The 229,995-nt window shown below is 72.8% G+C and carries 200 protein-coding genes and 4 pseudogenes (1 of these 204 only partly in view); 123 read left to right on the top strand and 81 right to left on the bottom strand.

What is annotated here, in order from left to right; genetic code table 11:
* The 4 genes from GXW83_RS18875 to GXW83_RS18860 form a co-directional block, all read left to right on the top strand.
* Nucleotides 1–551: the 3' portion of a 3-hydroxyacyl-CoA dehydrogenase family protein gene (locus GXW83_RS18875; RefSeq protein WP_182444207.1), read on the top strand. It extends 325 nt beyond the left edge of the window; only the last 551 of its 876 coding nucleotides appear in the window; its start codon lies off the left edge, out of view; it ends in the stop codon at nt 549–551.
* A 78-nt stretch (nt 552–629) separates the two neighbouring features.
* On the top strand, nt 630–935 hold the full coding sequence (locus GXW83_RS18870; protein WP_182444206.1) for an acyl carrier protein: 306 nt from the start codon (nt 630–632) through the stop codon (nt 933–935).
* Nucleotides 928–2,085, top strand: a complete 1,158-nt coding sequence (locus GXW83_RS18865) for an acyl-CoA dehydrogenase family protein (protein WP_182444205.1) — start codon at nt 928–930, stop codon at nt 2,083–2,085. Before GXW83_RS18870 ends, GXW83_RS18865 begins: the two co-directional genes overlap by 8 nt.
* Nucleotides 2,082–3,203, top strand: a complete 1,122-nt coding sequence (locus GXW83_RS18860) for an HAD family hydrolase (protein WP_182444204.1) — start codon at nt 2,082–2,084, stop codon at nt 3,201–3,203. The genes GXW83_RS18865 and GXW83_RS18860 overlap by 4 nt, the downstream gene beginning before the upstream one ends.
* Before the next feature lie 105 nt (nt 3,204–3,308).
* Here the strand turns inward: GXW83_RS18860 and GXW83_RS18855 are convergent, their stop codons facing one another.
* Nucleotides 3,309–3,971 (bottom strand): O-methyltransferase, encoded by a 663-nt coding sequence (locus tag GXW83_RS18855; RefSeq protein ID WP_182444203.1) that lies wholly within the window; start codon nt 3,969–3,971, stop codon nt 3,309–3,311.
* A gap of 70 nt (nt 3,972–4,041) precedes the next feature.
* Nucleotides 4,042–5,946, bottom strand: coding sequence for an AfsR/SARP family transcriptional regulator (locus GXW83_RS18850; RefSeq protein WP_225447096.1), 1,905 nt, complete (start codon nt 5,944–5,946; stop codon nt 4,042–4,044).
* A 589-nt stretch (nt 5,947–6,535) separates the two neighbouring features.
* Here GXW83_RS18850 and GXW83_RS18845 point away from each other — a divergent pair.
* The 5 genes from GXW83_RS18845 (at nt 6,536) to GXW83_RS18825 (ending at nt 12,092) form a co-directional block, all read left to right on the top strand.
* Nucleotides 6,536–7,300 carry a thioesterase II family protein gene (locus tag GXW83_RS18845; protein WP_182444201.1) on the top strand — a complete coding sequence of 255 codons (765 nt, stop codon included), beginning with the start codon at nt 6,536–6,538 and terminating at the stop codon, nt 7,298–7,300.
* Between the two features lie 129 nt (nt 7,301–7,429).
* Nucleotides 7,430–7,828, top strand: a complete 399-nt coding sequence (locus tag GXW83_RS18840; RefSeq protein WP_225447095.1) for a LuxR C-terminal-related transcriptional regulator — start codon at nt 7,430–7,432, stop codon at nt 7,826–7,828.
* Between the two features lie 259 nt (nt 7,829–8,087).
* Nucleotides 8,088–9,050, top strand: coding sequence for an ACP S-malonyltransferase (locus tag GXW83_RS18835; protein ID WP_182444200.1), 963 nt, complete (start codon nt 8,088–8,090; stop codon nt 9,048–9,050).
* The gene (locus tag GXW83_RS18830; RefSeq protein WP_225447094.1) at nt 9,047–10,186 is read left to right on the top strand and encodes a long-chain fatty acid--CoA ligase; all 1,140 of its coding nucleotides are present in this window, start codon (nt 9,047–9,049) and stop codon (nt 10,184–10,186) included. The genes GXW83_RS18835 and GXW83_RS18830 overlap by 4 nt, the downstream gene beginning before the upstream one ends.
* Nucleotides 10,187–10,451: 265 nt before the next feature.
* Nucleotides 10,452–12,092, top strand: coding sequence for a phospholipase C (locus GXW83_RS18825; protein ID WP_225447093.1), 1,641 nt, complete (start codon nt 10,452–10,454; stop codon nt 12,090–12,092).
* Between the two features lie 22 nt (nt 12,093–12,114).
* Here the strand turns inward: GXW83_RS18825 and GXW83_RS18820 are convergent, their stop codons facing one another.
* The 7 genes from GXW83_RS18820 to GXW83_RS18790 all read right to left on the bottom strand — a co-directional run bounded on the left by GXW83_RS18820 (nt 12,115) and on the right by GXW83_RS18790 (nt 20,332).
* Nucleotides 12,115–12,855 (bottom strand): amino acid ABC transporter ATP-binding protein, encoded by a 741-nt coding sequence (locus GXW83_RS18820; RefSeq protein ID WP_182444198.1) that lies wholly within the window; start codon nt 12,853–12,855, stop codon nt 12,115–12,117.
* Nucleotides 12,852–13,751, bottom strand: coding sequence for an amino acid ABC transporter permease (locus GXW83_RS18815; protein ID WP_225447092.1), 900 nt, complete (start codon nt 13,749–13,751; stop codon nt 12,852–12,854). The genes GXW83_RS18820 and GXW83_RS18815 overlap by 4 nt, the downstream gene beginning before the upstream one ends.
* 10 nt (nt 13,752–13,761) lie before the next feature.
* Entirely contained in the window at nt 13,762–14,661 is a 900-nt protein-coding gene (locus GXW83_RS18810) for an ABC transporter substrate-binding protein (RefSeq protein ID WP_182444197.1), read from the bottom strand.
* A 230-nt stretch (nt 14,662–14,891) separates the two neighbouring features.
* A complete protein-coding gene (locus tag GXW83_RS18805; protein ID WP_182444196.1) occupies nt 14,892–15,731 on the bottom strand; it encodes an SAM hydroxide adenosyltransferase in 840 nt (279 codons plus the stop codon).
* 248 nt (nt 15,732–15,979) lie between these two features.
* Entirely contained in the window at nt 15,980–16,987 is a 1,008-nt protein-coding gene (locus GXW83_RS18800) for an ABC transporter permease (protein ID WP_225447091.1), read from the bottom strand.
* Nucleotides 16,988–16,995: 8 nt separating this feature from the next.
* Entirely contained in the window at nt 16,996–19,767 is a 2,772-nt protein-coding gene (locus tag GXW83_RS35095) for an alpha/beta fold hydrolase (protein WP_182444195.1), read from the bottom strand.
* Between the two features lie 76 nt (nt 19,768–19,843).
* Nucleotides 19,844–20,332, bottom strand: coding sequence for a MarR family winged helix-turn-helix transcriptional regulator (locus GXW83_RS18790; protein WP_182444194.1), 489 nt, complete (start codon nt 20,330–20,332; stop codon nt 19,844–19,846).
* Nucleotides 20,333–20,467: 135 nt separating this feature from the next.
* On the opposite strand from GXW83_RS18790, the gene GXW83_RS18785 reads away from it, so the two are divergent.
* From GXW83_RS18785 to GXW83_RS18775, 3 genes are all read left to right on the top strand, one after another.
* A complete protein-coding gene (locus GXW83_RS18785; protein WP_182444193.1) occupies nt 20,468–21,718 on the top strand; it encodes an MFS transporter in 1,251 nt (416 codons plus the stop codon).
* Nucleotides 21,719–21,882: 164 nt separating this feature from the next.
* A complete protein-coding gene (locus GXW83_RS18780; RefSeq protein WP_182444192.1) occupies nt 21,883–22,683 on the top strand; it encodes an amidase domain-containing protein in 801 nt (266 codons plus the stop codon).
* Between the two features lie 146 nt (nt 22,684–22,829).
* Complete coding sequence (locus GXW83_RS18775) at nt 22,830–23,978, top strand: adenosine deaminase (protein WP_370466881.1); 1,149 nt, start codon at nt 22,830–22,832, stop codon at nt 23,976–23,978.
* Nucleotides 23,979–24,084: 106 nt separating this feature from the next.
* Here GXW83_RS18775 and GXW83_RS18770 read toward each other — a convergent pair whose 3' ends face one another.
* The 4 genes from GXW83_RS18770 to GXW83_RS18755 form a co-directional block, all read right to left on the bottom strand.
* Nucleotides 24,085–25,455, bottom strand: coding sequence for a condensation domain-containing protein (locus tag GXW83_RS18770; protein WP_182444190.1), 1,371 nt, complete (start codon nt 25,453–25,455; stop codon nt 24,085–24,087).
* Between the two features lie 72 nt (nt 25,456–25,527).
* On the bottom strand, nt 25,528–25,776 hold the full coding sequence (locus tag GXW83_RS35365) for a cysteine hydrolase family protein (protein ID WP_370466733.1): 249 nt from the start codon (nt 25,774–25,776) through the stop codon (nt 25,528–25,530).
* A gap of 231 nt (nt 25,777–26,007) precedes the next feature.
* On the bottom strand, nt 26,008–26,373 hold the full coding sequence (locus tag GXW83_RS18760; protein WP_182444189.1) for a hypothetical protein: 366 nt from the start codon (nt 26,371–26,373) through the stop codon (nt 26,008–26,010).
* Nucleotides 26,374–26,661: 288 nt separating this feature from the next.
* Nucleotides 26,662–27,321 carry an MSMEG_1061 family FMN-dependent PPOX-type flavoprotein gene (locus GXW83_RS18755; RefSeq protein ID WP_182444188.1) on the bottom strand — a complete coding sequence of 220 codons (660 nt, stop codon included), beginning with the start codon at nt 27,319–27,321 and terminating at the stop codon, nt 26,662–26,664.
* 630 nt (nt 27,322–27,951) lie between these two features.
* Between GXW83_RS18755 and GXW83_RS18750 the strand changes: the two genes are divergently transcribed.
* Entirely contained in the window at nt 27,952–29,211 is a 1,260-nt protein-coding gene (locus GXW83_RS18750) for a hypothetical protein (RefSeq protein ID WP_182444187.1), read from the top strand.
* Between the two features lie 391 nt (nt 29,212–29,602).
* Entirely contained in the window at nt 29,603–29,941 is a 339-nt protein-coding gene (locus GXW83_RS18745; protein WP_182444186.1) for a hypothetical protein, read from the top strand.
* 502 nt (nt 29,942–30,443) lie between these two features.
* Here GXW83_RS18745 and GXW83_RS18740 read toward each other — a convergent pair.
* From GXW83_RS18740 to GXW83_RS18725, 4 genes are all read right to left on the bottom strand, one after another.
* Nucleotides 30,444–31,034, bottom strand: coding sequence for a cysteine hydrolase family protein (locus GXW83_RS18740; protein ID WP_182444185.1), 591 nt, complete (start codon nt 31,032–31,034; stop codon nt 30,444–30,446).
* Between the two features lie 73 nt (nt 31,035–31,107).
* Nucleotides 31,108–32,100, bottom strand: a complete 993-nt coding sequence (locus GXW83_RS18735) for an SGNH/GDSL hydrolase family protein (protein WP_225447090.1) — start codon at nt 32,098–32,100, stop codon at nt 31,108–31,110.
* A 196-nt stretch (nt 32,101–32,296) separates the two neighbouring features.
* Complete coding sequence (locus tag GXW83_RS18730) at nt 32,297–32,563, bottom strand: DUF6295 family protein (RefSeq protein ID WP_182444184.1); 267 nt, start codon at nt 32,561–32,563, stop codon at nt 32,297–32,299.
* Nucleotides 32,564–32,565: 2 nt separating this feature from the next.
* Entirely contained in the window at nt 32,566–33,309 is a 744-nt protein-coding gene (locus tag GXW83_RS18725; RefSeq protein WP_182444183.1) for a dienelactone hydrolase family protein, read from the bottom strand.
* Between the two features lie 51 nt (nt 33,310–33,360).
* Between GXW83_RS18725 and GXW83_RS18720 the strand changes: the two genes are divergently transcribed.
* Together GXW83_RS18720 and GXW83_RS18715 are read left to right on the top strand one after the other, a co-directional pair.
* Entirely contained in the window at nt 33,361–33,795 is a 435-nt protein-coding gene (locus tag GXW83_RS18720) for a MarR family winged helix-turn-helix transcriptional regulator (RefSeq protein WP_182444182.1), read from the top strand.
* Nucleotides 33,788–35,593 (top strand): MFS transporter, encoded by a 1,806-nt coding sequence (locus GXW83_RS18715; protein WP_182444181.1) that lies wholly within the window; start codon nt 33,788–33,790, stop codon nt 35,591–35,593. The genes GXW83_RS18720 and GXW83_RS18715 overlap by 8 nt, the downstream gene beginning before the upstream one ends.
* Nucleotides 35,594–35,614: 21 nt before the next feature.
* On the opposite strand, the gene GXW83_RS18710 is transcribed toward GXW83_RS18715, so the two are convergent.
* The 6 genes from GXW83_RS18710 to GXW83_RS18685 form a co-directional block, all read right to left on the bottom strand.
* A complete protein-coding gene (locus GXW83_RS18710) occupies nt 35,615–36,175 on the bottom strand; it encodes a GNAT family N-acetyltransferase (RefSeq protein ID WP_182444180.1) in 561 nt (186 codons plus the stop codon).
* Between the two features lie 22 nt (nt 36,176–36,197).
* Complete coding sequence (locus GXW83_RS35090) at nt 36,198–36,989, bottom strand: L,D-transpeptidase family protein (protein WP_304940964.1); 792 nt, start codon at nt 36,987–36,989, stop codon at nt 36,198–36,200.
* Between the two features lie 198 nt (nt 36,990–37,187).
* The gene (locus tag GXW83_RS18700; protein ID WP_182444179.1) at nt 37,188–37,757 is read right to left on the bottom strand and encodes a hypothetical protein; all 570 of its coding nucleotides are present in this window, start codon (nt 37,755–37,757) and stop codon (nt 37,188–37,190) included.
* A 332-nt stretch (nt 37,758–38,089) separates the two neighbouring features.
* Complete coding sequence (ligD, locus tag GXW83_RS18695; protein ID WP_182444178.1) at nt 38,090–38,986, bottom strand: non-homologous end-joining DNA ligase; 897 nt, start codon at nt 38,984–38,986, stop codon at nt 38,090–38,092.
* Nucleotides 38,987–39,015: 29 nt separating this feature from the next.
* Nucleotides 39,016–40,425 carry an NADP-dependent succinic semialdehyde dehydrogenase gene (locus GXW83_RS18690; protein ID WP_182444177.1) on the bottom strand — a complete coding sequence of 470 codons (1,410 nt, stop codon included), beginning with the start codon at nt 40,423–40,425 and terminating at the stop codon, nt 39,016–39,018.
* A 20-nt stretch (nt 40,426–40,445) separates the two neighbouring features.
* Nucleotides 40,446–40,649 carry a hypothetical protein gene (locus GXW83_RS18685; RefSeq protein ID WP_182444176.1) on the bottom strand — a complete coding sequence of 68 codons (204 nt, stop codon included), beginning with the start codon at nt 40,647–40,649 and terminating at the stop codon, nt 40,446–40,448.
* Nucleotides 40,650–40,942: 293 nt separating this feature from the next.
* On the opposite strand from GXW83_RS18685, the gene GXW83_RS18680 reads away from it, so the two are divergent.
* Nucleotides 40,943–41,269, top strand: coding sequence for a plasmid stabilization protein (locus GXW83_RS18680; protein ID WP_182444175.1), 327 nt, complete (start codon nt 40,943–40,945; stop codon nt 41,267–41,269).
* A 28-nt stretch (nt 41,270–41,297) separates the two neighbouring features.
* Here GXW83_RS18680 and ligD (GXW83_RS18675) read toward each other — a convergent pair whose 3' ends face one another.
* The 3 genes from ligD (GXW83_RS18675) to GXW83_RS18665 all read right to left on the bottom strand — a co-directional run bounded on the left by ligD (GXW83_RS18675) (nt 41,298) and on the right by GXW83_RS18665 (nt 44,505).
* On the bottom strand, nt 41,298–42,302 hold the full coding sequence (ligD, locus tag GXW83_RS18675; RefSeq protein ID WP_182444174.1) for a non-homologous end-joining DNA ligase: 1,005 nt from the start codon (nt 42,300–42,302) through the stop codon (nt 41,298–41,300).
* Nucleotides 42,302–43,405 carry a Ku protein gene (locus GXW83_RS18670; RefSeq protein ID WP_182444173.1) on the bottom strand — a complete coding sequence of 368 codons (1,104 nt, stop codon included), beginning with the start codon at nt 43,403–43,405 and terminating at the stop codon, nt 42,302–42,304. Before GXW83_RS18670 ends, ligD (GXW83_RS18675) begins: the two co-directional genes overlap by 1 nt.
* 86 nt (nt 43,406–43,491) lie before the next feature.
* Nucleotides 43,492–44,505, bottom strand: a complete 1,014-nt coding sequence (locus GXW83_RS18665) for a hypothetical protein (RefSeq protein WP_182444172.1) — start codon at nt 44,503–44,505, stop codon at nt 43,492–43,494.
* A 67-nt stretch (nt 44,506–44,572) separates the two neighbouring features.
* Between GXW83_RS18665 and GXW83_RS18660 the strand changes: the two genes are divergently transcribed.
* The 5 genes from GXW83_RS18660 to GXW83_RS18640 all read left to right on the top strand — a co-directional run bounded on the left by GXW83_RS18660 (nt 44,573) and on the right by GXW83_RS18640 (nt 51,262).
* Nucleotides 44,573–45,595, top strand: a complete 1,023-nt coding sequence (locus GXW83_RS18660) for a PHP domain-containing protein (RefSeq protein WP_182444171.1) — start codon at nt 44,573–44,575, stop codon at nt 45,593–45,595.
* A 744-nt stretch (nt 45,596–46,339) separates the two neighbouring features.
* Entirely contained in the window at nt 46,340–47,734 is a 1,395-nt protein-coding gene (locus tag GXW83_RS18655) for a cellulose binding domain-containing protein (protein WP_225447089.1), read from the top strand.
* Nucleotides 47,735–47,861: 127 nt separating this feature from the next.
* Nucleotides 47,862–48,869, top strand: coding sequence for a hypothetical protein (locus GXW83_RS18650; protein WP_225447088.1), 1,008 nt, complete (start codon nt 47,862–47,864; stop codon nt 48,867–48,869).
* Nucleotides 48,870–48,941: 72 nt separating this feature from the next.
* Nucleotides 48,942–50,522 (top strand): molybdopterin-dependent oxidoreductase, encoded by a 1,581-nt coding sequence (locus GXW83_RS18645; RefSeq protein WP_225447087.1) that lies wholly within the window; start codon nt 48,942–48,944, stop codon nt 50,520–50,522.
* A gap of 92 nt (nt 50,523–50,614) precedes the next feature.
* The gene (locus GXW83_RS18640) at nt 50,615–51,262 is read left to right on the top strand and encodes a fasciclin domain-containing protein (protein ID WP_182444169.1); all 648 of its coding nucleotides are present in this window, start codon (nt 50,615–50,617) and stop codon (nt 51,260–51,262) included.
* A 69-nt stretch (nt 51,263–51,331) separates the two neighbouring features.
* Here the strand turns inward: GXW83_RS18640 and GXW83_RS18635 are convergent, their stop codons facing one another.
* Nucleotides 51,332–52,168 (bottom strand): hypothetical protein, encoded by an 837-nt coding sequence (locus GXW83_RS18635; protein ID WP_182444168.1) that lies wholly within the window; start codon nt 52,166–52,168, stop codon nt 51,332–51,334.
* 179 nt (nt 52,169–52,347) lie between these two features.
* Between GXW83_RS18635 and GXW83_RS18630 the strand changes: the two genes are divergently transcribed.
* From GXW83_RS18630 to GXW83_RS18605, 6 genes are all read left to right on the top strand, one after another.
* Entirely contained in the window at nt 52,348–52,650 is a 303-nt protein-coding gene (locus GXW83_RS18630) for an urease subunit gamma (protein ID WP_182444167.1), read from the top strand.
* 11 nt (nt 52,651–52,661) lie between these two features.
* Nucleotides 52,662–52,973 (top strand): urease subunit beta, encoded by a 312-nt coding sequence (locus GXW83_RS18625; RefSeq protein WP_182447405.1) that lies wholly within the window; start codon nt 52,662–52,664, stop codon nt 52,971–52,973.
* A complete protein-coding gene (locus GXW83_RS18620) occupies nt 52,966–54,723 on the top strand; it encodes an urease subunit alpha (RefSeq protein WP_182444166.1) in 1,758 nt (585 codons plus the stop codon). The genes GXW83_RS18625 and GXW83_RS18620 overlap by 8 nt, the downstream gene beginning before the upstream one ends.
* A 6-nt stretch (nt 54,724–54,729) precedes the next feature.
* A complete protein-coding gene (locus tag GXW83_RS18615) occupies nt 54,730–55,446 on the top strand; it encodes an urease accessory protein UreF (RefSeq protein ID WP_225447086.1) in 717 nt (238 codons plus the stop codon).
* A 67-nt stretch (nt 55,447–55,513) separates the two neighbouring features.
* On the top strand, nt 55,514–56,188 hold the full coding sequence (gene ureG / locus GXW83_RS18610; protein ID WP_182444165.1) for an urease accessory protein UreG: 675 nt from the start codon (nt 55,514–55,516) through the stop codon (nt 56,186–56,188).
* Nucleotides 56,176–56,964: an urease accessory protein UreD gene (locus GXW83_RS18605; protein WP_182444164.1), complete on the top strand. Its 789-nt coding sequence runs from the start codon at nt 56,176–56,178 to the stop codon at nt 56,962–56,964. The genes ureG and GXW83_RS18605 overlap by 13 nt, the downstream gene beginning before the upstream one ends.
* A gap of 184 nt (nt 56,965–57,148) precedes the next feature.
* Here the strand turns inward: GXW83_RS18605 and GXW83_RS18600 are convergent, their stop codons facing one another.
* Together GXW83_RS18600 and GXW83_RS18595 are read right to left on the bottom strand one after the other, a co-directional pair.
* Nucleotides 57,149–58,915 (bottom strand): ABC transporter ATP-binding protein, encoded by a 1,767-nt coding sequence (locus GXW83_RS18600; RefSeq protein ID WP_182444163.1) that lies wholly within the window; start codon nt 58,913–58,915, stop codon nt 57,149–57,151.
* A 139-nt stretch (nt 58,916–59,054) separates the two neighbouring features.
* Entirely contained in the window at nt 59,055–60,542 is a 1,488-nt protein-coding gene (locus tag GXW83_RS18595; RefSeq protein ID WP_182444162.1) for an MFS transporter, read from the bottom strand.
* Between the two features lie 179 nt (nt 60,543–60,721).
* Between GXW83_RS18595 and GXW83_RS18590 the strand changes: the two genes are divergently transcribed.
* Complete coding sequence (locus GXW83_RS18590) at nt 60,722–61,192, top strand: peptidoglycan-binding protein (RefSeq protein WP_182444161.1); 471 nt, start codon at nt 60,722–60,724, stop codon at nt 61,190–61,192.
* An 81-nt stretch (nt 61,193–61,273) separates the two neighbouring features.
* Here GXW83_RS18590 and GXW83_RS18585 read toward each other — a convergent pair whose 3' ends face one another.
* Nucleotides 61,274–62,239: an LLM class F420-dependent oxidoreductase gene (locus GXW83_RS18585; protein ID WP_182444160.1), complete on the bottom strand. Its 966-nt coding sequence runs from the start codon at nt 62,237–62,239 to the stop codon at nt 61,274–61,276.
* On the opposite strand from GXW83_RS18585, the gene GXW83_RS18580 reads away from it, so the two are divergent.
* Entirely contained in the window at nt 62,238–63,140 is a 903-nt protein-coding gene (locus GXW83_RS18580) for a hypothetical protein (protein ID WP_182444159.1), read from the top strand. The genes GXW83_RS18585 and GXW83_RS18580 overlap by 2 nt on opposite strands.
* Before the next feature lie 91 nt (nt 63,141–63,231).
* The gene (locus GXW83_RS18575; RefSeq protein ID WP_225447085.1) at nt 63,232–64,170 is read left to right on the top strand and encodes an aldo/keto reductase family oxidoreductase; all 939 of its coding nucleotides are present in this window, start codon (nt 63,232–63,234) and stop codon (nt 64,168–64,170) included.
* Nucleotides 64,171–64,234: 64 nt separating this feature from the next.
* Here GXW83_RS18575 and GXW83_RS18570 read toward each other — a convergent pair whose 3' ends face one another.
* Nucleotides 64,235–64,735: a GNAT family N-acetyltransferase gene (locus GXW83_RS18570; protein ID WP_182444158.1), complete on the bottom strand. Its 501-nt coding sequence runs from the start codon at nt 64,733–64,735 to the stop codon at nt 64,235–64,237.
* Nucleotides 64,736–65,040: 305 nt separating this feature from the next.
* Nucleotides 65,041–65,502: a hypothetical protein gene (locus GXW83_RS18565; RefSeq protein WP_182444157.1), complete on the bottom strand. Its 462-nt coding sequence runs from the start codon at nt 65,500–65,502 to the stop codon at nt 65,041–65,043.
* 520 nt (nt 65,503–66,022) lie between these two features.
* Here GXW83_RS18565 and GXW83_RS18560 point away from each other — a divergent pair.
* Nucleotides 66,023–67,303: a hypothetical protein gene (locus GXW83_RS18560; protein WP_225447084.1), complete on the top strand. Its 1,281-nt coding sequence runs from the start codon at nt 66,023–66,025 to the stop codon at nt 67,301–67,303.
* 33 nt (nt 67,304–67,336) lie between these two features.
* Here the strand turns inward: GXW83_RS18560 and GXW83_RS18555 are convergent, their stop codons facing one another.
* Entirely contained in the window at nt 67,337–68,857 is a 1,521-nt protein-coding gene (locus tag GXW83_RS18555) for a peptide MFS transporter (protein WP_182444156.1), read from the bottom strand.
* Nucleotides 68,858–69,438: 581 nt separating this feature from the next.
* Here GXW83_RS18555 and GXW83_RS18550 point away from each other — a divergent pair.
* The 3 genes from GXW83_RS18550 to GXW83_RS18540 all read left to right on the top strand — a co-directional run bounded on the left by GXW83_RS18550 (nt 69,439) and on the right by GXW83_RS18540 (nt 72,447).
* Nucleotides 69,439–69,993: a flagellar hook-length control protein gene (locus tag GXW83_RS18550; RefSeq protein ID WP_182444155.1), complete on the top strand. Its 555-nt coding sequence runs from the start codon at nt 69,439–69,441 to the stop codon at nt 69,991–69,993.
* A 133-nt stretch (nt 69,994–70,126) separates the two neighbouring features.
* Nucleotides 70,127–70,804, top strand: coding sequence for a helix-turn-helix transcriptional regulator (locus GXW83_RS18545; protein WP_182444154.1), 678 nt, complete (start codon nt 70,127–70,129; stop codon nt 70,802–70,804).
* A gap of 317 nt (nt 70,805–71,121) precedes the next feature.
* The gene (locus GXW83_RS18540; protein WP_182444153.1) at nt 71,122–72,447 is read left to right on the top strand and encodes a S8 family serine peptidase; all 1,326 of its coding nucleotides are present in this window, start codon (nt 71,122–71,124) and stop codon (nt 72,445–72,447) included.
* 78 nt (nt 72,448–72,525) lie between these two features.
* Here the strand turns inward: GXW83_RS18540 and GXW83_RS18535 are convergent, their stop codons facing one another.
* The gene (locus tag GXW83_RS18535; RefSeq protein ID WP_182444152.1) at nt 72,526–74,394 is read right to left on the bottom strand and encodes a glycosyl hydrolase; all 1,869 of its coding nucleotides are present in this window, start codon (nt 74,392–74,394) and stop codon (nt 72,526–72,528) included.
* Nucleotides 74,395–74,630: 236 nt separating this feature from the next.
* Between GXW83_RS18535 and GXW83_RS18530 the strand changes: the two genes are divergently transcribed.
* The gene (locus GXW83_RS18530; protein WP_225447083.1) at nt 74,631–75,620 is read left to right on the top strand and encodes a thaumatin family protein; all 990 of its coding nucleotides are present in this window, start codon (nt 74,631–74,633) and stop codon (nt 75,618–75,620) included.
* On the top strand, nt 75,617–75,934 hold the full coding sequence (locus tag GXW83_RS18525; protein ID WP_182444150.1) for a hypothetical protein: 318 nt from the start codon (nt 75,617–75,619) through the stop codon (nt 75,932–75,934). Before GXW83_RS18530 ends, GXW83_RS18525 begins: the two co-directional genes overlap by 4 nt.
* A gap of 93 nt (nt 75,935–76,027) precedes the next feature.
* Here GXW83_RS18525 and GXW83_RS18520 read toward each other — a convergent pair whose 3' ends face one another.
* The gene (locus GXW83_RS18520; RefSeq protein WP_182444149.1) at nt 76,028–76,528 is read right to left on the bottom strand and encodes a cupin domain-containing protein; all 501 of its coding nucleotides are present in this window, start codon (nt 76,526–76,528) and stop codon (nt 76,028–76,030) included.
* A 168-nt stretch (nt 76,529–76,696) separates the two neighbouring features.
* Here GXW83_RS18520 and GXW83_RS18515 point away from each other — a divergent pair, with 168 nt between their 5' ends.
* The 13 genes and pseudogenes from GXW83_RS18515 to GXW83_RS18455 all read left to right on the top strand — a co-directional run bounded on the left by GXW83_RS18515 (nt 76,697) and on the right by GXW83_RS18455 (nt 90,412).
* Complete coding sequence (locus GXW83_RS18515) at nt 76,697–77,161, top strand: Rrf2 family transcriptional regulator (RefSeq protein ID WP_182444148.1); 465 nt, start codon at nt 76,697–76,699, stop codon at nt 77,159–77,161.
* On the top strand, nt 77,158–78,102 hold the full coding sequence (locus GXW83_RS18510; protein ID WP_225447082.1) for a DsbA family protein: 945 nt from the start codon (nt 77,158–77,160) through the stop codon (nt 78,100–78,102). Before GXW83_RS18515 ends, GXW83_RS18510 begins: the two co-directional genes overlap by 4 nt.
* A 495-nt stretch (nt 78,103–78,597) precedes the next feature.
* On the top strand, nt 78,598–80,151 hold the full coding sequence (locus tag GXW83_RS18505) for an ABC transporter substrate-binding protein (RefSeq protein ID WP_182444147.1): 1,554 nt from the start codon (nt 78,598–78,600) through the stop codon (nt 80,149–80,151).
* Entirely contained in the window at nt 80,148–81,251 is a 1,104-nt protein-coding gene (locus GXW83_RS18500) for an ABC transporter permease (RefSeq protein WP_182444146.1), read from the top strand. Before GXW83_RS18505 ends, GXW83_RS18500 begins: the two co-directional genes overlap by 4 nt.
* Nucleotides 81,248–82,156: an ABC transporter permease gene (locus GXW83_RS18495; protein WP_182444145.1), complete on the top strand. Its 909-nt coding sequence runs from the start codon at nt 81,248–81,250 to the stop codon at nt 82,154–82,156. The genes GXW83_RS18500 and GXW83_RS18495 overlap by 4 nt, the downstream gene beginning before the upstream one ends.
* Nucleotides 82,137–83,180 (top strand): ABC transporter ATP-binding protein, encoded by a 1,044-nt coding sequence (locus GXW83_RS18490; protein ID WP_182444144.1) that lies wholly within the window; start codon nt 82,137–82,139, stop codon nt 83,178–83,180. The genes GXW83_RS18495 and GXW83_RS18490 overlap by 20 nt, the downstream gene beginning before the upstream one ends.
* Entirely contained in the window at nt 83,177–84,223 is a 1,047-nt protein-coding gene (locus tag GXW83_RS18485) for an ABC transporter ATP-binding protein (RefSeq protein WP_182444143.1), read from the top strand. Before GXW83_RS18490 ends, GXW83_RS18485 begins: the two co-directional genes overlap by 4 nt.
* Nucleotides 84,224–84,290: 67 nt before the next feature.
* A complete protein-coding gene (locus GXW83_RS18480; protein ID WP_182444142.1) occupies nt 84,291–85,391 on the top strand; it encodes an LLM class flavin-dependent oxidoreductase in 1,101 nt (366 codons plus the stop codon).
* Nucleotides 85,388–86,677: an acyl-CoA dehydrogenase family protein gene (locus tag GXW83_RS18475; RefSeq protein ID WP_182444141.1), complete on the top strand. Its 1,290-nt coding sequence runs from the start codon at nt 85,388–85,390 to the stop codon at nt 86,675–86,677. Before GXW83_RS18480 ends, GXW83_RS18475 begins: the two co-directional genes overlap by 4 nt.
* Nucleotides 86,678–86,680: 3 nt before the next feature.
* Nucleotides 86,681–87,826, top strand: coding sequence for an LLM class flavin-dependent oxidoreductase (locus tag GXW83_RS18470; RefSeq protein ID WP_182444140.1), 1,146 nt, complete (start codon nt 86,681–86,683; stop codon nt 87,824–87,826).
* Nucleotides 87,823–88,593, top strand: coding sequence for an alpha/beta hydrolase (locus GXW83_RS18465; protein ID WP_182444139.1), 771 nt, complete (start codon nt 87,823–87,825; stop codon nt 88,591–88,593). Before GXW83_RS18470 ends, GXW83_RS18465 begins: the two co-directional genes overlap by 4 nt.
* Before the next feature lie 129 nt (nt 88,594–88,722).
* Nucleotides 88,723–89,871, top strand: a pseudogene (locus GXW83_RS18460) (LLM class flavin-dependent oxidoreductase); the annotation flags it as partial.
* Nucleotides 89,872–89,920: 49 nt separating this feature from the next.
* Nucleotides 89,921–90,412 carry a flavin reductase family protein gene (locus tag GXW83_RS18455; RefSeq protein WP_182447400.1) on the top strand — a complete coding sequence of 164 codons (492 nt, stop codon included), beginning with the start codon at nt 89,921–89,923 and terminating at the stop codon, nt 90,410–90,412.
* A 73-nt stretch (nt 90,413–90,485) separates the two neighbouring features.
* Here the strand turns inward: GXW83_RS18455 and GXW83_RS18450 are convergent, their stop codons facing one another.
* Both GXW83_RS18450 and GXW83_RS18445 read right to left on the bottom strand, forming a co-directional pair.
* Nucleotides 90,486–90,746, bottom strand: a complete 261-nt coding sequence (locus GXW83_RS18450; RefSeq protein WP_182444138.1) for a hypothetical protein — start codon at nt 90,744–90,746, stop codon at nt 90,486–90,488.
* 179 nt (nt 90,747–90,925) lie between these two features.
* Complete coding sequence (locus tag GXW83_RS18445; RefSeq protein ID WP_182444137.1) at nt 90,926–91,825, bottom strand: trans-aconitate 2-methyltransferase; 900 nt, start codon at nt 91,823–91,825, stop codon at nt 90,926–90,928.
* Nucleotides 91,826–91,871: 46 nt separating this feature from the next.
* Here GXW83_RS18445 and GXW83_RS18440 point away from each other — a divergent pair, with 46 nt between their 5' ends.
* The gene (locus GXW83_RS18440; protein WP_182444136.1) at nt 91,872–92,441 is read left to right on the top strand and encodes a helix-turn-helix domain-containing protein; all 570 of its coding nucleotides are present in this window, start codon (nt 91,872–91,874) and stop codon (nt 92,439–92,441) included.
* 36 nt (nt 92,442–92,477) lie between these two features.
* On the opposite strand, the gene GXW83_RS18435 is transcribed toward GXW83_RS18440, so the two are convergent.
* Complete coding sequence (locus GXW83_RS18435) at nt 92,478–93,215, bottom strand: SOS response-associated peptidase (RefSeq protein WP_182444135.1); 738 nt, start codon at nt 93,213–93,215, stop codon at nt 92,478–92,480.
* 121 nt (nt 93,216–93,336) lie between these two features.
* Here GXW83_RS18435 and GXW83_RS18430 point away from each other — a divergent pair, with 121 nt between their 5' ends.
* A complete protein-coding gene (locus tag GXW83_RS18430) occupies nt 93,337–94,737 on the top strand; it encodes an MFS transporter (protein ID WP_370466732.1) in 1,401 nt (466 codons plus the stop codon).
* Between the two features lie 148 nt (nt 94,738–94,885).
* Nucleotides 94,886–96,133, top strand: coding sequence for a sodium:proton antiporter (locus tag GXW83_RS18425; protein WP_225447081.1), 1,248 nt, complete (start codon nt 94,886–94,888; stop codon nt 96,131–96,133).
* A gap of 7 nt (nt 96,134–96,140) precedes the next feature.
* Here the strand turns inward: GXW83_RS18425 and GXW83_RS35360 are convergent, their stop codons facing one another.
* Nucleotides 96,141–96,626, bottom strand: a complete 486-nt coding sequence (locus GXW83_RS35360) for a luciferase family protein (protein WP_182444133.1) — start codon at nt 96,624–96,626, stop codon at nt 96,141–96,143.
* A gap of 150 nt (nt 96,627–96,776) precedes the next feature.
* On the opposite strand from GXW83_RS35360, the gene GXW83_RS18415 reads away from it, so the two are divergent.
* Nucleotides 96,777–97,916 carry a low temperature requirement protein A gene (locus tag GXW83_RS18415; protein ID WP_182444132.1) on the top strand — a complete coding sequence of 380 codons (1,140 nt, stop codon included), beginning with the start codon at nt 96,777–96,779 and terminating at the stop codon, nt 97,914–97,916.
* A gap of 66 nt (nt 97,917–97,982) precedes the next feature.
* The gene (locus GXW83_RS18410; RefSeq protein WP_182444131.1) at nt 97,983–98,462 is read left to right on the top strand and encodes a DUF427 domain-containing protein; all 480 of its coding nucleotides are present in this window, start codon (nt 97,983–97,985) and stop codon (nt 98,460–98,462) included.
* A gap of 30 nt (nt 98,463–98,492) precedes the next feature.
* Here GXW83_RS18410 and GXW83_RS35355 read toward each other — a convergent pair whose 3' ends face one another.
* Entirely contained in the window at nt 98,493–99,008 is a 516-nt protein-coding gene (locus tag GXW83_RS35355) for an SHOCT domain-containing protein (RefSeq protein ID WP_370466731.1), read from the bottom strand.
* Between the two features lie 79 nt (nt 99,009–99,087).
* On the opposite strand from GXW83_RS35355, the gene GXW83_RS18400 reads away from it, so the two are divergent.
* The 4 genes from GXW83_RS18400 (at nt 99,088) to GXW83_RS18385 (ending at nt 101,611) form a co-directional block, all read left to right on the top strand.
* On the top strand, nt 99,088–99,615 hold the full coding sequence (locus GXW83_RS18400; RefSeq protein WP_182444130.1) for a hypothetical protein: 528 nt from the start codon (nt 99,088–99,090) through the stop codon (nt 99,613–99,615).
* A 49-nt stretch (nt 99,616–99,664) separates the two neighbouring features.
* Complete coding sequence (locus GXW83_RS18395; RefSeq protein WP_225447080.1) at nt 99,665–100,201, top strand: SigE family RNA polymerase sigma factor; 537 nt, start codon at nt 99,665–99,667, stop codon at nt 100,199–100,201.
* On the top strand, nt 100,198–100,989 hold the full coding sequence (locus tag GXW83_RS18390) for a hypothetical protein (protein WP_182444128.1): 792 nt from the start codon (nt 100,198–100,200) through the stop codon (nt 100,987–100,989). Before GXW83_RS18395 ends, GXW83_RS18390 begins: the two co-directional genes overlap by 4 nt.
* A 346-nt stretch (nt 100,990–101,335) precedes the next feature.
* Entirely contained in the window at nt 101,336–101,611 is a 276-nt protein-coding gene (locus GXW83_RS18385) for a hypothetical protein (RefSeq protein WP_182444127.1), read from the top strand.
* A gap of 8 nt (nt 101,612–101,619) precedes the next feature.
* On the opposite strand, the gene GXW83_RS18380 is transcribed toward GXW83_RS18385, so the two are convergent.
* Nucleotides 101,620–102,807 carry a GDSL-type esterase/lipase family protein gene (locus tag GXW83_RS18380; RefSeq protein WP_182444126.1) on the bottom strand — a complete coding sequence of 396 codons (1,188 nt, stop codon included), beginning with the start codon at nt 102,805–102,807 and terminating at the stop codon, nt 101,620–101,622.
* Nucleotides 102,808–102,926: 119 nt separating this feature from the next.
* Between GXW83_RS18380 and GXW83_RS18375 the strand changes: the two genes are divergently transcribed.
* Complete coding sequence (locus GXW83_RS18375; RefSeq protein ID WP_182444125.1) at nt 102,927–103,334, top strand: VOC family protein; 408 nt, start codon at nt 102,927–102,929, stop codon at nt 103,332–103,334.
* Nucleotides 103,335–103,479: 145 nt separating this feature from the next.
* On the opposite strand, the pseudogene GXW83_RS18370 reads toward GXW83_RS18375, so the two are convergent.
* Together GXW83_RS18370 and GXW83_RS18365 are read right to left on the bottom strand one after the other, a co-directional pair.
* Nucleotides 103,480–105,109 (bottom strand): annotated as a pseudogene (locus GXW83_RS18370) (multicopper oxidase family protein).
* A gap of 335 nt (nt 105,110–105,444) precedes the next feature.
* On the bottom strand, nt 105,445–106,623 hold the full coding sequence (locus tag GXW83_RS18365; protein WP_182444124.1) for a permease: 1,179 nt from the start codon (nt 106,621–106,623) through the stop codon (nt 105,445–105,447).
* 208 nt (nt 106,624–106,831) lie between these two features.
* Between GXW83_RS18365 and GXW83_RS18360 the strand changes: the two genes are divergently transcribed.
* From GXW83_RS18360 to GXW83_RS18335, 6 genes are all read left to right on the top strand, one after another.
* The gene (locus GXW83_RS18360; protein WP_182444123.1) at nt 106,832–107,572 is read left to right on the top strand and encodes a DUF4241 domain-containing protein; all 741 of its coding nucleotides are present in this window, start codon (nt 106,832–106,834) and stop codon (nt 107,570–107,572) included.
* 72 nt (nt 107,573–107,644) lie between these two features.
* Nucleotides 107,645–108,526: a class II glutamine amidotransferase gene (locus GXW83_RS18355; protein WP_182444122.1), complete on the top strand. Its 882-nt coding sequence runs from the start codon at nt 107,645–107,647 to the stop codon at nt 108,524–108,526.
* 163 nt (nt 108,527–108,689) lie between these two features.
* Nucleotides 108,690–111,620: a penicillin acylase family protein gene (locus GXW83_RS18350; protein WP_182444121.1), complete on the top strand. Its 2,931-nt coding sequence runs from the start codon at nt 108,690–108,692 to the stop codon at nt 111,618–111,620.
* Between the two features lie 209 nt (nt 111,621–111,829).
* Nucleotides 111,830–112,186 carry a PRC-barrel domain-containing protein gene (locus GXW83_RS18345; protein ID WP_182444120.1) on the top strand — a complete coding sequence of 119 codons (357 nt, stop codon included), beginning with the start codon at nt 111,830–111,832 and terminating at the stop codon, nt 112,184–112,186.
* Between the two features lie 181 nt (nt 112,187–112,367).
* Nucleotides 112,368–112,583, top strand: coding sequence for a hypothetical protein (locus GXW83_RS18340; RefSeq protein ID WP_182444119.1), 216 nt, complete (start codon nt 112,368–112,370; stop codon nt 112,581–112,583).
* 12 nt (nt 112,584–112,595) lie between these two features.
* Nucleotides 112,596–113,003 (top strand): GyrI-like domain-containing protein, encoded by a 408-nt coding sequence (locus GXW83_RS18335; protein ID WP_182447397.1) that lies wholly within the window; start codon nt 112,596–112,598, stop codon nt 113,001–113,003.
* Between the two features lie 23 nt (nt 113,004–113,026).
* Here GXW83_RS18335 and GXW83_RS18330 read toward each other — a convergent pair whose 3' ends face one another.
* From GXW83_RS18330 to GXW83_RS18310, 5 genes are read right to left on the bottom strand one after another with little or no spacing between them, the layout of a single operon-like run.
* The gene (locus GXW83_RS18330) at nt 113,027–113,773 is read right to left on the bottom strand and encodes a GntR family transcriptional regulator (protein ID WP_182444118.1); all 747 of its coding nucleotides are present in this window, start codon (nt 113,771–113,773) and stop codon (nt 113,027–113,029) included.
* Nucleotides 113,770–115,377: a beta-N-acetylhexosaminidase gene (locus GXW83_RS18325; protein ID WP_182444117.1), complete on the bottom strand. Its 1,608-nt coding sequence runs from the start codon at nt 115,375–115,377 to the stop codon at nt 113,770–113,772. Before GXW83_RS18325 ends, GXW83_RS18330 begins: the two co-directional genes overlap by 4 nt.
* A gap of 32 nt (nt 115,378–115,409) precedes the next feature.
* Nucleotides 115,410–116,246, bottom strand: coding sequence for a carbohydrate ABC transporter permease (locus GXW83_RS18320; protein WP_225447079.1), 837 nt, complete (start codon nt 116,244–116,246; stop codon nt 115,410–115,412).
* Nucleotides 116,243–117,208: a carbohydrate ABC transporter permease gene (locus GXW83_RS18315; protein WP_182444116.1), complete on the bottom strand. Its 966-nt coding sequence runs from the start codon at nt 117,206–117,208 to the stop codon at nt 116,243–116,245. Before GXW83_RS18315 ends, GXW83_RS18320 begins: the two co-directional genes overlap by 4 nt.
* 2 nt (nt 117,209–117,210) lie before the next feature.
* Nucleotides 117,211–118,512 carry an extracellular solute-binding protein gene (locus tag GXW83_RS18310; RefSeq protein ID WP_182444115.1) on the bottom strand — a complete coding sequence of 434 codons (1,302 nt, stop codon included), beginning with the start codon at nt 118,510–118,512 and terminating at the stop codon, nt 117,211–117,213.
* 385 nt (nt 118,513–118,897) lie between these two features.
* Here GXW83_RS18310 and GXW83_RS18305 point away from each other — a divergent pair, with 385 nt between their 5' ends.
* The 8 genes from GXW83_RS18305 to GXW83_RS18270 all read left to right on the top strand — a co-directional run bounded on the left by GXW83_RS18305 (nt 118,898) and on the right by GXW83_RS18270 (nt 124,264).
* Nucleotides 118,898–120,343 carry a cellulose binding domain-containing protein gene (locus tag GXW83_RS18305; protein ID WP_182444114.1) on the top strand — a complete coding sequence of 482 codons (1,446 nt, stop codon included), beginning with the start codon at nt 118,898–118,900 and terminating at the stop codon, nt 120,341–120,343.
* Between the two features lie 146 nt (nt 120,344–120,489).
* Nucleotides 120,490–121,014, top strand: coding sequence for a GNAT family N-acetyltransferase (locus tag GXW83_RS18300; protein ID WP_182444113.1), 525 nt, complete (start codon nt 120,490–120,492; stop codon nt 121,012–121,014).
* A gap of 62 nt (nt 121,015–121,076) precedes the next feature.
* The gene (locus GXW83_RS18295; RefSeq protein ID WP_182444112.1) at nt 121,077–121,970 is read left to right on the top strand and encodes an SPFH domain-containing protein; all 894 of its coding nucleotides are present in this window, start codon (nt 121,077–121,079) and stop codon (nt 121,968–121,970) included.
* 17 nt (nt 121,971–121,987) lie between these two features.
* Nucleotides 121,988–122,215, top strand: a complete 228-nt coding sequence (locus tag GXW83_RS18290) for a hypothetical protein (RefSeq protein WP_182444111.1) — start codon at nt 121,988–121,990, stop codon at nt 122,213–122,215.
* A gap of 95 nt (nt 122,216–122,310) precedes the next feature.
* Nucleotides 122,311–122,772 (top strand): MarR family winged helix-turn-helix transcriptional regulator, encoded by a 462-nt coding sequence (locus GXW83_RS18285; RefSeq protein ID WP_225447078.1) that lies wholly within the window; start codon nt 122,311–122,313, stop codon nt 122,770–122,772.
* A 51-nt stretch (nt 122,773–122,823) separates the two neighbouring features.
* Nucleotides 122,824–123,162, top strand: coding sequence for a YciI family protein (locus GXW83_RS18280; RefSeq protein WP_182444110.1), 339 nt, complete (start codon nt 122,824–122,826; stop codon nt 123,160–123,162).
* Nucleotides 123,163–123,287: 125 nt separating this feature from the next.
* Entirely contained in the window at nt 123,288–123,992 is a 705-nt protein-coding gene (locus GXW83_RS18275; RefSeq protein ID WP_182444109.1) for a Type 1 glutamine amidotransferase-like domain-containing protein, read from the top strand.
* 50 nt (nt 123,993–124,042) lie between these two features.
* Nucleotides 124,043–124,264, top strand: a complete 222-nt coding sequence (locus GXW83_RS18270) for a hypothetical protein (RefSeq protein WP_182444108.1) — start codon at nt 124,043–124,045, stop codon at nt 124,262–124,264.
* 245 nt (nt 124,265–124,509) lie between these two features.
* Here GXW83_RS18270 and GXW83_RS18265 read toward each other — a convergent pair whose 3' ends face one another.
* From GXW83_RS18265 to GXW83_RS18240, 6 genes are all read right to left on the bottom strand, one after another.
* On the bottom strand, nt 124,510–125,655 hold the full coding sequence (locus GXW83_RS18265; protein ID WP_225447077.1) for an endo-1,3-alpha-glucanase family glycosylhydrolase: 1,146 nt from the start codon (nt 125,653–125,655) through the stop codon (nt 124,510–124,512).
* A gap of 58 nt (nt 125,656–125,713) precedes the next feature.
* On the bottom strand, nt 125,714–126,718 hold the full coding sequence (locus GXW83_RS18260; protein ID WP_182444106.1) for a hypothetical protein: 1,005 nt from the start codon (nt 126,716–126,718) through the stop codon (nt 125,714–125,716).
* Nucleotides 126,719–127,053: 335 nt separating this feature from the next.
* Nucleotides 127,054–128,466, bottom strand: coding sequence for an alkaline phosphatase family protein (locus GXW83_RS18255; protein ID WP_182444105.1), 1,413 nt, complete (start codon nt 128,464–128,466; stop codon nt 127,054–127,056).
* Nucleotides 128,463–130,058 carry a glycosyltransferase family 39 protein gene (locus tag GXW83_RS18250; protein WP_182444104.1) on the bottom strand — a complete coding sequence of 532 codons (1,596 nt, stop codon included), beginning with the start codon at nt 130,056–130,058 and terminating at the stop codon, nt 128,463–128,465. The genes GXW83_RS18255 and GXW83_RS18250 overlap by 4 nt, the downstream gene beginning before the upstream one ends.
* Nucleotides 130,055–132,556 (bottom strand): glycosyltransferase, encoded by a 2,502-nt coding sequence (locus GXW83_RS18245; RefSeq protein WP_182444103.1) that lies wholly within the window; start codon nt 132,554–132,556, stop codon nt 130,055–130,057. Before GXW83_RS18245 ends, GXW83_RS18250 begins: the two co-directional genes overlap by 4 nt.
* 706 nt (nt 132,557–133,262) lie before the next feature.
* Nucleotides 133,263–133,949 (bottom strand): PRC-barrel domain-containing protein, encoded by a 687-nt coding sequence (locus GXW83_RS18240; RefSeq protein WP_182444102.1) that lies wholly within the window; start codon nt 133,947–133,949, stop codon nt 133,263–133,265.
* Nucleotides 133,950–134,301: 352 nt separating this feature from the next.
* On the opposite strand from GXW83_RS18240, the gene GXW83_RS18235 reads away from it, so the two are divergent.
* The 3 genes from GXW83_RS18235 (at nt 134,302) to GXW83_RS18225 (ending at nt 137,942) form a co-directional block, all read left to right on the top strand.
* Complete coding sequence (locus tag GXW83_RS18235) at nt 134,302–135,462, top strand: glutathione-independent formaldehyde dehydrogenase (RefSeq protein WP_182444101.1); 1,161 nt, start codon at nt 134,302–134,304, stop codon at nt 135,460–135,462.
* 157 nt (nt 135,463–135,619) lie between these two features.
* Nucleotides 135,620–136,711, top strand: coding sequence for a glutamate--cysteine ligase (locus GXW83_RS18230; RefSeq protein ID WP_182444100.1), 1,092 nt, complete (start codon nt 135,620–135,622; stop codon nt 136,709–136,711).
* A gap of 37 nt (nt 136,712–136,748) precedes the next feature.
* A complete protein-coding gene (locus tag GXW83_RS18225) occupies nt 136,749–137,942 on the top strand; it encodes an amidohydrolase (RefSeq protein WP_182447394.1) in 1,194 nt (397 codons plus the stop codon).
* Between the two features lie 69 nt (nt 137,943–138,011).
* Here the strand turns inward: GXW83_RS18225 and GXW83_RS18220 are convergent, their stop codons facing one another.
* Nucleotides 138,012–139,478 carry an aminotransferase class I/II-fold pyridoxal phosphate-dependent enzyme gene (locus GXW83_RS18220; RefSeq protein WP_182444099.1) on the bottom strand — a complete coding sequence of 489 codons (1,467 nt, stop codon included), beginning with the start codon at nt 139,476–139,478 and terminating at the stop codon, nt 138,012–138,014.
* A 172-nt stretch (nt 139,479–139,650) separates the two neighbouring features.
* Here GXW83_RS18220 and GXW83_RS18215 point away from each other — a divergent pair, with 172 nt between their 5' ends.
* Both GXW83_RS18215 and GXW83_RS18210 read left to right on the top strand, forming a co-directional pair.
* A complete protein-coding gene (locus GXW83_RS18215) occupies nt 139,651–139,938 on the top strand; it encodes a DUF1905 domain-containing protein (RefSeq protein ID WP_182444098.1) in 288 nt (95 codons plus the stop codon).
* A gap of 46 nt (nt 139,939–139,984) precedes the next feature.
* Complete coding sequence (locus tag GXW83_RS18210) at nt 139,985–140,425, top strand: VOC family protein (RefSeq protein ID WP_182444097.1); 441 nt, start codon at nt 139,985–139,987, stop codon at nt 140,423–140,425.
* A gap of 46 nt (nt 140,426–140,471) precedes the next feature.
* On the opposite strand, the gene GXW83_RS18205 is transcribed toward GXW83_RS18210, so the two are convergent.
* The 4 genes from GXW83_RS18205 to GXW83_RS18190 all read right to left on the bottom strand — a co-directional run bounded on the left by GXW83_RS18205 (nt 140,472) and on the right by GXW83_RS18190 (nt 142,137).
* Nucleotides 140,472–140,972 carry a hypothetical protein gene (locus GXW83_RS18205; protein ID WP_182444096.1) on the bottom strand — a complete coding sequence of 167 codons (501 nt, stop codon included), beginning with the start codon at nt 140,970–140,972 and terminating at the stop codon, nt 140,472–140,474.
* Nucleotides 140,973–141,040: 68 nt separating this feature from the next.
* Nucleotides 141,041–141,283 (bottom strand): hypothetical protein, encoded by a 243-nt coding sequence (locus GXW83_RS18200; RefSeq protein WP_182444095.1) that lies wholly within the window; start codon nt 141,281–141,283, stop codon nt 141,041–141,043.
* A 73-nt stretch (nt 141,284–141,356) separates the two neighbouring features.
* Nucleotides 141,357–141,671 carry a hypothetical protein gene (locus tag GXW83_RS18195; RefSeq protein ID WP_182444094.1) on the bottom strand — a complete coding sequence of 105 codons (315 nt, stop codon included), beginning with the start codon at nt 141,669–141,671 and terminating at the stop codon, nt 141,357–141,359.
* An 82-nt stretch (nt 141,672–141,753) separates the two neighbouring features.
* A complete protein-coding gene (locus GXW83_RS18190) occupies nt 141,754–142,137 on the bottom strand; it encodes a PRC-barrel domain containing protein (protein ID WP_182444093.1) in 384 nt (127 codons plus the stop codon).
* A gap of 150 nt (nt 142,138–142,287) precedes the next feature.
* Between GXW83_RS18190 and GXW83_RS18185 the strand changes: the two genes are divergently transcribed.
* From GXW83_RS18185 to GXW83_RS18175, 3 genes are all read left to right on the top strand, one after another.
* The gene (locus GXW83_RS18185; protein WP_182444092.1) at nt 142,288–142,521 is read left to right on the top strand and encodes a DUF2945 domain-containing protein; all 234 of its coding nucleotides are present in this window, start codon (nt 142,288–142,290) and stop codon (nt 142,519–142,521) included.
* 173 nt (nt 142,522–142,694) lie between these two features.
* Nucleotides 142,695–147,275 carry a HAMP domain-containing protein gene (locus GXW83_RS18180; protein WP_182444091.1) on the top strand — a complete coding sequence of 1,527 codons (4,581 nt, stop codon included), beginning with the start codon at nt 142,695–142,697 and terminating at the stop codon, nt 147,273–147,275.
* Nucleotides 147,276–147,316: 41 nt separating this feature from the next.
* On the top strand, nt 147,317–149,785 hold the full coding sequence (locus tag GXW83_RS18175; protein ID WP_370466729.1) for a SpoIIE family protein phosphatase: 2,469 nt from the start codon (nt 147,317–147,319) through the stop codon (nt 149,783–149,785).
* A 31-nt stretch (nt 149,786–149,816) separates the two neighbouring features.
* Here GXW83_RS18175 and GXW83_RS18170 read toward each other — a convergent pair whose 3' ends face one another.
* On the bottom strand, nt 149,817–150,362 hold the full coding sequence (locus GXW83_RS18170; protein ID WP_182444090.1) for a GNAT family N-acetyltransferase: 546 nt from the start codon (nt 150,360–150,362) through the stop codon (nt 149,817–149,819).
* Between the two features lie 558 nt (nt 150,363–150,920).
* Here GXW83_RS18170 and GXW83_RS18165 point away from each other — a divergent pair.
* The 6 genes from GXW83_RS18165 (at nt 150,921) to GXW83_RS18140 (ending at nt 155,309) form a co-directional block, all read left to right on the top strand.
* The gene (locus GXW83_RS18165) at nt 150,921–151,892 is read left to right on the top strand and encodes a MetQ/NlpA family ABC transporter substrate-binding protein (RefSeq protein WP_182444089.1); all 972 of its coding nucleotides are present in this window, start codon (nt 150,921–150,923) and stop codon (nt 151,890–151,892) included.
* A 127-nt stretch (nt 151,893–152,019) separates the two neighbouring features.
* A complete protein-coding gene (locus GXW83_RS18160) occupies nt 152,020–153,090 on the top strand; it encodes a methionine ABC transporter ATP-binding protein (RefSeq protein ID WP_182444088.1) in 1,071 nt (356 codons plus the stop codon).
* A 1-nt stretch (nt 153,091) separates the two neighbouring features.
* Nucleotides 153,092–153,751 (top strand): methionine ABC transporter permease, encoded by a 660-nt coding sequence (locus GXW83_RS18155; RefSeq protein ID WP_182444087.1) that lies wholly within the window; start codon nt 153,092–153,094, stop codon nt 153,749–153,751.
* Between the two features lie 24 nt (nt 153,752–153,775).
* Nucleotides 153,776–154,435 (top strand): SDR family oxidoreductase, encoded by a 660-nt coding sequence (locus GXW83_RS18150; RefSeq protein WP_182444086.1) that lies wholly within the window; start codon nt 153,776–153,778, stop codon nt 154,433–154,435.
* 76 nt (nt 154,436–154,511) lie between these two features.
* Nucleotides 154,512–154,730, top strand: a complete 219-nt coding sequence (locus GXW83_RS18145; RefSeq protein ID WP_182444085.1) for a hypothetical protein — start codon at nt 154,512–154,514, stop codon at nt 154,728–154,730.
* 3 nt (nt 154,731–154,733) lie between these two features.
* Nucleotides 154,734–155,309: an alpha/beta hydrolase gene (locus GXW83_RS18140; RefSeq protein ID WP_225447076.1), complete on the top strand. Its 576-nt coding sequence runs from the start codon at nt 154,734–154,736 to the stop codon at nt 155,307–155,309.
* Nucleotides 155,310–155,396: 87 nt separating this feature from the next.
* On the opposite strand, the gene GXW83_RS18135 is transcribed toward GXW83_RS18140, so the two are convergent.
* The gene (locus GXW83_RS18135; protein WP_182444084.1) at nt 155,397–155,555 is read right to left on the bottom strand and encodes a hydrophobic protein; all 159 of its coding nucleotides are present in this window, start codon (nt 155,553–155,555) and stop codon (nt 155,397–155,399) included.
* A 45-nt stretch (nt 155,556–155,600) separates the two neighbouring features.
* Nucleotides 155,601–156,503 (bottom strand): transcriptional regulator CynR, encoded by a 903-nt coding sequence (gene cynR / locus GXW83_RS18130; RefSeq protein ID WP_182444083.1) that lies wholly within the window; start codon nt 156,501–156,503, stop codon nt 155,601–155,603.
* A gap of 123 nt (nt 156,504–156,626) precedes the next feature.
* On the opposite strand from cynR, the gene GXW83_RS18125 reads away from it, so the two are divergent.
* Both GXW83_RS18125 and cynS read left to right on the top strand, forming a co-directional pair.
* A complete protein-coding gene (locus tag GXW83_RS18125; protein ID WP_182444082.1) occupies nt 156,627–157,241 on the top strand; it encodes a carbonic anhydrase in 615 nt (204 codons plus the stop codon).
* Between the two features lie 91 nt (nt 157,242–157,332).
* Entirely contained in the window at nt 157,333–157,803 is a 471-nt protein-coding gene (gene cynS / locus GXW83_RS18120; RefSeq protein ID WP_182444081.1) for a cyanase, read from the top strand.
* A gap of 108 nt (nt 157,804–157,911) precedes the next feature.
* Here the strand turns inward: cynS and GXW83_RS18115 are convergent, their stop codons facing one another.
* Together GXW83_RS18115 and GXW83_RS18110 are read right to left on the bottom strand one after the other, a co-directional pair.
* Entirely contained in the window at nt 157,912–158,322 is a 411-nt protein-coding gene (locus tag GXW83_RS18115; RefSeq protein WP_182444080.1) for a VOC family protein, read from the bottom strand.
* A gap of 10 nt (nt 158,323–158,332) precedes the next feature.
* Complete coding sequence (locus GXW83_RS18110; RefSeq protein ID WP_182444079.1) at nt 158,333–158,773, bottom strand: helix-turn-helix transcriptional regulator; 441 nt, start codon at nt 158,771–158,773, stop codon at nt 158,333–158,335.
* A gap of 148 nt (nt 158,774–158,921) precedes the next feature.
* Between GXW83_RS18110 and GXW83_RS18105 the strand changes: the two are divergent.
* Together GXW83_RS18105 and GXW83_RS18100 are read left to right on the top strand one after the other, a co-directional pair.
* A pseudogene (locus GXW83_RS18105) lies at nt 158,922–161,173 on the top strand (helix-turn-helix domain-containing protein).
* A gap of 3 nt (nt 161,174–161,176) precedes the next feature.
* Nucleotides 161,177–161,734 carry a helix-turn-helix domain-containing protein gene (locus GXW83_RS18100; protein ID WP_182444078.1) on the top strand — a complete coding sequence of 186 codons (558 nt, stop codon included), beginning with the start codon at nt 161,177–161,179 and terminating at the stop codon, nt 161,732–161,734.
* Between the two features lie 25 nt (nt 161,735–161,759).
* Here GXW83_RS18100 and GXW83_RS18095 read toward each other — a convergent pair whose 3' ends face one another.
* Nucleotides 161,760–162,365, bottom strand: coding sequence for a TetR/AcrR family transcriptional regulator (locus tag GXW83_RS18095; RefSeq protein WP_225447075.1), 606 nt, complete (start codon nt 162,363–162,365; stop codon nt 161,760–161,762).
* A 130-nt stretch (nt 162,366–162,495) separates the two neighbouring features.
* On the opposite strand from GXW83_RS18095, the gene GXW83_RS18090 reads away from it, so the two are divergent.
* Entirely contained in the window at nt 162,496–163,515 is a 1,020-nt protein-coding gene (locus tag GXW83_RS18090) for an aldo/keto reductase (protein WP_182444076.1), read from the top strand.
* An 89-nt stretch (nt 163,516–163,604) separates the two neighbouring features.
* Here GXW83_RS18090 and GXW83_RS18085 read toward each other — a convergent pair whose 3' ends face one another.
* The gene (locus GXW83_RS18085) at nt 163,605–163,790 is read right to left on the bottom strand and encodes a hypothetical protein (RefSeq protein WP_182444075.1); all 186 of its coding nucleotides are present in this window, start codon (nt 163,788–163,790) and stop codon (nt 163,605–163,607) included.
* Nucleotides 163,791–164,070: 280 nt separating this feature from the next.
* Complete coding sequence (locus GXW83_RS18080; RefSeq protein ID WP_182444074.1) at nt 164,071–164,574, bottom strand: hypothetical protein; 504 nt, start codon at nt 164,572–164,574, stop codon at nt 164,071–164,073.
* A gap of 465 nt (nt 164,575–165,039) precedes the next feature.
* Here GXW83_RS18080 and GXW83_RS18075 point away from each other — a divergent pair, with 465 nt between their 5' ends.
* Genes GXW83_RS18075 through GXW83_RS18045 form a run of 7 tightly spaced genes read left to right on the top strand, consistent with a single transcriptional unit; the run spans nt 165,040 to nt 187,580 of the window.
* Nucleotides 165,040–166,695, top strand: coding sequence for an MFS transporter (locus GXW83_RS18075; protein WP_182444073.1), 1,656 nt, complete (start codon nt 165,040–165,042; stop codon nt 166,693–166,695).
* Nucleotide 166,696: 1 nt separating this feature from the next.
* A complete protein-coding gene (locus tag GXW83_RS35085) occupies nt 166,697–171,466 on the top strand; it encodes a non-ribosomal peptide synthetase (RefSeq protein ID WP_304940986.1) in 4,770 nt (1,589 codons plus the stop codon).
* A complete protein-coding gene (locus GXW83_RS18065; protein ID WP_182444071.1) occupies nt 171,457–172,542 on the top strand; it encodes a MupA/Atu3671 family FMN-dependent luciferase-like monooxygenase in 1,086 nt (361 codons plus the stop codon). Before GXW83_RS35085 ends, GXW83_RS18065 begins: the two co-directional genes overlap by 10 nt.
* Nucleotides 172,539–177,557 (top strand): non-ribosomal peptide synthetase, encoded by a 5,019-nt coding sequence (locus GXW83_RS35080; RefSeq protein WP_182444070.1) that lies wholly within the window; start codon nt 172,539–172,541, stop codon nt 177,555–177,557. The genes GXW83_RS18065 and GXW83_RS35080 overlap by 4 nt, the downstream gene beginning before the upstream one ends.
* Nucleotides 177,554–181,648, top strand: a complete 4,095-nt coding sequence (locus tag GXW83_RS18055; RefSeq protein WP_182444069.1) for an amino acid adenylation domain-containing protein — start codon at nt 177,554–177,556, stop codon at nt 181,646–181,648. The genes GXW83_RS35080 and GXW83_RS18055 overlap by 4 nt, the downstream gene beginning before the upstream one ends.
* Before the next feature lie 5 nt (nt 181,649–181,653).
* Nucleotides 181,654–185,313, top strand: coding sequence for a non-ribosomal peptide synthetase (locus GXW83_RS18050; RefSeq protein WP_182444068.1), 3,660 nt, complete (start codon nt 181,654–181,656; stop codon nt 185,311–185,313).
* Entirely contained in the window at nt 185,310–187,580 is a 2,271-nt protein-coding gene (locus tag GXW83_RS18045; protein ID WP_182444067.1) for a type I polyketide synthase, read from the top strand. The genes GXW83_RS18050 and GXW83_RS18045 overlap by 4 nt, the downstream gene beginning before the upstream one ends.
* A 58-nt stretch (nt 187,581–187,638) precedes the next feature.
* On the opposite strand, the gene GXW83_RS18040 is transcribed toward GXW83_RS18045, so the two are convergent.
* Complete coding sequence (locus GXW83_RS18040; protein WP_182444066.1) at nt 187,639–188,400, bottom strand: thioesterase II family protein; 762 nt, start codon at nt 188,398–188,400, stop codon at nt 187,639–187,641.
* A gap of 175 nt (nt 188,401–188,575) precedes the next feature.
* Here GXW83_RS18040 and GXW83_RS18035 point away from each other — a divergent pair, with 175 nt between their 5' ends.
* On the top strand, nt 188,576–188,947 hold the full coding sequence (locus GXW83_RS18035; RefSeq protein ID WP_182444065.1) for a hypothetical protein: 372 nt from the start codon (nt 188,576–188,578) through the stop codon (nt 188,945–188,947).
* 600 nt (nt 188,948–189,547) lie between these two features.
* Here the strand turns inward: GXW83_RS18035 and GXW83_RS18030 are convergent.
* Entirely contained in the window at nt 189,548–190,741 is a 1,194-nt protein-coding gene (locus GXW83_RS18030; RefSeq protein WP_182444064.1) for an NAD(P)/FAD-dependent oxidoreductase, read from the bottom strand.
* A 415-nt stretch (nt 190,742–191,156) separates the two neighbouring features.
* Here GXW83_RS18030 and GXW83_RS18025 point away from each other — a divergent pair, with 415 nt between their 5' ends.
* On the top strand, nt 191,157–191,894 hold the full coding sequence (locus tag GXW83_RS18025; protein ID WP_182444063.1) for an SUMF1/EgtB/PvdO family nonheme iron enzyme: 738 nt from the start codon (nt 191,157–191,159) through the stop codon (nt 191,892–191,894).
* 138 nt (nt 191,895–192,032) lie between these two features.
* Here the strand turns inward: GXW83_RS18025 and GXW83_RS18020 are convergent, their stop codons facing one another.
* Nucleotides 192,033–193,007, bottom strand: a complete 975-nt coding sequence (locus GXW83_RS18020; RefSeq protein ID WP_182444062.1) for a glycoside hydrolase family 6 protein — start codon at nt 193,005–193,007, stop codon at nt 192,033–192,035.
* Between the two features lie 235 nt (nt 193,008–193,242).
* Here GXW83_RS18020 and GXW83_RS18015 point away from each other — a divergent pair, with 235 nt between their 5' ends.
* The 5 genes from GXW83_RS18015 to GXW83_RS17995 all read left to right on the top strand — a co-directional run bounded on the left by GXW83_RS18015 (nt 193,243) and on the right by GXW83_RS17995 (nt 200,095).
* On the top strand, nt 193,243–194,259 hold the full coding sequence (locus GXW83_RS18015; RefSeq protein ID WP_182444061.1) for a LacI family DNA-binding transcriptional regulator: 1,017 nt from the start codon (nt 193,243–193,245) through the stop codon (nt 194,257–194,259).
* 163 nt (nt 194,260–194,422) lie between these two features.
* Nucleotides 194,423–195,379 carry a LysR family transcriptional regulator gene (locus GXW83_RS18010; RefSeq protein ID WP_182444060.1) on the top strand — a complete coding sequence of 319 codons (957 nt, stop codon included), beginning with the start codon at nt 194,423–194,425 and terminating at the stop codon, nt 195,377–195,379.
* 140 nt (nt 195,380–195,519) lie between these two features.
* The gene (locus tag GXW83_RS18005; protein WP_182444059.1) at nt 195,520–198,096 is read left to right on the top strand and encodes a collagenase; all 2,577 of its coding nucleotides are present in this window, start codon (nt 195,520–195,522) and stop codon (nt 198,094–198,096) included.
* Nucleotides 198,097–198,179: 83 nt separating this feature from the next.
* Nucleotides 198,180–199,619: an aminopeptidase P family protein gene (locus GXW83_RS18000; RefSeq protein WP_225447073.1), complete on the top strand. Its 1,440-nt coding sequence runs from the start codon at nt 198,180–198,182 to the stop codon at nt 199,617–199,619.
* Nucleotides 199,620–199,795: 176 nt separating this feature from the next.
* Complete coding sequence (locus tag GXW83_RS17995) at nt 199,796–200,095, top strand: hypothetical protein (protein ID WP_182444058.1); 300 nt, start codon at nt 199,796–199,798, stop codon at nt 200,093–200,095.
* A gap of 48 nt (nt 200,096–200,143) precedes the next feature.
* On the opposite strand, the gene GXW83_RS17990 is transcribed toward GXW83_RS17995, so the two are convergent.
* A complete protein-coding gene (locus tag GXW83_RS17990) occupies nt 200,144–200,542 on the bottom strand; it encodes a PPOX class F420-dependent oxidoreductase (protein WP_225447072.1) in 399 nt (132 codons plus the stop codon).
* A 93-nt stretch (nt 200,543–200,635) separates the two neighbouring features.
* Here GXW83_RS17990 and GXW83_RS17985 point away from each other — a divergent pair, with 93 nt between their 5' ends.
* From GXW83_RS17985 to GXW83_RS17960, 6 genes and pseudogenes are all read left to right on the top strand, one after another.
* Complete coding sequence (locus GXW83_RS17985; protein ID WP_182444056.1) at nt 200,636–201,808, top strand: FAD-binding oxidoreductase; 1,173 nt, start codon at nt 200,636–200,638, stop codon at nt 201,806–201,808.
* Complete coding sequence (locus GXW83_RS17980) at nt 201,805–202,116, top strand: (2Fe-2S)-binding protein (protein ID WP_182444055.1); 312 nt, start codon at nt 201,805–201,807, stop codon at nt 202,114–202,116. Before GXW83_RS17985 ends, GXW83_RS17980 begins: the two co-directional genes overlap by 4 nt.
* Nucleotides 202,100–203,596, top strand: coding sequence for an NAD(P)/FAD-dependent oxidoreductase (locus GXW83_RS17975; RefSeq protein WP_182444054.1), 1,497 nt, complete (start codon nt 202,100–202,102; stop codon nt 203,594–203,596). The genes GXW83_RS17980 and GXW83_RS17975 overlap by 17 nt, the downstream gene beginning before the upstream one ends.
* A 29-nt stretch (nt 203,597–203,625) precedes the next feature.
* The gene (locus GXW83_RS17970; protein WP_182444053.1) at nt 203,626–204,549 is read left to right on the top strand and encodes a dihydrodipicolinate synthase family protein; all 924 of its coding nucleotides are present in this window, start codon (nt 203,626–203,628) and stop codon (nt 204,547–204,549) included.
* A 93-nt stretch (nt 204,550–204,642) separates the two neighbouring features.
* Nucleotides 204,643–205,643: pseudogene (locus GXW83_RS17965) on the top strand (proline racemase family protein).
* 86 nt (nt 205,644–205,729) lie between these two features.
* The gene (locus GXW83_RS17960) at nt 205,730–206,410 is read left to right on the top strand and encodes a GntR family transcriptional regulator (protein WP_182444052.1); all 681 of its coding nucleotides are present in this window, start codon (nt 205,730–205,732) and stop codon (nt 206,408–206,410) included.
* Between the two features lie 28 nt (nt 206,411–206,438).
* On the opposite strand, the gene GXW83_RS17955 is transcribed toward GXW83_RS17960, so the two are convergent.
* A complete protein-coding gene (locus GXW83_RS17955) occupies nt 206,439–206,915 on the bottom strand; it encodes a GNAT family N-acetyltransferase (protein WP_182444051.1) in 477 nt (158 codons plus the stop codon).
* Between the two features lie 124 nt (nt 206,916–207,039).
* Here GXW83_RS17955 and GXW83_RS17950 point away from each other — a divergent pair, with 124 nt between their 5' ends.
* Nucleotides 207,040–207,786 (top strand): helix-turn-helix transcriptional regulator, encoded by a 747-nt coding sequence (locus tag GXW83_RS17950; protein WP_182444050.1) that lies wholly within the window; start codon nt 207,040–207,042, stop codon nt 207,784–207,786.
* A gap of 90 nt (nt 207,787–207,876) precedes the next feature.
* On the opposite strand, the gene GXW83_RS17945 is transcribed toward GXW83_RS17950, so the two are convergent.
* Together GXW83_RS17945 and GXW83_RS17940 are read right to left on the bottom strand one after the other, a co-directional pair.
* The gene (locus GXW83_RS17945; protein WP_182444049.1) at nt 207,877–209,091 is read right to left on the bottom strand and encodes a serine hydrolase; all 1,215 of its coding nucleotides are present in this window, start codon (nt 209,089–209,091) and stop codon (nt 207,877–207,879) included.
* 180 nt (nt 209,092–209,271) lie between these two features.
* Nucleotides 209,272–209,832, bottom strand: a complete 561-nt coding sequence (locus tag GXW83_RS17940; protein WP_182444048.1) for an ATP-binding protein — start codon at nt 209,830–209,832, stop codon at nt 209,272–209,274.
* Between the two features lie 344 nt (nt 209,833–210,176).
* On the opposite strand from GXW83_RS17940, the gene GXW83_RS17935 reads away from it, so the two are divergent.
* The 8 genes from GXW83_RS17935 to GXW83_RS17900 all read left to right on the top strand — a co-directional run bounded on the left by GXW83_RS17935 (nt 210,177) and on the right by GXW83_RS17900 (nt 220,638).
* The gene (locus GXW83_RS17935; RefSeq protein ID WP_182444047.1) at nt 210,177–210,632 is read left to right on the top strand and encodes a MarR family winged helix-turn-helix transcriptional regulator; all 456 of its coding nucleotides are present in this window, start codon (nt 210,177–210,179) and stop codon (nt 210,630–210,632) included.
* 341 nt (nt 210,633–210,973) lie between these two features.
* The gene (locus GXW83_RS17930) at nt 210,974–211,507 is read left to right on the top strand and encodes a uridine kinase (RefSeq protein ID WP_182444046.1); all 534 of its coding nucleotides are present in this window, start codon (nt 210,974–210,976) and stop codon (nt 211,505–211,507) included.
* A gap of 985 nt (nt 211,508–212,492) precedes the next feature.
* Entirely contained in the window at nt 212,493–215,909 is a 3,417-nt protein-coding gene (locus GXW83_RS17925) for a discoidin domain-containing protein (protein ID WP_225447071.1), read from the top strand.
* A gap of 417 nt (nt 215,910–216,326) precedes the next feature.
* Nucleotides 216,327–216,740, top strand: a complete 414-nt coding sequence (locus GXW83_RS17920) for a DUF1398 family protein (RefSeq protein ID WP_182444044.1) — start codon at nt 216,327–216,329, stop codon at nt 216,738–216,740.
* Nucleotides 216,741–216,882: 142 nt separating this feature from the next.
* Nucleotides 216,883–217,749 carry an oxidoreductase gene (locus GXW83_RS17915; protein WP_182444043.1) on the top strand — a complete coding sequence of 289 codons (867 nt, stop codon included), beginning with the start codon at nt 216,883–216,885 and terminating at the stop codon, nt 217,747–217,749.
* Between the two features lie 122 nt (nt 217,750–217,871).
* The gene (locus GXW83_RS17910; protein ID WP_182444042.1) at nt 217,872–218,609 is read left to right on the top strand and encodes a ribonuclease H; all 738 of its coding nucleotides are present in this window, start codon (nt 217,872–217,874) and stop codon (nt 218,607–218,609) included.
* A gap of 65 nt (nt 218,610–218,674) precedes the next feature.
* Complete coding sequence (locus GXW83_RS17905; RefSeq protein WP_182444041.1) at nt 218,675–219,376, top strand: alpha/beta fold hydrolase; 702 nt, start codon at nt 218,675–218,677, stop codon at nt 219,374–219,376.
* A 671-nt stretch (nt 219,377–220,047) separates the two neighbouring features.
* On the top strand, nt 220,048–220,638 hold the full coding sequence (locus GXW83_RS17900) for a TIGR03086 family metal-binding protein (protein WP_225447070.1): 591 nt from the start codon (nt 220,048–220,050) through the stop codon (nt 220,636–220,638).
* A gap of 542 nt (nt 220,639–221,180) precedes the next feature.
* Here the strand turns inward: GXW83_RS17900 and GXW83_RS17895 are convergent.
* The gene (locus GXW83_RS17895) at nt 221,181–223,514 is read right to left on the bottom strand and encodes an excinuclease ABC subunit UvrA (RefSeq protein ID WP_225447069.1); all 2,334 of its coding nucleotides are present in this window, start codon (nt 223,512–223,514) and stop codon (nt 221,181–221,183) included.
* 300 nt (nt 223,515–223,814) lie between these two features.
* Nucleotides 223,815–224,096, bottom strand: coding sequence for a helix-turn-helix domain-containing protein (locus GXW83_RS17890; RefSeq protein ID WP_182444040.1), 282 nt, complete (start codon nt 224,094–224,096; stop codon nt 223,815–223,817).
* Between the two features lie 62 nt (nt 224,097–224,158).
* On the opposite strand from GXW83_RS17890, the gene map reads away from it, so the two are divergent.
* Entirely contained in the window at nt 224,159–224,926 is a 768-nt protein-coding gene (gene map, locus GXW83_RS17885; RefSeq protein WP_182444039.1) for a type I methionyl aminopeptidase, read from the top strand.
* Nucleotides 224,927–224,981: 55 nt separating this feature from the next.
* Here the strand turns inward: map and GXW83_RS17880 are convergent, their stop codons facing one another.
* The 5 genes from GXW83_RS17880 to GXW83_RS17860 form a co-directional block, all read right to left on the bottom strand.
* Nucleotides 224,982–225,653 (bottom strand): enoyl-CoA hydratase-related protein, encoded by a 672-nt coding sequence (locus GXW83_RS17880; protein ID WP_182444038.1) that lies wholly within the window; start codon nt 225,651–225,653, stop codon nt 224,982–224,984.
* Between the two features lie 126 nt (nt 225,654–225,779).
* Nucleotides 225,780–226,448, bottom strand: a complete 669-nt coding sequence (locus GXW83_RS17875; protein WP_182444037.1) for a Type 1 glutamine amidotransferase-like domain-containing protein — start codon at nt 226,446–226,448, stop codon at nt 225,780–225,782.
* A 214-nt stretch (nt 226,449–226,662) separates the two neighbouring features.
* The gene (locus tag GXW83_RS17870) at nt 226,663–227,049 is read right to left on the bottom strand and encodes a hypothetical protein (protein WP_182444036.1); all 387 of its coding nucleotides are present in this window, start codon (nt 227,047–227,049) and stop codon (nt 226,663–226,665) included.
* 158 nt (nt 227,050–227,207) lie between these two features.
* On the bottom strand, nt 227,208–227,363 hold the full coding sequence (locus tag GXW83_RS17865; protein WP_182444035.1) for a hypothetical protein: 156 nt from the start codon (nt 227,361–227,363) through the stop codon (nt 227,208–227,210).
* Between the two features lie 511 nt (nt 227,364–227,874).
* A complete protein-coding gene (locus tag GXW83_RS17860) occupies nt 227,875–229,056 on the bottom strand; it encodes a transposase (RefSeq protein ID WP_182444034.1) in 1,182 nt (393 codons plus the stop codon).
* Between the last annotated feature and the right edge of the window lie 939 nt (nt 229,057–229,995).

Here is a 229,995-nt window from a genome sequence, read left to right as displayed (position 1 = left end):
TGGCCGAGGTCTCCGCCCTGGCCCGACCCGGCACGCTGCTGGTGACCAACACCTCCTCCATCCCGGTGGACGAGCTGGCAGGCGCGGTCCAGCGCCCGGAGGAGCTGATCGGCACCCACTTCATGAACCCGCCGTACCTGATCCGCACCGCCGAGGTGATCCGCGGTGCCAGGACCGGCGAGGCCGCCCTGCAGGCGGCCGTGGGTCTGCTGGCCGCGCTGCGCCGGGAGGCCGTGGTGGTCAGGGACGCGCCGGGCTTCGTCACCAGCCGCATCCTGCACCCCATGATCAACGACGCCGCCCGGGTGGTGCAGCAGGGCACCGCCACGGCCGAGGCGGTGGACGCCCTGATGCAGGGCTGCCTGGGGCACCCCACCGGGCCGTTGCGCACCGCCGACCTGATCGGCATCGACAACCTCGTCGACTCGCTCCAAGTCCTCTACGAGCGCACCGGCGACGAAGGCTGCCGCCCCTGCGACCTGCTGGTGCGGCTGGTGGCCGAGGGCCGCCACGGCCGCAAGACGGGCTCCGGCTTCTACGACTACCGCTGACCGCACGCACCACGCCCACCGCGCGCAAGAGCACGCACCGCGCCCGCGAACCCCGCGACACCTATCGAGGAGACTGCCATGACCACGCAGAACAGCGCCCCGCTCGCCGAACCGCTCGGCGCCCCCGACCCGGTCGAGACCGAGCTGCTCGGCTTCCTCGAAGGGCACACCCGCTCCGCCTGGGAGGCCGACACCGACCTGTTCGGCGCAGGCGGCCTGTCCTCACTGTTCGCCATGCAACTCGTCGTCCATCTGGAGCAGGCGTACGGCATCGCCGTCCGCGGCGCCGACCTGCGCCTGGACAACTTCCGGACGGTGCGGCTGATGGCGGCCCTGGTGCACCGGCTGCGGCAGGCGGACGCACAGGAGGGCCTCGGTGGGTGACGACCTCGCCGAGGCCGTCGCCTCGGTCAGCGCACGCGTCGGCGACCGGGCGGGGGAGTGGGACCGCACCGGACTGCTGCCGCTGGGCATGCTCCGCGAGCTGGGCGCGGACGGTCGGCTGTGCGCCGAAGTCCCGGTCCCGTACGGCGGTTGGGGCCTGAGCAGCCTGCTCGGCGGCGAGTACACCGCGCATGTGGGCAGCCTGTGCAGCTCCCTGCGCAGCGTGATGACCTCCCAGGGCATGGCGGCCTGGACGATCCAGCGCTTCGGCACCGGGCAGCAGCAGGCCGACTGGCTCGCCCGGCTCACCGGCGGGGAGTTGGCGGCCGTCGCCTTCAGCGAGCCGCAGGCGGGCAGTGACCTGTCGGCGATGGGCACGGTGATCCGCCGCGACGGCGGCTCGGTGGTGGTCGACGGCCGCAAGACGTGGGCGACCGCCGCCCACTACGCCGATCTGCTGCTGGTGTTCGGGCACTTCGAGGACGGCGCCGCTGCCGTCCTGGTACCGGCCGAGGCGCCGGGGGTGACCGTGGAGCGGATCGCCGATCCGCTCGGCTGCCGGGCGGCCGGGCACGCCGACGTCCGGCTGGACTCGGTCCGGCTGCCGGCCGGGCAGGTGCTCGGCGGCTACGGCCTGCCGCTGCCGCTGCTGGTCACCACCGCCCTGGCGTACGGCCGGATGTCGGTGGCATGGGGCTGCGTCGGCATCCTGCGGGCCTGCCTGGCGGCGGCCACCGGCCACGCCGCCTCCCGCGAGCAGTTCGGCCGTCCGCTCGCCGACCACCAGCTGGTCGCCCGCCACCTGGCCGAACTGTACGCGGCCGAGCAGGTCGCCAGCCGGGTCTGCGAGCACGCCAGCCGCTGCTGGGACTCGGGCTCCCCGGACCAGGTGGTGGCGACGGTCCTGGCCAAGCACGTCAGCGCCGCCCGGGCCGCCTCCGGCGCGGCAGCCGCCGTGCAGGTGCTCGCCTCCGCGGGCTCCCGCGACGGCCACGCGGTGGCCCGGGCGTACCGCGACGCCAAACTGATGGAGATCATCGAGGGGAGCAGTGAGCTGTGCCAGCTGATGCTCGCTCAACACGCCGTCAGCGCAAGCACGTCAGCGGTCGGCAGCAGGGCCGTCCGGCCCGTGGAAGGGGGGACGGCATGAGCGGCGCCACGGTCAAGTGCCTGGTGTGGGATCTGGACGAGACGCTCTGGCAGGGCACCCTGCTGGAGGACGGCGAGGTGCGGCTGGCCGAGGAGGTGCGCAAGGTCGTCGTCGAGCTGGACTCCCGGGGCATCCTGCAGTCCGTCGCCAGCCGCAACGACCACGACCACGCCTGGGCCCGGCTGGAGGCCCTCGGCCTCGCCGAGTACTTCGTCCTGCCGCAGATCGGCTGGGGCGCGAAGTCCGCGTCGGTGCGGCTGATCGCCGAGCGGCTCAACTTCGCCCACACCACCATCGCGTTCGTGGACGACCGTCCGGCCGAGCGCGCCGAGGTCGCCTTCCATCTGCCCGACGTCCGGGTCTACCCGGCCGATCAGGTCCTGGCGCTGCTGGACCTGCCCGAGTTCACACCCGCGACCAGCACCGTGGACTCGCGCCGACGCCGGGAGATGTACCAGGCGGGGTTCCGCCGGGAGGCCGAGCGGGCCGAGGCGTCCGGGCCCGACGAGGAGTTCCTGCGCTCGCTCGACCTGGTGATGCGGATCGGCCGCGCCACCGGCGACGAGCTGTCCCGGGTGGAGGAACTCACCCTGCGCACCAGCCAGATGAACGCCACCGGCGTGCACTACCCGGACGCCGTGCTGCGCTCGCTGATCGCCGACCCGGATCACGAGGTGCTGGTCGTCACGCTGACCGACCGGTTCGGGCCGCACGGCGCTGTCGGCGTGGTCCTGTTGGAGCGGCACCCGCAGGTGTGGCACCTGAAGCTGCTGGCGACCTCCTGCCGAGTGGTCTCCTACGGCGTCGGCGCCACCCTGCTCAGCTGGCTCGCCGACGAGGCAGCCCGGGCCGGGGTGCACCTGGTCGCCGACTTCCGGCCCACCGACCGGAACCGGATGATGGAGATCGCCTACCGCTTCGCCGGGTTCGACGACCAGACCTGCCCCTGCACGGTCCGGCTCTCCCCGACAGACGCCCCCGGCAGCACAGCCGGTGCCGCCTCGGCCGAGCCGACCCGAACCGACGGACTCCAGCGCCTGCACCTGGTGCCGACCGCGCAGGCGGTGTCCGCAACCATCCGGCTGGACGCACCCGATCTGGGCACGGCCGACCGGTAGGGGCCGATCCGCGCCCTCCGACCGGGCGGGGTGCGGAACCGGCAGACAGAAGGGAGGCCCGGCGGCGAGCCGATCGCTCACCGCCGGGCCCCGAACCCTGCGGGCTCAGAGCTTCCGGGCCAGGGTGATGCCGTCGGCCATCACCAGCAGCGACAGCTCCACCCGGGGGTCGTCCCGCAGCGCCGAGTTGAGCGCGCGGACGCCCAGGGTGTCGGCATCCTGCGCGGCGGGATCGGCGACGCGGCCGAAGAAGAGGGTGTTGTCCACCACGATCAGCCCGCCGCTGCGCACCAGCTCCAGTGAAGCCTGGTAGTAGTGGGGGTAGTTGGCCTTGTCGGCGTCGATGAACACCAGGTCGAAACTGCCCGGGCCGCGCTCCGCGAGCAGCCCGGCCAGGGTGTCGGCGGCTGCGCCGATCCGCAGCTCGATCCGGTCCCCGACCCCGGCGCGTTTCCAGTAGTCGGCGCCGATGGCCGGCCAGCGGCCCTCGATGTCGCAGGTCACCAGCTGCCCGCCGGGCGGCAGTGCGCGGGCCATGCACAGCGTGCTGTAGCCGGTGAAGGTACCGATCTCCAGCACGTTCTGAGCGCCGATCAGCCCTATCAGCAGTGCCAGGAGTTGGCCCTCCTCGGCCATCACCTGCATGGCCGTTCCGGCGGGCAGCTCCGCGGTGGCCTCCCGCAGCTCCCGCAGCAGGTCGTCGTCGCGCAGCGACACCTGCCGTACGTAGTCGAGCAGTTGGGCACCGGCTTCGGTCTGGTGGGCCATGGCTGGACGGTTCCCCTCGGGTGTGTGCACGGTGGACGATCGGTGTGGTGCCGCAGCGCGGTTCGGCGCGTCAGCCGACCCGGGTGACCGGGGCGGCCTGAGCCCCGAACAGCGCTGCCTGGCTGACGAGTTCGCCGAGGTCCGCGCTCTGCGCGTGCTCGCGGGCGTACGCCTGGAGCAGCGGGTCCAGCCGGTAGCGCCCTGCCCGTGGCGGGTGCAGCAGATGGGCTTCGACCAGCGCGTCCAGGGCCTCCTCCGCGCGCTCCTCGGAGCAGCGCAGCATCGCCCCGACCCGGCTGCGCGAGGTGTACGAGGCATTGGTCGCGCCCAGGGCGGTGAAGACCACGCCGGGGTCGATCCCGCCTGCCGGGTGTCGGCGCAGCGCGGTGTGGTCGGCGTCGAGGCTGGGCCGCATGCCCAGGTCGCCGGTGTGCAGTTCGTCCAGCAGCCGCCCGGTGTCGCTGAGCCGTTCGGCGAGGTCGCTGAGGCTGCGGTGCGGGCGCTCCAACTGCCGGGCCCCGGCGATCCGGATGGCCAGCGGCAGCCCGGCGCAGGCGGTGACCACGGAACGGGCGGCCTGCGGTTCGGCGGCGATCCGGGCCTGGCCGACGATGCTGCCCAGCAGTTCCAGCGAGGCGGCCTCGTCCAGCGGCGGCACCGTCACCGCGTAGGCGCCGTCCAGGTCGGCGAGTCGGCGGCGGCTGGTCACCAGCAGCCTGCTGCCGCCGCTGCCGGGGATCAACGGCCTGATCTGCGCGCTGGTGTGGGCGTTGTCGAGGACCACCAGGATGCGGCTGCCGGAGGTGAGCGAGCGGTAGAGGGCCTCGCGTTCGGCCAGGTCGGCCGGGATGTCGGCGCGGGGCACGCCGAGGTCGGTGAGGAACCGGCACAGCACGGTGCCGGGCGGCAGCGGGCGCCGCCCGGCACCCAGGTCGGCGAAGAGCTGTCCGTGCGGGAAGCTGCCGCGCAGCGCGTGCGCGGCGCGTAACGCCAGCGCGCTCTTGCCGGTGCCGCCGCGACCGGTGACCACGGCCGTGGCCACCGAACCGGTGGGCGGCTGGGGTGCGGTGAGGATTCGGTGCAGGTCGTTCAGCTGCTCGGAGCGGGCGGTGAGCACCGGCAGCACCGCGGGCAGTTGGGCCGGGCGGGGGCGTCCCGGGTTGTCCCAGCAGGGCGCCGGCTCGGTCGCGGCCGGGAGCAGCGCCGCCGCTGCGGGGCGGGGGCGGTCCTCGTCGGCGAGGATCCGCCGCTGCACCTCGCGCAGGTCGGCGCTGGGCTCCGCGCCCAACTGCTCGACCAGCAGGGCACGGGTGCGCTGGTAGAGGTCCAGCGCCTCGGACTGCCGCCCGGAGCGGAACAGGGCCAGCATCAGCCGGCCCACCAGCGCCTCGCGCAGCGGGTGTTCGCGGACCAGCCGCCACAGCTCCGGGACGAGCTCCGCGTGCCGGTTCAGCGCCAGCTCCGCGTCGAAGCGCAACTCCATGGTCTGCAGCCGCAGTTCGTGCAGGTAGCGGCCTTCGACGTCGTGCAGCGTCTGCGAGGGTATGTCGGCGAGCGGGTCGTTGCGCCACAGCTCCAGTGCCTTGGCCAGCTCGGCGGAGGAGCCCTCCAGATCCCCGGACTCGGCCCGGCAGGCGGCCCGGCGGCGGTACGCGGTGAACTGGCCCAGGTCGCTCTCCTCCTCGGTGAGCGCGATCAGGTAGCCGGGCGCCCGGGTGACGATCCGCGCCCCCGCCTGCTCGCCCAGGGCCTGCCGGAGCCGCATCACGTAGGTGCGCACCGTCGCGGCCGCACTGGGCGGTGGGGCGCCGTCCCAGACGTACCGCGCCATGCGGTCGACCGAGACCACGTGATTGGCGTTGAGCAGCAGCGTGGCCATGACCACGCGCTGCCTGGGGGCCGAAACGTGCACCTCCCGTGCATGGAGACGGACGGAAAGCGGGCCGAGCAGCAAGAATTTCAACGGACTCCCCATGTCGTCCTGATCGCCCTGTTCGCCGTGGTGGATCGGCGGCGGAACGGGCCGCGCGGCGGTCCGCCCGTCCGCCGGCTGCCGGTGGCCAGCGGTGCTTCCAGCATCTTGGGCGGATTTGCCCCGGTCAACGACGCGCGGAGATGTCTAGGCATATCCCTAGAGCATCCTCGTTCGGCTCATGACACGTTTGGGCGTCCCGTGGGAGAGCTTTGACCGTATTGTCAGTAGATGCGGCATCCGTTCCGTCACTGCCATGGCTGCGGCGGGGCCGGGCGCGGTTTTCCTGAATCATCGTCAAGTTAATCCCAGGGGCCCCGCCGCGCGCCACGGCCCGGTGCGGTCCGGCCGTTGAATTCGCGGAAATGAGCCACATGCCGGGCACCGGCGTCCGAAATTCCTTTGTGTACTTGCTGACAATCCAATCGGCATGGCACTCTGAGAGACACCGTGCCCGTTTTCTTCCGGTCGGTCGGCGCCCCGCCCTTTCGGCGGGCGCTGTGATCCGACCGGTACGGGGGGCGATCCGACGACCTCGAACCGCAGGTGCTCCGGTGGCGGGGTCCGTTTGAGAAGGGAACGACCGGGCGACATGACTTCCTCCCCCGCGGGCAGCGGACTGTGGGTCCGACGCTTCCACCCCGCCCCGGCGGCCACCCGCAGACTGGTCTGCTTCCCGCACGCCGGCGGGTCGGCGAGCTTCTACTTTCCGGTCTCGGCCCAACTCACCGGCCGGGTGGACGTCCTGGCGATCCAGTACCCCGGTCGGCAGGACCGCAGGACCGAGCCGTGCGCCGGATCCATCGGCGAGCTGGCGGACGGGGTGTTCGAGGCGCTGCGCCCGTGGGTCGGCCTGCCGCTGACCTTCTTCGGCCACAGCATGGGCGCCTTGGTGGCCTACGAGGTGGCAAGCCGCTTCGAGCGCTCCGGCCTGCTGATCGAGCACCTCTTCGTCTCCGGCAGACGCGGACCGGCCGTCACCCGCCGGGAGAGCGTCCACCTGCTGGACGACGACGGCATCGTGGCTGAGGTGCGCGCCCTGAGCGGCACCGAGGAGGAGGTCCTGGCCGACGACGAACTGCTGCGGATGGTGCTCCCGGCGCTGCGCAGCGACTACCGCGCGGTGGAGACCTACCGGGGCGACCCCGACACCGTGCTGGAGTGCCCGATCACCGCGCTGACCGGCGACAGCGATCCGCGCACCACGGTGGACGAGGCCCGCGAGTGGAAGGGCCACACTTCCGCCGCCTTCGATCTGAAGGTGTTCCGGGGCGGCCACTTCTACCTGACCAGCCGCCCGGCGGAGGTGACGGCCGTGCTGGTCGACCACTTCACGGACATCGTGCCGCTCGGCTGACGGATCATCACCGGCCGCTCCGACGCGCGCTGAACGGCTCCCGGCAATGCCGTGGGGCCGCGGCGCGGCGTTCGGCGCGACCACTCACGCACACCAGGTCACGCACACCAGGGGAAGGCGGTGTGGGACATGACACTGCTGCACGGTTCGAAACCGGTCCGCCCGATGGCCGAGTCGGCGATCCCCGCCGAGGGTCCGCCCTCCTGCCCGACCCGGGCGGAGCAGCCCCGCAAGCGCCCAGCACGCAGGCGGGCACGGCACGGCGACGGCGAGACCGCGTCCGCCTTCACCGAGCGGCTGACCGCGCTGGACGCCTGCATCCTGGAGGGGGTGGCGGCTGGGGCCTCCACTGCGGAGCTGGCGGCAGCGCTCTTCCTCAGCCGCCAGGGCGTCGAGTACCACATAGGGCTGATGCTGCGTCAGTTCCAGGTGCCGAACCGGGCCGCGCTGGTGTCCCGGGCGCACTCGGCCGGGGTGCTCGGCGTCGGGGTGTGGCCGCCGCGCGTCGTCGCCGACTTCGTGGAATAGCGGATGGCATTACCTTCGTAAGCGAATGGACAATCGTCGCGGGCATGGTCCCAGACCGCGCTATCGCCTCGATAGCGCGGTGCGCGACACATTGCCGGGGCTTTCCCGGCACCCCCGGGATTCCCCTTTCCGCTGACAGGCCGACAGTCGCCGTAGTAGCGTGGCGCTGCGGCCGGGACAGTTCCGCGGCACATTTGCCGCCCCTTTCACAGGCGTCGCACCCATTCCTTTCCTTCCCGATCACCAGATGGGGGCCGTCATGACCTTGGGCTATCTGTTCGGCGGCGGCGTCGGCACCGAGCCGCACGGCGTCGAGCTGTACCAGGCGTACCCGGTGGTACGGGACTGGTACGCGCAGGTGGCGAAGTGGACCGGACTGACGGTCGGCCAGATCCTGGACGAGGACCTCCCGGACGCCCAGGAAGAGCGCCAGAGCGTCGGCACCGTGCGGGAGGCGGCGCTGGCCGTCGCCGTGCACGACGTGCTGGCGCAGTTCGACCTGCACCCCTCGGCCATCGGCGGGCTCAGCCTCGGGGCGATGGCCGCCAGCTGCCTCGCCGGGGCGGTGGAGCGCAAGGAGCTGTTCGAGATGCTGGCGCACTCCCGGTACACGCCGGAGCCGCCCGAGGGCGAGCCCGAGCAGGGCATCGCCATCGCCTTCGGCGCTTGCGGCGAGGGCGCGCCCGCCCACCCCGGCGAGGGCAGCCCGGGCGTCTACCTGGCCGGGGACTTCGGCCCCACCGCCGACGGCTCGCAGCGGGTGCTGATGCTGGCCGGCTACGCCGAGGCGCTGAACCGGCTGGCCGCCGAGGTGCCGCCGGGCTCGGTCGTCCCGCTGCCCGGGCGGACCATCGCGGTGCACTCGCCGCTGCGCCGGCGCTACCGCGACTTCATGGCCCCCAGCATCGACGCCATGGCCTTCTCGGCGCCCCAACTGCCGCTGCTGTCCTGCCTGGAGCGCAAGGTGCTGACCACCGGCGAGGAGGTCCGCGACCTGTTCCAGCGCAACGCGACGGACCCGATCAGCCTGGTCGACGTCTACACCGGGATGCAGCAGCAGGGCGTGGAGCTGGGCCTGGTGATGGGGCCGTCCATCCCGGAGGGGATCCTGGCGTTCCCCTTCCCGGTCGTCCACATCGAGCATCCCAACCACGTCCAGCAGGCCCTGACCACCGCCTACGAGCTGGGCATCGACGTCTCCGGCGCCCGGGCGCGGCGATGACCGCGCCGCTCACCTCCGCCACGCCGGACGCCGCCGGGGCCGCCCGGGCCGACGGAACCGCCGATGCCACCGGCGCGGCGGCCGAGGCCCGGATCGCCGCCTGGCTGGACACCGACCTGGACGAATGGTGCCGCAGCGTCGTCCGGCGCACCTTCCACCCGGAGACCGGCGCGCGCTACTGGCTGCGCCGCGCCGAGCAGTTGGACTTCGACCCCCGGGACATCACCCGGTACGACCAGCTCGGCGCCTTCGGGCCGTTCCCGGTGGACGTCCTGCGCCGGCTGGATCCGGCGGAGCTGGTGCCGCAGGGCGTGCCGCGCCCGCTGGCCGGCCGGGTCTGGGACACCGGCGGCACCACCGGCACCCCCTGCCGGGTCTTCTACACCCCGGACATGCTGCTGCACCGGGCCACGTGGCGCCGCTGGTCCTTCGCCCAGGAGGGCTTCGCCCAGGGCCGGGCCTGGCTCCAGGCCACCCCCACCGGGCCGCACCTGATCGGCCACGGCGTCTGGGAGGTCTCCGAGCTGTACGCCGGCCAGGTGTACGCGGTCGACATGGACCCGCGCTGGGTCAAGCGGCTGATCCGCGCCGGCCGGCTGGCCGACGTCAACGACTACACCGACCACCTGTTGGAGCAGATCACCGACGTGCTGCGGCAGGGCCGGGTGCAGTACGTCAACACCACCCCGGCCCTGTTCCAGGCGCTGCGGCAGCGCGAGCCCGGGCTGGTCGCCGCCCTGGACGGGGTCCGGCTGAGCGGCACCCAGATCAGCGCGGGCATGTACCGGGCCTTCAGCGCCGCCCTGCACGGCGGGGTCTGCGGCCTGACCTACGGCAACACCTTCGGCAACGCCGCCTGCCTGGAGGTGTCCGGGAACGGCGAGTTGATCGCCTACGCGCCCAACTACCCGCAGGTGACCATGGCGGTGGTGCGCAAGGACGACTGGTCCACCGTGGTGGAGCCGGGCGCCGCCGGGCAGGTGCGGCTCACCGTGCTGCACCAGGATCTCTTCCTGCCGAACATCCTGGAGCGCGACCAGGCGCTGCGGCACACCACCGACCGGTGGCCCAGCGACGGCGTCGCCAACATCCGCCCGCTGCAGACGACGAGTTCGGCCCCGGAGGGCCTGTACTGACCGCCGGCACGGTCCTCGCCCGGCCCCCGGCCGGGCGGCGGCCGGGGGTGGCCGTACGGGAGCAGCCGCGTGTGCGGGCGTCGCCCGGCGCGTGAACTCGTCGGTAACTCTGTCCGCGAGACGCTTCCCAGGCGCCGCCCGGCTTTGCAGAATGGGCACGCACGCCTCCCCGGGGGCGGCCCGGCCATCGGCCCGGTTCTCCGCCGGGTTCATTGTCATGCCCATGATTTCCCTATTCCTGCAACGCCATGGCGGAGGGCTTCCCGTGAGCGAGGATCAGCACAGCGGCGACCAAAAGGGCGGCGACCAGCACGGCGGAGAACAGGGCGGCGAGCGGCGCGGCCCCGGCCTGTCGCGCCGGGGGCTGCTCACCGGCGCCTCGGCGGCCGGAGCCGCCGCCCTCATCGGCGGCGGCGTCCTGGGACGCCCCAGCGCCGCCCAGTCCCGGCTGATCGACACCGCCCTCGCCGCCTCGGCGGGCCCGGCGGCCGGGCTCGGCGACATCAAGCACGTCGTGGTGCTGATGCAGGAGAACCGCTCCTTCGACCACTACTTCGGCACCCTGTCCGGCGTCCGCGGTTTCAGCGACCCGGCCGCGCCGGTGCAGAGCGTGGGCGGCCGGAGCTACCCGGTCTTCGACCAGTTCGGCTACCAGCCCGGCACCGGGGCCTCCGCCTCCGGCTACCTGCAGCCGTTCCGCCTGCTCAGCGACCCGCCGCTGGAGGACGGCCAGACCACCAACGACATCGACCACAGCTGGGCCACCCAGCACCGCAGTTGGAACGGCGGTGCGATGGACTCCTTCGTCTCCGCGCACCTCGCCGCCGACGGAGCCGCCAACGGCCCGGTCACCATGGGCTACTACACCCGCCAGGACCTGCCCTTCTACTACGCCCTCGCCGACGCCTTCACCGTCTGCGACGGCTACTTCTGCTCCGTGCTCGGGCCCACCGACCCGAACCGGCTGATGCTGATGTCCGCGTCGATCGACCCCGAGGGCGCGGCCGGCGGCCCGGTGGTGGAGACCTTCGGCAACCGCCTGGCCGAGTACGGCAAGTTGAGCTGGGAGACCATGCCGGAGCGGCTGCTCGCCGCCGGGGTCAGCTGGAAGGTCTACAACGACCCGGTGGGGCTGTTCGCGCTGAGCCCGCTGCCCTACTTCAAGAACTACAACGACCCGTTCTCCGTCACCGGCCTGGAGCTGGTCGGCCGCGCGCTCACCCCCACCTACCCCGGCGACTTCAGCTCCGACGTGGCCAAGGGGACGCTGCCGTCGGTCTCCTGGATCATCCCGCCGGTCGCCGAGTGCGAGCACCCGGCCGCGCCGCCCGAGTACGGCGAGTACTTCGTCCAGCAGGTGCTGGCCACCCTGGTCTCCAACCCCGAGGTCTGGGCGCAGACCGCGCTGTTCATCGTCTACGACGAGAACGGCGGCTTCTTCGACCACGTGACCCCGCCGACCGCCCCGGCGGGCACGCCGGGGGAGTGGCTGACCAGCCTGCCGTCCGCGGCCGACGGCGTGGACGGCCCCATCGGGCTGGGCTTCCGCACCCCGGCGCTGCTGGTCTCGCCGTTCAGCGCGGGCGGCTACCGCTACTCCGGGACGCTGGACCACACCTCGGTGCTGCGCTTCATCGAGACCCGCTTCGGGGTGGAGGTGCCCAACCTGTCGGCCTGGCGGCGGGCCGCCACCGGCGACTTCACCGGCGCGCTGAACCTCGCGGCCGTGCCGGTCACCGCCGTCCCGCCGCTGCCCCCGGTCTCGCTGGGCGACACCTCGGCGGCCGAGCAGGCGGTGCTGAACGCCCTGGCCGGGACGCTCGACGTGGGCATCCCCTACCCGCTGCCGGACAGCAACGCCATGCCGGAGCAGGAGACCACCCCGACCCGGCCCAGCGTCCCGTAGCAGAAGAGGACCGGACCCGGCGCTACCGCTCCAGCACCCGGGAGAGGAAGCGCCGGGTCGAGGCGTGCTGCGGGTCGGTGAGCACCTGCTCGGCGCTGCCCTGCTCCCGGATCACGCCGTCCTCCAGGTAGCACACCTGGTCGGCGGCGTGCCGGGCGAAGCCCATCTCGTGCGTGGCCATCAGGATGGTCAGCCCGCGCTGCTTGAGGTCGGCGACCACGTCCAGCACCTCGCCCACCAGCTCCGGGTCCAGCGCCGAGGTGATCTCGTCGAACAGCAGCAGCTCCGGCCCGGTGGCCAGGGCGCGCGCGATCGCCGCGCGCTGCTGCTGGCCGCCGGACAGCCGGTCCGGGTAGTCCTGCGCCTTGTCGGCCAGGCCCAGCCGGGCCAGCAGCTCCCGCGCGGTCTCCTCGGCCTCCTTGCGCGGCACCCCGTGCACCCGGCGCGGCGCCAGGGTGATGTTGTCCACCACGCTCAGGTGCGGGAAGAGGTTGTACGCCTGGAAGACGACACCGATCCGGCGGCGCGCCGCGTTGGCGTCCAGCCGCGGATCGGTCAGCTCGGTCCCGCCCAGGTGCACGGTGCCGTCGTCGACCTCGTCCAGCAGGTCCACGCAGCGCAGCAGCGTCGACTTGCCCGAGCCGGAGCCCCCGATCAGGCACACCACCTGGTGCTCGGCGACGTCCAGGTCGATCGAGCGCAGGACCAGCCGCGAGCCGTACTGCTTGCGCAGGCCGCGGATCCGCAGCAGTGCCTCGGTCATCGTGCCGCCTCCGCCCGCTGCCGCTGGGACGCCCGCCGCTGCAGTCGGTCGGCGTACCGGGTCAGCGGGATGGTCACGGCGATGAACAGCAGCGCCGCACCCAGGTAGGGGGTGTAGTTGAAGTTGTAGTCGGCGTTGATCTGCGCCACCCGCAGCGCCTCCAGCGGGCCGAGGACGGCCACCAGCGCGGTGTCCTTCTGCAGCGCGATGAAGTCGTTCAACAGCGGCGGGATCACATTGCGGACCGCCTGCGGCAGGATCACGTGCCGCAGCGTCTGCGACTCGTTCAGCCCCAGCGCCCGGGCCGCGTTGCGCTGCGCCGGGTGCACCGAGTTCAGCCCGGCCCGGAACACCTCGGCGACATAGGCGGCGTACGACAGCACCAGCGCGATCACCCCGAGCACCCACGGCTGCGAGGGCGTGCCCTGGAGCTGGAGCGCGGGCAGGCCGTAGCCGATCAGGAACACCAGCAGCAGCGTCGGCACACCGCGGAACACGTCCACGTAGAGGGTCGCGGCCAGCCGCAGCGGTTGCAGGCCCGGCGCCCTGGTCACCCGGACCAGGGCGATCAGCAGCCCCAGGACCAGGATCAGCACCTCGGCGATCAGGAACATCTGGATGTTCAGCCAGAAGCCCCGGAGGATCGCCGGCAGCGTCCTGCGGAACTCGCCGCTGTCCAGGAACAGGCTGTGCACCCGCGCCCAGCCGGGGGACGCGACCACAGCCGCGCCCACCACCACCAGGAACGCCACCGTGCACAGGGCGGCGATCCAGGTGTTGCGGCGCTTGCGGGCGCGGCGGAACCGCTCGCGCTCCTGCTGCCGGTCGCTGGGCCGGTACCCGGCGTCCGGCGCGGTGGCCTGCTGGTCCAGCGCGGCCGTGGTTTCGTGGTCCACCGTCGTCCGCTTACTGCTTCAGCTCGGGCACGTCGGCCGAGGCCGAGAGCCACTGGGTGGTGATCCGGGCGAGCGTGCCGTCGGACTTGAGCCCGGCGATCGCCTGGTCCACGCAGGAGGTCAGCCCGCTGCCCTTCTTCAGCAGCAGCCCGAACTGCTCGGGCGAGCTGCCGTTGTAGCCGAACGCGCCGAGGATCTTCCCGTGGCTCAGCTCGGCGCTGGACAGGTAGAACACGGTCGGCATGTCGGTGACGATGGCGTCGATCTGGCCGTCCTGGAGGGCGTTGACCTCGTCGTTGGTGGTGTTGTAGACGCTCGGCGCGTGGGCCGGCTTGATCTCGTCCTGCACCGCCTGGTAGCTGGTGGTGGCCACCTGGACGCCGATCTTGGCGTCCTTCAGTGCGGAGAGCGAGCCGGCCTTGGCGTACTTGGAGTTGTTCAGCACCAACACGCCCTGGTCGGCGGTGTAGTAGCCGGTGGAGAAGTCCACCGCCTGGGCCCGCTGCGGGGTGATCGAGATCTCGTTGATATCGAAGTCGAAGTTCTTGGCGCCCGGCGCATAGGAGTTGTCGAAGGGCTCGACCACCCACTTGACCTGGCTCTTGCCGAACCCGAGCTTGGCGGCCACGGCGTAGGCCACCGCGCTCTCGAAGCCCTTGCCGTCGGACGGCGCGTTGTTGTCGAACCACGGCGCGTACGCGGGGGAGTCGGTGGCCACCGTCAACTGGCCCTGCTTGTACAGGTCCGGGCTGCTGGTCGAGCAGGCCGCGGCAGCCGCGCTCGCTCCGGTGCCGGAGCTCGCCCCGGCGGAGGCGGTGGAGGTCGCGGTGGACTGCGGCGCGCAGGCGGCGGCCGCCAGGACGACGGCGCTCCCCAGGGCTGCGGCAAGGGCGGTGCGGGCACGGGACACGGGTGGTTCCTTTGCGATGGAGTCCGGAAGGACACTACGGGGACGCCGGCGGTGGGCGTCCGGTCGGGCGGTGGTACAGCTCAGCGACACAGGTCGGCGGCGCAACGTGCGTGGTCAACGTGGCGGCGACGTACCAGGGATCGGTTTCCGGACATGCGTTTCAGCATTCCGGGCGGTCACCTGCGGTGTCAATCGGGTCGGCTACCTTCTGGTAACGCCCAGGTCTCATGTCAGCTGGTGAGACAGGGCAGCCGGTCGCCCTCGCGCAGCCCGAAGAGGTCGGCGGCGGAGCCTCCGCGCACCACCAGTTCGGCGAAGCCGACGCCGGAGCTGCCGGTGGTGATCCCGGGTCGGCCGTGCGGCACGTCGGGCAGCCGGTCGAAGCGGCCCACCTCCACGGTGCCGCCCTCGCGCGGGCTGTGCAGCAGCCAGCCGCCCTCCGTGCCGCCCGGGATCAGCGCGGCGGGCCGGTCCAGCTTGCAGTTGCCGAAGTTGTCCACGACGGCGACCCGCACGTGCGCCTCCTCGGCCGCGGGCTCGGGCAGCGGCTGCGGCTGCGCGGGCACCGGACGGCCGTCCACCAGCCAGCGGGCCAGCAGCGGCACGTACCACAGGCTGCGGAACTGGGTGCGGACGATCTCCTCGACCTCCTGTTGCGCCAGCCCGGCCCACTGCCCGGCGGCGGCCTCGACCACCTCGCGCACATCGGTGACCTGGACCTCCTCCACGCCCAGGTAGCCGCGCAGCGGGGCCAGCACCCGCGCGTTCAGGGTGCTGATGACCAGGTGCCCGCGGAGGTGGAAGTAGCAGAACGGCACGCCGTTGGGCCAGTGGCCGTCCCTGGGGGCGATGTTGACCAGGAACACGGTCGGCTGCGTCGGGCCGCCGACCAGGTCGGTGGCGCGCAGCAGGTCGAGCAGGGTGAGCGCGGCGGCGCCCTCCGGGTCGGGCCCGGTCAGCGGCAGGATGCTGGGCGTGGCGCCGAACAGCGCGGCGATCCTGGCGGACTGGCGGGCCAGGGCGTTGGGATCGGCGCAGTCGGTGAGGGAGACGACCGGTCGCTGGGTCATGACGGTTCTTCGCCTTCTGGGGGTTCGGGAGGGCACTGGGAGTTCAGGGGATCGCGGACAACAAAAAAGACGGACCTCCGTTTCCGGAGGTCCGTCGCGTCCTGCGCGCACACCGCTTCGCTAGCGAAGCGCCTCCGGTTCCGGGGGCATCATTCGCATCATGGCGAGGGTGGCGGTGCGCAGCATGTGGCGGAGCCTAACACTCCGGTCGGGCGGTCGGGCCCGGTGTCCAGAGTGTGGGCAGCGCGTCAGCTGACGATGTCCTTGCGCAGGAAGTGCCGCCAGGCCAGGGCGAACAGCACGGTGCTGTAGACCAGGGCGGAGAGCGTGCCGCGCAGCATGGCGTCCCACTGGACGCTCGGGTCCAGGGCGTCCAGCCAGGCGTCCGCGTAGTGCGTCGGCAGCCAGTCCCGCAGCCCGCCCAGGGCGGTGACGTTGTCGAGGATGGTGGAGACGATGACGATCAGCACCGTCCCGCCGACCGCGCCCAGCGGCGCGTCGGTGCTGACCCCGGCGTAGAAGGCCAGGGCGGCGACGAAGGTCAGGCTGACCGCGAGGTAGCCGACGATGATCGCCAGCCGGACCAGCGCGGCCCCGGTGCCCAGCCCGGCGCCGGTCGGCGACTGCACCGGGTGCCAGCCGAAGGCGGCCCAGCCCGCCAGTAGCGACACCACCGGCAGCAGCACCAGGGCGAAACCGGACAGCCCCAGCGAGACGGTCAGCTTGCGGCGCAGCAGCCGGGCCCGTCCGACCGGCGAGATCAGCAGGTAGCGCAGGCTGGACCAGCCGGCCTCGCTGGCCACGGTGTCGCCGCAGAACAGGGCGACGACGATGACCAGCAGGAAGCCGGACGAGGCGAAGACGGCGAACAGCGCGAAGTTGGCCGCGCCCACGGTGGCGAAGTCGACCAGGGTGACCTGCCCGTTGCGGTCGGGCGCGGAGCCGCCCAGTTTGAACGCGGCGACCAGCAGCAGCGGCAGCACCACCAGCAGCCCCAGGGTGATCCGGGTGCGGTTCCGGCCCAGCTGCCGCCGCAGCTCCACCCGCAGCGGCAGCGTCCGGCGCGGGTCGTAGCCGGGTGCCCCGCCGTGCGGCGCGGAGGCGCGCGGCGGGCTGTCGGCGCTGCTCAGCCCGGTGTGGCTGCCCCGGCCGACGCCGCGCTGCGGCTGCTCCGGCGGGCGCTGCGGCTCCGGTGCGGGCCCGGCGTCGGCGGCGGGCCGGGCGTCGGGGGCGGGCACGGCATCAGGGGCGGGCATGTCGGGGTTCACCCTTCGTGGACGAGGTCGAGGAAGACGTCCTCCAGGCGGCGCCGTGGAGCGATGCGGTCGACCGCGAGACCGGCCTCGACCAGGACCTTGACCGCCACGGCGGGCCGGATCCGGTCCAGGTCGACGACGAGCGCGCCGTCGGAGCCGGTGCGCGCGGCCAGCACGCCGGGCAGCCCGGTCAGCAGCTCGACCGCCCGCGCGGGCTGGTCGACGTCGATGTGCACGGAGGAGGCCGCGCCGATCAGCTCGTCCACCGGCCCGGCGGCGAGCAGCCGCCCGCGCGCCATCACCACGCAGTGCGTGCAGGTCTGCTCCACCTCGGCCAGCAGGTGGCTGGAGACCACCACGGTGCGCCCGGTGGCGGCGTAGCGGCGCAGCGACTCGCGCATCTCGCGGATCTGCGGCGGGTCCAGGCCGTTGGTGGGCTCGTCCAGGATCAGCAGGTCGGGCAGGCCCAGCATGGCCTGGGCCACGGCGAGCCGCTGCCGCATGCCCTGGCTGTAGGCGCGGACCTTGCGCTCCAGGTCCTTGCCGAGGCCCGCGATCTCCAGCGCCGCGGCGAAGTCCGCGTCGGCCTCGGGACGGCCGGTGGCGGCCCAGGCCAGGGCCAGGTTCTCCCGGCCGGAGAGGTGCGGCAGGAAGCCGGGGCCCTCGATGAACGCGCCGACCCGGGACAGCACCGGCGCGCCCGGGACGATCCGGTGGCCGAAGACCCGGATCTCGCCGGAGGTGGGGAAGATCAGACCGGTCAGCATCCGCAGGGTGGTGGTCTTGCCCGCGCCGTTGGGCCCGAGCAGGCCCAGCACCTGCCCGGGGCCGACGGTGAAGCCGAGGTCGCTGACGGCCCGGAAGCCGTCCCCGTACGCCTTGCCGAGCCCGGTGATGGCGACCGGGACGTCGGCCAGCTCCGGATCGAGGTCGATGCCGCCGCCCGGCCTGCGGCGGCGCAGCACCCAGGCGCCGACCGCACCGAGCACCAGCGCGGCGGCGATCCCGGCGATGGTCCACAGCAGGTCGGTGCTGCCGCCGTCGGCGGATGCGGCGGCCACCAGCGGGACGCCCACCGTGCTGCTCCCGGCCAGGGCCACGCGGTAGCCGCGCGGGTCCTGCGGCAGCTGGTACGCCTGGTCGGTGGTGGAGACCACCAGCTCCAGCCGGTGCCCGGCCGGGAAGTCGTGGACCACGCCGGGCAGCGCCACCCGGACGTCGGTGCCGGACGGGGTCAGCCCGGTCAGCCGGATCGGCGCCACCAGCTGCTCGGGCAGCACGGCCTGGCCGCCGGGGGAGAGGTCGTACAGCTTGGCGAAAAGGGTGGCGTCCCCGGTGCCGGGCGTGGCCGGGCCGACGTGCAGCTCGACCGAGGCCGCGCCGACCTCGTGGACGGTGCCGGCCAGCGGGGCGCTGGTGAACACCGCCTGCTGGTCCGGCGGCCCGGCCAGGGCCGCGCCCAGGGCCGGGCTGCCGGAGCCGAGCTGGGCCAGCGTCCCGCCCAGGCCGGGCAGGCTGGTGGTGGCGGCCGGGTAGCCCCCGGCCGGGGCTAGCACGGTCTGCTCCGGGCCGTTCAGCCGGACCGGGGTGCTGCGGGGCGCGGCGCCGCCCGGCAGCCCGGGGTAGCCGGGCGCGGTGAGCGTGGAGTCGCTGACGGTGCCGCTCTCCAGCGACAGGTCGGTGCCGGTTTTGGTGAAACTGAAGGCGGTCGAGGGGGTCGGCCCCTGGTGCTTCAGGTAGTGGTCGAACCAGGCCAGGGTGAGCGAGCGCAGCTGCGCGGTCTCGGCGGAGGTGCCCGGCGCGTCGTGGCCGCCGGAGTACCAGGCGACCTTGACCGGGGTGCCGTGGGCGGCGATGCCGCGGGCGTTGGCGTCGGCCTGGTCCAGGCCGAACAGCGAGTCGTCCTCGCCCTGGACCAGCAGGGTGGGGGCGTCGACGCGATTGAGCACCCCGGCCGGGCTGGAGGCGGCCAGCAGGTCGAGCAGGCCGGGGGCAGGGGTGCCGTCCCCGGCGGCGGTGGTCCGGTAGGCGGCGCAGATGTCGGGGGCGAACCGGCCGCAGGGGTCGGCGGGCGCGCCGGGGGCGGCGCCGGGCGTGCTGGAGCCCGAGCCGAAGAAGTCACCGGCCCAGGCCTTCTTGAAGACGCCGGGCCCGGCCGTCCCCCGGCCGCCGCTCGCGGACTGCCCGAACAGCGAGGCGCCCAGGCTGTTCCAGGTGATCTGCGGGGCGATGGCGTCGACCCGGTGGTCGTAGGCGGCGACCAGCAGGCTCAGCGCGCCGCCGTAGGAGGGGCCGGTGAAGCCGACCCGGGGATCGCCGGGGCCGTCCTTGACCACCTGCGGCAGGGTGGCCAGCAGGTCGACCATGCGCTCGGCGTCCCGCACCTCGTACTGCGGCGAGTCCAGGTGGATCAGCCCGCCGGAGCGGCCGAAGCCGCGCGCGGAGTACGTCAGCGCCACATAGCCGTGCCGGGCCAGGTAGAGGGCGTCGGCGGCTTCGTCGTCCTTGCTGCCGCCGAAGCCGTGGGCCAGCACCACGGCCGGCCGGGGGGTGCTGCCGGCCGGGAGGTACAGCGTGGCGTCGAGCTTGACCGGGGTGCCGTCGGCCTCGGGCACGCCGGTGACGCTGAGCACCTCCTGCCGCACCGCGGGCTGTGCCCGGCCCAGCGCGCTGTAGCCGCCGAGGCCGACGACGGCCAGCGCCAGCACGGCGACCAGGGCGGAGAACCGGCGGCTGCGGCGCAGCCGCGCCCGGAGGCGCTCGGGGAACGCGATGCGCACGTGTGACCTCTCACAGGACTTCCGCTGACTTCCGCTGTTGAGTCGTCAACTTACGCTGTCACCGGCTGCACCCCGATCATCGGGTCGCCTCCGGCGGTCGCTGCCGGTCGGAGCCGGGCCCCAGCAGTTCCACCGCCCGGACGAGCGGCTCCAGGTCGGGGTTGCGCGCGGCCCGGTCCAGGGCGGCGCGCAGGGCGGTGTCGTTGGTCGGGCGGGCGGCGTCGAGCAGGGCCAGGCCGTCCGGGGTGACGTCGGTGTAGATGCCGCGCCGGTCGGTCTCGCAGAGGTAGCGGTTCAGCAGGCCCCGATCCTCCAGCCGGGTGACCAGGCGGGTGGTCGCGCTCTGGCTGAGCACGACGGCGTCGGCCACCTGCTTCATCTGCAGGTGGCCGCCCGGCCCGCTGTGCTGCCTGCTGAGGACGTCGAGCAGGGAGAACTCGCGCACGCTGAGCCCGTGCCCGGCCTGCAGCGCCCGCTCGACCTGCGCCTCGATCGTCCCGTGCAGCAGCGACAGGGCGCACCAGCCCTGGGCCAGGCCGGTTCCGGTGGGGGTAGCGGCGGTCATGGTTCCTCCTCCTGCGGACTGCGTACCACCAGGGTAGAGCGCAGTCGAAATATACGGCGCTTGCAAGTAAAGAGCGTCTGCAAGTATTGTGGACGCTTGTAATCGACTTGTGCAACACACTGGAGGCTCACTCCCATGCCGCTCGCGCTCCTCGCCCTGGCCATCGGGGCCTTCGGGATCGGCACCACCGAGTTCGTGATGGCCGGGCTGCTCCCCGGCATCGCCACCGACTTCGGCGTGTCCATCCCCACCGCCGGCCTGCTGGTGACCGGCTACGCCCTCGGCGTGGTGGTCGGCGCCCCGCTGATGACCGTCCTCGGCACCCGCGTCCCCCGCAAGCGGATGCTGATCCTGCTGATGGGGCTGTTCGTCGCGGGCAACCTGCTCTCCGCGCTGGCCCCGAGCTTCGGCGTGCTGCTCGCCGGGCGCATCCTCGCCTCGACCGCGCACGGGGCGTTCTTCGGCATCGGCTCGGTGGTCGCCGCCGACCTGGTCGCCCCGCAGAAGAAGGCCCGCGCCATCGCGCTGATGTTCACCGGGCTGACCGTCGCCAACGTGGTCGGCGTCCCGCTCGGCACCTACGTCGGCGACGCGCTCGGCTGGCGCAGCACCTTCTACGGCGTCGCCGCGCTCGGCGTGCTCGGCCTGATCGGCATCGCCGCCCTCGTCCCCGAGCTGCCGCGCACCGGCGGCGTGCGGCTCCGGCACGAGCTGGCCGCCTTCCGCAGCGCCCAGGTGCTGCTCGCCATGGCGATGACCGTCCTCGGCTTCGGCGGGGTCTTCGCCGCCATCACCTACATCGCGCCGACGATGACCCGCGCGGCCGGCTTCGCCCCCTCCTCGGTTACCTGGCTGCTGGTGCTGCTGGGCCTCGGGATGGTCGGCGGCAACCTGCTCGGCGGACGCTACGCCGACCGGCGGCTGATGCCCATGCTCTACACCACCCTGGGCGGCCTCGCCCTGGTCCTGGCGCTGTTCGGACTGGCCGTGCACAACAAGGCCGCCGTCGCCGTCACGGTCGCGCTGATCGGCGCGCTCGGCTTCGCCACCGTGCCGCCGCTGCAGAAGCGGGTCCTCGACCACGCCTCCGGGGCGCCCACCCTGGCCTCGGCCGTCAACATCGGCGCCTTCAACCTCGGCAACGCGCTGGCCGCCTGGCTCGGCGGCCTGGTCATCGCGGGCGGCCTCGGCTACGCCGCTCCGGCCTGGGTCGGAGCGGCGATGGCGGGCTCGGCGCTGATCGTGGCCGTGGTCTCCGGCGCGCTGGAGCGCCGCGCCCCGCAGCCGTCCCACGCGGCCCCGTCCCGGACGGCGGCGGCGGTGCCGGTGGCGGTCGGCGGCGGCGCGGCCGAGGCCGCCGGGCCGGTCGCGGCTGACGCGCCGTGAACTCGGCCGGGCGGACGGAAAAGTAGGTCGGTTCGCACTGCAACCTTTCTGCAGGCGCGGGAGTGTAGGCGGGTGAGGGCCGTGATCAACTGACCTTCGTCCCCTGCGGCGCAGCACTGCCGGGCCCTCGAGGCCGCCGGGGGCGTGAGAGCAAGGAAGCAACAGTGACGCATGCCCTTCGGAGGCGGCTGGCCTCCACCGCGCTGGTCGCGGGTCTGGTCTGCGCCGGGGTGCCCGCCCTGGCCGGGACCTCCTTCGCCGCGCAGCCGTCGGCGACCCGTGCCCACGCGGTCCGGGCCCAGCTGGACACGGACGTCGTCTCCCGCGCGCTGGAGGTGCAGTTCGCCGAGAGCCACTGGAACTGGACGGCCTGGAACGACAGCACCCCGGTGGCCTTCGGGGACGCCCAGCCCAACTACCAGTGCGCGGAGTTCGTCGCCCGGGCGCTGGCCGCCGCCGGGCTGATCCCGGGCCTGGGCCCGAACGACCCGCAGAGCGACTACTTCGACTACACGGCGCCCAACGGCAAGGTCTACGACCTGCTGCTGATCTCCGAACTGCCGCAGTACAACAACCTCTACGCCTACCTGATGGACAGCGGCATCGGCGAGGACGTCGGTGACCAGCCGAGCGAGGCCCAGCCCGGCGACATCGTCGTCACCTACCTGGGCCCGAACGGCACGCCCAGCCACACCGGCCTGGTCTCGCACGCGGCCACCGCCACCGGCGAGGCCACCGTCGACGCGCACAACAACGCGCGGCTCGACTACGGCTACAGCTACTACGCGCCCTCGCACCTGGTGCGGCTGGTGCCCAACGCCCTGCTCGAGGTGTGGACCTGGGCCGCGGAGCAGAAGCTGCTGCACCCGACGCCGACCACGCCGTCCGCGCCCGCGGCCCCGGCCGCGCCGCACCAGCTGAACACCGCTCCCGGGTTCTCCGACCCGGCCGGCCCGCAGGTCTGACCCTGCGGAACCACTGCTCCGGGGCGAGAGCGCCGCTCTCGTCCCGGAGCAGTGCCCGCGTATCGGATCACCCCGTAGCGCAGCCGAATCGTCATCTGCCGTCCCAGGGAAGGGACTCGTCAATCTACGCGCGTAGGAGGTATGGTCTGACGATGGAGAGCACCCCCGCACCCGCGTCCCCAGCCGTACCGGTCCACGCCGCCCGGATCCGCAGAGCCCCCAAGGTGTTGCTGCACGACCACCTCGACGGCGGCCTCCGCCCCGAGACCATCGTGGAGCTCGCCGCCGCGGTCGGCTACGGCGACCTGCCGACCACCGACCCGCAGGCCCTCGGCGAGTGGTTCCGCGAAGCCGCGGACTCCGGCTCGCTGGTGCGCTACCTGGAGACCTTCGCGCACACCTGCGCCGTCATGCAGACCCGTGAGGCCCTGATCCGGGTCGCCGCCGACTGCGCCGAGGACCTCGCGGCCGACGGCGTGGTCTACGCCGAGGTGCGCTACGCCCCCGAGCAGCACCTGGAGGGCGGCCTCACCCTCGACCAGGTCGTCGACGCCGTCAACGAGGGCTTCCGCCTGGGCGAGGCCCGCGCCGCCGAGCGCGGCCAGAGCATCCGCGTCGGCACCCTGCTCACCGCCATGCGGCACGCCGCCCGCTCGCGGGAGATCGCCGAGCTGGCCAACCGCTACCGCGACCTGGGCGTGGTCGGCTTCGACATCGCGGGCGCGGAGGCCGGCCACCCGCCCACCCGCCACCTCGACGCCTTCGAGTACCTCAAGCGCGAGAACAACCACTTCACCATCCACGCGGGCGAGGCGTTCGGGCTGCCGTCCATCTGGGAGGCGCTGCAGTGCTGCGGCGCCGACCGGCTCGGCCACGGCGTCCGAATCGTGGACGACATCGCGGTCGCCGACGACGGCACGGTCAAGCTCGGCCGCCTGGCGTCCTACGTCCGCGACGAGCGCATCCCGCTGGAGATGTGCCCGACCTCCAACCTGCAGACCGGCGCGGCCGACTCCTACGCCACGCACCCCATCGGCCTGCTGCGCCGGCTGCGCTTCCGGGTGACGGTCAACACCGACAACCGGCTGATGTCCGGCACCTCGCTGAGCCGCGAGTTCGAGCACCTGGTGGACGCCTTCGGCTACACCGTGGACGACATGCGCTGGTTCACCATCAACGCCATGAAGTCGGCCTTCCTGCCCTTCGACGAGCGGCTGGCGCTGATCGACGACGTCATCAAGCCCGGCTACGACCGGCTGCTGGCCGAGCCCGAGGGCGCCCGCCTGCACGGCTGAGCCGCCCCGGCCGCCCCGAAGCCCAGCTCGGCCCCGGGGCGGCCTGCGGCCGCGGTACGCCGGTCGGCGCCGCCCGGCGCTCACCGGCCCGCCCGGTCCGCCCGGTTCAGTCGGCGCCCAGGGCCACCGCCTCGTTCACCACCAGCTCCTCGATCCCGTACAGGAACGCCTCGATGTCCGGCTTGGGCAGGTGGGCGGTGTCCGCCGTGATCAACAGCTCCAGCGAGCCCGGGGCGTGGTGCGCGTCCATGGCGAAGGTGGTGCCCAGGCGCGGCAGGCACTCCTCCGGAAAGCTCAGCGTGGTCAGCGGCCTCGACTGCGCCAGCGGCAGCTTGGACGGGTCGCCCTCCATGGGGTAGTGCGGCACCAGGTCGCGGCGGTCGTTGAAGATGCAGCTGCGGTCGGCGATGGCGCCCTCCTGCTCCAGCATGCGTTCGATGTCCTGGTCCAAGAGCCGCTTCCGGTAGTAGGCGTGGCGGTAGGACGCCAGCGAGACCGCCTGGGCGCGGCGCACCACCTCGGCGAACTCCCGGTCGGCGTCCGGCAGATGGATGAGCCCCTCCTGCGCCACGGTGCTCACCGCGTGCGCCAGGTCGGAGCGGAACCGGTTGCTGACCACCACCTGGAACATCGGGTCCGGGGTTCCGGTCAGCCGGAACAGCATCACCGACGCCGCCGCCAGCAGCACCGAGGAGCCGCCCGCCCGGTGCCCGACCGAGACCAGGTCCACCGCGCGGGCCAGCGACGGTGAGTTCAGCACCGCCAACGGGAAGGTCGCGGCCGGCGGCCCGGCCGGGGGCCTGGCGAAGACCGCCCGGGGGCCGAGCCGCAGCTTCTTGGCCCAGAACCCGCGGGCGGCGGCGTCCCGCTGGCGTCCCCGCGCCGAGGTCTGGAAGGCCGCCTCCTCGAGCGGTTGCAGATACGGGTGCTGCTCCCGCACCCGCTCCAGCGGTTCGCCCTGGGCCAGCGCGAACAGGTCCATCACCGCCCGCGACAGGCCCCAGCCGTCCACCGCCGTGTGGGACAGGCAGAACCCCACGAAGGTCATCAGCCCGCCGGTCTCCACCACGGCGATCCTGATCGGCAGGTCGACGGCGCAGTCGAACGACGTCGTCACCAGCCCGGCCAGCAGCTCGCGTCCCTGCTCCTCGGCACGGTCGGCGTCGGCCTCCAGCAGGTGCACCGGGACGCTCCCCTCGGCGTCCAGGAACTGCCACAGCTCTCCGTCCGGATCAGGCACCAGTCGGGTCCGCAGCGACTGGTGCAGCTGGAGCAGCTTCGGCACGGCCTCCAGCACCCGGGCCACCGGTATCCCCGGCTCCACCGGGAAGCCGATGGAGATGTTGTAGCGGTGGGCGTCCACGCCCAGTTTGCTCACCGCGTCCCAGATGGCCTGCTGGCCCCAGGTGGCCGGCCCGGTGCCGGAATTCCCGGACGAGAAGCCGACGTTCTCCACTCGACTCACACGCGTAGTCACGGTCATTCCCGGAGTCTCGCGCACCTCCGGCCCCGACGTCGAGACCCCACCGGCAAGGGAGTTGACGAGACCTCAGCCCGCCCCGTCTTCACCCTTTCCACGCACCCGCGGCGCGACACGACACGGCGGCCCCTGGGCGTCCGGGCCGAGGGCGGTGGCCCACCCGGCTACGGCGAGGACGGTGAGGCGGTAGCCCCGGTCGGCGGCCTCGCGGACGGTGGAGAGCACCACGCCGCTGGTGGAGATACCGGCCAGGACCAGCCGGATGGCGCCGGGGGAGCGCAGCACCACCTCCAGCTCGCTGCCGGTGAAGGCGCTCACTGCGTCGTCGACACCGGCCCCAGTGAGCCCGATGATCAGGTGGTGAGGGTGTATCTGCCCTGGTGGATGTGGTGGTGCTTGCGTGCGGGGCGGAAGCAGTAGTAGGCGTCGAGGTGTCGGCGTGAAGGACTGCCGCAGCCACTGCCGAACCTACTGACGACGATGCCCGCCGAGCGCACGCGAGAGTTCGCCGACCGCCGCAAGTACGTGTCCGCCATTGCCCGCGCACCATCACACGGCCGAGCCCTCGCGTTCTGAGCCGTGGACGCCGAGGCCGTGTCGGGGACACGCTGGCCAGACCCGCCAGGTCCATTCGAGCAGGCTCTCCTGGATCATGATCGCCAGGTAGGTCAGTGCCATGGTCGGGTCGTCGCCCACGCCTGGCAGGATGTGGCCGCCCCAGTTGAGCCGTCGGCCGTCGGCAAGACGGACACCGGCCCCCACCGGGAACCAGTCCTCCAGGACCTCGATCTCCGGTTCGCCCTCGATCCCACGCGTGGGCAGGTCACGGGCTACGATCCGCAGCGCGGCGCGCAACGTCTCCAGACGCTCCAGCTGTCCGGCCTTGGCTTCGTGCTCGGCCATGGTGTCGCTCACCGGCTCAGTATCGGACTCGGCGCGGCTCCCCGCCGCACGATTGTCCGGACGCCGCCCGGTGCAACAAGAGTTGCCTGCCCGGGACTTACAGGGCTCAGGAGAGGTGCTGCTTCGGAGGACAGTCCTGGGGCGAACGGCTGAGCCGGGGATGGGCAGGAAGTGGTCCACCATCTGCCATCGGGGTAGTGCTGACCCTTGATCACTCAGGTGCTGCCCCGCGATTGATCGTGGAGCGTGCCTACCCGGGGGCTTGACTGGCTGGTGGTTCAGCAGTCGCAGGTCGGCCCGTTACTCGTACCGGTACTTCAGCGAGTCCGCCTCCGCCTGCTCGATGTCGGCGATCGTCAGCTCCGGCACCTGCAGTTGGGCCAGCGTTACCTCGGCCGAGGTCGGCTGGGCGTCCGGCGACAGCCACTCATCCGGCTTCCAGGCCCCGCTGCGCAGAAGCGACTTGGGGCAGTGCGGGTAGACCTCCTCAATCCCCACCACCAGCGCACTGGCCGGTGGCTTGCCCACAGCGGTCAGCTGCGACAGCAGCTCCGGGCGGGTGGAGACGCAGGCCCGGCCGTTCACCCTGAGCGTCGTGGTACGGCCCGGAATGACGAACAGCAGCCCGGCCCGTCCGGTGGCGACGACGTTCTGCAGAGTGTCCAGACGCTTGTTGCCGGTCGCGTCCGGTATCGCCACCGTCCGTGCGTCAAGGACGGCGACGAACCCGGCGGGGCCGCCGCGCGGGGAAACGTCACAGTTGCCTTCGGCATCCGCGCTGGCGACCAGGACCAGCGATGAGCAGCCGATCAACCGGCGGGTCTGCTCGGTGAGTTCGGTCATCTGTTTCCGCACGGCCGCGTCGCTGGGGAGTGCGTAGGCCCGGCGCAGCGCCTCTTGGTCGGGCACGGCGTCGAGACGGAGTGAGTCGAAGACACTGACGGCAAGGGTTGTCGTCATGCGTCCGACCCTACTTGCGACTGATCCTGGTCGGTGAGTGCGGTGATATGGAGACGGCCCCGCGAGTTGTCAGACGCGTGAAGGTCAAACAGGCCCGCGCGGCCATGTCCCGTCCTGCCTTCTGCGGGCTGTCGCGCCGACATCTGGGTGAGTTGCTCGCGGAGCTCGCGCCCGCGCTGGGTGGCGCGCTGTGAGTCCGGTCGCCATCGGCGACGTGAGGGCGACCGTCGGCGGGAGGCGGGGGCGGCCCCGGCCCATGCAATGCAGGATCGTCTGCTCCCCGCGTTCGCGGGGATGATACCTACCCGAAGGCGGCAAGTGATGGCTCATAGGTCGTTTCAAAATGAGTTTGGCGTCGGTTGACGGCTGATGGCCTTAACTGCACAGTTCACCGGTACCAAGCTCGCCGACAACAACAGCTACTCGGTACACGCCCTCACCAGCGAGTTTGTCCGCTGAGCGGTTCCCGCCGGGCACCATGGCGTCGGCTCTGTCACTGCTGTGGACTAGCGTGCGTGCTGTCGAAAGCCCTTGCAATCCAACGGGGATTGGACTGCACAGACATCAGTGACCAGGGGGAACCAGAACATGAGGGCATCCAAGCTTGCCCGCCGTGGCCTCGGGGTGGCCATGACCACCGCCCTTGCCTCCGCCGGCGTCGTCGCCCTGGCCGGGACGGCCTTCGCCTCCGACCAGCTCGACCTCAGTGTCGGCCCGTACAACCTGCAACTGCCGACCGTGCTGAACGGCGTGTCGTCCGCCCGGGCGGTCCAGATCCGGCTCTACCACGACCAGACCGACAAGGTCAGCGCCGCCACGGTCACCGTCAACGCCACGGGCCTGGCCCGGATCGCCCAGGTGGAGTGGCCCGCGGGCTGCACCCACGTCGGCAGCACCGGCACCTGCAAGAACCTCCGTGTCAGCCCGATCAACGCGATCAGCGACACTCTGAACATCCCGCTCAAGGCGCTGCCCCAGGCCAAGAGCGGCGCGCAGGGCAGCGTCAGCATCACCGCCGCCGTGCCCGGTCTCGGCACGCAGACCCAGGTCGTCCCGGTCGCCGTCCAGACCGGTACCGACCTGGTAGTCACCGCCGGGCCCGCGCAGCTCCACAACGTCAAGGTCGGCTCCGCCATCGTGACCCCGATCTCCTGGACCAACACCGGGGACGTGACCGCTCCCCGTACCCGGCTCACCTTCCAGGTGCTGCCCGGCCTGACCTACAAGCAACGCCTGAAGGGCTGCGCCTACACCCCCGACAACAGCCAGGCCGCCTGCACCTTCAACACGCCGCTCAAGCCGGGCCAGACGTTCCGGTTCCCGGTCGCGCTGAACGTCACCAAACTGGCCTGGAGCACCGGGCTGATTGCGGAGGTCACCCCGCTGGCCGCGGGCAACTCTGTTGCTCCGGTGGACATCAACCAGCAGGACGAGCAGGCTGAGACGGACGTCTTCGCCGTCAACACCGCGCACTTCTCGGCCGTCGGCGACACGTTCCGCGCCGCTGCGGGGCAGAGCGTCCCGGTGACCGTGGGCATGCGCAGCTACGGCCCCGCCGAGATCATCGACCGCAGCGGTGGCGAGGCGGTGGGCAACATCTCGGTGGAGTTCCCCAAGTACACCACCGTCACCAAGATCCCTCCGGGCTGCTTCGCGGTGCCCGCCTCGGCGGCCTACGCCGCCCACTACAACTGCACCATCTGGTCCGTCGTGGCGCCGGGCGCGCAGTTCCGCTACACCTTCTCGATCCGGGTGGACAAGGCCCTCATCGACGCCCAGGGCAAGGTCTGGCTGTCGAACGAGCTCAGCGACATAACCGGCAAGCCGGTGTCCTACCCCTGGGACCCGAGCTCCGCGGGCCACACCGCACCACTGGTGCTCAATCCCTGAGGTCGTCGACCTTCCGGGCCCCGGGGCCCGCAGCCGAACCGCACCGCCGCGGGCCCCGGGGCAGGGCGATGACACCCCGCCGAGCGATGGCACTATGGGTGCCTCGCGGCCGGCTTGCGGTCCCGAACGCCAGGAATGCGCGGCCCGAGGGAACGACTTCCCGAATATTCAATTGTTCGAGCAGCCCAGAGTCGCCCCTTGGGACCGCTGAGGACATGGCCCTCGGATCGGGAGGCTTGACATGAGCTTGTGGGATGATCGTGCGAGTGAATGGAGTGATGTCCTCGGAGGGGCGGGCTCCGAAGCCCTGGGTATGGTCTCCCTGGACGTCATTCGCGGATCCCTGGCATTCTTCCTTCCCTCATTCGAGGGCGTCTTCTCTCAGGAGACCGTGGAATTCGTGAGATCCTTCCTCGACTCGGCTCGCCCCACCGGCCTGGGGCAGCCGGAGGCCGACGCCGTCTCGGCGCGTATGTACGCCCTGACCGACACCGACCCGGCCATCGGTACCGCGTCACTGGCAGCGGCGATCTCGCTGTTCTGCGACTGCGCGGTGAGGACCTTCGACGTGGACTCCACCCTGGAGATCATGTCCTCCTGCTATGAGGCCGTGCTCCACACGGAGGGCCTCTCCCAGGACGTCCTCGAAGCCGGAACCGACAGCGAGAATTGCTCCCGCTTCGTGGACTTCCAGTCGGCGGTTGTGGAACGCAACGCCCCCACCGCGTAGGCGGGTTCTATCGATCCCCGCAACGCCCTGGAATTCGGGGAGTTGCGGGGATCGACGTCGGCGAGCCGTATGCAGGTGTCGTCGTGGGCGGGGTCAAACCGGACTGGGCCACGGAAACCCTGGGCTGGCTGGACGCCGACGGCCGGATCATCGGTGGACGACGTCCGGCGCGGGTTCAACCAGTGGTCGTAGACGATCAGTGAGCGGGCGACCGATGCGCCGGTGTGCCAGATAGCGGCTGGGCCATGGGTACGGCCACGCCCTTGAAGGGCCGTCCGCTGTGTTGTTCCTGCCTTGAGGGTGTCGTTGACGGACTCGATCAGCTGGTGGGCTTTCTTGAACGTCGGCTCGCCGTACCGCTGCTTCTCCCGCTTGCGCGAGGGACGCAGCAGTTCGATGCCCTCGCGGTCGGCGATCAGGTCGGATCTCGTCGTCGGTCTTCACCTACAGCGCGGTCAAGAGGATGAGCACCCTCGCCGCATTTGCGGGGTCGAACTTCGGATCAACTCGTCTGGGCGTCCGGGCCGAGGGTGGCGGTCCACTCGGCTACGGTGAGGACGTCGGACTGGCGGGGGAAGACCTTTTCGAGCAGGACCCGGTGGACTTCCTGGTCCTGGTCGGCGCAGCCGTCGGCGAGGACGGTGAGGCGATAGTCCCGGTCGGCGGCCTCACGGACGGTGGAGAGCACCACGCCGCTGGTGGAGATGCCGGCCAGGACCAGCCGGGTGGCGCCGAGGGAGCGCAGCACCACCTCCAGGTCGCTGCCGGTGAAGGCGCTCACCCGCTTCTTCACCACCACGGCCTCGCCGGGCTGCGGCGCGACCGAGGGGTGGACCTGGGTCTGCGGGCTGTCCACGCCGTACGCGTCGCCGCCGCTCTCGGCGAGCGCGCTGAAGGTGCGGTTGTTCGGGCTCACCTCGGGGAAGCCCGGCCGGAACGCCACCCGGACGAAGACCACCGGGATCCCGGCCTCGCGGGCGGCGGACACGGCCCGCTGCAGGCGGTCCAGCAGGCCGTCGGCCGGGAACCGGTCGACGATCCCCTGCTGCACATCCATGACAAGCAGTGCACTGCTCACGGCGGTGTTCCTCATTCCTCGGGTTCGGGTTGTCCCGGCTCCGGCTGACGCCGGCTCGGGCGGGACCGGGTCGGGCGGGGCAGGACGGTCAGGTGGCGGGTTCGGGCTGGTTGGGCAGGACGGCGGGCTGTCGGCGGCTGGGCCGCTTGGAGAGCGACCAGCGGCCGGTCGGCCCGGCGGCGCGGCCGAGCAGCGCGGCGGCCGCCCGCTGCGCCCCCTCGCGGACCGCGCGCGGGGCGTCCGGGCCGAGGGCGTCGGTCCCGGGGTCGTCCTCCTGCGGCCACACGCCCAGCGCCGCGCACATGGACGGCAGCAGGGTCATCGCCGCGGCCAGGTAGCCCCGGGCGGAGGGGTGGTAGCGGTCGGAGGCGAACATCTCCGGGCGGCCCGCGAACTCCCGGCCGAGCAGCGCGCCCAGCGCCACGCTGCGCCCGCCGGCCTCGGTGACGGCGGCGGTCTGCGCCGCCGCGAGCTGGTGGCTGGCGCGGCGGGCCAGGGTCCGCAGCGGCGGCAGGATGCCGTCGACGGCTCCCAGGTCGGGGCAGGTGCCGACGACCACCTGGGCCCCGGCCGCGCGCAGCCGCCGTACGGTGCCGCCCAGCATCCGGGCCGAGTCGGAGGGCTTGACCAGCTGGGCGATGTCGTTGGCGCCGATCATGATCAGGGCGATGTCCGGGGCGGGCCCGTCCAGGGCCAGCCCGCACTGCCGCTCCAGGTCGGTGGAGGTGGCGCCGTTGACGGCGACCACGGCCAGCCGGACCGGGCGTTCGGCGGTGGCGGCGATGCCCCCGGCCAGCAGTGCCCCGGGCGTGCAGTCGGCGCGGTCCACGCCGAAGCCCGCGGCGGTGGAGTCCCCGAGGACGACCATCCGCAGCGGTACGGCGTCGCGTCCGCCCGCGAACTGCCGGCCGTAGACGCCGTCGGCCCGCGGCGGCTCGCCCTGCAGCACGCCCAACTGGATCTCGGCGATCTTCGCCTCGGCCAGCAGCAGGGCGGCGGCCCCGGCGCCGATCAGGCCGATGCCGCCGCCGCCGAAGGCCGCTGCTGCCGCTGCGCGCCGTGCCATCTGTTCACGCGTCATGTGCGACCCCCAAGCCTCTGTGCCGGGCGTCCACCGCTGCCTCCGTGTGCCCGGCGCCACCGTCAGCCCGTTGCTTGCATTGTCCAACCAAGTAGGTCATGCCCCGGTGGGAGCGGTGCAGAAACCAGGGAATGCCGACCGGTCGCGGCGGCCCGGGCCCGGCCGGTGTCGGAGCCGGGCCCGGGCCGCGTCGCGGTCAGACGGTGAGCTCCTCCGGAACCGCCGCCAGGGCCTCCTGGATCGCGGCGACCAGTCGGCGCCCGGACTCGGCGGTCAGCTCCAGCGCGACCCGCGCCGAGGGCCCCTTGGAGGGGTCGGCGAAGTCGATGTTCAGTGTGTGCTCGGCCATGGCGTGCACCGGGTGGTCGAAGTACACGGTGACGTCGGAGACGTGGAACCAGGCGCCGCCCGGCCCTTTGGCGCTGCCGTCCACGGACTCCCTGACCGTGGTGTAGGTGCACATGGTCAGGCTCCCAGGTGCTTGGCGTAGAAGGCGGTAATCCGCTCCCAGCCGTCGTTGGCGGCGGCCACGTTGTACGAGGGGCGGTCGGTGGAGAAGAAGGCGTGGCCCGCGCCCTCGTAGCTGTGGAACTCGAAGTCCTTGCCGTTGTCGGTCAGGATCTGCCGCAGCTCCTCGACCTGCTCGGGGGAGGGGTACTTGTCCTCCGCGCCGAAGAGGCCCAGCAGCGGTGCGCGCAGGCCGGGCAGCTGGTCGACCAGGTTGGTGACCTTCAGCGGGAAGCCCTCGGGCAGGGTGCCGGTGACGAAGGCGCCGTAGCAGTCCACCGCGGCGTCGACGTCCAGGTGGCAGGCGGCGAGCACGGTCTGGCGGCCGCCGGAGCAGTAGCCGATGACGCCGACCTTGCCGTTGGAGGTGGGCAGGGCGCGCAGGTACGCGGCCGCGCCCGCGACGTCGCCGACCAGCCGTTCGTCCGGCACCCCGCCGTTGGCGCGGGCGATGGCCGCGGCGTCGTCCGGAGCGGCGTCCGGGGCCTCGCGGAAGTACAGGTTCGGGCAGACCGCGTCGTAGCCGAGCTCGGCGAAGCGACGGACGATCTCCTTGCTGCCGCGGTCGTAGCCGGGCATGTGGTGGATCACGACGACGCCGCCGCGCCGGTTCTCGCCCTGCGGGCGGGCCAGGTAGGCCTCGATCTCATCGCCGTCGTGGCCGACGATACGGACGGTCTCCGCAGTAAGGGAATCACTCATGGAATACCTATATCATAAGCGGCAACTGATAAGTCTATACTGATGAACGTGATGATCCCTGGTGATGCGGCGCGTATCGCGGCCGACCTGCGCGCCTGTCTGGGCCCGCTGGTCCGCCGCCTGCGGCAGGTCAGGCCGGACGGCGAACTGACCCTGTCGCAGACATCGGTGCTGGCGCGCCTGGACCGCGGCGGTCCGGCGACGTCCAGCGGGCTGGCGCAGGCCGAGGGCATCCGGCCGCAGTCCATGTGCACCATCGTCGGCGCGCTGCAGGAGCTGGGGCTGGTCGCCCGCGACTCCGACCCCGAGGACGGCCGCAAGGTCGTCGTGTCGCTGACCGAGGCCGGCCGCGACGGCCTGCACGGCGCGCGGCAGGAACGCGCCCGGCGGCTCACCCTGGCCGTCGCCCAGGAGCTGACCCCGGCCGAACAGCAGCAACTCGCCACCGCCATCCCCCTGCTGGAGAGGATTACGCGCCATGTCTGAGCACCCGGGCATACCCGTGCCGCCCGCGGCGCCCGAGGGCCCGTCCGCGGCGCCCGCCGCGACGACCGGTCCGAGCGGAGCGGCCCGTCCGGACCGCTACAAGTGGGTGGCGCTGTCCAACACCACGCTCGGGATGTTCATGGCCACGGTGGACGCCTCCATCGTGATCATCTCCATGCCCGCGATCTTCCGAGGCATCCACCTGGACCCGTTCGGCGCCGGGAACATCAGCTACCTGCTGTGGATGATCATGGGCTACATGCTGGTGACCGCCGTCCTGGTGGTCACCCTCGGGCGGCTGGGCGACATGGTCGGCCGGGTGCGCATCTACAACCTCGGCTTCGTGGTCTTCACCCTGGCCTCGATCGCGCTCTCGTTCGACCCCGCCCACGGGGGCGCCGGAGCGGTGTGGCTGATCGCCTGGCGCATCGTCCAGGCCCTCGGCGGCTCCATGCTGATGGCCAACTCGGCCGCCATCATCACCGACGCCTTCCCCGCCGAGCAGCGCGGCACCGCCCTGGGCATCAACCAGATCGCCGGTCTCGCCGGGCAGTTCGTCGGCCTGGTGCTCGGCGGGCTGCTCTCCGCCTGGGACTGGCGGGCGGTCTTCTGGATCAACGTCCCGTTCGGCGTCATCGGCACCGTCTGGGCCTACCGCTCGCTGCGCGAAACCTCCACCCGCCAGCACGCCCGCATCGACTGGTGGGGCAACCTCACCTTCGCCGGGGGCTGCGGCCTGCTGCTGGTCTCCATCACCTACGGCATCCAGCCGTACGCCGGCCACGACATGGGCTGGACCAGCCCGAAGGTGGTGGGCGGGCTGATCGGCGGGGTGGTGCTGCTCGCCGTCTTCGCCTTCGTGGAGACCCGGGTCGCCCAGCCGATGTTCAACCTCTCGCTGTTCCGCAACCGCGCCTTCGCCGCCGGGAACGCCGCCTCGCTGCTGGCCTCGATCGCCCGCGGCGGGCTGCAGTTCATGCTCATCATCTGGCTCCAGGGCATCTGGCTGCCGCTGCACGGCTACGACTACTCCCAGGCGCCGCTGTGGGCCGGGATCTTCCTGCTGCCGCTGACCGCCGGATTCCTCGCCGCCGGACCGCTGTGCGGCTACCTCTCCGACCGCTACGGCGTGCGCTACTTCACCACCGGCGGGCTGCTGGTGTTCGCGTGCAGCTTCGTCGGCCTGCTGCTGCTGCCGATCACCTTCCCCTACTGGGCCTTCGCGCTGCTGATCGCGCTCAACGGGATCGGCTCCGGGATGTTCTCCGCGCCCAACACCTCGGCCATCATGAGCAGCGTCCCGGCGTCCTACCGGGGCGCGGCCTCCGGCATGCGCTCGACCTTCCAGAACTCCGGGATGTCGCTCTCCATCGGCGTCTTCTTCTCGCTGCTGATCGCGGGTCTGGCCAGCGCCCTGCCGCACACCCTGAACGCCGGCCTGCGCGCCCAGGGCGTGCCCGCGGCGGTCGCCCAGCACGCGGCCTCGCTGCCGCCGGTCTCCACGGTCTTCTCGGCCTTCCTCGGCATCAACCCGGTGCAGACCCTGCTGGGGCCGACCGGGGTGCTGAAGACCCTCCCGGCGCACAACGCCGCCGTGCTCACCGGGAAGCAGTTCTTCCCCAACCTGATCTCCGCGCCGTTCCACCACGGCCTGGTCATCGTCTTCGCCACCGCCACCGGCATGTCACTGCTGGCCGCCGCCGCCTCGCTGCTGCGCGGCGGCGGCAGTGGCGGAGCTGGCGCGGCGGCGGACACCCGGTCCGCGTCGGCGTCCGCGCCCGCGTCCAGGCGCGGCTGAGCGCTCACCCCGCGGCGGCGGTCACCGGCCGGGGGCGGGTGAGCCGGTCCAGGAGGCGCGGCTGATCCGGTAGAGGACGCCGCGGCGCAGGGGGCCCGGCGGGGCGTCGGGGTCGTCGAAGTCGTCGGCCGGGTCGGTGGCCATGCCGAGGCGGCGCATCACCGCCTGCGAGCGGTGGTTGGCAGCGGTGGTGACGGCGAGGATCTCGGCCAGGCCGAGCGTCTCGAAGCCGAAGGCCAGGGCGGCCCGGGCGGCCTCGGTGGCATAGCCGTGGCCCCAGGCCGTACGGGCGAGCCGCCAGCCGATCTCCACGCCCGCGAACGGCAGCCCGTCGTCCACCGGGTCCAGGCCGGTGAAGCCGAGGAACTCCCCGGTGGCGGCGGTCTCGACGGCCCACCAGCCGAAGCCGCGCGCCTCGAAGGCGGCCTCGAAGCGCGCCACCGAGGCGTTGCTCTGCTCACGCGTCAGCACCGGTCCCAGGTGCTCGCGCACGGCCGGGTCGGCGTTCATCGCCGCCCACGGTTCGAGGTCGGACTCCCGCCAGCGGCGGAGCAACAGGCGTTCGGTGCGCAGCTCGGGCATGCGGACCATCCAACACCAGGGCTCAGCCGATGGCGATGACGGGGTGGTCGGCGGGGTTGATCCAGGTGATGATGTCGGTCATGACGGCTTCGGGCAGGGCGACGCAGCCGGCGGTGGGTCCGGCCTGGGGGCCGAGGTCGTGCAGGAAGATGCCGGCGCCGCGGGTGTGGACGGCGGGGTCCATGTTGAAGTTGATGACCAGGGCGTTGTGGTACTGGACGGGGTAGTCGGCGAGTTGTTCGCTGCCGTCGGGGCCGTCCTGGGTGAGGTGGAATCCGCCCTGGGCGGTGGTGCGCATGGTGTTGTAGTAGGCGGAGGTGGGGTCCTCGTCCCACCAGTCCTGGCTGGTGACCAGGTGGTAGGGCATTTTGGTGCCGGGGTCGGGTCCGTTGCCGAAGCCCTGGGTGATGGTGTAGGTGCCGGTGGGGGTGGTGTCGGTGCCCTGGACGCGGGTGGCGCCGTCGGTGGTGCCGTTGGCGCCGACCCGGGCGGCGGTGGTGGTGTAGACCGCCTGCCAGCTCATGCCCTCGCGCTGCCAGGCGGTGACGGTGGCGTAACTGCCGCTGGCCCTGACCGTGATGACCTGGGTGGCGCTGCCGACGGCGACCGGGACCGGGAACGGCGAACCGTCGGGCTGGGACGCCGTGACCGGGGCGGAGCCGACCGGGGTGAAGCCGGTGCCGATGGCGGCCTGCGCGGCTGGCATGCCCAGCAGGTTTGCGCTCGCGCCGACCACGGCCACCGCGGCGGTGGCGACGCCCCTGCGCAGGATCGGGTGGCGGGGCCGGGCGTGGCGGCCGGAGGAGAGTGTCACGGCGGGTTCTTCCTGGACGAGGGCACGGGCATGGGGCGGGCACAGGCGGGGTTCCGGAGGGTGATCATGGACCGCGACCCCGCGGTCCCGTTCCCGTTCCGGCGGAATCACCCCGGACGAAAGTGACGTACCGTCATATGGGTTCTGTGGCGGCCGGGGTGGCGGGAAGCATCGGCTCCCCGTCACCCTGGCCCGGCCTCAGCGGCGTCGCCGCCAACGGCCCTGCTGCGCCTCGGATGCGGACGCCTGGTCCAAGTGGCCCACCAGCTGGGCCAGTTCCTCGACCGGACGTCGCGCGGCAGCGCTGTGCAGCGCGTCCGCGGGCACCTGGTCGCCGAGGAGCGGGACCATCGCGGCGACGTCCTGCACCGTCCGCACGGTCGCGGCGGTGTCCAACACCTCCTGTGCGTGGGCGGGTTGGCCGCTCTCGTTCAACCGCCGCACCAGCCGGGCGAGTTCGTCGACCGGACGCCGTGCGGCGGCCTGGTGCAGGGCCTCGACGGCCTGGCCGCCGCCGAGCAGCGGGAGCATCGCGGCGACGTCCTCCACCGGACGCAGGGCCGCCGCCGTGTTGAGCATCTCCTGGGCGTGGGCGTGGCGGTCGCTCTCGTTCAGGATCGTCACCAGTTGGGCGAGTTCCGGTACCGGCCGCTGGACGGCGACCGCCTCCAGCAGCGGCCCTGAGCCAGGGCCGGCCCCGGGTCGGGAGTTCACCGGGCCTGCCGCGGCCGGGTGAACGTCGGGTATGTGGGTGTCGTCTGCGGACATGGCGCGAGCCATTCTGGTCCTCCTGCTACTGGCAACGTCTGGGGGGCGGCCCGATCGGGCCTGGGTCGAGCCATCGGTCGCCAGGGAGTCGTCTGCCGGTCAGGGACCGGGCAATCGACCGTGTGCATACCATCCGCCATTGAGTGGACGCGATCGCCTCGGGCGACCCGGCTCGTCGGGAAGCGGACTGCTTCGCCGAAGGGCCGACTCCGTGCCGGCCCTGACACCAAGCCTGCGGGCTGCCGGCCGTGGCGCCACCGGGACGGCCCATCCGGGCGACATCCCCAAGTGACATCCGGGCGTCCACCGGGCCGCCGCAATCGCCCGCGCGCTCACCCCGCCGGCAGCTCCTGGGCCGCCTCCGGGTCGGTCAGTTGCGCCCACAGGTCGCCGTCCCGGGCGAGCCGCTCGGCGACCTGGTCGGCGGTGAACACCAGCCCGGCCGGATCCCGGCAGTCGGCGACCTCCGCCCAGGTGACCGGCGCCGAGACGGTCGGGACGCTGCGGGCGCGCAGCGAGTACGGCGCGACCGTGGTCTTGGCGCTGGCGTTCTGCGACCAGTCCAGGAAGACCCGCCCCCGGCGGGCCTCGACCGCCATCCGGCTGACGATCAGCTCGGGCAGGTCGGTCGCCAGCCGCCGGGCCAGGCGCTCGGCGTAGCGGCTGACCCGCCCGGCCGCGGTGGGCCGCAGCGGCACGCCCAGGTGCAGGCCCTTGGAGCCGGACGTCTTGGGCCACGCCCGCAGTCCGTCCCGCTCCAGGGCCTGGCGCACCGCCAGGGCGGCGGCGCAGCAGTGCAGCATGGTCGTGCCCTCGCCCGGGTCCAGGTCGACGACCAGCCGGTCGTGCAGCTCGGGCGCGATGCGCCACTGCGGCACGTGGATCTCCAGATTGGACAAATTGGCCGACCACATCAGCGTGGCCAGGTCCGCCAGCACGATCTGCCGGGTGCTGCCCGCGTGGTGGACGACGTCCAGGGTGGGGATCCAGTCCGGCGCGCCCAGCGGGATGTTCTTGGCCCAGAACCGCTCGCCGTCCACGCCGTCGGGGCAGCGCAGAAAGCTCGCCGGGCGGTCCGCGAGGTGCGGCAGCAGGGCGGGCGCGACCTGCGTGTAGTAGTGCAGCACGCCCGCCTTGGTGGTGCCGCTGCCCGGATAGAGCAGCCGCCCCAGGTGGGACAGCGACACCCGGCGTCCGTCGATCTCCACGACGGTGCGGTCCTCGGCCATCGTCCCTCCTGGGGGGCGGCGTCCACCGGTCAGGCGGACGGGCTGTCCGTCGGCCCGTACCAGACGGTGGTGATGTTGCAGAACTCGCGGATGCCGTGGGCGGACAGCTCACGGCCGTACCCGGAGCGCTTGACGCCGCCGAAGGGCAGCGCGGCGTGCGAGGCGGTCATGCCGTTGAAGAAGACGCCGCCGGCCGCCAGATCGCGGGCCAGGACGTCCTGTTCGGCCGGGTCCTGGGTCCAGGCGCTGGAGCTGAGGCCGAACGGGGAGTCGTTGGCCACGGCCACCGCGTCCTCCAGGCTGTCCACCCGGTACAGCGCGGCCACCGGGCCGAAGCACTCCTCGTGGTGGATCCGCATCTCGGGGGTGATGCCGGTCAGCACGGTCGGCTCGTAGAACCAGCCCGCGCTCAGGTCGGCCGGCCGGCGTCCGCCGCAGCGCGCGGTCGCGCCCCGCCGCAGCGCGTCCTCGACCAGCTCCTCCAGGTCGGCCCGGCCCTGCTCGGTGGCCAGCGGGCCGACGTCGGTGTCCGGCAGCATCGGATCGCCGACGCGCAGGGCGGCCATCCGGGCGGTGAACTCCTCCGCGAAGGCGTCGTAGACGTCCCGGTGGACGATGAAGCGCTTGGACGCGATGCAGGACTGGCCGTTGTTCTGCACCCGGGCGGTGACCGCGACCTGCGCAGCCCTGGCCACGTCCGCCGAGGGCAGCACCAGGAACGGGTCGCTGCCGCCGAGTTCCAGCACGCTGTGCTTGACCTCGTCCCCGGCGACCGCCGCGACCGCGCGCCCGGCGGCCTCGCTGCCGGTCAGCGTCACCGCCTCCACCCGGGGATCGCGGATGATCGCCTCGACCGCGCCGGAGGAAATGAGCAGGGTCTGGAAGCACCCGGCGGGGAAGCCCGCCCGGGCGAAGAGGTCCTCCAACAGCAGCGCGCAGCGCGGCACGTTCGAGGCGTGCTTGAGCAGCGCCACATTGCCCGCCATCAGGGCCGGCGCGGCGAAGCGGATCACCTGCCACAGCGGAAAGTTCCACGGCATGACCGCGAGCACCGGGCCCAGCGGCCGGTAGCTGACGTGCGCGGCCACCGCGCCGGAGTCGGCGACGTCGGCCGGGTCGGGCAGCTCGTCCGCCAGCAGCGAGGGGGCCCGGTCGGCGTACCAGCGCATGCTCTTGGCGCACTTGGCGACCTCGGCCTTGGCCTGCGCCAGCGGCTTGCCCATCTCCTCGGTCATGGTGCGCGCGGTTGCCTCGGTGTCGGCCTCCAGCAGGTCGGCGGCGGTGCGCAGCAGCGCCGCGCGTTCGGCGAAGGATGTCAGCCGGTACTCGGCGAAGGTGGCCGCGGCGCGGGCGAGGCGGGTCTCGATGCCCTCGGCGTCCAGGGGGTCGAACGTCTGCAGGGTCTTTCCGGTGGCGGGGTCGATGACGGCGATCGGCATGCCGCCCTCCTTTCGGCTGGTCAGGCGCGGGCGGTGCGGCCCACCGGGGCGGGCTCCGGGGTCGGCGGGGGCACCGGATCGGGATCGGGCAGCGGGGGCGTGGGGTCGGGCACCGGCAACGGCGGCTCCGGCTCCGGGTGCACCGGCGGCAGCGGGGGAGGGGACGGCACCGGATCGGGGCCGACCGGACGGATGTCGGGGTCGGTGGGCGAGGGGATGGTCATGGCACGGCTCCTGCCGGTCGATCGGTTCAGCTGCGGTCCGGCTCGGTCCCGGCCGGATCCACGGGCCGCTTACCCCGAACCCGGGCGGGCAGTCGGGGCGGTCCGTGCCGTTCGCCCGGTTCGCCCCGGCCGTACCTCCAGCCTGCGCGGCCCGGCAGGCGGACGCCAATGAAGTGCCCCAACGGTGGTCCACCCCCGGCCGGATACCGCCGAACGGGTGAGATCGGCGTATGTCGCCGACCGGCCGGGGTACGCGAGATGCGGGCAGACAGACGAGGACGAGGAGGCAGGTCATGCCATCGGGTTCCAGTCCCAAGCGGGAACGGCAGTACGAGCACATCAAGGACAGCCTCAAGGACCGCGGGTCGAGCGACAAGCGCGCCAAGGAGATCGCCGCGCGCACGGTCAACAAGGAGCGGGCCCGCAGCGGGGAGTCCAAGACGGCCAGCCGCAGCTCCACCCACGACATCTCCTCCTCCCGGCGCGGCGGGCTGCGCTCGCACCGGGGAGCGGGCGGCCCGACCTACGACCAGCTCTACAACGAGGCCAAGCAACGCAACATCAAGGGCCGCTCGACCATGAACAAGCAGCAGCTCCAGCACGCGCTGGGCCGCTCCTGAACCCCTGCCCCCGCCGTACGGCCCCGCCTCAGGACGGGCCGTACGGCGGGGGCTCGTCCTGCCGGGCGCCGCGCAGCCCCTTCCAGACCGGCTGGCGCAGGTGGCCGTGCACGGTGGTCTCCAGGAACTCCACCTCGCCGTGCAGCACCGGCCGGACGAAGCGCACCGGCTCGCCCCGGTCGATCCCGGCGATGCCGTCCGCGAACGGCGCCGTCCGGGAGTCCAGCCGGCGCAGCACCTCGGCCAGGGCGGTGCGCTCGGCCTGGGAGAAGCCGGTGCCGACCGCGCCCGCGTAGCGCAGCCCGCCCGCCCCGGCGATGCCCACCAGCAGCGCCTTGACCGAGGTGGCCCGGGCGTCGGCGGGCACCCACGCGCCGACGAAGACGTCGGCGGTGCGGACGTTCTTCAGCTTCACCCAGTCCCGGGTGCGCTTGCCCGGTCGGTAGGGCGAGTCCAGGCGCTTGGCGATCATCCCTTCCAGCCCGTGCTCCCTGGTCCACTGCCGGGCCTCCTCCACCGCCTCGCCCGGCCAGGCGGGCGGTACCAGCACATGGTCGCCGTGCAGCTCCAGCGCCTCCAGCAGGTGCCTGCGCCCGGTGTACGCCAGGTCGGTGGTGGCGGTGCCGCCCAGCCACAGCACGTCGAACACCAGCAGCGTCACCGGGACGCTGACGCTGGCGGTCTTGATCTGGATCGGGCTGCGCAGCGTCATCCGCTGCTGGAGCCGGCTGAACGACGGCCGCCCGTGGGCGTCCGCGGCGATCACCTCGCCGTCCAGGACGGCGTCCTGCGGCAGCAGCCCGACCAGGCTCTCCAGTTCGGGGTAGCGGGCGGTGGCGTCGTTGCCCGCCCGGGACTGCAGCCGCAGCCCGCCCGCGCCGTCCAGGTAGCACAGGACCCGCATGCCGTCCCACTTCACCTCGAAGGCCCAGTCGGCGGGGGTGCCGGGCATCGGCCCGGTGGACGCCAGCATGGGGTGCAGCGCGGGCAGGCCGGTCGGAGCGGGCGTGGAGGCCCGCAGGTCGGCGGCCATCACGCGGAGGCGCGCTTGCGCGGCGCCCGGACCTTGCCGAGCACGTCGATGAGGTCCTCACGGGTCATCGAGGACCGCCCGGGGATGTCCAGGTCGGCGGCCTTGCTGTACAGCTCGGACTTGGTCAGGTCGGACAGCTTCTCCCGGGAGCGGCCGCGACCCGAGCCCGCGTGCCCGGCGCGGCCGTCGGCGGCGGCGGGTGCGGCCTTCGGCCGCCGGGCGGTCCCGGCCCGGGCGCCGCCGTTGCTGCTGCCGTTGGTGCCGCCGCCGTCCCCGCCGCCGTCCCCGTTGCCGTCCTCGTTCGCGGGCTGTGCGGGCTGCGGGCCCCCGGCCCGGTCCAGGCTGCGCCGCAGCGCCTCCATCAGGTCGATGACATTGGTGGCGCCGGGCGGCTCGGCGGCGGTGACCACCTCGTGCCCGGCGCGCTTGGCGTCGATCAGCTCGTGCACCCGGTCCTCGAAGGAGTCGCGGTACTCGGCCGGGTTCCACTCGGTGCTGAGCAGGTCGATCAGCTGCTTGGCGGCGGCCAGCTGCTCGGCGTCGACCTGGGTCCGCTCCGGCAGCTCCGGCAGCTCCACGGCCGGATCCCGGACCTCGTCCGCGTAGTGCAGGGTGTGCATCTCCAGCACGTTCCCGGCCGGGCGGATCGTGGTCAGGTACTCCTTGCCGCGCATGACGAAGGTGGCGACGGCGGCCCGCTGGCTGTCCTCCAGCGCCTCCAGCAGCAGCGAGTAGATCTGGGTGAACTCCTCGCCGCGCGGCGCCAGGTAGTAGGTGGAGCTGAAGTAGATCGGGTCCACCTCCGCGAGGTCCACGAAGGCGGAGACCTCGATCACCCGGGAGCGTCCGGGGGCGATCTCCTCCAACTCGCCGGGCTCGATGATCACGTACTGCTCCTCGCCGAGGTCGTAGCCCTTGACGATGTCGTCGAAGGCCACCTCCTCGCCGGTGCGCTCGTTGACCCGGCGCATCCGCACCCGGTCGGCGGTGCCGCGCTGGATCTGCCGGAAGTGCGTGGTGTGGTCCTCGGTCGCGCTGTACAGCCGGACCGGAACGGTGACCAGGCCGAAGCTCAGAGCCCCTGTCCATATCGGTCGTGCCATCGTCTCGCTCTCCTTCGGTCCGTCATCGGCCGGTGGGGCTGCCCCGCTCCGGTCCTGCTTCTTGGCCGCCCGGTTCGCCGCCCGGCTCAGGCCCCCTGGTGCTGCGGCTGCCGCAGGTGCTGCAGCCGCTGCCGGGCCTCGCGGGCGCGGGCCTCGGCCCGCCGGGCCTCGCGGTCGGTGGTCTCCACCCTGGTCCGGTTGGCGCGCTCGGCGGCCACCGCCTCACGCTCCTCGGCCCTGATCCGGACCAGCTGCTGGCTCAGCTCCTCGACGCGCTGGTGCGCGCGCTCGCGCTGGGCCGTGGCCCGCTCCAGCTCCCGGCGGGCCGCGGTGGCCGCCGCGTCCGCCGCCTTGGCCAAGCGCTCCGCCTCGGCCTGCGCCCGCCGGGCCCGCTCGATCCGCTCGGCCCGTTCGGCCCGCCGCGCCTCCTCGGCGGCGCGCCGGGCCTGCTCGGCGGCGCGCCGGGCCTGCTCGGCGCGCTCGGCCCGCTCCGCCTGCTCGGCGCGTTCGGATCGCGGTGGCTTCTCGGCGCTGCGCCCCGCACCGGCTGCGCCGTTCGGGCGAGCGGGCGCGGACCGCGCGGGCTCCGCCGACTGCGGGACCACCGCCGCCGCCCCGTTGCCCCGGACGCTGGTCAGCCGCCCGGTGGCGAAGGCGTCGGCGGCCTGCTGGTCCGCGAGGACGGCCTGCAGCGCCAGCTCCAGATCGCTCAGCGGGCCCTCGCCCACGGGCAGTCCGGCGCGTACGGCCGAGGCCCCGGCCTGGCGGGTCAGCGCCGAGACCAGCGCCCGCCGGCGCCGGGTCAGCTCCCGCAGCTGTGCGCCGTCCAGGTGGTCCTGGGCGTCGCGCAGTCCGGAGGCCAGCTCCAGCAGCGAGCGGGTCTCCTCCGGGTGGTCCCGGCAGAGCAGGTTGGCCAGCCAGGCGCCCAGGGTGGGGCGGCGCAGCGCGCGCACCCGCGCGGCCACCGTCGGCTCCCCGGCCGCGCGGGCCCGGTCGGCGGCGGCATTGCGGGCCTCGGTGAACTGCGGCGGGGGCAGCCCGTACAGCTCGTCCGCGATCTCGTCGAAGTCCGCCCCGACGCTTCTCCTCGCCTGCACCATGTGTCTATATTCGCCTGTTTTGCCCCGTACGGGTATGCGGAGGCCTCTGGCGGGGATACGGGCAGGCATGGAACCGGTTGAGGCACTGGAACGGATCGCCTTCCTGCTGGAGCGCGAACAGGCGCCGACCTACCGGGTCAGGGCGTTCCGCCACGCCGCCGAGGTGGTGGGCGACCTGTCCCAGGTCGAACTGCTGCAACGCGCGGTCGCGGGTCGGCTGACCGAGCTGGAGGGCATCGGCAAGACCACCGCCCGAGTCATCGCCGAGGCCGCCGCCGACCGCACCCCGGAGTACCTGGCCGATCTGGAGCAGCGGGCGCTCACCCCGATGACCGAGGGCGGCCGGGAGCTGCGGGCGCTGCTGCGCGGCGACTGCCACCTGCACTCGGACTGGTCCGACGGCGGCAGCCCGATCGCGGCCATGGCCCGCGCCGCCCGCGAGCTCGGCCACGAGTGGGCGGTGCTGACCGACCACTCGCCCCGGCTGAAGATCGCCCGCGGCCTCAGCGCCGACCGGCTGCGCGAACAGCTCGACGTGGTGGCCGGGATCAACGAGACCCTCGCCCCGTTCCGGCTGCTGACCGGGATCGAGTGCGACATCCTCAGCGCCGGCGGCCTGGACCAGGAGCCGGAGCTGCTGGACCGGCTCGACCTGGTGGTCGCCTCCGCCCACTCCGAGCTGCGGATGGACGCGGCCTCGATGACCCGCCGCCTGGTCGAGGCGGTCGGCAACCCGCTGGTCGACGTCCTCGGCCACTGCACCGGGCGGCTGCTCGGCGGCAAGCCCCGGCCGGAGTCGGCCTTCGACGCCGACCAGGTCTTCGCCGCCTGTGCGCAGGCCGGCACGGCGGTGGAGATCAACAGCCGCCCGGAACGCCTCGATCCGCCCCGCCGCCTGCTGGAGACGGCCCGGAACGCGGGCGTGCTGTTTGCGATCGACAGCGACGCCCACGCGCCGGGCCAGCTCGACTGGCAGATCCTGGGCTGCGCCCGGGCCGAGGAGTGCGGCATCGCCCCCGAGCGGGTGGTCAACACCTGGACGGCCGAGCAACTGCTCACCTGGACCCGCACCCGGCAGCCCCCGGGCTGATGCCGGGCCGGTGCCGGCCTGGCCGTCCGGCCGGCTCCATCCGACGCCCCAGGAGTCGGTCCGAGGGTTGCTGCCCTGCGTACGGGACTCATGGTCCGGCTGTCCCTTCGGGGCGTTTCAGGAATGCACGGAGCCTTCGGTCGGTCGTGTGGGAAAAACCGCTCCCGAAGCCGTGTTGATATCGCAGGGGATCGTGTTCGATCGGTGTGCGGCCGGGGGCTGGAAATTCCGGGGATCGGAGCTGCTTCGAGAATTTCTGTCAGCAGCGGAAAATCCACCGAATGTGCGAATGGGCGTCCGAAGGCCCCGGTGGATCGGTTCGCTCGCGGCTGTGACCAGCTCTTTTGTGCTCGATGGCACGTTCCTGTCGCAGCGCCTGCCTTCGGAGGGGGTGGCTCCCGGGACTGCGTGTCCGCCGCCCCGGGAGAGGCTATGGCAGCGGGCATTCGCCGGGCAATCCGCTCCGGCGGGTGGCACGTTCCTGTCGATAGCGGAGGGAAAGATGAGCCTTGACAGGTTTCCGGGAATGATGGGATACCTTTCCCCGGGGCGCCGACAATTCTGATTCCCGGCCGTGAGCATCTGTGCGGGTGAACTCACTGGTCGCGCCGGTGTCCGACGCCTTCGTCCGACGTCTTCGGAGCCGGCTGTAGGACACGGCGCTCCCGTCAAAAACCCTCGTCATTCCGGAGGTCCGTCATCGTGAAAGCCTTCCAAGGACGTCTGCGGCGCACCATGCTGCGGGTGTCCCCGCTCCCCGTGCTGGCGCTGCTGCTGGCGTTCGGCATATCCGGGGCCCCGGGCACCGGGCACGCGGCCGGTGCGGGGCACACCGGCCTGGCTGCGGACAGCGCCAATGTGGGCAACGCCACCCACTTCGACAACCTGGGCTCGCCGTACGGCGGTTGCGGCATCCCGCAGGCGAACCTGGACTCGCAGGACTTCGTCGCACTGAACGTCTTCAACACCCCCGGGAACTACGCGCAGAACCCCGCGCCGCGCCCGGTTCCCGCCAGTGAGGCGGGACTTGAGGGCGCCTGGCAGAACGGTCAGAACTGCGACCGCTGGGTCCAGGTGACGATCGGCGACTACTGCACCGGCACCAACGACGGCGCCCAGAACGAACCGTTCTGCCGCAACGGCAGCTGGATCGCCGACAAGTACAACGGGGCGACCCTCACCATGCTCGTCGCCGACAGCTGCGGGGACGCCAACGCCTGGTGCCGGGACGACCCCAACCACCTCGACCTGGCCACCGGTTCGCTGAACCAGTTCCAGCTCAACGGCACGGCCGTGGGCGATCTGCTGCCGAACGCCTGGAACAACCGGCAGATCTCCTGGTCGTATGTCGCCGCACCCGACTACAGCGGTGACATCTCCATCGGCTTCATGCAGAAGGCATCCACGGGTTGGCCCGCCATATCCGTCAACCACCTGCCCAACGGCATCCACGGCATCTCCTACTACAACGGCAGCTCCTGGCAGCCGGCCACCATGGACGGTGACATGGGTCAGGCGTACGTCATCGGCGCCAACACCCCGGGCGGTTCCAGCTACACCATCAGGGTGACGGACGCCTCCGGCAACCTGGTCCAGAACGGCCGCGAGTACACCTTCGGCCTGCCCTCCTCGTGCAACCCGGTGTGCTCCCCGGCCTACACCGCCGCGGACTACACCACCAACGGCGGCGGTGGCGGTACCGGCGGCGGAACCGGTGGGACCAGTGGCGGCGGCACGGGCGGAACCGGCGGCACGGGCGGAACCGGCGGTGGCGGCACGGGCGGTACCGGTGGCACGGGCGGAACCGGTGGTGGCGGCACGGGCGGCGGCGCGGGCTCCGGCTGCCAGGCGGCCCTCCAGGTCACCAGCGTCTGGCCGGGCGGCTTCACCGGCAGTGTGACGGTGACCGACACCGGCGCCTCAGCCACCAACTCCTGGCAGGTGGGCTGGAACTGGCCCGGCGGCCAGGCGGTGACCGATCCGTGGCGTACCACCCTGACCCAGTCGGGCAGTTCGGTCACGGCCGACAGCGTCGACTACGACGCGGTGATCCCGGCCGGAGGAAACACCACCTTCGGCTTCAACGCCAGCGGGGACGCGTCCAATGTGCCCAGCAGCCTCTCCTGCAGCGCGAGCTGACCACGGAGCGGTGACCCGGCCCGGGTGAGCTGCCGTCGGCCGCGTGGGCATCCCGCCGTCCGTGGGATGCCCACGACGGCCCGGCGGTGGCGGAGCGCGCCCGGCGCCGCTGACGCACACTGGCAGGGTGGACGGCATCAGCAGGCGGGCCCTGCTCACCGGTGCGGCGGCGGGTGTGCTGGCCGCCGCCGGGTGCGGCGCGGGCGGCGGTTCCACGCCGACGACGTCCGGCCCGGCCGACGGCAGCCCCTCGGCGCTGCACCCCGGCACCGGCTCCGCCTCCGCCTCGGCGTCGCAGGCCGCGCTGCCGACCGTCACCCCCTGGCAGCCCAGCAGCAATGACATCGATCCCCAGGTCAAGGCCCGGGCGGCGCAGCTGATCGAGTCGCTCGGCACCTGGGGTCCGGGCCAGGGCGGAGCAGCGGCGGCCCGGTCCCGGGTGTCCGCACTGGGCCTGGATCCGGCACTCGCCGCCCAGGCCGGTCCGGTGCTGGGCCCGGCCCCGGCCGCCGCCCTGCAGGTGCTCGAGGCCCAGTACGGCGGCATCCTCAGCGACACCGCCAGTGTGCTGGTCGTCTGCAGGCAGTGGACGCGCGGCGCGGACGGCAGGGTCACCGCGGGCGGCACCACCGTGGACGTACGGCTGTCGCGGGCCGAGCCGCGCTGGCGGGTGACCGCGCTGCACCCGGCCCAGCCCGGCCCGGCCGAGGCCGCGCTGCCGGACCTCGCACGGCGGGTACTGGCCTCCGGGGCGATCACCCTCTCCCCGGCCGCCGAGGCGGACATCCGCAGCGGAGCCGTGCACGCGAGCGCGCTGGACGCGCTGCTGACCCTGGCGCGCAGCTACCGGATGCAGCTGAGCGTGGTGCGCTCCGGCCATCCGATCGACGTGTTCGGCACCGACCGGCCCAGCGACCACCCGCGCGGCCGGGCCTTCGACGTCTGGCGGGTGGACGGGTACGAGGTGGTCGACCCGCGGACCTCCCGGGCGCTGGTGGAGGGCTTCATGCGGGCGGCTGCGGCCGCCGGGTCGTACAACGTCGGCGGCCCCTGGCAGCTCGGCGGTGGCGCCCCGGACCAGTTCTTCAGCGACGACACCCACCATGACCACGTGCATGTCGGTTTCGACAGCTGACTGTACGAACAGCCGTGCGGAATTCCGCAATCCCGCACCCGTCCGGCGTGGCGTATGTCCCGAATGCCTCATATGGGCAAGGTGCGAACGCTGGCAGTCGGGGCCGCGACCGGTCTGGGGTCGGCCGCCGCGGCTCTGGCCGTCGGTGACCTGACGGCGGCGTTCACCGGCCCGTCGAGCGCTCCGGTGGTCGCCGTCGGGTCGGCTGCCATCGATCTGACGCCGACCTGGCTCAAGGACTTCGCCGTCCAGCACTTCGGCACCCACGACAAGACCGTGCTGCTCGCCGGAATTTACGCGACCATGCTGGTCCTGGCGCTGCTGTCGGGAGTGCTGGCCCTGCGCCGCAGGTGGGCGGGGGCCGTGCTGTTCGCGCTGTTCGCCGGCGTGGGCGCGCGTGCGGCCGTCTCGCGGCAGGTGTCGATCGTCCCGTCGCTGGTGGCCGGGGCGGTCGGCATCGCGGTGCTGTTGCTGCTGGTGCGACGGCTCGCACCGCGCACAGCAGCCGACACCGCCCGCAACGACACCGCCCCCGCCGACACCACACCCGCCGACGCCGCCGCGCCCCGGCCGCCGACCGGGATGCCGCGCCGGGGCTTCCTGGTCGCCCTCGCCGGAACCGCCGTGCTGGCGGCCGTCGCCGAGACGGCCGCGCGGGCGCTCACCGCCGCCCGCTACAACGTCTCCGCCGCCCGGGCCGCGATCCGGCTGCCCGCCCCGGCGAAGCCGCTGCCGCCGGTCCCGGCCTCGGCCCACCCGGCGGTGCCCGGCCTCTCCTCGTTCAGCACCCCCAGCGCCGACTTCTACCGGGTGGACACCGATCTGACGCTCCCTCAAGTCTCGCCCCACGGCTGGACACTGCGCGTCCACGGGATGGTCGACCACCCGATGGAGCTGTCCTTCGACGACCTGCTGCACCGGCCGCTGACCGAACTCGACCACACCCTGTCCTGCGTCTCCAACCAGATCGGCGGCCCGTACGTGAGCACCACCCGTTGGCTGGGCGCGTCGCTGCCCGCGCTGCTGCGCGAGGCGGGCGTCCGCCCGGGCGCACAGCAGGTGGTGGGACGCTCCACCGACGGCATGACCATCGGCTCGCCGCTGGACCTGGTGCTGGACGGCCGGACGGCGCTGCTGGCGGTCGCCATGGACGGCCGACCGCTGCCGGTCGCGCACGGCTTCCCCTGCCGCTCCGTGGTCCCCGGCCTGTACGGGTACGCCTCGGCGACCAAGTGGCTGGTGGACCTGGAGGTGACCAGCTTCGCGGCCTACGACCCGTACTGGGTCCAGCGCGGCTGGGACCGCACCGGGACGGTCAGGACGGCCTCCCGGATCGAGGTCCCGGCCCCGCTGGCGCAACTGCCGGCCGGGACGGTGACCGTCGCCGGGACCGCCTGGGCCACCCACCGCGGCATCTCCGCCGTCGAGATCCGCGCCGACGGCGGCCCCTGGCAGCAGGCCCGGCTGGCCACCGCCGTCAGCCCGGACGTCTGGCGCCAGTGGAGCTGCGAGTGGCACGCCACCACCTCGGGCCTGCACACCCTGGAGGTCCGCGCCACCGACTCCACCGGGGCCGTCCAGCCGCAGGCCCGCACACCCCCCTTCCCGTCCGGGGCCACCGGCTGGCACAGCGTCGTGGTCACCGTCGACTGAGGCCGGACGGCCCCGCCCCGCCCCCTGCACGAGCTCCACCACCGCAGAACCCGCCATCACCACCGACAAGGATCAAAAGGAAGTGACTCACGATGGCAACCACCATCACCCGTTCCACCTCGCTGGGAATCGCCTCGGCCGCCGCGGCCCTGGTCTTCGGGCTGACCGCCTGCAGCAGCGGTGCCAGCGCGGCCGCGGCGCCCGCCGCCGGCTCCGCCACCACCGCCAGCGCCATGGCCTCCACCGGACCGTCCGGTACGGCCATGGCTCAGCCCTTCGGTCCCGGCTGTGCCAAGGTCCCGGGCAGCGGCTCCGGGAGCTTCTCCGGCATGGCGCAGGACCCGGTGGCCACGGCCGCCTCCCACAACCCGCTGCTGTCCACCCTGGTGACGGCGGTGCAGAAGGCCGGTCTGGTCGACACCCTGAACTCGGCCAAGGGCATCACCGTGTTCGCGCCGAGCAACACCGCCTTCGCCAAGATCCCGAAGGCCACGCTTGCCTCGGTGCTGGCCAACAAGGCCGAGCTCACCAAGATCCTGACCTACCACGTGGTCTCCGGCCAGCTGGCCCCGAGCGCGCTGGCGGGCACTCACAAGACGCTGGAGGGCAGCAGCCTCACCGTCACCGGCTCCGGCCAGAGCTTCACCGTGAACGGCACCGCGAAGGTCGTCTGCGGTGACGTCCACACCGCCAACGCCACGGTTTACATCATCGACACCGTACTGATGCCGAAGGCCTGACCGCGCCCGGAACTCCCCGGCGCCGGCCGGTCCGATCCCCGGCGCCGGGGGCCGCACGGCCCGGGGCGGTCACTGCTCAGACCGGGAGCTGCTTCCGGCCTGAGCGGTGACCGCCTTCAGCAGCGGCGCCAGGTCGTCCTCCAACCGCTGGTAGTCACCGGAGTGGCCGTCGGACCACTGCGCCATGCCGACCACCATCAGGTTGCCGGTACCGGCGAACGCCTGCACCAGCCCGCTCGACGCGGGCAGCGAGCGCAACGCCGAGCCGGGCGGCGGCAGCTGGACCACCACCTCGTCGTCGGTGGGGTTGCCGCCCAGCCGGGTGATCATGGGCAGAACGTCCTCGGGGCTCCGCATGGTGAAGACCGCGAAGCTGTACTCGTCGGCCGAACGGTCCCGGTAGAGCGCGAAGTCCAGCCCCAGGCAGCCGTGGCTCTGGGTGATCAGACCGGCCAGCGTCGGGCCGACGCTCTGCGCACCGGTGCAACTGGCGACCGAGGTGTCACTGACCCGGGTGTAGCCGGCCACGGCGGCCGGGAACGCCTGGGCGGGGGTGACCGCCGTCGCAGTGCCGGGCTCGCTCGCGGCCCTGCCCGCGGGTGCGGCGGCCTTGGCCGCCGTGTCCGGCGCGGCGGTCCGGCCCGCCGACGCGCTCGGCGCCGCCGTGCCCACCGCAGTCGCCGCCGAGGCATGGCCGGCCGGGTGCAGGTAGCCGAGCCGGTACGCCCCGGCGCCGCCCGCCAGCAGGCAGCCGGCCAGGGTCAGCGCCACCCACGGCCAACGCCGCCTGCGGCGCGGCTGCGGCAGGGCGCGCTCGGCCGCGCTCGGCTCATGCGGCGCGTTCTGCTTCTCGAACTCCTTGACGAACGAGTCCCACAGCTCGTCGCCGCCCGTTTGGTTGGTCACGGGCGGACTCTAGTGATCAACAGATCCCCAGGGCAAAACCTGTTCGATCACCCGGGCATCCGGCGGCGTCCGGCGCGCCGCAATGAAACATCTGCGTGAACTCCGGCCGCTCGCCGATCTTCTGGTCTAGCCTCGCGGCATCCGCCCCTGTCGTGGACCGACCCTGGAGGTAGCTGTCGATGAGGCTCTCCCCGCACGAGCAGGAACGGCTGCTCATCCACGTCGCCGCCGACGTCGCCCGGGCCAGGCAGGGCCGGGGGCTGGCGCTGAACTACCCCGAGGCGCTGGCTGTCCTGACCGTGCACATCCTGGAGGGCGCGCGCGACGGCCGCACCGTGGCCGAGCTGATGGAGTCCGGTCGGCAGGTGCTGACCCGCGCCGACCTGATGGACGGCGTCCCCGAGATGATCCACGAGGTGCAGGTCGAGGCCACGTTCCCGGACGGGACCAAGCTGGTGACCGTGCACCAGCCGGTCGTATGACGTCCGGGCCGGTGGTGCCCGGCGAGATCCTGCTCGCCGACGAGCCGGTCGGGCTGAACGCCGGGCTGCCGGTCACTGTGCTCGGCGTCGTCAACACAGCCGACCGCCCGGTCCAGGTCGGCTCGCACTACCACTTCGCCGAGGCCAATCCGGGGCTGCGGTTCGACCGCGCCGCCGCGCACGGCCTGCGGCTCAACATCCCGGCCGGCACCGCCGTCCGCTTCGAGCCCGGCATCCCGGCCGAGGTCGAGTTGGTGCCGCTGGGCGGACGCCGTGAGGTGTTCGGCCTGCGCGGCGAGACGAAGGGAAGCCTCGATGCCTGACCCCCGGCCCGCGCCCGGCGGCAGCCCGGCGCTGCGGCTGACCCGCCGCCGCTACGCCGACCTGTACGGGCCCACCGCCGGGGACCGCATCCGGCTCGCCGACACCGACCTGCTGATCGAGATCGAGAGCGACCTGTGCGCGGGCGGCGACGAGGCGGTGTTCGGCGGGGGCAAGGTCATCCGCGAGTCGATGGGGCAGTCCCGCGCCTCGCGCGCCGAGGGCACCCTCGACACCGTGATCACCGGCGCGGTGGTGCTGGACCACTGGGGCATCGTCAAGGCCGACGTCGGCATCCGCGACGGCCGGATCACCGCGCTGGGCAAGGCCGGGAACCCGGAGACCATGACCGGGGTGCACTCCGCCCTGGTGATCGGGCCGGAGACCGAGGTGATCTCCGGCAACGGCCGGATCCTGACCGCCGGGGCCGTCGACGCCCACGTCCACCTGATCTGCCCGCAGCTGTTCGAGGAGGCCCTGGCCTCCGGCGTGACCACCCTGCTCGGCGGCGGCACCGGCCCGGCCGAGGGCACCAAGGCCACCACCGTCACCCCCGGCGGCTGGCACCTGGCCCGGATGTTCGCCGCCGCCGAACAGTACCCGGTCAACCTCGGGCTGCTGGGCAAGGGCAACACGGTCAACGCCGAGTCCATGCGGGCCCAGTTGCGCGCAGGGGCGGTCGGCTTCAAGATCCACGAGGACTGGGGCGCCACCCCCGCCGTCATCGACGCCTGCCTGAACGTCTGCGAGGAGTCCGGTGCGCAGCTCGCCCTGCACACCGACACCCTGAACGAGGCGGGGTTCGTCCAGGACACACTGGCGGCCATCGCCGGGCGCGGCGTGCACGCGTACCACACCGAGGGCGCGGGCGGCGGGCACGCGCCGGACATCATCACCGTCGTCTCCCAGCCCAACGTGCTGCCCAGCTCCACCAACCCGACCCGCCCGCACACCCGCAACACCGTGGACGAGCACCTCGACATGCTGATGGTGTGCCACCACCTCAACCCGGACGTCCCCGAGGACCTGGCCTTCGCCGAATCCCGGATCCGCCCCTCCACCATCGCCGCCGAGGACGTCCTGCACGACATGGGCGCGATCTCGATCATCAGCTCCGACTCGCAGGCCATGGGACGCATCGGCGAGGTCGTGCTGCGCACCTGGCAGACCGCGCACGTGATGAAGGTCCGGCGCGGCCCGCTGCCCGGCGGCGGCCGCGCCGACAACCACCGGGTGCGTCGCTATGTCGCCAAATACACCATCAACCCGGCGGTGGCGCAGGGCCTGGACGGCGAGATCGGCTCGGTGGAGGTCGGGAAGCTGGCCGACCTGGTGCTGTGGACTCCCGCGTTCTTCGGCGTCAAACCCGATCTGGTGATCAAGGGCGGACAGATCGCCTGGGCGCAGATGGGCGACGCCAACGCCTCCATCCCCACCCCGCAGCCGCTGCTGCCGCGCCCCATGTTCGGCGCCATCGGCCGCGCCCCGGCCGCCAACTCGCTCAACTTCGTCACCCGGGCCGCCCTCGACGACGGCCTGCCGCAACGCCTCGCCGAGCAGCTCGGCGTGGGCAAGGCCTTCGCCGCCATCCGCGACACCCGCCGCGTCACCAAGGACGACATGCACCAGAACACCGCCAGGCCCGAGGTCACCGTCGAGCCCGACAGCTTCACCGTACGGATCGACGGCGCGGTGGTCGATCCCCGGCCCGCCCGGGAACTGCCCATGGCCCAGCGCTACTTCCTCTTCTAGCCGCCCGTGAACCCCGACCCGAACACCCTCGACCCGCTCACTCCCGGAGCGGTCGACCCCGCGCTGCTGGTCCTCGCCGACGGCCGCTTCCCCGCCGGGGGACACGCCCACTCCGGCGGGGCCGAGGCCGCCGTCCGGGCCGGACGCGTCCACGACCCGGAAAGCCTGCGCGCCTTCTGCACCGGACGCCTGCACACCACCGGCCTGACCTCGGCCGCCCTGGCCGCCGCAGCCGCCGCCGGGCTACCGCCGCCCGCGCTGGACGACGCCGCAGACGCCCGCACCCCGTCACCCGCGCTGCGGGCCACCTCGCGCCGCCTCGGCCGCCAACTGCTCCGCGCGGCCCGGGCCGTCTGGCCCGATCCGGCGCTCGACCGGCTCGCCGCCGAGCGCCCGCGCGGCGCGCACCACAGCGTCGTGCTCGGCCTGGCCGCCGCAGCCGCCGGGCTGGACCCGGGCGGGGCGGCGACCGCCGCCGCCTACGAATCCGTCTCCGGAGCGGTCTCCGCCGCCGTGCGGCTGCTCGGCCTGGACCCGTTCCAGGCCACCGCCGTCCTCGCCCGGCTCGCCCCCGAGCTGCGGCAGGTCGCCGCAGCGGCGGTCACGGCCGCCGACACCGCCGCCCGCGAGGGCCTGGACGCCCTGCCCGCCGCCTCCGCGCCGCTGCTGGACGTCTACGCCGAACAGCACGCCGCCTGGCCCGTCCGCCTCTTCGCCTCCTGACCCCGCCCCCGACTCTGCCGCTCCGCCTCCGCCGACCCTGCCCCGACCCCGCAAGGAGCCCGCTCTGATGCACCGCGACCCCGAACTCCCGGCGCCGCTCCCCGGCGCCGACCCGCACCTGCCCGACGGCAGCCACCGCGCGCTGCGGATCGGCCTCGGCGGGCCCGTCGGCTCCGGCAAGACCGCCACCGTCGCCGCACTCTGCCGCACGCTGCGCGACGAGATCTCGCTGGCCGTGGTCACCAACGACATCTACACCACCGAGGACGCTGACTTCCTGCTGCGCAACGCCGTCCTGCCGCCGGAGCGGATCACCGCCGTCGAGACCGGCTGCTGCCCGCACACCGCCATCCGCGACGACATCTCCGCCAACCTGGAGGCGGTCGAGGACCTGGAGGCCGGGACCGGCCCGCTGGACCTGGTCCTCATCGAGAGCGGCGGCGACAACCTCACCGCCACCTTCAGCCGCGGGCTGGTCGACCACCAGATCTTCGTCATCGACGTCTCCGGCGGCGACAAGATCCCGCGCAAGGGCGGCCCCGGGGTCTCCACCTCCGACCTGCTCGTGGTCAACAAGACCGACCTCGCCCCGCTGGTCGGCGCCGACCTGGCGGTCATGGACCGCGACGCCCGGGCCCAGCGCGGCGACCTGCCAGTCGTCTTCTGCTCGCTGGCCGCCGCCGACGGCGTCGCCCCCATCGCCCAGTGGGTCCGCGACCGGCTGCGCGAATGGACCGAATGACGGCGCCCCCGGGCGCGACCGTCCGGGCGGTCGCCCGGATCACCGCCACCCCCGACGGACGCGGCGGCACCGCGCTGCCACTGCTCGCCGGGGACGGCCCGATCGCGCTGCGCCGCACCACGCACCCCGGCCCGGCCGGGGCCGCGCAGGTCACCGTGGTCGGCGCGATGGCCGCGCCGCTGGGCGGCGACCGGCTGCGCATCGACGTCCACGTCCGGACCGGCGCGCGACTGCGGGTCACCAGCGCCGCCGCCACCCTCAGCCTGCCCGGACACGCCCCCGCCCCGGCCCGCTACGACCTGGACCTGCGGGTGGACGATGGCGGCGAGCTGGAGTGGCTGCCCGAACCGGTCATCGCCGCGGCCGGGAGCGAACTGCACACCGCCACCCGGGTCCGGCTGGCCGGGAGCGCCCGGCTGCTGCTGCGCGAGGAGCAGATCCTCGGCCGCAGCGGCGAGGCCCCCGGGCGGCCCACCGCCCGGCTGACCGTGCACCACGACGACCGCCCGCTGTTCGACCAGCAGACCGACCACGGCCCCGGCGCCCCCGGCTGGGACGGCCCCGCGCGGCTGGCCGGCCACCGGGCCCTCGGCCACTGCCTGCTGCGCGATCCGGCACTGGCCCGGCAGCCGCCCGCCGCCGCGCTGCTCGGCGAGCCGCCCGCGGAGGCCGTGCTGCTGCCGCTGGCGGACGCCACGGCCGTACTGCTCACCGCCACCGCCCCGGACGGCCTCCTACTGCGCCGCGCCCTGCGCCACCCACTCACCTCCGCCTGACCCACCTGCCTGACCCGCCCGTCTGGCCTGCCCGGCCGGTTGGCCGCCCGGCGGACCCGTCCTGCCGATCCGACCGTCGGCCGCCCGCCCGTCCGGCAGACCCGCCCGACGCCAACGCCTGCACCGGCCGCCCGGCTGACCCGCCCGGCCCGGCCGCCCGAGGCCGACCGGCCCGGCCGCTGCCTCAGCCGGTCTGCGCCCCGTGCAGCCGCGCGTACGCGCCGTTGCGGCGGAGCAGCTGGTCATGGGCGCCGGTCTCGGCGATCCGCCCGTCGTCCAGCACCACGATCCGGTCGGCGCCGCGGATCGTGCTCAGCCGGTGCGCCACCACGAACGTCGTCCGCCCGCGCATCAGCCGGGCCAGGGCCTCCTGCACCAGCGCCTCGGAGCCGGTGTCGAGGGCCGAGGTCGCCTCGTCCAGGATCAGCACCCGCGGATCGCGGATCAGCGCCCTGGCTATGGCCAGCCGCTGCTTCTGCCCGCCGGAGAGCCGCGCCCCGCGCTCGCCGACGACTGTGTCCAGGCCGCCGGGCAGCCGGTCCACGAACTCGGTGGCGTTGGCGTCCCGCAGCGCGGCGCGCACCACCGCCTCCGGGACGTCGGCCATGCCGTAGCTGACGTTCTCCCGGATGCTGCCCTCGAACAGGATCGACTCCTGCGGCACGATCGACAGGAACCGGCGGTAGGTGCGCAGGTCCAGGGCCTCCATGTCGGTCCCGTCCAGCAGGATCCGGCCGGAGGTCGGCCGCAGGAAGCCGATGGCGAGGTTCAACACCGTGGACTTGCCCGCCCCGGAGGCCCCGACCAGGGCCACCGTCTCGCCGGGTGCGACGGTCAGCGAGAAGTCCCGCACCGACCGGCGCGCCGCCTCCGGGTAGGCGTAGTCGACCCGCTCGAAGCGGATCTCGCCGCGGACCGCGCGGACCTCGGTCTTGCCCGCGTTGGTCTCCAGATCGGGGGCCTGCAGCACCTCGCCGACCGAGCGCACCGACTCCAGCCCCTTGCTGATGATCGGCGCCAGGCTGATCAGCGAGGTGACCGCGCCGGTGAGGGTGGTGAAGAAGGCGCTGAGCATCACCACGTCCCCGGCGGTGACCCCGAACGCGCCGGTGTAGGCGATCCAGGCGGAACCGGCCAGGCAGCCCACGCCCAGGGTGTTCAGGGTGATCCAGGCCATTGCCCCGAAGCGGCCGTTGACCTGGTCCAGGCGCAGCCCCGCGCCCTGGACCTGGCGCAGCGTGCCGTCCAGCCGCGCGATGGCGTCCTGCTCCAGGCCGTGTGCCCGGGTGATCGGAATCAGCGAGGTCATCTCCACCACCCGGGCCGACAGCTGCTCCACCTCCTGCCGGAAGGACTCGTTCTGGGTGCGCAGCCTGCTGCGCAGCCGCACCACCAGGACCGCCGCGGCGGGCACCACCACCAGGAACACCGGCAGGAACAACGGCGTGCGCTGGCCGATGATCAACAGCCCGCCGAAGAGGCTGCACAGCGCGGACAGGCCGCTGTCGGCGGACTGTTGCAGCATCTGCTCCACGGTCTCCACGTCCCGGATGACCTTGGTCTGGAGCACCCCCGCGCTGACCCGGGAGTGGTAGCCGATGGACAGCTCCTGCAGCCGTCGGCAGATGGCCGAGCGCAGCCCCGTGCTCATCCGGCGGATGGAGCGGCTGTAGCAGCGGATGTAGAGCTGGTTGCCGGGATAGTTGAGCAGCAGCAGCCCCAGCAGCAGACCGCAGTTGAGCCACAGTCCGGAGGCCGGGCCGTGCTTCACCACCACGTCGATGACGTTCGCCGTCACCAGCGGCAGCAGCCAGGTGGGGCTGTGCTTGACCACGAACGAGGCGGTGCCCAGGGCGAGTCGGCGCCGGTCGTCGCTGAGCAGGTAGAGCAGGGTCCGCAGCGGGTTCTCGCCGCGGTAGCGGTGGTCGAGCGGGCTGGAGGCGGGCAGCATGGAGCACTCCTGCACGGGGGGAGGTCGCAGGGAGGCCGCGGCGGCGGGGCGACGCGTCGGATTCTCCCAGAGAGCGCTGTCCGGACGCCATCCGATTTCCGTCCCGCAGCCGCTCCGCAGCCGCTGCGACGTCCGCCGGTCAGCCGCTGTCGCTCAGACCCCGGTCGGCGGCCGGGGGCGGGGCCGACAGCGAGGTGCACGGCGCGCAGACGGCGTCCATGGACTCCCGGTCGGGCGCCGCCGGGCGGATGGCCAGCCAGGCAGTGGCCCCGGCCGCCAGCAGCAGCCCGGCGCAGACCGCCATCGCCCCCCGGAACGCCGGATCGACCTCGTGCGGCGACCGGTACTGTGAGCCGGACAGGCCCACCAGGGCGGGTAGGGCGGCCACCGCGATCAGCCCGCCGGTGCGCGCGGCGGCGTTGTTGACGCCGCTGGCCGTCCCGGCCCGGGAGACCTCCACCGACTCCAGCACGGTCGCCGTGAGCGGGGCCACCAGCAGCGTCATCCCGGCACCGAGGACGATCCCGGCCGGGAGGACGTCGACCGCGTACGACGCCCCCGGGCCGATGCGGAGCATCAGCAGCACCCCGGCAGCCGCCACCAGCGGTCCGACGGTCAACGGCAGCCGGGGACCGATCCGGCTGCCGAGCCGGGCCGCCCGCGCCGAGAACACCAGCATCAGCACCGTCAGCGGCAGCAGCGCGGTGCCCGCCAGCAGCGGGGAGAACCTGGCGGTGGTCTGCAACTGCAGCACCAGGAAGAACGACACCCCGCCCAGCGCCCCGTAGATCAGCACGGTCACCACGTTCACCACGCTGAACAGCCGGGACGAGAACAGCCGCAGCGGCATCATGGGCTCCGGCGCCCGCCGCTCCACCAGCACGAACGCCACGCCCAGCAGCACCGAGCCGGCCCCCGCCGCCCCGGCCGCCGCAGGCGCGGTGGCGGCGGAGGTCAGCGCGTAGGTGAGCGCGCCCAGGGTCAGCGCCGCCAGCAGCGCCCCGGGCAGGTCGAAGCGGCCCACCGCGGCCTCGTCCCTGGTCTCCGGGACGTGGCGGAGCGCCACCGCCACCGTCAGTGCCGCCAGCGGAAGATTGATCAGGAACACCCAGCGCCAGCCCGGGCCGCCGACCAGCCAGCCGCCGAGCACCGGGCCCACCGCCCCGGCGACGCCGCCGAGCCCGGCCCACACCCCGACGGCCGCGGCCCGGTCGTCCGGGTGGAACACCGCCTGGATGATGGCCAGCGAGCCGGGGGCCAGCAGCGCGCCGCCGACCCCTTGCAGGGCGCGCGCCGCGACCAGCAGCGTGGCGTTCGGGGCGATCCCGCACAGCGCCGAGGCCAGCGAGAACCACAGCACGCCGATGACGAAGACCCGGCGGCGGCCGAAGCGGTCGCCCAGCGATCCGCCGAGCAGGATGAAGCCCGCCAGCGTCAGCAGGTAGCCGCTGACCGCCCACTGCAGATCGGCCAGACCCGCCCCGAGGTCGGCGCCGATCCGCGGCAGCGCGACATTGACCGCGGTGCCGTCCAGCAGCACCATCCCCGAGCCCAGGACGGTTGCGAACAGCACCCATCGTCCGCCGGCACCGGCCATGCGCACCTCACCGGCGCGGGAAGCGGTCATGGGTCCATCTTCCCCCGAAACGGGTCGGGTTGCGCGACGGACGGCTCGCCCGTCGAGGGCGGCCGAGACCGGTTAGACGGCGGTGAGCCCGTGATGAGCCCGTGGTGAGCGGCCGGGCCGAGACTCGGTACCGCAAGCCCGCACCACCTCGAGAGCACAGCAAAGGAAGGGAACCACCCATGAAGCTCCTTCACAAGCGCCTGAGCTACGGCCTCGTGGCCGCGGCGATGGTCACCGGGGGCCTCGCCCTCGCCCCCGGGGCGCAGGCGGCCACCACCGCGGCCACCGCCCACTCGGGCACGGTCACGGCGGCCGGCGTGCACGCCGACTACTCCTCGACCTCGTGCGGCCTGGTCAGCTACAAGAACTCCGACATCAGCGTCACCGAGTGGGTGCCCAACCACAACCTCAGCTACGGGGACAACGGGGACTACTGCGTCCGGCTGCTGCAGCGCGGGATCGACGAGATCTTCGGCGACCCGAGCGAGGGCTCGCCGCTCACCGTCGACGGCAACTTCGGCCCGCAGACCGAGCAGTGGGTGAAGACCTTCCAGAGCGACTTCGGCTGCTCGCAGGGGGTCGACGGCCAGGCCGGTCCGAACACCAACAGCTGCCTGCAGTTCTACACCGGCACCTACGACCCCACCTGACCGGAGCAGGGCGGTCCCGGCGGCGGCAGCGTTCCTGCCGTCGCCGCGCCCTCGATCGGGGGAGGGGTGGCTGCGCTGGTGTCAGAGTTGGCGCAGGGCTGGCAGGAGGGTCTTCTCGGCCCAGTTCAGGAAGGGCAGTTGCGCGTCGCCGCCGACCTGGACCAGGGCGACTTCGGTGAAACCGGCGTCGGTGTAGGCGCGTACGGCCTCCACGAAGGCGTCGACGTCGTCCCCGCAGGGGATGGACGCGGCCACGTCCTCGGGGCGGACGAACTGGCTGGCGGCGGCGAAGGCAGATGTCCCGGGGAGCTCGGCGTTGACCTTCCATCCGCCGCCGAACCAGCGGAACTGCTGGTGCGCGCGGGCGACGGCCGCGTCGCGGTCGGGGTCGTAGCAGACCGGGAGCTGGCCGACCCGGGGCTTGCCGGCGCCGCCGTAGCGGTCGAAGGCCGTCAGCAGCTCCGCTTCGGGCTCGACGGCGATGACCAGGTCGGCGAGCTCGCCCGCGATCCGGCAGGACTGGTCGCCGGAGACCGCGATGCCGATCGGAGGCGGCTGCTCCGGCACGTCCCACAACCGGGCCGACTCGACCTGGAAGTGCTTGCCGCGGTGGTTGACGTAACCGCCCGAGAACAGGTCGCGGATGATCCGGACCGCCTCGACCAGCATCTCCTGGCGGACGTCGGCCGCAGGCCAGCCCGCCCCCACGACGTGTTCGTTCAGGTTCTCGCCGGAGCCCAGCCCGAGCCGGAAGCGCCCCTCGGAGAGCAACTGCACCGTCGCCGCCTTCTGCGCCACCACCGCCGGGTGGTAGCGCATCGTCGGGCAGGTCACGTACGTCATCAGCGGGATCCGGCTGGTCGCCTGCGCCGCGGCCCCCAGCACGCTCCACACGTAGGGGGCGTGGCCCTGCTCGTCCAGCCACGGGAAGTAGTGGTCGGAGGCGACCGAGAAGTCGAAGCCGACCTCCTCCGCCCGCACCAGGTCCTCGACCAGCTGCCGGGGGCCGGCGTGCTCGCTCATCATCGTGTATCCGATCTGAACCATGGCCTGCGCCTACCCGGCCGACCACCGCAGAAACGGGGGTATTCGTCCCGATTCGCCCCCGTACGTCGCCGGCCACGCCGGTGCCGAGGCCGCCCTGTTCGCCCTCACCGGGGTGCTGCTCGACCAGTACGGCTCGGTCGACGAGCACACCCTGTACGGCAGGGCCCGGGCGCTGCGCTGGAGCGCGGGCGTCATGTTCGGCCTCGGCGCCCTGGCCCTGGCCGGAGTCCCGCCGTTCGGCACCGGTCTGGGCAAAGCCCTGACCGAGCACGCCGCCGGGCAGGACCTGGCCCGGCTGCCCGCCGTGTTCGTGCTCACCTCCGCCGTCACCGCGGCCACGGTCCTGCGCACCGCCGCCCGGGTCTTCACCGGGGTCGGGGCAGCCCCGCACGACGGCGGCGACGCGCAGACCCGGGGCGACCACGAGGAGCCGGAAGTCCGCGGGCCGGGCCGCCACGTCCCACTGCCCATGCTGGTCGTGCCCGGCCTGCTGCTCACCGCCTGCCTGGCCCTCGGCCTGCTGCCCGGCCTCGGTGAACAGCTCGCCCGCGCGGGCGGACTGTTCACCGACCGGGCGGCCTACGCCGCAGCGGCCCAACTGCCCGCACCCGCCGGTACGGCCGCCCCGGCGACCGCCGCGACGGAGACCGGCTGGACGGCGCCGGGCGTCCTGCTGGGCCTGCTGTCGGGCGCCTTGGCGGCCGTGTTCGCCTCGGCCGCCCTGTGGGCGCCGGCCCTGACCGGACCCTCGGTCCGGCGGCTGGGCGGCCTGGCGGCGGCCGGCAACCGGCGCCTGGTCCAACCGCTGCGCCGCCTGCACTCCGGCCGCCTGGGCGACAACGTCGCCTGGCTCGCAACCGGTGTCGCCGGGCTGCTGGTGGCCTTCACCGCCCTGAAGTAGCGGGCGACGGCCCGCCGCCCCGCTCCTGGCTGCTGGAACACCCCGTCGGCATGGCAAGCTGGTTGCTTTGCGACGAGGGAGGTTCGGGCACGTGGACGAGGAGCGAGTGCTCTACGGATGCATGGGGCTGGGAGGGAGCTGGGACACCACGCCCTACGCAGCAGCCGACATCGCGCAGGCCGAGGCCGCCGTCGAGACAGCCCTCGACAGCGGGATCACGGTGTTCGACCACGCCGACATCTATCGGCACGGCAAGTCGGAGGCGGTGTTCGGCGAGGTGCTCGCCCGCGCGCCGGAACTGCGTGAGCGCATCGTGCTCCAGACGAAGTGCGGCATCCGGCTGCCCGACGGCGACCAGCCCGGCATGTACGACCTGCGGGGCGAGACGATCGTCCGGAAGGTCCAGGCGAGCCTCGACCGCCTGCGGACGGACTACCTCGACGTCCTGCTGCTGCACCGGCCCGACCCGCTGGCCGATCCCGAGGACGTTGCGCACGCGCTGCACTCGCTGCACCGGCAGGGGCTGGTGCGCCGGTTCGGCGTGTCGAACATGAGCGGCGCCCAGATCGCCCTCCTCCAGAGCCGCCTGGAGCTTCCGCTGACGGTCAATCAGCTGGAGATGAGCCTGCACGCGAGGGACTGGGTCGAGGCCGGAGTGCTGGTGAACACCGCGCACGCCGCATCCGTGGGCTTCCCCGCGGCAACCCTGGAGCACTGCATGGCCCACGGGGTCCGGCTCCAGGCGTGGGGCGCCCTCGCGCAGGGCCGCTTCACCGGTCGCCAGGAGACGCCCGCCGAGCGGGCCGCCGCCGGGCTCGTCGCGTCCCTGGCCGAGGCCAAGGGCACCACGCCGGAGACGATCCTGCTGTGGTGGCTCCAACGGCACCCGGCGCGCATCGCGCCCGTCGTCGGCAGCGCCCGGCCCGAGCGCATCCGCGCCTGCGCCGACGCCGCCCGCCGCGAGCCCGAGCTCACCCACGAGGAGTGGTACGGCCTCTGGATCGCTGCACGCGGGGAGGCACTGCCGTAACCGCAGCGGGCTTCCCTGGGGCCGGTCCGCGGTGGCCGGCCCCGGCAGCGATCCGGTGACCTGCCTACCTGTTCACCAGGTCCTTGGCCATGAGCTTCTCCCTGCCCGTGCCGTCGGGCAGGAGGTCACCCGGCACACCGGTGTCGGTGAACCCGTGGCGCTCGTAGAGAGCGGCCGCCCTGAGGTTGTCCGGCATCACAGACAGGCGCAGGGAGGTGGCACCCCGCTGCGCAGCCCACCGCTCGACCTCCAGGATCAGGCAGTCGCCGACCCCTCTGCCACGCGCCTGGGGACCGACCCACATCGAGATCAGCTCCACGCTGTCTTCGCCCTGCCCGGCCGGAACGCCGCTGACCATCCCCGCAGGACGACCCTCGACCAGCGCAACGACATTGAGCGCGCCGGGGATCTCCAGCCGGGCACGCCAGCGGTCCTCGCGGTCACCGGCCCCCTGCCACTCCGCCAGCGTCGACCCGAACGCATAGGGCGCCTCCGCCAGGGCTGCCTGCCGCAGCTCCCGCCAGATCGGCCAGTCGTCCGACTCCAGAACGCGTAGTTCAACCATGGCGCACACCCTGCCGCAAGGACGGGGGCGACGGCAACGCGACGACGTCCGAACGCCGTTGTCCGGCCGATCATGTGACCGGGCGAGTCGCGCCGATGACCCGGCGGTGGCCACGCCGCCCACCGCAGCGGACCGTTGCCCACCGGCAGGGGGCAGCTGTCCCTACCCGGTGGACGCGGCAGCGCCGACCGCCGCAGCAGCGAAGTGCCCTGCGGCCCCCACCGGCCCGGCGCCGCCGCGCAGCCGGGCGATCAGCCCTGCCGCGAAGGCGTCACCGGCTCCGGCGGGGAGCGAACGGGCCTTTCTCAGGACCGCCCCAGGCGGTACCCCAGCGCTTCGCGGAAGTCGGGGTACAGGGCGAAGAGGTCGGAGAGATCCACGGTCTTCGGCAGGTCGGCCACGCGCTGCCGCTCGGCCAGGACCAGGACTGCCTCGCGGACGGTTGCGGTTTCGTCCACGCCCTGCGGCAGTTGGTCCAGCGCCTCGGGGTCGGCCCGCAGCTGGAACCGGGCGGAGTCGCCTTCGCGGGTGAAACGCACGGTGTAGTCGTGGCCGTCCAGCGCCACCACCTCGACGGCGTCCCGTGCGTCCGCCCCCTTGCCTGTGGCGCCGGGTGCGACAGCCGACGGCGAGGCGACCGGACGAGCAGCTGCCCGCTCCTGCGGGCGATCCGTGCCGCCGTGCTCCTCGGTCGGCGGCCCGAGGTTGACGGGACGCGGGACGACATCGGCCGGCTGCTGGTCGGCTGGGCCGGGGTTGACGGACATGAGGTCTCCATCCTGGGGTGCGGCGGCGGATATGTCGCCCGCCTGCCCCTGCGGCCCAGAGGGCAAACGGTGTCCAACCCGACTACTCGTCGGCCGAGCGGGAGCTGCGCGGTCCGGAAGAGAATCATCACTGCCGACCTGGTGGGAAGGCGTCGGTGGATCGTCGCCGGGGCTGCTCCGCCCCAGGACGGTCGGCGGCGCGACCGCGTAGCTCTCCGCTTGGCCCGAGGCGGACGCATCGGGTCGCGGGTGACGGCCGTCTCGCCCACCGCTCCCGTCGAACAGCCGGTGTCCGTGCAACGGACGGTCGGCGGCCGGGTCGGTGGGCACTTCGGTGAGCGTGTTGCGTCGGGCTTCGGTCGGCTTCGGTCACGCGGGCGCCAGAAGTGGGGCCGGTTCGGTGATGCCGCTCGTACGAACGCGTGGCGTGCATACACTCGCGCCGACATGCCCCGCACCGCCCCCCGGCACCGCTGGCCCTGCCGGGCCGCCCGCCCTCCCTCCGGCGAAGGAGCACGCGTTGACACCCATCTCCCGGCACGGCGGACGACGTCCCAAGCGGCCCCGGGCCGCCGCCCTCGCCGCCGCGACCGGCGTCGTGGCCGGGCTGGTCGCGCTGCTCGGCACGGCTGTCGCGGCCACCGGTGGGACGCCCGCAGCCGTCCGACGGCCACCGGTGCAGGCGCTGCCCACCGCCGCCCCGACGCCGCCGCCCGCCCAGCCCGACCAGGACTGCACCCTGACCGTCCCCGCCGACCCGCTGACCGCCAAGGGCCTGGCGACGCCCTACCGGCTCTCCGCCACCGACCCGACCCAGGGCCCCTGCCACGAGGCGGACCTCGACCAGTCGGCCTTCGTCCAGGCCACCGTCGTGGATCCGGCCACCGGCGCGCTCTCCGTCTACGACCCGCTGGTCGTCGACGCCGGGAGCCGGCCGGCCGCCCCGACCGTCGTCCCGGCGCTGAGGCGGGGGGACGTCGTGGGCATCTGGTTCGGCTTCAACGGCGACAATCTGACGCTGCGCGGGCAGGGCGGCAGCCTCGGCTCCGGGCACTGCGTCAACGGCTTCGACGGCTCGCTGTTCACCCAGTTCGCCTACTGCGACGCGCCCGCGTTCTTCCGGGCGGCCAATGCCGCCGAGCGCTCCGGCCGACTGCGCGTTCCCCCGCTGGGCGTCGGCAGGGACGGCCGCACCTGCATGAGCACCCGGGACTTCGGCCTGGTCGACCAGGACCAGAGCGACAACGTCACCACCGACTACCTGGCGACCGCCGACGGCAGGACCGCACAGGCGACCGCCGCCGACACCGCAGCCCTGCCGGGCGCGGTCCAGCTGGCCAACGGCAGTGACAACCTGCTCCTGGACGGCTTCGTGGACCCGGCCCTGGGCTGCGCCCCGTTCACCGCGCCCGACCTGGCCGATCCGGGGCACCGAGCCACCTCCCTGGGCCTGGACGAGCTGCAGGCGGCGGCCCACCAGGCAGCGCCGGTCGCCCTGGTGCCGCTCAACGACCCGATGACGCTGGTCGACGGCGCGCGGAGCCGTACCAAGACCGACCTCTACCGGGCCGGCGTGGACCAGCCCCGGCTGGGACGCGGCGCGGACGGCAGCCCGAGCGCGTACTGCACGGACCTCTCCGGGCCGGGGGCCGCCCGGATCGGCGCGGACAGGCCCTTCCTGGTGGGTGCGGTCTCGCCGCAGGACGGCCAGGACCTGTTCGACTTCCTCACCGCGCGGCTGGCCGCCTCCCTGGTGAACCTCGGCTGCCCGCAGGCCGCCCCCACCCCGTCAAGTCCGTGAGGCAAGGACGACGGCCCCGGTGCCGGGAGCGGCTCAGCGCACGTCGCCGAGCATGGCCGTGATCCGCTTGCGGTACATCACCACGGCCACGCCGGCCAGCAGCGCGGCCACGCCCTGCACCGCGAACGAGGCCGTGCTGAGGAACGCGTTGCCCAGCAGCTGCGCCAGCACCGCGGCGAGGGAGTCGCCGACGGTCACGGCGAGGAACCACACGCCCATCATCTGGCTGGCGTACTTCACCGGCGCCAGCTTGGTGGTGACGGACAGGCCGACCGGGGAGAGCGCCAGCTCGCCGACGGTCTGGACCAGGTAGACCACGGCCAGCCACAGCGGCGAGACCTTGGTGCCGCCGGAGGCGGCGGCCATCGCCAGCATCATGACCCCGAAGGAGACGCCGATCAGGATCAGGCCGTAGGAGAACTTGGTCGCGGTGCTGGGGTTCTTGTCCCGCCGGGCCAACCAGACCCACATCCAGGCGATGACCGGGGCCAGCGCCATGATGTAGAGCGGGTTCAGCGACTGGAACCAGCTGGACGGGAAGTTGAAGCCGAACAGCTTGGTCGCGGTGTTGCTGGTGGCGAAGACGTTCAGGGTGGAGCCGGACTGGTCGTAGATCATCCAGAAGACGGCGGCGGCGAGGAAGAACCACAGGTAGCCCGAGAGCTTGCCCTGCTCGTCCGCGGACAGGTCGCGGTCGCGCTTCATCCGCAGGAAGACCAGGCCCGGGATGACCAGGCCGACCAGGGTCAGCGGCCAGATCACCCAGTTGATGTCGTAGGTGCCGGTGCCGACCACGACGGCGTAGAAGACGACGGCCAGGCCGGTCCAGAAGGCGGCCTTCTTCAGCAGCGCCGTGCGCTCCGCCGCCGGAAGCGGGGAGCCGACCTTCTGGCTCTCCTTGCTGAGGTGGCGGCCGCCGAGGACGTACTGGCCCAGGCCCAGCGCCATGCCGACGCCCGCCAGGGCGAAGCCCAGGTGCCAGTCGACGTCCTGCCCCACGGTGCCGATGACCAGCGGCGCGGCGAAGGCACCCAGGTTGATGCCCATGTAGAAGATGGTGAAGCCGCCGTCACGGCGGGCGTCGTTGCGGTCCGGGTAGAGGTGGCCGACCATCGTGGAGATGTTGGCCTTCAGCAGTCCGGAGCCCACGGCGATGAAGCCCAGGCCGAGGAAGAAGGACGCCTCGGCCGGTACCGCCAGCATGAAGTGGCCGGCCATGATGATGCAGCCGCCGATCAGGACGGTCTTGCGGGCGCCCCAGAACCGGTCGCTGACCCAGCCGCCGGGCAGCGCCAGCAGGTAGACCATCGCGTTGTAGACGCTGTAGATCGCCGCGCCGGTCGCCGCGCTGAAGCCCAGGCCGCCCTTGTCGGCGGGGGCGACGAGGTAGATCACCAGGAGCGCGCGCATCCCGTAGAAGCTGAACCGCTCCCACATCTCCGTCATGAAGAGCGTGGCGAGCCCACGGGGATGACCGAAGAAGGTCCGGCCTGGAACGGCCGTGACCTGCGGCGTCAGCGCCGGATCGGTGGACAGCGTCTGTGTGGGAGGCATCTGGTTCCTTGCCTGACTCAGCGGGCGCGTCCTCGGAAGGCACGCAAGCGCGGTGCCACGGGGCGGCCACTGGGGTACAGGGCTGCGCCGTGGCGGTGACACGGGATGCGGGACACCCTAACTCAGGCCATTAGGTGCCGTGATCCCGCAAAGGCCGCTGATAGGTGCGAAAGGCCTGATATTGACAAACCCGGCTTTCTCCTACTGCCTCGCCGTCCCGTAATGGTCTTCGAATCATAGGCCAAGCGGACTCGGGTGGCACAAAATGATGGCCGTGGGCAGATTTGGCCACGGAATCAGCGCCGTCGTTGCGGCTGTCCGGCTGTGGGACAGCTCACAGGGAGTCACCGACCTGGGGTACCCGTGCTGTACGTGACGCGCGACGCCGGGGCGGGCCCTGCATCTCGATCGATGCATGACAACCATGCGGGATCGATCGGGCAGCAAGGTGCCACGCCTTCCCGTGTGCGGTGCGCGGGCGGATCGGACGACGTTAGCGTCCTGGTGTCTGCCGCAGTGCTCGGCCGACGGCCGCGGACGAGCCTGCTTCGCCCGTTCCCTGTACGAGGAAGGAATCCCAGATGAAGGTCCTGCCCCGCACACGTCTGGCGGCGGTCGCCGCGACCGCCGTGATCACCGGCGGACTCCTGGCGACCGGCGGCGGCGCCGTCCAGGCCGCCACCGTCCACCCGGCCACCGCCACCCACGCCGGGATGACCTGGACCGTGGCCCAGCAACAGACCAACGGCGAGGTGCACGTCAGCTACGACGCCACCACCAACGCCTACAGCGGCGACACCCCGGCCAGCGCCGTCCTGCCGGTGCTGTGCCTGGTCGCCAACTCCGCACCGGCGCCGAGCGACATCACCCCCGGCTTCTACGCCGGCTGGGCCGAGGGCTGGGTGCACCTGACCCCCGCCGTCTCCGGAACCACGCTGACCAGCGAGGCGGCGGCGGACGCCCTGTGCGCCGCGGACTTCGGCACCGGCGCCAAGGAGGCCGAGTTCCACGACGGCCGCTACGGCACCGGCCTGGCCACCACCGGCGGCTGGTCCTTCTGGGCCTACGGCACCGTCCCGACCGGCGTCCGCTTCTGGGTGGCCATCGACGACCAGCCCGCCAACCCCTGGAACTGATCCGTACCCGCCCCGGCGCGCTCCCGGCCCCCACCGGGACCGCGCCGGGGCACCGGACGGCGTACGACTTATGATGATGTACGGCCAAAAATCTGCTGCCGTCGGACCGTGCGCATCGGTACGTTGCGCTGACATGACATCAGAAGCGTCCTGTCGCTTACCCGTTCCGCCCACGCCGCTGGTCGGCGTCGGCGCGGTGCTCGGCTTCCTGGAGCGGGCCGCCGCCAGCGTGGCGTTCGAGTGCCTCGCGGTGCTGCCGATCGAGGGCTGCACCACGGTCAGCCCGCGCGCCGCCCGCCACCTCTACCAACGGGTCCTGGCGACCGACGTACGGCTGCACATCCTCTATCCGGAGCGGGCCCGCAGCAGCAGCGGCGTCCTGGACCACGCCCGGTGGTCGGTCGCCCTGGGTGCGGCCGTCCGCACGGCCGTGGCGCCGCCGCCCAACATGCTCATCTTCGACCGTAGGCTGGTACTGCTGCCGATGGACCAGGCCGATCGCGGCAAGGGCTCGGCACTGGTCGAGGACGGCTCCGTGGTCTCCGCCCTGCGGCACTCCTTCGACCAGGCGTGGGACACCGGCGAGCCGCTGGGGGAGCCGGCCGCCCGGGGGGCGGGGTCGGAGCTGACCGACACCGAGCGGCGGCTGCTGCGCCTGCTCGCGGCCGGGAGCACCGACGAGCGGGCCGGGAAGCAGCTCGGCATGTCGTTGCGCACCGTCCGGCGGATGGCGGCGAGGCTGATGGAGCGACTGGGCGCGGTCAGCCGCTTCGAGGCCGGGCATAAGGCCACTCGCAGGGGGTGGCTCTGAGGGCCGCGCCCGGACGCCCGGCGGGCGGGTCGGCGCGCGGCGGCGGGCGTCCGGGCGTGGCCGGACCAGCACCGTTGCTGCCGGTGGCACCCACTTGACGCAACCAGCCCCTCGGTGTGACTGTTGCCTCGATAGTTCACTCATGGACACGTCAAGGATGTCGCACAGGTCGGCGTGGTCGCCGCGGTGGATCTCCGACGGGTCGCCATCAGGTACAGCGCATCTGTCACCGCGTCAGCGGACGCGGTCGTCCCTGCGCGCGGAGCGCCCGCCACCCTGTCGGCGCGCCCTCGCGCAGCAAGAGAGGAGCCCCGTTGATGAACCTCCGTAAGGCGGCCCTGGGCGTCGTGTCGGTCGGCGCCCTGGCCGCCGCCACGGCTGTACTGCCGACCGCCGCGGCGCAGGCGCACACCCCGGTGACGCCGAAGATCGGCTCCGCGGCGAGCCTGCCCAGCCCGCAGCTGGCCGCCCGGGGCGCCACCCGGGTGTGCGCCGGGGTCGCCCGGGACCGCTGCATGGCCCAGATCGTCACCGTGGCCCCCGGCTCCACCAAGGCGCTCACCACCAGCACCCCGGCCGGGTACGGGGCGGCCGACTTCGCCGCCGCCTACAACCTGCCCGGGCCCACGGTCGGGCCCGCCAACACCATCGCCATCCTCGACGAGGGCGCCTACCCGACCCTCGAAGCCGACCTCGGCGCCTACCGGGCCCAGTACGGGCTGCCCGCCTGCACCGCCGCCAACGGCTGCTTCAAGCAGGTCAACGAGCACGGCGGGGCACCGCTGGCGGCCGGGACGACGGCCGACCAGAAGGCGTTCGACGAGGAGGTCGGCGTCGAGACCTCGCTGGATGTGGACATGGCCTCCGCGGCCTGCCCGACCTGCCACATCCTGGAGATCACCGTCAACCGGGACATCACCTCCAGCGAGGACCAGGCCGCCGAGGACTTCGGCGTTGCCATGGACACCGCCGCCTCGCTCGGCGCCTCCGCGGCCAGCGTGAGCTACCAGTTCGACCCGGACGCCACCCTCGACCTCGGCACCGCCGCCCGCGACTTCTACCACCCGGGCATGGCGATCACCGCCTCCTCCGGCGACGGCGGCTTCGAGGGCACGCCCTCCGGTTGGCCGCAGAACCTGCCCACGGTCACCTCGGTCGGCGGCACCTCCCTGTTCCGCAGCCCCGGCGCGGGCCACAACGGCTACACCGAGACCGCCTGGGACGGCTCCGGCAGCGGCTGCGCCGCCGAACTGCCGCCCGCGCTCGGCCAGCCCAGTGACATCGCCGCCGTCTGCGCGGGCCACCGCGCCGACTCGGACGTCTCCGCCGACGCCGACCCGACCACCGGCGCGGCCATCTACGACACCTACGCGCCCTCCTCCGGCGAGCCCTACGGGTGGATCGTCGTGGGCGGCACCAGCGAATCCAGCCCGTTCATCGCCGGCGTGTACGCGCGTGGCGGCAACCTGGCCGACGTCGAGGGCCCGAACACCCTCTACGCCGACCCCTCCTCGGCCTTCAACGACGTCGCCATCGGCCAGAACGCCCCGACCAACAGCGGCTGCGCCGTCCTGTGCACGACGGGGACGGGCTGGGACGGACCGACCGGCCTGGGCTCGCCCAACGGCCTGGCCGGTTTCTGACCACCCGCTCGGAACACCTGCCGGGCCCGGGAGCAACTCCCGGGCCCGGCACGGCTGTTGCTGGGTTGCGGCCCGTCGTCAGCGGCCGGCCGCGGCCCAGGCCGCGCCGACGCTGTCGGGCGCGCCGCCGGGCAGGAACAGCCCGGTCTGGCCCGGCGTCGTGTCCGGCAACGCGAACCACGCGTAGCGCTGCACCCACGGCAGGCGCTGCAGCATCGCTGTGGAGGCGGTGACGAACGCGGCCTGCTGCTGCGCGGTGGGGTAACTCGCGCCGCCGTCGGCGAAGTTGGTCAGCGCGTACTCGGTGAGCCAGACCGGCAGCCCGTAGCGGGCGTGCACGGCCTGAAGGTAGCCCTCGAGCTGGCTGACCGCGTCGGCCGTGACGAAGTCCCCGCCGTACCAGTGCAGGGTGATGAAGTCGACGCGATAGCCCCGACTGCGCGCACCCTGCATGAACTGGTCCAGCCAACCGCCCGGCGTGGCACCGCCGGTGGCCACCGCCGGACTGCCCAGCTGCAACCCGGTCGCCATCAACGTCGGCCACAGGGACAGGGCCTGTCGCGGCGTCATGTTCGACTGGCTCGCCATGTCGGGCTCGTTGAAGCCCAGCAGCACGCTGCTGCCCTGCTGCTTCGCCAGCTGGAGCGAACCGTTGGTGACGTCGGCCGGGCCCCAGATCATCGGCACGAACTGCACGCCGGGCGGACTCTGGATGCCGGAGTGGTCCGGCCCCCAGGTGTAGTACCAGGACGCCCCCGAGGCCCGCAGCGCGGTGGTGACGCCGTCGAAACTCCAGGTGGCGTCGCCCTTCTTGACGGCCACCACCGGCGCGGCCGGCCGACCGGCGGGCGCCGCCGGAGGCATCGTCGCCTTCCGGGTGCGGGAGGCCGTCGGCCTCGGCGTGGGCGTGGGCGTCGCGGTGTGCACGGCTGCCGGGGAGGACGGGGCGGGCGCGGCGCCGGCGGTGGTGACTGCCGGCAGCGGCAGCGCGCGTGCGGTCGGCGTCGCGGCACGGCCACCGCCGAGCGCCAGCGCACTCGCGGCGGCCACCACCGCCACCGCCAGGCCGCTGCCCATGGCGGCGTACAGCCGACCGCCGCGCCGAACCCGGCTCCGCCCGGCCCGCCTGCGCCGGACCGCCCGCACCCCGGGCCGGGACGGGGCGGCCGCGAGACCGGCGGGCAGCGGCACCAGGCCCATCCCCACCAGCAGCGCCCCGGCCGGAACCAGATCCTGCGCGCAGGCCGCGCAGTCGGCGCAGCCGCGCAGATGCCGGGCGAAGCGCTTGCGCCACAACGGCGCGGGAACGCCGTCCCAGTCCTCGGCCAGCCCGGCCAGGCCCGGGCACCGGGGGCTGCGGCCGAGCGCGCGCACCACGCCGCGCGCGGTGTCCAACTGCTGCTTCATCCGCTGCACCCGCACCGCCGCATGGGTGGAGGGGAGTGCCAGGGCGGCGGCCAACTCACCGCGCTCCAGGCTCCCCGCGGCCTCCAGCCACCACAGCGCCAGCAGCTCCTGATCGTCGGAGTCCAGCCAGCGGGTGGCCTCGGCCACCTCCAAGCGCTGTCCGCTGAGGCCCAACCGCAGGATGCAGAGGTCCACGAAGTCGGCCTGCGGATCGGCGGCCTCGACCCCCTCGTCCAGCGCCGTGCTCGCGGGCCGATTGGCCAGCGCTGCCCGGTGCCAACGGACCTGACGTACCGTCACAGCGACGGCCCAGGAGCGGAACGCCTCCGGCTCGCGCAGCCCGGGCAGGCCGCGGACGATGCCCAGCATGGTCTCCTGCACCAGGTCGTCCACGTCGTGGTGCCCGCGCAGCGCGTGGCCGACGATGTTGTAGACCAGCGGCAGCGTGTACGAGACGACCTCGTCCAGCGCGGCGGCGTCGCCGCCCTGCGCGGCGGACACGGTGCCGCGCGGAAGGTCCCTGCTCCCGGAGATGTGCATGGTGGTCTCGCTCCCTGCCCCGCTGACACGCCGAATGTACTTCCTGCTGAGGAGTGCGCCCCCGGCGGGGCCGATAACAGAAAATGCGCGGGCCGGTCCGGAGAAGTTTCTGTTATCCGCTGCCGGGCGCCCCCAACTCCCCTGCTGGAGCCGTCGGCCGCCCGGGCCGGTGCGCCGATCGTTCCAGGGGAGTGGCACAGATGCGTCATCGCAGGCGGGGTCCGCACAGGAGGCAGGTGGCCGTGGTGGTGGGGGTGGTCGCGCTGGTGGCCCTCGCGGCGTTCCTGCCCGGGAGGCTGTTCGGCGCGGGCCGCACCCAGGGAGCGGCCCAGGCCGCACCGTCGGCGGTGAGCGGCGCACCGGCGACGTCGGCCGGTACGGCCGCCGCCCGAACCGCCGCCCCGCGCGGCAGCGCGAGCGCGCACGGCAGCGCCCACGCCTCGGCAGCGGCGTCGGCGACGCACGCCCCCGCCCCGGCCGGGCACCGGACCTCCGCCGCGCCCGCCGCGCCCGTGCCCGCCGCCGGTCAGCGGGTGGTCACCTTCGTCAACGCCACCGCGCAGACGGTGTGGCCGGCTGCCCAGGCCGACCCCAAGGAGCCGCTGGCCCGCACCGGTTGGGTGCTCCCGCCCGGCGCCAGCGTCAGCCTGCTGATGCCGGACGGCTGGAACGGCCGGCTGTGGGGCCGCACTGGCTGCTCCTTCGACGCGGCCGGGCAGGGCCACTGCGTCACCGGCGACTGCGACGGCCGCTTCCAGTGCGGCACGGCGGGCAGCACCGCGCCGGAGACGCTCGCCGAGTTCGACCTGAACGCCTGGGGCGGCATGGACTTCTACGACGTCAACCTGGACGGCTTCAACCTGCCGATGTGGATCAACCACACCGGCGGCACCACCCCGGACAAGGTCTCTGCGGACGGCTGCATACCGGCGGGCTGCACCCACGACCTGCTGGCCACCTGCCCGTCGGCGCTGCAGGACAGGGTCGGCGGCAGCGTCGTCGGCTGCCTCGGCCCGTGCACGGTCTTCAACACCGACCAGTACTGCTGCCGGGGAGCCTGGAGCACCCGGGCGACCTGCCTGCCCGCCCGGTGGCCGGTGGACTACGCCGCGATCTTCAAGCGGGCCGAACCCACCGGCTACTCCTACGTCTACGACGACCAGAGCAGCGTCTACACCTGCTCCGGCGGCTGCGACTACCGGATCACCTTCGGGGTCAGCCGATGACCGGCCGCCGCCGCGTCCGCCGGGCGGGCCGGTCGCGTACCCGGGCCGCCGCCGTGGCCGTCGGCGCGGTGCTGGCCTGCCTGGCCGCGCTCGGCGCAGCGGCGCTGCTGCGCCCCGGTCCGACCACCCCGGCCACCGGCGTCACCGCCCAGGCGGGCCCGGCCCCCGCCTCGGCGGCGCGGCTGGTGGTCTCCATGTCCGCCGAGCTCTCGCTGATCGAGCAGGTCGCCGGCGGGCGCGACACCGACGCCCGGGCCGTGCTGTGGCAACTGCTGGAGCGACTGGACCTCGGCGCAGCCCCGACCCGGCCGTGACGACGACGCCCGCCGCTCCGTAGGCCGTCGACCGGCCCTGCGCCACCCGGGGACCGGTCAAGTGTCCTGCCGCCGGGCAGGATTGACGGAGCGTCAGGCGTGGTGGACGTGCAGGCCGGGGAGGTTCACCACCACGGCTTCCTGGGTGCTGCGGGCGATGACGACCACCGCCTCCTCGGCCGGGTCCGGGTTCTCCTCGCGGTGCGGCACGAACGGCGGCACGAAGATGTAGTCCCCCGGGGCGGTGCGCAGCCGCACCTCCTGCGCCGTGCCGTCGGCGGCCTCCTCCAGGAAGACGAACTCCGGATGGCCGCTGACGACGTAGATGGCCGTCTCCGACTCGCCGTGGTGGTGGTCGGCGGAGGCGGTCGCCGGGGCGACATGGGTCTGCCCCATCCACATCCGCTCGGAGCCCACCCGCGCGCCGCTGATGGCCGCGAAGCGGCGCATCCCGCCGGTCTGCGCGGTGTCGCCGTCCAGGTCGTCCGCCCGGACGTGGTGCACCCTGCTGCGCACGCCCGGCTGCGGCGGCGCGGTGTCGTCGGTCAGGTCCGGGTGGAAGCCCTCGTGCTGGGCCGGGCGCTGCGTGGTCATCGGGGCGTCCAGTGGTCGGGAACGGCCGCCGCGGGAGCGGGTGCGGCGGAGGCCGAGGGGATGCGGCGGATGCAAGCGACGGTAGGAGCCGGGCGGAAAGGATGTCAAGAGGTGTCTTTTTGTCGCGGACCCCCCGGGCGGCCCTGTTCGCGGGTTACATTCGTCTGCATGCATATCTCGGCGAAGGCGGACTACGCCGTGAGGGCACTGCTGGAACTCGCCCTCGACACGGCTCGGCCGCTCACCTGCGAGGGGATCGCCTCGTCCCAGGAGATCCCCTTCCGCTTCCTCAAGGCCGTGGTCGGCGACCTGCGCCGGGCCGGCCTGGTGCGCAGCCAGCGCGGCTGCGAGGGCGGCTACTGGCTGGGGCGCCCGGCCGAGGAGATCAGCCTGCTGGACGTTGCCCTGGCGGTCGACGGCGAGCTGATGACCCTGCGCGGCGAGACACCGGCGGGGCTGGCCTACCCGGGGCCGGCCTCCGGGCTGCCCGGCATATGGCGGGCGGTCGAGGCCGGGGCACGGCGGATCATGGAGGAGACCTCCATCGCCTCGCTGCTCGGCGGCTACCGCCCGGCCGCCGCCCCGGCCCCGGAACCGTCGGCGCAGCCGGCGGCGGAACGGGTCGCGGTGTGACGGGCGCACCGGTGGCCGGGATCCACGCGGGCGCGGAGATCGTCGAGTACACCGACCCGCTCTGCCCCTGGGCCTGGGGCTCCGAGCCGTCCTTCCGGCGGCTGCGCGCGCAGGTCGGGGGCCGCGTCCCTTGGCGGCGGGTCTACGCGATCCTGTTCGACGCGGACGACGACCCGGCCCCCGACCCGGACGCCGAGACCGCCTGGTACGCCGGATACGTCGCCGAGGTGGCCGGGCACACCGGCGCGCCCCGGGCCGCCCGGCTGGAACGCGTCGCCCTGAGCAGCTGGCCCGCCTCGCTGGCCGCCCGCGCGGCCGAGGCGCAGGGCCCGGCCGTGGCCGAGCGGGTGCTGCGCCGCCTGCGCGAGTCGGTGTTCGTCCTCGGCGAGCCCGCCGACACCCCGGAGCGGGTGCTCGACTGCGTCCGCGGTGTGCCCGGGTTGGACGCCGAGCGGCTGCGGGCGGACGCCGCCTCCGCCGCCGTCGAGGCGTCGGTGCGCGCCGACCGGGCCGAGGCGCGGGCGCCGCTGCCGGAGGTGATCGACCTGGACGGGCCGCCGCCGCACAGCGGCCGGGCCCGCGAGCTGGACGACGGCAGCCTGCGCTACGCCCTGCCCACCATCGTCGTCAGCGGTCCCGGCGGCCGCCGGGTGGTCCCGGGTCTGCGCCCCGCGCAGGCGTACGCGCAGGCGCTGCGGGCGGTCTGGCCGGAGCTGCCGCAGGAGCCGGAACGCTGCTCCGCCGGGGCCGCGCTGGAGCTCCACCGGTCCATGACCACCAGGGAGTTGCAACTGCTCTCGACCGAGGGCTGCCCGCCGCCGGAGGCCGTCCGGGTGGACACCGCGGGCGGCCCGCTGTGGCTGCACCCGCAGGAGGCGGCGGTGCGCCCGGCGCTGGTCCGACAGCGCCCGCAGAACCGCCGGGAGGGGCCCGCGGAATGAGACACCTTTTGGTGTCCATTGACAGTGACCGCTCCGCACCACCAGGATGAACCCATGCCTACGACGCACCCCGCCGTGGTGTGCCGCTACGTGGACCTGCGGCGCACCTCCAGCGCCCTCTGTCGCTGACCCGCCGCACCGGTCCCCGCGCCGCGCGTCCCGAACGTCCGTGAGGACCTCGACCGAGCGGCGCCGCCCGCCCGGACGGCGCTGAGCCCGGTTCCTTCCGTGCGCGTTCCGTGGGCGTACCCATCGCACCGCGCATCCCGCACCGCCCGCACGGTCCCGCACCGGACCGCGCACCAGCGGACCGCGCCGCTCCGGACCGCGCCGCTCCGAGCGCCGGTGCCTCCGCACGCCCTGAGCACGCCCAGCCGCCCTGAGCACACCCCCGCCCGCGCCGTCGGCTCGCCCCGCCGTGGCGTCCCGCGCGCTGCCCGAACTCCCTCCCCAGGGAGCAACTCGGCGCATCCTCATCGAAGGTGACGCATCGTCATGACATCTGCACTGAAGTCGACCGCCTCTGCCGCTCTCGCCAGACGCTCGTTCCTCGGCCTCGGTCTCGGGGCCGGCGCCGCCGCGGCGCTCACTGCCTGCGGCAGCGGCTCCGGCGGCAGCACGGCGGGCGCCGACACCGGAACGCTCAAGTGGGGCTGGGCGCTGCCCACCTCCTGGGATCCCATCTACTCCTCCGCCGGGTGGGACGTCCACGACCTCTCGCTGGTCTACTCGGCGCTGACCAAGCTCGACGCCCAGGGCAACGCCGTTCCTGCGGTGGCCAGTTCCTGGGCCTACGACGCCACCGGCACGCAGATCACCTTCACCCTGCGCCCCGGGCTGACCTTCAGCGACGGCAGCCCGCTGGACGCGACCGCCGTCAAGCAGAGCCTGGACCGCAGCCGGACCGACCCCAAGTCGCTGGTCGCCGCCCAGTTGGCACACGTCGCCGAGGTCACCGTGGCCGGGCCCACCAGCGTCGTCGTCAAACTCACCCAGGCCGACTACCAGATACCCAACCTGCTGGCCGGGAAGACCGGGATGCTGGTCAGCCCCAAGGCGTTCCAGGCCGACGCCGCCGGGATCGCCACCCGGCCGGCCGGCGCCGGACCGTTCACCCTCACCTCCTACGTGCAGAACGAGAAGGCGGTGCTGAAGCGCAACCCGGGCTACTGGGACGCCGCCAACATCAAACTCCAGGGCGTCGAGGTCTACCCGCTGCCGGACGCCAGCACGGTCGTCGCCTCGCTCCAGTCCGGCCAGTACAACGTGGCCCAGATACCCGGCAGCCAGGTCGCCGCGGCCAAGGCCGCCGGGCTCGACGTCCAGGTGATCTCGTCCATGGTGGTCGCCGTCCTGGACATCAACACCTCCAAGGCGCCGTTCACCGACCCCGACGTGGCGCTCGCCCTGCAGTATGCGATCGACCGTCAGGCCCTTGTGAAGGTGCAGCAGTTCGGCTACGGCGAGGTCAGCAACCAGCCCTTCCCGCCCGGTTACGTCGGCCACGACCCCTCCTCGGACGGCCTGTACGGCTACGACCCGGACAAGGCACGGGCGTTGCTCGCCAAGGCGGGCCACGCCGGCGGTGTGGAGTTGGAGATCACCACCACGGCCGCCGCCGGGCTGCCCGAGCAGTTGCAGGCGCAGCTGCAGGCCGTCGGCATCAACGCCAGGATCCAGGTGATCCCGCTGGCCCAGGCCACGGAGATCGTCTACGTCAACCACTCCGAGGCGCTGTTCACCGACCAGTTCGCCGGACGCGACTCCGCCGCCCAGGCGTTCCAGGTGCTGTTCGGGGCGCAGGGCCTGATGAATCCCGGCCGGGTCGCCCCGCCCGGGCTGGCCGCCGCGCTGGCCAAGGTCTCGGCCACCCCGCTGGACTCGCCCGAGTACCCGACCGTGCTGCGGGCCGCGACCGCACTGGCCGTGCGGACCATGCCCAACGTCTTCCTCTACACCGTGCCGCGCATCCTGGCCCGCAGCAGCAGTGTCTCGCAGCTCCCGGCCGACGCCGTGGTGCAGCGCTTCGAAGGGGTGACCGTCGCATGAGCGCGGTCACGGTCGGCGGCCCGGGCGAGGGCCTGCGCCTGCGCGCCCTGTTCGCCCGCACCGCCCGGGCGCCGCTGCCGCTCGCCAAGGCGCTCGGCACCACGGTGACCGTGTTCCTGCTCTCCTCGCTGCTCACCTTCGGGCTGGGCGCGATGTCCGGCGCCAACCCCGGGGCGGCGGTGCTCGGGATCACCGCCACCCCGGCCGACATCGCCCGGATGAACCACCAGTTCGGCCTGGACCGGCCGCTGCCGGTGCAGTACGTCAGCTGGCTGGGCCACGCCCTCCGCGGCGACCTGGGACGCTCCTGGTTCACCTCGGCGTCCGTCTCGCAGAGCGTCTTCCAGGCGTTGCCGGTGGACCTCTCCGTCGCCGGACTGGCCCTGCTGCTCGCGGTGGTGCTCGGCGGCGCGGCCGGGATCGCGGCGGCGCTGAGCAACGGCGGCCGGATCGACCGGCTGGTCACCCTGGTCTCCTCGGTGCTGGGCACGCTGCCCGCCTTCGTGGTGGCGATCGCGCTGATCGTGGTCGTGTCGGTGCAGTTGGGCGCCCTGCCCTCGGGCGGATACGTGCCGTTCGGCCAGAACCCGGGCCAGTGGCTGCGGTTCGCGCTGCTGCCCGGCTTCGCGCTCAGCCTGGACGCGGCTGCCGGCATCGCCCGGCAGCTGCGCACCTCGCTGGTCGGGGCGCTGCGCGAGAACTACGTGACCGGCGCGGCCATGCGCGGGCTCTCCGCCCGGCGGGTCCTGTTCGGGCACGTGCTGCGCAACGCCGTCGGGCCCGCGCTGACCGTGCTCGGCATGAGCGTCCCGATGATCATCGGCGGCGCGGTGGTCACCGAGCGGATCTTCAACCTGCCGGGCATCGCCCAACTCGCCCTGCAGGCCGCCCAGGAGCAGGACGTGCCGGTGATCCAGGGCACGCTGCTGGTGACCGTGGCGGTGGTGCTGATCGCCAACCTCGCCGTCAACGCCGGGCTCTCCGCGCTCACCCCGGCCGCCCGCCGCCGCTCCCCGGCCGACAGCGGCACCGGCCCGGCCGACGCCCTGGCCGATGCCCCGGCCGACGCCCTGGTCGCGGATGGGAGGGCCGGGGCATGAGGACCATCCGCCGCACCTGGCGGCTACCGGTCGCCCGGCTCGCCCTCGCCGTCCTGGCCGTGGTCGCCCTGCTGGCGGTCTTCGGCGGGCAGCTCGCCCCGCACGACCCGCTCGCCCAGGACGCCGACCACATCCTGCAAGGGCCCAGCGGAGCCCACCTGTTGGGCACCGACTACCTGGGCCGGGACGTGCTCTCCCGGCTGCTCGCCGGGACCGGGCTCTCCGTCGCCGGGGCGCTGGAGGCCACCGGCGTGGCCCTGGTCATCGGGATCGTTCCCGGGCTGGCCTCGCTCTGGCTCGGCCGGACCTTCGAGTGGATATCGCTGCGCGCCGTGGACGCGCTGATGACCCTGCCGTTCACGCTGTTCGCCATCGCCGCCATCGGCGTCCTCGGCAACGGCATCCACCAGGCGATGATCGCCCTCGGCGTACTGCTGTCGCCGCTGTTCTTCCGGGTCACCCGGGCCGCCGCGCTCGGCCTGCGGCAGTCCCCGTACGTGGAGGCCGCCGAACTCATGGGCGCCTCGCGCCGGTGGGTCCTGCGCACCCACATCTGGAGCAAGGTGCTGCCCACGGTGGCCGTCACCACCGCCCAGGCGCTGGCCACCAGCCTGCTCACGGTCGCCTCGCTGACCTTCCTCGGCCTGGGCGTCCAGCCGCCCGCCCCCACCTGGGGCGGCATGCTCGCCACCGACCTCGGCTACCTCGCCCAGCAGCCCTGGGCGCCGGTCCTGCCCGGGCTGCTGGTCATGGTCACCGCCGGAGCGCTGCACCTGCTCGCGGACGCCCTGCGCGACAGCGGCGCGGCCGACGCCCTGCGACCGCCCGCCGCCGACGCCGAGCCCGCACCGGCCCCCGCCGCCGCCGTACCTGAGGAGCAGACCGATGCCCGCATCGCCGCCTGACCCGGTGCTGACCGTCCAGGGCCTGCACATCACCGTCGACCACGGCCGCACCGAGGCCGTCCGCGACGTCTCCTTCACCGTCCGGGCCGGACAGGCCGTCGGCCTGGTCGGGGAGTCCGGCAGCGGCAAGACGCTGACCTGCCGCTCGGTCCTCGGCGCGCTGCCGCCCGGCTGCGCCGTCTCCGCCGGGACGGCCACCCTGGCCGGAGGCGACCCGGACGCCGGGGCGGCGGACGCCACCGAGCTGACCGCGCTGGACCGGCGCGGCTGGGAACGGCTGCGCGGGGTCCGCCTCGGCGCGGTCTTCCAGGACCCGGCCTCCTACCTCAACCCCTCGCTCACCGTGGGCCGACAGCTCGCCGAACCGCTGCGGGTCCGCCAGGGCCTGTCCCGGGCCGACGCCCACCGCCGCGCCGTGGAACTGTTCACCGCCGTCGGCCTGCACCAGCCCGAGCAGGTCTATCACCGCTACCCGCACGAGCTGTCCGGCGGCATGCTGCAACGCGTCCTGATCGCCGTCGCCGTCGCCGGGGATCCCGAGCTGCTGGTCGCCGACGAGGCCACCACCGCCCTCGACACTGTCGTCCAGGCCGAGGTGCTCGACCTGCTCGGACGGCTGCGCGCCGAACGCGGACTGGCCCTGCTGCTGGTCAGCCACGACCTCGCGGTGGTCGCCGAGGTGTGCGACCGGATCGTGGTGCTCTACGCCGGTGAGGTCGTCGAGGACGGCCCGACCGACGAGGTGCTGGCCGCGCCCGCCCACCCCTACACCGAGGCGCTGCTGCGGGTCGCCTCCATCGGCGACTGGTCCCGCCGCGAACTCGCGGTGATCCCCGGACGCCCCCCGGAGGCCGGCCGCACCCCCGCAGGCTGCCGCTTCGCCGACCGCTGCGCCCACGCCCTGCCCGACTGCGGCCGCCAGCAGATCGAACTGCGGCCCGTCGGCGACGCCCGCAGCAGCCGCTGCCTGCGCGCCGGGGAACTGCACCTGACCGGAACCGCCCTGCAGGAGGTGAACGCATGAGCACGGCAGCAGGCACCGCGCCCGGCACGGCGCTGCTGGAGATCGACGGCCTGTCCGTCGGCTACCCCCGGCGCGGCGGCCGCCCCGGACAGCGCGTCCTCGACGGCGTCTCGCTGCACGCCCGGGCCGGGGAGATCCTCGGCGTCATCGGGGAGACCGGCTCCGGCAAGACCACGCTGGCCCGCGCCGTCGTCGGCCTCGCCCCGGTCACCGGCGGCCGGATCAGCGTGGACGGCGCCGAGGTCACCGGGCTGCGCGGACGCGCCCTGCGCGACTTCCGCCGCACCGGCCGCGCCCAGTACCTGTTCCAGGACCCGCTGCGCTCGCTCGACCCGGACCTCACCGTCGGCGCGCTGGTCGCCGAACCGCTCGCGGTCACCGGCACCGGCAGCCGCGAGCAGCGCACCGAACGCGCCGCCGAGGCGCTGCACCGGGTCGGGCTGGACCCGGCCCTCGCCGACCGGCTGCCCGGGCAGCTCTCCGGCGGCCAGCGCCAGCGCGTCGCACTGGCCCGCGCCGTCGTCACCCGGCCCCGGCTGCTGCTGGCGGACGAGCCGGTGAGCGCCCTGGACGCGTCCAACCGCAACCACGTGCTGCGGCTGTTCGACCGGCTGCGCAACGAACTCGACGTCGCGGTCGTGGTGATCTCGCACGACCTCAGCTCGCTGGCCGGGATCGCCGACCGGATCGCCGTGCTCTACCGCGGCCGACTGGTCGAACAGGGCTCCACCGCCGAGGTGTTGACCCGCCCGCTGCACCCGTACACCGCGCTGCTGACCGCCTCCGCGCCCAGCGTCCGGCGCGAGCACAGCCTCACACCGGCGCAATTGCGGGCCGACGGGCCCCGGCCCGGGTGGACGCTGACGGCCGGGCCCGGCGCGCCGGGCTGCGGATTCGCCGCCCGCTGCCGGTTCGCCGACGACGCCTGCCGCCAGGCCCCGCCCGCGAAGGCGATCACCCCCGGCCGGGAGGCCGCCTGCCACCACGCCGAAACCTGGCGCGGTCGGCTGGACGCACCGCAGGCTGCCGCCGTCGGCGCCTGAACGACCGCTTCGCACACCATTACTGACGCTTCGTCATATCCCTTGCTCCGATCGATCGGGAGAAACCATGTCCATCGAGTTCATCGGCATCGCCTCCACCGCCCCCTTCAGCGAGACCGGCAGCGCGTCCGGACCCGTCGTCCAGCCCGCCTATCTGCGCGAACTGGCCCTGGCCCATGAGGAGTCGGGCTTCGACCGGATCCTGGTCGCGCACTCCTCGGCCAGCCCGGACGGATTCATCGTCGCCGACCAGGTGTTGACCCACACCACCCGGCTCGGCGTGCTGCTCGCCCACCGGCCCGGCTTCGTCTCCCCGACGCTGACCGCGCGCAAGTTCGCCACCCTGGACGCCTTCCACCCCGGGCGGGTCGCGCTGCACGTCATCACCGGCGGCGACGACGCCGACCAGGCCCGCGACGGCGACCTCAGCGACAAGCCCACCCGCTACCGCCGCACCGACGACTTCCTCCAGGTCGTCCGCAAGACCTGGACCGCCACCGAACCCTTCGACCACGACGGCGAGTTCTACCAGGTGCGCGGCGGACGCTCCTCGCTGCTGCCCTCCCGGCCGATCCCGATCTACTTCGGCGGCGCCTCCGACGACGCCGTCCGGGCCGGCGCCAAGCACGCCGACGTGTACGCGTTCTGGGGCGAGCCGCTGGCCGGGATCGCCGAGCGGATCGCCCAGGTCCGCGCGGCGGCGGCGCCGCACGGCCGGACCCCCAACTTCAGCGTCAGCCTGCGGCCCATCCCCGCCGCGACCGAAGCCGAGGCGTGGAAGCGGGCCGAGGACATCCTGCGGCTCACCAAGGAGCGCTCCGGCGAACTGCGCAAGGCGTTCAACCTGGACCACACCGCGCAGCAGGGATCACGGCGGCTGCTGGAGTACGCCGCCCAGGGCGACGTCCACGACAAGCGGCTGTGGACGGCCGTGGCCAAGGTCACCGGCGCGGCCGGCAACTCCACCGCCCTGGTCGGCTCGTACGAGCAGGTCGCCGAATCGCTGCTGGACTACACCGCGCTCGGCGTCGGCACCCTGCTGATCCGCGGCTTCAGCCCGCTGGAGGACGCCCGCGACTACGGCACGCTGGTCGGCCTGGTCCGCGAGCAGGCGGACCGCCAGGGCCTGGTCGGCAACCGCGTCCTGGCCGGAGCAGCGAGCGCATGACCGCCACCGCCCAGCCCGGCACCGCCCCCAAAGGCACCGCCCCCAAAGGCACCGCCCCGCCTCAAGGCACCGCCCCGCCGCCGCAGCCGTCCGCTCCGCCTCAGCTCGCCCCGCCCGACCTCGGCCGCCTGCCCGAACTCACCGCCGCCCTGGCGGACCACGCCGACGAGCACGACCGCGACGCCAGCTTCCCCCACGAGGGCGTCGCCGCCGTGCACGCCGCTGGGCTGCTCACCGCCACCGTCGGGCGCGAGCACGGCGGCCCCGGCGCCGGGCTGGCCGACACCGTGCGCATCCTCCAGGCCCTCGGCGCCGGGGATCCGGCCGTGGCCCTGGTCACCGCCATGACGCTGTTCACCCACGCCGCCGAGGCCCGCACCCGCGCCTGGCCCGCCCGGGCGTACGCGGAGGTGCTCGCCGAGTCCGCCGGACGTCCGGTGCTGCTCAACGCCCTGCGGGTGGAACCCGACCTGGGATCGCCGGTGCGCGGTGGCCTGCCCGCCACCGTCGCCCGACTCCGCGGCGACCACTGGGAACTGACCGGCCACAAGATCTTCTCCACCGGCGCGGAGGCCCTCGGCCGGATGCTGGTCTGGGCCCGCACCGACGAGAACCCGCCCCGGGTCGGCTCCTTCCTGGTCCACCCGGGCTCCGCCGGGCTGCGGATCCTGCCCACCTGGGACCACCTCGGCCTGCGCGCCAGCCGCAGCGACGACGTGCTGCTGGACTCCGTCCGGGTGCCGGCCGGCGACGTCGTCGGCCTGGCCGGGCCCGATCCGGGCGGCGGCCGGAACGCGGTCGTCGGCGCCTGGAACGCCCTCGGCCTGACCGCCCTCTACCTCGGCGTGGCCCGCGCCGCCCAGCACTGGCTGACCGGTTTCCTGCACCAGCGCACCCCGACCGCGCTCGGCGCGCCGCTGGCCGCCCTGCCCCGCTTCCAGACCGCCGTCGGCGAGATCGACACCGCCCTGACCGGCGCGGAACGCCTGGTCGCAGCCCTGGCCCAGGCCGCCGACGCCGACGCCGAGGAGGAGGCGCAGGCCGCCGCCGAAGCCGCCGGTGCGGCCAAGGTGATCGGCACCCGCGCCGCCATCGGCGCGGTCGAGCAGGCCGTCGCCCTGGTCGGCAACCACGGCCTCACCCGCGCCCACCCGCTGCAACGGCACCTGCGCGACGTGCTGTGCAGCCGCGTCCACACCCCGCAGGACGACATGGTCCTGCTCGCCGCCGGACGGGCCGCCCTGGCCCGCCGGGCCCCCGCTCCCGCACCCACAGAAGGCAGTTGACCCATGAGCGTCGAATTCATCGGCATGATCGGCACCCGCGACGGCTCCGAGACCCGTCCACCGAGCGGCCCCGTCGTCGACCCCGACTACACCCGCCGCTTCGCCCGGGCCCACGAGGAGGCCGGATTCGACCGGATCCTGATCGGCTACGGCTCCAGCAGCCCCGACGGCACCCAGGTCGCCGCGCACGTCGCCGCCCACACCGAGCGGCTCGGGCTGCTCGTCGCCCACCGGCCCGGCTTCGTCGCCCCGACGCTCGCGGCCCGCACCTTCGCCACCCTGGACCAGTTCTCCGGCGGCCGGGTCGCCGTCCACATCATCACCGGCGGCCACGACGCCGAACAGCGCCGCGACGGCGACCACCTGCCCAAGGACGAGCGCTACGACCGCACCGACGAGTACCTGGACGTGCTCAAGCGCGCCTGGACCGAGGACGCCCCCTTCGGCCTGGACGGTCGCTACTACCGCTTCGACGACTTCCACGCCGAGGTCAGGCCCGCCCAGCAGCCGCGGATACCGCTGTACTTCGGCGGTTCCTCCGAGGCCGCCTACCGGGTCGGCGGCAAGCACGCCGACGTGTTCGCGCTGTGGGGCGAGCCGCTGGCCGAGACCGCCCAGCAGATCGCCTCGGTCCGCGCCGCCGCCGAGGCGGCGGGCAGGACCACGCCGCCGCGCATCAGCGTCTCCTTCCGGCCGATCCTCGGCGCCACCGAGGAGGCGGCCTGGGAGCGGGCCCACGGCATCCTGGACACCATCCGGGGCCACGGCGCGAACAACCCGCTGTTCGGGCGCCGCCGGGCGATCCTGCCGGTCGGCCCCGGGGCGCAGCCGCAGAACGCCGGATCGCAGCGGCTGCTGGCCGCCGCCGCCAAGGCCGACCGGCACGACCGGGCGCTGTGGACCGCGCCCGCCGCCGCCACCGGCGCGGCCGGCAACTCCACCGCGCTGGTCGGCACCCCCGAGACGGTCGCCCAAGCGCTGCTGGACTACGTCGACATCGGCGTGACCACCCTGCTCATCCGCGGCTACGACCCGCTGGACGACGCCGTCGACTACGGCAGGCACCTGCTGCCGCTGGTCGGCGCCGAACTCGCCCGCCGCGAGGCGGCCGCGGCCCCGCTCGCCGCGGTGGCCGGCGGTGCCCGGTGACCGCCGCGCCCGCCGCCACCCGCACCGCGAGCTGGTACCCGCCCGAGGGCCTGCTGCAGCGCGGAACCCTGATCCTGCTGCCCGGCCGGGGCGAGACCCCCGGGGTGTACGAGCGGTTCGGCCGCCGGCTCGCCGCCGACGCCTACGTGGTGCACGTCCTGGACACCGCACCCGGCCAGGACGGGGAGCGCACCGCCGCCGACATCGCCCGGATCGCCCAGGGCGCGGCCGTCCCGCTGGTGCTGGCCGGCTCCGACACCGGCGCGCTGCAGGCGCTCGCCGCCGCCGTGTACCCCGCCCTGCACGCCGATGCGCTGCTGCTGGCCGGCACCGCCCTGGATGCCGACGGCGCGCCCCTCACCGATTGGGACAGCGAACTCGGCGCCCGCACTGCCTGCCCGACCCACCGTGGACGGCTGGACGCGGACGCCGGCTTCACCCGCGGCAGCCTGGCCGAGCCCGTCCCGGCGGCGCTCGCCGACGCCGCCGAACGCGCCGCCGCGGAGCTGGGCAGCCTGCCGGTGCTGCTGCTGCACGGCGAGGCCGACCCGGTCAGCCCGGTCGCCGAAGCCCGGCGGCTGGCCGCCCGGCTGCCGCAGGCGGTGCTGGCCACCGTCGCGGACGGTCGGCACGACGCGCTCAATGACATCTCCCACCGCAGCGTCGCCGCCACCGTCGTCCAGTGGCTCGAACGGCTGCGCGGCGGAGCCGACCTGCCGGTGGTGGTCACCGTCACCGCCCCCGCACCGGCACCCGCACCGGCCTAGCCGCGCCCCGGGCCTAGCCGCGCCCCGGCCGTCCCGCGCGCCGAACCACCCGCGCGGGACGGCCCGGCCGACGTCCCTGCCGCCGCTCCTGCCGACGCACTCTGACCACCCGACAAGGAGGACCCACCGATGGCCCTGCACCCGCACTGGTACCTGCCCACCTCCGGGGACGGGCGGGACGTGGTGGGCTGGGTGCACTCCCGCATCGCCACCGCCGCGCCCCGCTCCACCGACCGCGCCCCCACCATCGACTACCTCGCCGACGTCGCCCGGGCCGCCGAACGCCTCGGCTACGAGTCGGTGCTGACGCCCGTCGGCACCTGGTGCGAGGACCCCTGGATCACCACCGCCGCGCTGCTGCGCGAGACCCGGCGGCTGCGGTTCGTCGTCGCGCTGCGCCCCGACGCCGTCAGCCCCACCCTCGCCGCCCAGATGGCCGCGACCTACCAGCGGGTCTCCGGCGGCCGGTTGATGCTGAACGTGGTCACCGGCTCCGACGACGAGGAGCAGCGCCGTTACGGCGACTGGCTCGACCACGACGCCCGCTACGCCCGCACCGACGAGTGGCTGACCGTGCTGCGCGGCGCCTGGTCCGGACGCCCGCTCGACCACGACGGCGCCCACTACCGGGTCGCCGGTGCCACCGTCGCCGAGGCGCCCGACCCGGCCCCGGCGGTCCTGCTCGGCGGCACCTCGCAGCCCGCGCTGCTGGCCGCCGCCGCCCACGCCGACGTGCACCTGAGCTGGGGCGAACCGCCCGCCGCGCTCGCCCCCCGGATCGCGCAGGTCCGCGCGGCCGCGCAGCGGACCGGCCGCCGCGTCGGCTTCGGCGTCCGGCTGCACGTCATCACCCGCGACACCGCCGCCGAAGCCTGGGCCGAGGCCGACCGGCTGCTGCGGGCGATGGACCCGGCGGCCGTCGCCCTGGCCCAGCAGCGCGCCGCCCGCACCTCCTCGGAGGGCCAGCGGCGGATGACCGCCCTGCACGGCGGCCGCACCGACGGCCTGGAGATCGCACCCAACCTCTGGGCCGGCTTCGGCCTGCTGCGCAGGCACGCCGGGACCGCCCTGGTCGGCAGCCACCAGGAGGTCGCGCAGCGCCTCGCCGAGTACCACGACCTGGGCGTCGAGCACGTCCTGCTGTCCGGGCAGCCGCACCTGGAGGAGGCGCACTGGTTCGCCGAGGGCGTCCTGCCGCTGCTGCGCCGCGCCGGGCTGCTCGCCACGGCCCCCTTCACGCCCGACCCGCATCCGACCGCCCCGACCGCGACCGCCCCGACCGCGACCGCCTCGACCGACCGATCTGCCGTGCTGGAAAGGACCCCCGATGACCGCCACCGCCACCTCGACCCCCGCCGACCTCCTGCGTCAGACCCTGCGCCGCCACGCGGCCGGGGTGGCCGTGCTGACCGTGCCCGGCCCGGCCGGCTTCACCGCGACCTCGTTCACCTCGGTCTCGCTGGAGCCGGCCCTGGTCTCCTTCTACCTGTCATCGACCGCGTCCACCGCCGCCGCTGTCGACGCGGCCGGGATCTTCGCCGCGCACATCCTCGGCGAGGACCAGGCGGGCCTAGCCCGGCGCTTCGCCACCAGCGGCACCGACCGCTTCGCCGGAACCCGATGGTCGCCCGGCCCGCAGGGGGTGCCGCTGCTGGACGACGTCCCGGCCTGGCTCACCGCCCGCCCGGTCCTGCGCCAGCAGGTCGGCGACCACCTGCTGGTGGTCGGCGAGGTGCTGGACGCCGGCGGCGCCGGTGACGCAGCGCCGCTGCTGCACCACGGCGGCGCGTTCGGCGGCTTCCACCGGTTCGCAGGCTAGCCGCACCGCGCACAGGGCCGCGCCCCCGTCCGATCCCTGCGGATCCGGCGGGGGCGCGGCCTTCAGGCGATGGTCACCCGGTGCACACCAGGTGGCCCGGGTGCCAGGTGCGGGTCCAGTACCCGGCGTGCCACTTGCCGTGCCGGTCGCGCCGGGCCGGGTGCCAGGTGCGCGTCCAGTAGCCCCGGGCCTCGTGGCAGCGGGAGTGCGCGACCGGCGCGCGGTGGTCGGGGGTCGCCGCCGAGGCGGAGCCGACCGAGGTGAGCACCGCCCCTCCGGCGAGTGCGACGGTGGCGGCGCCGAGCGCCAGGGCCCGCTTGAACCTGTCAGTCATGTGTGTCAGGACCTTTCTCACATGTGCTGTGGTGCCATTCACCCCGCCTGTTCGGCCGGGCACTCACGAGAATGCACCCCTCGGGATTCGTGAAAAAGGGGAATTCCGCTTCTGTTGCCCAATCAGGATGATACGGAGACAGATTAAAAATAGTCCGATAAACCGAAACTGATTTCTTCTTATTGGGAGAACGGCCGTCGGGCCAGCCACACCGTCCGCTCGGTGCGCACCGCCAGATCGGCCCGGAGCAGCACGTTCTCGGGTCCGTCGCCGTCGATGAGCAGGTCGAGTACGGCGCTGTCCTCGGCGTCCAATCGCCCGTCCAGCGCACCCCGCATGCGGCGCAGTACCGCCTGGGCATAGCGGCCGGCGGCGGGCGGCAGCGGCTGCGTCAGTTCCACGGCGAACAGACGCTCGGCCTCGACGGTGAATCCGGCCCGGGAAAGCCGCGGGCCCCAGTCGGAGCCCAGCAGCGGCACGGCCTCGGCATGCCGCCCGGCCAGCGCCGCCCGGCAGCGGGCCTCCAGTCCCGGGCGTCCGACGCCGAGGTCGTCCGGGAGGAAGCGCGGCAGGCCGTCGAGTTCGACCACGGCCAGCAGTCCGCCGGGGCGCAGCGCGGCGGCGGTCTCGCGCAGGGCGCGGTCGGCGTCGGCCATGTGGTGCAGCGCCGCCGACGCCCACACCAGGTCCACGCCGCCGAAGTCCGGCCAGTCCGCGTCCAGGTCGGCCGCGACCGTGTGCACCCGGTCCGCCAGGCCCAGGTCGCGGGCCCTGTCCCGCAGGCGCCGGCGGAGGTACGGGGAGTTGTCGACGGCGACCACCTCGGCGTCCTCGAACTGCCGGAGCAGGGTGAACGTCCCGGCCCCGGTGCCGCTGCCCAGGTCGAGGATGCGGCGCACGGGCAGCGGACCGGCCGACCGCGCCAGCCAGTCGGCCAGTTCGGTCAGGTGCGCGCCCAGCACCTCGGCGTCGAGTTCGAGCACCTCGGCCAGCCCGGCCTCGTCGGCCTCGGACGCCGGGTGGTGGTCGTGGTGGGCGGGGCCGGGGGAGTGGTCGTGGTGGTGTGCGGGGGGTGTCATGCCCCGACCCTACGAAAGCTTGCGCAGGTCGCATAGCATCTTGCGTATGAAGCAAGAGGATGGAGGGCTGGACGCCCTGGTGCGCAAGCGGATCAGGGGGCTGCGGGTGGCCATGGGCCTGTCCCTGGACGACCTCGCCGCCCGCTGCTACCTGAGCCCGTCCACGCTGAGCCGCATCGAGACCGGCCACCGGCGGATCAGCCTGGACCAGCTGACCTCCATCGCCCGGGCCCTGGGCACCTCGCTGGACCAGCTGGTGGAGTCCGCCTCCGACGACGACGTCGTCATCCGGCCCCGGCACGACGCCGCGCGCGGGGTCACCATGTGGACGCTGAAGCGCGAGTCGGGCGTCACGGCCGCCAAGATGCGGATCACCAAACCCGCCCCCACCGGCCCCGACGCGCTGAAGGCCCACCCGGGCCGGGACTGGTTCACCGTCCTGTCCGGAACGCTCGTGCTGCTGCTCGGCGACCGCAGGATCCTGGTCGAGACCGGCCAGGCGGCCGAGTTCTCCACCATGATCCCGCACGCCTTCGGGGCGCACGGCGGCCCGGCCGAGATCCTGGGCATCTTCGACCACGACGGCGGGCGCACCCACCTGCACGCCCCGGAGTGACCCGCGCCGGGCATCACCTGCGCGGGCTCAGCGGGCTCACTCGTCCGGCGGGTCCAGCAGCTGCGGGCCGTTGTTGCGGACGCTGTTCACGGCGGTGGACACGGCCCGGACCTCGACGTCGCCGTCGGCCGGCAGCCGGAGCAGGGCGCGCAGCCGGTCGGTGTCGTGCTGGCGCGGGTCCAGCCAGGCGTCGTACGCGTCCGGCGGCAGGGTCAGCGGCATCCGCGGGTGGATCCGGCCCGAGGCGTCGGCGGCCTCGGTGGTGATGACGGTGCAGGTGGTCAGCCAGGCGCCGGGGGAGTCGTCGTCGGCGACCGACCGGTCGCGCCAGTACTCGAACAGCCCGGCCATCGCCATCACCGAGCCGTCCGCAGGGGCGATGAAGTACGGCTGCTTGGCGGTCTTGCCGGTCAGCGGGTCGGGCACGGCCGTCCACTCGTAGTAGCCGTCGGCGGGCAGCAGACAGCGGTGCCGGGCGAAGGCGTTGCGGTAGGCGGGCTTCTCGTGGGCGGTCTCCATCCGGGCGTTGATCATCCGGGAGCCGACCGAGGGGTCCTTGGCCCAGGAGGGCACCAGCCCCCACCGCAGCGGGCGCAGCCTGCGCACCGGGCTGTCGGCGTCCGGGCCCTTGCCGACGCGTTCCACCACGCCCCAGACCTGGTCGGTGGGGGCGACGTTCCACGACGGCGGCAGATCCTGCTCCGGCTCCCGCTCGGCGTGGAACATACCGGCGAGATCCTCCGGGCGCCTGCTCGACGCGTACCGTCCGCACATCCCCCCACTCTCGCGCCCGGCCCCGGCCCCCGGCAACCGGGGCACGGTCGCCGCCGCGGGCCCTCCCAGCGGCGAAAATGGGTTTGCCCGGGCGCGGGCGGCCGGGTGAGGATCGTGCACCGTGACCCCGAACCGTCCCCCGCACGATCCGGCCCTCCCGGCCGCCCCCGCCCGGCGGATCCGCCGCCTCCTCGCTCAGCTCAGCGTCGACCTCTCGCCCTGGCGCAGCTCCCGGGACTTCCGGCTGCTGTGGAGCGCGGGAGCGATCACCGCCTTCGGCAGCTTCCTCACCCTGGTAGCGGTGCCGCTCCAGCTCAAGCAGCTGACCGGCTCCTCCTTCGAGGTCGGGCTGATCGGGGCGGTCGAGCTGGTGCCGCTGATCGTCTGCGGCCTGTGGGGCGGCGCGCTCGCGGACGCCATGGACCGGCGCAGGCTGGTCCTGAACAGCGAGATCGCCCAGGGCCTCTGCGCGGCGGCGCTGCTCGGCAACGGCCTGCTGCCGCACCCGGCGGTCTGGCCGCTGTACCTGGTGGCGGCGCTGAGCTCGGCCTTCGGCGCGATCCAGCGCCCCTCGCTGGACGCCATCACGCCGCAGATCGTCGAACACGACCAGCTGACCGCCGCCGCCTCGCTGGTCTCGCTGCGCTGGAACGCCGGCGCGATCGCCGGACCGGCCCTGGCCGGGGTGATCGCCACCACCGCCGGTGTGTCCGCTGCGTACGCCATCGACCTGGCCACCTTTGTCGTCTCGGCGCTGCTGATGTACCGGCTGCGGCCGGTCCCGCCCGCCGCGGAGGCGCAGCGGCCGTCGGTCCGGGCCATCGTGGACGGGCTGCGCTACGCCCGCAGCCGCCCGGACCTGCTCGGCACCTACGCGGTGGACATGGCGGCGATGCTGTTCGCCATGCCGACGGCGGTGTTCCCCTTCCTGGCCGACCGGCTGCACGCCGACTGGTCGCTGGGGCTGATGTACGCGTCGTTCGCTGTCGGTTCGCTGCTGGTCACGCTCACCAGCCGCTGGGCGTCCCGGGTCATGCGGCACGGCCGGATGGTGGTGTGGGCCGCCGCCGGCTGGGGCGCCGCCATCGCCGGGGCCGGGCTGAGCACCGACGTCTGGCTCGTCCTGCTGTGCCTGGTCGCCGCGGGCGGGGCGGACATGGTGAGCGGCCTGTTCCGGTCGACGCTGTGGAACGGGACCATCCCGGACGAGCTGCGCGGGCGGCTGGCCGGGGTGGAGCTGCTCAGCTACTCCGTGGGTCCGCAGCTGGGCCAGGTCCGGGCCGGCGGCATGGCGGCGGTGGTCGGCGTCCGCGCCTCGATCTGGGCCGGGGGCCTGGCCTGCGTGGTCGCGGTCGGCGCGCTGGCGGCGGCGCTCCCCGCCCTCATGCGCTACGACGCCCGGACCGACCCGCACGCACAGGCCCTGCGCACCCGCCGAGAGGCCGCAGCCGCCCAGGCGGCCGATACCGGGGCAGCCGACGCCGGGGCGGCCGACGCGCAGGCGGCCCTGGCCGCGGGCTGACCTGACCGCTGCCGACGACGTGGGCCGCCGCCCGCCTGCGCGCCACGCGGGGGGTCGGGGCGCTGCACGGCCGGGGCGGGCGGCGGGCCGTACGATCCGGTTCCGGGGCATTTCCGACATCGGCCGGTCGCGCGCCGGGAGAGGACAGGTGCGCGTGACCGCGCTGGTCGTCAGTACGGGGACGCTGTTCCTCTGGGCGCTGGTAGCCGCCCGGCTGGCCCGCTGGAGCATCACCGCGCCGGTCGCCATGACCGCCGCGGGCGTGGCGCTCACGGCCGGGGCGCACCCGCTGGTGCGGATCGGCCTGACCACCTCGGACGCCGAGCGCGCCGTCGAGATCATCCTCGCCGTGCTGCTGTTCACCGACGCCACCGAGGTGCCCGCCGGGGCCGTCCGCGATCAGCGCGGCCTGCTGGTGCGGCTGCTGGTGTTCGCACTGCCGCTGACCTTCGCCGCCGGGGTGCTGCTCGGCGTCCTGCTGTTCCCGTCCGGCGGCTGGTGGCTGGCGGCGCTGTTCGCCGCCGTCACCGTCCCGATCGACCTGGCCCCGGCCGCCGAGCTGATCCGGGACGTCCGGCTGCCGTCCTGGCTGCGCGCGGTGCTCACCGTCGAGAGCGGGCTGAACGACGGCCTGATCGCCCCGGTCTTCCTGCTCTGCCTCGCCGGCCTGGAGGCGCACCACGGCCCGGAGCCGGAATCCGGCGAACTGGGCGACGCGATCAGCGCCCTGCTCTGGGCGGTGCTCGCGGGCGCCGTGGTCGGCCGCCCCGGCGGCTGGCTGCTGCGCCGCTCCTGGACGGCGGGCTGGACCGGCCCGGCCGCGGCCCGGCTGGGGATCGTCGCCCTGCCGCTGATGGCGTACGCGCTGGCGATCGTGGTGCACGGCAACGGCTTCGTCGCCGCCTTCGTGGCCGGCCTGTTCTTCACCCCGTACGCCCGGGCCCTGCCCGCCACGGCCACGCCGCTGCACCTGCTGGAGGACACCGGGACGCTGCTCTCGCTGGCCCTCTGGTTCGTCTTCGGACAGCTCGTCAACCAGGCGTTCACCGGCGACTTCGACCCCCGGGTGGTGGCCTACGCGGCCCTGTCGCTGACCGTGGTGCGGATCGGCCCCGTCCTGCTCTGCCTGCGCGGCAGTCGACTGGACCGCGCCGACCGGCTGGTCCTGGCCTGCCTCGGGCCGCGCGGCCTGGCCTCCATCGTCTTCGGCCTGCTCGCCTTCATCGCCCTCGCCCCGGACCAGCCCCATGTCGCCGACCTGGTCGGCCAGGTGATGACGATGACGGTACTGATGAGCCTGGCCCTGCACGGACTGACGTACGGTCCGCTGGCCCGGCGCTACGCCGCCGCCCGCGAGCGCGCCGCCGGGCCGGGCGGCGCGGCCACGGCGGCGTGACGCCCGGTCAGGCCGTGCGGCGCAGCGCCCGTCGGGCCCACCCCTCGGCCGGGCGCCCGAGCCGGGAGCGGGCGCCCCGGGGGTGCGAACCCGCCGCGAGCGCCAGCGGCGTGGCACCGGGCAGGATGTCCACGCGGGCCAGGTTGCAGAGCGCGTCGACGGGCGGCGCGCCCGGGAGCCCGGCGCGGGCGTGCGCCTTCAACGCCACGCTGACCAGCGCGACCAGCAGGTCGGCGTCCCCGGCGCAGTCCAGGTGCACGGTCACCCACTGCGAGGCCGGATGCAGCCGGACGGCGGTGCACTCCGCCAACTCCGGGCACAACCGCTGGATGGCCGGGCCGGTCAGGTGGAGGTCGGCGTCGTGCTCGGTGTGGAAGTGCACGATGTCGCGCGAGCCGGAACGCAGCGCGGTGCCCGTGCCGCAACTGGCAGGGGCACCATGGAGGCCCGCCCATGATTCAAGCTGTTCGATCGCGCGCAGGGTCGCGTTCATGCTGACATCCTTACCGCGTCGCACGGTCAACCGCCAGCGTCCCCACCAAATGAGCCCGCTACACGTCACCGTGGGGGCCGAGCGCACGCGACGACAGGCGGCTCGGGCGGCGATCACGGCTCGGCCCGTCAGGTCTGGAACAATCCCGCCATGAGCGGATCAACGACGGCGCCGGTCGCCGCGGAGCGCGTTCGCCCGCTGGAGCTGTTCTTCGACCTGGTCTTCGTCTTCGCCGTCACGCAGATCGCCTCCGTCCTGGCCGCGCGGCCGACCGGGCGCAGCCTGGTGCAGGTGGTGGTGCTGCTGGCCGTCACCTGGTGGATGTACGGCGGCTACGCCTGGTTGACCAACGCGCTGGACCTGGAGCGCACCCGCTCCCGGCTGCTCCTGCTGCTGGGCATGGCGGGCTTCTTCGTGATGTCGCTGTCCGTGCCCAAGGTGTTCGGGCCGGGCGACTGGGGGCTGGTGTTCGGGGCCGCCTACCTGGTGGTGGTGCTGGTCCATGTGGTCGGCTTCCTGGGCACCTCGGGCCGCCGCGGCATCACCCGGATCGGCCCGCTCAACCTGGTGAGCGCGCTGATCGTGGTCGGCGCGGGCGCGGCGCCGCAGCACCTGCGGCTGCCGGTGATGGCGCTGGCCTGTCTGGTGTCGCTGGCCTCGCCGTTCATCACCGGGACCGGCGGCTTCACGGTGGGCGCCGGGCACTTCGTGGAGCGGCACAGCCTGGCGGTGATCATCGTGCTCGGCGAGTCGATCGTCGAGGTGGGCTCGGCCGCCGCCCGGCAGACGCGGCTGCTGACGGCCGTCGCCGGGCCGCTGCTGGCGCTGGCCCTGAGCGCCGCCATGTGGTGGCTGTACTTCGACCGCGACGACCGCGAAAGCGAGGGACTGCTGGACGCCTTCGGGCCCGAGCAGCGCGGCCGGGTGGCGGTGTACGCGTTCGGATACGCGTACTTCGTGATGATCCTGGGCATCGCCGTCACCGCGGTCGGCATGCAGAAGACCATCGAGTCCTTCGACGTGCCGCTGGGCGGGCTTCAGGTGGGGCTGCTGCCGCTGGGGGCGTCGATCTTCCTGCTCGGCCTGGCCTGCTTCCACCGGGCGCTGGCCGGGGCCTGGTCCGGGTCGCGGCTGGCGGCGGCCGTCGTGGTCGCTGCGGCGGGCGTCCCGGCGGCCGCGTGGGGCAGCGGCTGGCTGGCCCTGGCCGCCACCACGGCGGTGCTGGTCGGCCTGGTCCGGGCGGAGTCGCGGCCGCGGCCGCTGCCGGACGCCGGCTCCGCGGACGGGTGAGCCGCCGCCGGGTACCCGGCCCGCCGCCGGGATAGCCTGGGAGCGGCTCTCGGAGGTGGCTGCCGTGTGTTCGGTGACGACGGAGACGAATCGGTGTGGGACTACCCGCGCCCCCCGCTGGTGGTGCCCAGCGCCCGCCGGATCACGGTCGCCTTCGGCGGCCGGACCGTGGCCGACACGCGGCGCGCGGTCAGGGTGCTGGAGACCAGCCACCCGCCGGTCTACTACCTCCCCTTCGACGACGTGGCGCCCGGTCTGCTGGAGGAGGCCGAGGGGCAGAGCTGGTGCGAGTGGAAGGGCCAGGCCCGGTACTGGAGCCTGCGGGTCGGCGACCGCCGCTCGCCCCAGGCCGCCTGGAGCTACCCGCAGCCGTCGCCCGGCTTCGGCGAGCTGGCCGGGCGGCTGGCCTTCTACCCCTCGCGGACCGACGGCTGCACGGTCGACGGGGAGCCCGTCACCGCCCAGGACGGCGACTTCTACGGCGGCTGGATCACCGCGCGCGTCCACGGCCCGTTCAAGGGCGGCGCGGGCACCGCCGGGTGGTGATCCGCAGGCCGGGCGGGCCTCGGGAATTCCTCAGGAGTTGAGGATGCGCGCCTTCTCGGCGGTGAACTTCTCCTCGGTCAGCACGCCGGTGGCGCGCAGATCGGCCAGGTCCTTCAACTGGGCGATGCGGTCCTGCGACGGTGCCGCCCCGGCCGGGGGCTGGTCGACCACCGCCTGTTGCCGGGCCCCGGCGGCCTGTTGCTGTTGCTGCTGGGCGTCGCGCTCCGCGGCGCCACGCTGCACCCGGCCGGAGACGGCGGTCGCCGTTCCGGCCACGACGGCCGTCCTGGCCATCGCGCCGAGCAGCCCGGGACGTCCCATGCGTCGCGGCATCATGAACTCCTCACTCGTCCGGCCCCGTTCGGCTTCGTTCAGCCTTCGTTGAGAGCGGCGATGGCCCGCACCACGGCGTCGCGGAATCCGGTCCAGTGCCACCACCCGGCCGTGGGAGCCGCGCAGCGCGGCGGCCAACCGCCCGGCCCAGCTGTTCTCCCAGACGACGACCATCGCCGACGAGCCCGCCTCCAGACCGGCCGCGCCCGGCACCGTGCAACCTTTCCGTGGGCACCGGGGTGAGTACGGGCGGGGGAGCACCCCGAGGGGAACCGAGAGAACGAGGAACACCATGATCGTGAACAGGACCGGCCTGCCCACAGCCAGGCGCGTCGGGGGGACGCTGGCCGCCGCCGGGCTGCTGGCGGCCGTGACCGTGGGCACAGCGGCGCTCCCGGCCGCCGCAGCGGGCCGGGGAACAGCGTCGGCCTCGGCGTCCGTGCGCGTGGTCGCGCCCGGACAGCGCGTGGCCCTGGGCCACGGCCTGTGGCTGACGCTCACCGCCACCGAGGTCTGCCAGGGCGGCGTCCAGAACCCCACCGAGTGCGACAGCGTCGTCAACGGCAACCAGGCACCGGACTCGGTGGGCCTGCGGACCACCGGGCTCGCCAACGGCCCTACCCTCTACCAGGCGCTCTACCTGGGCTCCGGCACGGTCGCCCGGATGACCCTCACCGAGGGCAAGCAGAGCGACGGCCTGCAGGTCGTCACCCTGGCCGGACACCCCGGCTATGCCGTCGGCTACGGCTGGGCCCCCGCCGACGCCACGGCCGGAGTGGTCGTGCGGGACGCGTCCGGCGGGGTCCTGGCCCAGTTCTGACCGGCGGGGACAGGGGACAGGCGGCGGGCCGGGCAGCGGAGGGGATGCGGTGGGGGAGACCGAGTGGTCGGAGCTGGACTTCGAGTCCTACGCGGGGGCGCGCTGGCGCCGGCTGGTGCGTACCGCATACCTGTTGACGGGGGACCACCATGAGGCGGAGGACCTGGTCCAGGCGACCCTGGCGAAGGTGTTCCGGAACTGGTCCGGCATCAGGCGGCTGGACGACCCGGACGCCTACGTCCACCGGGCCATGGTCAACAACAACCGCAGCCGCTACCGGCGTCAGCGGGTGCTGCACCTGCTGACGCCCACCCCGCCCGACCGGGCCGACGAGAACCGGGACGCCGGACCCGAGACCCGCTCGCTGCTGCTGCAGGCACTGGCCGGGCTGCCGCCGCGGCAACGCGCGGTCGTGGTCCTGCGCTTCTGGGAGGACATGAGCGAACGCCAGGTCGCGGACGTGCTCGGCTGCTCGCCGGGCAATGTGAAAAGCCAGGCCAGCCGGGGGCTGCAGAAACTGCGCACGCACCCGGCCCTGGCGTCCCACCTGCCGGCGGCGGATCTGGAAGGAGCAGGCCCACGATGAGTTTCGAGGAGGAGCTGAGGCTGGCGCTGCGCCGAACGGCCGAGAGCCTGGAGCCGCCCGCCTGGCCGTCGGCGCAGATCCGGGCACGGGCGCGGCGGCAGCGGCGGCAGGTCCGGGGCAGGGCCTTGGCGGCGGCGGTCGCCACGGCGGTGGCGGTCGTGGTTCCGGTGGCGGCCACGGGGGTGCTGCGCACCGGAACGCAGGTGGTGCCGGGCGCCGGCGCGGTCGGCCCGGCCGGGGCCGGACGCACCGGCGGGGGGACCGCCCCGGCATCACCGCCGGGGGTTCCCTCGGGGTCTCCGTCGGGTGCCGTGTCCGGGCCGCCGTCCGGTTCCGGGCCGGGCTCGGGCTTGCAGTCGGGTTCGGGCTCGGGGGCGTTGCCGGTCCAGGTGGTGCCGTCCGGTCGGCGGGTGCAGGTGGGGCACGGTGTGTGGCTGACGCTCACGGGCGCACAGATGTGCGTGGGGGGCAAGGACGGCGGCGGCTGCAACAGCGCCGTCGCCGGCAACCAGGCCTCCGGCACGGTCGGCTGGCGCACCGACGGCGACAGCAAGGGAACCCTGTATGTGCCGCTCTACATCGGGCCGGGCCGGGTGGCACGGATGTCGATGAAGGTCGGCGCGACGGTGTACCCGGTGACCGTGGTGTCGCTGGCCGGACAGCCCGGTTACGCGGGCGGCTACGTCTGGACGCCGGTTTCCGGCAGCGCCGGCGCCTCGACGGCGAGCGCCACCGCCACCGTCTACGACGCCGTCGGCCACGTCCTGGCCACGTTCACCTGGCCCTGACCCGGTTGTCGGTGCCCGGTCCGGCACCGGCCCGCCCCGGTGGCTCACGGCACCCGTGACGCACAGCGAACGACACGGGTGCCCGCCGCCGGCCCCCCGGCCCAGAGGCGGGGCAAGTGGCGCCGAAGCGCCTCCCCGGTGCTCCGCCCACGGCGTCCGACCTGCCGAGCAGCCGCCTGGCCGCGTCGTCGTCCCTGCGGGCCTTCCGCCTTCTGGACGACATTCAACGGCGTCCGACCCGGCCGTGCAGCCGCCCGGCCGCGGGTGTGCCCGGCTTCCGGTCGGAGCCGAGCCCGGCTGCGTCGCGTGCCGTGCGGGCGGCAGGCGCAGGGGTGACCATGGCCCCATGAGCACCTCACCGCCCCCGGGGCGTTCCGATGACCTGACCGTCGGCGGCCGACGGCTCGCCGCGCTCTACGCCCACGCGCTGGGGCTGGTCGACCAGATCACCCGCGCGGTCGAGGAGGGCAACTGGCCCTATCTGGCGGATGTCAGCGGCGAGGCGGTCACGGCGTTCGACGAGCTGAGCGCCGCTGCCTCGCTGGTCACCACCGAGGCCGTCGCCACCGTTCCGGGCGACGTGCTGGCCCTGGCCGAGCGGCTGGCCCATCCCGAGGAGTGAACGCCCGGTCAGGCGTCCTCGGCGGCGAACGGCCCGTCCGGGGCGAAGGCCAGCCCGGCGAAGCGCTCCCCGATGCGTCGGTGCGCGGCGGCGTCCGGGTGGAGCTGGTCGGGCAGCGGCAGCTCGGCGAAGTCCGCCGCGCCGTACAGGTCGCGGCCGTCGAGGTAGTACAGACGGGCGTCGTCGGCGGCGCGGGCGGCGGTGATCCGCGCCAGCTCCGCGCGGATGACGGTGAGCGTCAGCTTGCCGAAAGCGCTCTCCGCCGGGTCGCCCAGGGCCCGGATCCCCTCCGCCTGTCCGGCGCCGCTGCTGTCGGAATCCGGGACGCTGGGCCCGGGCGTGTCCTCGTGGATGGCGCAGTAGAGCGGCGAGACCACCAGCAGCGGCGCGGTGGGGTGCCCGTCGCGGATGGTGTCGAGGAAGCCGTGCACCGCCGGGGCGAAGGCGCGCAGGCGCATCAGGTCGGCATTGACCAGGTTGATGCCGATCTTGACGCTGATCAGGTCCGCAGGCGTGTCGCGCATGACGCGGGCGGTGAACGGGTCGAGCAGGGCGCCGCCGCCGAGACCCAGATTGGTCAGCTCCACGCCGCCGAGGGCGGCGGCCAGCGCGGGCCAGGTGGTGCTGGGGCTCTCGGCGGCGGCGCCCTGGCTGATCGAGCTGCCATGGTGCAGCCACACCCGGCGGCCCCGGTCGGGCGCGGCCTCGACCGGCGCATCGGTGCGCAGGGCGACCAGCTCGGTGATCTCCTGGTGCGGCAGCCAGATCTCGACGTCCTTGACCCCGTCGGCCAGATCGGTGAACCGCAGCGTGCCGACCGGGCCCGGCCGGGTCTCCCGGTCCCCGTTGGTCATGTCCACCGTCAGGACGTTGCCGCCCTCCACGGTGGCCCGGCCGGCGAGGCGGCCGTCCACGAGCAGGTCGTACACGCCGTCGGGCTGCTGGGGGCGCTCCCCGTAGACCGTCTTGGTGGGCAGGACGTCCAGTTCGACGGTGGTGGCCCGGGTGCGGAAGGCCAGGCGGACGCCGGAGGGCTGGGCCTCGGCCATGGCGAGCTGCTCGTCGTCGCACTGCGCGCGCGCCCAGGCGGGCAGGCGGTGCGGCAGCACGCCGTGCGCGGTGCGCTCCAGCTCGAGAGCGCCGCGCAGCAGGTCCGCGGTGACGGGCGTGGTGACCCAAGGGGGCTGGTAGTCCATCAGCGCAGCCTGCCAACCGGATTCCGGATTCCGCAAATGGCTTCCGCCCCGGGATTGTCAGTGCCCGGCGGTACGGTCCTCCTGACCGGAACGTGAACGACTCCCGGAAGGCGTCCGCCATGGACCAGACCGCAGGCCCCCGCGCCTCGTTCCACCACGCCTCCTTCGCGCCGATCTTCGCCGTCAGCGACCTCGGCCGGGCGCTGGACCACTACGCACAGCTGGGCTTCACCGTGAGGCGCTACGAGGGCGGCGGATACGGCTTCGCCGACCGCGACGCCGTCAGCCTGCACCTGACGGAGGAGCAGGACTACGACCCGCACGTCCATGCCGGCGCGGCCTACCTGTACGTCGAGGACGCCGACGCCCTGGCCGCCGAGTGGAGCCGCTCGGGCATCGGCGGTCGGACCGTCGGGCCCACCGACACGCCGTATCGGCTCCGGGAGGGGGCCCACGTGGATCTTGACAACAACCTCATCCGCTTCGGCTCGCCCCTGCCCTCGGAGGCCCCGGACGCGCCCGTCTGAGGCCCCTCGGCGGGCGAATGCCGCGCGTCAGGCGTCGCGGCGGTGCCGGACGACGAGCAGCAGGCCGCCCGCGCCGATGAGGATCGCCCCGCCGACGGCCGGGTTCGACCCGGCGGAGCTGGACCAGCGCCCGGCCTGATCCGACTCAGAGCCGGTAGGCGAGCACGCCGATCATCCCGGCTGCCTCGTGGTAGGCGTTGTGACAGTGGGTCACCCACCGGCCGGGGTTGTCCGTGTCGAAGTCGCAGCTGACCGTCTGGCCCGAGCACCATCACGGTGTCCTTGCGCGGACCGGTGGGCCCGCCCACCGCGAAGGCGTGCCCGTGGAAGTGCATGGGGTGCCACATCATGGTCTGGTTGGTGTACTGCAGCCGAACTCTCTGGCCGGAGGACAGCCCCGCCAGGGGCTTGGCGGGGTCGTACGGCAGGTTGTTGAGGCTCCACATGTAGCCGCTCATGCTGCCGTTCAGGTGGAGCACGATGGTCTCGTCGATCGAGGCGTTGCCCAGCTGGTACTTCGGGTCGGCGACCAGGGAGGCCGTGTCCTTGCCGCCGACGAGCTTGCCGTTCAGCTCGGCGGGCCGGACCGATGCCGACGGAGCAGTCCCGGAACCGGTGCGCACGAGCGCGAGGGCGGCGTCGCCCTTCCCCTCGGCGACCGCCACCAGCGGGAAGACACCGTCGGCCAGGGTCACCAGCACGTCGTACCGCTCGCCCATGCCCATCAGGATCGCGTCGGCCTCGACGGGCTGGACGGGGGTGCCGTCGGTGTGGGTGACGGTCATCCGGTGGCCGCCGAGCGCCACCCGGAAGGCGGTGTCCGCCCCGGCGTTGATCAGCCGGATCCGTACCCGCTTGCCGGGCTTGCTCGCGTAGCTGGTCGGCGCCGAGGCAATCCGGCCGTTGATGAGATAGTACGGATACCGAACGTCACCGGGGTCGCCACCGAGCAGCGCGCTGGTGCCCAGCCCGTGGATGGCCTGGTACACCGCCGGGCTCATGGACGGCGATCCGCTCATGGCGGGCGACCCGCCCATGGAGGCTGACGCGCTCATGGGTGCTGACGCGCTCATGGGTGCTGACCCGCTCGCGGACGGAGACCCGCTCATGGCGGGGGAGCCGCCCATCGCGGAGGAGCCGCCCATGGACGGCTGGGCGGAGGTCGAGCCGCCCATGACCGACATCCCTCCCCCCTGCCTGAGCGCGGCGTACACCGCCTCCGGCGTCAGCCCGTCCACCCCCTCCAGCCAGTCGTCGATGACCACGGTCCACTCCTCGTCGTAGGACAGCGGCTCGTGGGGGTCCTCGACGATGAGGGGCCCGTACAGGCCGTGGGCGAACTGCAGACCGGCGTGCGGGTGGTAGTAGTACGTGCCGGGGGAGTCCACGACGAAGTCGTAGGTGAAGTCCTGGCCCTGGCCGATGGGGTCCTGGGTCACCTGCGGCACGCCGTCCATGTCGTTGCGGATGTCCAGGCCGTGCCAGTGGACGGTGGTGTCCGCCGGGAGCGTGTTGTGCACCTGCGCCCGCAGCACGTCGCCCGCGGTGAGCCGCAGTTCACGCCCGGGCACGGACCCGCCGAAGCACCACGCGGAGACGGTGAGCCCTCCCAGGTCCACCGTGCTGACGCCCGGGGCCACCGTGGCGTTCACCGTGGAGCCGTTGCGGTACCTCTTCTTGTCGACCGCGTTGACCTGGGGTCCGTCGGGCAGGACGAATCCCGACGAGCCCGTGGGCACGCCCGTGGACGAGGCCGCCGACGATGCTGTGGACATGGCCATGGAGGAGGCCGCCGGGGACGACGACGAGCAGCCGGTGAGGAGCGCCGAGGCCAGGCCCAGCCCTCCCTGCAGCAGAACCCGGCGTCCCGGGGCGTCGCTTGCGGAATCCATATCGCTCCTTGAGAACACCCCGGCCGGGCGGGACCACCCGGAACCTGATGGGGCCTGCGTCATGGGAAGCACGGGACGCCGACGGCCACGCGTGCTCGCCGCGCCGCGGGCGCCCCCCGGGCGCCGGCATGCTTCACTCGGATGTCCAACCTAACGCCGCGTCAGGAAGCGTCCCGAAGGACACGCCGGGCGTCCGCTCCGGTGGTCAGGGCTGGTGGTCAGGGCTGGTGGTGGTCGGGGCCGGTGTGCTCGGGGTCGGGGCCGGTGTCGGGTGAACCGCCCATCATGCGGAACATCTCCCGGCCGCCGGTGCGCAGGAAGCGGATGACGAAGGCGGCGGCCAATGCGAGAAAGACGATGTTGAGCCAGGTCGTGTAGTCCCAGCTCACCCCGCCCGTGGGGACCTTCGCCTTGGAGTTGTCGGGGATGATGCCCAGGCCGCCGAAGACCAGCTCGACCAGGTATCCGGCGATGACCATGGCCGCGTAGAAGGTGACGAAGAGGAACACCGTCATCCTCGTGCCGTAGTACTTCCGGTAGATGTTGAGGATCGGCAGGATCAGCAGGTCGGCGAAGATGAACGCCACCACGCCGCCGAAGCTGATGCCGCCCTTCCACAGCACGACGGCCAGCGGCACATTGCCGACGGAGCAGACGAACGAGGCGACGGCCACCAGCGGGCCGATCAGCGGCCCCCACAGCTTGGACGCCAGCGGGTGGCCGGCGAAGAAGAAGGCGCGCCAGAAGGAGTCCGGTACCCAGGCGGCGATGGCCCCGGCGATGAGCAGGCCGACGACCAGGTCCCGCAGGATCGCCGCCCACTCCATGACGAAGACGTGCGCGGTGGAGGTGAAGCCCTCGCCCGACAGCAGCCGATTCATGAAGGACCCCTCGCGCTGGACGGACATGTCCATGGCCGCGTGTCCCTCCATGGACCCGGCCACCCCGCGCGCCGCCTGGGTGCGGGCCTCGCGCAGCAGCCTCCCGCTCAGGAACACCCGGAACAGCAGCGCCAGGACGACGATCATGACCGGTCCGCCGGTGAACTCCGCAGCGGTGAACTGCCAGCCCATGAGCAGCGCCAGGATCACCCCGAGCTCCACCACCAGGTTGGTCGACGCGATCTCGAAGGCCATCGCGGCGGTGAAGTCCGCTCCCTTGGTGAACAGGGAGCGGGCCAGGGCCACGGCGGCGTACGAGCACGAGGACGAGGACACGCCCAGCCCGGAGGCGACCACCAGCGTGCGCGGGCGGTCGTCGCCCAGCAGGCGGACGACGCTGGCCTTGCGCACCACCGCCTGCACGATCGCAGACAGGGTGAACCCGAGGATGAGGGCCCAGGTGATTTCCCAGGTCATCGATCCCGTGATCGACAGCGCATGCAGGATCGCGTGCACCTCTCAGCCCTTCCATGAGACAGGCAAACCCTCCGGCTATCCGGATACCCCCATGAGTACGTGAACTCCGGGGCGCACCGCAGGTCCACCACCCCGGAAGCCCGCGAACCACACGCATGGCCCCCGCCGGGGGACACCCGGGCACCGAACTGCCCGGGGACGTCCGCCCCCCGCGCGGCCTGTCAGTGCGACCGCATACTGTCTGCGCATGGATCATGAAACAGATGTCCGGCTGGCGGCCGGCCCCGACGAGAGCAGGTACCTGGACGCGGTCTTCGTTCCCGGGGCTCAGCTCGGAACGCGCTCCGATGATCCGACGGCATTCGTCCGGGTCGTCGAGGTGAGGGACGTGACGAAGATCCGCATCCCCAGCGGCCGTCTCGTCGTCGACTCGCCGTGGCCGGAGGACGACGACCCGTTGCCGGGCCCGCACGTCGGCCGCGAGCTGGCCGTGCGGATCCCGGCGGGCGTCTTCCGGGTGGAGGCCGCGTGGACCGAGGCACCGTACGAGTTCATGGGCGAGCGTTTCGCTGACCGGGAGGTCGCCGCCGTCCGGCTGTGCATCACCGAGGACGCCGTGACCAGGTGGGAGATGGCACTCGGGGTCGAGGACGACATCGAGACCGTTCACGCTGGTGAACGGGTCGGATTCGACTCCGAGACCGGCATGGGATGCTTCGCCGACGCCGCCGCCTGGGAGGCTTTGACAGCGCCCTTCCGGGCGTTCTGGAAAGGGGCACGAGAGGGCATCGGTCAGCCCCGTGACACGGAAAGCCTCTGCAACGACTTCTTCGAGCGCGTCAGTGACGAGGGACACGGGGCGGACCTGCTGGCGTTCACGGCTGAGGGAGCCTGCGCCGTCTGGCTGGGGCGCACGGCGACGGGGGCCCTTGCCTCGGTCGCCGTGGCCGACGGATACCACGCCGTCGCCGGGAATCCCGGGCGCTGACGGTGCCGCCGAAGCCACGGGCTCCCGAGCGGGGCCGTGGTTCGCGGTCGGTCGGCGGGGAAGGAGATGTTCATGTGTCGCCTCTTCGGACTGTCCAGTGCACCCCATCGGATCAAGGCCACTTTCTGGCTGGTCGAAGCTCCGGACAGCCTGGAGGTGCAGAGCCGGGGAAACCCGGACGGGACCGGGGTGGGCGTCTTCACGCCCGACGGAGCCGCAGTGGCCTACCGCCAACCCCAGGCCGCGTGGGAAGACCGTGACTTCGCCCTGGAGGCGGGCGAGCTGGAGTCCGCCACGTTCGTGGCGCACGTGCGCTTCGCCTCCACCGGGGAGCTGACCACAGCCAACACGCACCCCTTCGAGCAGGACGGTCGGCTGTTCGCCCACAACGGCGTCATCGAGGGCCTGGACCAGCTGGACGCCCGGCTGTCCGAGCTGGGCGCCGACTCGGCGGCGCTGGTGCACGGCCAGACTGATTCCGAGCGCTTCTTCGCCCTGATCACCACCGAGATCGGCCGGCACCACGGCGACGTCACGGCCGGGATCACTGCGGCCGCGAACTGGGTGGCCGCCCAGCTGCCCCTGTTCAGCATCAACCTGGTCCTCACCACGCCGGACGGCCTGTGGGCGCTGCGCTACCCCGAGACCCACGAGCTGTTCGTCCTGGACCGCGCCGCGGGCGGCCCGGGCACGGCAGACCCCCTGGACCACGCGGACGCCGACAGCCGGGTGCATGCCCGGTCGTCCGATCTGGCCCAGGTGTCCTGCGTCGTCGTGGCCAGCGAGCGGATGGACGACGACCCCGGCTGGCGCCTCCTTGAGCCGGGAGAGCTGATCCGGGTCGGTCCGGACAGCGCGATCACCTCGTCCCTCGCCGTTGCCCGCCCGCCCGCGCACCCGCTGGCGGTCACCGATCTGCACTCCCGCGCCGCAGCCTCGCAGAGCGCCCACTGAACTGCCTGACGAAGACCTGATGCTGGGTCATATCTGGTTCCGGGGAGGGCTTTTCCCTTTCACTTGTCGTGCGCATGGCTGACATTTCAGCTACTCGGGAGTACGTTGGCGGGCGCCGAGCATCTGCTCGCATCCGCCCCGCCGCAGCCCGGGAGGGTCATCCATGCGCCGATCCCGAAGTGTGCCCCGCCCCGGCCGACGATCCCGCCGCGCGTCCGTGATCGTCGCGTTCGCCGCGGCGGCTGCGCTGATCGCCCCTGCCGCCACCAGTGCCGCACCCAGAACGAACGCCGATCTGCCTGCGGCGGCATCGGCCGTCACCGACTACTGCGGCGGCCAGTGCTCCGACATCCTGCCCCCGGGCGAGAACGGCAACGAGACGCTCGCCCAGATCCTGCTGTTCAAGGTGTTCGGCACCCGGCCGACGAACAACAACGACCAGCTGGCGCCCTACTCGAACCTGGTCTCCTCGTACACCGGGCTGACCGACTCGCAGATCGACACCTTCTACAACAGCTCCGCGCTGGGGGTTCCGGCCAACCAGGTCCAGCGGGTCGAGCGGCCCGAAAGCGGAGTCACCATCGTCCGCGACACCAGCGGCATACCGCACATCTACGGCGACACCCGCGCGGAGGGCGAGTTCGGGGCGGGCTACGCCGGTGCCGAGGACCGGCTGTGGGTGATGGACCTGATGCGGCACCTGGGCCGGGCCGAGCTGACGTCCTTCGCCGGCGGAGCGCCGGCCAACCGGACCCTGGAGCAGAACCTCTGGCAGACCGCCCCCTACACCGAGGCCGACCTCCAGGCGCAGGTCAACGCGCTGGCGTCGGACGGCACGCAGGGCGCCCAGGTCAAGAGCGACATCGACAGCTACCTCGCCGGCGTCAACGGCTACATCGCCCAGGTGAAGGCGGCGGACGACTTCCCCGGCGAGTACGACCTGACCGGCCAGTCGATGCAGCCGTTCACCGAGACCGACATGATCGCCATCGCGGGCGTGGTGGGCGGCCTGTTCGGCAGCGGCGGTGGCGAGGCGATGCAGTCGGCACTGGTCAAGGAGGCGGCCGAGGCGGAGTACGGAGTCTCCCGGGGCGACCAGGTCTGGTCGGCGCTGCGCGAGCAGAACGACCCGGAGGCGACGCTGACCCTGCACAACGGCCAGAGCTTCCCCTACGGCGAGCCCTCGGGGACACCGGTCGCGGCCGCGATGCCCGACCCGGGCACGGTCACCCCGATCACCCTGGTGCAGAACGCGACCGGCTCGGCCGCCGCCTCGGCCGCCAAGCGCGCGACGGCGGCCCCGAAGGCCGGCTCGGCAGCGCTGACGAAGCTCGCCGCCAAGGTGCCCGCCTCGCTGCGCTCCCAAGTCGGCGCGGTGAACGGCATGTTCGACAGCGGTGCCATGCCCGGCGTCGACATGCCCGCCCCGGGCCAGCAGCACCCGGGCATGTCCAACGCGCTGGTGGTCTCCGGCAGCGAGAGCGCCTCCGGGCACCCGATCGCCGTGTTCGGCCCGCAGACCGGCTACTTCGCACCGCAGTTGCTGATGCTGGAGGAGATCCAGGCACCGGGGCTCAGCGCCCGGGGTGTGGCCTTCTCCGGGCTGAACTTCTACGTGGAGATGGGGCGCGGTCCCAGCTATGCCTGGAGCGCGACCTCCGGTGAGCAGGGCACCGCCGACACCTTCGCGGTGAAGCTGTGCAACACCGACGGCAGCCCGGCCACCAGCAGCTCCACCTCCTACCTGGACAACGGGGTCTGCACCCCCATGCAGAAACTGGAGCAGACGGACTCCTGGAGCCCGACGGTCGCCGACGGGACCGCGGCCGGCTCCTACGACCTGGTCATGTACCGCACCGCCTACGGCCTGGTGGACGACACCGGCGAAGTGGACGGGGCACCGGTGGCCTACACCGTGCAGCGCGCCACCTACATGCACGAGGCGGTGTCCGCGATCGGCTTCGAGATGTTCAACGACCCCAGCGTGATGGCCACGCCGGCCGGCTTCGAGAGCGCCGCGGCCCAGGTCGGCTACGACTTCAACTGGTTCTACGTGAACTCCACCGACACCGCGTACTTCAACTCCGGCCTCAACCCGGTACGTGCCTCGGGCACCGATCCCGACCTCCCGATCTGGGGCACTCCGGCCGACGAGTGGGTCGGCTGGAACACGGCCACCGACACTTCCGAGGACACTCCGCCCACGGCCCACCCCAACGCCACCGACCAGAACTACTTCGTCAGTTGGAACAACAAGCAGGCCCTGAACTACAGTGCCGCGGACGGCAACTTCAGCTACGGCCCGGTCCAACGCGTCGACCTGCTGGACCAGGGGATCAGCTCCTACCTGGCCAGCGGCGCGAAGTTCACCCGGGCCGCCCTGGTCCAGGTGATGGAGCAGGCGGCCGTCACCGACCTGCGCGGCAAGGAGGTGCTGCCGCTGCTGCTCCGGGTGATCGACAGTCAGCCGGTGACCGACCCCGCACAACAGGCCCTGGTCACCGAACTGACGACCTGGCTCCAGGCCGGCGCCACCATCACCCCCACCAGCGCGGGCGCCACCTCCTTCCAGAACTCCGCGGCGATCCAGCTCATGGACGCCTGGTGGCCGCTGCTGGTGCAGGCCGAGTTCGAGCCGGGGATGGGCAGCAGCCTGTTCACCGCCCTGAGCAACGACATGCAGGTCAACGACTCGCCCTCGGGCGGCCAGCAGATCGCCGGTTCCGGCGCCGCCTCGTCCAACCAGGCCCAGCCGCACAAGGGTTCGGCCTTCCAGTACGGCTGGTGGGGATACGTCAGCAAGGACCTGCGCGGAGTCCTCGGCCAACCCGTCCAGGACCCGCTGCCGTTGGCCTACTGCGGCAACGGCGGTGGCCTGGCGGCCTGCCGTACCGCGCTGCTGACCTCGCTGTCCGCCGCGGCGGCGGAACCCGCCGCCACGGTCTACCCCGCTGACGCGTACTGCTCGGCGGGCGACCAGTGGTGCGCCGACAGCATCATCCAGGACCCGCTCGGCGGGATCACCGACCCGGGAACGACCTGGCAGAACCGCCCCACCTTCCAGCAGGTGGTCGAGTTCCCGTCCGGGCCCTGACCCTCGCTGGGAGGCCCGACCTGAACGGCTGTTGACGACTCCGGCCCCGCCACCCAGGTGGCGGGGCCGGAGTCGTCGCGCGGGGAATCGGCCCAGTTTGCCGCCGGAGTGCATGCGATGGCCCAACCGGGACAGGAGACTCACTGAGGCAGTAATCCTGCTGTCTCAGGCCAATCCGGGTGTTTTCACCTCCGGCGAAGGGTGTTTCCGTGGAGAACGGCATGTGGGGCTACCAGGCAGACTCCGGCTACCAGACCGGTACCGACCTGACCGGCTACAAGGTCGAGGCGACCGACGGCCACATCGGCAAGGTGGACGAGCACTCGCAGGAAGTCGGCACCGGATACATCGTTGTCGACACCGGACCGTGGATCTTCGGCAAGCACGTCCTGCTCCCGGCCGGGACGATCACCTCCGTGGACGCCGCCAACGAGACCGTCCACGTCGGCCGCACCAAGGAAGAGATCAAGAACTCCCCCGAGTTCGACAAGGACAAGCACACCGGCAACGCCGACTACCAGCAGCAGGTCGGCAGCTACTACGACGGCAACACGTCGCTCAGCTGACCTGCCGACGCACCGGGTCGTGGCCCGCACAGATCATCTGTGCGGGCCACCCCCGTGTCCGCCCGGGGTGTTCCCCGCTGGTCAGTAGGCGGGTTGGGCGCGCGTCGTTGACGAAGGCGTCCTCGGCGAAGGTGGCGAGGATCGCGTCCTCGTCGAATGCCCCATCGCCGACGTCAAGGCGGTGCTGGCCACGTCGGACGCGACGGCGCGCGGCGAGGTGATCGCCGCCCACCTGGACCGCCTGGAGACCGAGCTGGCCCGCACCCGCTCCGCGGTCGAGTCCCTGCGCAACCTGCTGCAACGCCCCGCGGCGGCCCCCATCGAGCACCGCGCGGTTCCGCCCTGCACCGCCATGGGCATCGCCGCGACCGTGGACCGCAGTGACCTGGCGGCGTGACGGCAGGGTGCCCTGGCGGAACTGCACGCCGCGGTCCAGGCCCAGGCGCTGGAACCGACCGGTCCCAGCGGCGGCCTGTACGCAAGCGAGATCTTCCAGGACGACCGCGGCCGGGCCACGGTCTTCGTCCCGGTGGAGGGGCGCGTGCGCTGCATCGGGCGCGTCGAGTCCCTGGTCGTCCCGGGCGCGGAGCTGGCTGTCATCACCCACCGCGGCTCCCTGGCCGACATCGACCTCACCTACGGCGAACTGGGCGCCTACACGACCCGTCACGAGATCAGCGTCGCCGGCCCGCTGCAGGAGTACTACCTGCGCGACGCCCGCCACAGCCCCGACCCCTCCCAATGGGCCACCGAGATCGGCTGGCCCGTCTTCCGGGCGGTGCCGGACGAGCCGCCCGGTACGGCTCGTCGACGCTGATCCCGGCAGGGGGCCGGACCGGATCAGCCGGAGGCGGCGTCGAAGCGGAGCTTGGAGGTGATCCGGTAGCGGTCGCCCCGGTAGACGGACTGGGCGAACTCCACGGTGCGCCCGGTGGTGTCCCGGGTGGTCCGCTCGATCTGGAGGATCGGGGAGAACACCGGGACGTCCATGAGGTCGGCCTGCTGCGGGTTGGTCACCGCGGGCTCCAGGGTCTGGACGGCGTCCATGACCACGATCTGGTAGCGCTCGCGCAGCAGCTGGTAGAAGTTGCCGCTCTCCATGTCGGCCGGGGCCAGGCCGGGGACCAACTCGGCGGGCAGCTCCAGCCGTTCGATGGCGATCGGCTCGTCGTCGACGTTGCGGACGCGGACGATCCGCAGCACCGGGCTCTGGGCGTTCAGGCCCAGCCGGGCGGCCCGGTGCGGGCCCGCCGCGGCGACGGTGAACTGCACCACCCGGCTGGTCCAGTCGCCCTCGGCGGGCGGCACGGCCAGGGCGTTGGTGGTGGTCCCGGACATCTCCTGGGTGACCTTGTGCGGGCTGGTGAAGGTCCCGCGGCCGTGCTGGCGGACCAGCAGGCCGCTGCGGGTCAGCTCCTCGACCGCCGCGCGGATGGTCGGCCGGGAGACCCCGAGCTGCACGGCCAGGTCGCGTTCGGGGGCCAGGCTGGTGCCCGGGCCCGACTTCTCGATCACTTCGAGCAGGTGTGCGCGCACCAGGTCGCGCTTGGTGGTGGCCCGAGTGGGGGCCTTGTCGCTGCCGGTCACGTGTCCATCGTCCCAGGGTGTCGGAGTGCGGGCGATCGGTCGCCCGGCGGGCGGGGACGCCGGGGCGCGCTGCCCAGCGCGCCGAGCCGCTTGCGGTGGTGCGCCAGCCTGCCCTGGAACTCGGTGAAGTCCCGTCGGCCCTCGCTCCAGGCGACCTCGGCCAGCGCGCACAGCCGGGGGTAGGCGAGGTAGGTGACGTGCTCGGGCGTGGGCGCGTACTCGGTCCACAGCTGCGCCTGGGTGCCCAGCACGCCCGGTGCGCTGTCGGCGGCCGGGTCGGCGGAGGGCAGCGGACCGGTCGTCGGACCGGCCAGCGGGTCGAACGCGTAGACGTCGGCCAGCCGCACCGTTCCTCCGGGCTGGCCCTGCGGCTCCCCGGGGTCGTCGCTCTGCGGGTAGTCGAAGTACGTCGACCGGTGCGGCGCCATCACCACCTGGTGGCCGCGCGCCACCGCGTGCGCGCCGTGGGCCGGGTCGCGCCAGGCGCCGAGGACGATGCCGGACGGCACCGTGCCTGCGGCGTAGCCCTTCTCGTCCCAGGCCACGGCCCGGCGTCCGGACCCGGCCAGGAAGTCCCGCATCCGGCCCAGGAACCAGCCGTGCAGCTCGGCGGGCGAGGCCAGGCCCAGCCGCCGGGCCCGGTCGCGGGCCTGCGGGCTGTGCTGCCACTGCACGGTGGGGCACTCGTCGCCGCCGAGGTGCACGTAGCGGGAGGGGAAGACCTCCATGGTCTGCGCGAGGACCTGTCGGCAGAAGTCCAGGGCCTGGTCGCTGACGGCCAGGATGTCCTCGCTGACGCCCCAGCTGGTCCACACCGGCAGCGGGTGCCCGGGGCGGTTGCCCAGCCCGGGGTAGGCGGCCAGCACCGCGCGGGCGTGCCCGGGCATGGTGATCTCCGGGACCACGCTGACCCCGCGCGCCCGGGCGTAGGAGACCAGGCCGCGCAGTTCGGCCTGGGTGTAGTAGCCGCCGTGCGGGGTGCCGTTGCCGGGCACCGGTCCGCCCGGGCCGCCCGGCCCGAGCGCCGACTCGGCGCGCCAGGCGCCCACCTCGGTCAGCCGGGGCAGGCCGTCGATCTCGATCCGCCAGCCCTGGTCGTCGTTCAGGTGCAGCTGGAACACGTTGAGCTTGTGCAGTGCCAGCTCGTCGACGAAGCGGTACAGGAACTCCAGCGGCAGGAAGTGCCGGGCGACGTCCAGCAGCGCGCCGCGCCAGGCCAGCCGGGGCCGGTCCCGGACGTCCGCGCAGGGCCACCACCAGTCCTCGGCGCGGGCGGCGGCCTGGTCCAGGGCGGCCGGCGGCAGCAGCTGCCGCAGCGTCTGCACGCCGTTCAGCAGCCCGGCCACCCCGGGGGAGGCCAGGGTGACCAGGTCGGGCCGGATGCTCAGGGTGTACGCCTGGTTGCCCGCCGAGTCCGGCGCGGCGGGGGAGAGGGACAGGGCGATCCGCGGGCCCGCGGCGCTGCGGGCCCGCCCGCGGCCGAGGTAGCCGGCGAGCAGCTCAGCGGCCGCCTCGGTCCCGGGCCCGACGTCCAGGTGCAGATCCGGGCCGATGACGAACCGCCCGGGGTGCGGGGTGAGCTCGGTGGGACGGGGGATGATCACGGTGGCCTTTCGGGGCTGGCGGTGGGAGCGGGTCAGTCCTTGACGGCCCCGGCGGTCATGCCGGCGACCAGGCGGCGCTGGATGAGCATGAAGAACACCACCACGGGCAGGGCGAACAGGGTGGAGGCGGCGATCAGTCCGCCGTAGTCGGTGCCGGTGCTGGTGCTGAAGGAGACCAGCCAGACCGGCAGGGTGTAGTGGCTCTGGTCCTTCATCAGCACATAGGCGAACAGGTAGTCGTTCCACGCGGTGATGAAGGCGAAGACGCTGGTGGCGATGATCCCCGGCATGACCAGCGGCAGCAGGACGCTGCGGATGACGGTCATCCGGCCGGCGCCGTCCAGCATCGCCGCCTCCTCCAGCTCCACCGGAATGCCGTGCAGGAACCCGCGCAGGGTCCAGATGGTGAACGGCAGCACCATGGCGACGTACGTCAGCACCAGCCCGACCAGGGTGTTCAGCAGGTCCGCGCTCTTGAGGCCGAGGAAGACCGGGATCAGCAGGGCCGGTTGCGGGACCATCTGCACCACCAGGACGGCGATCAGGAAGCCGCGCCGCCCCAGGAAGCGGAACCGGGCCAGCGCGACGGCCGCGAAGAACGCCAGCACGATCGAGAGCAGCACCACCGCGCAGGTCACCACGGCGCTGTTGGCCAGGTCGGTCAGGAACCCCGGTTTGCGCACCGCGTCGGCGAAGTTGGCCAGGGTGAACGGGAACGGCAGGAACCGCGGGGTGGTGCTGAGGATGTCGCCGTAGGGCTTGAAGGCGGTGTCGACCATCCAGTAGACGGGGAACGCCCATAGGAGGCAGAACAGCACGGCGGCGGCGTTCAGCGCCCGCCGGTGGCCGGGCCGTCGGTTCGGGTTCACAGGTCTTCTCCCGACCGCACCAGCCGGCGCACGTAGAAGGCGGTGAGGACGAGCAGCAGCAGGACCGACACGACCGCGATCGCGGCGCCCTGGCCCAGCGAGTTGCTGCTGAACGCCGTGGTGAAGGACCAGATGCCGAGCGTGGTGGTGCCCTGGTTCGGGCCGCCCTGGGTGAGGATCCAGATCTGGTTGAAGACGTTGAAGTCCCAGATCACCGAGAGGATGCCGACCAGCCCCAGGACCGGCCGCAGAAACGGCAGGGTGATCGCTCGGAACACGGTCACCGGGCCCGCGCCGTCCAGCGCCGCGGCCTCGTAGTAGGCGCGCGGGATCTGCGTCAGCCCGGCGTGCAGGGTCAGCGCCACGAACGGCACGGACTGCCACACCACCAGCAGCCACACCAGCAGGAAGGCCGAGGCCGCCGAGGTGGTCCAGTCGTGCTGGGTCAGGTCGCCGAAGAGCCCGGTCTGCGTCAGCAGCCAGTTGACGACCCCGTAGACGGGCTGGAACAGCCACTGCCACACCAGGGTGGAGGCCACGTTGGGCACGGCCCAGGCGGCGATCAGGCACAGCGTGACCGCAGTGCGCATCCGCCGGCCCAGGGCCCCCAGCATCAGCGCGACCAGCATGCCGACGACCAGCGTCCCGGCCACCAGCGCGGCGCAGAACCCGGCGGTCCGCAGCAGCACCGGGACCAGCTCCGGATCGGACAGCACCGCGCGGTAGTTGGCCCAGCCGGCCCAGGGCACGACCCCGGTGAACAGGGCGCGCAGCCCGTAGTCCTGGAAGGAGATCAGCACCAGCCGGGCCAGCGGATAGCCCAGGACCAGGGCCAGGACGGCGGCGGCGGGGAGCAGCAGCAGGTACGGGAACGCCGCGCCGGTGCGCCGCAGCGCGGGCCGGGCGGGGGCCGCCGCCCGCTCGGCGGCGCGCCCGGGGCGGGGTGCGGTGGAGGTGGCCATGGTCACTGGGAGGCGTTCAGGGCCTGGTCGAGGTGGGCGTCGAAACCGGCCGCGGCCTGGGCCACCGATGTGCGCCCGGTGGCGATGTCGGCGAAGAAGGTGTTGATCGACGTGTCGCTCTCGATGGTGGCCCAGCCGGGGGTCGCCGGGGTGGACACGCTGTCCTTGGCCGCTTCGAAGAACGCGGCCGATGTCGGCGGCAGACTGCCCTGGGTTGAGTCGATGAGCTGGGTGGAGACCGGCGTCCAGCCGTCGATGCCGACGATGGCGCTGCTCTGCACGGCCGGGCTGGTGGCCGCCTTCAGGTAGGCCACGGCGAGGTCCTGGTTCCGGCTCTTGGCGGCGACGCCCAGGTCGGAGCCGCCGAGGAAGACCGGCTGGTCGTGGCCGGGAACGGCGCCGGGGAAGGGAAAGGTGCCGATCTGGCCCTTGAGCGCCGGGTTGTCCTTGAGCACGGTGTTGATGCTGGTGTCCAGGATGGTGGCGGTCTTGCCGGAGGCGAACATCGCGGCCTGGTCGGGGGTCTTGGTGTCGACGTTGCGGGAGGCGGGGGAGGAGTAGGTGTTCTGGAAGGACTTCCACGCCTGCAGCCCCTGCTGGGCGGCGGGTGTGCCCAGTGCGCCGGTCCACCTGCCGTTGCTCTCGGTCGCCAGCTCGCCGCCCGCGTCCCAGACGAACTGCAGCGCGCCGTACCAGTACTGGCCGGGGAAGTTGAAGGCGGAGAAGCCCGGCTGGGGGTTCTTCGCCCTGATCCGGTCCAGGTCGGCGGTGAGCTGGGCGAAGCTGGTCGGGGCGGTGGTGACCCCGGCGGCGGCCCAGATCCTCTTGTTGTAGATCACCGCGCGGTTGCCGGCGAACAGCGGTGCGGCGTAGACCTTTCCGTCCACGGTGGCCGGTCCGACCAGGCCCGGCAGCCAGGTCTGCCCGGCCGACATCGAGGACTCGTCGGCGGTGATGTCGCTGAGCGCGCCGGTGGCGGCGAAGAGCGGGACGTCGGTGTTGCCGATCTCGACCACGTCCGGCGGGTCGGACTGCGCCAGCGCGGTGCTGATCTTGGTGTTGATGTTCGCCCACTGCTGGATCTGGATGTCCACCCTCGCGCCGGTGGCCTTCTCGAAGGCGGCATTGATCGCGTCGGTGGCCTGGGTGCTGAGGTCGCCGTCCATCAGCCACACCGTCAGCGTCCGGGGACCGGTGGTCCTGGCGGCGGCCGTGCCGTGGTCGGTCGAACCGCTGCCGCAGGCGCTGAGGGACAGGGCCGCGGCGGCGGCACAGGCGCACCAGGCCAGGGATCTCGTGTGCATGGGAACTCTCCTCGACGGCCGGGGGATGAGGGGGTGCTCGGGAGGGCCGACGGGGCTGCTGCGCCGGCTGCTGGACGCAGACGCTCCCACCTAACCTCTGGTCATGTCAATGGGTGGAAACCCGATCTGCATCCCCACCTGCGAAGGGGAAGAAAAGGGGTGTGCGAGCGACAGCAGATCATGATGTCGGCCTTGACATGGGGAGTTCGGGCAATCACCTTGTACGTCAACCGGCACATGTGACATGACCAGTGGTCATCCATCGTGGGTGTCCCATGCTGCCGCAGTACCGCGCCGGATCCCCGCCCCTCCCGAGCACGGATGCCGCCGACGCGCCCCCACGGCCCCGGCCGACGCCGGGCCCGCCTCCCCCACAGGAGTCCCCATGGAGCACGCCCACCCCCGCCCACGCGGGATGCGCCGCGCACTGCTCGCAGCCGCCTCGCTGGCCTGCACCGCCGTCGCGCTCTACCCCACCGTCCACGCCGCGCACGCGGCCGGCCCGGCCCTGACCGTGCTCTACAAGACCAGCACGGCCGCCACCGCCGACGAGGCCGAACCCTGGCTGGAGGTCGTCAACAACACCTCGGCCGCCATCCCGCTCAGCCAGATCACCCTGCGCTACTACTTCAGCGCCGACACCACCGTGCCCTACACCTTCGCCTGCGCCTGGGCCGTGCCCGGCTGCTCCAACATCACCGGTACCGTCGTCGCACTGGCGAACCCCACCGCCACTGCCGACCACTACCTCCAGATCAGCTTCGGCACCGACGCCGGCAGCCTGGCCCCCGGCGCCAACAGCGGCGACCTGGAACTGCGGCTGTACCGCAGCGACTGGCAGGACGTGAACCAGGCCGACGACTACTCGTTCAACGCCGCCGACACCGGCTACACCGCCTCCAGCCAGGTCACCGGCTATGTGAACGGCGCGCTGGCGTGGGGCACCGAGCCGAACGGCGGCACCGCCTCACCGACCCCCACGCCCACGCCGACCGGGGGCGCTTCGCCGACACCGACGCCGACGCCCACCGGCCCCACCGGTGCCCCGCCGTCCGGCGGCACGCTGTTCGACGACTTCCACTACACCGGCCCCACCGACCCCGCCCTCAACGCCCACGACTGGACCATCCGCACCGGCTCCGGCGGCCCGGGCATCGCCAACACCTGGACCCAGAACGCGATCAGCTTCCCCAGCGACCCGACCGCCCAGGGCGGCAAGGTGATGCAACTGGAGGCCACCACCGACGGCACCGACACCACCCAGGCCGAAATCGACACCACCAGCGAGAAGTTCTTCGAGGGTACCTACGCGGCCCGGGTCTACTTCAACGACGCGCCCACCACCGGGCAGAACGGCGACCACGTCAACGAGACCTTCTACACCATCTCCCCGGACAACTCGCTCTACAGCGAACTGGACAACGAGTACCTGCCGAACGGCGGTTGGGGCGCGCCCGGCCCGACGCTCTACACCACCAGCTGGTACAGCGCGGACGCCATGAACCGGCAGACCCACAACGTCATCAGCAGCCTCCAGGGCTGGCACACCCTGCAGATGACGGTCGAGGACGGCACCGTGACGTACTACGTCGACGGTCAGGAGTACTTCAGCACCACCGGCATCTACTACCCGCGCGAACCCATGACCATCGACTGCAACGAGTGGTTCATCGACCTCTCCGGCGCCAGCGGGGCGCGCACCTGGGACGAGAAGGTCAACTGGGTCTACTTCAACAACTCCGGCGCGCTCACCCCGGCCCAGGTCACCAGCACGGTCGCCGGCTACTACGGCAGCGGCACCCACTTCGTCGACACCGTCCCCAACTCGTAACTCCTCAGCTGTAACAGCTCGTTGCCCCCGCCCGGTCCGCGCACATGCCCGTGTGCGGACCGGGCCCGCCGCTGGGGCGGTAGACCTCACGTCGGGCCGCGCCGCGCCCGCGCCATACTCGTCGCACCTTGCGACCAGGAGGCAGCGTGAATACGTTCAGGCCCGACATCATCGACACCGAGCGGCTCACCCTGCTGCCGCTGCGGGTGGAGCACGCCGACGAGATGGCCGCCGTGCTGTCCGATCCCGACCTGCACACGTTCATCGGCGGCGCGCCGGAAAGCGTCCAGGCCCTGCGCGCCCGCTACGCCCGCTGGGCGGTCGGCTCGCCCGATCCGGCGGTCTCCTGGTGCAACTGGGCGATCCGCCTGCGCACCGCCGGGTGCCTGGCCGGCACGGTGCAGGCGACGGTCACCGCCGATGACTGTGGAGCCGTCGCGGAGATCGCCTGGGTGGTGGGAACCCCCTGGCAGCGGCAGGGGATCGCCACCGAGGCGGCCCGAGGGCTGGTCGCCTGGCTGCGGGAGCGCCCGGTGCACACCGTCATCGCCCACATCCACCCCGACCACCAGGCGTCCGCCGCCGTCGCCGCCGCGGCCGGACTCACCCGCACCGACCAGTGGAGCGACGGAGAGCTGAGGTGGCAGCTGACCACGCTCCATGCCTTCTAAAAAGTGATATCACTATGCTAGATTTTTGCCTGGTAGATCACTGCTCACAGGGAGGCGTTCCGATGACCACGGAACTTGATCAGGAACCACCGCTCCGCATGCCCGAGGCGCCGGTGAGCGAGCGGAACGGATACAACATCCCCGGCTGGGGCCCGCTGGCCCTCGGCGTGGCCCTGATCGTCGTCGCCATCGTGCTGCGGGGCGTCAACGGCTGGTGGAACGTGGCCCTGTTCGTGGTCGGCCTGCTCGCCCTCATCGGCCTGACGCCCGTCGCCCCCGGCCAGGCCCGCGTGCTGTCGCTGTTCGGCCGGTACACCGGGACGATCCGCGCCACCGGCCTGCGCTGGGTCAACCCCTTCACGCTGCGGCGCCGGGTCTCCACCCGGGTGCGCAACCACGAGACGGCGACGCTGAAGGTCAACGACGCCGACGGCAACCCCGTCGAGATCGCGGCCGTCGTGGTCTGGCAGGTCGAGGACACCGCCAAAGCCGTCTACGCCGTGGACAACTTCGTCCAGTTCGTGGGGATCCAGACCGAGACCGCGGTGCGCCACATCGCCACCGGATACCCCTACGACGCACGCAGCGAGGGCCAGATCTCGCTGCGCGAGCACACGGGCGAGATCACCGGGCGCCTGTCGGCGGAGATCGGCGCCCGGGTCGCCCTCGCCGGTATCAGCGTGGTCGAATCCAGGATCACCCGACTCTCCTACGCGCCGGAGATCGCGCAGGCGATGCTGCGCCGCCAGCAGGCCGACGCCGTCGTCTCCGCGCGGCAGCGGCTGGTGCAGGGCGCGGTCGGCATGGTCCGCCAGGCCCTCGACTCGCTGAGCGCGGAGGGTATCGTCGAGCTCGATGAGGAACGCAAGGCCGTCATGGTCAGCAACCTGCTGGTGGTCCTGTGCAGCGAGCAGGCCACCCAGCCGGTCGTCAACACCGGCACTCTCTACCAGTAGGCCGGGCCGGAGCGGCCATGAGTGAACGCAAACAGATCCTGCTGCGCCTGGACCCCGCCGTCCACGACGCCCTGGTCCGCTGGGCCGGGGACGAACTGCGCAGCACCACGGCCCAGATCGAGTACCTGCTGCGACAGTCCCTCTCCCAGGCCGGACGCCTGCCGAGCAACGTCGGCCAGCTGCCCCGTCGCGGACGCCCCCCGAAGGACCAGCCGCCGGAACCCCAACTCCCCACCGGCGGCTGACGTCCGGCGTCCCCCGGTCGGGCCCACGGCCCGCGCTGCGGTTTCATCTGAATTAGCGCTAAACTAATCAGTGCCAAGGTTTCGAGGGAGGTGCGGTGGAAGCGGTGCAACTGCGGCAGGTGTTCGATGATCTGGTTCGCTTCGAGACCGTCCTGTGGAACTCCGTGGACGCCCGGCTGCGGCAGGAGTGCAGCCTGCCGCTGGGGAGCCTCAACGTGATGATGGCCATCGCTTCGACGCCCTCCTGCCGGGTGTACGACATCGCCAACGCGCTGGCCATCACCGTCGGCGGCACCAGCCAGGCCGTTGACCGCATCGAGGCGTTGGGCTACTGCGCCCGCCGCCCGAACCCTGCTGACCGTCGCTCCTCGATCCTGGAACTCACCGAGGCGGGAGAGGAGTTGCTGGCGACTGCGGGAGCGGTCTTCGACCGGGAGCTGGAATCCCTGCTGCGTGCACCGCTCTCGGAATCCGAACTCGGGCACCTCGGTACCGCCCTCGCCACCGCCCGAGCCGCCGCCGTCGCCCGAGCCAAGGCGCCCGGCGCGGCTGACTGACCCGTCCAATGAACGGCGACGCATCCGCCGGATCGAACAAGGGAGCCATGCATGACGCGGTACCTGATCTCGTTTGATGACGGCGCGATGGCCTTCCTCGAGGAAGAGCTGCCCGAGGTGGCCGAGGCCGCGCACGAGGTGATGCGTCAGGCTCAGGACGCCGGTGTGTGGGTCTTCGGCGGCGGACTGGAAACCCAGCAGGCGAGCATCGTGGCCACCGATGGGACTGTCACCGACGGCCCGTACCCGGAGACCAAGGCGGTGCTCGGCGGGTTCGCGGTCCTCGATCTGCCCTCACGCCAGGACGCGCTGGAGTGGGCCGCCAAGTTTGCCGCCGCCTGCCGCTGCGCGCAGGAGGTCCGCGAGATCCTGCCCGACCCGACCGTCTGATCGTCACCGAGGCCCCGCCCCGGTACCGCATCAGGCAACGTCCGCCCCGTCGCATGCGCTTGCAGCCTGTCGATCACCTCCCGTAGGTTCGGCCTCATGAGTGAGGTTGAACCTACGGGCATGCGGTGACCGGCTCGCTGTTCCTGTCCGGTGGCGGCGGTGCGGAGGACTCCCTCCGGCTGGACACCGCGTTTGCTTCAGCAGTGGGCTCCGGACCGTTGTGGTACTGGCCGGTTGCCATGGTTCCGGCTGAAAGCGACTATGCCGCCTGCCTGGAGTGGGTGACCGGCGTATTCTCGCCCCTCGGACTGAACGACATCCAGATGTGGGACGGTGCAGGCGACGAGCCGGCCCGACGCCTACCGGAGTTCCGCGGGGTGTACATCGGCGGGGGCAACACCTTCCGTCTACTGGCAGTCCTTCGACGCAACGGCCTCCTGACTGCGCTAAAGCGCTTTCTGGAGAACGGCGGAGCTGTCTACGGAGGAAGCGCGGGCGCGGCGGTGATGGGTGTCGACATCACGACCGTTGCGCACCTCGATGTGGACTCCTGCCACACGACCGACACCCGGGGCCTTGATCTGCTGGCGGGACACGGGGTGTTCGTGCATCACCGCCTCCAGGACACGCCACGTGCGCGGGAGTGGGCGCGAGAGAACCGCCGGCCCGTCGTGGCCCTGCACGAGCGAGCCGGAGCAGTGGTGGCAGACGGGCAGTTCACCGCTGTCGGATTCGAACCGGTGCACCTCGTTGGGGACCAGGTGCGGAGCCTGCAGCCAGGTGAGAGCGTCATGCTGCCACTCACCACGCCTGATACTCAACCACGCTGACCCACGGCCGGGTCCGTGGCAGGCTCGGGCGGCACGGCCATGCTGTCCTCATGGCTGAACGCCTTCGGGTCCGAGACATCGACGACGATGAGGGACGGCGATTGGTGCGGATCGTTCGCAGGGGTGCGGGCTCGATGGTTACCTGGCGGCGGGCCGAGGTGGTGCTGTTGTCCGCACAGCGCATGCCGGTCGACGAAAGCGTGACGGTCACGCTCACCAGGCCGGAGAGGTCCGCGATGTCCTGCACGACTGCAACGCAGACGGCGTCGTAGAGCCCGCACACGAACCCGGCCGGGCCTCCGCGAACGGGTGCGCGGGCGGTGTGGTGCGGGCGCAGGCCCGCTGGGCCAGCTGACGGCACACCTTAAGGGCGGCACGGCGCTGGGCCGGTGTTGATGGTGTTCTTCATACGACGTCCCCTTTCTCGCCGCTCAGCTGGTGGCATCCCCGGCACGTGCCCGGTCTGCCGTGCACGACGCGGCTGGCTGCGGCTCAGCCGAAGCGCGCATGCAGTGGCTCAGGGCTTTCGGCGTGCCGTGCGGATCGCGGCTGCGAATCCGGCTGTGCTGCCGCATATCAGGACGCAGCCGAGAAGGAGAAACGCGTCGGGCCAGGGGCTGTCCTGGCTTCCTGACTGGGCGCTTGAGTCGCTGTCCTGCAGTCCTGCCGGGACTGTCGCGCCGCGCAGTTGCGCTACGGCGTCCAGGTAGAAGTACCCGTATTTCTTGGACGGCTCGACGTATGAGTTCTCGCTGAACTCGTTCCAGCTGATCAGGCCGAGCATGTCCGGGGAGGAGCCCACGGCTGCGGCGTATTCCGTGCGCAGGGTCCGGCCGTCGTCGCGTGGCACGGTTCCGGTTCCGCCGACCAGTTCGGCGTCGAAACCGGGGGCGAAGGGGGCGATCCAGTACCCGTGGTGGGCGTGCACGGCTGCGGCCATCTGCTGCAGTTTCTTCGGATAGCCGGCGTCGGTCTGCGGATTGACCGAGGACCAGTAGTACGCATCGCCGTCGGTGTACGAGGCGATCTGGTCGTAGGCGGACACGCTTTTCTGTGTGTTGAGCACCAGCAGTCTGCCGGTTACCGGGCTGGTGACGCTCCGCACGGCCGCCGCGCTGAACTCCCAGGTGCCGCTCCAGATGGTCAGCGCCTTGCCGCCGATCTTGTAGAACACCGGGTTGGGCGCGTATTTCGTCTCGAAGGTCTGGAAATCCTTGCCCACCTCCGACGCCGGTAACGGCTTGCGCTGGAAATCCAGACCCTGGTAGATCATCGCCAGCTTGAATTTCTCCTGAGCGGCGATCCGCATGACCAACTGCAGTCGGCTGTCGTTCTGGGCAGTGTCCTTCCAGCTCACGATGAAGCCCTGGATACCTGCCGCCTTTGCCGACTCGATCTGCTGTTTGACTATGGCCGGATCACCGCTCGAGTAGTCACCGGCCAGCGGGTAGTCGAGCTTGGCCCGCCGCCAGGAGTTCGGGCTGAACCAGATGTAGTAGTAGGCGAACAGCGGCAGCGCATTCCCGCCGGAGGCGACGGGACCGGGCAGCGGAGTGAGCTCGCTGGGCACGGACGAGCCGGAGCCCTGGGGGGACGAGGCGGGTGTGTCGGACTGGGTCGCCAGGCCGACGGCAAGAGCCGCGAGGCCGAGCGCTGCGATCACGAGACAGAGCAGCCCCAACCGGGGCAGTCGATGCGAGGACGTGCGACTCACGGGTCTTTCAGCTCCTTGGTTCGGTTACCGCCGGCGCTGCGGAAGGGGGCGCGGCAGGTTGCGGCTCGGGGCCCGTGTCCGCCGCGCCCCCGTCCGGCGCACCCCCGCCCTGCGGGCGGCCTCTCGCCCCGCGCCGACGGCGCACAGCGCGCACCGCGGCGGGCATGAAGGGCGCGAGCAGGAACAGCAGCAGGCAGAGGGCGCCCAGCCCGAGATCGTCGTCGCTGATCATCCGCACGGCGACGGTGCTTTCCTGGGAAAGCCGGATGGTCTTGGCCATGGCGACTCCGCCGCCGGTCGAGGTGACCGAGTAGGACGCTCGGGGGAGGTGCCCGAAGGAGGCCCGGCCCGCGGCGTCGAGCCGCGCGGCCGCCATGCGCCCGTCAGGGAGCCGCAGCATCACCGAGCGGCCGGCCGGTCCGCCGAGAAAGGCGTCCTGGACCTGGACCCGCAGGTCGAAGTAGTACCCGGTCAGGATCGGGTGTGCATCCCTGAGCGGGGTGAACGCCTCCTGCCCGTCGTTGGCGATGTTCGCGCCCTCGGTTACCAGCGCCTTGAGCCGGTAGGTGATCGGCTGGCTCCGCGGACCGACCGGCATGAGCGTCGGCGCGGTGCACGGCAGCCAGGTGGCGCCGGTCAGCGGCAGCGTGTAGTCCTGACCGGTCTGGCTCTGCACCTGGGCGGAACTGAGCGAGGCCGATGCGATGGCCCGTCCGTTCTGGTCCGCGTACGAGAAAGCCACCCGGCACTCGGCGGCGAAGGAGGCGTCGATCGTGTGGTCGGTGCGCCAGGGGAGTGCGGTCACGGCGGGGCGGTACGCCTCGTCGGGCCGGCGTTGGCCGGTCCAGCGGTAGAACGCGTAGCGGTGGGTTCCGATGTCGACGCTCGTGCTGACGACGGCGAGCGTGTGCGCGGTCCGGTCGTGTTCCATGGTCACGCTGACCGTGCCCTGCGGACCGGTGGTGTAGGTCGTCCCATCCAGGCCGAAGACCACGCCGGGCAGTGGCGGCACGGTCCTGAGGACCAGCGTGACAGGCCAGGGCTGGCGCCTGGGGTGCGGTCGCGGATGCTTGCGGGGGTGGGGCCGCGGGTGTTTGTGCGGGTGCGGACGCGGGCTTTTGTGCGGGTGCGGACGGGTCGGGCTGGGCATGGGCGTTGCCGTCGGCTGCCCGGTGCCCGTGGGCGAGCTTCCCAAAACGCCCGGACCCCCCGGACCCCCCGCACCCCCTGAAGCCGTCGATGCCGGCCGTGCGGAGGGGACGCCCGGCCCGTGAGTCGCACCCACCGCCGTCAGGCTCAGCAGCGCCAGTACGCCACCGACCGCCGCCAGCGGTGCCCTCCACGTGTTCACGGCTGTCCCCCGGAGTCCGACCGGGGGTGGCTCAGCCCTGCCGCTGCGCCGCGACGGCGCAGCCGTCGAAGGCCGGCGGCCGAGGCCGCAGCGGCGAGCAGGACTGCACACAGCGCCGCAACCAGGCTGTAGAGGGTGATCGCCGGCCCGGTGTCCACCGCGGCCGCGGTCAAGGGGGGCACACCCGACGCAGGGCCCGGCAACAGGTCTGCCTGCCGTGGCCCGGCGTCGAAGTCGAACGCGCCGGCGAGGCTGGCGGCGTCGGCGTCCCGTGCGGTGAGCGGGGCGAGCCCCCAGTTCTGCTCGATGAAGCGCAGCGCGCTTTCCGGGGCGGACGGCGTCGAGTCGACCGTGCCGACGCGGGCGTAGGGGCTCACCAGGATCGCCGGAACCCGCAGGCCGAGGGTGCCGGCGGCGGTCTTCGGCGGCGCGTACTGGTCGTACCAACCTCCTGCCTGCTCATACGACCAGAAGAACGCCGAGGAGCTCCAGTACCTGCTGACCATCAGTTGGTCGACCATGGTCTGGATGAGCTGCTGTCCGGCCCGGATCGAGTGCGCGGAGCGTTCGTCCGATCCTGAGCTGGCCACGTACGCCACGGCCGGCAGCCTGCCGTCGGCGAGGTCCGCGTAGTACTGGCTCAGGTCCCCGATGTGCCCGCGCAGCGCCGGGTCGTCCAGGAAGCGGTGGTAGTCCAGCAGGGGCACCCGGGCCGCCTGGTCGTCGGTGCCGCTGCCCGCGCCGATGGAGGAGGTCTTCGTGCGGTAGCTCTGTACGTAGAACTTCCAGCTCACCCCCGCCGCGTCGAGCCGGTCGAAGATGTTCTGCAGGTCACCGTATCCGCCGGACGGGATCCGGTCGCCGTCCGGGTCGGTGGCCGCAATCCAGTAGCAGCGGTTCGCGGCTGTGCCGTACTGCGCGTCCGAGTGGAACTGGTCGAAGAGGACGTACCGCTCGGCCGCCGCCCAGTCGGTCGGCAGGTCGGCCGCGTCGTAGTAGCCCATGGCGTCGGCGCCGTCGCGGCCCTGGCGCGTGTAGGCGCTGACGAAGCCGTCCATCCTGCCGCTGTCCACCTGCGCGGAGACCAGGTCGGCGTCGGTGCCGGGCAGGCCCGCCGTGGGCCGGCCGTGCAGCGGGTGCGGGCTGACACAGGGACGGCCCTTGCCCTGGCTCTGGCATGCGCCGGCCGGGAAGCCCTCGGCCCCGGGAAAGGTGCCGAAGTAGTCGTCGAAACTGCGCGGACCCTGCATCAGGTAGATGAAGTGCTTGATCGGCGTGGTCGTCGGCGCAGTGTCGGCTGCCGCCGTCGGCAGCAGTCCGGGCGGCGCCGCGAGGGCCAGCAAGGACGCGCAGGCGACGGCCAGGACGGCGCGACGCCACCGGCCGAGCCGACGCGGGATGCCGTTCACGGATGCACCTCGTAGACGACGATGACCGGGACCGGGGCGGGACCGAGCTTCGTGGCCACCATGACCGTTCCGGTGTACACGGCCACCCCGTGGTATCTGTTCACCAGCTTCTCCAGTTCGGAGGCGAAGTACGGGGTGCGCGCCGCGGTGTAGGAATCCCAGACGAGGTACTGGTACTCGCCTCGGCGCACGGCGAGGTCCGGATTGGGCACGGGCCGGTACACCGGGTTGCGGTCCCGTGGATCACTGGACACCGACAGCGCCCCGACCTCGCGGTCGCTGTAGTACTCCAGGACGTTCGCAATCGATGGTCCGCCGCCGAGGAGTCGGGAGCCGCGCGGCAGGTGCACCGCGATCCACCGGCCGGCCTCCCGCCCGCCTGGGAGGCCACCGGTCCCGGCGAGGAAGCCCGTCGAGTCCGAAGGATTGATCTGTCGCCAGGTCGGTACCAGCAGGGTCGCCATCGCCGCCAGCGCCAAGGCCGGCGCTGCGCAGCGGGCCGCACGGCGCAGCGCCGGGTTCGGCGCGGCCGGCCCGCGCCGCGTCCGGGGCCACTCCCGTGCGTCCCAGAGCGCGGCGACCGGGATCGCGGCCAGTACCGCGAGGGCCGGGGCCGTGGGGAGCAGGTACTGGTAGCCCTTGACCGGCCAGAGCGTGAAGAACACCACGGGGACTGCGATCCACGCCAGCAGCAGGCGTTCGCGCCAGCCCAGGAGACGTCTGCGGATCACCAGGCCGAGCAGTGCCAGCACCAGCACGGCCACGCCGACGGACCCGGGAAGCGCGGTGAAATAGAACCAGAGCGGGTGGTTGGCACGGCGCAGCAACTGCCAGAGCAGGAAGTTCTGACTGGTGCCGGACGCTCCCGCCATCCGCACCGCCAACGGGTAGGCGACGAAGACGCCCGTGAACACCGCGAGCCCGGGCAGCAGATGTCGTGCCTTGAGCCGGCCCGCCGACCCCATCGCCCCGAAGACGAACACACTGCCCACCCACACGGCCGAGGTCTCCTTGCACAGGGCTGCCAGGCCGAGGGCGGCGCCCGCCGCCATGGCCCAGCGCCGCGGCGCGTCCGCGGTGGCCCGCGCCAGGCAGTAGAGGCAGAGCACCCCGAAGCAGGTCATCGGCCCGTCCAGCAGCACTTCGCGGCTCACCGTCACGTGGTACGGCATCACCGCGAGCAGTCCGGCGGCGGCGCAGCCCGCCGGGCCGTAGAGCCGTCGGCCGAGCAGGTAGGTCAGACCTACCGCCGCGACGCCGAAGCCCGCGGTCACCGCCCGGGCGGACCAGTCGCTGTCGCTGATCCGCAATGCCTGGGCGATGACCAGCTGCACCAGGATCGGGTGCGCCCGGAAGACCGGGAACATCGACTCCAGGCCGGTGTGTCCGGCCAGTGCCTGGGCGCTGCCGGTGTACACGGCCTCGTCGCTGTTGAAGCCGACCGAGGTCAGGTCACGGAAGCGCAGCCAGGCGGCCAGCGCGAGCACCGCGCTCGGCGGCAGGATTCGCCCTGCCGCCGAGCGGGCCACCGTGACCGCCGTCCGCGGAAGGGGTTTCCGCGCGGTCCCGGTTGCAGCGAGTTCCAGGGTCACGCGGTCTGCCGATCCGCCATCGCCGCTGCCCACCGGGGCCAGGCTTCGCCGGCCGGCACCGTGCCGCGCGCCGACTCGAGCGGGTCGAGCCTGGTCTCCCCGCCGAGGACGAGGGCGGCGATCTCCTCGGCCCATCCGAAGGTGTCAGAAGCCAGCACCCGCGCCCGACTGTGGCGCAGGAACGATTCGAGGATCTCCCGTTCCCGCTCGCGCAGCTGCGGATACTCCAGCCCGCCGACGGTGATGCTCGGGGCGAGGTTGTTGAAGGGCGGGAACCCGTAGGCATCGTCGGTATTGGTGATCAGCCGGTCGGCTGTCTCCGCGGGGTCCAGCGGGGCCGTGCGCGGCGCGCCGCGCTCGATGACAAACAGGTCCCTGACCCGGACACCGGCGCCGAAGTCGCAGGCCACCAACCGGTCCGCGGTGTACTTGGGCGGCGGAACCAGGCGCTGGACGATCGCGTTGATGCCGATGATCGGGAGGTTGAAGCGGCTGAGCGCGACCGCGAAGGAGCGTCCCGACTTCGAATGCAGCCGGCTCTGCAGGTGCAGCCTGCGCCACTCGCGCCGGGTCAGGTCCTCGGCCTGCACCGCGCGCAGCGTGTGGGCGCTGATGGTCAGCGGCTTGGGGAAGCAGTAGGCGTTGCCCTGCGCGTCGATGACGGTCATGTCATCGGACAGGAAGCGTCCGCCGTGTTCGCGCAGCAGCCGCAGCACGGTTCCGGTCTTCCCGGTGTCGGTGAGGGCGGAGAGCATCACGCCGTGTCCGTCGAGTTCCACACAGGCCGAGTGCAACAGCATCCGATCGCGGGAGACCATGACGAAACGTAGCAGCGCCTCGACGATGTTGGTGTAGACCACGTGCGGGGAGCGCGCGAGCAGCGGGCCGACCTCGATGTCCACCCGGTCTCCGAGGGTGATCCGGAAGTTGGCGCCGAGCCGGCCGAAGTGCTCCTCGTAGTCCAGCACACGCGAGCCGGGGGCTGTGCCCGTGGCGCTCTCGGCCCGCTCGGTGAGCTTGGCCCGGTTCCGTGGTCCGCGCGGGCCGATGCTGCCGACCCGGACCGCGATGTCCAGCTCACCCTCACCGGTCCACTGGGCCCGGAAGAACTCCAGTTCGGGCAGCATGATCTGGGAGCCGATACGGACCACGCCGGCGATGTCGTAGCGGTACGGCAGATGGCGCGAGCGTTTGCGGGAGGTCGCGGATCCGTCCGTGGTGCTCGTGGAGGCCAGGTCCACGAGCAGCCGCACGGGGGTACGGCCGCCTTCGCCACCCAGGCCGTAGATCACCCGGTCGCTGACCAGGAAGCGCAGCAGGAACAGCAGGGCGAGCGTGACCGTGTTGGCGGTCAGCAGGCCCGCGCCCAGGTGCAGGAAAAGCCACAGCACTGGAAGCCGTCCGAGCATCAGAACATTGTTGAGGACGAAGAAGCGCGCCGTCCGGCCGCGCAGTCGGCCCTGGCCCTGGCCGCGGTAGACGGCCGCCTCCAGCAGCAGCAGGTTCCACGAGGTGGACACCTGAGTGGCCAGGGCGGCGCCGACCAGGCTGGGGGTGCCCAGGGAGTGGACGAACAGCCATAACGCGAGGTTGTTGGCGACGATGCCGGTGGCGCCGACCGCGGCGAAGCCCGCCATCCGTAACCAGGACGAGGCGAGCGTTCCGCCTTGGCGGATCTGGCCGCTGAGCCGGGACAGGCGCAGCCGGGTCAGATGCCGGAGATAGTGGACCACGGTGCCCAGGCCGGCTTTGGAGCCGCCGGCCGCGCGCGGCTCGAAGCGGTAGCTGGCCTCGGCCACCCGCAGTTCGGGATGGCGCACCAGGATCTCCAGCAATACCTTGAAGCCGGTCGGCTTGAGCCGCTGGAGGTCGAGGGCCGCCCGGCGTACCGCGAACAGCCCGGAGAGCGGGTCGGTGACGGTGGCCAGGCGCTTGGGGAACAGCAGTCGGCACAGCCGGGTGGCGCTGCGCGAGGCCAGGACGCGTACCGGCCCGTCGAGGCCGTCGCCCGCTGAGCCGCCGCCCGCGTACCGGGTGCCGACCAGGAGGTCGTAGTCGTGGCCGAGGGCAGCGGCGGCCAGTCCGGCCGCGGCCTCCGGGGAGTGCTGCAGGTCGGCGTCCATCACCAGCACCCACTCGCCGCGGGCCAGCCGGAATCCCTCGAGGACGGCGGTGGCCAGGCCGCCCCGCCGGCGGTCGGCCGGGCGGTGCAGCAGCCGCACCGGGAGGTCGAGTCCGGCGGCGGCCTGCTGAGCTGCCTCCGGGCAGCCGGGTGTGTCGCTGTCGTCGACGATCAGGATCTCGACCGGTTGATCTCGGAAGACCTCGCCGAGCCGGTGCAGCAGTGGGGCGATGGTGAGCTGTTCCTCGCGGGTGGGCAGGACGATCGTCAGTTGCTCGGAGCCCGTGGCGGTGTCTGCTGTTCGCGGATTGAGCAGAGGGGCATCGGCCAGGTCCTGTTCGAGAGGCTCCCGGTTTTCGGGCAGGACGGAACTCATAGTCACACCTCGTCGTCGTCAGATGGGCGCTGACTGTGCTGGCGCCTTGCCGACCGCGCGCCGGACAGCGGCAGCGAGGTGGGCAAGCCGGTCATGCGCCTCGTCCGCGAGAGGAACGGGGCCGGTGAGCGCGGCGTCGCGCCAACCGTACGACCGGGAGAGACCTACGGAGTTGAAGTGGACATGACCATACCAGTGGTGGACAGGAGGTGAACAGGAGAAGATGGGTAAGAAGCGATGAAGACGAACGTGGACGAACAGATCTGACACCAATATATTCCGGGCTCAGAGACGCCGGGCCCGGATCCCCCGGGAGCGTGGCAGGATCTGCCCGGGATTCGGCCGGACAAAGCCGACTGATCTGCAATGATGGGCCGACAATGACGGTGCTTGCAGGGGCCGTTACGCAAAAACACAGGACGACATGTCCCGGAAACATTTGCACCCGTCCCACGGGCCCGCGCCGGGTTTTGCCGGGTTGAATCCGATGGCATACGGCCGACTCGCCGATCGGCGGGACCAAGGAGCGAGAGGCCGCACCTCCCGACTGGTGAGGGCCCAGCTGGGAGGTGCGGCCTGTGGCGACCGTGGGCTGCGTACAGGCGCATCGACGGCGAACTGTCCGGTGCTCGGGTGTGCGATGCGCGACAGTGGGCACGGCAGGCGTTCCCGCCGCGCGGGTGGTACCGGGGGTGGGCGCTCGCGGTCAGGCGTGGAAGTCGGCGGGTTCGACGGTGGGAAGGTCGCTCAGTTCCTTCTTGGTCAGCTGGACCCTGACGCCGTCGCCCACGCGGGTCACCGCGGCGATCGGGATGGCCACGGTCCGCTTGCCCCAGAGGTGGCCTTCCTGCAGGAGTACGTGGGTGACGTGGTGGTCCTGGGGATCGATCACCAGGCCCTGTATGTGCCCGATCTCGCCGTCGTCGGCTTGGGCCCGCTGGCCGCGGCGGATCTGTACCTCGCCGGTGGGGACACGTTCCTCTGTCGTGGCCTTGGTCGCAGCCTGTGCGGGTTGCGGGGGCATGGCGACGGGGACCACGCCCGGCGAGCCCACGCCCGCCGTTCCCACGCCCAGGCTGTAGTGGGGCCAGGCCATCGTCTGGTCGGCCCGGTAGCCCGAGGTGTCCTCGGGCGCGGGGACGAAGTGGCTCTCCTCGGCCGGCTCCAGGTGGTGGAAGTCGTCGGTGCTGCAACGCAGGCGCACCACGAGGTCCGGGCCCTCCTCCGTGTCCTCGACGAGGTCCAGCGGCACCAGGAGCGGGGCGCCGTCATCGGGCTGGACCACCAGGTGCGTGACCGCGCGTGCCACCGGATCGATCACCACGCGCTCCAGACGCCCGCAGTCGCCGTTGCTGCAGCTGACCACGCTGCCGATTGCATAAATCGCGTCCATGTTCGGACCCCTCTTCTTCCCTCATCGCAGCCGGCGGCCGGACGGCCCTGGCTTCCCCAGCACCTGCCCGAAGTCGGGCAGCGGACACCGGGCACCGGGCACCGGACAAGGGCGTACGCGTGCGCGCCGTGAGGTGTCATCCGGGGCACACGGGTTACGCGTACCCGTGGAAACGACACATTTGCGGGCATTGGCGTCGGTCTGCACCCTCGGTCCGTGCCCAGGCTGGGCGTCCTCCTCGACCAAGACCTCGCAGTCGGCGCTTCCCGCTCGGACCGGGCCCTGCGCAGCGACCCGTAACCGGCCGGTTGACGCCCACCGACACCCCACCTCTACCCGAAGGACTGATGACATGAAAGCCCTGGTCTACAACGGACCCTTCGACGTCTCCGTGCAGGACGTCCCCGACGCCCGGATCGAGGCGCCGAACGACGCGCTCGTGCGCATCACCACCACCAACATCTGCGGTTCGGACCTGCACATGTACGAGGGCCGTACCGCAGTCGAAGCAGGCAAGGTCCTGGGCCACGAGAACATGGGCATCGTCGAGGAGGTCGGCCCCGGGGTGACCCGGATCAAGGTCGGCGACCGGGTCTCGGTGCCGTTCAACATCGCCTGCGGGACCTGTCGCAACTGCCGGCAGGGCTGGACCGCGTTCTGCACCCGGGTCAACCCCACCGAGGGCGTCGACGGCGCCGCTTACGGCTACGCCAACATGGGACCGTACAACGGCGGCCAGGCCGAGTTCCTGCGCGTCCCGTACGCCGACGTCAACCTGCTGCGCCTGCCCGCGGGCACGGAGCACGAGAACGACTTCACGATGCTCTCGGACATCTTCCCCACCGGCTGGCACGGCACGGAACTGGCAGGTCAGCGCCCCGGCGACCGTGTCGTGGTGTTCGGGGCCGGTCCGGTGGGCCTCATGGCCGCCCACAGCGCCATGATCCGGGGAGCCGCTCACGTCTTCGTCGTCGACCAGCAGGCCGACCGCCTGGCGCTGGCCGCCTCCATCGGGGCGACCCCCGTGGACTTCACCGACGCCGACCCGGTCGAGCAGATCCTGGACGCCACCGACGGCCGGGGAGCGGACTGCGGCGTGGAGGCGGTGGGCTACCAGGCCCACGACCACACCGGGCAGGAACACCCCGAGCTGGTCCTGGACAACCTCGTCAAGGCCGTGCGTACCACCGGGGGCATCGGCGTCGTAGGGGTGTACGTGCCCGAGGACCCGGAAGCCGCCACCGAGGGTGCCAAGGAGGGCCGGATCGGCTTCGACTACGGCACCTTCTTCACCAAGGGCCAGCACATGGGCACCGGCCAGGCCCCGGTCCTGCGCTACAACCGCCAGCTGCGCGACCTGATCATCACCGGCCGGGCGAACCCGTCCTTCCTGGTCTCGCACGAGCTCAGCCTGGATGAGGCACCAGATGCCTACCGGCACTTCGACAAGCGCGACGAGGGCTGGACCAAGGTCCTGCTGCGGCCCGGCCAGAAGACGGCCACCCGATCCTGACCACAGCGCGGAAGGGAACCGCGTGCTGCCGGAATTCCTGCGGTCCTGAGTCGGTGCCTGCTCCCCGGCGGTTCCGCGGCGGCATCGGCCGCGCCCGCTGCGGGGCTGCGGGGCTCCGGTGGAGCATGGCCGGGGCAGCACGGGGTACGCGACGCCCATGCTCACCATCGGTGTCGAAGAAGAGTATCTGCTGCTGGATCGGGACCGGGGGCTGCCGGTCCCTCGGAGCGCGCAGGTGCGGGCCGCTGCTGACCGGCTGAAGTCGGTGGCCGAGGACGAGGTGGAGCCGGAGCTGCTTCAGGCGCAGGTCGAGGTGGGTACGCCGGTCTGCGAGAGCCTGGAGGAGGTCGGTGAGAACCTCGTGCGTCTGCGCGGGGCGGTGGCCGCCGCGGCGGCCAATGCGGGCTGCCGGGTGGCGGCCTGTGGAGCGGCCCCGGCCCGCGCATCGGACCCGGTCCCGGTCACGGCCAAGGAGCGCTATCAGGCGATGTCCGAGGACGCGCCGCAGCTGGTGGACGAGCAGCTGATCAACGGCATGCACGTGCACGTCGCCATCCCCGACCGGGACAACGGTGTCGGGGCGCTGAACCGGGTCCGTCCCTGGCTGCCCGTGCTGGTGGCCCTGGGGGCGAACTCCCCGCTGTGGGACGGCGGGGACACCGGGTTCGCCAGCTGGCGCACCCTGGTCTTCGACCGCTGGCCGGTCAGCGGCCCGCCCCCGGTGTTCGCCGACGCGGCGGACTACCAGGCCCGTACCGGGGCGCTGCTCGACGCGGGAGCGGTCATGGACCGGGGCCAACTCTACTGGCAGGCGCGGCTGTCCGAGCGTTACCCCACCATCGAGATCCGCGCCCTCGACGTCCAGCTGGACATCCAGGACGCCGTCACGCTGGCCGGTGTCGTCCGCGCCCTGGTCGCCCGCGCACTGGACGACCATCGCCGATCCGCTCGGCTGCCCGACGCTCCCAGCGAACTGGTGGCCGCAGCCACCTGGCAGGCAGCCCGCCACGGCCTGGACGAGAACCTGATCAACCCGCACACCTGGCGCCCGGACACCGCGCGGGAGGTGACCGGTGCACTGATGACACACATCTCCCCGGCTCTGCGGGAGGCCGGTGACCTGGACCTGGTCACCGCCGGTGTGGAGCGACTCCTCAGCCAGGGCAACGGCGCGCAGCGCCAGCGCCGGGCCTTCGTCAAGGACGGCCTGGAGTCCGTCGTGGACCTGATCACCGCCCAGCGCGGGTGACCCGGTGACCCCGGTGGACGTACGTCAGGAGGACGACATGGGCCGGCACCGCGCATCGCTGTACGACGAGATCGACCAGGCCGTCGACGGGCGGACGGAACAGTTGTGGGAGGTGGCCTCGGCCCTGCACCGGGATCCGGAGACCGCGTACCAGGAGTACCGCGCGGCGGACCTGCTGACGGGCGCGCTGGAAGACGGCGGCTTCGAGGTCGAGCGGGGCGTGGCCCGGATGCCGACCGCATTCGTCGCCCGCGCCGGAACGGGGGCGGCCCCGCGCGTGGCGCTGCTGCTGGAGTACGACGCCCTGCCGCAGCTGGGGCATGCCTGCGGGCACAACCTCATCGCCGCCGCCGGCCTGGGCGCCGCACTCGCGCTGCGCTCGGTGCTCGGCGATGTCGAGGGCACCCTGCTGGCGGTCGGCACCCCGGCGGAGGAGGGCGGCGGCGGGAAGGTCGCCGAAGTCCAGGCGGGCGTCTTCGACGGAGTGGACGCGGCGTTGATGGTGCACCCGGGCGTCCACGACTGGTCCCGGGCGCCCCTGACCGCGCAGATCCAGCTGCGGGTACGGTTCCACGGCCGTTCCGCCCACCCGACCGGCAACCCCACCGAGGGCATCGACGCTCTCGCAGCGCTGATCGAGCTGTTCAACACCTTGAACGCGGTCAGCCGGCGCCTTCCGCCCGGCTCGCACGTCCAGGGCATCATCACCGAGGGAGGCAAGGCCACCAACATCGTGCCGGACCTCGCCGAGGGCCTGTTCGGCTGCCGGGGGCTGACCACGACCGCCCGCGACGCCCTGGTCGAGCAGCTCACCCAGTGCGCCCAGGGCATCGCCCTGGCCACCGGCACCACCGTCGAGGTGACCAGGGACACCGCCGGATACGAGCACTTCCGCGACAACAGCACGCTGTCCGACCGCTTCTCCCAGCACATGCGGCGCAGCGGCGTTCAGCTGACACCGCCCGATGCCGGGGTGTTCCTGGGTTCGTCGGACATCGGCAACGTCAGCACCCGCATACCGGCGATCCACCCCTTCGTGGCGATCATGGAGCCGGACGGGTCGGACCACACCCCGCAGTTCGCCGCCGCTGCCGGGAGCGAACGCGGTCGGCGGGCCATGCTGGCCTCCGCCAAGGCCCTGGCCTGCCTCGGCTCGGACCTGCTGCTGCACCCCGAGATCCGGGCCGAGGCCTGGGCGCAGTTCCACGCCCAGGCCGAGGCCGAACGCTGACGCCGGGGCGTCGACCCCGTGACGCCGGTGGCGGGCAGGAGTTCTGTCTCCTGCCCGCCACCGGCGTCCTCAGTCCTGGGCAGCGACACGGACGCTGGTGACCTTGCTGTCGGCGGCGTCGGGAATGACCATGCCGGCGTCAGCGCCGGTACGCAGGTAGCGCAGAACAGCGGCGTTGAGCCGCTGGCCGGGCACCACAGCGGGGATCCCGGGAGGATAGGGCGTGATCATCTCGGCGGCGATGCGCCCCTCGGCCTTCTCCCAGGGAACTTCCTCGACGGCGCCGAAGAACGCGTCGCGCGGCAGCACCACCTGCTCGCCCATCAGCTGCGCGGGATCGGGGATCTCCACCACCGGTGCGGGCCGGAACCGGTCGGCATGGCGTACCAGGTCCTGCAGCGCGTTCACGAGCCGTTCAGCGGAGTGGGCGTCGTCGGCGTGGGTGAGCTGAGCGCTGATCCGCCGGTGGTCGCACAGGTGCAGGTTGATCCGGTGGTGCTCGCGCAGCCAGTCGGCGGCATCGTAGCCGGTGATCCGGAGCTCCGAGAGGTCGACGAAGACCTGGAGCGGGTCCATGTCGAAAGCCCGCTCCGGTCCGCAGAAATCAGCGCGGTCGTTCACGTGCAGACCGTCGATGGCGCCGAGCCGCTCGCGTACCTGGCGGGCCAGGCCGAGGGCATGGTCCAACAGGTCCCGGCCCTGCTCGACCATCTGGCGGCGCCAGCCGTCCAATCCGGCGTAGATCAGCACGGACGCGCTGGTGGTGGCCAGCAGGTCCGCGCGCTGCTTCAGGACATCGGGCTCGACCCGGTCGCCTCGCAGGTGAAAGACGGAGCCCTGCTCAAGGCCGGAGCCCATTTTGTGGACCGAGGTCACGCAGATGTCCGCACCCGCGTCCATCGCCCAGGAGGGAAGGTCGGGGTGGAAGGGCAGGTGCGCGCCCCACGCCTCGTCCACGATCAACGGCTTGTCGCGGTCGTGGCACACCTGCGCGATGGCGCTGATGTCCGCGCAGGTCCCGTACGGGGTGGGGCTGGTCACCAGCGCGCCGCGTGCGTCGGGGTGCGCGGCGAAGGCCGCCTCGAACGCCTGCGCGGACGGCGGGTGGGCCAGATGTCGTTCCGGATCCCAATTCGGTTCCACCCACACCGGGTTGATCCCGGCAAGGATCAAGCCGGACACCACCGACTTGTGCACGTCCCGCCCCACCAGCAGCTTCTGGTGCGGTCCGGCCACGGCCAGCATCGCGGCCTTGACCGACAGCGAACTCCCGCAGGTGGAGAAGAACGTGTGGTCGGCATCGACCGCGTCGGCCATCAGCGCTTCCGCCTCCTCCAGGATTCCTCCCGAGGATGTCCGGTCGTCCAGACCGGCTGTGGCCAGCACATCGGAGCGGAACACCGCCTCACCCAGCACAGCCCGAACCCGTGGATCGGCGCCGCGCCCCTGCTTGTGGCCCGGGGGAGTGAAGGGCAGTTGGCCGGTGGCGTGGTAAGCGTCCAAGGCCGCGAGGACAGGTGCCTTCGAATGGTCCATACCCGCCCACCTGCCCCGGTCAGCGGTCGAAAAACGCCTGCCACCGGAGCCGGACGAGCGGCCGCGCGTCCTGGCCGACCCGTCCGCGACAGTGCAGGGGAGCAGGAGGACGGCGGCGGCACCGCGGGTACGCTGGGCGCATTCTGGCCCTCACCGAGGAACGGACCGTCTCGTGGACGTCACCTTCGCCGGTCGTGTGATCGAATGGCGCGGACCTGCGCCGTTCTACTTCGTCGCCGTACCGAGGGAGCAGTGCGCCGACATCCGTGAGGTGGCCGCGATGGCCTCGTACGGCTGGGGCGTGATCCCGGTCGAGGCCCGGATCGGCGAGACCACCTTCACCACGTCGCTCTTCCCCAGGGACGGCGGCTATCTGCTGCCGGTCAAGAACGCGGTGCGCAAGCCGCAGGGCCTCTCGGTCGGCAGCGACGTCTCCGTGGCCCTGACCGTTCGCCTGTAGGCGCGGCTCGGACGCCCGGGCCGCCGCGTTTCCTATGCTCGGAGCCGTGACCATTCAGCGGATGGACAACGTCGCCGTCGTCGTCGAGGACCTGGACGCGGCCGTCGCGTTCTTCACCGAACTGGGCATGGAGCTGGAAGGCACCCAGCAGGTCGAAGGCCCCTGGGTGGACCGCATCGTGGGGCTCGACGGCGTCCGGAGCGACATCGCCATGATGCGGACCCCGGACGGCCACGGCAGGCTGGAGCTGACCAGGTACCACAGCCCCGCGGCGTCCAGCAGCGTGCCGCAGAACCCGCCGCCCAACACCCTGGGCCTGCATCGCGTCATGTTCGCCGTGGACGACATCGACGGTACCGTCGCCCGCCTGCGCACCCACGGCGCCGAACTCCTCGGCGAGGTGGTGCAGTACGAGAGCGTCTTCCGGCTCTGCTACCTCCGGGGCCCGGCGGGCATCATCGTCGCGCTGGCCGAGCAGATCGGCTGACCCGGGCCCGGCATGCGGGGCGGCCTCGGCTGCTGCTCTGTCTGACTCATGCCTCGGGGGGATTCTCGGGCCACTCCTCGGGGTGGCCGGCCCAGTGCACCTGGGTGGCGTCGTTCGGGTCGAGGTCGGGCCGCTCGCGCCGGACGAACTCCTCGAACTGCTGCTGGTCGGCGCAGGCCCGCAGGGCGGCGGGGGCGTCCTTGTGAGCGACGCTGACCTCCCGGTCGAGGGCGCCGCCGAGCAGCGGACCGACGATCACCGGGGCCTGCGGGTCCGTGGTGGCGTCGTGGGCGGGTATCAGGTGCTCGGGCGCGGTGTGCCCGGTGATGCGTTCGGCGTCGACCCGGTCGGCGGCGTGCAGGGCGAGACCGTAGTCATAGGGGCTGCGGCCCTCGATCTGCTCCATCGGCACACCGGCGGCGCGGGCGTTGGCGATGAGGTTGTCGAGGACGATACGGCTGCGGATGTGGTCGGCGGTGGCGGCTTCGATCCGCCGCAGCCATTCGGCCGGGGGAACGGCCTCGGGCGTCTGCGTGGTGTTGTCCATGCCCGACGCCTGCCCGGGACGCTGTCATGAATGCGCCCGGGTGCGGGGCGCCGGGCTCGGGGCGCGGCTCAGACGACGGGGTGGCCCCCGTCGCCTTCGAGGACCTGCTCGGCGACGCCGTCGTGATCGGCGTCCACCAGGGTCACGTCCGGTCGGCCGTCGCCGGTGGTGTCGAACTCGAACACGTCGGGGGTGCCGTCGCCGGTCGCGTCGACCATCCAGACGTCGGGCTTGCCGTCGCCGTTGGTGTCCGCAGCCAGGACGACCCGGTCGACGTGGTCATTGCTCGGGGCAGGAATCTTGTCAGTCATGCCACACGCCTGCCCGACCACCCCCGGCGGAAACCGCTCCGGGGCGCCGCCGCGTCGTCCGACCACCCGATGGCTACCCGACGTCGATGGCGGTCACGACCGGCACGCCGAAGGGGGCATCCTCGTCGGTGTACCCGGCCGCCCTCAGGGCTGTCCGCGCCGCCGCTTCGGCCTGCTCCCCGGCGGCGTCCCGGTCCTCTGCCTCGACCTCCAGCCGCAGTACGAACCTGGACGCGTCCGGGTCCACGCTCAGCAGGTCGAGGTCTTCGGGTACCGCGCCGACCTCGTCCGGGTCCACCCCCTGAAGCGCGGCCAGGAGCCGGGATCGGGCCTGCTCGTGCAGGGGGTGCTTGAAGGTGCCCGGTACGGTCAGGACGAATCTGCTCATAGCTGGCGTGTAGCCACAAGTGGTGGTGCTGAAACACTCCGAGGCGGTCCCGAGCCGTCCGGGCGTCACCGCGCGGGCGCGGTCAGGGGGCGAGCCGGTTCATGGGCTCGGCCGAGGTGTAGTAGTCGGTGGCGCTCTCCCGGTAGGAGTCCCAGGCGTTCTGGGCGTCCGGCCGGTACCGGGGGGCCTGCTTGGCCTGGGCCCGGCTGCAGGCCAGCACCACGGTCTTGTGCTCCGGGTCGACCTTGGTGATCAGACCGGCCGGGATGGCCAGCTCCTGGCCGAAGACCCAGGGGCCGGTGGTGACGATCAGGTGCGCGCGTCCCGGGTCGTTGTGGGTGCGCAGCACCGTCCCCACCCTGCCGTCACTGGCCCGCACCGTGAAGCCGGTCACGCTCATCCCCAGGGAGCGCCCGGTGTTCTCGCGGTAGTCCCACAGGGCGTCGCTGCTGGCTGTCGTGGGCATCATGGCTCCTCGCCTTCGTCTGAAGCGTCAGGTCTGCGGCTGACGTATGCCCCCGGCTCGGCAGGACAAGCACGCGAGTCGTGCATCCCGATGAACCATGACATCCCGGGCATACAGGGAGAAAGAAGTGATCCCTGCAAGGAGGACGTCATGGCGAAGCACGCGAAGATCACCGAAGGTGACCGGGTGAGCTGGCGGAGCCACGGAAGCACCGCCATCGGCACGGTCAAGCGCAAGCTCACCGGCCGGGGCCGGGCGGCGGGCCGGACGGTCGCCGCCTCGCCGCAGGAGCCGCAGTACGTGGTGGAGAGCGAGAAGTCCGGTGGCACGGCCGTCCACAAGCCGCAGGCCCTGACCAAGCGGGCGAAGAAAGAGCGGAGTTGATCCGGGGAGGCAGCGCTGCGGCGGACTGGTACGGCGGAGCGAACCGCGTGGGGTAGCCTCCTGAACGGTGCTTTCAGGCGGTGGCGAGGGTTGACGACGCCCCAGCCGGCACTGGTCCCCGGAGGGCGGTCCCAGCCGCCCAAGGGCCTGGCGTTCTACGGAGGCGACACTCGATGGCTGGCACGGCAAAGTCCAACAACCCCCGGCCACAGAGCCCCGCCCGCTTCGGCCCCGCCCAGGTCGGCGAGCCGGAGCTGCGCCAGCTGCTGGCGGGCCTGACAGCGGTGCGCGACGGCGACTTCGGCACCCGGCTGCCGGGCGACGCGGACGGCCTGCTGGGCGAGATCGCCACCGTCTTCAACGGCATGGTGGACCAGCTGTCGCTGTTCACCTCCGAGGTCACCCGGGTGGCGCGGGAGGTGGGCACCGAGGGGCAGCTGGGCGGCCAGGCCGAGGTGCCGGGGGTCTCCGGCACCTGGAAGGACCTCACCGACTCGGTCAACGCCATGGCCGGGAACCTCACCAGCCAGGTCCGCGACATCGCCCAGGTGGCCACCGCGGTGGCCAAGGGCGACCTGTCGCAGAAGATCGACGTGGCGGCGCGCGGCGAGATCCTGGAGCTGAAGAACACCGTCAACACCATGGTGGACCAGCTCTCGGCGTTCGCCGACGAGGTCACCCGAGTCGCCCGCGAGGTGGGCAGCGAGGGCCGCCTCGGCGGCCAGGCACAGGTCCCGGGCGTCGCCGGGACGTGGCGTGACCTGACCGACTCGGTCAACTTCATGGCCGGGAACCTCACCGACCAGGTCCGCAACATCGCCCAGGTGACCACGGCGGTGGCCAAGGGCGACCTGTCGCAGAAGATCACCGTGGACGCCCGGGGCGAGATCCTGGAGCTGAAGAACACCGTCAACACCATGGTGGACCAGCTCTCGGCGTTCGCCGACGAGGTCACCCGAGTCGCCCGCGAGGTCGGCACCGAGGGCATCCTCGGCGGCCAGGCGGATGTGAAGGGCGTCTCCGGCACCTGGCGGGACCTGACCGACTCGGTCAACTTCATGGCCGGGAACCTCACCGCCCAGGTCCGCTCGATCGCCCAGGTCGCCACCGCGGTCGCCGACGGCGACCTGTCCCAGAAGATCAACGTCACGGCGCGCGGCGAGATCCTGGAACTGAAGAACACCATCAACACCATGGTCGACCAGCTCTCCTCGTTCGCCGGAGAGGTCACCAGGGTCGCGCGCGAGGTCGGCACCGAGGGGCGCCTGGGCGGCCAGGCGGACGTGCGGGACGTCTCCGGCACCTGGCGTGACCTGACGGAGTCCGTCAACGTCATGGCCGACAACCTGACCGCCCAGGTGCGCTCGATCGCCGAGGTGACCACGGCGGTGGCCAAGGGCGACCTGTCGCAGAAGATCCGGGTGGATGCGCGTGGCGAGATCCTGGAGCTGAAGGAGACCATCAACACGATGGTCGACCAGTTGGGCGCGTTCGCGGACGAGGTCACCCGGGTGGCGCGCGAGGTCGGCACCGAGGGCAACCTCGGCGGCCAGGCCACCGTGCGCGGGGTGTCCGGGACCTGGAAGGACCTGACCGACAACGTCAACGTGATGGCGTCCAACCTGACCGGCCAGGTGCGCTCCATCGCCCAGGTTGCCACCGCCGTCGCCAAGGGCGACCTGTCGCAGAAGATCAACGTGGAGGCCAAGGGCGAGGTCGCCGCGCTGGCCGGGGTGATCAACACCATGGTCGACACCCTGTCGGCCTTCGCCGACGAGGTGACCCGAGTGGCCCGCGAGGTCGGCACCGAGGGCACCCTCGGCGGCCAGGCCCGGGTGCCGAACGTCGCGGGCACCTGGAAGGACCTGACCGACAACGTCAACTTCATGGCGCACAACCTGACCAGCCAGGTCCGGAACATCGCCCAGGTCACCACCGCGGTGGCCAACGGCGACCTGACCCGCAAGATCGACGTGGACGCCCGGGGCGAGATCCTGGAGCTGAAGACCACCATCAACACCATGGTGGACCAGCTGTCCTCCTTCGCCGCCGAGGTCACCCGGGTGGCCCGCGAGGTCGGCAGCGAGGGGCGCCTGGGCGGGCAGGCCGAGGTCGAGGGCGTCTCCGGCACCTGGAAGCGGCTGACCGAGAACGTCAACGAGCTGGCCGGGAACCTCACCCGGCAGGTCCGCGCCATCGCCGAGGTCACCAGCGCGGTCGCGGCCGGCGACCTGACCCGCTCGATCACCGTCGACGCCTCCGGCGAGGTCGCCGACCTCAAGGACAACATCAACTTCATGGTCGAGTCGCTGCGCGAGACCACCTGGGCCAACGAGGAGCAGGACTGGCTGAAGTCCAACCTGGCCCGGATCTCCGGTCTGATGCAGGGGCGCCGTGACCTGCCCGTGGTCGCCGAACTGATCATGGACGAGCTCACCCCGCTGGTATCGGCCCAGTACGGCGCCTTCTACCTGGCCGAGGAGACCGGCTCGGAGACCTACCTCAACCTGATCGGCTCCTACGCACACCCCGACGAGGCAGCAGGCACCCGCTTCAAGCTGGGCCAGTCCTTCGTCGGCCAGGCCGCGCGCAGCAAGCGCACCATCGCCGTGGACAACCTGCCGCCCGGCTACGCCACCATCTCCTCCGGCCTGGGGCGCACCGAGCCGGTCTCCCTGGTCGTGCTGCCCATCGTGGTCGAGGAGCAGGTGCTGGGCGTCATCGAACTGGCCACCGTCCAGGCGTTCACCCAGGTCCACCGCGACTTCCTGGAGCAGCTGCGGGAGGCCATCGGCGTCAACGTCAACACCATCATCGCCAACGCCCGCACCGACGAACTGCTCGGCGAGTCCCAGCGGCTGACCGCCGAACTGCAGACCCGCTCCGAGGAACTCCAGGCCCGGCAGGAGGAGTTGCAGTCCTCCAATGCGGAACTGGAGGACAAGGCCGAGCTGTTGGCAGCGCAGAACCGCGACATCGAGACCAAGAACCTGGAGATCGAGCAGGCCCGCCAGGAACTCGAGGACCGCGCCCACCAGTTGGCCCTGGCCTCCAAGTACAAGTCGGAGTTCCTGGCCAACATGAGCCATGAGCTGCGCACGCCGCTCAACAGCCTGCTGATCCTGGCCCAGTTGCTGGCCCAGAACCCCTCCAGGAACCTGACCGCCAAGCAGGTCGAGTACGCGGGCATCATCCACTCGGCCGGTTCGGACCTGCTGCAGCTCATCAATGACATCCTGGACCTGTCCAAGGTCGAGGCCGGCAAGATGGACGTCAACCCCGAACGCATCCCGCTGCGCAAGCTCCTCGACTACGTCGAGGCCACGTTCCGGCCGCTGACCAGCCAGAAAAGCCTGTCGTTCCACGTGAAGACCGCTCCCAATGTGGCGACCGAACTGCTCACGGACGACTACCGGTTGCGTCAGGTGCTGCGCAATCTGCTGTCCAACGCGGTGAAGTTCACCGAGAACGGCAGCGTCGAGCTGCGGATCGAGATGGTCCAGGAGTCGCGTGCGCCGGAGACCGCGCGGCGCGGCGGCCCGGTGGTCGCCTTCCGGGTGGTGGACACCGGGATCGGCATCGCCGCCCAGCACCTGGAGACCGTCTTTGGGGCCTTCCAGCAGGCCGACGGCACCACCAGCCGCAAGTACGGCGGGACGGGGCTGGGCCTGTCGATCAGCCGGGAGATCGCGTTCCTCCTGGGCGGGGCGATCACCGCCGAGAGCGTCCTGGGGGAGGGCAGCACCTTCACGCTCTACCTGCCGGTCGCGCGGCCAGACTTCGCGGAACTGACCGTGGAGCGGACCAGGGCCGCGCTGGAGGCCGACCCCACTCCCGGCCCCGAGGCGGGCGTGGAGAAGGTGATCAACGTGACGGCGGACCACGTCCAGCCGCAGCCCAAGCGCCTGCTGGTCATCGAGGAGCGGTCGCGCGGCCTGCTGTCGCTGGTCGCCGAGAGCGCCGTGGCCGACCTGGCCGCCCACGCGAACCTGAACGGTCCGCGCGGCCCGGTGGAGATGATCACCGCGGTGGGCGCGCAGGAGGCGGCAGCCGCGCTGGCCGCCACCCCCTGCCACTGCGTCATCCTCGAACTGGACCTGGCCGACGGCGCCGCCATGGGCCTGCTCGCCTCGATGGAAAGCGACCCGATGCTGCAGGGCGTGCCGGTGCTGGCGCACAGCAACCGGCGGTTGGCCGCCGGGCAGGAACGGGCCCTGCAGGAGCGCGCCGCCTCCCAGCCGATCGAACTCATCTCCAGCCTCGACGAGTTGCGTGAGCGCATCGCCCTCTACCTCAGCGCCGACCAGCCCGGCGACGTGCTTCCCCTGGTCCGTGCCGAGGAGGCCGCCGGGGCGTTCACCCAGGACATCGACGGCTCGCTCGCGGGGCGCACCGTGCTGGTGGTCGACGACGACGACCGCAACCTCTACGCCATCACCGGCATCCTCGAACTCCACGGAGTGCGGGTGCTGCAGGCGGAGAACGGCCGGGCCGCCATCGACGCCCTCGCGGAGCACGCCGAGATCGACGTGATCCTCATGGACGTGATGATGCCGGAGATGGACGGCTACGCGGCCACCGCGGCGATCCGGACGATGCCGGAACACGCGACCCTGCCGATCATCGCCGTCACCGCCAAGGCCATGATCGGGGACCGGGAGAAGAGTCTGGCCTCCGGCGCGAGCGACTACGTCACCAAGCCCGTGGACGCGAGAGAGTTGATCGCCCGCATCAAGCGGCACCTGCCCGCATAGCACCCGTCGAGCCGTCAACGTCATACCCGAGGAGCAGCGTCGTGCAGAGCCCCCAACAGCCCGGGGACCGCGAGAACGGAACAGAGCAGGGCGTTGTTCCGCCCGGGCTGGGGGCATGGGCGGCGCACGACCTGGTCGTGCCCGGGGAGCCGGACGGCCTGTCCGGGCATGAGACGGGGGCTCTGGGACGCCTGGCCGACACCGTCGAATGGCTGCGTGCCGAACTGCAGCAGGCGCATGCGGAGTCCGACGGCCGGGCCCTGGTCGAACTGGCGACGGGTGTGCTGGTCGAGCGGCTGGGCTGCACCCCCCGGCAGGCGGCAGGACAGCTGGAGGCCCTGGCCGACCAGGCCGGGCTCTCCACCCTGGAACTGGCCGCCGACCTGGTCAACCAGGCGTCCCGGGACCAGATCGCGGACATGGCGCGGCACTTCGTCGCGGCCGTCGCCGACCCCGCGCCCACTCCCTCGGTGAGCCTTCGGCTGCGCAGCGCCGAAGCCGGCACGCTGACAGCGGGCGACGCGCAGGCCGTGGCCCAGGCGATCTTCGAACACGCCCTGAAGCCCTTGGGCGCGAGCGCGGTCGCCATCTGGGCAGCCCACGCCGACCAGTCCCTCTCCCTCGTCGGCAGCGCCGGCTTCACTACCGACGAACCGGCGCGCTGGCGCCACGTCCCTCCGGGCGTCCCCACCCCTGCCCGGCAGGCCCTCAACAACCGGGTGGCAACCGGCTACGACACCCTCGGTGACGCCTCCCTGCCGTCCATCGGCCAGCGGGAGCTGAGCGGGGGCCGGCTGGCCGTTCCGGCCGGTACCGGCGGACGCATCACCGGGGTGCTGGAAATCTGCTGGCACGACCCGCTGCCGGAGCAACCGCAGTCGCTGCAAAGGCAGTTCGAGGTGCTCGCGCAACTGTGCGCGACCGCCCTGGATTCCGCACCCTCCACGGACGTGCAGACCCAGACCGGCCGGGGCCAGGACCCCCGCCTCACCGAACTGCTGGAACTCACCGACGGCCTCCACGATCCCTGCCTGATCCTGGAACCGCTCCTGGACGCGGCCGACATCCCGGTCAACTTCCATATCCGGCACCTCAATCCGAGTTTCGTGGACTTCGCCGGACGGCCGCGGAACCTCATCGCCGGTGCCTCCCTGCTGGCGGCGTACCCGCTCTCGGCCGAGCCCGGGGGCCTCTACGAGAAGGTCGAACACGTCCTGGCGACCGGCGAGCCGTTCCGTGCCGAGCAGATGACGCTGACCGCCCTGGTCGACGGCGTCGCGCTCAACACCCAGGCAGGGGTGAGCATCAGCCGGCAGGGGACGTTCGTGGTGGTCATCTGGAGGCTCAGCGAAGGAACCCCCCAGGTGGCCCGGCTGCTGCAGCACGCCCAACGGCTGGGCCGGATCGGCGGGTTCGAGGAGAGCCTGCACACCCAGGAGATCGCCTGGAACGACACCGTCTACGACCTCTACGGCCTGCCCCCCACCGCCCAGCCCATCGCCCTGGAACGGCTGCCGGCCCACGCCCATCCGGACGACGCGCACTCCATCGGGCGCTTCCTGCGGACCCTGCTGCACCACATGCGTCCGGCCTCGACGGCCTTCCGGCTGCAGCGTGCCGACGGCATCAGCCGCTACATCCGGGTCGTGGCCGAACCGGTCCTGGATGACGACGGCCGGATCGCCGCCATTCGTGGCGCCTACCAGGACGTCTCGGCCCAGCACTGGACCGAGGTCGCCCTGGCCGCAACCCGCGACCAGCTCGCCCACACCGAGCAGCAGGCCGCGGAGCAGAGCCGGCTCGCCCTCCAGCTCCAGCACGCCATCATGCCGCCCAACCGCGGCCCCCTGGACCTGAACGACCTGCGCGTCGCCGTCCGCTACCGGCCCGCCGAGACGAACCACAAGGTCGGCGGCGACTGGTACGACGCGGTCGCCCTGCCCACCGGCCACGTCCTCCTGTGCGTGGGCGACGTCGCCGGTCACGGCATCAAGGCCGCCACCGGCATGGTGGCCCTGCGCAACGCCCTGCGCGGACTGGCCGCCACCGGGGCCGGCCCCGCCCAACTCCTGGCCTGGCTCAACACCGTCACCCACCATCTGACCGACAACGTCACCGCCACCGCCATCTGCGGCATATACCGCCCCGACACCCGCCGGCTCCGCTGGGCCCGGGCCGGCCACCTGCCGCCCGTCCTACTGCGCGAAGGCCATGCGCGGACCCTGTCCAACATCAGCGGCATCCTCCTGGGCGCCATCGCCCACGCGGAGTACGAGGAGGGCGAGATCCAGCTGGAGACCGGGGACACCCTGATGCTGTACACCGACGGCCTGATCGAGCGCCGCGACCGCTCGGTGCAGGAATCCATCAACAACCTCCTGAAGACGGCGCAGTCCGCCCCCGTCGTCAACGACGCGAAGGACGTCGACCGGCAGCTCGACCACCTGCTGCTGTACAGCCACGCGGACACCGACGACGACACCTGCCTCATCGGCGTGAGCGTGGTCTGAGGCCGGTACCGCAGCGGGGCGGGGAGTCCCGTCAGGCCCGGGCGCGATCCTCCTGCGGAGGGGCGGTGTCGGCGAGGTCGAGGCGCCAGTCGTTGCTGCGGATCAGGGTGCCGCTGTTCGCCGGGTACTCGAAGTCGCAGGCGCCCAGCAGTACGAAGCCCAGGCGGCCGCACAGCGCGTTGGAGGGGGCGTTGCGCACGGACGGGAAAGCGTGCAGCTCCTGCGGCGCGCCGGGCAGCAGCGCGGCCGTGCGGACGACCGTGATCAGGGCTGCCCCGGCGGCAGCGGCGAGGCCGCGGCCCTGGTAGGGCGGCAGCACGTTCCAGCCGGCCTCGTAGACCTGCCGGCCCTGCCAGTCGCGCCGGTGGTAGACGATGCTGCCGACCGCCTCGTCGCCCAGCCGGACCACGAACATGCACCCACGGCCGGTGCCCTGCAGGGCGAGGTACCGCCCGTGCCGGGCGAGCAGCCTGTCCTCCGGTTCGGGACCGCCGACGTGGTGGCGCATCTGCGGCGTGTTGATCCGTCGCAGGAGGGCGAGCGCGGATTCCGACCAGGGCTCGAGGTGGACGTCCATGGTGTGCAGCCTTGCAGCTCGCGGGGCCGGGGTGCATCTCGTTTCCGGTGCCGGGGCCGGAAGGCGGGCAAGTATGAAAATCACGTTACGGATGGGGCTGCGGAGCCGGGGGCCGGGGCGGGCCCCGGCACAGGTGTCCCCTAGGGAGCGCTTGGCGCAGGGGGCCGCGCGGGCCGGGGTGCGGGTGATCGTGCACGTCACAGCTGTGCCGGAGGGGTGTCGGCGGGCTGCTAGCGTGTTCGCCATGAGTCCTGCCCTGTTGACGAGTCGACGAGCGGTCGACCACGTCCAGGTCGTCAGCTCGCCGTGTCGCTGTCGTTGTCGCTGCTGTTGTTGCTGTCGCTGACCTCCTCACGACACCGCACGGCCCCTTGAGCGCCCCGCAGCCCGGCTGCGCGGTTGCGCCCGCCCACCCCTCCGCGATCCGGTAGCGATCGGCCCTCGCCGGTCGTCGATCCCGTCCGTCCAGGTGTGCGTACGCGTGCCGCGGCCATGTCTGCCCGCTGCCAGAAAACCCCCTTCCCGAAGCACGGGAACAACACACCGGAGGTACTTGTCATGGCTGAGCCATCCCTGTCGAACGGAACCCCCGAGCCGTCGGCCGACGAGCCGCAGCTGCCCTCGCGCGGCCCCGGCCGCAGCCGCGTGGCCTGGATCGCGTCCACCGCGCTGGCCCTGGTCGTCGCCCTGGTCGTCGGCCTGGTCCTGGCGAACTCCGGCAGCTCCGGCGGCGGCTCGAAGACGGTGAGCATCGGCGTCACCGACGCCTCCCAGCCCTACTGGAAGACCTACACAGAGCTGGCCAAGAAGCAGCTCGGCATCACTGTGAAGATCGTCAACTTCAGCGACTACAGCCAGCCCAACCCGGCGCTGAAGCAGGGCCAGCTCGACCTCAACGAGTTCCAGCACATCCAGTACCTGGCCAACTACAACGCCACCGCGCACGACGACCTCCAGCCGATCGGCGCCACCGCGGTCTACCCGCTGCCCCTGTACTCCCTGAAGTACGCCAAGCCGGCCGCCCTGCCGGACGCCGCGAAGGTGGCGATCCCCAACGACGCCATCAACGAGGCCCGCGGCCTGCTGGTGCTCCAGGCCGCCGGGCTGCTCACCCTCAAGGACGGCGGCACCGCGTTCTCCACCACCGCCGACATCGAGACCCACAAGGTCGCCGTCACCACACTCGACGCCTCGCAGACCGCGACCGCCCTGCTCAACGGCTCGGTGGCGGCCGCGATCGTGAACAACAACTACGCCACCAGCGCCAAGCTCTCGAGCTCGCAGGCGATCTTCCAGGACGACCCGGCCAGCCCCAGCGCCGCGCCCTACGTGAACATCTTCGTCGCCCGCAAGGCCGACGCGGACAACCCGACGTACCTGAAGCTCGCCGCGCTCTACCACGACCCGTCCATCGAGAAGGGCGTCCAGGCGGCCAACGGCGGCACCGCCGTGTTCCGCGACGTCCCGGCCGCCCAGTTGCAGTCCGAGCTGGCGACCGTGGAGCAGCAGGCCAAGGCCGCGCAGCAGTAACCCGCCGCCCGCCCGCGCCCGGCGGCACAGCAACCCACGCGCCCCCCACACCGGGGCGCCCAGCAGAACCGGCACGGCCCGGCGGCCGCAGCAACGCCGCCGGGCCGGACCGGAGTTAGGGAACCCGATGCCCGCGAACAGCCGGCCGACCCCCGCGCCCGCACCGGTGCACGTACGCTTCGACCACGTCGGCAAGACCTTCCCCGGCAAGGGGCGCAAGGCCCCGCCGCAGGTGGTGCTCGACGACGTCAGCCTGGAGATCCGCCGAGGCGAGGTGTTCGGCGTCATCGGCCACTCGGGCGCCGGCAAGAGCACACTGGTACGGCTGATCAACGGCCTGGAGACGCCCACCACCGGCCGCGTCCACGTCGGCTCGCACGACCTGACCACGCTCGGCGAACGCGGCCGGCGCGAGGTGCGGCGCGACATCGGCATGGTCTTCCAGCAGTTCAACCTCTTCCGCTCGCGCACGGTCGCCGGCAACGTCGCCTACCCGCTGAAGGTCGCCGGCGTGCGCCAACCCGAACGCGACCGGCGGGTGGCGCGGCTGCTGGACTTCGTCGGGCTGCTCGACCGCGCCCACGACCACCCCGAGCAGCTGTCCGGCGGCCAGAAGCAGCGGGTGGGCATCGCCCGCGCGCTCGCCACCGAGCCCTCGCTGCTGCTGGCGGACGAGGCGACCAGCGCCCTGGACCCGGAGACCACCGGTGAGGTGCTGGCCCTGCTGCGCCAGGTCAACCGCGACCTCGGGGTCACCATCGTGATCATCACCCATGAACTGGACGTCATCCGCTCGGTCGCCGACCGGGTCGCGGTGCTCGACTCCGGCCGGGTGGTCGAGACCGGCACCGCCTACGACGTCCTGGCCCGGTCGCAGACCGAGGCCGCCGCGCGCTTCGTCCGCACGACGCTGCGCGACCGCCCCTCGCCGCAGACCCTGGCCCGGCTGCGCGCCGCGCACCCCGGCCGGCTGATCACCGTCCAGGTGCGCGACCAGGCGGGCTTCCAGACCCGGCTGGCCCGCCGGTTCCTGGACCACCAGGTGGCCGCGGACATCGTGTTCGGCGGCATCAGCGAGATCCAGGAACGGCCGGTCGGCAGCCTGACCTTCGAACTGACCGGCCCCGACGGCGCCGTGGACGCAGCCCTGCAGGCGCTGCGCGCGGACGGCGTCGACCTCGTCGAGGAAGAAGCCTGACATGCACGAGTTCCTCACCAACCTGTCGGTCTTCCGCGAGGCGATCGGCCAGACCTTCTACATCGTCAGCATCTCGCTGGTGGTCGGCGGTGTGCTCGGCCTGGCCCTCGGCCTGGTGCTGTACGCGACGCGCCCGGGCAGCCTGCTGGCCAACCGAGCGGTCTTCCTGATCGTCAACGTGCTGGTCAACGTGGTCCGGCCGGTGCCGTTCGTCATCTTCATCACCGCGATCCAGCCGTTGATGCTGCACGCCATCGGCACCACCATCGGCACCAACGCGGTCACCTTCGCGCTGTCGCTGTCGGCGGCGTTCGCCATCAGCCGGATCGTCGAGCAGAACCTGCTCACCGTGGACCCCGGCGTGGTGGAGGCCGCCCGGGCCACCGGCGCCCGACCGGTCGGCATCCTGCTGACGGTGCTGATCCCCGAGGCACTGGGCCCGCTGATCCTCGGCTACACGTTCATCTTCATCGCCGTGGTCGACATGTCCGCCCAGGCCGGCCTCTTCGGCGGCGGCGGCCTCGGCGACTTCGCCATCACCTACGGCTCGCAGCGCTACAACTGGCCGGTCGTCTACATCACCGTGGCGACGATCGTCGTCATCGTCCAGGCCGGCCAGTTCCTCGGCAACTGGCTGGCCCGCCGCGCCCTGCGCCGCTGAGGGAAACGGTCTAGTGTCGGACGTATGCGCATCGTCATTGCTGGTGGTCATGGTCAGATCGCACTGCGGCTGGAAGGGCTGCTCCGCGCGCGTGGGGACGAGGTCGCGGGGTTCATCCGCAAACCGGAGCAGTCGGACGACCTGCTGGCTGCGGGGGCCCAGCCGGTGGTGTGCGACCTGGAGTCAGCCTCGGTCGAGGAGGTCGCCCGGCATCTGCGCGGCGCCGACGCGCTGGTCTTCGCCGCCGGGGCCGGGCCCGGCAGCGGTGTGGAGCGCAAGGACACGGTGGACCGTGGCGCGTGTGCGCTCTGTGCGGACGCAGCCGAGGCCGCCGGGGTGCGGCGGCTGATCGTGGTCTCGGCGATGGGCGCCGACGACGAGCCCCCGCAGGACATGGACCCGGTCTTCGCCGCCTACCTGCGCGCCAAGGGCGCCGCCGACGCGGACGTCCGGGCGCGGGCCGGGCTCGACTGGACCGTCCTGCGCCCCGGGCGGCTGACCGACGACGTCGGCACCGGCCGGGTCCGCCTCGCCGAGTCAACCGGACGCGGCGCGGTCACGCGCGACGACGTGGCCGCCGTGCTCGTGGCCCTGCTGGACGAACCACGGACAGCGGGAAGGACGCTCGAGCTGATCGGCGGGGACGTGCCGGTCGGCGAGGCGGTGCAGGCCGTCGTCGGCTGACGTTGCGGGTGCCCGGGCCCGACAGATCTGACAACCAGGGGTTGACATCGTCAACCTCTGGTTGTCACTATTGAGCATGGCAGACATCAGGGATCTCTCCGCGTACCAGTCGACCTTCGACCGCATCAAGGACGTGCGGGCGCAGGCCATCCACCACACGCGCCTGGCACGGCAGTTCTCCGCCGAGCGACGCGACCTCATGCAGGGCCTCATCGACCAGGGCGTGTCGCAGGCCGACATCGCCAGGGAGTTGGGCGTGACGCGCCAGGCCATCCAGAAGATGCTCGCCTGCTAGCGGATGCGCTCCGAGAGCGCCGACGAAAGGATGGACGGTTCCGTGCAGCCCCATGCGATCATCTTCCACGGAACGGGCGGAAGCCCCGAGGTCTGCTGGTACCCCTGGCTGGGGCGGCAGTTGGCCGAGCGGGGATACCGCGTCGAGATTCCGCACTACCCCGGCCTGAACGTCGAGCCCATCGCGTCGTTCCTGCCCACGGTCCTGTCCCGGCACGCATTCGATGAGAGCACGGTGCTGGTCGGGCACTCCGGAGGCGCCGCCCTGCTCCTCGCGGTCCTGCAGCACATCGATGTGACGGTAGCTCAGGCCGTGCTCGTCGCCGGATACTCCACCAGGCCGAACACCGAGGACGAACCCGTCCTCCAGGACACCTACGACTGGGCGGCGATCAAAGCCCACGCACGTGACCTGTACTTCATCAACTCCGTGCAGGATCCGTACGGTTGTGATGACAGGCAGGGCCGTGCCATGTTCGAACGGCTGGGCGGCACGCAGATCGTCCGCGACGACGGGCACTTCGGCGACCACAACCAGCCTTATCCGACCTTCGATCTGCTCGACCGACTGATCAACTGAGCTTTTCGGCAGTGCTGTTGGCGTTGACGGGACGCACTGAGGGGGCCGTCCCGGTGCGGGCGGCCCCCTCGGTGGGGAGTGCGGGGATTACCAGCGGTACCAACGGCCGCCGCCGGAGCCCCGGAAGGCGAACCCGAGGACCCAGAACACCAGCACCACGATGGCGACCCACCAGAGAATATGCAGAGCGAAACCGGCACCACCCAGGATCAGGGCGAGCAGCAGAACCAGCAGAAGTGCACCCATTGTCTTCCTCCTTCGTCCACCCGCGTCTGCCCCGACTGCCTGCGGTCAATCCCGTGTTTTCGGCGCGTCCGTCCAGCGCAGGGTGAGCGCGGTGAAGGCGCGCGCGGCGGCGCTCTGGTAGGTGCTGTCGCGCCGCAGCAGGGTGACGGTGCGCGGGGGCAGCGCGGGTGTCAGGGCGACGGGGTGCAGGTGGTCGTGGGTGCGGGTGATGGCGTCGGGGAGCACGGTGGCGAGAGACGTGCGCTGGACGATCTCGGTGATGGCATGGATGGAGTTGGCCTGCACCGCGATGCGCGGCTGCACCTGGTGCGCCGCGAGGTGGGCGTCGATGTGGCCACGGGTGGCGAAGTCGTCGCTGAGCAGGGCGAGAGGGTAACCGTGCAACGCGCGTACCGGCAGCGGCTCGGTGCGTCCGGCATACGGGTTCGGTGCGCCGACGACCAGACTGAGGGTCTCGGTGAACAGGGTGGTGCCGGTGACGCCGGGAGGGTGCGGCCGGTCGAAGCCGATGCCCAGGTCGATCGCATCGGCCAACAGGGCTGACTCGATCTGATTGTGCGTCATCTCCCGCACCTCCAACACGACATGGGGGTGATGGGTGTGCAGTTGCTCGGCGAGCGGCCCGATGAGGTACGCGGTGAAGGTGGGCGTCATGGCCAGGCGAAGCGTGCCCCGGGAGAGGTCCTGCACGTCATGGACGGCGCGTTCGGCGGCGGCGAGGTCCTGGAGCGCACGCCGGGCGTAGTGGACGTAGGCCGCGCCGGCATCGGTGAGGCGTACGGTGCGGCCGGTGCGGTCCAGCAATTGGACGCCCACCGTCCGCTCCAGCTGTCTGATCTGCTGGGAGAGGGTCGGCTGGGAGATGCGCAGGTCTTCGGCCGCACGGGTGAAGCTGGCGTGCTCGGCGACGGCGAGCAGATAGCGCAGATGACGCAGTTCTGGGGTCACACCAGGAACTATAGATGAGAGCAATGGAAAGCGTGGATAGGAGGACTTGGACACTATAGGAGCAGCTCATGCAGGGTGGAGAGCGTCGGCCGCACGAGTCGACGTCCACCGAAGGGAGCAACCATGCAGGACCTCGTCCAGGGCGTCGCACGCTTCCAGCGCAACGTGTTCCCCGGCAAGGCGCCGCTCTTCGCCCGCCTCGCCACCACCCACCGGCCGGACACCCTGTTCATCGGCTGCTCCGACGCCCGGGTCGTGCCCGAGCTGATCACACAGCGCGAGCCGGGCGAGCTGTTCGTCATCCGCACCGCCGGCAACCTGGTTCCCGCCTACGCCTCCGGCGCCGACGGGGTCACCGCCAGCATCGAGTACGCCGTCACCGTCCTGGGCGTGTCCGCCATCCTCGTCTGCGGGCACTCCGCCTGCGGGGCGATGACCGCGCTGGCTGACGACCACGACCTGGCGGAGCTGCCCGCCGTTGCCCACTGGCTGCGCCAGGCGGACGTTTCCCGAGCCCGGATCGCCGACAGGGGAGTGCGGGACGGGGCGGGCCGAGTGGCCGCGCTGGTACGCGACAACGTCGCCACCCAGCTCGGCACGCTGGCCACGCACCCTTCGGTCGCCCGCGCCCTCGCTGCGGGCACGCTCAGCCTCCACGGCTGGGTCTACGACATCGGCACCGGAACCGTCGAGCAGGTCGGCACCGGCGCCGACGTGCTCGGGGAAACCGTTGCCTGACCAGGCGTCAGTTCTCTTGTCCGAAAGCCCATCAACCCGCCGTACCGGCCCGTGCTGTGGCCGGTCGGCGCTGCTGAAAGGAAACCCCTCCATGCCGCACGCCCAGTTCGACCCCTCTGCCCGGCAGGCTCTGGCCATCGCGGCCGTCGACGCCAAGACGCGCCAGGACCTCTCCTGGCAGCAGATCGCCGACGCGGCCGGTCTGTCGGTCGCCTACGTCACCGCGGCCGTGCTCGGCCAGCATGCCCTCCCGGCCGAGTCGGCCACCGCTGTCGCCCGGCTCCTCGGCCTGGATGACGATGCAGCCATGCTGCTGCAGACCATCCCCACCCGGGGCTCGATCCCCGGCGGCATCCCGACCGACCCGACCATCTACCGCTTCTACGAGATGCTGCAGGTCTACGGGACCACGCTGAAGGCGCTGGTGCACGAAGAGTTCGGCGACGGCATCATCAGCGCCATCAACTTCAAGCTCGACGTGAAGAAGGTCGCCGACCCCGAGGGCGGTGAGCGCGCGGTCATCACCCTGGACGGCAAGTACCTGCCCACCAAGCCCTTCTAGCGGTGCGTCCTCCCCAGCATTCCGTGCACGCGTGACGCTCTTGCCCGGCCCGCTCCCCGCCGACCCCCGAAGGGAGGCGGGGAGCCGGTGGGCGGCTGCCGGCCTCGGTCAGGCCTTCGGGGCCTGGGAGATCCGTACCATGTTGCCCGAGGGGTCGCGGAAGGCGCAGTCGCGCGGGCCCCAGGGCTGGTCCATGGGCTCCTGGAGCACCTCGGCGCCGGAGGCCAGCACCTTCTCGAAGGTCGCGCCGAGGTCGTCGGAGCGGAAGATGACCATCGGCAGGACGCCCTTGGTGAGCAGCTCCTGCAGGGCGTCCCCGTCGGCCTGGGAGCGTCCCGCGTGCGGTTCCGAGATCACGATGTCCAGGTCGGGCTGGGCCGCGCTGCCCAGGGTGACCCAGCGGAATCCGCCCGAGGCGACGTCGTTGCGCACCTCCAGGCCGAGGGCGTCGCGGTAGAAGCCGAGGGCCTCGTCCACGTCGTTGACGGTGATGTGGCAGTACTGGAGTGAGATGTTCATGGGGGTAACGCTAGGCGGCGCTCTCGCGGCCCGCTTCTCGAATCCTGCTCGGTGTCTGCCGGGTCGGCCGGGTCCGTGATTTCGCCACGCAGGGAGGCATCGCCGCGACCGCGCTGTGCTCGCGTGCGCGGTACGCGCTCGGCGTCTCTCCGGTGAGTTCGCTGAAACGGGAGCTGAACGAGCCGAGCGAGGTACAGCCGACCTCCATGCACGCATCGGTCACGCTGGCGCCCGCACGCAGCAGCGCCATCGCCCGCTCTATCCGGCGCGTCATCAGGTAGCTGTACGGCGTCTCGCCGTAGGCGGCCCGGAACTGCCGGGCGAAATGCGCGGGCGACATCAGCGAGTGGCGGGCCATCGTCGGCACGTCGAGCGGACGGGCGTACTCCCGGTCGATCAGATCCCGTGCCCGCCGGAGGTGCGCGAGGTTGGCAAGATCACGCGAGTTCATGGCAACGACACTACCACCGGGCTCCGACAAAGCCGGTTTGACCTGCGCAGATGCACGAACAGGAGTGAATCGGACCATCTGCGGCCGGGTAATTCAAGAGTAAAAAATACGGATAATGACAAGGATAAACATGTGCTAGCTTGTCGCCGTGGCAACTCAGGAAGAGCTGTTCGATGCGGTTGACGCGCTCCTGGAAGGCGTTCAGCCGCAGCTGCCCGACCCGGCCGAGCGGGTACGGCTGCGGGAGGCCGCCGGCGTCACCCAGGCCCGCCTTGCCGCCGCGCTCAAGTCCACCACGCAGACGGTGAAGAACTGGGAGAACGGCCGCAGCGAACCACGGCCGCCCCGTCTGCAGGCGTACCTGCGGCTGCTGGAGGGCTGGGCCGAGCGCTACCCGGCCGCGGCGCCCGCTCCCGAGCACGCCCCGGACGCCCCCGCAACACCCGCGCCCGCCGCCGCTGCGCCGACCGTCCCCTCGCCCTCCGCACCCGTCGCGCAGCCACCGGCCGCCGCGCCGCAGCCCCCGGCCGCGCCGTCGCCGACCGCCGCGCCCGAACCGGCGCCTGCGCCCGCCCCCGCCTCCGCCTCCGCGCCGCGCCGACCCGCCGCGCCGAAGGCCGTGCAGCCCGCCGATACCCGGTTCCCGCACGGGCCGCTCGTGGTGCTGGACGGCGACGGCCATGCGTACGGGCTCGGCGGCCTGGTGCTGGAGTGCCCCGCGACCACCGTTCCGCAGCTCGTGGAGTGGACCCTGCGCGAGTCCGGGCTGGGCACCCCGCGCCTGCACCGCAACGGCAAGGACGGCGACCCGCTGGTCGTGCTCACCGCCGGGGCCGTGCAGCGGCTCGGACTGCCGCCCGCGCTCGACAGCGAGGAGGCGCTGCGGTCCCGGCGGCTGCCGGAGAGCCACAAGGTCGTCAAGCAGATCACCCGGGCGAAATGGCAGCTGACCAAGCGCGGGTTCGGCCCGTGGGCGCGGATCTACCGTCCCGCCACCGACGGTCAGCGCCAGTGCGTCCAGCTGGCGGTCCTGCCCTGGGACGCCCTGGACGCCCGCGCCTGGGGCGACGCCGGACGCCTGCCCGCGCCCGAACTGGCCCGTGTGCTCGGGGTCTATGCCAGCCGGGTGATCACTCCGCGCGGCTCCACCGCCGTCTCCGGCCTGGAGCTGATGACCAGTCTGCGCCCGCCGACCCGCGCGGCCAGGAACGAGGCCGGGGCATGGGTCTCCGCGCCCAACCCCGGCGCGCTCGCCGGACCGGTGGACCCGGCGCCGCCGGAGGCCACCGCCGAACACCCGGTCGCCCAGGGCTGGACGGCCGGGTTCCTCGACGAGGAGGCCTACCAGTGGGTCCGCCCGGTGGAGACACTCGCCGATGCGGAGATGCTGCTGCCCTGGGCGGTCGGCATCGACATCAACACCGCCTTCCTCGCCGCCGCCGCCCGCCTCACCGTCGGCCTGGGCGCGCCCGAGCACGTCCGTTACCCGGCGTTCGACAAGAAGACCCCGGCAGCTGGTACGTCGACCTCTCCCACGTCGACACCGACCCGCTGCTCCCCAGCCCGTTCACCCCGTCCGGGCAGCGCCCCACCGGCCCCGCCTGGTACGCGACACCCACCGTGGCGTACGCCGTGGAGCTGGGGGCCGACGTCGCACCGGTCGAGGCGTTCCTGCGCCACGCGTCGGGCCCGTACCTGGATCCGTGGCACGACCGGCTGCGCGAGGCATACGTGACCACCATGGCCGACGCGGGCATCCCCGTCGACAAGGACGCCGACGAGCGCCGCTTCCTCGCCGCCATGAACGCGCACCGCATCCTCAAGGCCGCCCACCCCGATCTGTCCGCGCTCCGCCGGGAGCTGGCCGAGGCCGGCCTGCACGAGCCGGCGGCTGACGACGCCCTGGCGGCGGCGCACCTGCGGCACCAGCAGATCGCCATGGTGCTGTCGGCCATCAAGTCGACCGTCAAGGGCGGCATCGGCAAGCTCCGCGAGCGCCCCCAGGGCCGCCACTACCGCGACGGGGAGCGCTGGCCCGCCCTGGAACGCGCGACCTGGCGGCCGGACATCCGCGCCGCGGTCATCGCCAAGGCCCGGGTCAACCTGCACCGCAAGATGGCCAACGTCGCCCGGGCCAACGGACGTTACCCCCTGGCGGTGCTGTCGGACTGCGTCGTCTACCCCAGCTCGACCCCGGACCCGCTCGGCTTCCTGCCGCTGACCGGTGCGGGCAAGGTGCTGCCCGGGACGTTCCGGCTCGGCGCCACACCCGGCCTGGCCAAGGTGGAGGGCGTGCAACCGATGCTGTGGGCCGTCGACCTGATGGAACGAACGCCGTCGCCGCTCAACCCGGCCCGCCACATCAAGGGCGGCGACGCGGTCCTGGACGAGGGGGAGTAGCCGGTGACCGCCATCGAGGACGCACTGCTGCGCGGCGACCGCGAACAGTTCACCCGCCAGCCGCCGAAGACGCCGCTCGCCCAGATCCGGCTGCTGATGCGCGCCGAGAAGGGCTCCACCAGGGCCGTGGCCGCGCGCCTGGGCGTCTCCCAGCGCACGGTGGAGCGCTACCTGGCGGGCACCCGCAAGACCCCGCGCCCGCAGCTGCGCGCGGCCCTGGTCCGTGAGGCGGCCAAGGCCTGGCAGCCCCGGGTCCGCCGCCAGGCCCGCAAGCGCGCCGCGACCAGCGGCGGGATCACCATCGAGACCCGTGCCCGCTTCGGCTACACCGCCCCGATCGGCACCACCGACGACCCCCGCGAACGCCGGCTCACCGTCCACCTCCCCGCGCCCTACGCCGCCCGTCTCTTCGACGCGCAGCAGCAGGGCGCGGGCGACCGGGAACTCCGCGACATCGTCGCCGAAGGGCTCCAGGAGGTCTACTTCAAGGACGGCGGCGGCCGCGCCGCCGGGCTCGAAGTCGACATCACCGACATCGTCTACTTCGACGTCTCCTTCTAGAGCGGGAGCCGTTCCGGGCGCGGGCTCACTGCGCGACGCGCAGACCCGCGATGAGGAGGGCGACCAGGCGGCGCGCGTCGTAGCGGGGATCGCTCTCCGCGCCGATGCACAGATTGCCGACGCCGCGCATGAGTTGGTAGGCGTCCACGTCGGCGCTGATCTCTTCGGCGGCCACGGCGGCTGCGAGCAACTCGGCGCACACGGGCACCAGCCGGTCGAGGAAGTAGGCGTGCAGCGCCTCGAAGTCGGCATTGTCGGAGTGCAGTACGGCGGCGAGTCCGTGCTTGGTGACCAGGAAGTCGACGAACAGGTCGATCCACTGCCCGAGCGCGGCATGAGCTGTCGCGCTGCCGGTCAGCAGCGTCGGACCGGCCTCGGCGCACGCCTCGACCTGGTGCCGGTACACGGCGATGATGAGATCCGCCCGCGTGGGGAAGTGCCGGTAGATCGTGCCCGTGCCGACGCCCGCCCGGGCAGCGATGTCGCGCACCGGCGCTTCCACGCCTGAGGTGACGAACACGGCTGCGGCTGCGTCGAGCAGCGTCTCCCGGTTGCGTCGGGCGTCCGCCCGCTTGGGACGGGCCGTGTTCCCCGCTTCGCCGTCTCCGTCGCCGTTGCCCACGTTGGTCACGCGTTTCCCCTTCCTCCGCTGTCGGGCTTGCGATGCGGAACCTTGTTCCGTATCGTTAGTGGAACGAGGTTCCGTTTGCTCATGATGCCAGAGCCGGAGCCCGACAGCCAAACCATCGAGGAGAACAGACATGCAGTACCGCACCTTGGGCCGCACCGGCGTGCAGGTCAGCACCCTCGTGCTCGGAGCCATGAACTTCGGCGCGATCGGCCGCACCACCCAGGACGAGGCCACCGCCATCGTCGATGCCGCCCTCGAGGCCGGGATCAACCTCATCGACACCGCCGACATGTACGGCAAGGGCGAGTCCGAGGAGATGGTCGGCAAGGCCATCGCCGGCCGCCGCGATGACATCGTGCTGGCCACCAAGGCGAGCATGCCGATGGACGGCGAACGCAACCACCAGGGCAGCTCGCGCCGCTGGCTGGTCACCGAACTGGACAACAGCCTGCGCCGCCTCGGCGTCGACCACGTCGATCTGTACCAGATCCACCGGTGGGATCCGAGCACCAGTGACGAGGAGACCCTGTCGGCCCTGACGGACCTTCAGCGATCGGGAAAGATCCGCTACTTCGGCTCCTCGACCTTTCCGGCCTACCGCCTCGTACAAGCCCAGTGGGCCGCCCGGGACGGCCGCCTGAGCCGCTACGTCACCGAACAGCCCAGCTACTCCATCCTGCAGCGCGGGATCGAAACCCACGTCCTGCCCGTGACCGAACAGTACGGGCTCGGCGTGCTCGCATGGAGCCCGTTGGCCTCGGGCTGGCTGTCGGGCGCGATCCGTGAGGGGCGGGACGTCACGACCAACCGCTCGACGCTCATGCCGGAGCGGTTCGACACCACCATTCCGTCCAACCGGGCCAGGCTCGACGCCGTCGAGCAACTGGCCGACGTCGCCGACCAGGCCGGTCTGACCATGATCCAGCTCGCGCTCGGCTTCGTGACTGCGCACCCGGCCGTGACCAGCGCGATCATCGGCCCCCGCACGTTGGACCACCTGCACGCGCAGCTCGCCGCCGCAGACACCACGCTCCCGGCCGACGTACTCGACGCCGTCGACGCCATCGTCCCTCCGGGCCTGGACCTCGCTCCGCACGAGAAGTTCGACACCCCGCCGTCACTGCTCGACCCGTCGCTGCGCCGCCGCTGACCGCTCGGCCTGCATCGGTTGGCGTGCGCCGGAGGTGTGTGGGGGACTGTGGGGTGTCTGCGTGGTGCGTTGAAAGGGAGGCGGATGAGTCAGTGGGTGGGGCTGGGGGAGGGCGTGGGGTTGGTGCCGTTGGGGCTCTGGCCGTCGGCGAGGGTGTGGTAGGTGGTGGTGTGAGTGGCCGGGGCCGTGTGGGTGGCGATGGGTGTGATGAGGAGGGTGAGCGCGGTAAGGGTGGCGAGGGTGAGGCTGGCGAGGGTGGTGTGTGTGCGGGTCATGGTGGGGGTTCCTTCGGTGTGGGCCGGGCTGCGGGTGACGGTGCGTTGCTGGTTCTGATGGTGGTGGGAGGTGTTCCTGTCCGCGTCCCGGTTGGTTACCGTCCCCGGTAGCGCATGCGGGAACGGTGGTGGTGCTCTCGTCAGCACATCGGCCCGGCCTGGGAATCCGCCGACTCGGGCAGCTGTTCGCCGACCGCCGCTCACCCATGACAGGCGTACCGCCTGCCGTGGGTGAGCGGCGCCAAGTCCGGGCCCGCAACGTCAGCTGCTTCCGGACGCTCTACCGAGGGATGTGCGGCGGTTCCAGCCGGCACTGCAGGACGTGGGGGCCTGCGGGGGTGAGGACGATGTCCGTGTGTGCGGGGCCGTGTTCGTGTCCGGCGAGGTCGAGCAACGAGCGGACCAACGAGCGCAGGACGCTCAGGTCGGCCGGCTCCAGTGCGCCCGTTGCTGGTGGTGCCGGCTCTGTCGGGGACAACGCCGGGGATGACCGGGGCGTGGTGTCGGTGACGGGCACCACGGCCACCTGTTCGGCCCAACCCGCTTTGCTGGTCTGTTCCGTGGCGAGGTGGGCGGGGTGCGCGGTGATGGCGGTGATGTGGTGCATGCCGTCGGTGGTTTCGGTCGTGATGGTGTAGTGGGGTTGGTTGGTGGCGGGGCTGGGGTTGGTGGTGGGTTCGGTGTGGGTGTGTGCAGCCCAGCGTTCGACGGTGGTGAGGTCGGTGTAGGCGTGGGTGAGCTCTTTCTGGGAGCGGGGGTGGCTGTGAGGTGGCGGGTCTTTCACGATTGTGTGCTCCTGCGGGGTCAGTCGGATTCGGGTGCCATGCTGTCATTCGCCGATCCCGTTGCATTCCTGTCCTATTCCTGTTCCGGTCCTGCCGAAAGAGGGTCGGGGGAATGCATGGGGTTGATCGGGAAGGGCCGAAAAAAGGGGCGCCGGGGATCTTGGTCCGATGCGGTGTGATCTGCATCACATGGTATTGCGGGGATGGGGCGCCGGAGCAATGATCCTAGCGGAACGGTGACGTCGGCCCGTTATGCCGGGAGGAATGCAACGTGATCGGGAATTCGTTCGCAGGGGAAATCACGCGGGGCCGGGAGAGATCCGGGGCACCCGGTGCCGTGTCGGCCGGGCCGTGCCCGCGGAGCTCTGGTCGCCGCCGTCCTCGCTCCCATCACGCCGCCTGGTCCGCCTTGCGGCCCGGTGTGGCCGTGGCTGGTACGGCTGCGGTTCGGGCAGGTGCCTGAGATGGGTGGGCAGGTGGAGTCCAAGGCCGGTGGCCGGTTTTCCGGATCGGGGCCGTTTCTTCTGGTCTGGTCGAGTCAGACGGTTTCCTTGGTGGGGAGTTCCGCAGTACGGTTCGCTTTCATTGTGGACGTGTGGTCCGCTGGGCAGCGGGCGACGGCGGTCACGCTTCTGTCGCTGTGTTCGCTGCTGCCGCAGGCACTTCTGAGCCCGGTGGCCGGCGCGGTCGTGGACCGGATCAGCAAACGCGCGGCGTTGCAGGTCGCCGATGCCGGGGGACTGGTTGCGGTGGGGGTCCTCGCGGTATTCCATTATTGCGGCGGGCTGCATTCATGGGAGATTTATCCGGCGACGTTCGTGCTGGGTTCCTGCGCGGCCTTCCAGTTTCCGGCGCTGTCGTCGGCGGTGCCGTTGCTGGTCCGGCGGGACCAGTTCGGGCGGGCGAACGGCTTGCTGGCAGGGGCAAAGAGCACGGCGGGAATCTGCGGGCCGGCGTTGGGCGGAGTCATGCTCGCTCTCACGGGGATCGGGCCGTTGCTGCTCCTGGACGTGGTGAGCTACGCGTTCGCGTTGACGGGCAGCCGGGTGGTGCGGTTGAACGGGGACCGGGTCGCCGCCACTGGTGCGGTGGTGCGGCGGCGGATCACGGCCGAGGCCGTGCATGGGATGCGCTACCTGCTGCAACGGCCTCCCCTGCGGGCGTTGATCCTCAATTTCTGCGTGGTCAACCTGGTGATGGTGTTCGGATTCGCGTTGATCGCACCGATGGTGCTGCTGAAGTCGGGCGAGGCGTCGCTGGCGGCGGTCAACACCGCGATCGGGGTCGGCGGGGTCGGCGGGGGACTGTTGATGGCCGCCTGGGGCGGCCCGCGCGACCGGGGCCGGGGAATGATGCTGGGCGTCGCCGGGATGTGCCTGTCGGCGCTGGTTGCGATGTCCCTGGTGGACACGGTTGTGGGCTGGTGTGCGGCGGTCCTGGTCGGGGCGCTGTTGATGACCGTGGTCAACGCCTCGATGCAGGCCATCGTGCAGACCAAGGTCCCCCCGCAGTGGCAGGGCCGGGTGTTCGGGGCGGTGATGTTCCTGTCGCAGATCTCGGTGCCGGTGGCGACCGCCGCATCGGGGCCGTTGGCGGACGAGGTCTTCGAGCCCGCCGCCCGCCACGGTGCGGGCCTGTTCGCCGTCCTCGGCCCGCTGGTGGGCCACCGGCCCGGCAGCGGCATGGCCGGCATGCTGCTCCTGGCCGGGGCCGTGGGGACCGCCGTGGCCCTGTGGGGCCTGGCCTCACGCAACATCCGCGACATCGACACCCTGCTGCCGGACGCCCCCGACCCCGACGACACCCCCGATACCGACACCGACCCCGATTCCGGCGGCGGTGGGGGCGGTGGTGCCGACCCCGACGACGGTGCCGCAGGTCCGGCAGGCCGGGCGGACAGCGACACCACGGGTGGCGCCGATCCTGTGGCCGCACGCGCTGACGATGACCCAACTCCCGTCAGCGGTAAGCGGCTTGGTCCTGCGGTCGCGGCTCGGGCCCTGCGGGCGGTCGGTTCGCCGCCATCGCCCGGTGCGTGTGGTGCGGGTGCGTTGGCTGGTTCGGGTGTGGTGGCCGGGGCTGTCGACGAGGGCGGTGAGCGGGATGCGCTGTGTGCATGAAATGGTCCGGGAGCAGGCCCTGTTGGCTCCGACGTCGGTCGCAGTGGTCGATGGCGGGCGGGAGTTGACGTACGGGGAGTTGGACGAGTGGGCCGCGCGTGTCGCGGGGCTGCTGACGGGGTGCGGGGTGCGGCCGGGGGATCTGGTCGGGGTGCACCTGGAGCGGTGTGCGGAGATGGTCGCTGCGGTCCTCGGGGTGCTGAAGGCCGGTGCGGGCTACGTGATGCTCGATCCGGGCTTCCCCGCCGGGCGGCTGCGCGCCATGGTGGCCGACGCCGGGGCCGTCTGCGTCCTGGAGCGTCGTACCGGCCCCCGCCTGGACCTGGGCCCCCGGTCGTCCTCGGCTTCGGCCACTGCTGCGGGGGAGGGTGAGGGTTCGGCGTTCGGCTCGGGCCAGGACCAGGACCTGATCGGGGCTTCGGTCTCGGTTCCGGCTGCCCCCCTGCCCGGGGCGCGGGGCGTGGCACGGGTGTTGGTGGAGGACACGGCCGGGGCACCAGCCTGGCACGACGACGGCGCTGGCGACAGCGGCGCGGCCGGCGGGGTGGCGTGTGTGATGTTCACGTCCGGTTCGACGGGGCGGCCCAAGGGGGTGGCCGCGTCGCACGCGGCGGTGGTGGGGACGCTCACCGGACAGGACTTCGCCTCGTTCGGCCCCGGTTCGGTGTGGCTGCAGGTCGCCCCGGTGTCCTGGGACGCGTTCGCGTTGGAGCTGTGGGGCCCGCTGCTGAACGGGGGCACCACGGTCCTGTACCCCGGGGCGCGGGTGGACCCGGCCGTCATGGGCCGCCTGGTGGCGGAACAGCGGGTGACGTCGATGTACCTGTCGGCTGCGTTGTTCAACGTGGTCGTCGATGAGTACCCGCGCGCGCTGGACGGGCTGCGCGAACTGATCGTCGGTGGCGAGGCGCTGTCGGGCGCACACGTGGCCCGGGCGTTGGAACGCGATCCGGGCCTGCGGCTGAGCAACGGGTACGGGCCGGTGGAGTGCATGGTCTTCGTGACGGTGCACCGGCTGATCCCCGGCGAGGTCGCCGCGGGGGACCGGGTGGCGATCGGCCGTCCGCTGGCGGGCAAGCGCGTGTACGTCCTGGACGCCGGGCTGCGGCCGGTGGCCCATGGCGGGGTCGGGGAGCTGTACGCGGCGGGCGCGGGGGTGGCGTGCGGCTACCGGGGGCGTCCGGAGCTGACCGCAGAGCGGTTCGTGGCCTGTCCGATGGAGCCGGGAGCGGTGATGTACCGCACCGGCGACCTGGTGCGGTACCGGCCCGACGGGGCGCTGGAGTACGTGGGCCGCGTGGACGACCAGGTGAAGATCCGTGGGTTCCGGGTCGAGCCGGGCGAGGTCGAGGCGGTGCTGGCCGGGCACCGGGCGGTGGCGCGGGCCGCAGTCGTGGTGCGCACCGATCCGGCGGGCGAACCGGCCCTGGCCGCGTACGTGGTCCCGGCCCCCGGCGCCCGGGGCACGCAGGCGCACGACTTGCCGGGCCGGTTGCGCGAGCACGCCCGGCAGCTCCTGGCGGACTACCTGGTGCCGACCGCGTTCGTGGTCCTGGACGCGCTGCCGCTGACCGTCAGCGGGAAGCTCGACCGCGCCACCCTGCCCGCCCCCGCCACCTGGCCCGGCGCCGCCCCGCGCGTCGAGGCGGCCCCCAGCCTTGCCGCCGAGCCCCTGACCGGGCAGGCAGGCACCGAAGCGGAAGCCCGGACGCGAACCGGCGCCGGGGCCGAGGTCGGCGCCGACGCGCACACGGATGTGGGGATGGTGGGGGCCCTGTGCGGGCTGTTCGCGGGGGTGCTGGGTCTGCCTCAGGTCGGGGCGGACGACGATTTCTTCCTGCTCGGCGGTCACTCCCTGCTCGCGGCGCGGCTCCTGGCCCGCATCCGCGGAACGCTGGGGGTGGAGGCCGACGTCCGCGACTTCTTCGCCGCCCCGACACCGTCCCGCTTGGCCCCCCGCCTTACCCCGATCACCGCCTGGCCCACCCCGGACCCCCCGTCCGAACCCACCACCAGCACCCGCCCCGCCTCGCACACCCAGGCCGACCCGGCCGCATGGCCCGCGCCCGACGCCTCGCCTGCCCCCGGCATCAAAGCCGGGCACGCCCCGTCCGAACCCGCCGACTCGCCTTCCCCCGATGACCGCCCTGCGCCCGCTCCTGCGGACGGACTCCGAGACGGTGCCCTGGCCGCCTCCCGCACCCGCACCGCCTCCGGCGCGGGCGCGGGGGCCTGGGCAGCTGCCGCAGGTACTGCCGGTGGCGGCGGAGTTGACGGTTCGTCAGTCAAAACCGACCTGATGTCCCCGGCGGAAGCCGTGTCTGCCGGGGGCTGGGGGGAGGTGTCCGGGGCGCAGCACCGGCTGTGGTTCCTGGACCGGGCCGGGGCGGGGACCGCCTACAACCTGCCCGTCCTGGTGCGGTTGCGCGGTGCCGTGGACGCCGTCGCGCTGGAGCAGGCGCTGGGGGACGTGGTGGGGCGGCACGAGGTCCTGCGGACGTGTTTCCCCACCCGGGACGGGGTGCCCGTGCGCCGGGTGCTGACCGGCCCCGGCGCCTACCCGGTGCTGGAACGCCACCAGGTACGGGCCCGGGCACTGGAGCGCCATGCCGCCTGGGCGGCGCGCCGTCCCTTCGACCTGGCTGCGCAGCCGCCGCTGCGGGCCGTGCTGCTGACCGCCGCCGACCGCCGCGAGGAGCACGCCCTGCTGCTGGTGCTGCACCACATCGCCGGGGACGGCTGGTCGCTGGCGCCGCTGGTCGCGGACCTGTCGCGGGCCTACGCCGGACGCCTGCCCGGCGGACGCCCGGGCCTGCCCCCGCTGCCGGTGCCCTACCCCGAACTGGCTCGCCGCCTGCGCCGGGCCCTGGGCAGCCCGGACACCCCCGGTTCGCCCGCTGCCCGGCAACTGGCCTACTGGCGTGGCCGGTTGCAGGGCCTGAACCCCGACGGCCCGCTGTTGCCGCGCCGCGCCGACCGCCCGTCGGTACCGGGGCCGCAGGCCGCGACCCTGGTACGCCGCCTGGACCGCGCCGCGCACACGGCGGTGGCCGACGCCGCCCGCGCCCAGGGCGCCACGGTGTTCATGGCCCTGCACGCGGCCCTGGCCACCGTCCTGACCCGCGCGGGCGCCGGGCACGACCTGGCGATCGGCGTCCCGGTCGCCGCCCGAGGATCCGACCCCGCGGCCGAGGACGCGGTCGGGTTCTTCGTCAACATGCTGGTCCTGCGCACCGACACCGGCGGCGACCCCACCGCCCGCGCCCTGCTCGGCCAGGTCCGCACCCACGACCTGGCCGCCTACGCCCACCAGGACCTGCCGTTCCAGGATCTGGTCGAGGCCCTGAACCCGCCCCGCCGTCCGGGCCGCCAGCCGTTCACCGACGTGGTCCTGGCGCTGCAGAACAACACCGCTGCCGTCGCCGCCCTCCCCGGCACCCGCGCCGCCGTGGAGGTGCTGCGCCCGGGCGCCGCCCGCTTCGAGCTGCTGGTCGACGCGGCTGAGAACACCGGCCCCGACGGCGCAGCCGACGGCCTGACCCTGACCCTGGAGTACCGCGCCGACACCCTGGAGGGGCCGTTCGCGGCCTGGGCCGCCGACGCCCTGGTCCAGGCCCTGACCTGTGCCGCAGCCCTGCCCGACACCCCCCTGTCCCGGCTCCCGCTGGCGGACCCCCCGCGTCTGGCCGGTCCCCCGGACCGCCCCGCCACGACCTCCCGCGTCCCACACCGTCACCAGCCGCCCCAGGGCCCCCTGGAGCAGCGGATCGCCGCTGTGTGGGCCCAGGTCCTGGGCGTGCCCGCGCTGGACCGGCACGACGACTTCTTCGCCTGCGGCGGCAACTCCCTCCGCGCGGTGCGCGCCGCCGCCCGCCTGACCGCCGCCGGACACCCCACCGACGCCGCCCTGGTCTTCACCGCCCCCACCGTCGCCGCCCACGCCGCCGCGCTGACCACCCCCACCGCCCCGGCCCCCACCCCCATCCGCCGCCAACCCCGCATCCCCCGCACACCAGCCACCCCGGTCCCGACACCAACCACCCCACCCCCGTCGACGCCCGCCGCCCACGCCCCGGCCAGCCCTGCCCCGGACGCCACAGCTCTGTCCGCCCCGACCAGCCTGGCCACGGCTGTACCCGCCCCGGAGGGCCCTGCCCCTGCCCCGGCGCCCAACCCTCCGGCCGCTCCGACCCCTCTCGTTTCCGCCCCGAGCGACCCAGCCACGGCTGTGGCTGCTCCGGCGGGCACCGTCTCCGCCCCGGCTGCCCCGACCGCGCTGCTGTCCGCCCCGGCCACGGCCTTACCCACTCCGGTGCCCACCGCTCCGTCCGCTCCGAGCGCCTCGGCCATGGCTGTATCCATTCCGGCGGGCACCGCCTCCGCCCCGGCAGGCACTGCTCCGGCCGTTCCGACCGCGCCTGTGACCGTTCCCACCGCCCCGGCCACGGCTGGACCCGCCACGTCGGGCACCCCCGACCCTGCTCCCGCTCCGCTCCTCGCCCCGGCGCCCGCCTGGGTTCCTGGGACAACCGATGCCCCAGGTAGCGCTTCCGTCGCGGGACCGGCCTACAGCCCGGCTCCAACCCACGCGCCGACCCCCGCCCCTGTCGCGGCCCCCGCCTACGCCCCCACCGATTCCGTAACCGGCGCGCCCGGCCCCACCGCCGTCCCCCGCCCGCTCCCTGCACCCGGAACTGCGGCTGCTGCGGGGGCACCTGCGGTTGCTGTTCGTCCTGTCCGTATCCAGTCCCAGGAGGGTCCGTGGACCTGAGCGTGATGTTCTTCGGCGCGGACAGCGCCACCCCCACCGCGTCCACCCCCGCCGCCTGCGGTGGCTTCGGGGGCCACGAGCGGGCCTACCAGGACATTCTGGCGCTGACGCGGGCCGCCGACCGGCTGGGCTTCCACGCCGTGTGGACGCCGGAGCGTCACTTCCAGCAGGTGGGGCAGGTCTTCCCGAGCCCCCCGGTGCTCAGCGCGGCCCTGGCCGTGGCCACCGAGCGGATTGCGGTTCGGGCCGGCAGCGTGGTCCTGCCGCTGCACCACCCGCTGCGCGTGGCCGAGGACTGGGCCGTGGTCGACAACCTCTCCCACGGCCGGGTCGGCATCTCCCTGGCCACCGGCTGGCACTCCGCCGACTTCGCGCTGGCCCCCGACCACTACGCCGACCGGCGCGAACGCACCCTGCGCGCCGTCCCGCACCTGCGCGCCCTGTGGGCCGGGACGGCGGCCCAGTACCCGGACGGCACCGGCGCCCCGGTGCAGCTGACCCCCCATCCGCGACCGGTCCAGCCCCACCTGCCGCTGTGGATCACCGCCTCCGGCAACCCCGCCACCTGGGAGGCCGCAGGCCGGCTGCGCACCGGCGTGCTGGCCGCCACCGCCGGCCACACCCGTGCCGAGCTGGCCGAGCGGATCACCCGCTACCGCGCGGCTGCGGCGGCCGCCCCCGACCAGGGCGGCACCGGACCCCGGGGCCGGGTCACCGTGATGGCCCACACCTTCGTGGGCACCAGCGACGCCCACGCCCGTCACCTGGCCGCCCGCCCCCTGAAGGACTACCTCGCCTCGTACACCCGCCAGAGCGCCGCCGACCGCGCGGGCGACCCGCGTACCGCAGCCCTGACGCCCCAGCAGACCGCGCTGCTCACCGACTACGCCTTCGAACGCTACCTGGCCTGGGGCGGGCTGCTGGGCTCGCCCGCCACCTGCGCCGCGTTCCTGGCCGACCTGCAGGCCCTGGGCTGCGACGAGGTGGCCTGCTTCATCGACTTCGGAATCGAGACCGACGAGGTCCTGGACCAACTCCACCGGCTGGCCGAACTCAGAAAGGCCCTGCACAGATGACCGCGACCGCGCCCTCCACCAGCGACCGCTTCAGCAACCTGACCAGCGCCCAGCGCGTGAGCGTGATGCGCCGTCTGGTGCAGGCCGGACGCACCGCCCAGCTCCCGGCCGTCGTCCCGCCCCGCGACCCCGGCGCCCCGGTCCCGCTCAGCCCCGCCCAGCAGGACCTGTGGGTGTACGAGGCGCTGTACCCGGGCACCGCGGCGCTGAACCTGTGCTGCGCCTACCACTTCCGCGAGCCGGTCGACCCCGCCCACCTGCGGGCCGCGTTGGAGGCGCTGCGCGCCAACCACGACATCCTGCGCACCCGCATCGGCGGGCCCCCGGGCCGGCTGCACCTGGAGTTCCCCGACACCGGTCCGCTGCCCCTCGAGCACGAGGACCTGCGCGACGGCACCCGCACCATCGCCCGTGCCTTCGCCGACTTCCGCCGCCGCCCGTTCGACCTGCGCGGGCCCCTGATCCGCGCCCGCCTGGCCCACCTGGACGGCGACCGCAGCACCCTCATGCTGAGCCTGCACCACATCATCAGCGACTGGTGGTCCTTCGACGTCCTGCAGGACGAGTTCACCCGCGCCTACCTGGCCGTACGCCAGGGCCACGCCCCGGGCCTGCAACGTCCGCCCGTGCAGTACGCCGACTTCGCCTGCTGGCAGGCCGAGTTGGAGCAGTCCGGGGTGTTCGCCGCCCGCCTGGACTTCTGGCGCGGCTACCTCGCCGACGCGCCCGCCCCGCTGACCACCCCCCACCTGACCGCGCCGCACCACCGCCCCGCCGACGCGGAAGCGGACGCCGACACGGGCGCGGACAGCGACGCGGACGCCGACCCGGAGGAGGGGATCGTGCAGATCCCCTTCCACGTACCGCCGCACACCGCCGCGGCGGTACGCGCGCTGGCCCGCGCCCGCGGCGTGTCGGTCTACACCGTGCTGATGAGCGCGTTCGCGGTGCTGGCCCACAAGACCAGCGGCGCCCGGGACCTGGTGCTGGGCACCCCGGTGGCCAACCGCTACGCCAAGGGCCTGGACCGGGTGGTGGGCTACGTCATGAACGCCGTGCCCACCCGCTGGGCCACCACGCCCGCGACGCCGTTCGCGGAGCTGGTGGCGCGTTTCGGCGCGGACTTCCCCGCGCTGCTGGCCAACGCCGACCTGCCGGTGGGCCGGATCGTGTCCGCCGTGGCCCCCGAACGCGCCGCCGGGCACTCCCCGCTGTTCCAATGGGTGTTCATGCACCTGACCGAGCAGCCCAGCGTGAGTGCGCTGCGCACGTTCGCCGTCCCCGAGCGCATCCACACCGGCGGCGAGCACGACCTGATGGCCGTGGTCCGCGACAACGGCCCTGGCATGGACGGCAGTTTCGAGATCCGCACCGACCGCCTGGACGCGGACGCCGTCGCCGCCTGGACCCGCGGCTACCTGGCCCTGCTCGACCAGGTCACCGCCGACCCGCACGCCCGCCTGGCCGACCTGCACCTGTTGGCCCCCGGCGACCGCGAGCGGCTGACTGCCGCCGCCACCGGCGCGGACGCCCCCGCCCCCGCCTGCCTGCCCGACCTGCTCGCCGGTCAGGCCGCCGCCACCCCCGACGCCCCCGCGTTGCAGGACCACCGCGGCCGTACCCTGACCTACGGCCAACTGGCCCGGCGCGTCCAGGGCCTGGCCGCGCTGCTGGCCGCCCGCGGCGCCGGACCCGAGCGCATCGTCGCCGTGGCCCTGCCCCGCGGCGCCGCCTTCACCCTGACCTCCCTCGCCGTCCAGCACACCGGCGCCGCCTACCTGCCCCTGGACCCGGCCCACCCCCCGGCCCGGCTGGCCCGCGTCCTGGAGGACGCCGCCCCGGTCCTGCTCGTCACCGACACCGCCACCCACCCCCTGCTGCCCGCCGCCTGCGCCTCCCTGCTGCTGGACGATCCCCTCACCACCCCGCTCCCCGCCCCGGTCACCCACACCGACGCACAGGCGGCGCGGCGGTCGGATCCGGCGCTGGCCGCGTACGTGATCCACACCTCCGGCTCGACCGGCACCCCCAAGGGGGTGGTCTGCACCCACCAGGGCATCGCCGCCCTGGCCCGTACCTTCGCCGACCGCCTGGCCCTGACCGGCGCGGACCGGGTCCTGCAGGTGGGGCCGCCCTCGTTCGACATCTCCGTCGCCGAGGTCGCCATGGTCCTGGCCGCCGGAGCCGTCCTGGTCGACTCGCCCCCCGGCCCGCCGGACGGCCCCGCCCTGGCACGGACCCTGGTCGACCAGCAGATCACCTGCCTGATCGTCACCCCCTCGGTGCTGGCCACCGTTCCCGTCGGCGCCTATCCCGACCTGCGCGTGGTGGTCCTGGGCGCCGAACCCTGCCCGCCCGCCCTGGTCGCCGCCTGGACCACCCGCGCCCGCCGCGTCCACAACGCGTACGGGCCCACCGAATCCACCGTCGCCGCGACCCTGACCGCGCCCCTGCCGGACGACGGCCGTACCCCGCCGCTGGGCGACCCGGTGGCCGGCACCCGCGCCTACCTCCTGGACGGGCAACTGCGCCCGGTCCCGGCGGGCGTGGCCGGAGAGCTCTACCTGGCCGGTCCCGGCCTGGCCCGTGGCTACCTGGGCCGAGCCGCCGCCACCGCCGAACGCTTCATGGCCGACCCCTACGGCCCGCCCGGAACCCGGATGTACCGGACCGGCGACCTGGCCTGGCGCTCCGCCGACGGCGCCACCCACTACCTGGGCCGCGACGACGACCAGGTCAAACTGCGCGGCCTGCGCATCGAGCCCGCCGAGATCACCGCCGCCCTGGCCACCCACCCCGACGTCGCCCAGGCCGCCGCCGCCGTCCACCCCGGTCCTGACGGCCGCCCCCGCCTCATCGGCTACGCCGTCCCCGCCACCCCCGGCCGCGCCGCCGACGCCACCCCCGGCGCCAGCCCCGACGCCACCCCCGCCCCGGGCGACGGGCAGGGGCTGGTGCGGCAGCTGATCGAGTACGCCGCCCGGCAGCTGCCCGCGCACCTCGTCCCCGCCGACGTGGTGCTCCTGGACGCGCTGCCGCTGACCGCCAGCGGGAAGCTGGACCGCGCCGCTCTGCCCGCGCCGCCCCCGCCTCCCACGCACCCCGCCGACGCCCGCCCGCCCGCGCCCGGCCCCGAGACCGCCCTGTGCCGCCTGTACGCGGACCTGCTGCACGGCCCCGACAGCCCGCCCGCCGACCCCGACGCGGACTTCTTCCGCCACGGCGGCGACAGCATCACCGCCATCCAGCTCGCCTCCCGCGCCTCAGCCGCCGGACTGCTGCTGGCCCCCGCCGACGTCTTCACCGCCCGTACCCCCGCCCGCCTGGCCGCCGTCGCCCGCCCCCGCATCCCGGCCCCCAACTCCCGCCGCGGCGACGCCCCCACCGGGCCCCTGCCGCTGACCCCGGTCATGGCCTGGTGGCGCGACCAGGACCCGGACCTGGCTGCGTTCACCCAGTCCATGGCCTTCCCCCTGCCCGCCACCGCCACCGCGCACCGCGTCCGCGCCGCCGTACGCACCCTGCTGGAGCACCACCCCGCGCTGCGGATGCGGCTGCTGCGCCCCGCCGGAGCCGACTGGCACCTGGAGGCCCTGCCCCACGACCCCGCCGCCGTCCCGCTCACCCGGCTCGACGCCGCGACCGACCCCGACTCCATGGCCACCGCCCGCCGCCTGGCCCGCGACACCCGCATCGACCCGCACATCAGCCCGCTGCTGCGCGCCGTCCACCTGGCCACCGCCCCCGGCACCCCCGACCTGCTGCTGTTGACCGCGCACCACCTGGCCGTCGACGGCGTCTCCTGGCGGCTGCTGGCCGCCGACCTGACCACCGCCCTGACCGGCCCTCTCTCGACGCCCGACCCGAGCCCCGCCCCGAGCCCCGCCCCGAGCCCCGCGCAGGGCAGCTCGCTGCGGCACTGGGCCCGCAGCCTGCACCGCCGAGCCCGCGACCGCGACCTGACCGCCACCGGCCCCGCCCACTGGGCCGCTGCCCTCCACGGCCCCGCCACCCCCCTGACCGCCTTCCTCACCACCCCCCATCCTGCTGCCGCCACCCCCGTCCCCGCCACCCCCGGCCGGGTCGGAGCAGGCGGCCGGGCCACCCTCACCCGCGACCTGCCCGCCGACCTGAGCACGCCGGTCCTGGACGCCCTGCCCGCCGCGTTCTCCTGCGGCCCGGATGCCGTCCTGCTCACCGCCTTGGCCCTGGCCGCCCACCGTGCCACCGCCGAGCACAGCGACGCCGCCGCAGACGCGGACGCGGGTGCCGGGCTGCTGGTGCACCTGGAGGGCCACGGACGCGAACCCCTGGACGAGGCGGCGGACGTCTCGGCCACCGTGGGCTGGTTCACCACCCAGTACCCCGCCCGGCTGGACCCGGGCGCCGGCCCCGCCGCCGTCCTCGGCGATCCGCACGCCACCGGCCCGGACCGCGCCGCCGCGGCCGTCACCGCCGTGCAGACCGTCCGCGACCAACTGCGCGCCCTGCCCCACGGCGGCACCAGCTGGGGACTGCTGCGCTACCTCAACCCCGACACCGCCCCCGCGCTGGCCGCCCTGCCCGTCCCCGACCTGCGCTTCAACTACCTGGGACGTCTGAGCGGCGCCGACACCGCCGACGGGGAACTGCTGCCCCCGGCCGACGAAGCGGTGCCGCTGCGCCACGCCCTGGAGATCGACGTCCTGGTCCACCAGCGCTGCGGTGCGCCACGCCTGGAGGCCACCCTCTCCTACCCCCGGGGCCTGGTCGGCGCCGGGCAGGTCGAGGCGTTCGCCGACGCCTGGGCCCTGGCCCTGGGTCTGCTGGCCCGCCACGCGACCCAGGGCGGCCCGCCCGCTCCCGCCCCGGGCGACTTCCCGCTGGTCGACCTCACCCCGACCCAACTCGCCCTGCTGGCCGAGGATCTCGACAGTGACAGTGACAGCGACAGCGGGGACGCCGACACCGAAGACGACGACGGCCGGGACGACTGGTCCGGCCCGGCCGCTGCGGGCGCGGGGGAAGGGCGGTGAGCGGCCCGGTCGCGGACGTGCTGCCGCTGTCGCCGGGCCAGCAGGGCCTGCTGTTCCACGCCCTGCACGACACCGGCCAGGGCGATCCCTACCTGGTCCAGATCCGCTTCGCGGTCCACCCCCGGGTCGGCGCCGCACGGGTGCGCGCCGCACTGGGGGCGCTGCTGGAGCGTCACCCCAACCTGCGGGCGTGCTTCCGCCACCAGGGCCTGGACCAGCCGGTCCAGGTGATCCCGCGCCGGGCCCGGCTGCCGTGGAGCGAGACCACCCTGGATCCGGACCTGGAGCCGGACGCTGCCTGGCGCGACCTGCTGGCCGCCGACCGCGCCCGGCGCTTCGAGGTGGCCCGCCCGCCCCTGGTCCGCGCCACCTGGGTCCGCCACCGCCATGACACCGGACTGTTGCTGACGATGCATCACATCCTGCTCGACGGATGGTCGGTGCCGGTCCTGCAACGCGACCTGGACGCTCTGGTGCGCGGCCTGCCGCTGCCGCCCGCCGCCCAGTACCGCGACTACGCCGCCTGGTTGGCCCGCCAGGACCCCGACCGCGCCCTGCAGACCTGGCGTCGGGCCCTGCACGGCCTGCCCGCCCCCGGCGCCCCGCAAGCACCGCAAACTCTGCGCGTCCCAGGCGCGTTGGAGGTGGTGGAGGTCGAGGTGGAGCCCGCGCTGGTGGCTGCCGTAGCCGCGCGCGCCGCCGAGGCCGCGGTGACCGTCAACACCGTGGTGCAGGCCGCCTGGGCCCTGGTCCTGGCCCGGACCACAGGCACCCGCGACGCGGTCTTCGGCGGCGTCGTCTCCGGACGCCCGCACGACCTGCCCGGGGTGCAGGAGATGGTCGGGCTGTTCATCAACACCCTGCCCGTCCGGGTCCAGTTGCGGACCGGTGAGTCCACCGCCGACCTGCTCGCCCGCCTCCAGGACGAACAGGCCCGCCTGGTCGCCCACCACCATGTGCGCCTCGCCGACGTCCAGCAGGCGGCGGGCCCCGGCGCCCGCTTCGACTCCATCCTGGCCTTCGAGAACTTCCCCCAGCCACGCCCCGACCACGGCCACGATCCCGACCACGGGCCGGAGTTGGAGCTGGTCGAGGTCGCCGACGCCACTCACTACCCGCTCACCGTGGCCTGGGCCACCGGCGAGCACACCCTCGTGCGGGTCGCCCGCCGCCAGGAGCCGCCCGCAGCCGTGGTCGCCGCACGACTGTTGCAGGCCCTGCGCGCGCTGACCGGCGACCCGACCGTCCATGCCGAAGACCTGGACGTCCTGCCCGCCGGCGAACACGCCGACCTGCTCGCCCGCTCCCTCGGCCCGCACCGCCCCGGCCCCGGGACCGCCACCGTGTGCGCCCGGTTCGCCGCCGTGGCCCTGGCCGCCCCCCACGCCCCGGCCCTGCGCACGCACGACGGCGCCACCCTCAGCTACGCCGCCCTGGACGCCGCCTCCGCCCGCCTGGCCGCACGGCTGCGCGCTGCGGGCGTGCGCGCGGGCGACACCGTCGCCCTGCTGCTGCCCCGCTCACCGGGCCTGATCACCGCCCAGCTCGCGGTCGCCCGCACCGGAGCAGCGTGGCTGCCGCTGGACCCCGCCCAACCCGCCCAGCGCCTGACCCGCCTGCTGGACGCCGCCGCCCCCCGCCTGCTGCTCACCGCAGGCCCCGCCCCCGCCCTGGACACCGCCACCCCCCTCCCTGCCCTGGACACCGCCTGTCCCGAGCCCGCCCCTGCCCTCGACGCCAAGGCGACCCGGGAGGGGCCGGTGCACCCGGACGCCGCCTTCTGCGTCCTGTTCACCTCCGGCTCCACCGGCGAGCCCAAGGGCGTGGTCATCACCCACCGGGCCCTGGCCGACCGCGCCGCCGACACCCGCTTCGCCACCGCCCGCCGCCGGACCCTGATGCACAACCCGCACACCTTCGATGCCGGAGCCTGGGAGGCATGGATCCCGCTGCTGGGCGGCGGCACCGTGGTCCTGGCCCCGCCCGAACGCCTGTCACCTGCGCTGCTGCGCGGGCTGATTGCCCGGCACGGCCTGACCACCGTGCTGCTCACCGCCGAACTGCTGCACACCCTGGTGCGCACCGATCCCGGCGCGCTCGCGGGCCTGCGGGAGGTCTGGACCGGGGGAGACGTCCTGGCGCCCGAAGCGGTCCGGCTGCTCCGCGCGCACTGCCCCGCCACCGCCCTGGTCAACGGCTACGGCCCGACCGAGGCCACCGTCTTCGCCACCGCCCACACCGTTACCGCCCCCACCACACCCACCGACCCGGACGCCGACCCGGACCCGGACCCGGACGCCGACCCGGTCTCGGACGCGCCGGTGCCGATCGGACGACCGCTGGACAACACCCGCGCCTACCTCCTGGACCAGCGGCTGCGCCCGGTCCCTGCGGGCACGGTCGGCGAGGTGTACCTGGCCGGTCCCGGCCTGGCCCGTGGCTACCTGGGCCGGGCCGCCGCCACCGCCGAACGCTTCACCGCCGACCCCTACGGCCCCCCCGGCACCCGGATGTACCGCACCGGCGACCTGGCCCGCCGGAGCCCTGACGGGCAGTTGGACTTCGTCGGGCGCGCCGACCGGCAGCTGAAGATCCGCGGCTTCCGGATCGAGCCCGCCGAGGTCGAGGCCGCACTGGCGGCCTGCCCGGGTGTGGCGCGCGCGGTGGTCGACGCCCGCCCCGCCCCCGGCGGCGGCCGCCTCCTGGCCGCCTGGCTCCTGCTGGACCCGCCCACCCCCGACACCGTCCGGCCCCCGGCGGCCCCGCCTCCGCACGACCTGTCCCCGAACGACGGCGCCCCGCAGCTCCCGCCCTCGGATGACGACGCCGCCCCGCCGGATCTGGCCCTGGCGCGGGTGCGCGAGCACGCCGCTCGGGTCCTGCCCGCCCACCTGCTGCCCACCGTCTGGACCCGGATCACCCGCGTCCCGCTGACCGCGCACGGCAAGGCCGACCGTGCCGCCCTGCCCGACCCATGCCCCGCCGGACACGCGGCCGGGCACGCCGCCGGGCGCCCTGCGGCGACCGAGCCCGAACGCGTCCTGGGCGAGCTGTTCGGCGACACCCTGGGCCGCGCCCCGCTGCGACCGGACGACGACTTCTTCGCCCACGGCGGCCACTCCCTGACCGCCCTGCGGCTGGCCGCCCGCGTCGAGACCGCCCTGGGCGTCCCGGTCCCGATCGCCGCGCTGTTCGCCGCCCCCACCCCGGCCGCCCTGGCCGACCGCCTGACCCGCCCCCCGGCCCCCGGCGGCCTGGCCGACAACGACGCCCTGGCCCCGCTGATCACCCTGCGCCAGGGCCGCGCGGACCTGACGCCGCTGTTCTGCCTGCACCCGGGCCTGGGCCTGGGCTGGGGCTACACCACCCTGCTGCCCCACCTGCACCCCGGCCGTCCCGTCCACGCCCTGCAGACCCCCGCCCTGCACACCGGCGCCGCCCACCTGCCCGCCTCGGTGGCCGACCTGGCGGCCGAGTACGCCCACCGCATCCGCCAGACCCGCCCGCACGGCCCCTACCTCCTGGCCGGACGCTCCTTCGGCGGCCCCGTGGCCTTCGAGACCGCCGTCCAGCTGCGCGCCCAGGGCCAGCAGGTCGCCCTGCTGGCCGTCATCGACGCCCTGCCCCTGCCTCCGCACCTGGCCCATTCCGGCCCCGACCCGGCCGCCGTCGAACAGGAGGTGCTCGCGCTGCTCCTGCGCGACCTGCGCCCCGGCGCGCCACGCCCGCCCGCCCCCACCACCCGGGCTCGCGCGTTCGCCCTGGCCCGCGAACACGGCCAGGTCTTCGCCGGGTTCCCCGACCACCGCCTGGCCGCCGTGGTCGACACCGCCGCCCACCACATCGCCCTGGCCCACGCCTGGCAGCCCTCCGCCTACGCCGGACCGCTGACCCTGTTCAGCGCCACCACTGGCCCCGACACCGTGCCCACCGACGTGAAGACCGCCGCCTGGCAGGCCACCGGCGTCACCGTCACCGTCCACGAACTGGCTTGCGCCCACAGCGCGGTGATGGACCCCGGCCCGGCCGCCGCCATCGCCCGCACCCTCGAACACACCCTCACCGCCTCACCCGTCCCGGAAGGAGCGTGAACCCCGTGGACAGCGCCACCGAGGAGTACGAGTTCCCCGTCAGCGACGCCCAGGGCCGCCTGCTGGTCCTGGACCAGCTGAACCCCGGCACCGCCCAGTACACCGTCCCCGCCGCGTTCGCCGTCCACGGCCCCTTCGACCCACAGGCGTTCACCCGCGCCTTGGACGCGCTGGTCCAACGCCACGAAGCCCTGCGCACCACCTTCCGCACCACCGCCCCCGGCGGCGCCCCCGCCCAGATCGTCGCCGCCCACGGCTCCTGCGCTGTGCACGCCGAGCACGGCGTCCCCGCCGACCGGGCCCCCGACCACCTGCGCGCCCACGCCGCCCGGCCCTTCGACCCCGCCACCGGACCGCTGCTGCGCTGCACCCTGCTCCACCTGGACGACGGCAGCCACCGCGTCCTGCTCACCGCCCACCACCTGGTCTGCGACGGCTGGTCGCTGGCGGTGCTCCTGCGCGAGCTGTCCGACGCCTACCGCCACCACCTGCACAGCCGCCCCTGGAACCCGCCTGAACCGGCCCTGCAGTACCCCGACTGGGCCGCCTGGCAGCGCGAGCGCCGCGACAGCGGCCACTACGCCGACGCCGTCGCCCACTGGGCCGCCGCCCTGCGCGGCGCCCCCCACGTGCTGCCGCTGCCGCTGGACCGCCCCCGCCCCGCGCTGCGCACCGCCGCCGGCGGCACCGTACGCCTGGAACTGCCCCCCGCGCTGCGCGAACGCCTGGCCCAGGCCGCCGCCCGCTGCTCGGGGACCGCGTTCATGGTGCTCCTGGCGGCCTGGGCCGCGTTCCTGGGACGCCTGTCCGGCACCGGCGAGGTGGTGCTGGGCTACCCGGTCTCGGGCCGCGACCGCGCCGAGACCCAGGAGATGGTCGGGATGCTCACCAACACCGTGGCCCTGCGGGTGGACCTCTCCGGCGACCCGAGCCTGGACCGGCTCACCGAACGCGTCCGCGCCGCCCAACTGGCCGCCGCTCCCTACCAGGACGCCCCCTTCGAAGCCGTGGTCGACGCCGTCGCCCCCACCCGCGAGACCAGCCACGACCCCCTGGTGCAGGCCGTCCTCGGCTACGACGACGACACCGAGCCCGTCCTCGAGCTGGAAGGCGCCCGCACCCGGCGGCTGGACCTGGACCTGGACGTGGCCAAGTTCGACCTGCACCTGCAGGTCGCCCGCCGCGGCCCGGAGCTGGACGCCCAACTGATCTACCGCAGCGACCTGTTCGACGACGCCACCGCCGCCGCCTGGGCCCGCGCGTTCTCCACCTGGCTGGACCGCGCCCTGCACCACCCGGGCCTGCCGCTGTCGCGGATCGACGCCGTCCCGGACGACCAGCGCGCCGCCACCCTCGCCCGCACCGACCGCACCGCCCAGGCCGCGCCGCCCGGCCCGCTGGTGCCCGAGCTGATCGCCCGCACCGCCGCCGCCCGCCCCGGGGCCACCGCCCTGGTCTGCGGCGACCTGCGCCTGACCTACCGCCAGTTGATGCAACGGGCGGACGCCCTGGCCGCCCGGCTGCGCGCCCGCCGCGTCACCTCCGGCGTGCGGGTGGGCCTGCTGCTGCCGCGCGGCGCCGACATGGCCGTCGCCGCCCTGGCCGTCCTGCGCGCCGGGGGCGCCTACGTCCCGATGGACCCCGCCCACCCCCACGACCGGCTCGCCCGGATGACCGCCTCCTCGGGCGCCGCCCTGCTGCTGACCACCGCCCCCACCGCCGCAGCGGGCGCCGCGCTGCCCGCCCCCGCCCTGCGCCTGGACCTGCCCGACGCCCCCGGCGACCCGGCGCCCGACACCGCCCCGCACGCCGGGCCCCACCCCCGCGACCTGGCGTACGTCCTGTTCACCTCCGGCTCCACCGGCACCCCCAAGGGCGTCGCCGTCGAGCACCGCGCCCTGGCCAACCTCACCTGCGCGGTGCGCCACGCCTTCCCCGTCACCGAGCGCGACCGGGTCCTGCAGTTCGTCTCCTTCGGCTTCGACGTCGCCGTCTCGGACCTGTTCTTTCCCTGGACCGCCGGGGCCGAGCTGCACATCGCCCAGGAGCACGAACGCCTGGGCCAGGCCCTGCTGGACCGCCTGCGCGACTCCCGCATCACCTACGCCTTCCTGCCGCCGTCCGCCGCGATGCTGCTGCCCGCCGCCCACGGCCAACTGCCCCACCTGCGCACCCTGGCCGTCGGCGGCGAGGCGTGCCCGCCCGAATTGGTGCAGCGCCTGTGGGAGCCGGGGCGCCGGATCGTCAACGCCTACGGCCCCAGCGAGGCAACCGTCTACTCCACCACCGCCGACCTGCACCCCGACCGGCCCGTGGTCATCGGCGATCCCGTCCCCGGCGCCCGCCTGTACGTCCTGGACCAGTCCCTGCGCACCGTGCCCCCCGGCGTCACCGGCGAGATCTACATCGCCGGAGCGCCCCTGGCACGCGGCTACATCGCCCAACCCGCCCTCACCGCCGAACGCTTCACCGCCGACCCCTACGGCCAACCCGGCTCGCGGATGTACCGCACCGGCGACCTGGGCCGCATCGACGCCCACGGCCGCCTGCACTACCTGGGCCGCAGCGACACCCAGGTCAAACTCCGGGGCCTGCGCGTGGAACTGGGCGAGGTGGAGACCGTGCTGGCCGCCGTCCCGGGCGTCGCCCACACCGCCGCCGCCGTCAAGGGCACCGGCAACGACGCCCGCCTGATCGCCTACCTGGTGCCCCGCCCCGGCCACCACCCCACCGACGCCGACCTGCGCACCCGCCTGGCCGACCACCTGCCCGGCTACATGGTCCCCGACGCCTTCGTCCGCCTGGACGAACTCCCGCTGGGCGCCTCCGGCAAGCTCGACCGCACCCGCCTGCCCGACCCCGCCACCGCCCGCAGCGACCTCGACCGCCCGTACACCGCCCCGGCCGACGCCGCCCAGCAGCAGGTCGCCGCCGCCTGGGCCCGCGCCCTGACCCTGGACCGGGTCGGCGTCCACGACAACTTCTTCGACCTGGGCGGCAACTCGGTACGCCTGATGGGCGTCCTGGCCGACCTGCGCGAACAGTACCCCCACGCCGACCTCACCCTGATCGACCTCTTCCGCCGCCCCACCGTCGCCACCCTCGCCGCCCACCTGACCGCGGACGATGCCGATAACGCCGCCGCCGGGACGGATGCCGCTGACGCCCACGCGACCGTCGACGAGCCGGGTACCGCCGCCGCCCTCGTGACCGCCGACGAGGCGGGTGCCGCCGCCCACCTCACCGCCGACGAGGCCGGTGCCGCTGACGCCCACGCCGCCAGCGTCGCCGCCTCCACCTGCACCACCGCCACCCTCGAGCCCGCCACTGCCGCTCCCGCCGCGCCTGCTCCCGGCGCGCCTGCTCCCGGCGCGCCCGCTCCTGCCACTGCCGCTCCCGCCGCGCCCGCTCTTGGCGCGCCCGAGCCCGCGCCTGCTCCTGCTGCGCCCACTCCCGCCACTGCTGCTCCCGCTGCTCCCGTCCCAACCGCCCCTGCCGAGCCCGCCCCCGCCGCGCCCGCGCCCGTTGCTCCCGCGTCCGCTACCTCCGCTCCCACCCCCACCGCGCCCGCCCCGCCTGCCGCGTCCGCCGCAGGCGGCAGCCGGCACGAACGGCAGGCCGCAGCCGCCAGGCTCCGCAACCTCCGGAAAGGCAGCCCCAGATGACCACCGCCCCCGCCCCCACCGGTGCCGCGTCCGCCGATACCCCCGCCTCGGCCGCTGCCCCCACGGCCCTCGCCGCGCCCCCGGCTCCGTCCGCCATTCCTGCTGAGGCCCCCACCCCCACTGCGGCCGAGGCCCCCGCTGCCGCCCCCAGCGGGGGCCTGGGCGTCGTGCCCGACAATGCGGTCGCGGTCATCGGGATGGGCGGGCGCTTCCCCGGAGCCCGGGATCTGGACGCCTACTGGGCCAATCTCCTGGCCGGGACCTGTTCCCTGACCGACTTCACCCCCGATGAGCTGCTCGCCGACGGCGCCGACCCGGACCAGGTCCGCAACCCCTCCTACGTCCCGGCCAAGGGCCACCTGGAGGGCGCGGACCGGTTCGACGCCGAGCTGTTCGGCTTCACCCCGGCCGAGGCCGCCGTCCTGGACCCGCAGCACCGGCTGCTGCTGGAGACCGCCTGGACCGCCCTCCAGGACGCCGGCTACGACCCGCAGCGCGCCCCCGCCCGTACCGGCGTCTACGTGGGCGGCAGCCTGACCGAGCACATGCTCGCCGCCCACGGCGACCCGCAGCTGGCCGGGCGGATCGGCGCGATGCAGGTCCGGATCCTGACCGACCGTGAGTTCCTGGCCCCCTGGACCTCCTACCGGCTGGGCCTGGACGGCCCCAGCATGACCGTGCAGACCGCCTGCTCGACCTCGCTCACCGCCGTCCATCTGGCCTGCCAGGCCCTGCTGTTGGGGGAGTGCGACACCGCACTGGCAGGGGGCGCGGCCGTGGACAGCGTCCGTCGCCGCGGCTACCTGTACCAGGACGGCGGCATCCTCTCCCCGGACGGCCGCTGCCGTCCCTTCGATGCCCGCGCGGCCGGGACCGTGCCCGGCAACGGGGTGGGCGTGGTCGTCCTGCGCCGCCTGGCCGACGCCCTGGCCGACGGCGACCCGGTGCGCGCCGTCATCCGTGGCAGCGCCGTCACCAACGACGGCCGCGCCCGCCTCGGCTTCACCGCGCCGGGAGTTGAACGGCAGACCGCCGCGATCATCGAGGCGTGGGACGCGGCCGACCTGGACCCGCGCACCGCCCAGTACCTGGAGGCCCACGGCACCGCGACCGCCCTGGGCGACCGGGTCGAGCTGGCCGCCGCCGCCGAAGCCTTCCGCGGCGGGCGGATCGGGCTGGGGTCGGTGAAGTCCAACCTCGGACACCTGGATGCGGCCGCCGGCGTCGCCGCGCTGATCAAGACCGTGCTCATGCTCGAACACGCCGTCCTGGTCCCGGTCGCGGGGGCCACCGCCGCCCATCCCGGCCTGGACCTGGACGCCACTCCCTTCCGCGTGGTCGACCGTCCTGCTCCCTGGCCTGCCGCCCCGGGCCCGCGCCGCGCTGCGGTCACGTCGCTGGGTATCGGCGGCACCAACGCCCACGTCGTCCTGGAACAGGCCCCCGAACGCCCCGCGCCGGCCGCCGGGCGCGGGGAAACGGCGTTCCTGCCGCTGTCCGCGCGCACCGAGCCCGCCCTGGCCGCCCTGGCCGCCCGCCTGGCCGCTGCGCTGCGCGCCCCGGGCGGCCCGACCCTGGAGCAGGCCGCCCACACCCTGCGCACCGGCCGCCCCGCGCTCACCGCCCGCGCCCACGTCCTGGCCGCCGACACGGCCGGGGCCGCCGACGTGCTGGACCAGCTGGCGCTGCGCCCGCCGGGCGCCCTGGCCGGAACCGGCCTGAGCGCTCCCGGTGCGGACGTCGCAGGCCCTGCCGCCGCCCTGGCCGCCGCCTGGCACACCGCCCCCGCCGACCAGCCCCCCGCACCCGGCCCGGGCTACCCGCTCGGCCCGGGTGCCGCAGCCGCCGCGCAGGCCGGTGCCCCGCTGCGGGTGAGCCTGCCGGCTGCCGACCTGGACCGCCGCAGCTTCGGCGCCCTGTCTCCCGCCGTTCCCGTCGCCCCCGTCGCCGGCGCTGTCGCGCCCCCGCAGGAGCCGGGGGAGGAGGCGGCCCTTCAGGCAGCGGTGTGTGCGCTCCTGGCCGACGCCCTGGGCCTGCCGGACCCGAGCGACGCGGTCGTGACGTACTTCTCCGCCGGAGGGGACTCGCTGACCGCCGTCCACCTGGTCGGCCGACTGCGCGAGGAACTGGGCCTGGAGGTCCCGATCACCCTGTTCCTGGAGGACCTCACCCTGCCCGCCCTGGCCCGCCTGGTCATCGACACCGCCCGCCCTGACACCGGCGAGGATTCCCTGGACGCCCTGCTGTCCGAACTCGAAGCCCAGTAGCCCCCGGTGGTAGCCGCCCGCCGGTGCAGGTCGGCTACCACCGCGTCAGGGTCCTGCCCTATCTGCCGCTGTCGGCCTGCCCGGCGTCGTGCAGGGCGGTGACGATCAGGTCGGCGACGTGCGGCAGTTGGTCGTCGAGGAAGAAATGGCCGCCGGGCAGGACGTGGCAGGCGAAGGGGCCGGTGGTCTCGTGCCGCCATGCCTGTACCTGTTCGGGGGTGACGCGCGGGTCGCGGTCTCCGGCCAGGGCGGTCACCGGGCAGTGCAGGGGCGGGCCGGGGCGGTGCAGGTGGTCGTCGAGGATCTGGTAGTCGGCGCGGACGGCGGGCAGCAGCAGCTCCAGCAGGTCGGGATGGTCCAGCACCTCGGTGGAGGTGCCCGCCAGCGCGCGCATGTCCGCGACCAGCGCGGCGTCGTCCAGCGAGCGCACCGGTACGCGTCCGGCGGGGTGCGTGCCGGTGGCGGGGGCCGCGCGTCCGGAGACGATCAGCGCGACGGGGGAGCGCCCGGCGGCCTGCAGTCTGCGGGCCGCCTCGAAGGCCAGCACCGCGCCCATGCTGTGGCCGAACAGCGCGAGGTCGCCGGTCGCGGGCAGCTCGGCCAGGACTGCGTCCACGATCTCGGCCATGCTCCGGGCGAAGGGCTCCCCGTAACGGTCCTGGCGTCCGGGGTACTGCACCACCCAGGGCTCGGCGTCAGGCCCCGACACGGCGGCCGACAGGGCGTGGTAGCCGCTGGCCGAGCCGCCCGCGTGCGGGAAGCAGACCAGCCGCACCCGGCTTGCGGGCGCAGGGTGAAAACAGCGCGTCCAGTCGCTCACAGCGTCACTCTCCCCTTACGGCCGCCGGCTGCGGCGCGGCCCCAGGAGGGTACCGCTGTGCCTTGCCCGTGCGCGACAGGTGAGGGACGGGCACGGTACACCCCTGTGGCCGACGGGTTGCGCATTTCGTCAATTCGCGTCTGCTGCACAGTGCGTGCCGTCTAGCGTCGTGGGCATGGCGACTATGGACATCGCGTTGAAGGAAGCTATGGCGATCGAGGGTGCGTTGGGGGCGGCGCTGGTCGATGTGGGCAGTGGGATGGCGTTAGGGGCTCTGGGCGGGGGTGGGGAGTTGGATCTGGCGGCGGCTGCGGCGGGGAACACCGATGTGGTCCGGGCCAAGCTGCGGGTGATGGAGATGCTGGGCCTGGTCGGGGGGATCGACGACATCCTGACGACGTTGACCACGCAGTACCACATCGTGCGTCCGCTGACCTCGCGTTCGGGCGCGGGCCTGTTCCTGTACCTGGCGCTGGACCGCAGGCGCGCCAACCTGGCCATGGCCCGCCGCCGTCTGCAACAGGTCGAAGCCGACCTGGACATGTGACCGTCCCCGGCCCGCCCACCACTCCCGCATCCACGACACGCCCGGCCCTTGCCGGTTCGGCCCCGACCGGCCCGTCCGCGCGGTGCACAGCGACGCCTCGATGTTCGTCGGCGGGCTGCACGCCCTGCTGCTCCTCTGCCGTCTGCCGTTGGGGACTTCGAGTGCCGGAAGGCCCGAACTGCGCGAAGGCCGGTCGCGGATCGCAGACCTCGAGGCCCGAGCAACAACGGACGACGACGGCGCACGCTGGTCCGACATCGAGCACCGGACCACCCCGAGCGCACGCGAATTCCTGGCGGGAGGGGCGATGGGCAACGCGGGCATCAGCCGTGAGCTGCTCCCTTTTCGCCCGCGCCGACACGGGACGAGATCCGGCTTATGCCGCCCCACGGCCCGGACACCCGGCTGCACGGGCCTCTGCCCAATGACGAGTCGCCATCAGGGCTGCTGCTGTTCGAGCCGAGAGGGCGTCCTGGACAGGTTCGGGTGGTTGTGGGCGCGCTGGTGATGGGCAGCCGAGCCTCTTGTTGTAGCCGCCTCAGGTGAGCAACCGCACCGGTGGTGGCCCCCGGACGCTGTCGAGGACCACCACCGGTGGGTCTACAGCTGGCCGACCCGCTGACGGCCCGTCTGCCGGGAGGCAGCCACGATCGGGAAGGCGTAGCCTCTCATGCGGCTCTCGTACGTGCGGACCCCCTCCATCAGCGTCTCAGCCGTGCCGGTCGCTCCGCGGAGCGTACTGGTGAGCTCGCCGGCGTCGCGGAGAGCGGTATTGGCGCCCATGGCGAGAACCGGGCTCATCGCGTGGACCGCGTCACCGATCAGCGTGACCGGGCCGGACTCCCAGGCCGCCACCGGGGCGGCGGTGGAGATCCGCAGCGGGAACAGGGAGTCCGTGTGCCACAGTCCCAGCAGGCGGTGCACATCATCGTGCCAGTCCTCGCCCATGACGTGGAGCGCGAGGTCGCGCAACGCCGCGGGGGCCAGCGCGCACAGTTCCTCGAACGCGGGCATCCGGGGGTGGTCTGCCGGGGCGCCGACCATGCAGGCGAGGTAGTCGCCGGCCGGGGACAGTTCCACGGGCGGGTTCCGGGCAAGGCCGGCCAGGTCAGGCCGGCGGCTGAACTCCACCGGCCCCAGACCCAGATGAGGGTGGCCCGGGCCGCCGGTGACCACGGTGAAGATGCTGTCGAAGACCCAGTCCGGGAGGCCGGCCCGGACACTCACGTCGAGCGGGATCTTGCCGTACACCAGCCGCAGGCCGGCGTCCTCGACCCGGGCGTCGGGCAGCAGGAACCGGCGCACGACCGAGTTGACGCCGTCCGCACCGACCAGAAGGTCGGCGGTCGCGGTACGGCCGTCGGCGAAGCACGCCGTCACCTTTCCGTCTGCCTCGCGCTGGTAGGACACCAGTTTCGCGCCGTAGTGCACGTGCTCACCCAGCCCCGACAGCATGATCTGACGCAGCGTCGGCCGGTTGAACGCGTACGGGCCCGCGGACCCGACCGCACCGGAACTGTCGGCTGCGGACTTGTCCGCCAGGACGTTCAGGTGGCGGTTGCGGACCGAGACTCTCGCGGGGGGTGCGCCGGCGGTCGCCAAGCACAGCTCGAACAGCGGGGCGGGCAGGCAGTTCTGCAGACCGGTCAGGCCCGGCTCGTCGAGCTGGATGCGGAAGCCCTGCGGGCGGGCACCGGGATGGACGTCCCGTTCGTAGACGGCGACGTCGGCGCCCTGCCCCTGCAGGCCATGGGCGAGCGCGAGTCCGCCCAGTCCAGCACCAATGATGATCACACGATACGGATAGTGCACAGTCCTCTGCCTTCGTTCATGACAACGAAGGAAGCACCGGGTTCCTCACCGAGGAACTGACACCGCACAGGGGTGCCGCTCAGAAACACCATTCTGGAGCGAGTTTTTCGCGCATTCCATCCAACGGCTGTGACCCTAGCATGCCCCGCGACGGCCCCGGGTGCGCCGACGCCCTGCGAGATCGCCGCCGCCACCGGCGCACCGTGGGTGCGACCGCTGCCCATCCCGGTGGGCCCGTTGCAGCGGCTGCCACATCACCGGCTCGGATCGTACCCAGCCCGGTACGACCCGCGAGGTGCCGGTCCCAAGGTCGCCGTCGAGACAGGACTGCCGGCCGATACGCGCCTTGTCCATCACGGCGATCATGAGGACTGTTCGATCGAGCTGAGGAGAGACCATGCGGGTGGAGCAGGTGGACTGGGTCGAGGTCCCGGCCGGAGTGCTGCAACGGGGTACGTCGGCCGACGAGGTTGCGGAGGTGGCGCTGCGCTACGCCGACACCGGCGTCCCGGTGGAGTGGTACAGGAAGGAGGCCCCGCGCGCGGAGATCCGCCTCCCGGCATTTCGCATCGCCCGCACCCAGGTCACGGTCGGCCAGTGGACGCTCTTCGCAGCGGCCACCGACAGGCCGATTCCACAGGCGCCCGCGGACCACCCGGTGGTCGGAGTCACCTGGGGGGCGGCCACGGCCTACTGCCGGTGGCTCGGGGAGCAGCTCGACGACCCTGGAGTGCGGCTGCCCACGGAGGACGAGTGGGAGCGCGCCGCCCGTGGCGGCGACGCCCGGGAGTTCCCCTGGGGCGACCGGTACCGCACCGGCCTGGCCAATCTGGTGGACCTCGGCATCGGCACCACGACGCCGGTCGGATCATTCCCGTCGGGCGCCAGCCCCTTCGGTGTGCTGGACATGGCCGGCAACGCCGACGAGTGGACCTCCACCCTCTACGCCCCCTACCCGGGCGCTCCCACCGAGGTGCCCGCAGTCGAGGACTGGGCATTCGATCCGCACGTCACCCGAGGCGGCTCGTTCCGCCACGACCGGGACCTGGCCCGCTGCGCCCGTCGGCACGGCGCCTACGAGAGAGACCTGGCGACGATCGGCGTGGGGCTTCGGCTGGCTGCACCGGCCCAGTAGAGAGGCCCAGTAGAGAGGGTCAGTAGAGAGGGGACGTCGACACGGGGCGGCCCGACAGGAGGATGACCGCTTCGGTCGGGTCGGCATCGGCCAGGTGCCGGGCGGGCTGCCCTTGCCGCAGCCCGCCCGGTGCGGGTGTCAGTAGCCGTAGACCAGGTCGTAGGCGACCTGCGGGTCGAAGGTGCCGGCGGGGTCGGAGCTGGTGCCGCAGTCGCCGTCGGACTCGCCGGGGGTCTTGATCCAGAGCAGCGCCTCGGCGCCGCCGCCCTGCTGGTCGGTGGCGCCGAGCTTGCGGCCCTGGGGGTTGCACCACTGGCCGTTGGAGCCGTTGGCGTCGCGGCTGGTGTCCACGACGTAGGGCTTGGTGTAGCCGTAGGAGGCCTGCAGGTCGGCGTTGATCTGGTTTCCGTAGGCGGTGTTCTGGGCCACGGTGTAGAAGTTGGAGACATTGAGGGAGAAGCCGTGGGCGCGGTTCAGCCCGGCGGCGTTGAGCTCGGAGGCCATGGTCGCCGCGGGTATCCAGCCGGGGTTGCCGGCGTCCAGGTAGACATAGGTGTTGGGGGACTGGTTGGTGAACTGGGTGATCGCGTTGTTCAGCAGGCCGTCCCGGTCGGAGATCTGGGACGCCGTCATGCAGCTCTCGTCGGCCAGCGCGTCGGGCTCCAGGATCACCAGTGCCGGGCGGGAGGCGATGCCGCCGGCGAAGCCGCCGATCCAGGTGTCGTAGGCGGCGTCCGAGGACGCCCCGCCGCTGGACTGCCCGGCGCACACGTCGCGGTCGGGGATGTCGTAGGCGACCAGCACCGGAAGCTTGTCGGAGTAGGCCGCGGCCCCGACGTACGCGCCGGTCGAGGTGCCGATGGCGCTCTCGCCGCCGGTGAACCAGACCGCGTCCGGCTTGGTGGCGATGGCGGACTCGATCGCCGCCTCCCGTCCGTCGGTGGGATGGGCGGCAGCCCAGACGGCGGCGCTGTTGTCGGGGTTGACGTAGAAGCCGTTGGTCGAGCTGAACGGGTTGCCGGCGGCGTGGGCGGCCGGGGCGGCGAGCAGGGTGACGGCGGCGGCCAGACCGGCGGCGCTGACCACGGCGGGGGTACGCAGGCGACGGGGCATGCGAGATCACTTCCTTCGGCACGGGGGACCGGTGCACTGACAGGACGGGAGTGGGAGCGCTCCCATATGGAAGCGCTTCCAGGCCCTCCCGACGCTGAGGATGCTGAGCCTGTCGTGGATACATGTCAAGACTGCGAGCAGATTCCGTGACATCTCTGGAAGCCTTTCCGGTCGTTGTGCTTCGCCGGTACGATGCCGGTCCACCGAGAAGCAACTGACAGGAACTCACCGACCGATGCCGGCACAGGCAAAGCGCCATCCGACGCTCGACGAGGTCGCCGCCCGCGCGGGCGTCTCCCGCACGGTCGCCTCACGCGCCATCAACAACGGGCCACACGTCAGCCGCAGCGCCCGTGACGCGGTGGCGCAGGCGGTACGCGCGCTCGGCTTCGTGCCCAACCCCTCCGCCCGCGCCCTGGCCACCGCACAGGGCGGGACGGTGCTGCTCGCTGTCTCGCACGACGACCCCCACCTCTTCGCGGACCCCTTCTTCGCCCACATCATCGTCGGCGTCAACGCCGCCCTCGAACGCACCGACCTGGTCCTGATGCTGCTGCTGGCCGACTCGGAACGCGGCCGCGAGCGGCTGGAACGGGTGCTGCGCTCCCGGCGCGCGGACGGCCTGCTCCTGCTGGCCCTGCACGGCGAGCAGGACCCGCTCCAGCACCTGGCGCAGAGCCTGGATCTGCCGGTGGTCGTCGGCGGCAGGCCGCTGCACGGCGAACCCGACTGGTACGTCGACGCGGACAACCGGGGCGGGGCGCGCGCAGCCACCGAGCACCTGATCGCCTCCGGGCGACGGCGCATCGCCGCCATCACCGGCCGACTGGACACCCAGGCCGGCGTGGCCCGCCACAGCGGCTACCAGGAGGCGATGGCCGTGGCCGGCCTGGACGCCACCCGCACCGCCTGCTCCGACTTCACCGAGGCAGGCGGCGCCACGGCGATGGCCCACCTGCTCGAACGCTTCCCGGACCTGGACGCCGTGTTCGCCGAGTCGGACAACATGGCGGCCGGGGCCCTGCGCACGCTTCGGGCCGCGGGCCGCCGCGTCCCCGAAGACGTCGCCGTCGTCGGTTTCGACGACCTGCCGATCGCCCGAACCACCGAGCCCCCGCTCACCACCGTCCACCAGCCGGTCCAGGCGCTGGGCCAGGAGATGGCCCGGATGCTGATTGCCCTCATGACCGGCGAGCAGCCCAGCTCGCTGCTGCTGCCGACCCACCTGGTCGTCCGCGCCTCGGCGCCCTGACCCGCGTTGAGCCCTGCGGCGGCGCCACCGCGCGGACCACGGCCTCCCGGCCTCGACCGGCCCTGGGCCCAGATCGCCCGCCACGGCGCTCCCCGCGTCCCGCTTCTCTGGCTACCATGCACAACGAACCGCTCGGGCACTGCCAGGACGCAGGGGAGTGAGGATGGAGCTGGAGCTTCGCCATCTACGTGCGCTGTGCGCCATCGCGGACGCGGGGAGCATGGGCCGGGCCGCGGCCGAGCTGGGGACCTCGCAGCAGGCGATGAGTACGCAACTGCACCGGATCGAACTCCACTTCGGCGAGCCGCTGTTCGAGCGCAAGACCGTGGGCGTGCGTCCGACCCGGTACGGCGCCGAGGTCCTCGCGCGGGCCCGCGACGTGCTGGCCCGCGCCGAGGGACTGGGCCGCCGAGCGGTCGAGGACGCGTCGCCGCGCCCGGTGCTGCGTCTGGCGGCGACCAACTCGCCCATCCTGTCCGGCATGGTCGGCCGGGTGCGCGCCGAACTGCCCGAGCTGGTGCTGACCGTGAGCAGCGTGTACGCGTCCTCCCAGATCGTCGAGCTCCTGGAGGCGGGCGGGCTCGACGCGGCGATCGGCGTCGACTACCCGGGCCAGGAACTGCGCCACGCCGACTCCGTGGAGCTCCGCGGGATCGTCACCGAGCCGTCCTTCGTGGCGCTGCCCGCAGGCCACCGGCTGAAGCACCGGACCGAGGTCGCGCTCGCGGACCTGGCCGAGGACTCCTGGTTCATCACCCCCGACGACGGCGCGGGGTGGCCCGGCGTCCTCTACGCGGCGTGCGAGGACGTGGGATTCACTCCGGCCATGGTGCACGAGTTCCTCGGCGACCGGCTCCAGCTCCAGGACATGATCGCCGACGGACTGGGCGTCTCGCTGGTCCAGGCGACGACCCGGCCGATCCCCGGCGTCATCGTCAAACCCCTGATCGGCACGCCCCTGTGGTGCCGCTATCTGCTGGCCTGGCGCAAGGAGAGCGTCAGTGACGAGGTCGCGGCGACGCTGCACGGCGCGGCCTGCGCCTCCTACCGGGATCTGATAGCGAAGGCGCCCCACTTCCAGGCGTGGGCGGCGCGGACCTACCACGGGACGCTTCCGTAAAGACAGTGCCATGGATGTTGTGGCGGGTACATGGCAATCGCTGTGGCCGACCGCATTGTCCGGGGCGGTCGCGCGGTGAGACGGTGCGTCACACGCTTCGCCCACGACGCGCGAAGCGCACATCGCCCGAAGGAGCAGTGATGCGCCATCGCTCCGTCCTGCCCAGATTCCTGGCCGCAGGCATCGTGACACTCGCCATGCTGACAGGCCTGTCGACCGCTCCGGCCCTGGCCGCCACCGGTTCGACGGCCGCGACCGGTTCGTCGGCCGCCGTCCGGCCTGTCGCCGGCTCACACCGCCCGGCCGAGCCGGCGCCCGCAGGCGCCGTCGTCGGCGGTACCGACGCGGCCGCCGTCCAGACCGGCCGGCTCACCGTCGCGCAACTCCCGCCGCGGCGTCCGACGGTGTCCCGGCCCGCCCCGACCGCGACGAGGACGACCGCGACGAGGACGACCGCGACGAAGACGAGCGCGACGAAGACGAGCGCGACGAAGACGACGAAGGCCGCCGCGCAGTCCTGCACCCCCGCCGACTTCGGCGGCCGGACCGGCCCGGCGCTCGCCGCCTTCGTCGAGAGCTCGACCACCGACTGCATCAACACGCTGTTCACGACGGTCGGCAGCGACGCGCAGCAGGTGTTCAAGGAATCCCAGATGATCTCCGTTGCCCAGGCCTACCAGAGCCTGGCGTCGAGCTACGCCGGGGACGACTCGGCCGGGATCTGGCAGCTCGTCCTGTACCTGCGCGCCGGGTACTACGTCCAGTACGGCGACCCGACGGACGTCGGCAGCTACGACGCGACCCTGTCGACGGACGTCCAGAACGCCCTGGACGGCTTCTTCGCCAACCCGCGGACCGCCGACGTCTCCTCGGCCAACGGCGACGTCCTGGGTGACGCCGTGATCCTCACCGACAGCGCCAACCTCCAGGGCGACTACCTGGATGTCTACCAGCGGATACTCAACGCGTACAGCAGCTCGTGGGACGCGTACGACAGCATGGACGCGGTCGTCTACGACGTCTACACCCCGCTGTGGCGCGGGCAGTACAACCCCGCCTTCGTCGCCGCGCTGACGGCGGACCCGAGCATGGCCAACGCGCTCGACGCCTTCGCGCTCGCCCACACCGGCATGCTCGGCGGTGACAACACGTTCATGGACGCCGACGCCGGCAACGACCTCGCCGCGTACGTGCAGTTCACCGCGCTCCAGCCGCTGGTGCGGCCGCTGCTGCTGGGCCTGTTGCACGCCTCGTCGGCCTCCGGCCCGACCGCGGCGCTGTGGGTGTCCGTCGCGCAGCAGGCCGACGGCTTCGACGCGGCCGACTGCTCGTACTACGGCGTCTGCAACCTGGTGGCCCAGGTCACCGCGGCGGCGCTGCCGATCACGCACGTGTGCAGCGCGGAGATCACCATCCTGGCGCAGTCGCTGACTTCCGCGCAGCTGAGCGCGGCCTGCGCCGAACTGGCAGGCCAGGACGCGTACTTCCAGAGCGTGGTCAAGGACAGCGGCCCGATCCCCGGCCAGTACAACGACACCGACAACATCGTGGTGTTCGCCAGCGACCTCGACTACCAGATCTACGCCCCGGTGATCTACGGCGTCACCACGGACAACGGCGGCATCACCATCTACAACACCCCCTCCCAGCCGGGGAACCAGGACTACTCCATCCTGTACCAGGACCCCAGCACCGACGGGTACACCGACAACATCTGGAACCTCAACTACGAGTACACGCACTTCCTCGATGCGCGCTACGACACGCAGGGCACCTGGGAGGAGATGGAGACGGTCCCCAACATCTGGTGGATCGAGGGCATCTCCGGATACATCACCTACAGCTACCGGGGCATCACCGACACCGACGCGGTCACCGACGCCGGTGAGCACACCTACGCGCTGAGCACGCTGTGGCAGACCACCTACGCCAACAGCAACGACGACCGGGTCTTCCCCTGGAGCTACCTGGCGGTGCGCTACATGCTCGGAGAACACCCCGCCGACCTGCAGACCATCCTCGCCGACATGCGGGCCGGCAACTACACCGCCGCGTACGACTACTACACCGACACCATCGGCACCCGCTACGACGCCGACTTCAACACCTGGCTCGACGGCATCGCCGGCGGCGCCGCAGGGACGCCGACCGCCGCCTTCAGCGCGGCGACCACCGGACTGACGGCCGGCTTCACCGACCACTCCACCGAGTCCGGCAACGGCACTCTCACTGCCTGGTCCTGGACCTTCGGCGACGGAGCGACGTCCACCACGCGGAACCCGTCGCACACCTACACCGCAGCCGGAACCTACAGTGTCACGCTGACCGTGACCGACAGCAGCGGGCAGACGTCCAGCAGCTCCCAGCCCGTCACCGTGAGCAGCGTCGGCGCGTGCTCGGACGCGAACCCGCAGCAGATGGACCGGAACTGCTCCCGGGCGAACCAGGCCGAGGCCGCGGGGAACCTGGACTACCTGTGGCTCTACCTCCCGGCCGGTACGACCACGCTGGAGGTCACCACCTCCGGCGGCACCGGGACCGCCTACCTCTACTACGACCCCAGCACCTGGGCCACCAGGACCGCGTACACCAGTGCGTCGACCGCCTCCGGGACCGCCCAGAGCCTGACCGTCACCAACACGACCGCGGGCTACCGGTACCTCAGCCTGTACGCCGAGACCACGTTCAGCGGAGTCACCGTCACCACGCAGTACTGAACTCCCGACCGGGCTCCCCGCGGTGTTCCCCGGGAACACCGCGGGGCCCGGTGTCGAGATTCCCGAGCGAGAAGGAGCACGCCGTGAACCATGCCCCAGGCACCGGTGCCGGCCCCGGTGAGCCCGCTGCGGCGGACGCCACGGGCAGCCACGATCTGCCCGTCTCAGCCGCGCTGAGCGAGTTCATGGGCCGGGCGTGGGCCCCGAGCCCGCTCCCGGATCCGGCCCCGCTCCCGGAGGCGGAGCTGACCCCCGGCCGACGCGCCCGGCTGGCCGAGCGCTTCCCCGGCGAGCGCGTCGTCATCCCGGCCGGGCGGGCGAAGACCCGCTCCAACGACATGCACTACCGCTTCCGCCCGCACACCGCGTACACCTACCTGACCGGTGACCAGACCCCCGACGGGGTGCTCGTCCTGGACCCGGACGGCAGGGCCACGCTCTACCTGCGGCCGCGCTCGCCACGTGACGGCGAGGCCTTCCGTGACCGGGTCCACGGGGAGTTCTGGGTCGGGCGGCGCCGGAGCCTGGGGGAGGCCGGGCAGACCCTGCGCGTTCCGGTCGAGGACCTCGCCCGCCTGCCCGACGCCCTGGGCGGCCGGGTTCCCACCCGGCTGCTGCGCGGGGTGGACGCGGTCGTGGACGGACTGCTGCCCGGGCAGCCGGACCCGGAGCTGGCAGCGGCCCTCTCCGAGCTGCGGCTGCGCAAGGACGCCTGGGAACTGGAGCAGTTGCGCGAGGCGGTGGCCATCACCGTGCGCGGATTCGAGGACGTGGCCAGGGCCCTGGGGGACGCCTCGAAGCATCCACGCGGCGAGCGCTGGATCGAGGGCGTCTTCGGACACCGCGCCCGCCTGGAGGGCAATGGTCCGGGCTACGACGCCATCGCCGCGGCCGGGAGCAACGCCTGCACGCTGCACTGGTGGCGCAACGAGGGGCCGGTGACGCCGGGCGAGATGCTGCTTCTCGACGCCGGCGCCGAGACGGACTCCCTGTACACCGCGGACATCACCAGGACCCTGCCGATCAGTGGAACCTTCAGCCCGTTGCAGCGGGACCTGTACCAGCTCGCCTTCGAAGCGCAGAGCGCGGGCATCGCCGCGCTGCGGCCCGGGGCCAGGTTCCGCGACTTCCACCTGGCGGCGATGCGGGTCACCGTGGCCGGCCTGGTCGACCTGGGGGTGGTGACAACGGGTGTGGACGAGGCCATGGCCTCGGAGGACGGCCGGTACCGTCGGTACACCCTCTGCTCCAGCGGCCACATGCTCGGCATGGACGTGCACGACTGCGGCCAGGCCCGCGCGAGTACGTACCTGGACGCGCGGCTCGATGTCGGCCAGGTGCTCACCGTGGAACCCGGCATCTACTTCCAGCCCGACGACCTGACCCTGCCCGCGGAACTGCGCGGCATCGGTCTGCGCATCGAGGACGACCTGGTGATCACCGCCTCGGGCGCCGAGCTGCTCTCGGCCGCGCTGCCCCGCTCCCCGGAGGCCGTGGAGGACTGGCTGGCCGCGTTCGCCTGACCCCGGGCCGCGCCGGGGCGACGGCACCACCGCACGACGGCTCCCGGGGCCCGGGAGCCGCAGCCACCCGCCGCGCAGGGCGGCGCGACACGCGCTCCGGGCCCGCCCCGGATCGCGGGAGACAAGGAGAGCCATGACCCAACCGGGATACGGCGGCACCAGCATCGCCTGCCCGGTTGTTCGCCGGCGTGCAGGCCGACGCCCAGCAGGCCGCCGGTCGGCCGCTCGGCTTCGCCGACCCCGCGATCCGCGCCCGCTACCGGAGCCTGGGCACGCGGGCCTTCCACACCGTCACCGACGATCCCGGCGGCAGCACCAAGGCCGTCGCGTACGACAACGGCGTGACCGGCGGCGTCCGCCAGGGATGGCTGTTCACGCTCGGAACCGACTACACGCTGAAGGCCGGGCCCGGCTACAACGACGTGACCGGCGTCGGGTCGCCGAAACTCGGCTACCTGCTGTCCTTCCGTCACTGAGCCGGCCCCCGGGCCGCCGGGGCGGCCCGCCGCAGCCGGGCGGGCCGGTCAGAAGGTGATCTCCAGGGCCACGACCGGGTGCCTGCGCCGACGGCCGGTGAGCGAGGAGTACCAGTCGCCGACACGCGCCATGAGGTACTTGCGGCCCATCAGCCGGCGCACCTTCGCGGTGCCCTCCGCGTCCAGGAGGCGGCCGGTCCCCTCGGCTTCGGGTGCGCCCGGCGCGACCCGGCCGCGGATGTCGCAGACGACGACCTTGACGTCGGGGTTCCGGCGCAGCCGCTTGACCTTCCAGGAACCGGCCTCGGTCCACACGTAGAGCAAGCCGTCCTGCACCACGTGCCAGACCGGGGTGGCCACGGGCGTGCCGTCCCTGCGGTAGGTGGTGAGGCTGATGTAACGGGCGCGGGTCAGCGCGTCGAGGGTGCTCGGGTCGAGTGCGGTCACCCGGTAGACGCTACCGTCCCGGGCTCCCCGCGATGCCGCTCCACCGCATCCGGAGCCCTGTTCACGTCTGATGCTGTGTGACATAGTACTGCCGTGAGCCGGAATCGGACCTGGGACGTCGTCATCGTCGGTGCCGGGATGGTGGGCGCGGCGTGCGCCTACTACGCCGCCACTGCCGGGCTCTCCGTCGCTCTCGTCGACCGGGGGCACGTGGCCGGGGGCACGACCGGCGCGGGCGAGGGGAACCTGCTGGTCTCCGACAAGCAGCCGGGCCCCGAACTCGACCTCGCCCTGCTCTCGCTGCGGCTGTGGCAGGACCTCGCGGCCGAGTTCCCCGGGGTCCTGGAATACGAACCCAAGGGCGGCCTGGTGGTGGCCTCCTCGGCGGAGGGGATGCGTGCCCTGCGCGGGCTCGCGGCGCGGCAGGCGGCTCGTACGGTCCGCACCGAGGAGGTCCCGGCCGAGCGCCTCCGCGAAGCGGAGCCGCATCTGGCCGAGGGGCTCGAGGGCGGCATGCTCTACCCCCAGGACGCCCAGGTGCAGCCGGCTCTCGCCGCCGCGCACCTGCTGCGCGCGGCCCGCCGCGCCGGCGCCGAACTCCTCCTCGGCACGGAGGTCACCGGAATGCTCCTCGCCTCGGACGGCAGGGTCCGGGGCGTGCGCACCGACCGGAGTGGGGTACTCGGCTGCCACGCGGTGGTCAACGCGGCCGGTACCTGGGGCGACCGGGTCGCGGCACACGCCGGAGTGGAACTGCCGGTGCTGCCCAGGCGCGGCTTCATCCTGGTGACCGAACCGCTGCCGCCCCTGGTCCGGCACAAGGTCTACGCCGCCGACTACGTGGCCGACGTGGTCAGCGGCTCCGCGGACCTGCAGAGCTCGGCCGTGGTGGAGGGCACCTGCGCCGGCCCGGTACTGGTCGGCGCCAGCCGGGAGCGGGTCGGCTTCGACCGAGGCCCGGCCGTGCCCGTACTGCGCAGACTCGCAGCCCAGGCCGTCGCGCTGTTTCCGGTGCTCGCCGGGGTCCGGGTGATTCGCGCGTACCACGGGTTCCGGCCCTACCTGCCGGACCACCTTCCGGCGATAGGCCCGGACCCCAGAGCGCCCGGGCTGTTCCATGCCTGCGGCCACGAGGGAGCCGGCATCGGGCTGGCCCCGGCCACCGGGCTCCTGCTCACCCAACTGCTCTGCGGAGAACCGGCGGAGATGGACACCTCGGCCTTCCGCCCCGAGCGATTCCCACCGACCACGCAGGAGGTCCCGTGAGCCGCGATCCGCTTGCCCTGGTCCGCGCCGACCCCGGACCGGCCTTCGAGTTCAGCTTCGACGGCGAACCGGTCACCGCACTGCCCGGACAGAGCATCGCCGCCGCGCTCTGGGCCGGAGGGCGCCTGAGCTGGCGCCGCACCCGGAACGCCGGTCGTCCGCGTGGGGCCTTCTGCGGGATGGGCGTCTGCTTCGACTGCCTGGTGACGGCGGACGGACGGGCCAATGTGCGTGCCTGCCTGGCCCCCGCCGTACCCGGCGGCACCGTGGTCACCCAGGAGGGAACCGGGCATGCCGACACCCACTGAGCCCGCGGCGGCGGGCACCCCCGAGATCGTCGACCTCGCCGTCGTCGGCGCGGGCCCGGCGGGGCTCGCTGCCACCGCCGCAGCGGCCGGACTGGGCCTGAGCTGCGCCCTGCTGGACGCCGGCGCGCTCCCCGGAGGCCAGTTCTACCGCCAGCCCGCGCCCGGCCTGCGGGCCTCCCGCCCGCAGGCGCTGCACCACGGGTGGCGCGCGTTCGCGGACCTCGTCGCCCGGCTGGAGGCCCACCGTGCGGACGGCAGCGTCCGGCACTACGCCGGGTACCACGTCTGGTCCGTTTCGGGGGCGGCCGACGCTTGGGAACTGCACGCTGTGAGCAGCGAGGACGGTCGGCCGAGCCGTACCGTCCGCGCCCGCGCGGTGCTCTGCGCCACCGGCTCGCACGAACGCCAGCTCCCCTTTCCCGGCTGGACCCTCCCCGGTGTGGTCGGCGCCGGGGGCGCCCAGGCCATGCTCAAGTCGGGCCTGGTGCTGCCCGGACGTCGGGTGGTGGTGGCCGGCAGCGGACCGCTGCTGCTGGCGGTGGCCGCCTCGCTGGCCGACGCCGGAGCCAGGGTGCCGCTGCTGGTCGAGGCCACCGGCTACGCCGGGTACGCGCGGCATCCGTGGACGGTCGCCGCCAACCCCGGCAAGCTCGCGGAGGGCGCCGCGCACGCCGCCCGGCTCCTGCGGCGCGGCGTGGCCGTCCGCACCCGCAGCGCAGTCGTCGCCGCACACGGCCAGGACCGGATCGAGTCGGTGACGGTCGCCAGGATCGACCGCGACTGGCGGCCCGTGCCCGGAACAGGCCGACGGATCGCCTGCGACGCGCTGGCCGTCGGCCACGGCCTGCTGCCCCAGCTGGAGCTCGCCCTCGAACTCGGCTGCGGCATCCGCGCACTGCCGGACGGCAGCCCGGCCCTGCTGGTGGACGCCGAGCAGCGCACCACCGTCGAGGGCCTGTGGGCGGCAGGCGAGACCACCGGCGTGGGCGGAGCCGAACTCGCCATGATCGAGGGCGAGTTGGCTGCCTCCTCGATCGCGGCGACGCTGCGGCGGCCCGCGCCCGCGCCCGCGTCGGCGGACAGCGCGGGACGGGTCAGGACGCTGGTCCGCCGCCGGAACCGGTTGCGCCGGTTCGCCGAACTGATGGCCGACCGGCATCGGCCGGGGGCGGGGTGGGCGGACTGGCTCACCTCCGACACCGAGGTCTGCCGCTGTGAGGAGGTCACCGTTGGGGCTGTCAGGGAAGCCGTGGACGAACTCGGTGCGGGCGACCCACGCACCGTCAAACTGCTCACCCGGGCCGGGATGGGGTGGTGCCAGGGGCGGATGTGCGGCCCGGCCGTCGCCCGGCTGACCGGCGGGGACGACCCGGCCGGCACGCGCCCGCTGTCGTGCCCGGTGCCCATGGGCGTCCTCGCCGCCGTCGACGACCCCACCCAGCCGGGCGCTCGGGGACCTCACGCCCCCCTTTGTCGGTAAGACCCCACCTCGCACAAGGAGTCCAGGCCATGCCCCTCGCTCACTCGGACACCCGCACGGACGATCGCGCCCAGCCCTGGCACGGTGTCATGGTCGCCACCGCGCTGCCTTTCCGGGAGGACCTCTCGGTCGACTACGACGCCTATGCCGACCACGTCCGCCACCTGGTCCGGAACGGGTGCGACGGCGTCGTGCCGAACGGTTCCCTGGGCGAGTACCAGACCCTGACCGACGTCGAGCGCGCGCAGGTCCTGCGCACCGCCGTCGAGGCCGCCGGATCGGGCGCACGGGTGATGGCCGGCGTCGCGGCCTACGGCAGCGCCGGCTCCCGGCGCTGGGCCGAACAGGCGGCGGAGGCGGGCGTCGGCTCGGTGCTCCTGCTGCCGCCCAACGCCTACCGCGCCGACGCGGACGCGGTCCGCGCCCACTACGCGGAGGTCGCCGGGGTGGGGCTGCCGGTCGTCGCCTACAACAACCCCCATGACACCCGGGTCGACCTCACCCCGGAACTGCTGGCCCGGTTGCACGCCGACGGGAGCATCGTCGCCGTCAAGGAGTTCAGCGGGGACGTCCGCCGCGCCTACGAGATCGCCGAACTCGCCCCCGGGCTCGACGTGCTGATCGGCGCCGACGACGTCCTGCTGGAACTGGCCGTGGCCGGTGCCGTCGGCTGGATCGCCGGGTATCCCAACGCCCTTCCCCAGGCGTGTGTCGCGCTCTACCGGGCTGCCGTGGAACTGGATTTGGACCGTGCGCTGCCTCTCTACCGTGCGCTGCACCCGCTGCTGCGCTGGGACTCCAGGACCGAGTTCGTGCAGGCCATCAAACTGTCCATGGACCTCGCCGGACGGGTCGGCGGCGGCTGCCGGCCGCCCCGCTCCGCACTCACCACCGAGCAGCGGGCCGCCGTCACCCTGGCGACCGAGAAGGCCCTCGCCCACGGCCTGCGCTGAGTCCCGTCCGGCCGTACCGGGACGCCCGTTGCGTCACGGATCGAGAACCGAGAGAGCCGAGTGTCGAGAGACTGAGAAGGGGCAATCACCGCCATGCGCAGCACATCCGTCTACCATGCCGTCGACTCCCACACCGAGGGGATGCCGACCCGGGTCATCACCGGGGGCATCGGCGCCATTCCGGGAAGGACGATGGCCGACCGCCGTGCCTACTTCATCGAACACCTCGACCATGTCCGAACCCTGCTGATGTGCGAGCCGCGCGGGCACGCCTCCATGAGCGGCGCGATCCTGCAGCCGCCGACCCGCCCCGACGCCGACTGGGGAGTGCTGTTCATCGAGGTCTCCGGCTGCCTGCCGATGTGCGGCCACGGCACCATCGGCGTCGCCACCGTCCTGGTGGAGACCGGGATGGTCGAGGTGGTCGAGCCGGTCACCACGGTCCGGCTGGACACCCCCGCCGGGCTGGTCGTCGTGGACGTCGCGGTGGAGGACGGCGCGGCCCGCTCGGCGACGCTGCTGAACGTCCCGGCGTACTGCGAACGCATCGACGCCTCCGTGGAGCTGCCCGGCCACGGCAAGGTCCGCTACGACCTCGCCTACGGCGGGAACTTCTACGCCATCGTCCAACTCGACGACTTCGGGATCCCGTTCCTGCGTGAGGCCGGGAGCCGGATGCTCGACGCCGGCCTCGCCCTCATGGCGGCGATCAACGAGACCGACGAGCCGGTGCACCCGGAGGACGACCGCTTCCGCGGGGTGCACCACGTCTACTTCACCGCACCGGGTTCCGACGCCCGGCACTCCCGGCACGCGATGGCGATCCACCCCGGATGGTTCGACCGTTCCCCTGCGGTACCGGGACCTCCGCCAGGATGGCCCAACTCCACGCCCGGGGCGAGCTCCCACTGCACCAGGACTTCCGGAACGACTCCTTCATCGGCACCTCCTTCACCGGCCGCCTGGTCGGGACCGCCCGCGTCGGCGACCGGCCCGCGGTGGTGCCGTCCATCACCGGCCGGGCCTGGATCACCGGCACGGCGCAGTACCTGCTCGACCCCACCGACCCCTTCCCGGCCGGATTCCTGCTCTGACGGTGGCGATCCGGGGGCCCGGCCGACGGAACACTGACGGGTGGCGTGTGATGGTGCAGGATGATGTCGCACATCGAGGAGGAGCCATGACCGTCGAACCCCTGAGCGGCCTCAACCTGCCGTCCGTGAAGGAGCGGAGCAGCCTGCGCGAGCAGGTCACGCACGCCCTGCGGGCCGCCCTGGTGGCAGGTGAACTGCGCCCCGGGATCGTCTACTCCGCCCCGTTGCTCGCCGCCGAGTTCGGCATCTCGGCGACGCCCGTCCGGGAGGCGATGCTGGACCTCACCAAGGAGGGGCTGGTCGAGGTCGTCCGTAACAGGGGGTTCCGCGTCATCGGCCTGACCGACCAGGACCTGGACGACTTCACCGAGATCCGGGCCATGATCGAGGTCCCCGCGACCGTCAGAGCGGCCAGGACCGCGTCCGCCGCGCAGCTGGAGCCGCTGCGCCGGATCGCCAGGGAGATCGTCACCGCCGCCCGCTCCGGCGACCTCATCGCCTACGTCGAGGCGGACCGCCGCTTCCACCTGACGCTGCTCGCCTTCGCCGGCAACCACCACTTGGTGGAGACCGTCGGCGACCTGCGCAGCCGTTCCCGGCTGTACGGCCTGAACCACCTGGTGGAGGCGGGCACCCTGGTCGCGTCGGCCGAGGAGCACGAGCAGTTGCTGGACCTCATGATCGCAAAGGACCTGGTCGGCGTGGAGCGGGCCATCGTCCGCCATCTCGACCATGTGCGCTCGCTCTGGGCCGATCCGCAGGCCTGACCGCCCCGGTGCGGCGCGCGCGGCGGATTCAGGGGGCTGTCGGCGGGGTGAGGTCCTTGGTCATGAAGACCCTGCTGGTGCCCGCCGGGTCGCACGGGACTTCGCCCAGGCGCCGCCAGCCGTGCTTCTCGTAGAAGCCGGGAGCCTGGAAGCTGATCGTGTACAGCACCGCCGTACGGCAGCCGCGTGCGCGGGCTTCATCTTCGGCCCGGCGCAGGATCTCGCTGCCCAGGCCGCCACGGCGCAGCTCGGGCGGCAGGAAGAACAGATCGAGGAAGAACAGCCCGAGTGAGGTGCGACCGGTCAGACCGCCGACCACCTGGCCGGTGGGGGAGTCGCGCACCAGTACGGCCAGCGGGCGGCGGTCGTCGACGGCCGTCGTGTCGACGTTGAACCGGTCCAGGGCATCGGAGATGAGCGACACGTCGGTGGGCATCGGGGCGTCGGTGACCGTGAGGCCGATGCCGGGCCGGGGGTTCGGCGGCGTGCTGTCGGTGGCAGGCATGAGGTTCCCAGGGCGGTTGGCGGAAGGGGCGCCGACGGAAGGCGCGGCGGTCTCTGTCGGTACGGCACGTTAGGGCGCGGACGCTTCGGTCGAGCCCGAACCGAGATCGACGACAATCGGAGACATGGACAATCAGCGCGAGGGCCGGGACGTCGGCCTGGACCTGGCGGCCGTGGCCAGGCTGCTGGCCGACGGCACCCGGGCGGAATTCTGCCTCGCGCTGCTGGACGGCCGGGCCTGGACGGCCACGGAACTGGCCCGCCGTGCCGGTGTCGCGGCCTCGTCCGCGACCGAGCACCTGAACGTGCTCGTACGCGGCGGACTCCTCGTCGAGGAGCGGCACGGACGCCACCGTTACCTGCGGCTGGCTGATCCGCGCGTGATGGCCCTGATCGAGAGCCTCGCCGCGCTCGCGCCGCAGCACGCACCCAGACCGCGTTCGCTGTCGGGCTCAGGGCGACAGCGGGCCCTGGCCCGCGCCCGCCTGTGCTACGACCACCTGGCCGGGGAACTGGGCCTGGCCGTCACCGACGCGATGGCCGATCACGGCCTGCTGGACTGGGGAACCGATCCGTCGCTCACCGCCAAGGGGGCTGCCTGGGTCAACGGCCTGGGCATCGTACTGCCCGACGCCTCTGCCTCTCGCAGACCGCTGGTACGCGCCTGCCTGGACTGGACCGAACGGCGCCCGCACCTGGGCGGGGCCGTCGGCGCCGCCATCTGCGGGCACGCCCTGGCCGCGGGATGGCTGACCCGGATCGGAACCACCCGTGCCCTCACCCTCACGGATCTGGGCAGGCGCGAACTACGCGACCACATCGGACTGCCTGCGACCACCGCACTGCCGCCCCGGGACCAAGAGGCGGAATAGCGACCTCACGACCCGGTTGCGGACATCGCCGAACACCGCCGAACACCGCCGAACAGCGCCGCGCGAGCGGGGCTCGCTGCCGAGCGGGGCTCAGGCCAACGGCTGGTTCGGCACCAACAAGTGGGAGAGGTCCTTGGCGATGCTGTTCCCGAGGTTCTGGCTGTTCTGGTCCGTGGTGGGCGAGTAGGTCACGGACAGGGCGATCGACAGGTCCTTGGACGGCAGATAGGCCATGATCGCGGCGTAGCCGGAGAAGGACGGGTTCTGCACGATCCAGCCGTTCACCACCAGCACGGACATCCCGTAGTGGACCGCCCTGGTCTGCGGCAGACAGACGTTCGGCGGGCATTTCTTCGTCGGCGTGCCCAGCCCGATCGTGCCGGGATCGAGCAGGGTCTGGTAGCCCTTGCGGCTGATGGTCTGCCCTGAACCGATACCGGCGCCCGCGCGGGCAAGGTCGCAGATGTTCATGTTGATGACCGCGCCCGCGGCCGTCGTCCAGGACGGGTTCCAGAACGTCGACTCCTCGTACCTGCCCCGCTCGGAAGTGAAGGCGTGCAGGACCGGCGGCGGCATGGCGGGGGTGTAGCTGTTCGACGTGGCGTGCAGGCCGAGGGGTCGATAGATGCGCTGCTCCAGCAGCCGGTCCAGCCGAGTGTGCGTGATGTGCTCCAACGCCTCTCCCAGCAGCAGGAAGTTGGCGTGGGAGTAGCTGAAGTTCGTACCGGGCTTGTAGAGCAGATCGTGCAGGTCGGCGAAGGAGAGGATCTCACGGGGTGTCCAGTGCTTGAACGGATGCGCCTCCAACTCCTTCAGGAAGGCGGGATTGGTGACGTAGTCGTGGAAGCCGGAGGTGGTGTCGGCGAGCATCCGCAGCGTGATCTCGTTCGCGTGGGGCACCTGGGGAAGCCAGCGTGAGAGGCGGTCGTCCAGGTGGACCCGCTTCTCGTCCACCAGTTGGAGCAGGATCGTGCCCATGAACGCGATCGCCACTGAGCCCGCGCGGAAGCGCATATCAGGGCGGGCCGGCACATCGGTCATCGAGGACCCGACCGCGCCCGTCCACACGTCCCGGCCGTGTTCGGTCACCCGGCCCACGACCGCCCGGAGCTTCAGGTCGTGCTCGTCCCGCTCGATGACGTCGAGGATGGCACGGGCCCGGCCGCCGGTCGGGGCGGGGGAAGGGGCACAGTACGGTCCGCGCCGCGCGGTGCCATCGGCAGGAGACGCGGTGCCCATGAGGAGCGGCGCGGAGGAGAGCAGGAGGGCACTGGCACACAGCAGGGCAGTTCGTTTACGGGTCATGATTCACCATGTCCGCAACGCGGGTGGGATTGGGTGCAAGACACCTCCGCATCCACTCCGACGGCGGACAACAACGCAACCCGCTCCGGGCAGTGCCCCGGCAGGCTGATGTCCAGAACATCCGCGTCCGTACTGGCCCAGAGTTCGTGCACAAGCGCTTGCGTCGGCGACCGTGACTGATCAGTTGCCTTGGCGGATGTGCTCGCTGGTGTCGGTGACCTCGCTCCGCACGGCCTCCGCAATCTGCAGGGCGGCTTGGGTGGGTGTGAGGTGCGTGGTGTCGATGACCTCGGCCTCGCTGTGCAGCCATGTGCGGGCTGCCTCGGCGTAGGGCTCAAGGTATGTGAGACGGAACCCCCAGGTTCCGGCGGGGGAGTCGCTCTCGATGCGCCCGCGGAGGGTTTCCTGGTCAGCGTGGAGGACGAAGTGCCTCACCGGAATGGCATAGTGGGCGAGGCCCGTGCTGATCTCGCGCCAGTACTGCTCGACCAGGACAGTCATGGGCACCACTAGAGTGCCGCCGGTGTAATCGAGTACGCGGCGGGCGGTCTCGACTACCAGTGGCCGCCACGGCGGCCAGTGCTGGAAGTTGTCCGTCGCGGGCAGCCCCGGCGTGATGTCCATGAGTGTCTCGCCGACCTTCTCGGCATCGAACACCCCCGAATCCGGGAGCAGTTGTTGCACGAGTGCACTGGTCGTCGTCTTGCCCGCACCATGGGTGCCGTTGAGCCATACGATCACGGGATCTCACGCTAGCGTGTCCGGGGCATAAATCCCATACGGCTTCGGCGCCGCCCTCAGCTACCGAGACCAGGCGTCCCGACCGCGCCCAGGGCAGGCCGAGACCCGGGCCGGAGGGGGCCACGGAGACCCGGTTGGGGCCCGGGATCGGAGCCGGACGGGGACGGCTCGGCCGGGCCGAGCTTTTTCTGGTTCGACGAGGGCGCTCATGCTCCGGCCTTGGGTTGTCGACTGGGCGGCCGGGCCTCGTTGGTTACAGGGCTCAGGTGCCCCCGCACGGTTAGCGTGTGCATCTGGCTGGCGGGTGCGCCACCGCGTGCGCCGCGCACGGTAGTGTGGGGGATGTGGACAACGACGAAACGGGACGCGAGGTTGCCGAAGCCCTCGGTGACCTGCTCAAACGAGGCACGCGTGCGGGTCTGTACCGGGGGTTGACCCAGGGGCTGGGCGCAGCGGTGGACGAGGTCACCTATCCGGTGCTCAGTGCGCTGGCCAGGACCGGGCCGTACAGCGCGGCCGATCTGGCCACCGAGGTGGGCCTGGACCGCTCCGGCGTCAGTCGGCGTGCCACCCGTCTGGAGGAGGCCGGGCTGGTGCGCCGCGAGCCCGACCCGGCCGACCGGCGGTCGGTCCTGCTCACCCTCACCGAGGAGGGCGCGCGCACGGTAGAGGTCATGCGCGCGCGTCTGGCCGCGCGCATCGACGCCTCCCTGGGCGGCTGGCCCCCGGGCGAGGCGCAGGCGTTCGCCCGCAGCCTGCGCCGCTTCATCGACCAGGGCCCCTTCACCGACCCCGCCTGACAACTCCCGTTCGACGGCCGACCGCGCTTGGCGGCCACCCTGCCTGGTGCCCCTGCCTGTCAGTCGGTCCTGCGTGGTGGTACGTCCTGCCGGGTGACCCGTCATGCGCGGTGGCCGGCCGTGGGTCGACGGGTGGGTGCGGAGGACTGGAACAAGGAGCGGTCGTGTCCCATTTGCGGGTGTCCGCTTCGGACGGGGTCGTGGCTGTCGTGGAGGCTCGGCCGGTCGCTGTCGCCTGTGGTGTGCTTGCCGGGCGCGGGACGGGACACGCGCCGGTCGCAGACTTGGCTGTGGTCGCAGGCGCCGGCACAGACCTGGGTACGGGGGTGAGGGAGGCTGTGATGGAGAGCTTGGTGCGGGCGGTCCGGTGTGCTGAGCCGGTTGGTGGTGTCCGGATCGTGGGTATCGACGGTCCCAGCGGATCGGGGAAGACCACTCTGGCTGCCGGGTTGTGCCGGGCGCTGGGTGCGGGCCTTGTTCAGATCGATGACTTTGTTTCCTGGGACGATCTCCACGGCTGGTGGCCACGGTTCGAGCGGCAGGTCCTGGATCCGCTGCTGGCCGGGCGCGATGCTCGTTACCAGGTACGGGATTGGGAGGGTGACGAATTCGGCCGATCCTTGAAGGGTTGGAAGACCACGGCCCATGCGCCGCTGATCGTTGTCGAGGGTGTCACCTGTACCCGGGCCCGAACCGTGGGCCGCGTGGCCTGCGCCGTCTGGGTCGAGGCCCCAGCGGCCACCCGGCTGCGGCGTGGGCTTCAGCGTGACGGCGAGAGCCACCGTGCCTTGTGGCAACGCTGGCAGGCGCAGGAGGACGCGTTCTTCCGCGCCGATGGCACCCGTGATCGCGCCGACCTGATCATCGACACCTGACACCTCGCCGCCCCCGGGCTGTCCGTTGCACGTTGCCCTCGCGGCCCGCAGTTCAGGTCGCCTCCGGCGTCTGCCTCCGCCACTCCCTCGGTACCGGCGCCCGGTAGCCTCCCCGCCCGAAGGCCCGAGGTGCCAATCCCCTCGTGGCTCCGCCACTTTCGCGGCCTGACGATCCCGCCGTCCCTGCGTCTCCCGCAAGCCCTGCGGCTCGTGCCTTGGCGGTTGCCGCTGCGCTCCCGGGATCCCAGGCTCCCTCGGCCCTGTGGCTCCCGGTTTTCGCGTCCTGGCGGCTCCGTTGCACTGGGGCCCGAGGCTTCCGGTGCCCCTCTGTGGCTCGTGCTCCACTCCTCGGCCGCTCCGCGCCCCAGTGCTCCCATTGCCCTGGGGTCGCCCGCGGCTCTTGCCGCGTGTTGCTGCTCCCGCCGGGTTGGTGGAACTGGTGGGTCCGCTCTTGGGGGCCTCACCTGGGAAGGCCGTCCTCAGAGCCAGTTCATTCGATCTTGCAGTCAAAAGTCGGTATTCCACAGCAAGGTGTAGAGATATTGCGCGCAGATGTTAAAGAGGTTACGGTCCCCCTTGCGTCGTCGCTTGTCCGTTGATGTCCCTGCCTGTTTCGAGTCGCCGAGTGTGGTTCATCGATGGCCGACGGGTGCTGTGCCGGGCCGAGTGCGTGGTTCGGGGCGGTGCTCGGTGGTGTCGGTGCTGCTGTACGGGGTGTGTGTGCGCTGCTCCTCGCGTCCATGCGCTTTGGCGGGGGCTGTCGATGGTGTGTGTCCGGTTCATCCGTGTCCTCAAAGGAGCGTCAGGTGTTGCAGTCCGTGAAGGGTTTGAGACGAGCGCTGGCGGTGGTCGTCGCCGTGCTGCTGGCGGTTGCGGGCGCGTGGGGGTGTCGGCGCCTGTGTGGGCCGCCGCCGCCGCGCCGGCCGTTGCGCATGGCGGCAGCGGGGCGAGCCTGCCGTATGCGGAGGTGCAGGCGGAGGGGTCGGTGACCAACGGGACGGTGATCGGCCCCAGTTACACCCAGGGTCAGCTGGCTGACGAGGCGTCAGGCCGTAAGGCGGTGACGCTGCAGGGCACGGGACAGTACGTCAGTTTCACCACGCCGGTGGCCACCAACTCCATCGACTTCCGCTACAGCATCCCGGACAGCGCGGACGGGTCGGTGTACAGCGCGCCGCTGTCGCTGTACGTGGGCGGCGTCAAGCAGAGTGACTTCACGCTGACCAACGCGTACAGCTGGTACTACGGCAGCTATCCGTTCGTGAACACCCCGGGGTCGGGCAACGCGCACCACTTCTTCGACGAGGTGCACCGGCTGTTCCCGACCACCTATCCGGCCGGGACGGTGTTTCGGCTGCAGGTCGACTCGGAGGACACCGCAGCCTCCTACACCATCGACTTCGCGGACTTCGAGCAGGTCGCAGCCCCGCTGGCGCAGCCGGCCGGTTCGGTGTCGGTGACCAGCGAGGGTGCGGACGCCACCGGCGCGGCGGACGCGACCGGGGCGTTCAACGCGGCGATCGCAGCGGCGGGTCCGGGCGGCACGGTGTGGATCCCGCAGGGCACCTACGACGTCCCGGGCCATATCGTGGTCAACGACGTGACGGTTGAGGGTGCGGGCATGTGGTACTCCACGGTGACCGGTGCGGCTCCCGGCTTCTACGGCAACGGGGCGCCGACCAACTCCCTTGCGGCGAGCACCAATGTGCACCTGGCCAACTTCGCCATCTTCGGCAACGTGCAGGAGCGGGACGACAGCGCGCAGGTCAACGGCATCGGCGGGGCGATGAGCAACTCGACGGTGTCCGACATCTGGATCGACCACCTGAAGGTGGGGGCGTGGATGGACGGGCCGATGACCGGCCTGACGTTCACCGGCATGCGGATCCGCGACACCACCGCCGACGGCATCAACTTCCATGGCGGGGTGACCAATTCGACCGTCACCGACAGCGACATCCGTAACACCGGCGACGACGGCATCGCCACCTGGGCCGACTCCAGCCTGGGCGCGGACGCGAACGACACGATCTCGAACAACACCGTGCAGCTGCAGATGCTCGCCAACGGCATTGCGATCTACGGCGGCCACGACAACACCGTCACCGGCAACCTGGTCGAGGACACCGGCATCACCCAGGGCGGCGGGATCACCGCGGCGCAGCGCTTCACCTCGACCCCGCTGGGCACCACCACGATCTCGAACAACACGATGATCCGCGACGGGGACCTGGACCCGAACTGGCAGTTCGGCGTCGGCGCGCTGTGGTTCGACGGCAGCCAGGGCGCGGTCACCGGTCCGATCAACGTGACCGGCGACCTGATCGAGCAGAGCCCGTTCGAGGCAGTGCAGTGGGTGGAGGGCACGGTCAGCGGGGTGGCGCTGAACAACGTGACCATCGCCGGCACCGGCACGTTCGCGCTGCAGGAGCAGACCGGCGGCGCGGCCAGCTTCACCAATGTCACCGCGACCGGGGTGGGCGCCTCCTCGCCGGTCTACAACTGCGAGGGCGGGAACTTCACCGTCACCGACGGCGGCGGCAACTCCGGCATCAGCGGCACGCCGTTGTGCGGACCGTGGCCGGCGCCGGTCTACCCGCCCTACCCGGCAACGGGGGTGACCACGGCCCCCAGTGCGCTGGACTTCGGCTCGCTGGCCACCGGCGCGACCAGCTCCGCGCAGAGCGTGACGGTCAGCAACCCGACCGCCGCCTCCGCGCCGGTCTCCTCGATCACCACCAGCGGTGACTTCGCGCAGACCAACACCTGCGGTACCGCGATCCCCGCGGCCGGATCGTGCACGGTCAGCGTGGTCTTCAAGCCCACCGCGTCGGGCGCGCGTACCGGGGCACTGACCGTGAACGCCGGCGGGGTCACCAACACCGTCACCCTGACCGGTACCGGCATCGCCCCCGGCCCGGTCCTCGCCGCCGCCCCCGGCGCCCTGTCCTTCGCGGGCACCGTGGTCGGCTCCACCACCGCCGCCCAGGCGGTGACCGTGACCAACTCCGGCACCAGCACCGCCACCGTCTCGGGCGTCACGGTCAGCGGCGACTTCACCCAGAGCAACACCTGCTCCACCCTGGCCGTCGGCGCCTCCTGCACGGTCAATGTGGCCTTCAAGCCCACCGCGTCCGGCGCCCGCACCGGCACGCTGACCGTCAACAGCAACGCCAACAACAGCCCGACCACGGTCGCGCTCAGCGGCACCGGCATCGACAGCAGCACCAACATCGCCGCCGGACGCCCGGCCTCGGCCAGCTCCGTCAACAGCCCCTACACCGCCGCCAACCTCACCGACGCCGACCCGTCCACCTACTGGGAGAGCGCCAACGGCTCCTTCCCGCAGTGGGCCCAGGTCGACCTGGGCCAGAACTACAGCATCGGCAAGCTGGTGCTGAAGCTGCCGCCGTCCACCGCCTGGGCCGCACGCACCCAGACCCTGTCGGTCCAGGGCTCGACCGACGGCACCACGTTCACCACCATCACCGGCTCCGCCGCCTACACCTTCGACCCCAACGCCAACAACAACACCGTCACCATCGCCCTGCCCGCCACCACAGCCCGCTATGTACGGGTGAACATCACCGCCAACACCGGCTGGAACGCGGGCCAGCTCTCCGACTTGGAGGTCTTCCCCGCCGCCGGCGGCTCCGGCAGCGGATCGGCGACTCTGACCGCCAACCCCGCCTCGCTGACCTTCTCCACCCAGGCCCTGAACAGCGCCAGCAGCGCACAGACGGTCACCTTGACCAACTCCGGCACCGCGACCGCCACCCTGACGTCGATCACCGCCGGCGGTGACTTCTCGCAGACCAACACCTGCGGCACCTCGATCGCCGCGGGCGCCTCCTGCACGGTCGGCGTCATCTTCGAACCGACCGCGTCCGGCACCCGCACCGGCACCCTGACCGTCACCGGCAGCGCCGCCAACAGCCCCACCACGGTGGCCCTTTCCGGCACCGGCGCCGGCACCACGCCCACCAACTGGGCCGCCGGCGCGGCCACCAGCGAGTCCAGCAACACCCAGAACTACGTCAGCGCCAACGTCACCGACGGCAACCAGAGCACCTACTGGGAGAGCGCCAACAACGCCCTGCCCCAGTGGGTCCAGGTCGACCTCGGCTCCGCCAGGAGCGCCGACCGCGTCGTCCTGGAACTCCCCGCCTCCACCGCCTGGGCCGCCCGCAGCCAGACCCTGTCGCTGCTGGGCTCCACCGACGGCACCACCTTCACCACCCTGGCCGCCTCCGCCACCTACACCTTCGACCCCAACGCCAACAACAACACCGTGACCATCACCTTCCCCGCCACCACCCAGCGCTACTTCCGGGTCAACATCACCGCCAACACCGGCTGGCCCGCCGGCCAGCTCTCCGAATTCCAGGTCTGGAACACCTGACCACCAACCCACAATCACCCGCACCACCGCACTACTGCCGCCGGGCGCATCCGCGCCCGGCGGCACTTTTCTTCCATGTCAATGTAGATTTCTTGCGTAAATATGCAAACGAAGTTCAGTGAAATGCATGCACTTGGGCGCCGTCCCGCAGGGCTTGTCCCGTGCGCCGCCTGCACCGAGTCCGACGGGGACGGTGTCCGGGGTTCTGGCGGACGGTGATGCGGCCCCGGCCCTGCCCCCGTCGCCCTGCTCCCGAGCGGAGCGGGTCGCCCAGCGGCGCTTTGCGCAGGGGCGGGAAGGTCTACCGCTCGCCCGGGCACGAGTCGCCCCCAGATTGACAACATGATGTCGCTGTGTGAATGTGTTGTCATCGGCTCTGCGGGTGCTACCGCAGGGCGACGAGTGAAAGGGAACGCCATGAGCACCGCCATTACCGCCCTGCAGGCCGCGCTGGACCGGGGGGCCGCGGTGCGGCCTGCGGTGGGCGGGTTCCCGTATCTGGCCGAGGCTCTGCGCCAGGGCGGGGTGGGGCGCTGCCGTATGGCGGTGCCCGCCAACGCCTTCGTCTACCTGACCGACAAAGGGCCGGTCGCCGTGCAGGGCGAGCCGCTGTTCAGCGGTATGGCCCAGGTGCCGCCCTTCGACGAGCAGGCGCTGATCCAGGCGCTGCGCGCCGACCAGGCCGGGCGGACCGCGTTCCCCGAGTTCGTCCAGGGCTGCTGGCGCGCGGGCGTGCTGTGGTACGACGTCGACCTGGCCGCGCGCACCTGCACCTACTACGGTGCCGAAGGCGAGAGCTACACCGAGACCTACCCCGCCGTCGACCTGTAGCCACCGACCCGGGGGCGGTCGGCGCGGGAGCGGCGCCGGGGGCCCGGCAGGTTGCACAGTGGCAGGAGCCGGGCCGCGCCCCGGGCCCCGGCCGGGCCCGACCGCACGGGCGGACCGGCCCCGGACCAGCGAAAGGCAGGACATGTCCCCCAGCACTCCCGGTGGCACTCTCACCCCCGCCGACGGCCTGACTCTGAGCCGGATGGGCTACGGCGCAATGCAACTGGCCGGGCCCGGCGTCTTCGGCCCGCCCAAGGACCGCCCCCAGGCTCTGGCGGTGCTGCGCGAGGCCGTCGCGCGCGGGGTCACTCACATCGACACCAGCGACTTCTACGGGCCGGTGGTCGTCAACGAGCTGATCCGCGAGGCCCTACACCCCTACCCGTCGGACCTGCGCATCGTCACCAAGGTCGGCGCGCGCCGGGGCCCGGACGGCAGTTGGCGGCCCTCGCTGGAGCCTCAGGACCTGCGGGCCCAGGTCCACGAGAACCTCCAGCACCTGGGCGTGGAGGCGCTGGACGTGGTCAACCTGCGAGTCGGCACCCCCGAGGGCACCGACGACAGGCCCTTGGGCGAACAGTTCGCCGCCCTGGCCGAGCTGCGCGAACAGGGCCTGATCCGCCACCTGGGCCTGAGCGCGGTCTCGGACGCCCAGCTGACCGAGGCGCAGGCCATCGCGCCGGTCATCACCGTGCAGAACCTCTACAACCTCGCCCACCGGCAGGACGAGGCCCTGCTGCGCCGGTGCGAGGCCGAGGGCATCGCGTTCGCGCCGTTCTTCCCGCTCGGCGGTTTCACCCCGCTGCAGTCGCAGACCCTGACCCGGGTCGCCGCGCGCCTGGACGCCACCGTGCAGCAGACCGCCCTAGCCTGGCTGCTGCAGCACTCGCCCGCGATCGTGCTGATCCCCGGCACCTCCTCACTGGACCACCTGCGCGAGAACCTCGCCGCCGCCGACCTGGCCCTGCCCGCCGACGCGGTCGCCGAACTCGACACCATCGCCGGCTGACCTCCCGGACGCCACCGCCACCCGCCCCGTCGCCGCCGGTTCCCGCCCGTTCCCGTCCCGGCGGGGCACGGCGGGGGGTGGGCGTTACAGGAGAGGCGGTCCGGCCTGGCATCATCGTGGTCATGGTCGAACGAGTCATCGCGGCATGCGACGGAGCCGCCAAAGGCAACCCGGGCCCGGCGGGGTGGGCCTTCGTGGTCGCCGACGCCACCGGGGCACCCCAGTTCTGGCGGTCCGGACCGCTCGGGCACAGCACCAACAACATCGGTGAACTGACCGCGCTAGAGCAGCTGCTGGCCGCCACCGACCCGGCTGTGCCGCTGGAGGTCCGGCTGGACAGCACCTACACCCGCGACGCGGTGACCAAGTGGCTGGCGGGCTGGAAGCGCAACGGCTGGAAGACCGCGGGCGGCAAGCCGGTGGCCAACCGCGAGCTGATCCAGCGCATCGACGCGCTGCTGGCCGACCGCGAGGTCACCTTCGTGTACGTGCCCGCGCACCAGGTCGACGGCGACCCGCTGAACGCCGTGGCCGACAAGGCTGCCAGCGACGCGGCCCGGCTGCAGCAGGCGGCGGGCGGCACCGCAGCCGATCTGCCGGTCCCCGACCCGGTCAAGGCCAAGGCCCAGCGCAGCACCCGCCCGCCGTCCAGCCGCAGCACTGCCGGTTCGGGTACCGGCAGCACCGCCGGGGCAGGCGCGGGGTCCGCGGCGAAACCGGCCGGGAAGGGCGCGCCGCGTACGCTGGCCGCCCGGTTCCCCGGCACCTGCCCCTGCGGGCGCCCCTATGCCAAGGGCGACCCGATCACCCGGGTCTCCACGAGCTGGGGCCACCCGGACTGCGCCGTCGCCCACACCTGACCCGCGCCCTGCGCCCCGGGCCCGGTCGGGGCGCGGTTGTCGTACCCCTGCGCTAGGTTGCCGCCATGACGCAATTCGTACTGGTTCCCGGTGCCTGGCTGGGGGCGTGGGCGTGGGACGAGGTCGTGCCCGAGCTGCGCGCGGCCGGGCACGGCGCGCATCCGGTCACGCTGTCCGGGTTGGCCGAGCGGAGCGGGGAGCAGGCCGGGCAGCAGACCCACGTGGACGACATCGTGCGGGTCGTGCGCGAGGGCGACCTGCGCGAGGTCGTGCTGGTCGGCCACAGCTATGCGGGTATCCCGGTCGGGCAGGCCGCCGAGCGGATCGGCGGGCGGCTGGCGCGGGTGGTGTTCGTGGACTCCAATGTGCCCGCCGACGGCGAGTCCTTCGTGTCCGCCTCGCCCGAATACGGCCCGCAGGTGGCGGCGGCGATCGAGGCGGCCGGGGGAGTATGGCTGCCGCCGGGCGCAGCCGACTTCGAGGGCCAGGGCCTGAGCGGCGAGCAGATCGCGCGGATCGTGGACGGCGCGACCCCGCACCCGGGCCGCACGCTGACCGAGCCCGCCGTGCTGGCCCGCCCGCTGGGCGACCTGCCCGCGACCTACCTCAAGTGTCTGCTGGACGGCCCCGGCCTGTTCCCGCAGGTCGCCGCGCTGGTCGAGCAGGGACGCTGGCAGCTGGTGGAGCTGGACACCGGCCACTGGCCCATGATCTCCCGCCCGCGCGAGCTGGCCCGCGCCCTGCTGGACGCCGCCCGCACCCCCTGACCCATACCTCGCACATGCAGACGCTGGCTGGCATGACGCCGCGGGGCGCCGACCGGGGTCGACCGCGACAGCCGGACGCGCCCTGCGGGGTGCCCGGCACCACACTGGAGTCGTGCCGCCGTTGGCGAACGAGGGGAGGCGAGGTGGTGCGCCCTGTGGCTGCCGGCGGATCGAAGACCGCTCCTTGGCCACGTGTCCGTGTCGGGCGGACTGCCTGCGTCCTTGGCTCGGTGCCCGACCGTGCTGCCTGACGGGGATCGCCGCGCCGCAGCCTCAGCGCTGGGCCGGCGCTGACGCGGCGTCACCCACCGTCCGCGTCCGGTACGCACCTGCGCACCGGGGCTGGGACGGACGCTGTCCGCGCCCCCGCGTACCCCCTGCGCTCCCACGCGCAGCATCGCTGCCACGGCACCTGCACGGGCCTATCTCGGGTCTACACCGCGCCGGTTCCCCAACGGAGTTGGTCGCCGTGCGGGGCGTCGGATTGGGCGTCCGCGTGGTGGTGATCTGCGGCGGGACATGGCCAACATGTTCTGGCGGCAGCCGGGTTGGCCGGGCTGGGCTGCGGCGGCATCTACGATGTGATCGCGCCGGGCCGGCGGAGGTGTGATCGCCGAGTTCCGCGGGCTGGGCCGCGTTCTGCCCGCACCATCCGCGACCGAGGTGACCTTGTGACAGACATTCGCTCCCTGGACCGCCGCACGCTGGAGATCACCCAGGCCGTCGTGGGCCAGGTCCGCCCGGACCACCTGGACCGGCCCACGCCCTGCGCGGAGTGGACGGTGCGGCAGTTGCTCGCTCACATGACCGGCCAGAACTACGGCTTTGCCGCCGCCGCGGACGGTATCCACACCGACCGCTCCCACTGGGCCGACCGTGACCTGGGGTCCGATCCGGCCGCTGCTTTCCGCGCGTCGGCCACCCGCGTCACCGACGCCTTCGCCCGCGACGGCGTCCTGGACACCGACCTGTGGCTGCCCGAGGTCCGCGGCGGCCAGTCCTTCCCCGCCCGCACCGCCATCGGCTTCCACTTCGTGGACTACGTCGTTCACGGCTGGGACGTCGCCGCCGCGATCGCCGTCCCGGCCCCCTTCGACGAGGAACTCCTGCACGCTGTCCTGCCCTACGCGCTGGACGTCCCCGAGGGCGAGGTCCGGCTCCGGCCGGGCGCCGCCTTCAGCCCAGGCCTGGCCACCGACCGCACCGACCCGCTGGCGCGAGTCCTGGCCGTCCTGGGCCGCTCCCCGTCCTGGCCACACTGACCCGCCCCCGCTGCCCATCACCCCGGGTTGCCTTCGCGGCCCTCGCCGGCCGCGCTGCTGCGGCCGATCTGGGGCTGTACCCGGGGCGGCCGCGGCCGCGCGAGCCGGTACTGCCGCAGGCGACACCGCCGTCCGGGCCGCCGTCACTACCGCTACCGCAGCCGCCGCTGCCACGGCCGCCGCCGCGCGGGCCGGTACCGCAAGCCACGGCCGTCACAGCTGCCGCCACGGCCGCCGCGGCCGCCGACGGAGGCTGTGGGCGGCGACTGTGGGTGGAACGCGGACGTTTGGCTGATGACGAGTTCGCCACCCTGCTCACCTGCCCCGGCGCCGACCGACCGCCACCCCCTCGGCCCCGCCCCTGCGCCGACCCGCGTGTCTGCCGCCTGGGACCGCCCGGACCACCGCCCCCGCTACCACTGCCTCCGCAGCTGACGCGCCTGACCGTGCACCGGAATCCGGCGTCCCCCGGAGGCGCAAGCGTCCCCTCCGGAGCCGGAGGCGTCCCCCGGGCCGGGGGGATCGCGGTGCGCGGGGCTCGTCTATCGGGTAGCTGCGGCCAAGGCGCGTCCGGTGAGCGAGTCCGGGTCGCGCAGCAGTTCGGCCGGGGTGCCGGCGAAGACCAGGCGGCCGCCGTCCGTTCCGGCGCCGGGGCCGATGTCGATCACGTGGTCGGCCTGGGCGACGACGCGCAGGTTGTGCTCGACCACGACCAGGGTCGCGCCGGCGTCCACGAGTTCGGCGAAGAGTTGGTCGAGCCGTTCCACGTCGCCGGGGTGCAAGCCGGTCGTCGGCTCGTCCAGCACGATCCGCTCCTTGGCGAAGCCGGGGGAGCTGCTCAGGTGCCGGGCCAGCAGGAGGCGTTGCTTCTCGCCGCCGGAGAAGGTGTCGAGCGACTGCCCCACGGCGACGTAGCCGAGCCCGACGCGCTCCAGCCATCCCATGGTCGCCACGACGTCCGGGCGGTCCGGGAACAGAGCTGCCACCGGGCCCGCCGACATCCTCAGGACGTCCGCGATCGTGTGGCCTTCGAGCGTGGCCTCAAGGGCCGTGGGGTTGAAGCGCCTGCCTTCGCAGACGTCACAGGGCGTGGCGATGTCGTCCAGGAAGGCCAGCTCGGTGGTGACGCAGCCCTTGCCCTTGCACGCGGGACAGGCCCCCTTGGAGTTGAAGCTGAACCAGGCCGGCTCCAGCCCGCACGAGGCACTGAACGCCTCGCGCACACTGTCGGCGACCCCCAGGATGCTCAGCGACATCGACCGCACCCCGCCGCGCAGGGGATCCTGCCCGACCACGGTGAACTCGGGGTGCTGACGCGGGAGTTCGTCGGTGGCGAGCGAGCTCTTGCCGGAACCCGCGACGCCGGTGACCGCGGTGAGCACGCCGATCGGGACATCGACGTCGAAGCCGGTCAGGTTGTGCGCCGAAGCGTGCTCCACCCGCACCCAGGCACGCGGCTCGCGCACCGCCCGCCCCACCCGCAGCGGCGTGGAGAGCAGCCGTCCGGTGACCGTCTCGCTCTCCCGCAGGGCCTGCGGTGTGCCCTGGAACTGCACCAGTCCGCCCTGTGCCCCTGCCCCCGGACCCATGTCGATCACGTGGTCGGCGATGGCGATCACCTGCGGGTGGTGCTCCACCACCAGCACGGTGTTGCCCGCGTCGCGCAGGCGCAGCAGGAGCTGGTTCAGGCGCTGCACGTCCGCCGGGTGCAACCCGGTCGAGGGCTCGTCGAAGACGTAGGTGATGTCGGTCAGGGCGCTGCCCAGGTGCCGCACGATCTTCACCCGCTGCGCCTCGCCGCCCGACAGCGTCGAGGACTCGCGGTCCAGCGAAAGGTAGCCGAGCCCGACCGACAGCAGCGCGTCCAGCGTGCGGCGGATGCCGACGAGCGCCGGCTCCACCCGTGGGTCCTGCACCGTCTCCAGCAGCGCGCGCAGCCCGGCCACCGGCATGGCCGACCAGTCCACGATCGAACGCCCGTCGATGAGACTGGCCCGGGCTGCGGCATTCAGCCGCGCGCCCCCGCACGCCGGGCAGAGCCGGTGCGTCGTCAGCCGGTCCAGCTCCTCGCGCACCTGCGAGGAGATCTTGGCCGGGCGGTTCTTCACATACACGTCCCGCATCCGGGTGACGACGCCGTCGAAACGAGCGGTCTTGGGAAAACGCGGATCCGGGTCCGGCAGCTTCATCTGATCCGCATAGAGGAAAAGCCGCATCTCCTCGTCCGAGTAGTCCTTCAATGGCTTTTCCCGGTCGAACAGCCCGCAGTAGGCGAAGCGTTTCCAGCGGTAGACGCCGGGCCGGAACTGGCTGAACCGCACCGGCCCCTCGTTGATGTTTTTCCCCGGGTCGATCAGCTCCTCGACGTCGATGTCGACGACGCTGCCCAGCCCCTCGCATTCGGGGCACATGCCCGCCGGATCGTTGAAGGAGTACGCGGGCGAGTACCCGGCGCAGGGCTCGCCGATCCGCGAGAAAACGAGCCTGATCAGGGGCGCGAGGTCGGAGGCGGTCGAGACGGTCGACCGGGCGTTCCCGGTGAAGCGGCGCTGGTCGATGATGGCCGTGAACGTCAGGCCGCTCATCGACTGCACTTCGGGCGTCGGCATGTGCGGGAGCCGATTGCGCACGAATGAGGGATACGAATCGTTCACCAGCCGCTGCGCCTCCGCAGCGACCGTGTCGAGCACCAGGGAGGACTTTCCCGACCCGGAAATCCCGGTGACGACCGTCAGCGCCTTCTTCGGCATATCAACGCTGATATTGCGGAGATTGTTGGTGACTGCTCCGACGACCCGAATGACGGCTCCGTCTGCGGCGTGGGTGACCATGGCCGCCATCATAGATTTGGCCGCGCCGGAAAACGGCCGCCACACGCGCTGCGCCCCGGGCGCAGCGCACGCGGTTCCTTCCGCATGCGGCGATGGCCGCCGGCTGTACGGGCGTGAACAGGTGCGGGGCGCGCAGCGCTGGCAGGGAGCCGGGCGCTGACGGGGTGTCGCAGCTCGCCGTCCGACTCCCTGCGGGGGAGGGTGCCGCTGCGAAGACCGCCCCGACCCATGCTGCCCGTTCGCGCGGAGCCGGTGGCCGGGTGCTGTTGGGCGGCTCCGGTGGCTGCGTGGTCGAGGCCGAGGTTCCGGGGCCGGGACGTCCCGGCGTCCGGAGGGGTCGGGTGTCTACGCCGACATGGCCTGTCCACTGCTCTCGGCGTCGGCATCGGCTGCGCTGGCGGCGGCCAGGTCGTCCAACGACACGTCCAGCGCGCAGGCCAGGGCCGCCACGGTGAAGAAGGCCGGGGTGGGGGCGCGGCCGGTCTCGATCTTGCGGAGCGTCTCCGCGGACACTCCGGCCGCCGCCGCCACCTCCACCATGCTGCGGTCGCCGCGCGCCTGGCGGAGCAGGGCGCCGAAGCGCTCTCCGCGTTGCCGTTCTTGCGGGCTCAAAGGAACTCTCACCATACCCGTGATACTAATACCGGTATAAGTATTGGACGACAGTGCATCGCAGGGAGACGCGACCCATGGTGGAGATCAAGACCGACACGGCACTGGAGGCCATGCGGGAAGCCGGACGTGTCGTGGCGCACGCCCTCGCCGCCGCCCGCACGGCGGCGGCGGTGGGAGTCCGCCTGCGCGACCTCGACGAAGCCGCCCGTACCGTCCTGGCCAAGGCCGGGGCGCGCTCCCCGTTCCTGGGCTACCGGCCCTCCTTCGCCCCCACGCCCTTCCCTGCAGTGATCTGCGCTTCCGTCAACGACGCCGTCGTGCACGGCATCCCCGACGACTACCGGTTGCGCGACGGCGACCTGGTCAGCGTCGACTGCGGGGCCGAGCTCGAGGGCTGGACCGGCGACGCTGCGATCAGCTTCATCGTCGGCACCCCCCGCCCGGCCGACCTGGAGCTGATCGCTGCCACCCAACGGGCGCTGGACGCGGGCATCGCGGCGGCCACCGTGGGTCACCGCATCGGGGACATCTCCCACGCTGTCGGCACGGTGGCCCGCGAGGCCGCCTGCGGCATGCCCGCCGACTTCGGCGGCCACGGCATCGGCCGCCGGATGCACGAGGACCCCCACGTCCCCAACCACGGACGCCCGGGCCGCGGCTTCCCCCTGAGCCACGGCCTGACCCTGGCCATCGAGCCCATGCTCATGGCCGGAGGACGCAACGACTACCTCACCGACCCCGACGGGTGGACCCTGCGCACGACCGACGGCAGCCGCGCCGCCCACATCGAACACACCGTCGCCATCACCCACGACGGCCCCCGCATCCTCACCCTGCCCTGACCAGAGCCCCGGGCCGCGCGGGCGATCCGGGAGGTCCGGGCGATCGGCGGCGGGGCTAGGGGCGGTCGGCGGGCTCGTCGCGCAGGAGGGCCAGGACGTCCTGGTAGATGCCGCTCTTGATGGTGCCCAGGGTCGCGCTGGCCTTGGTGGCCAGCGGCGCGGCCAGCTCGTGGGCGGTTGTCAGCAGGGCGTCCTCGGTGGCGGTGGCGTCCACGATGCTGGCGGCCAAGGCGTCGACGCCGCCGTAGCGCCGGGCGGTGGTCATGGCGACGTGGGCGGTCTGCGGGGTGAGGCGGGCGCGGATCAGGGCGGACATGCCGGGGGTGAACGGGATGTGCAGGTCGACCTCGGGCAGGCAGAAGTAGCCCCGGTCGCCGCGCATGACGCGCAGGTCGTGGGCCAGGGCGAGCATCGCGCCGGCGGCGAAGCAGTGGCCCTGGATCGCCGCGACGCTGGGCACCGGCAGTGCCAGGAAGCGGGCCAGCAGTCGGTGGACCGAGGCGATGTACGGCTCGAGCTGTTCCGGGTGGGCGCCGAGCCACTCCAGGTCCAGTCCGTTGGACCAGAACTTGCCATCGGCCGTGGTGACCAGGGCCTTGGGCTCCTCGGCGGCCTCGACCTCGTCCAGCGCGGCATGGACCTGCGCGATCCAGTCGGGGTGGAAGCGGTTCTCGTCGCTTCCGAGATCGAGCAGGAAGACGTGCGATGACCGGGTGAGCTTGGGCATGGCGGATTCCCTGTTCCTCGTGGTGGGGGGAGACTTCCCCCAGGAAGTTACCCATTGGTAACTTGTGGCGCAAGGGGCCACCGTGCTGCACCGCCGGGAATGCCGATTGGTGCGCGGGGGTGGGGGCTAGGGGTGGAATCGCCAGCGGCCTTCGGAGATGACGTCGAGGGTGTCGCCGTTGATGCGCAGCGCCGTGTCGTCGTCGATGAAGTAGATCGGGAAGTCGGCCTGTGCGGCGATGTGGTCGGCCCAGGTGTCGTCCCGGTCGGGGAAGTTTGGTGAGTCCAGGTGTGGCTTGAGGTACCAGTCGAAGAGGCCGAAGGGCGGTTGCAGTGTGGTGGCGCCCAGGGTGTGCAGGTCGGCGGTGTCGCCCAGGATGTCGGCGGAGTGTTCGTTCAGGTGCCGGCTGAAGATCATGGATCCGGCGCTCACCCCGACGTAGACCCGGTCCTCGAGCAGTTCCAGGATGTCTTTGGCCAAGTCGTTGTTGGTGATGCTGCGGGCCAGGTGGTAGTGGCTGCCGCCTTCGACGTAGAGGACGTCGGCGTGGCGCAGTCGGTCCAGCACCATGTGCCGGGGCAGGCCGTTGAGTTCCAGGACGTCGAACTCGCGCCAGCCCAGGGCGTGCAGCTGGGTCAGGCCCTGGACCAGGTAGCTGTGGTCTCCGGGCTCGGCGACGGCCGCGGTGGGGATGTAGACGATGTTCGCCTGGGCGAAGGGCCGGCCCAGCAGGTCCAGCAGTGCCTGACGCAGGGTCTGGTTGCTCAGGCCGCTGGAGGTCAGCAGAAGCTTCATTCGGTGTCTCCCGGGAGGTCCCGGCCGCGAGGCCGGTGAGGAACAGGGCGCGCGGCGGTTGGGCGGGCCGGGCCGGGGATGTGACAGGCTGCCGCCCCGACGCTTCCGCCCGCCCGGGCCGGTGCCTGGGCGGGGGGTGTAGTGATCGGGTGTCACCGGGGGAGTATGGCAGCCGGGTCGGACAGTCGGCCGAACAGCGGCCGATCGGGGATGGTCAGTGGGTGGGTGTGCGCTGGTGAGGGCTGCGGACGATCAGGGACAAAGAGCCCTCGGCCAGGTAGGGGTGGTCGGGGGTGTGGTTCAGGCGCAGTGGTTCGCTGTCGGGGGTGGTGGCTGCGGCGCGTAGGTGGTCGGCGAGCGCCGCGCGGGCGGGGGCGTCGCCGCTGATCACCGCGAGGCGTTGTCGGGCGTCCAGGTCGATCCGCACGCCGGGGCCGTCGGTGCTGAGGACGTCGATGCCGACCAGGGCGTTGTCGTCCGGTGCGGGGGCGGACCTGATGAACCCGGCGCCTTGGGCCACCGTGGTCGCCAGCCGGTCCAGTTCCTCTGCCGAGGCGGCGAGGTCCACCCCGCCGTGATCGGGGTCGGCAACGAGTCGCACGGACGGTGCTCCTTCAGGAGGGTCGGGCCTCCCATCATGCCCGCGGACCCGTGGCCCGCGTGCCCGAACGCCTGTTACGCGAGGAGATTGACGCCTTCCCGCAACCGGGGCGGGCGGCTCAGGTGTGTCAGGGGCCGGGGTTGGGCTGCCCGGGCCGGTCAGCGGGTCTTCGGCCGCTTGCCGTGGCGCACGGTGGCCGCCGGGCCGGCCCGGCGCGGGGCCGCGGCGCGGGTGGAGGCGGTGTCCGCCCCGATGCCGGTCCGGTGGGCCAGCTTGGTGGGGCGGCTCACCGGGTCGGCCCGGTGGTGCTGCACCGGGCCTCCGCCGCTCCCAGCGCGCGGACGTGGGCGTGTCCCGGCAGGGACACTGCCGGCCCCGGGGTTCGGACCTGGTTGGCCGTGCCGTGAACGGAGGTGCGCGCCGGGTGGCGCAGCACCAGCCGCTCGCTGTGGGCGGCGCGAACGGGAAAGCACGGTTCTGGGCACCACCAGTGGCCCGGTGCACCCGTACGCCCGATACACCCCCGTACACCCGGTGTGCCCGCCGGGCCAGGGCGTCCTGACGGCCCGGCGGGTCCAGTGGGATCTGGGTGGGTCCGGCGGCGGGGAGGGCGGGCGGCGGCTGGGACGTGGAGTCGGCTGTCGGCGTGGCCGGTGTTCTTGTGCGGGTCCTCGAACAGTGGGCCGCCCTGGTGCGGGGCAGCTGCCCCCCGGGGGAGGGCGCGAGCGGGGCGGCCCGGCGGTGGGCGGCCCGCCGGTGTGCGGGGCGGGGCCGGGCGGGGTGTGCGGCGGCTCAGGGCGGCGGGGCCCCAGGAGGGCGGCGGGGTCAGGGCAGCGGGGGCCCTGGGGTGGTGGGGGAGTGGTGCAGGCGGTGGAAGGTGTAGGCGGCGCAGACCATGGTTGTGTGGTGGTGCCAGCCCGGGTAGGAGCGGCCTTCGAAGTCCTGCAGGCCGAAGTCCTGTTCCATGTCGGCCAGTGCCGCGCGGGTGGTGGACAGGTGGTCCAGCAGGCGCAGTACCGTGGCCGGGCCTGCGCCGCGCAGGCTGGTGAGCCAGTAGCCGCCGGCGTGCGGTCCGGTGGCCGGGCCCAGGGCCCACAGTCGGTATGCGGGGGTGCTGCCGCCGTCGGCGGCGGGCAGGCGGACCATCGTGCTGCGGGTGACCGAACCCGGCGGGCGCAGCGCCGGGGCCGGTCCCACCAGGTCCTCGGCCCGGGTGCCGCCCCGGACGGTACGGGGGCGCTCGGGGGCCCCGGCGGCGGTGCGTACGGGCAGGGGGGTGGCGGTGCGCGCTGGGCTGGGCAGTACCAGCTGGCCCGGCCTTATGGCGATCAGGAAGTCGATACCGGCGGCGGTCAGTTCGCCTGCCAATGCGGCTGGCTCGCCCGCGCAGCCCAGATCAGCCACCAGGGGCGCGGCGGGCAGGAGTTGGCCCAGGCGCCGGGCCATGTCCGGTACCAGCGCGGAGGCCGGTCCGGGTGCGATCGAGGCGGGCAGCCGGGCCCGGGTGCGCCGTTCGGGCTCCTGGCACCAGTCGTGGTTGAGCACCAGCCGCCAGTCGACGGGCACGGCATGGCGGTCTGCGGACAGGAACAATCCGGCGGCCGCCTGGCACTTGAGGGTCCGTCCGGCCTCGGGGACGAAGCGCCGGTGGACCCCGACCGCGTGGTCGCCGCGCTTGGGGGTGATCGCGGTGGTGGCGACCCAGGCCCGGACCGGGGCGGCCTCGGCGACGGCCTGGGCCAGTTCGCGGCGGGCCGGACGCCAGTCCCAGGGGCTGGAGTTGACGAACTGCTGCAGGCACTGGGAGGCGGTCGGCGAGTCGCAGACGGCTCTGGCCATGCTCTGCAGCGACTTGCGGCCCGGGGTGGTGAGCAGGCCGCGCAGATAGGACTGCGCCCAGTGGCGCTGGTCGGCGCGCGGCAGATGGCTGAAGACGCGGTCGGTGAAGCGGTCGAGCGGTACCTGGGCAACGGCCGGCGGGTGCGGGGGCGCGAGCGGCGCGGGCATGGCTGTGACCTCTCCGAATGGCTCACACGGCGGCGGACACCGGAAGAATACAGAATCTTCTCTATGTTTTGGGAGGGGTTCGGCTGTTCCGGCGGCTCCGGTTACGCCCGGGCGCCTCCGCCTGCGGCCCTCCGGGCGGGGGTGCGTCCCGTTGCACCGTCATGGGCGCCGGTCTTTGCGCAGCTCAGGGCCGCGTGTGTCCCAAAAAGCCGGAATCTCGACGGCCGTACTGGCGGTGGCGGCCCCGATCGGGCAGCCTCAATCCCCGGGGGAGATCAGTAGGCCCGCGAGGACAGGGGCAGCCCACGAGGAGGAGCATGACCAGCACGAGGCGAGCCGCCGCCACAGCTCTCGCCCCGGCTCGGGTTGTGGTCGGGGTGCCGGGGATCGTCCGGGCGATGGGGGCTTCGGCGTCTGCTGTGTCCGGGAGGCCGTCGGCCCGCACGCTCGGCGGTCCTGCGTGCGGCGGTGCTGGGGACGGGTCGTGCGGCCCGCAGACCTTGCGCGTCGTCAAGGGGTTCCGGGAGCAGGGCCGACTGCGGCGGGGCGGCCGGACCGGTCCGCCGGTCGGGACCGCCCTTCGGGCCCGGGCCGGGGGCTTGATCGGCCGCGTCCAGGCCGGCGGCGGACCAGTCCGGGCGCCCTGGGACGTTTCGCCCATCCCCTGCTGCCTGGTCCTGTCGGCCACCGGCTGACCGACCCCGCCGGGGCCTGCCGGGACTGCAGGGCCGTGCCTGTTGGAGCGGCTGCCCGCCGGGCCGCGACCGCGACGCCGAGCGGATCGCACTGTCCCCGCCCCGCCGGTCTGGGGCGGCCGACCCTTGCGCTCGCGGGCAGTACCAGCGAACCGCTCCACCAGGTGCCCCGGCCCCCCTCTTTCGCGTGCAGGTGGGAGGCATCCACGCCTCCTGTCTCGCACCCGGTCACTGGGAGCAGGGC

Source organism: Streptacidiphilus sp. PB12-B1b (assembly GCF_014084125.1).
In the GTDB taxonomy this organism is placed as follows: domain Bacteria; phylum Actinomycetota; class Actinomycetes; order Streptomycetales; family Streptomycetaceae; genus Streptacidiphilus.
Note: the sequence above shows the minus strand (reverse complement) of the source record. Positions and strands in the feature narration are given on the sequence as shown.

Excerpts from the sequence above, each read along its gene's own strand:
- GXW83_RS18870 (WP_182444206.1), top strand. The coding sequence starts at position 630 with ATGACCACGCAGAACAGCGCCCCGCTCGCCGAACCGCTCGGCGCCCCC.
- GXW83_RS18860 (WP_182444204.1), top strand. The coding sequence starts at position 2,082 with ATGAGCGGCGCCACGGTCAAGTGCCTGGTGTGGGATCTGGACGAGACG.
- GXW83_RS18855 (WP_182444203.1), bottom strand. The coding sequence starts at position 3,971 with ATGGCCCACCAGACCGAAGCCGGTGCCCAACTGCTCGACTACGTACGG.
- GXW83_RS18850 (WP_225447096.1), bottom strand. The coding sequence starts at position 5,946 with ATGGGGAGTCCGTTGAAATTCTTGCTGCTCGGCCCGCTTTCCGTCCGT.
- GXW83_RS18845 (WP_182444201.1), top strand. The coding sequence starts at position 6,536 with ATGACTTCCTCCCCCGCGGGCAGCGGACTGTGGGTCCGACGCTTCCAC.
- GXW83_RS18840 (WP_225447095.1), top strand. The coding sequence starts at position 7,430 with ATGACACTGCTGCACGGTTCGAAACCGGTCCGCCCGATGGCCGAGTCG.
- GXW83_RS18835 (WP_182444200.1), top strand. The coding sequence starts at position 8,088 with ATGACCTTGGGCTATCTGTTCGGCGGCGGCGTCGGCACCGAGCCGCAC.
- GXW83_RS18830 (WP_225447094.1), top strand. The coding sequence starts at position 9,047 with ATGACCGCGCCGCTCACCTCCGCCACGCCGGACGCCGCCGGGGCCGCC.
- GXW83_RS18820 (WP_182444198.1), bottom strand. The coding sequence starts at position 12,855 with ATGACCGAGGCACTGCTGCGGATCCGCGGCCTGCGCAAGCAGTACGGC.
- GXW83_RS18805 (WP_182444196.1), bottom strand. The coding sequence starts at position 15,731 with ATGACCCAGCGACCGGTCGTCTCCCTCACCGACTGCGCCGATCCCAAC.
- GXW83_RS18800 (WP_225447091.1), bottom strand. The coding sequence starts at position 16,987 with ATGCCCGCCCCTGATGCCGTGCCCGCCCCCGACGCCCGGCCCGCCGCC.
- GXW83_RS18790 (WP_182444194.1), bottom strand. The coding sequence starts at position 20,332 with ATGACCGCCGCTACCCCCACCGGAACCGGCCTGGCCCAGGGCTGGTGC.
- GXW83_RS18785 (WP_182444193.1), top strand. The coding sequence starts at position 20,468 with ATGCCGCTCGCGCTCCTCGCCCTGGCCATCGGGGCCTTCGGGATCGGC.
- GXW83_RS18755 (WP_182444188.1), bottom strand. The coding sequence starts at position 27,321 with ATGACGACAACCCTTGCCGTCAGTGTCTTCGACTCACTCCGTCTCGAC.
- GXW83_RS18750 (WP_182444187.1), top strand. The coding sequence starts at position 27,952 with ATGACCACCGCCCTTGCCTCCGCCGGCGTCGTCGCCCTGGCCGGGACG.
- GXW83_RS18740 (WP_182444185.1), bottom strand. The coding sequence starts at position 31,034 with ATGAGGAACACCGCCGTGAGCAGTGCACTGCTTGTCATGGATGTGCAG.
- GXW83_RS18735 (WP_225447090.1), bottom strand. The coding sequence starts at position 32,100 with ATGACGCGTGAACAGATGGCACGGCGCGCAGCGGCAGCAGCGGCCTTC.
- GXW83_RS18730 (WP_182444184.1), bottom strand. The coding sequence starts at position 32,563 with ATGTGCACCTACACCACGGTCAGGGAGTCCGTGGACGGCAGCGCCAAA.
- GXW83_RS18725 (WP_182444183.1), bottom strand. The coding sequence starts at position 33,309 with ATGAGTGATTCCCTTACTGCGGAGACCGTCCGTATCGTCGGCCACGAC.
- GXW83_RS18720 (WP_182444182.1), top strand. The coding sequence starts at position 33,361 with ATGATCCCTGGTGATGCGGCGCGTATCGCGGCCGACCTGCGCGCCTGT.
- GXW83_RS18715 (WP_182444181.1), top strand. The coding sequence starts at position 33,788 with ATGTCTGAGCACCCGGGCATACCCGTGCCGCCCGCGGCGCCCGAGGGC.
- GXW83_RS18710 (WP_182444180.1), bottom strand. The coding sequence starts at position 36,175 with ATGCCCGAGCTGCGCACCGAACGCCTGTTGCTCCGCCGCTGGCGGGAG.
- GXW83_RS18700 (WP_182444179.1), bottom strand. The coding sequence starts at position 37,757 with ATGTCCGCAGACGACACCCACATACCCGACGTTCACCCGGCCGCGGCA.
- ligD (WP_182444178.1), bottom strand. The coding sequence starts at position 38,986 with ATGGCCGAGGACCGCACCGTCGTGGAGATCGACGGACGCCGGGTGTCG.
- GXW83_RS18690 (WP_182444177.1), bottom strand. The coding sequence starts at position 40,425 with ATGCCGATCGCCGTCATCGACCCCGCCACCGGAAAGACCCTGCAGACG.
- GXW83_RS18685 (WP_182444176.1), bottom strand. The coding sequence starts at position 40,649 with ATGACCATCCCCTCGCCCACCGACCCCGACATCCGTCCGGTCGGCCCC.
- GXW83_RS18680 (WP_182444175.1), top strand. The coding sequence starts at position 40,943 with ATGCCATCGGGTTCCAGTCCCAAGCGGGAACGGCAGTACGAGCACATC.
- ligD (WP_182444174.1), bottom strand. The coding sequence starts at position 42,302 with ATGGCCGCCGACCTGCGGGCCTCCACGCCCGCTCCGACCGGCCTGCCC.
- GXW83_RS18670 (WP_182444173.1), bottom strand. The coding sequence starts at position 43,405 with ATGGCACGACCGATATGGACAGGGGCTCTGAGCTTCGGCCTGGTCACC.
- GXW83_RS18665 (WP_182444172.1), bottom strand. The coding sequence starts at position 44,505 with ATGGTGCAGGCGAGGAGAAGCGTCGGGGCGGACTTCGACGAGATCGCG.
- GXW83_RS18660 (WP_182444171.1), top strand. The coding sequence starts at position 44,573 with ATGGAACCGGTTGAGGCACTGGAACGGATCGCCTTCCTGCTGGAGCGC.
- GXW83_RS18645 (WP_225447087.1), top strand. The coding sequence starts at position 48,942 with ATGGGCAAGGTGCGAACGCTGGCAGTCGGGGCCGCGACCGGTCTGGGG.
- GXW83_RS18640 (WP_182444169.1), top strand. The coding sequence starts at position 50,615 with ATGGCAACCACCATCACCCGTTCCACCTCGCTGGGAATCGCCTCGGCC.
- GXW83_RS18630 (WP_182444167.1), top strand. The coding sequence starts at position 52,348 with ATGAGGCTCTCCCCGCACGAGCAGGAACGGCTGCTCATCCACGTCGCC.
- GXW83_RS18620 (WP_182444166.1), top strand. The coding sequence starts at position 52,966 with ATGCCTGACCCCCGGCCCGCGCCCGGCGGCAGCCCGGCGCTGCGGCTG.
- ureG (WP_182444165.1), top strand. The coding sequence starts at position 55,514 with ATGCACCGCGACCCCGAACTCCCGGCGCCGCTCCCCGGCGCCGACCCG.
- GXW83_RS18605 (WP_182444164.1), top strand. The coding sequence starts at position 56,176 with ATGGACCGAATGACGGCGCCCCCGGGCGCGACCGTCCGGGCGGTCGCC.
- GXW83_RS18600 (WP_182444163.1), bottom strand. The coding sequence starts at position 58,915 with ATGCTGCCCGCCTCCAGCCCGCTCGACCACCGCTACCGCGGCGAGAAC.
- GXW83_RS18595 (WP_182444162.1), bottom strand. The coding sequence starts at position 60,542 with ATGACCGCTTCCCGCGCCGGTGAGGTGCGCATGGCCGGTGCCGGCGGA.
- GXW83_RS18590 (WP_182444161.1), top strand. The coding sequence starts at position 60,722 with ATGAAGCTCCTTCACAAGCGCCTGAGCTACGGCCTCGTGGCCGCGGCG.
- GXW83_RS18580 (WP_182444159.1), top strand. The coding sequence starts at position 62,238 with ATGGCCTGCGCCTACCCGGCCGACCACCGCAGAAACGGGGGTATTCGT.
- GXW83_RS18585 (WP_182444160.1), bottom strand. The coding sequence starts at position 62,239 with ATGGTTCAGATCGGATACACGATGATGAGCGAGCACGCCGGCCCCCGG.
- GXW83_RS18570 (WP_182444158.1), bottom strand. The coding sequence starts at position 64,735 with ATGGTTGAACTACGCGTTCTGGAGTCGGACGACTGGCCGATCTGGCGG.
- GXW83_RS18565 (WP_182444157.1), bottom strand. The coding sequence starts at position 65,502 with ATGTCCGTCAACCCCGGCCCAGCCGACCAGCAGCCGGCCGATGTCGTC.
- GXW83_RS18555 (WP_182444156.1), bottom strand. The coding sequence starts at position 68,857 with ATGCCTCCCACACAGACGCTGTCCACCGATCCGGCGCTGACGCCGCAG.
- GXW83_RS18550 (WP_182444155.1), top strand. The coding sequence starts at position 69,439 with ATGAAGGTCCTGCCCCGCACACGTCTGGCGGCGGTCGCCGCGACCGCC.
- GXW83_RS18545 (WP_182444154.1), top strand. The coding sequence starts at position 70,127 with ATGACATCAGAAGCGTCCTGTCGCTTACCCGTTCCGCCCACGCCGCTG.
- GXW83_RS18540 (WP_182444153.1), top strand. The coding sequence starts at position 71,122 with ATGAACCTCCGTAAGGCGGCCCTGGGCGTCGTGTCGGTCGGCGCCCTG.
- GXW83_RS18535 (WP_182444152.1), bottom strand. The coding sequence starts at position 74,394 with ATGCACATCTCCGGGAGCAGGGACCTTCCGCGCGGCACCGTGTCCGCC.
- GXW83_RS18525 (WP_182444150.1), top strand. The coding sequence starts at position 75,617 with ATGACCGGCCGCCGCCGCGTCCGCCGGGCGGGCCGGTCGCGTACCCGG.
- GXW83_RS18520 (WP_182444149.1), bottom strand. The coding sequence starts at position 76,528 with ATGACCACGCAGCGCCCGGCCCAGCACGAGGGCTTCCACCCGGACCTG.
- GXW83_RS18515 (WP_182444148.1), top strand. The coding sequence starts at position 76,697 with ATGCATATCTCGGCGAAGGCGGACTACGCCGTGAGGGCACTGCTGGAA.
- GXW83_RS18505 (WP_182444147.1), top strand. The coding sequence starts at position 78,598 with ATGACATCTGCACTGAAGTCGACCGCCTCTGCCGCTCTCGCCAGACGC.
- GXW83_RS18500 (WP_182444146.1), top strand. The coding sequence starts at position 80,148 with ATGAGCGCGGTCACGGTCGGCGGCCCGGGCGAGGGCCTGCGCCTGCGC.
- GXW83_RS18495 (WP_182444145.1), top strand. The coding sequence starts at position 81,248 with ATGAGGACCATCCGCCGCACCTGGCGGCTACCGGTCGCCCGGCTCGCC.
- GXW83_RS18490 (WP_182444144.1), top strand. The coding sequence starts at position 82,137 with ATGCCCGCATCGCCGCCTGACCCGGTGCTGACCGTCCAGGGCCTGCAC.
- GXW83_RS18485 (WP_182444143.1), top strand. The coding sequence starts at position 83,177 with ATGAGCACGGCAGCAGGCACCGCGCCCGGCACGGCGCTGCTGGAGATC.
- GXW83_RS18480 (WP_182444142.1), top strand. The coding sequence starts at position 84,291 with ATGTCCATCGAGTTCATCGGCATCGCCTCCACCGCCCCCTTCAGCGAG.
- GXW83_RS18475 (WP_182444141.1), top strand. The coding sequence starts at position 85,388 with ATGACCGCCACCGCCCAGCCCGGCACCGCCCCCAAAGGCACCGCCCCC.
- GXW83_RS18470 (WP_182444140.1), top strand. The coding sequence starts at position 86,681 with ATGAGCGTCGAATTCATCGGCATGATCGGCACCCGCGACGGCTCCGAG.
- GXW83_RS18455 (WP_182447400.1), top strand. The coding sequence starts at position 89,921 with ATGACCGCCACCGCCACCTCGACCCCCGCCGACCTCCTGCGTCAGACC.
- GXW83_RS18450 (WP_182444138.1), bottom strand. The coding sequence starts at position 90,746 with ATGACTGACAGGTTCAAGCGGGCCCTGGCGCTCGGCGCCGCCACCGTC.
- GXW83_RS18445 (WP_182444137.1), bottom strand. The coding sequence starts at position 91,825 with ATGACACCCCCCGCACACCACCACGACCACTCCCCCGGCCCCGCCCAC.
- GXW83_RS18440 (WP_182444136.1), top strand. The coding sequence starts at position 91,872 with ATGAAGCAAGAGGATGGAGGGCTGGACGCCCTGGTGCGCAAGCGGATC.
- GXW83_RS18435 (WP_182444135.1), bottom strand. The coding sequence starts at position 93,215 with ATGTGCGGACGGTACGCGTCGAGCAGGCGCCCGGAGGATCTCGCCGGT.
- GXW83_RS35360 (WP_182444133.1), bottom strand. The coding sequence starts at position 96,626 with ATGAACGCGACCCTGCGCGCGATCGAACAGCTTGAATCATGGGCGGGC.
- GXW83_RS18415 (WP_182444132.1), top strand. The coding sequence starts at position 96,777 with ATGAGCGGATCAACGACGGCGCCGGTCGCCGCGGAGCGCGTTCGCCCG.
- GXW83_RS18400 (WP_182444130.1), top strand. The coding sequence starts at position 99,088 with ATGATCGTGAACAGGACCGGCCTGCCCACAGCCAGGCGCGTCGGGGGG.
- GXW83_RS18390 (WP_182444128.1), top strand. The coding sequence starts at position 100,198 with ATGAGTTTCGAGGAGGAGCTGAGGCTGGCGCTGCGCCGAACGGCCGAG.
- GXW83_RS18385 (WP_182444127.1), top strand. The coding sequence starts at position 101,336 with ATGAGCACCTCACCGCCCCCGGGGCGTTCCGATGACCTGACCGTCGGC.
- GXW83_RS18380 (WP_182444126.1), bottom strand. The coding sequence starts at position 102,807 with ATGGACTACCAGCCCCCTTGGGTCACCACGCCCGTCACCGCGGACCTG.
- GXW83_RS18375 (WP_182444125.1), top strand. The coding sequence starts at position 102,927 with ATGGACCAGACCGCAGGCCCCCGCGCCTCGTTCCACCACGCCTCCTTC.
- GXW83_RS18360 (WP_182444123.1), top strand. The coding sequence starts at position 106,832 with ATGGATCATGAAACAGATGTCCGGCTGGCGGCCGGCCCCGACGAGAGC.
- GXW83_RS18355 (WP_182444122.1), top strand. The coding sequence starts at position 107,645 with ATGTGTCGCCTCTTCGGACTGTCCAGTGCACCCCATCGGATCAAGGCC.
- GXW83_RS18350 (WP_182444121.1), top strand. The coding sequence starts at position 108,690 with ATGCGCCGATCCCGAAGTGTGCCCCGCCCCGGCCGACGATCCCGCCGC.
- GXW83_RS18315 (WP_182444116.1), bottom strand. The coding sequence starts at position 117,208 with ATGGCCACCTCCACCGCACCCCGCCCCGGGCGCGCCGCCGAGCGGGCG.
- GXW83_RS18310 (WP_182444115.1), bottom strand. The coding sequence starts at position 118,512 with ATGCACACGAGATCCCTGGCCTGGTGCGCCTGTGCCGCCGCCGCGGCC.
- GXW83_RS18305 (WP_182444114.1), top strand. The coding sequence starts at position 118,898 with ATGGAGCACGCCCACCCCCGCCCACGCGGGATGCGCCGCGCACTGCTC.
- GXW83_RS18295 (WP_182444112.1), top strand. The coding sequence starts at position 121,077 with ATGACCACGGAACTTGATCAGGAACCACCGCTCCGCATGCCCGAGGCG.
- GXW83_RS18290 (WP_182444111.1), top strand. The coding sequence starts at position 121,988 with ATGAGTGAACGCAAACAGATCCTGCTGCGCCTGGACCCCGCCGTCCAC.
- GXW83_RS18280 (WP_182444110.1), top strand. The coding sequence starts at position 122,824 with ATGACGCGGTACCTGATCTCGTTTGATGACGGCGCGATGGCCTTCCTC.
- GXW83_RS18270 (WP_182444108.1), top strand. The coding sequence starts at position 124,043 with ATGGCTGAACGCCTTCGGGTCCGAGACATCGACGACGATGAGGGACGG.
- GXW83_RS18245 (WP_182444103.1), bottom strand. The coding sequence starts at position 132,556 with ATGAGTTCCGTCCTGCCCGAAAACCGGGAGCCTCTCGAACAGGACCTG.
- GXW83_RS18240 (WP_182444102.1), bottom strand. The coding sequence starts at position 133,949 with ATGGACGCGATTTATGCAATCGGCAGCGTGGTCAGCTGCAGCAACGGC.
- GXW83_RS18235 (WP_182444101.1), top strand. The coding sequence starts at position 134,302 with ATGAAAGCCCTGGTCTACAACGGACCCTTCGACGTCTCCGTGCAGGAC.
- GXW83_RS18230 (WP_182444100.1), top strand. The coding sequence starts at position 135,620 with ATGCTCACCATCGGTGTCGAAGAAGAGTATCTGCTGCTGGATCGGGAC.
- GXW83_RS18225 (WP_182447394.1), top strand. The coding sequence starts at position 136,749 with ATGGGCCGGCACCGCGCATCGCTGTACGACGAGATCGACCAGGCCGTC.
- GXW83_RS18220 (WP_182444099.1), bottom strand. The coding sequence starts at position 139,478 with ATGGACCATTCGAAGGCACCTGTCCTCGCGGCCTTGGACGCTTACCAC.
- GXW83_RS18205 (WP_182444096.1), bottom strand. The coding sequence starts at position 140,972 with ATGGACAACACCACGCAGACGCCCGAGGCCGTTCCCCCGGCCGAATGG.
- GXW83_RS18200 (WP_182444095.1), bottom strand. The coding sequence starts at position 141,283 with ATGACTGACAAGATTCCTGCCCCGAGCAATGACCACGTCGACCGGGTC.
- GXW83_RS18195 (WP_182444094.1), bottom strand. The coding sequence starts at position 141,671 with ATGAGCAGATTCGTCCTGACCGTACCGGGCACCTTCAAGCACCCCCTG.
- GXW83_RS18190 (WP_182444093.1), bottom strand. The coding sequence starts at position 142,137 with ATGCCCACGACAGCCAGCAGCGACGCCCTGTGGGACTACCGCGAGAAC.
- GXW83_RS18185 (WP_182444092.1), top strand. The coding sequence starts at position 142,288 with ATGGCGAAGCACGCGAAGATCACCGAAGGTGACCGGGTGAGCTGGCGG.
- GXW83_RS18180 (WP_182444091.1), top strand. The coding sequence starts at position 142,695 with ATGGCTGGCACGGCAAAGTCCAACAACCCCCGGCCACAGAGCCCCGCC.
- GXW83_RS18170 (WP_182444090.1), bottom strand. The coding sequence starts at position 150,362 with ATGGACGTCCACCTCGAGCCCTGGTCGGAATCCGCGCTCGCCCTCCTG.
- GXW83_RS18165 (WP_182444089.1), top strand. The coding sequence starts at position 150,921 with ATGGCTGAGCCATCCCTGTCGAACGGAACCCCCGAGCCGTCGGCCGAC.
- GXW83_RS18160 (WP_182444088.1), top strand. The coding sequence starts at position 152,020 with ATGCCCGCGAACAGCCGGCCGACCCCCGCGCCCGCACCGGTGCACGTA.
- GXW83_RS18155 (WP_182444087.1), top strand. The coding sequence starts at position 153,092 with ATGCACGAGTTCCTCACCAACCTGTCGGTCTTCCGCGAGGCGATCGGC.
- GXW83_RS18150 (WP_182444086.1), top strand. The coding sequence starts at position 153,776 with ATGCGCATCGTCATTGCTGGTGGTCATGGTCAGATCGCACTGCGGCTG.
- GXW83_RS18145 (WP_182444085.1), top strand. The coding sequence starts at position 154,512 with ATGGCAGACATCAGGGATCTCTCCGCGTACCAGTCGACCTTCGACCGC.
- GXW83_RS18140 (WP_225447076.1), top strand. The coding sequence starts at position 154,734 with ATGCGCTCCGAGAGCGCCGACGAAAGGATGGACGGTTCCGTGCAGCCC.
- GXW83_RS18135 (WP_182444084.1), bottom strand. The coding sequence starts at position 155,555 with ATGGGTGCACTTCTGCTGGTTCTGCTGCTCGCCCTGATCCTGGGTGGT.
- GXW83_RS18125 (WP_182444082.1), top strand. The coding sequence starts at position 156,627 with ATGCAGGACCTCGTCCAGGGCGTCGCACGCTTCCAGCGCAACGTGTTC.
- cynS (WP_182444081.1), top strand. The coding sequence starts at position 157,333 with ATGCCGCACGCCCAGTTCGACCCCTCTGCCCGGCAGGCTCTGGCCATC.
- GXW83_RS18115 (WP_182444080.1), bottom strand. The coding sequence starts at position 158,322 with ATGAACATCTCACTCCAGTACTGCCACATCACCGTCAACGACGTGGAC.
- GXW83_RS18110 (WP_182444079.1), bottom strand. The coding sequence starts at position 158,773 with ATGAACTCGCGTGATCTTGCCAACCTCGCGCACCTCCGGCGGGCACGG.
- GXW83_RS18090 (WP_182444076.1), top strand. The coding sequence starts at position 162,496 with ATGCAGTACCGCACCTTGGGCCGCACCGGCGTGCAGGTCAGCACCCTC.
- GXW83_RS18085 (WP_182444075.1), bottom strand. The coding sequence starts at position 163,790 with ATGACCCGCACACACACCACCCTCGCCAGCCTCACCCTCGCCACCCTT.
- GXW83_RS18075 (WP_182444073.1), top strand. The coding sequence starts at position 165,040 with ATGGGTGGGCAGGTGGAGTCCAAGGCCGGTGGCCGGTTTTCCGGATCG.
- GXW83_RS35085 (WP_304940986.1), top strand. The coding sequence starts at position 166,697 with ATGGTCCGGGAGCAGGCCCTGTTGGCTCCGACGTCGGTCGCAGTGGTC.
- GXW83_RS35080 (WP_182444070.1), top strand. The coding sequence starts at position 172,539 with ATGACCGCGACCGCGCCCTCCACCAGCGACCGCTTCAGCAACCTGACC.
- GXW83_RS18045 (WP_182444067.1), top strand. The coding sequence starts at position 185,310 with ATGACCACCGCCCCCGCCCCCACCGGTGCCGCGTCCGCCGATACCCCC.
- GXW83_RS18035 (WP_182444065.1), top strand. The coding sequence starts at position 188,576 with ATGGCGACTATGGACATCGCGTTGAAGGAAGCTATGGCGATCGAGGGT.
- GXW83_RS18025 (WP_182444063.1), top strand. The coding sequence starts at position 191,157 with ATGCGGGTGGAGCAGGTGGACTGGGTCGAGGTCCCGGCCGGAGTGCTG.
- GXW83_RS18020 (WP_182444062.1), bottom strand. The coding sequence starts at position 193,007 with ATGCCCCGTCGCCTGCGTACCCCCGCCGTGGTCAGCGCCGCCGGTCTG.
- GXW83_RS18015 (WP_182444061.1), top strand. The coding sequence starts at position 193,243 with ATGCCGGCACAGGCAAAGCGCCATCCGACGCTCGACGAGGTCGCCGCC.
- GXW83_RS18010 (WP_182444060.1), top strand. The coding sequence starts at position 194,423 with ATGGAGCTGGAGCTTCGCCATCTACGTGCGCTGTGCGCCATCGCGGAC.
- GXW83_RS18005 (WP_182444059.1), top strand. The coding sequence starts at position 195,520 with ATGCGCCATCGCTCCGTCCTGCCCAGATTCCTGGCCGCAGGCATCGTG.
- GXW83_RS17975 (WP_182444054.1), top strand. The coding sequence starts at position 202,100 with ATGCCGACACCCACTGAGCCCGCGGCGGCGGGCACCCCCGAGATCGTC.
- GXW83_RS17970 (WP_182444053.1), top strand. The coding sequence starts at position 203,626 with ATGCCCCTCGCTCACTCGGACACCCGCACGGACGATCGCGCCCAGCCC.
- GXW83_RS17960 (WP_182444052.1), top strand. The coding sequence starts at position 205,730 with ATGACCGTCGAACCCCTGAGCGGCCTCAACCTGCCGTCCGTGAAGGAG.
- GXW83_RS17955 (WP_182444051.1), bottom strand. The coding sequence starts at position 206,915 with ATGCCTGCCACCGACAGCACGCCGCCGAACCCCCGGCCCGGCATCGGC.
- GXW83_RS17950 (WP_182444050.1), top strand. The coding sequence starts at position 207,040 with ATGGACAATCAGCGCGAGGGCCGGGACGTCGGCCTGGACCTGGCGGCC.
- GXW83_RS17945 (WP_182444049.1), bottom strand. The coding sequence starts at position 209,091 with ATGACCCGTAAACGAACTGCCCTGCTGTGTGCCAGTGCCCTCCTGCTC.
- GXW83_RS17930 (WP_182444046.1), top strand. The coding sequence starts at position 210,974 with ATGGAGAGCTTGGTGCGGGCGGTCCGGTGTGCTGAGCCGGTTGGTGGT.
- GXW83_RS17920 (WP_182444044.1), top strand. The coding sequence starts at position 216,327 with ATGAGCACCGCCATTACCGCCCTGCAGGCCGCGCTGGACCGGGGGGCC.
- GXW83_RS17915 (WP_182444043.1), top strand. The coding sequence starts at position 216,883 with ATGTCCCCCAGCACTCCCGGTGGCACTCTCACCCCCGCCGACGGCCTG.
- GXW83_RS17910 (WP_182444042.1), top strand. The coding sequence starts at position 217,872 with ATGGTCGAACGAGTCATCGCGGCATGCGACGGAGCCGCCAAAGGCAAC.
- GXW83_RS17905 (WP_182444041.1), top strand. The coding sequence starts at position 218,675 with ATGACGCAATTCGTACTGGTTCCCGGTGCCTGGCTGGGGGCGTGGGCG.
- GXW83_RS17890 (WP_182444040.1), bottom strand. The coding sequence starts at position 224,096 with ATGGTGAGAGTTCCTTTGAGCCCGCAAGAACGGCAACGCGGAGAGCGC.
- map (WP_182444039.1), top strand. The coding sequence starts at position 224,159 with ATGGTGGAGATCAAGACCGACACGGCACTGGAGGCCATGCGGGAAGCC.
- GXW83_RS17880 (WP_182444038.1), bottom strand. The coding sequence starts at position 225,653 with ATGCCCAAGCTCACCCGGTCATCGCACGTCTTCCTGCTCGATCTCGGA.
- GXW83_RS17875 (WP_182444037.1), bottom strand. The coding sequence starts at position 226,448 with ATGAAGCTTCTGCTGACCTCCAGCGGCCTGAGCAACCAGACCCTGCGT.
- GXW83_RS17860 (WP_182444034.1), bottom strand. The coding sequence starts at position 229,056 with ATGCCCGCGCCGCTCGCGCCCCCGCACCCGCCGGCCGTTGCCCAGGTA.